This is a genomic window from Paraburkholderia antibiotica, assembly GCF_012927125.1.
Classification (GTDB): domain Bacteria; phylum Pseudomonadota; class Gammaproteobacteria; order Burkholderiales; family Burkholderiaceae; genus Paraburkholderia; species Paraburkholderia antibiotica.
Map to the genome: position 1 here is coordinate 115,343 of NZ_JABBFZ010000003.1, position 230,686 is coordinate 346,028.

Consider the following 230,686-nt stretch of genomic DNA (forward strand, 5'->3'; position numbering starts at 1 on the left):
AGCAACGGCAAAGCCAGGAGCCCACAAGGTAGGCCCCTACACGATGCACGTGAACCGGATTCAGCCAACCAGTGCGAACCGGATGCCGCTTTATGTCATGTGTACGCCGGACCGATGGGGCTTGCGCTATTCGGACGAGGAAAAGGGTGCGCTCGCGTATCCGGTCGCCCGCGACTATGCGAAGGAAACCCTTCAGACGCTGACCGCGCAAGTCCAATGGGGCGAAGCGTATTTCGGACCGCCAGGGAGCACGCCGACACTCAAGCTTCAGTGGCCGCTTGCCCAGACTGATCAGACGGACTTGAGCGATCTGCTCAGACCGTGCGTCACCAAGGCGCTAACCCGTTCAACGGCAGGCTTCGGGATTCCATCGGACGCGGTCCCAAAGAACATGGGGATTTATCTTCCCCCCGCTAGCCGCCCAGCCGGTGAGCAGGGCGCGTTCACGGTCAACGACTGGAGTCTGCGCCTGAACGTGGGCATGCTCAAAGCCATGTTTGGCATCAGGGCTGGTGAGGTTGCGCCAGAGTCGGATGCCGCGAGCCGCACCGATCAGATAGAACCGTTGCAGATACTCGCCGATACGCTCTACCACGAAGCACGTCACTGTCAGCAGTGGTTCTGGATTTACGCACTGGTCCAGCAGTATCCCGACAATTTCCCCAGCACACCGAACATTGCGCAGTGGCCAACCGTGCTTGCATCTGGCGACAACCGGCACGTTCGGATCAACCAGGCGCGGTCAGTTGTCACGTTGGCCGCGAGCCAGCCGATTCCCACGGATCCGCTCGTCCTGGCCAGCCTCAAGCGTATGGCCGTGGGCCTCTATCTCTACACGCTGAATATCTGGCGATATAACAAAGCAGGAGTACATTACCCGCCGTTCATCCGGACCACCCGTGAGCTGGACGAAGAAATCCGGCGCGCGCGGGCCCACGCAATCGATCTATTGCAGCACGTCGGCGTGGGCGGAACTCCGATCGATGTCGATGCCATGGTGGCCGAACCGGGCCGATGCTACTGCGACTACACAGCTCGCCCTTGGGAGAACGATGCATTCTTCTGCGGCGAAACGGCCACGGCCTACTGGAAGTCGACGGTCAATCCGCACAGAGTGCTCGATATCCATGAGTCGGATCAGTGCAGCCGGGCCTATGAGTTAGCCGATGCTCACCAGAAAAAGCTTGCCCGCCTGGCCGATGCTGCCGGCGCGCGCACCAGCGACTCCAGTTCAGACGGTAGCCAGTGACATTGCAAGCCACGACGCACGAAAAACAGATGGCCCCAACACCCTAACACCAGGCACACCCGTCCCTCGTGTCATCGCTTATCTTGTTGCTCAGGTCGCCGCCAGTTCCGCCTTTGGCGAGAACGAATCGCTCTGCGCGATCGGCCAGTACTTCTCGAACAGCGTATAGCGATAGTTGCCGCTGAGCAGATCACCCGGCTCCAGATACTTCAGCAGCTCCGACATCAACCGCACCTCATGCGAGGACACGCGCCGCACGATGTGATGCGCGCGCAGTTCGGCCGGATGATTGAGCCCCGCTGCCTGGATGATCTCCTGCAACGCGTGCAACGTGTTGTGATGGAAATTGAACACGCGATCGGCCTTGTCCGGCACGACGAGCGCGCGCTGGCGCACCGGGTCCTGGGTCGCGACGCCGGTCGGGCAGCGGCCGGTGTGGCAAGTCTGCGCCTGGATGCAGCCGACCGCGAACATGAAACCGCGCGCCGCGTTGACCCAGTCCGCGCCGATCGCGAGCGTCTTCGCGATGTCGAACGCGGTGATCATCTTGCCGCTCGCGCCGATGCGGATGCGTTGCCGCAAGCCGATGCCCACCAGCGTGTTGTGTACGAGCAGCAGCCCTTCCTGCAACGGCACGCCGACGTGATCGGTGAATTCGAGCGGCGCCGCGCCGGTGCCGCCCTCCGCGCCGTCGACGACGATAAAGTCCGGCAGGATGCCGGTTTCCAGCATCGCCTTCGCGATGCCGAAGAATTCCCACGGGTGGCCGATACACAGCTTGAAGCCGGTCGGCTTGCCGCCCGACAGCGTGCGCAGCCGCTCGACGAATTCGAGCAGCTCGCGCGGCGTCGAGAACTCCGAGTGCGTGGCGGGCGAGATGCAGTCACGGCCCATCGGCACGCCGCGCGTCTCGGCGATTTCCGGCGTGATCTTCGCGGCCGGCAGCACGCCGCCGTGACCCGGCTTCGCGCCTTGCGACAGCTTCACCTCGATCATCTTCACCTGCGGCTCGGCGGCCTGCTTCGCGAATTTCTCGGGGTTGAAGGTGCCGTCGTCGTTACGGCATCCGAAGTAACCGGAGGCGATCTCCCAGATGATGTCGCCGCCGTGCACGCGGTGATACTTCGACATCGAGCCCTCGCCAGTGTCGTGCGCGAAGTTACCCTTCTTCGCGCCGAGGTTCAGCGCCATGATCGCGTTGGCTGACAGCGAGCCGAAGCTCATCGCCGACACGTTGAAGATCGACATCGAATACGGCTGTTTGCGATCCGGACCGACGACGATGCGGAAGTCGTGACCGTCGAGCTTAGTCGGTGCGAGCGAGTGGCTGATCCACTCGTGCGCGACCGCCTTCACGTCGATCCGCGTGCCGTACGGACGACTGTCGACGTCGTTCTTCGCACGCTGATAGACGATGCTGCGTTGCGCGCGCGAGAACGGCTTTTCGTCGGTGTCGTCTTCGACGAAGTACTGGCGGATTTCCGGGCGGATGAATTCGAAGATGAAGCGCAGGTGGCCCCACAGCGGGTAGTTGCGCAGGATCGCGTGGCGCTCCTGCTTCAGGTCATAGATGCCGAGTGCGACGAGCGCGGCTGGCACGATGATCCAGAACCACGACAGATGATGTGTCGCGGCGAGCGCGGCGCACGCGACGAACAGCGCGATTGCGCACCACATGGCCAGATAGCGTCGAGAAAACATGGGGACTCCAGTGCAGTGAAGATCGTTGCGGCGGGATCGTCCGCGCGAGTGGCGCGGGCGGAATCCGTCGCGAAGGAAAACTGGCGGCTGCGGGGCACGGCGTGGCGCACCTCAGATGCAGCGCGCCGTGCGCGCCGGCGCGTGCGCGTGGCGTGCGGAGCGGGGAAGCCCGAAGAGACGGCATGCGCAAGACCAACGGTCGCATGCGAAGGTGAAGCGTGTGTGAATGGGATGCTCGACGGCGTGCCCAGCGGCACGCTGAACGGCACACGTGGAATGAACGCAGCGGGCGCAGCAGGCGAGGCAGGCGCGGTCCGCGATAAAAATGAGATGGCGGAGGCGAGCGGCGCGCGGAGGTCGGGGTTGCATGACCCGTCGCACGATCCGCTGCGCTCGCCGTTTTGCATCGCTTAGCGGCCGCCGAGCAGCGCCGCTTTTTGCCGCGGCGTTTGCGGCGCGTCTGGCGACGGGTCTTGCGACTGCTTTTGCGCCGCTTTATGAGGCTGTTTGTGCGCCTGCTTGCGCCGCTGCGTGCGCGTCTGCTTCGGTGGCTGATCCTGCGGCAACTCGGCCGGCTGACCGGTCATCGCACGTTCGATGATGCCTCCGCCGAGACACACGTCGCCGTCGTACAGCACCGCCGATTGTCCCGGCGTGACGGCCCATTGCGCGGTCTCGAAGCTCAGCTCGAACAGGCCTTCGCCCGCGGTCGCCGCACTGAATTTGCACGGCGCGTCGGCCTGCCGGTAGCGCGTTTTTGCGCCGCACGCGAAGCCTTCGGCCGGCGGCTCGCCCGCGACCCAGCTGACGTTACCCGCCGACAGCGTATTGCACAGCAGCCACGGATGATCGTGCCCCTGCGCGACGTACAGCGTATTCGTCGGAATGTCCTTGCCGGCCGCGAACCACGGCTCGCCGCTGCCGTCCTTGCTGCCGCCGAGGCCGATGCCCTTGCGCTGGCCGAACGTGTAGAACGCGAGGCCGATGTGTTCGCCGACGGTCTTGCCGTCGGTGGTCTTCATCGGGCCCGGTTTGGTCGGCAGATAGCGGTTCAGGAAGTCGCGGAACGGCCGCTCGCCGATGAAGCAGATGCCGGTCGAGTCCTTCTTCTTCGCGTTCGGCAGGCCGATCTTCTCGGCGATCTCGCGCACTTTCGTCTTCGGAATCTCGCCGAGCGGGAACAGCGTCTTCGACAGCTGTGCCTGGTTCAGGCGATGCAGGAAGTACGACTGGTCTTTCGTGTGATCGAGCGCCTTCAGCAGTTCGAAGCGGCCGTTGTTTTCACGCACGCGCGCATAGTGGCCGGTCGCGATGGTTTCCGCGCCGAGCGACATCGCGTGATCGAGGAAGGCCTTGAACTTGATTTCGGCGTTGCACAGCACGTCCGGGTTCGGCGTGCGGCCGGCCGAATATTCGCGCAGGAATTCGGCGAACACGCGGTCCTTATACTCGGCCGCGAAGTTGACCGCCTCGACATCGATGCCGATCAGGTCCGCGACCGACACCACGTCGATCCAGTCCTGCCGCGTCGAGCAGTATTCGCTGTCGTCGTCGTCTTCCCAGTTCTTCATGAACAGGCCGACCACGTCGTAGCCCTGTTCCTTCAGCAACCACGCGGTGACCGACGAATCGACGCCGCCCGACATGCCTACTACGACTTTACGCTTGCTCATAAGGTGCTCACTGGGTGCTGCATGACTGCATGGATCGTGGGGTGGCCGCTCGTGACGGCACTGCCGTGATGGTGCTCGCGGGCCGTGCCGCGACGCCTATCTTTTGGGCCCGACCGAATGCGTATGCACGAAGTCGAGCGGGAAACGCCGGCCGGCCAGGTAATCGTCGATACATTGCATCACGAGCGGCGTGCGATGTCGCTCGGGACAGGCGCGCACTTCGTCCGCGCTCATCCACACGGTGCGCACGATGTCGGCATCGAGCGCGCGGGCCGGGTCGGCTTCGCCGCCCGCGCCGCAATAGGTGAAGCGCAAATACGTGGTGCCCTCGCGGGCCGGCCGCTCGAAGTGGGTCATGTACATGCCGACGAGTGCCTCGGGCACGAACGGATGCGCGGTTTCCTCGAGCGTTTCGCGGACCACCGCTTCCAGCAGCGTTTCGCCCGCCTCCAGATGGCCGGCGGGCTGGTTCAGTCGCAAGCCGGCGGACGTGTGTTCCTCGACCAGCAGAAAGCGCCCATCGCGCTCGACGATCGCCGCGACGGTCACGTGCGGCAGCCAGGTTTCCGGTTTCATGGGTGCGCATTTTACCGTTTATGCGCGCCGGCTGCCGGGCGACGACTCGCGCGGCCGCGCGGTTCGCGAGCGAACATGGCCAGGCGCGGCTTGCCGCTGGCTGGCGCCGACTGGCGGCGCGACGGGGCTCCCGCCGGGGGTCCATGAGCGGCGGGAGCCCCGCCGATTCACTATCGATTCACTCCCGGTTCGCCGCCGCTTTGCCGACAATAGCCGGCAATTTGGTGTCCGTTTGACAGTTATTTGGCCTCCAATCGACAGTCCCGCCACACCCCGCATTGACCCCGATTTTTGCGCCGTAGCGGTTTCGGTTAAAGTGGGGCCTGCGTTTAGCCGTTGCAATTGCAAGCCGGCGTGCCTCGTCGGCCGAACTGTGGTCAAACAGGAAGTCGAGGAGGAACAACGATGCACATCGGAGTGCCAGCCGAGACGCGCGCGCATGAAACACGCGTTGCCGCGACGCCCGAGACGGTCAAGAAGTACGTGGCGCAAGGTCACCGGGTCACGCTCCAGAGCGGCGCCGGGGCCGGCGCGAGCTTCCCCGACGAAGCCTACACGGCCGTCGGCGCGGAAATCGCCGATGCCGCCGCCGCGTTCGGCGCCGACCTCGTCCTCAAAGTCCAGTCCCCCACCGATTCCGAACTGCCGCTGCTCAAGCGCGGCGCGACGCTGGTCGGCATGCTCGACCCGTTCAACGCGGACAACGCGCAACAGCTCGCCGCGGCCGGCGTCACCGCGTTCGCGCTCGAAGCCGCGCCGCGCACCACGCGCGCGCAGAGCCTCGACGTGCTGTCGTCGCAGGCGAACATCGCCGGCTACAAGGCGGTGCTGCTCGCGGCGACGCTTTACCCGCGCTTCATGCCGATGCTGATGACCGCGGCCGGCACCGTGAAGGCCGCGCGCGTGCTGATTCTCGGCGCGGGCGTGGCCGGCCTGCAGGCGATCGCGACCGCCAAGCGCCTCGGCGCGGTGCTCGAAGCCTCGGACGTGCGGCCGGCTGTGAAGGAGCAGATCGAATCGCTCGGCGCGAAATTTCTCGACGTGCCCTACGAAACCGACGAAGAACGCGAGGCCGCGCAAGGTGTGGGCGGCTACGCGCGGCCGATGCCGCCGTCGTGGCTCGCACGCCAGTCGGCGCTGGTGCACGAACGCGCGAAGCAGGCCGACGTGGTGATTTCCACCGCGCTGATTCCGGGCCGCGCGGCGCCGACGCTGCTGTCGGTCGAAACGGTGCAGGCGATGAAGCCGGGCTCGGTCATCGTCGATCTTGCGGCGGGCCGCGGCGCCGAGTACGAAGGCCGGCGCGGCGGCAACTGCCCGCTGACCGAAGCGGATCAGGTGGTCGTCAAGCATGGCGTGCAGATCGTCGGCTATACGAATCTGGCCGCGATGGTGCCCGCCGACGCGTCGTCGCTATACGCGCGCAATCTGCTCGACTTCCTGAAGCTGATCGTCACGAAGGAAGGCACATTGAACATCGATCTCGCGGACGACATCGTCGCGGCCACGCTGCTGGCGCGCGACGGTCAGGTCACGCGTCAAGCCTAGGGGGTCGGCGATGGAAGTCATCAATCACACCGTGATCAATCTGATCATCTTCGTGCTGGCGATCTACGTCGGCTATCACGTGGTCTGGAACGTCACGCCCGCGTTGCACACGCCGCTGATGGCGGTGACCAATGCGATCTCGGCGATCGTGATCGTCGGCGCGATGCTCGCGGCGGGGCTGACCGTCGGCGGCGCCGGCAAGTTCTTCGGCACGATCGCGGTCGCGCTCGCGGCGGTCAACGTGTTCGGCGGCTTTCTCGTCACCCGGCGAATGCTCGAGATGTTCAGGAAGAAAGAGCCGAAGAAACTTCCTGCAGCCGGCAAGGAGGGCGCGTAAATGAGCCTGAACGTCGTTACGCTGCTGTATCTGGTCGCGTCGGTCTGCTTCATCCAGGCGCTCAAGGGGCTGTCGAATCCGAAGACCGCGCGGGTCGGCAACACCTTCGGCATGGTCGGCATGGCGATCGCGATCCTGACCACGATCGCGCTGATCTCGCGGCAGGCCGAAGCGCTCGGCTCGAATCTTGGGTTGGGGCTCGGCCTGCTGCTGTTCGGCCTCGTGGTCGGCGGCGCGGTCGGCGCGTTCGTGGCCGCGCGCGTCGAAATGACGAAGATGCCCGAACTCGTCGCGGCGATGCACTCGCTGATCGGTCTCGCGGCCGTGTGCATCGCGTACGCGGTGGTGTCCGAGCCGGCCGCGTTCGGCCTCGTCGATCCGGAGTATCCGATCCCGGGCTTCCTGCCATACGGCAATCGCATCGAGCTGTTCATCGGCACCTTCGTCGGCGCGATCACGTTCTCGGGTTCGGTGATCGCGTTCGGCAAGCTGTCGGGCAAGTACAAGTTCCGGTTGTTCCAGGGTGCGCCGGTGGTCTACGGCGGTCAGCATCTGATCAACCTGATGCTCGCGCTCGCGATGCTCGGCTTCGGCATTCTGTTCTTCCTCACGCAGTCGTGGCTGCCGTTCATCATCATGACGATCATCGCGTTCGTGCTCGGCGTGCTGATCATCATTCCGATCGGCGGCGCGGACATGCCGGTGGTCGTGTCGATGCTGAACTCGTACTCGGGCTGGGCGGCGGCGGGCATCGGCTTCTCGCTGAACAATCCGATGCTGATCATCGCGGGCTCGCTGGTGGGGTCGTCCGGTGCGATCCTGTCGTACATCATGTGCCGCGCGATGAACCGCTCGTTCTTCAACGTGATTCTCGGTGGCTTCGGCAATGACGCGGGCGCGGCGGCGGCCGGCGGCGCGGCCGAGCAGCGGCCGGTCAAATCCGGTTCCGCCGACGACGCGTCGTTCATGCTCGGCAACGCCGAAACCGTGGTGATCGTGCCGGGCTACGGTCTCGCGGTGGCGCGCGCGCAGCATGCGTTGAAGGAGTTGACCGACAAGCTGGTCGAGAAGGGCATCGAGGTGAAGTATGCGATTCACCCGGTGGCCGGCCGCATGCCGGGTCACATGAACGTGCTGCTCGCCGAAGCCGAAGTGCCGTACGACATGGTTTACGAGATGGAGGACATCAACGGCGAATTCGGCCAGGTCGACGTGGTGCTGGTGCTCGGCGCGAACGACGTCGTCAATCCGGCCGCGAAGAACGATCCGAAGTCGCCGATCGCGGGCATGCCGATCATCGAGGCGTACAAGGCGCGCACGGTGATCGTCAACAAGCGCTCGATGGCGGCGGGCTACGCCGGGCTCGACAACGACCTGTTCTACATGGACAAGACGATGATGGTGTTCGGCGACGCGAAGAAGGTGATCGAGGACATGGTGAAGGCGGTGGAGTAACGCGTCGTCGCGCTAACGGAGGCTCGTATAAAAAGGACCGTTACTGCGAAGCGCAGCAACGGTCTTTTTTTTGTCGGTCTCGCGTCGCGCTACCGTTACGCTACCGCGACTTCGCGTTCACATGCCGCAGCAGATCCGCGAGCCGCCTGCCTTCCTGATCCGGAAACGTCTCGAGCACTTCGAGCTCGCGGATTTTCTCCAGCCCGAAATTGCGGAAGTCACCGCGCAATTCGCACCATGCGCCGAGCGTCCAGCGTGCGCCCCAGTACGCGAGCGCGAGCGGCCACACGCGTCGCTCGGTGGCCGCGCCTTGCACGTCGGTGTACGCGAAGCGCACCACCTGGCGTGCATCGATCGCGCGATGCAGCGTGTCGAGCTGTGCGGAAAAATCTCCCTTGATATGAAACGACGGCGCGAAGATCGCGAGGCGTTCGAGTGTCGCGCGCTTGTCGGCCGGCATCGCCGAGGCGATCTTCGCGAGGGCGCCGCGCGCGCCGCTCGCGAAGCCCGCGCCGCCCCACGATTCGAGCATGCGCGCGCCGGCCGCGAGCGCGGCGAGTTCGTCGGCGGTGAAGGTGAGCGGCGGTAGGCTCGCCGAGCGCGACAGCCGGTAGCCGATGCCCGCTTCGCCTTCGATCGGCACGCCGGACAATTGCAGATCGCGCACGTCGCGATAGACGGTGCGCAGCGAGATGTTCAACCAGTCGGCGAGTTGCTGCGCGGTGGTCAGGCGCCGCCCGCGCAGCAACTCGGCGATCTGGAACAGGCGGTCGGCGCGGCGCGTCATCGTGGGCGTCGGGTGGAGGAAGGGAACGGTCCCGCGATGATAGCGCCGCATGACGGCCTGCGGTTCGGGTGGGTTGCGGGCGCTTCGGCTTGGTGTGGCCGTAGTCGGCCGCATTAACCGTGATTAGCCGCCGCTAGCCGTTCGTTAATCGTTCATTAGCCGTTGGTCATCGAATGCAGGCCGAGGCGGTTGCCTTCGGTATCGGTGAAGAACGCGACGTAGCCGATCTCCCGCGGCATCTTGATGACCGGCCCGTTGCTCTTGCCGCCCGCCCGTTCGATGCGCGCGAGCGCGGCGTCGACGTTGGGATGCGCGTTCAGGTAGACCAGCACGCCGTCGCCGGTGGGCTTCATCGACGGGTTGTGGACGATCGAGCCGCCGCAGGCCGGCTCCTCGTAGTTGAACACGGCGATTGTTTCGCCGCCCAGCTCCACGCGGTTCAGCGCGGTGTCGAGCGCGGCTTCGTAGAAGCGCACCGCGCGCTCGAAATCGATGGACGGAATTTCGAACCAGTCGACGACTTTGGACAACGTGGACATGACACTCTCCTTCGGATGGCAGTAGGCCGGATCAGCGCCGGATGGCGTGAGAAGGAGTGTGCGGGGGGGCTACTGACAGCGTGGTGTCAGTAGGTCACGTTTCTTTCGTCACCGCGATCAGCACCAGCGACAGCACCGCCGCGACCACCAGCATCGCCGACATCGCGACCATGCCCGCGAAGAACGAATGCGTGGTGTCCTTCAGCACGCCGACCATCCACGGCCCGACGTAGCCGCCGAGGCTGCCGGTCGCGTTGATGAAGGCCATCCCGCCCGCCGCCGCGACGCCGCTCAGATAGCGCGACGGCAGACTGTAGAACGCCGGCCGCGCGGAACTCAGGCCGATCACCGCGAGCACGATGCCGATCATCGCCGGCGTCAACGCATCGAACATCACCGAGAAGCCGAGTCCCACCGCCGCGACCAGACACGCGCCGACGAGATGCAGCACATGGCGCCCGGAGCGATCCATCCAGCGCGCCCAGACGATCATCACGACCGCCGCGATCAGATACGGCAGGCCCGACAGGAAGCCGACCAGCGTATTGGTGAGGCCGTGCCCCTTGAGAATCAGCGGCAACCAGATCGCGATGCCGTTGATGCCGATCCAGTAGCTGAACAGAATGCCCGTCATGATCCACACCTTCGGATCGCGCAGCGCCGCGCCGAAGTTTTTCTGCGGGATGCTCGCGCGCTCCTCGTCGAGCGCGTCGATCAGCGCGCTGCGTTCGTTGTCGGTGAGCCAGTTCGCTTCCTGCGGGCGGTCGCGCAGCAACAGCAAGGTCAGCACGCCGAGCACGCAGGCGGGCAGCCCTTCGAGCAGGAACAGCCACTGCCAGCCGCGCAGACCCATGATGCCGTCCATCGTCATGATCGCCACCGACATCGGTCCGCCGACCACCGAAGACAGCGGAATCGCGACGAGAAACCACGCGAGAATCTTCACCCGGTTGCGTGCCGGGAACCAGCACGACAGATAGAACAGCACGCCCGGAAAGAAGCCCGCTTCGGCCGCGCCGGTCAGAATCCGCAGCACGTAAAAGCTGGTCGGTCCGCCGACGAACGCGCACGCGCTTGCGAGCAAGCCCCACGAGATCATGATCCGCGCGAGCCAGCGGCGCGCGCCGAAACGGTACAGCGCGAGATTGCTCGGCACTTCGAGCAGGCAGTAGCCGATGAAGAACATCCCCGCCGCCGCGCCGAACTGCGTGTTCGTCAGGCCGAGATCGTGATTCATCGTCAGCGCGGCGAAGCCGATGTTGGTGCGATCGATGTAGTTGAAGAAGTAGCCGATCGCGAGCAGCGGCACGAGACGCAGCAGGTTCTTGCGCGACGCGCTGTGCAGCGCGCCTTCGGCAAGGGCAGCGCCGCGCGCGGCGGACAACGGGGAAGAGGACATGGTTTTACACGAAGCCAAAAAACTCGACGGGGTTGTCGACCAGCAGCTGGCGACGTTGAGCCTCGTCCGGCACGATCTGCGCGATCAGGTCGGTGAGGTCGCCGTCATCGGGCATCGGGCCGTGCAGATTGACGTGCGGCCAGTCGCTGCCCCACAGCACGCGTTGCGGCGCATGCGCGGCGAGACTGCGCGCGATGGGCAGCACGTCGTGAAACGGCGTGCCGGTCTTCGACAGACGATCGGCGGCGCTGAGCTTCACCCAGACGCGGCCGCTGTCCATCAGGCGGCGCAGCGCGTTCATCGCCGCGCTATCCGGACCCTCGGCGATGTCGAGACGCGCCATGTGGTCGATCACGACCGGCATGTCGAGCGACAGGATGAACGGCGCGTACTCGACGATATCGTTGCCCGCCACGTGGATCGCCACGTGCCAGCCGAACGGCCGGATCCTCGCCGCGACCGTGCGGATCACGTCGAGATCGGTGCGCCCGCCGAGATGCGCGAGAAAGTGAAAGCGCGCGCCGCACACGCCGGCCGCGTCGTAGTCGGCGATCAGCGAGTCGGGGTCGGTCGGGCGCACCAGCGCGACGCCGCGATAACGGCCCGCGCCAACGCGCAGCGCGTCGAGCAGCGGCCGATGATCGAAGCCGTGCCCCTGGCTCTGCACGATCACCGCACGGCTGAAGCCGAAGCGCTCGTGCCACTGGCGCAACGCGGTTTCGGGCGCGAGCGCGGGGTTGAAGCTGCGATCGTCGGGCAGCGGATAGCGGTCGAACGGTCCGTAGATGTGGCAGTGCGAATCGCAACTGCCGGCCGGCAATTGCAGCAACGGGGTGCGCGGATGCGCGAGCGGCGCGTCGGAAGTCTTCAGAGACTGGGTCATCGATGCACTCCTTAACCGCAACGCACGGTCATGCCGCCGTCGACGATCACCTCGGTGCCGGTCACGAAGCGCGCTTCATCCGATGCGAGGTACAACGCCGCGTTCGCGGTATCGCGGCCGTCGCCCATGAAGCCGAGCGGGATGCGCGCGAGACGCTGCTTGAGCAGCGCCTCGACGTCGCCGCCCGCGCGCTGCCCGGCCAGACGCGCCTCGACCATCGGCGTATGCAACTGGCCCGGCACCACCGTGTTCACGCGAATTCCCTTGCTCGCATATTCGACCGCGACGACGCGCGACAACTGGATCACCCCGGCCTTCGACGCCGCATACGCGACCTGCGCGGCACCGGTCCAGCGTATTCCGGACGTCGATGCGGTATTGACGATCGCGCCCTCGCCCTGGGCTTCCATCACGGGCAGCACGTGCTTGCAGGTCAGGTACACGCTCTTCAGATTCAGCGCGATCTGCGCGTCCCATTTGTCTTCATCGAGCGCGACCGGGCCGCCGGCCGCCGAGCCGCCGACGTTGTTGACGAGAATGTCCACGCGCCCGTAAGTCTGGACGCAGCCTTCGACCATGCGCGCCACCGCTGCGCTGTCGGTCACGTCGCACGCTACCGCCGTCACGTCACCGCCGACCGCGCGCACGCGCTCCAGCGTTTCCTGCATCGCGTCGAGATTGCGATCGACCGCGTAGATCTTCGCGCCTTCCTCGGCAAAGCGCACCGCCACCGCGCGTCCATTGCCCCAGCCGGGGCCGATGCAGCCCGCGCCCGTCACGATGGCTACCTTGTTGTCGAGTCGTTTGCTCATGTCATTCATTCTCCGAGTTCGTTCGGCACGCCCGTGGGCGGTGCCAACTGAAAGACGTCGATCGTCATCGAGATCAACGTGTAGTAGCCGGGCAGTTATTGGCTGACCCGCTTCGCAAAGGTCGAAATGGCGTCGGCCATCGCCTTGGGCTGTTCGGGCGCCATGGCGTGCCCCGCGTTCGGCAACACGATCACCGTCACGCGATCACCCAGCATGGTCTTGAGCACTTGCGAGAACCGCCGGGGCGCCACCGCATCGTTCTCGCCCTGCAGGTCGAGAATCGGTGCTGTACCGGCGGCGAAGTAGTCGTCGACCGGTGTGGTGTTACGGGCATGCCCCTCTGCCTCGAGGGTTGCCGGATACCAGCCGCCCAGCCACACGCCAGGGTCGTTGCCGGGCGCGAAAAACGCCTTCTTCAGGTACTGAAGCCGTTGTGCTTCCGGAAGCCCGAGGTCTCCCGCACCGTCAATCGCTTCGCGCATCTCCGCGCTGATGGGCTTCTCGGTGATACCCGGAGGAACCTTGCCTGCCGACCCGGCCGCTACGACGACGCCCTTTACCAGGTCGGGGCGATCCGCTGCCAGTTGACGCGCGGCGAAGTTGCCCCAGGCATGTCCGATGACGACAACAGGGCCGACATGCTTCTGGTCGATGACCATCGCCACGTCGGCCGCAAAGTCGTGGACGCTCAGGTTCTCCATCGGGCCGCGGCTCTTGCCAACCCCGCGCGGTTCGGGGCGCAGCACGCGGAAGCCATCGGCCACGAGGTACTGAGCGACCTGGTCATAGTCGTGCGCCGAACGCCCCAGCGACGGGAGAATGACGAGGGTTGGCCCCTTGCCCTGGCTCAGCACTTCGATCTGGACGTTGCCGTGTTTGACGACTTCGTCGGTGACGTGAGCTGAGCTCGTCGCCGCGAAACAGCTCACCGATACGGTGAAGAGAACTGCAGCGAGACGACCTCTGGCGAATTTCATGATCATTCCCCGAGTTCGTTCGGCACGCCCGCGGGCTGCGTCACCTGAAAGACGTTGATCGTCATCGAGATCAACGTGTAGTAGCCGGCCAGTCCGACGAGATCGATCACGCCCGCTTCGCCGAGCCGCTCGACGGCTTCGGCGTAGCGCGCATCCGATACCTTGCGCTCGCGATGCAGCTCGATCAGGAACGCATGGACCGCTGCTTCGTCGGCTTGTGCGAAAACCGGCTGCGCGTGCGTGCGAATCGCTTCGACGATGTCGGGGCTCACGCCGGCTTCGAGCGCGATCGGCTTGTGCGCATACCATTCGTACTCCGAACCCCACACGCGGGCGAGCGTCAGGATCGCGAGTTCCGACAGGCGCGGTGGCAGCGTCGTGTCATAGCGGCAATAGCGGCCCAGCGCCTGCGCGTGCTGCGCGAGTTCCGGCCGATGCAGCCAGACGGCGAGCGGTCCGCGCACGCCTTTGCGAGGGCCGTTGGCGATCGCGTCGTAGACGCCTCGCTGCGCCGGCGTCATCTGGTCGGGATCGAGATCGGCAATGCGTTTCATCGAAGTTCCTTGGGTTGCGTGAGAGTTGCGTGAGGGTTGCGCAGGTGGCGTGCCGGTGTGGTTCAGGCGGCACCCACTGCATGAAGTTGAAGTGAGGTAACGCTTATTTCGTCGACGAGCGGGGCGACGCGAGTGTCGCCGCGCGCTGCTCGTGAGCGTCGTGTCGCGGGTCGGACGTGGGGGGCGTGTCGAGCTGACGGGACGTCGGCGCATGCGTGTCGCGCCACGCGCGAAACGCGTCGATGTCGAACGCGTGCTCCCATTTCGCCAGCGCGATCACGGCGACCGTGTTGCCGATCATGTTGGTCAGCGCGGTGCAGGTCGCCATCAGACGGTCGATGCCGAACAGCAGTCCGAGCCCGCCCAGCGGTAGCACGCGCAGCGATTCCATCGTCGCGGCGAGCTTGATGAACGCGCCGCCCGCGACCGTGGTGCCGCCCTTCGAGGTCAGCATCAGCACGCCGAGCAGCGCGATCTGCTGGCTGATCGAGAACGGCGTGTCGGTGGCCTGAGCGATGAAGCCGACCGCCATCGCCATGTAGATGCCGGTGCCGTCGAGATTGAAGCTGTAGCCGGCCGGCAGCACGAAGCCGACCACCATCTCGTCGCAGCCCGCCTGCTGCAGTTTCTGCACGAGACGCGGGAACGCGACTTCGCCCGAAGCCGTGCCGAACACCAGCAGCAATTCTTCGCGAATCAGCCGCAGCACCGCGAAAATCGACACGCCGCACGACGCGGTGATGCCGCCGAACACCAGCAGCACGAAACCGATCGAGGCGGCCCAGTAGAGCAGCACGAGCTTCATCAGGTAGAGCAGCGTGGCGCCGCCGTAGCTGCCCACCGCGGCGGCCATCGCGCCGAATGCGCCGAGGGGCGCGAGACGCATGATGAAACCGAGAATCGTGAACAGCACGCGCTGCGCTTCGCCGACGCCGCGCAACAGAATCGAATCGCGGCCGACCGACAGATTCAGCGCGATGCCGGCCAGAATCGCGATGAACAGCACCTGCAGGATGTTGCCGGTCGCGAATGCGCCGACCAGCGTCGCGGGCACGATGCCGAGCAGAAAATCGCCGACCGTCATATGCGCGGCCGACGCCGCGAACTGCGCGATCTTGCCGGTGCTTTCGAGGTGCGCCGCATGCATGCCGACGCCCGGTTTGAACACGTTGACGAGCACGAGGCCGACGAACATCGCGAAGGTGCTGACCACCTCGAAGTAGATCAGCGTTTTCGCGCCGAGCCGGCCGAGCTTGCGCATGTCCTGTACGTGCGACATGCCGTGCACCACCGTGCAGAACACGATCGGCGCGAGCAGCATCCGCAGCAGCGCGATGAACGCGTCGCCGAGCGGCTTCATCGCGATCGCGGTGGCCGGCGCCAGCACGCCGAGCACCACCGCGAGCACGAGCGCCAGCAGCACCTGCACGTGCAGTTTCCTGAGTTGGGCCATCTCTGTCTCCGGTGAGTCGTAATTTTTTTGCTACTGCTTTTACTGCATCGTTGCGTTACTGCATCGCCGCGCGTCGCGCTCAGTAGCTGCTGCGCTGATACGGCGCATACACGTTGAAGCTGCCGATGCCGCAGCCGCACGGCCGGCCGATCTGCGCGGCGAGCGTCGCACTGGCCGGCGAGTCGAACGCCGCGAATAGCCACAGCGTGGTGTCGTTCTCGACGAAGCCGCGTAGTTGCAACAGGTCGCCGCGCGCGGCCAGCGATTCGCGCACCGCCGCGACGACCGCTTCCGCCGACGCCGCGCCGGGCGTCAACCGCACGCTCATCGCGAGCAGACGACAGACCGCGTGCGCTTCGTACTGCACGCGATCGTGGCCCGCGAGCGCGACGGCCACCACGCGCGAGCGGCCCACGGTGCGCGGCAACACGCGGCGGCTCCACGGCGTCGACTGCGCGCCGGACACGCTGCGGTACGCGTCGCTCTCCAGCGCATCGATCGACGCGAGATCGTAGAGCGCCATCCAGCGCGGCCAGCCGTCGATGCACACCCAGCGCGACGCCGACAGGAAGCCCGGCAACGCGAGCCGTTGCGGAAAATGCTCGGTGTCGTACCAGTCGTTGAACTCCTCTTCGAGCGACGCGGGCGGCTCCATCGACACCATCAGCAATGCGGATCGGTTGGCTTCGCTCATGGGCGGTCTCCGTCGATAAACGCGTGGATTTTCGCGAGCACGTCGGCGGGGCGTTGCACCGCCATCAGATGACCGGCCGGCACCGTCGCGAATACGCTGTCCGGAATCCGCGCGGCTTGCGCGGCGACGCGCGCGGGCGGGCGCTGCAGATCGTGCTCGCCGGCGAGCAGCAGGCAAGGGCAGCGCAGCGCCGGCAATTGCGCGCTCAGATCGAGATCGGCGAGCGCGTCGTTGGCGAGCGCGTAACCGACCGGATCGTTGGCCAGCAGACGCGCGCGATAACGCTCGAAGGCTTGCGGGTCGTCGCGCAGCACGGGCGGCCACGACTGCGCGAGCGTACCGTCGACGATCGCGCGCATGCCGTCGCGGCGCGCGCGCTCCGCACGTTCGCGCAAATAGTCGCGACGCGACATATCGACGTCCAGCGCGGGCGCGCACATCACGATGCCGGCGACGCGCGCCGGGTACTTCGTCGCGTAGTCCACCGCGATCGCCGCGCCGGCCGCCGCCGCGACCAGCCACCAGCGTCGAGCCGGTGCAACGGCATCGAGCAGCGTGCGCAGATCGTCGGTCTGATCGGCCAGCGAGAACCGCGCGCGCACTTTCTCCGATTCGCCCTGGCCACGCTGGTCGTAGCGCAGCACGCGGTGCGACGTTTGCAATGCCGGCGCGATCGCGTCCCAACTGACGACGCTGCCGCCGAGTTCATGAATCAGCACGACCGGTTCCGCCGTGTCGCAACCGTCGAGAACGTAGCGCAGGCTGACGCCTGCCGCGTCGATCCATGCCTGATTGCTATCCGTGAGCGATAGCGCGGTAAAGGGCTCTGAAAGCGAGTTCACGAAAGGATGTCTCCGTTTTTCGATACTGTGCCGCGCGCACGAGCTATTGACAAAAACCTTTTTCTGATGGAAATCTATGCTCCAAAAGCATAGCTCGCGTGGGGACACGCGACGCACCGGGAGACGATCATCGAAATCAAGGAATTGCGCTCGTTCGTGCATATCGCGCGAGTGGGCAGCTTCAGCCGCGCGGCCGCGGAACTGTACGTCGCGCAGCCGGCGTTGAGCCGGCAGATCGCCAAGCTCGAGGAAGAACTGGGCATCGCGCTGTTCGTGCGGCATGGACGCGGCGTGCGTCTGACGAGCGGCGGCGCGCAGTTGCTCGAACGCGCGGAAATGATCATCAACTTCGTCACGCAGACGGGCGAACACGTGCGGGCGTCGTCCGACCGGCTGAGCGGGCATATCGCACTCGGCTTGCCGCCGGCGGTGGGCGTGCGCGTGTCGGCGCCGATCGTCGAAGCGTTTCGTGAACGCTGGCCGGCGGTGGGGCTGCATATCCGCGAGGGACTCAGCAGTTCGCTGCAGGAATGGCTGCTCGATCGACGCGTCGATCTGGCGATCGTCTACAACCAGCCGGCGCTCGAAGCCTTCGACGTGCTGCCGCTGTGCAGCGAAGCGATGGTGATCGTCGGTCCGCCGGACGATACCGTGATCGAGCGACGCGGCGGCGAGCCGCTGCGCATTCGCGATCTCGCCGAGTTGCCGCTGATCGTGCCAGGCTTTCCGCATGCGAACCGTCGCGTGCTCGAACAGGCGGCGGTGCAGCATGGTGTGCATCTGCGCATCGTTCTCGAAGTCGACAGCGTGACGTTGACCAAGGCGCTGGTGAAGCGCGGGCTCGGCTATTCGCTGCTGACCTACACGGCGATCCAGGAGGAAGTCGAGCGCGGCGATCTGTGCGCGCTGCCGATCGAGCGTCCGGCGATCCGCTCGATCGTGTCGCTCGCGACGTTGCGTGAACAGCGCGCGTCGCGGCTCGTGCGCACGATGGCCGAAGTGGTGCGCGACAACGTGCGCGATCTCGTGGTCGACGGCGCGTGGAAGGACTACGCGACGTGGCTCGGCGACAGCGAGCACGGCGCGGGGCTTTCGGTGGCGGACGAATAGGAGCGGGTTGCGTTGCTTTACGTCGCGCCGTATCGCGTTGCGTTGCGGCGCGTTGCGTGAGTGGAGAGCGTGCGTTGTCGAGGTGAGGCGCAGGTCGCGAGCCCAGCCCAACCACGCACGGCATGCCTGTGCCCGAGCTATCCCCTCAAAGCATGGCTTTCCATCGCAAAAAGGTCTTTGTCAATCGCCGGCGATGCCTTCAAAGTGCGCTTCACGGCAAGCGCGCGCCTGCCGTGATTTCCCCCCGCCACACGTAGCCCTTTCTCTCGCCTGTGAAGGGACGCGTGGCCGCCACGCGGGGGACGCGGCACGACCAGTCCGGCTCGTGCCCGAGCGGTTCCTGCCTGAGCGTTTCTCGCCGGAGGCCGGCCCGGCTTCATCGGCCGCGCATCGTCGCGGGCTACGCGCCCGACGGCTCTACAACAACATGATTCGAATATCGCTGGAGACATATCGATGAGTACCCCTGTGACCGCATCGGCGGATGCCCTGCATCGCGCGGCGACGCGCAAAGCGATGCTGCGTCTGATTCCGTTGATGTGCCTGATTTATCTGCTGTCGTATCTGGACCGCACCAACGTGTCGATCGCCAAAAGCCAGCTGGCGATCGATCTCGGTCTGTCGGCCGCCGCCTATGGTTTCGGCGCGGGCATTTTCTTTCTCAGCTATGCGCTGCTCGAAGTGCCGAGCAACCTGGCCGCGCACCGCTTCGGTCCGCGCCGCTGGATCGTGCGGATCGCGATCACGTGGGGCGCGTTGTCGGCCGCGATGATGTTCGTGCGCGGCGAGACCTCGTTCTACGTGATGCGGATGCTGCTCGGCGCGGCCGAAGCCGGGCTGTTTCCGGCGCTGATGTACATGATCACGTTGTGGTTCGCGCAGGAAGACCGCTCGATCGCGGTCGGCTGGGTCTATACCGCGCCGGCGCTCGCGTTGCTGATCGGTAATCCGGTCGGCGGCGCGCTGATGCAGCTCGACGGCAGCTTCGGTCTGCACGGCTGGCAATGGATGTTTCTCGCCGAAGGCGTGCCGTCGATCCTCGTCGGCGTGCTGTTGTGGTTCAAGCTGCCGGAGCGTCCGCACGACGCGCGCTGGCTCTCGAAACAGGAAGCCGACCTGCTGACCGCGCGCGCGGTGAGCTCCGGAACCGGCGGCGGCCACGACGCGAGCCGGATCACGCTCGCGATGCTGAAGCAGGCGTTGCTGAAGCCGTTCGTCACGCTGATCGGCGCGATCTATTTCTTCAACCAGATCGCGTTCATCGGTCTGATCTTCTTCACGCCGGCGATCGTGCAGCAGATGCATGTGAAGACGCCGTTGCTGGTCGGCGCGCTGTCGAGCGCGATCGGCGTCGGCTCGGTGATCGGCGTGCTGGGCGTGCCGCGCATTCAGCGCTGGCTGCAACGCGATTGTCTGTTGCTGGGGCTGCTGACTTTCGGTTTGATCGCCGGTTCGGTGTTGTTCCTGCTGGTACCGACGCTGGTGGTGCGGATCGCGTTGCTGGCGATTCTCGCGTTCTTCGGCAAGGGCGTGCTGACGCTGTACTGGACCATCGCGATGGGACGCATGCAGGGCTTCGGCGCGGCGGCGGGGCTCGCGTTCATCAACATGCTGGGGCTGATCGGCGCGTTCGTCGGCCCGTATGCGTACGGGCTTGCCGAGTCCGCGACGGGCAAGGCGTCGTCGGGGTTCTTCGTCGCGATTCTGGCGTCGGTGCTCGGGCTCGTGCTGGTGCCGCTGTTGCCGGCCGCGCTGCGTCGCGCGGATGCCGAGGCGTCGCAGTCGCAACGCACGTCCGCACGGGTGATGACGGCGGATTCGCCGGTGGTCTGACGGAAGGAGTCGGAGAGCGTGCGTGGTTGTCGCGATCTATCGACAACCACGCCGCATGAGGCGAAAGCGTGCCGGCTCAGGCTGCCGGTGTATCGCTTTGCGGCCGTTGCCGCACGCTGCCCGCGATCAGATCGAAGCGGAACAGCCGGCATTCGAGCGCGCCGTTAAAGAGCGGCGTCTTCGTCGATTCGCGCAACCGCAATTGACCCGGCAGCTTGCGATCCGAGGTCAGAACGAACGCGTGCCAGCCCGTGAAACGCTGCTTCAGCGCGTTGCCGAACAGCTGGAAAAACTCGCTGTCCGGCGCTTCTTCCTGAATGCGGCGGAAGCTGTCGTCGTCGCGTTGCTCGCGCTGGCCGCGGCCTTCGCGCAACTCGCCGCGCGCATTGCGGCCGCGCACTTCGATCCGTTCGCCATATGGCGGATTCGCGACGAGGATGCCCGGCGCCGACGACGGCGGCGTCATGTCGCGCGCGTCTAGCTGCTTCAACTGGATGGACGGCAGACCGGCGCGCTCGAAGTTCGCGCGTGCCTTATCGAGCATGTTGCTCGAAATGTCGCTGCCGAAAATCTGCAGATCGGCGCGTGAGCCGCGCGCGGCGTTCTTCGCGTCGAGCGCGGCGTTTTTCAGCTCGCGCCATGCCTTGGAGTCGAATTGCTTGAGCTTCTCGAAGCCGAAGCGGCGCTCGGCGCCCGGCGCGATATTCAGCGCGACCTGCGCGGCTTCCGCGAGGAACGTGCCGCTGCCGCACATCGGGTCATACAGCGGCGTGCCGGCCTGCCAGCCGGTCAGGCGCAGGATGCCCGCCGCGAGGTTTTCGCGCAGCGGCGCCGCGCCCTTGTCGAGACGCCAGCCGCGCTTGAAGAGCGGATCGCCCGAGGTGTCGAGATAGAGCGTGCAGTCGGTCGCGGTCAGAAACGCGAACACGCGCACGTCGGGCATCGCGGTATCGATGCTCGGGCGCGCGCCGCTCTTTTCGCGCAGACGGTCGCAGATCGCATCCTTCACGCGCAGCGTCGTGAATTCGAGGCTGCGCAGCGGCGACTTGATCGCGGTGACGTCGACACGCAGCGTTTCGTGCGCGGAGAACCATTGCTCCCAGCGCTGCTCGACGGCGAGTGCGTAGATGTCCTGCTCGCTGCGATACGGCCGATGCGCGATCTTCAGCAGCACGCGGCTCGCGAGGCGCGAATACAGGTTGGCGGCCATGCCGGCGGCCCAGCCGCCGCGAAAATGTACGCCGCCCGGCACCTGGGCGCCGGCCGTGAAGGCGGCGCCGTTCAGATGGTTGGCGGCAATTTCGGCGAGTTCGGCCGCGAGCGAGGCTTCAAGCCCGCGCGGGCACGGAAGGAAAAAATCGAAGGACATTGAGGTTGCCGCAAGGCGTTGGATAAGGCGCTATTGTACGCGGTCGGGGTGCGGCGCCCCGTTCACCGGCCAGACCAGTTCCAACGGACGCCGCCGGACCCGCTGCCAGATCGCGCCGCGCAGCGAACGCACCGCATTGCGGCGCAAATCGCGCGATTTCACCGCCATATAGAACGCCAGCGCAAAACTCACCGCGACGTTGAGAATCGCCATGCTGCCGACGCCCGCCACCGCCCACCATAATTCCGGCAGTTTCAGCGCGCTTTCGCCGAGCACGCCGAGCGCCACGCCGATCGATCCGGCGCTGAGTGTCACGTGACGTACCTCGAAGCTGAACGCGAACGCGGTGAGGATCGCTGGCACGAGACCGAGCATCAGGCCGAGCGTGATGTTGCCGACTACGCCCGCGACATTGGTGCGGCAAAAGCGTGCGAGACGCTCGGCGCCGGCCACGCCGAGCGTCATGCGCAGGCGCCGGTTGTAGGCGAGCGCATCGGCGACGCGGTGCAGGATGAACCAGTTGTCCGCCCAGCCCGCGAGCAGGCTCGACGACCACAGCAGCACGCCGGTCAGCGCCGCGTAGAACGGCGTGGGCCCGATCAGCGAAAACGAACGCAGGGTGGCGAGCGCCTTCTCCGACGAGATCAGGTCCGTGCCGAACAGCGCGTGCCACGCCAGATCCACGCCGAGGCACACCGGAAACACCAGCAGCACGTTGCCGAGCACCGCCGCGGCCTGGGTGCGCATCAGCGCGGTCACCGAACTGACGAAACTGTCGACACCCGCCTGCGTGTCGACGTCGTCGAGTTCGCGCGCGAGCGTCGGCGCGGTCATCGCGGGCTGCTTGGTGGCGAGCGAGAAGTGCAGGAAGTGCATCAGCAGGAAGCTCGCCGCGTAGTTGATGCCGGCGAGCAGGCCCTCGATCATCGACTGCAGATGCGCGCCGGTGATCGCGAACTTCACGCACACGGTGACCACCGTGACGAGTCCGCCGCCCGCGGCCATGCGCATCATCTTCAGATACTCGGCGCGATCGCGCGCGATGTAGTGCTCGCCGGTGTCGGCGCTGTACTCGACGACCTTGCGCGCGAGCAGCGAGAAATTGCTGCGCGCGAGGTGCGCGACGCTCTGGCTCGCGTGATTCGCGCGCACCAGCTCGGCGGTCAGGCGCGCGGCCGCGTGCGGATCGTGCTGCGCCATCCACGCATCGAGCAGATGCTCGGCGCGTTCGATGCGCATGCGCATCCGCTCGACCTGAAACACGATGTCGACGCTCACGCCGTTGCGATACAGATGCGCGAACACGTTGTTGGTCGCGCCGCGGCATTCGTCGAGCAGCAGACGCAGAAAGTTGACCTCGCGCAGCAGCGGTTCCTGCGGGCCGCCCGCCGCGTACTCCTGATGCGCGGCTTCGACCGCGAGCATCGCGCGGGTGAGGCGGTAGAACGGCTGGCTTTCCATCGCGACGCGTACGTCGCTGGTGTCGGCGGTGCGCGTGTCGTTATCGCCGCCGAGACGGCTGCGCACGGTTTGCGACAGGCCCGTCGAGCTGATCTGGCAGGTGAGGTTGTGCAGCGCGGCCAGCAGGTCGAGCGAGAACGGCGTGCTGTCGTGGGCGTCGTCCGCGTCGGGCGCGTAGTCGAACAGCGCGTGAATGCGCACGAGCAGATCGGTGGGCAGCGTGTCGATCCACGCGGCGTCGAGCTCGGAGCCGAACATCAGCGTGACGATCGATTGCAGGTCGCGGCGGTTCGGCGCGGGAGGAATCATCGCTGCTTCGACGCGCTCGAACACCGCGCCGACGAGGCCCGAGTGCACCGGCATGCCGGCGTCGCATAGCAGCGACAGGCCGTCGCTTTCGCGCAGCAGCGCGCGCAGGATGCCGGCGACGTTCGCCTTCCATGCGGGATTGCGGTCGAGCACGTGCAGCAGATAACGGATGCGCGTGTGCGCCGGATTCGACTGCGCGACCGGCGCTTCGTCGGGCTCGGCCTCGGCCGCGCCGGGGCGCACCGCGTGACCGCGGCGGATCCAGTGCGCGAGTTCGATCAGCCACTCGCTGCGCTCCGCGTAGGGTGCGGTTTTATCCGCGATCGCGAGCAGCGCGTCGAGCTGATGGCCGCCGTCGCGCGACGCCCGCCATTTTTTGATGAGTCGTTTGATTGAGTCGAACATGGGTTTTTCCTGCCGAGGCGTGCGGGACGAAATGTCGTGCCGACGCCGCGCAAATCCGCTCGCGGGCCGCACGCCTGCGAGCTTGGTCGGTGGGGTGATGAAGGGACGCGGCTTGCGTGGTCCGGCGGTTCAGCCGGGCCACGCCGGTTGCTGCATGTTTTGCATCGCTTGGACGACCAGCGTCACACAACGGTTGCACAACGATGCAATATAAATTGATGTGGATCAGAGAAGCACGCTCGGGCACACCCTCGCGTACAGACTCGTCCGATCCACCCGCCGACGCTGTCAGGCGCCGGCTGCCGCGCCATTGGTCGCGGACGGGCATGGCGGCACCGCGACCGCAGCGGCGGGCTTCGCCGCCGACGCCGCCCGGCCAGTGGTAGCGCCGCTATTCGCCGCGGCCATCGCATGCACGCCGGCCGCGATCTGCGTCGACACTTCCGCGAGCGCGCGCCGATGTCCATCGACGAGCGCATCGTAGCCGCCGCCGACCGTTTCGCTGACCACGCTGCGGCAGGTCATCACCGCATTGCTGCGCACGGCCCGCACGCTCCACACCGCGTCGATCAACGCATGCGAGCCGGGCCACGACTCGAAGCGCTGCACGTTCATCGCGATCCGGTACACGGCGACATCGTCGGGATGCGCGGTGCCGAACGCGTCGAGGGTGCCGAGCTGCTGCGTCAGATCGGTCGACAACGCACGGCGGATTTCGTCGCCGGGCAGCGAGGCCCAGCGTTCCTGTTCGAGCAGTTGCACCTGGGTGGGGCCGGTCTGCACGACCAGCTGGTTTCTCGACACCTGCGGCGGCACGTTGACCGGTGCGACTTCGATCAGCCACGCGGGCGCGGCGGCGGTGCGCGCCACCGCCGGCGTGGCGCCGTTCGCGGCGGCCGGATCGGCGCCGCCCAGCGTATAGAAACGGCTCGACGGCGACGAGCACGCCGCCAGCAGCATCGCCGCGCCCAGCGCGCCGGCAAGGGCCGCACGACGCACAGTGCCGCGCGGCAGACGGGGGAGCCGGGCAAACATCATGGTTTATCTCCTGATTTACCGCGCAACAGCGATTCGGGATGACGCTCCAGGTAATCCGACAGCGCGTTCAGCGACTGCAACGTGCGCGTCAGTTCCTGCAACGCCTGATGAACGTCGGACTGCAACGGCGAGTCCTGCTGCAAGGTCTGCTGAGCCGAACTGAAGGTCTGCTTCGCGGCCGTCAGCGTGTCGCGCGCCTGCGGCACGACTTCCTTGTCCAGCCGCGCGAACAGCTGGTCGGCGTTCTTCAGCGCGCTGTTCAGGTTGTCGCCGATCTGGTCGAACGGCACCTTGTCGAGCTTCTTCGCGATGTCCGCGACCTGCAGCTGCAACTCGTCGAGCGTGTTCGGGATGGTCGGCAGTTCGAGCGGATCGCTCGTCACGTCGACCTTGGCCGGCGGCGCTTTCGGGAAGATGTCGAGCGCCACGTACAGCTGGCTCGTGATCAGGTTGCCGGTGCGCAACTGGCCGCGCAGGCCGTGCTTGACCAGCTGTTCGAGCAGCGTCTGACCGGCGAGCGAGCCGGGCTGCGGCGCGTTTTCGCGGAAGCGCTTGCCGAGGCGGTCCGGATACACGTTCATCGTCACCGGCATCGTGAAGCTGCGGGTCTTCGGATCGTAGTCGATGCCGATGTTGGTCACCTGGCCGAGCACGATGCCGCGGAAGTCGACCGGCGCGCCGATCGACAGACCGCGCAGCGACTGGTTGAAGTTCATCACGACGCGCAGCGGCACGCCGTCCGGTTCGCGCATCGCGTCCACTTCGTCGGAGCCGAGGCGGAAGGTCTGGTTGTTCGGCGCCTGCGGGCCCATGTTCTGACCCGGCGGCGACTGGAACGACAGACCGCCGACGATCACCGTCGCGAGCGACTGCGTGTTCAGCTTGAAGCCGCTCGAATCGAGCCGCAGATCGACGCCGCTCGCGTGCCACCAGCGCGTGTTGGTGCCGACGTACTGGTCGAAAGGCTGCGACACGAACACCTGCATCGTCACGCCGGTGCCGTCTTTATCGAGCGAGAAGCCGACCACCTGGCCGACCTGCACGCGCCGGTAGAAGATCGGCGAGCCGATGTCGATCGAGCCGAGCGAGTCGCCATGCAGCGTGTACTGGCGGCCCTTCTGGTCGCCGGTGATGGGCGGCGGCGTTTCGAGGCCGACGAAGTTCTTCTCGGTATCGGTCGAGCGGCCGGCGTCCGTGCCGATGTACGCGCCGGAGAGCAGCGTGGTCAGGCCCGACACGCCGCTCGCGCCGACCCGCGGGCGCACCACCCAGAAGCGTGAATCCTTGACCGCGAAGTTCTCGCCTTCCTTGGTCAACTGCACCTGCACGAGCACGTGCGACAGATCCCTCGACAGCGTGATCGTCTTCACCGAACCGACGTCGACGTCCTTGTACTTGACCTTGGTCTTGCCCGGCTCCAGCCCTTCCGCGCTGATGAAGCTGATCGTGATCACGGGCCCGCGCTCGGTCACCGACTTGATCACGAGCGCGATACCGATCAGCGCGGCGATCAGCGGAATCACCCAGACGAGCGACGGCAGCCAGCGGCTGCGCGGTTCGATGTCGGGGTCCGGCAGTTGGGGCGGCAGTCTGGGTCCGTTCGAATCGTTGCGCGGCGCGTCTTCGGAAGCGGGCGTCGGTCCTTGCGGGCTAGTCATGGTCAGAATCCTGAGGTGTTGGGGTGCTGCTTTCCACGGGGTCCCAGATGAGCCGTGGATCGAATTGCATGGAAGCTATCATGGTCAGGATCACGACCGCGCCGAACGCGATCGCGCCCGGCCCGGCCGTGATCACGGCCAGCGATTTGAAGCGCACCAGCGCGACGGTGAGCGTGACGACGAACACGTCGAGCATCGACCAGCGACCGATCCGCTCGACCATCCGGTACAGCGTGGTGCGCTGCTGCGGCCGCCAGCGCGAGCGGCGCTGCGCGGTGACGGTGAGCAGCACCAGCACGCTGAGTTTCAGCATCGGCACCATGATGCTGGCGATGAACACGATGACCGCGAGCGGCCAGTCGCCCGAGGTCCAGAAATAGACGACGCCGCTCATGATGGTGTCGTCTTCGGCGCCGAGCAGCGAGTACGTGTGCATCACCGGCAGCAGGTTGGCCGGAATATACAGCAGCGCGGCGGCGATCAGCAGTGCCCATGTGCGCATCAGACTGTCGGGATTGCGCGAGTGCAGGGGCGCGCCGCAGCGGCCGCAGTGCTGCGGCGTGACCGAGCGGATGCGCGTTTCGACGCGTCCGCACGAATGACAGGAGACGAGGCCCGCGCGTTTCGCGGTGACGTATTTCATCGCGGGCTCATCCTTCGCGCGGCGTGGGCGGCAGGCCGGGCGGGGCGTTGCCGGATGGGCCATTGGACGGGCCGGTGGCGTTGCCGTTGCTCGTAGTGATGTCGGGCGGCGGCGCGGTCTGCGCGCCGTGCGACTCTGGCGGTATCGGCGACCCCGGCGCCATCGGCGTGCCGAGCGCGGCGGCCGCGCTATCGGCCGAGGTGCGCGGCAACGGACGGTCGTCGCGGCCGCCGAGTTCGTCGGCGATGTCCCACAGCACGGCGGGATCGAATGTGACGACGACCGCGAACATCAGCGTCAGCGCGCCGAACGCGAACAGCGCCGCTTCGGGAATCACGCGCGCGAGGCTCACCATCTTCACGATCGTGATCAGCACGCCGAGCATGAAGACTTCGATCATCCCCCACGGCCGCACGAACTGGATCGCGCGCAGCACGCGGTTGAAGTGGGTCGGCACGTAGCCGGCGCGCAGCGGCACCAGCACATACAGCAGCGCGACGAGTTCGGTGAGCGGAAAGAGAATGGTCGAGCAGAACACCATCACCGCGACGATTTCCATGTCCTCGCCCCACAGCGCGACGAGCGCGCCGAACAGCGTGGTCTGCGAGGTGATGCCGTTGGTCTCGAGTTCGACGATCGGAAAGCCCTGCGCGATCAGGAAGGTGATCAGCGCGGCGAGCGTCATCGCGCAGATTGCGTCGAGCTTACGCGATACGCCGCGATAGAGCGTCGCGCCGCAGCGCGGACAGCGCGCGGCGGTGCGCCCGACAAGCCGTGGCTTGCGGAACAGCGTGTCGCATTCATGGCACGCGATCAGGTTGTCATGTTCCATGCAGCAGGTGACCTAACGACATGAGTGGCGACTTGAGTAGCGGCGTGCAAGGCCTGTTCTCTGGGACGAGTCAGGCGGAGTGGGAGCAATAGTACCAAACGCGGCCTCGCGCACCGCATGAATCGCGCGGCGCCCGGAACGGTGCCGGGCCGTGGCCAGGCTCGTCCGCGCCGCGCGCTCTGACCGCTTTGTCTGTCGATTTGTTCAGGCTTGCTGGCGCCGCCGAGGCGCTGCGCTGCAAAAATCGGACCTGTCCGGCCAACGCCGCTGCAGCCAGCTTCTCGCGCTTCGGGTAGCATGGCGGCCTTGAGCCGCGCGTCGTCCGTGCGTCCGTCGATACCGCCGATGCGGTGTGCATAGACGGCATAGGCGGCATCAGCGGTAGCGGCGGCTGTAGCAGGCCCCACCGAGGCGCCGCCGCACGCAGCGCGGAATAGCCGGGCGCGCCGCACCGTTAACTTCTACCAGCCAGCGTTGACCTGTCATGACACTCAATCCATCGTTCGGTAACCGGGAGTCGTACACACGGACCGCCATCGCGTTTCACTGGCTGATCGCATTGCTGATCGTCTGCGGCTTCGCGCTTGGCTGGGTGATGACCGATATCCCGGGCTTCACGCCCACCAAGCTGCGCTATTTCTCCTGGCATAAATGGATCGGCGTGACCGTGTTCGCGCTCGCGATCCTGCGCATCCTGTGGCGCGCGACCCACGCCGCGCCGCCGATGCCGCGCCGCATGCCCACCTGGCAGCGCGGCGCCGCGCATCTCGTGCATCTGCTGTTGTACGTGCTGATGATCGCGATTCCCGTGTCCGGCTATCTGTACAGCTCGGCGGCCAACGTGCCGGTCGTCTATCTCGGGCTGATTCCGCTGCCGCGCCTGATCGCGCCCGACCCGCAGCTCAAGGAAGTGCTGAAGAACCTGCACATCGCGCTGAATTACACGCTGCTCGTGCTGGTCGCGCTGCACGTGGTGGCCGCGCTCAAGCATCAACTGGTCGACCGTGACGGGCTGCTGTCGCGCATGCTCCCTTTCCTCAAATAAGGACAACCATGAAGGTCTCGTTTTATCGCTACATGCTGGCGGCGTTCGCGGCCGCGTCGCTGACCGCCGCCGGCGCGGCGCTCGCGCAGGTCGACGTCGCGAAGAGCTTGGTGACGGCCACCTCGAAACAGATGAACGTGCCGGTCGAGGGCAAGTTCGGCAAGTTCACCGCGCAGGTCAGCTTCGATCCGGCCAAACCGGCGGCCGGCAGCGCGCAACTGAACATCGACGTCGCCAGCTACGACCTCGGTGACGAGAGCTACAACGAGCAGGTGCGCGGCAAGGAGTGGTTCGACGCGAAGACGTATCCGAGCGCGACCTTCGTGTCGAGCGCGATCGCGCCGGCTGGCGGCAACCAGTTCAAGGTGACCGGCAAGCTGACCATCAAGGGCAAATCGCAGACGGTCGTGGTGCCGGTCACCGTGAGCCAGCAGGGCGCGACGCAGACCTTCGACGGCGCGCTGCCGATCAAACGCTCGCAGTTCGACATCGGTACCGGCGAATGGAAGGACACCTCGGTGGTCGCCGACGAAGTCGTCATCAAGTTTCATATCGTCGCCGCGCACAAGTAACGTGGCGTTCGTATGAGGTAGGCCGCGCCGCGTGGGGCGCGGCGGGTTTCGCAACGCAGGTTTCACCGCGATTTTCAACGTAATACAGGAGCACGAATTGAAAACGACCATGTTGATCGCTGTTGGTGCGCTGGCTTCGTCGCTGTCGCTCGGGGCATTTGCCGCCGATACCTATATGCTCGATCCGACCCATACCTATCCGAGCTTCGAAGCCGATCACTTCGGCGGTCTGTCGATCTGGCGCGGCAAGTTCACGAAGACCACCGGCACGGTGACGCTCGATCGCGCGGCGAAGACCGGCACGCTCGAGGTGAGCGTCGATCCGGCGTCGGTGCAGACCGGCAACGCGAAGCTCGACGACCATCTGAAGACGCCCGAATTCTTCGACGTCGCGAAGTATCCGACCGTGACCTACAAGGGCACCGAGATCAAGTTCGACGGCGACAAGCCGGTCGAGGTGATAGGTAATCTGACGATTCGCGGCGTCACGAAGCCGGTGAATCTGAAGATCGATTCGTTCAAGTGCATGCAGCATCCGGTGCTCAAGCGCGAAGTGTGCGGCGTCGAGGCGAGCACGGAATTCAACCGTGCCGACTTCGGTCTGGACTTCGGCGCGAAGTACGGCTTCAGCATGCAGACGCGCCTGCATATCCAGTCGGAAGGCGTGAAGCAGTAAGCCCGACGATGAACCGCTCGTGCCTCTGTCGAAGGAGGCACAGGCAGGCAGCTTCCGCGCTGCACCGCAACACGAAACCGCTTCCATCAACCGCTTCTGTCGCCTCGCGACGAAGCGGTTTTTTATCGCCTGTAGCGAGCGTCGCGCGCTTGCTGCCGCGTTGCGGCGTCTTCGCCGCGTCCACCTGCGACGCACCATCCAATATTTGTCGCTCGCGTCGGTTTATTTTTTTCAGTTAAATAGAGCGCATGGAGTCATGCCGGTCGAGCGCGTAGCCGGTGAGGCTGGCGCGGACGTCATGCGTTCGCGTCGATCGATAAATAGTTCGCGCGATACAGGAGATCTGGATGAATGCAACGACAGCGGCAAGTGTCGCGGGAAGCCGGCAGAACTCGTGGCGCGCGGTCGCGGCTGCCTCGATCGGCAACGCGCTCGAATGGTTCGATCTGGTGGTGTACGGCTTTTTCGCCGTGACGATCTCGCGGCTGTTTTTCCCGGCCGGCAACGAGACGGTGTCGTTGCTGCTTACGCTCGGCACGTTCGGCGTGTCGTTTTTCATGCGGCCGCTCGGCGCGATCGTGATCGGCGCGTACGCCGACCGCGCCGGTCGCAAGGCGGCGCTGACGCTGTCGATCCTGCTGATGATGAGCGGCACGCTGATCATCGCGATTCTGCCGACCTATCAAAGCATCGGTCTGGCCGCGCCGCTGATTCTGGTGATCGCGCGGCTGATGCAGGGCTTCTCGGCGGGCGGCGAGTTCGGCAGCGCGACCGCGTTTCTCGCCGAGCACGTGCCGGGGCGGCGTGGCTTCTACGCGAGCTGGCAGATGGCGAGCCAGGGGCTGACGACGCTGCTCGCGGCCGGTTTCGGCGCGTTGCTGACGAGCCAGCTGTCGCCGCAGCAGATGGCGTCGTGGGGCTGGCGCGTGCCGTTTTTCTTCGGCCTGCTGATCGGGCCGGTCGCGTTCTACATCCGCACGAAGCTCGACGAGACTCCCGAATTTCTCGCCGCCGAAACGACCCAGACGCCGCTGCGCGATACCTTCGCGACGCACAAACTGCGCCTCGTGATCGCGATGGGCGTGGTCGTGCTCGGCACCGTGTCTTCGTATCTGGTGCTGTTCATGCCGACTTATGGCGTGAAGCAACTGGGGCTTGCGCCGTCGGTCGCGTTCGCAGCGATCGCGGTGACCGGGCTGATCCAGATGGTGTTTTCGCCGGTGTTCGGGCATCTGTCGGATCTGCATGGCCGCACGCGCATCATGCTGGGCGCGGCGGTGGCGCTGCTCGTGCTGGTCTATCCGGCGTTCCTGTATCTGATCGCGCATCCGAGCTTTGGCACGCTGATCGTGTGGCAGATCGTGTTCGGCTTTCTCGTCAGCGGCTACTTCGGCGCGACGCCGGGGCTGCTGTCCGAAATCTTCCCGGTGCAGACGCGCACGACCGGCATGTCGCTCGCGTATAACATCGCGGTGACGATCTTCGGCGGCTTCGGGCCGTTCATCATCGCGTGGCTGATCAGCGCGACCGGTTCGAAAGCGGCGCCGAGCTACTACATGATGTTTGCCGCGCTGATCAGTATCACGGCGCTGTTCGGCGCGCGGCGCAAGCTCGGGTTTCGCTAGGGAGCGGAGCGGGCAGGGATGTAGCGGCAACTGCCGTCGTGGGTATGGCCACGAAGTGACGACGCCCGAAGAGGCGGAGAGGGACAGGTCAACGCAAAAGGCCGGTTCGCGAGAACCGGCCTTTTTGTCTGAAGCTTCCTACGCGTGCATCAAACCTGCGCGCCCGCGTTCGGATCGTTCGGATCGACGCGTTCCTTCTTGTCCTTGATCAGATCTTCGCGCTTGATGCCGAACCACATCGCGAGCGCCGCGGCGACGAACACCGACGAGTAGATACCGAACAGAATACCGACCGTCAGCGCGAGTGCGAAGTAGTGCAGCGTCGGGCCGCCGAACAGGAACATCGACAGCACCATCATCTGCGTGCTGCCGTGCGTGATGATGGTTCGCGACATCGTGCTGGTGATCGCGTGGTTGATGACCTCGATCACGCTCATCTTGCGTTCGCGGCGGAAGGTTTCGCGAATCCGGTCGAAGATAACGACCGACTCGTTCACCGAATAGCCGAGCACCGCGAGCACCGCCGCCAGCACGGACAGTGAGAACTCCCACTGGAAGAACGCGAAGAAGCCGAGAATGATCACCACGTCGTGCAAGTTCGCGATCACGCCGGCCACCGCGTACTTCCATTCGAAGCGGAACGACAGATAGATCACGATGCCGATCACGACGCACGCGAGCGCGAGCAGACCGTCGGTGGCGAGTTCCTTGCCGACCTGCGGACCGACGAACTCGACGCGCTGCAACTGCACCTCGGGCGTGTCGGCCTTCAGCGCGCCCAACACCTGTTCGCTCTGCTGTGCGGACGTGTAGCCGGCCTTCAGCGGCAGACGGATCAGCACGTCGCGCGCGGTGCCGAAGTTCTGCACCTGCGCGTCGCCGTAACCGAGCTTGCCGAGCGTGTTGCGCACCGGGTCGAGCGGCGCCGCGTTCGGATACTGCACCTCGATCACGGTACCGCCGGTGAATTCCACCGACAGATGCAGCCCGCGATGCACGAGGAAAAACACGGCGGCGAGGAACGTCAGCAGCGAGATCATGTTGAAGATCAACGCGCGCTGCATGAACGGGATGTCTTTACGGAAACGGAAAAATTCCATGGTCTTGTTCTCCGGGACTCAGCGGGATGAACCCGGTTTCTGCGACGTCGGGTCGTTCGACGACGGCGTGTCCGGCGCATTGCGGCGACGCACGGTCGGCTTGCCGCGACCCTGCGCGCCGGCTGCGGCCGGTGCCTTCGTGCTCGACTTCGAGCTGGCCTGCGCGTTGGCGATGGCCTGCGCGGTGTCGCTGGCGGCGTCGTCGTTGCCCAGATAGGCACCGGCGGTGGCCGCTTGCGGGCGCCACACCTGGCCGATCGACAGCGACTTCAGCTTCTTCTTGCCGCCGTACCAGAAGTTGACGAGGCCGCGCGAGAAGAACACCGCCGAGAACATCGAGGTCAGGATACCGATACAGTGAACCATCGCGAAACCGCGCACCGGACCGGAGCCGAAGGCGAGCAGCGCGAGACCGGCGATCAGCGTGGTCACGTTCGAGTCGAGAATCGTCGCCCAGGCATGCGCGTAGCCGTTCTGGATCGCCAGCTGCGGCGGCGCGCCGTGGCGCAACTCTTCACGCACGCGCTCGTTGATCAGCACGTTCGCGTCGATCGCCATACCGAGCGCGAGTGCGATAGCGGCGATACCCGGCAGCGTGAGTGTGGCCTGCAGCATCGACAGCACCGCGACCAGCAGCAGCAGGTTGACGGACAGGCCGATCACCGAGATCACGCCGAACAGCATGTAGTACGCGACCATGAACACGGCGATTGCCGCGAAGCCCCACACCACCGAGTGGAAGCCCTTCTTGATGTTGTCGGCGCCGAGGCTCGGGCCGATCGTGCGTTCCTCGATGATTTCCATCGGCGCGGCGAGCGAACCGGCGCGCAGCAGCAGCGCGAGGTCGGCGGCGGCTTGCGGGGTCGGCTGACCGGTGATCTGGAAGCGGTCGCCCAGCTCCGACTGGATGGTGGCGACCGTCAGCACTTCGCCCTTGCCGCGCTCGAACAGCACCATTGCCATTGGCTTGCCGATGTTGTCGCGCGACACCGCGCGCACCGAGCGGCCGCCGGCCGAGTCGAGACGGATGTTGACCGACGGACGCTGATGCTCGTCGAAGCCCGCCGACGCGTCGATGATGCGGTCGCCGGTGAAGATCACCTGCTTGCGCAGCAGCACCGGCACCTGGTTGCCTTGCGTGAACAGTTCGTCGCCCGGCGGCACCGGGTCGTTCGGGTTCGGATGCGTGTTGACCGGGTCGGCGAGGCGCGCTTCGAGCGTCGCCGTACGACCGATGATGTCCTTCGCTTTCGCGGTGTCCTGCACGCCCGGCAGTTCGACCACGATGCGGTCCGCGCCCTGTTGCTGGATCACCGGCTCGGCCACGCCGAGTTCGTTCACACGGTTATGCAGCGTGGTGATGTTCTGCTTGAGCGCGGCGTCCTGCACCGCGCGCTGCACGGCCGGCGTGAACGTGCCGACCAGCTGCACGCCGCCATCCGCGCCGACGTTCGGCTGCGAGGCCCACTGGAGTTCGCTGACGCCGCGGCTGAGCAGCTTGAGCGCCGCGTCCGCGGTGGCCTGATCGGCCAGATTCACCACCACCGACTGGTTCACGCGATTCACGCCGCCGTCGCGCACGTTGTTGTCGCGCAGCAGTGTGCGCACGTCCGAGGCGTCCGAATCGAGCTTCTTGTTGAGTGCGCCGGCCATGTCGACCTGCAGCAGGAAGTGCACGCCGCCGCGCAGATCCAGACCGAGGTACATCGGCAGTGCGCGCAGCGCGGTCAGCCAGCTCGGCGACGCGCTTTGCAGGTTCAGCGCGACGATGTACTGCGGATCGTTCGGGTCGCTGTTCAGCGACTTCTGCAGCAGATCCTTCACGCGCAGCTGCGTGTCGGTGTCAGCCAGACGCACGCGGATGTTTGCGTTGTTCTGCGCGTTGTCGAACGTGACCGCGGTCGGCTTGATCTGATTGCCGGCGAGCGCGGCTTCGACCGACGCGAGCGTGGTGGCGTCGAGCCTGACCGTCGCCTTGCCGCTCGACACCTGCACCGCCGGCGCTTCGCCGTACAGATTGGGCAGCGTGTACACGAGGCCGATGACCAGAGCCACCAGCATCACGGCGTATTTCCAGAGGGGGTAGCGATTCATGAGTGGTCCAACGGGAAGGTTGGCTTGGATGCGATGCGTCCGGCGATGAGCGCGGCCAATTGGCGAAACTGCCTGATTGACCGCGAGGCCGCGCCGGACGCGGGAGAGCAGGCCTTACAGCGACTTGATCGTGCCCTTCGGCAGAATCGTCGTGACCGACGCCTTTTGCACGGTGATTTCCGTGCCTTCCGAGATTTCGATGCCGACGTAGGCTTCGCCCACCTTCGTCACCTTGCCGACGATGCCGCCGTTCGTCACGACTTCATCGCCCTTGGCCATCGCGGCGAGCATGTTGCGATGTTCCTTCTGGCGTTTCATCTGGGGGCGAATCATGATGAAGTACAGCACGCCGAACATCAGGATCAGCGGCAGGAAGCTCATCAGGTTCGATTCGATGCCACCTGCTGCAGCGCCTTGAGCATAGGCATTGGAAATGAACGACACGTTGGTCTCTCCGTTATCAGTCAAAACTAACAAAAAAGTCAGCCGATTATTCTACCACCGGCCACACGCGCGCCGGCGCGGCGAATCGGCTTTGCGATCAACCGTTTAAAGGCCCGCTTCGAGGTTCCAGGACGAGTTCGAAGCGGCACTGACGAAAGCTTATTGTAAGTTTTTCGGTGGAACGACGCTGAAGCGATCGTGAACGGCCCTGAATCGACAGGGAAATACGCGCGAATTCTTCAGTTCAATCCGCGCGCTCCGCGCACTCAGGACGCCGGTTCGATGCCGCGCGCGCGGTCCTCGTGGAACCGCTTGCGGAATGCGTCGAACATCTTCGCGTCGATCGCGTCGCGCATTTCCTGCATCAGTTCGAGGTAGTAGTGCAGGTTGTGGATCGTGTTCAACTGCGCGCCGAGGATTTCGCCGACGCGATGCAGATGGTGCAGATAGCCGCGCGTGAAGTTGCGGCAGGTGTAGCAGCCGCATTGCTCGTCGAGCGGGCGCAGCGAGTTCTTGTGCGTCGCGTTGCGGATCTTGACGTCGCCGAAGCGCGTGAACAGCCAGCCGTTGCGCGCGTTGCGGGTCGGCATCACGCAGTCGAACATGTCGACGCCGGCAGCCACCCCGGCCACCAGGTCTTCCGGCGTGCCGACGCCCATCAGGTAATGCGGCTTGTCGGCCGGCAGCTTCGGGCCGACGTGGTTCAGGATCCGCATCATGTCTTCCTTCGGCTCGCCGACCGACAGCCCGCCGATCGCCAGGCCGTGGAAGTTCTTCTCCGCGAGGCCGGCGAGCGACTCGTCGCGCAGGTCTTCGAACATGCCGCCCTGGACGATGCCGAACAGCGCATTCGGATTGCCGAGGCGCTGGAATTCGTCGATCGAGCGCTGTGCCCAGCGCATCGACATACGCATCGAGTCGGCCGCTTCCTTGTGCGAGGTCGGGATGTTGTTGGTCGCGTACGGCGTGCATTCGTCGAACTGCATCACGATGTCCGAGTTCAGCACCTTCTGGATCTGCATCGACACTTCCGGCGACAGGAACAGCCGGTCGCCGTTGATCGGCGACGCGAACGTGACGCCGTCTTCGGTGATCTTGCGCAGATCGCCGAGCGAGAACACCTGGAAGCCGCCCGAATCGGTCAGGATCGGCTTGTTCCAGCCCATGAAGCGGTGCAGGCCGCCGTGCGCCTCGATGGTTTCGAGCCCCGGGCGCAGCCACAGGTGAAACGTGTTGCCGAGGATGATCTGCGCGTGCATCTCATCGAGTTCGCGTGGCTGGACCGCCTTGACGGTGCCGTAGGTGCCGACCGGCATGAAGATCGGCGTTTCGACCACGCCGTGATTGAGCGTGACGCGGCCGCGGCGCGCCTGGCCGTCGGTGCCGAGCAGTTCGAATTTGAGGCCGTTGTCCGGGCACTCGTGGACGGGCTGTTGCGACGAGGGATGACCTGAGGTCATTGAGATAACTCCTGTGCTACCGGAAAACAGTCCGGCGCGGATAGGGAAACGCCGCCACGAGATCTCGCGGCGGTTGGGAATACTACAAGACGTCGAAGCGGTGCCTGGATCCGCTTAAGCATCGCGCCGCGTAAGCAGCATCGCATCGCCGTAGCTGAAAAAGCGATAGCGCTCGTCGATCGCATGACGATACGCGGCGCGAATCGTCTCGACGCCCGCGAATGCCGACACCAGCATCAGCAGCGTCGACTTCGGCAAATGGAAGTTCGTGACCAGCCGGTCGACCACGCGAAAGCGATAGCCCGGCGTGATGAAGATGTCGGTTTCCGCGCTGGCTGCCGCAAGCGGGTGGCCGGCGGCTTCGGCGTCGCGCGCGGCGGCTTCGAGCGCGCGCATCGAGGTCGTGCCGACCGCGATCACGCGGTTGCCGCGCGCTTTGGTCGCGGCGATCTTGTCCGCGAGCGCCTGCGGCAGGTGATACCACTCGCTGTGCATCTTGTGTTCGGCGATGTTCTCGACCCGCACCGGCTGGAACGTGCCGGCGCCGACGTGCAATGTCAGCGTCGCGCGTTCGACGCCGTGCGCGTCGAGCTTCGCGAGCAGCGCGTCGTCGAAATGCAGGCCCGCGGTCGGCGCGGCGACCGCGCCCGGATTCTGCGCGAACACCGTTTGATAGCGGGTTTCGTCGGTCGAGTCGGGGTCGTGCTCGATGTACGGCGGCAGCGGCAGACGGCCGTATTGCTCGATCAGCGTCAGGCAGTCGGCGGGGAAGTGCAGCGTGTAGAACTGGTCGACGCGCTCGCCGACGGTGACGTCGAACGCATCCGCGAGACGGGCGGTGGTGCCCGGCTGCGGGCTCTTGCTCGCGCGGATCTGCGCGAGCGCGGTGCGCTCGCCGGTCAGGCGCTCGACCAGCACCTCGATCTTGCCGCCGCTCGCCTTCTGGCCGAAGAAGCGCGCCTTCAGCACCTTGGTATCGTTGAACACGAGCAGATCGCCCGGTGCGATGCACGCGGGCAGCTCGGTGAAGCGGCGGTCGATCAGGCGCGCGGCGCCATCGGGGGCACCCGCGGCGTCCACGTCGAGCAGACGGCTCGCGCTGCGCTCGGGCAACGCGACTTGCGCGATCAGCTCGGGCGGCAGATCGAAATCGAAATCGGAAAGCGTAAACATGCGAACGACTGGAAGCGAATTGGGACGGAATTGAGCCGAAGCCGGAGCCGGGCGGCTATGATGGCGGGACGCCGAAGCGGCCTGTGCGCCCTGCGCCGCATCCCGCATGCGAGACAGCACGTGGCGCGGCACGACGTTTTTTTCGACAGCAGCCGATATTGTACTTGCGAAGCAGCCCATGCCTTTGTCCGACCGCCGATTGTCCGTTGCCACCCTCGAAGCGGGCGCCACGCCGCGGCGCCGCAGTGCGCGAGGTGAGGCGCGGGATGACGAGGCATCGCAAGACGGTGAGGGCGGTGGCGTTGGCGTGACGGCGGCCGGCAACGACGTCGGCGCTGATGGCGAGAATGCCGGTGGCCGCGCGGGCGATCCGCCGGAAGCCGTCGCCGACAGCGGTGATGGCAACGGCAACGACGAGCCGCCCACCGCCAAAACCAAAGCGACCGCAAAGGCTGCCGGCGCAAAACCCGCAGCCAAACCCGCAGCCAAAGCCCCCGTCAAAACCGCCGACAAGCTCGCCAAACTCGGCCTCAAGCGCGACATCGACCTCGTGCTGCATCTGCCGATGCGCTACGAAGACGAAACCTCGCTGACGCCGATCGGCCACCTGCTGCCCGGCGGCATCGCGCAAACCGAGGGCGTCGTGTTCGACAACGAGATCGCGTACCGGCCGCGTCGCCAGTTGCTCGTCAAGTTGCGCGATGCCGACGGCGACGAACTGGTGCTGCGCTTTCTCAATTTCTACGGCTCGCAGGTCAAGCAGATGGAGCCCGGCACGCGGCTGCGGGTGCGCGGTGACGTGCGCGGCGGCTTCTTCGGCATGGAGATGGTGCATCCGGCCGTGCGCGTCGTCGATGAAGACACGCCGTTGCCGCAGGCGCTCACGCCGGTCTATCCGAGCACGGCGGGCGTGTCGCAGGCGTATCTGCGCAAGGCGATCGACAACGCGCTCGCGCGCACCTCGCTGCCCGAACTGCTGCCCGCGCCGGTCGCGCGCGCGTATCTCGAACCGCTCGGCGTGCCGTCGCTGATGGACGCAGTGCGCACGCTGCATCATCCGGGCGCGCACTCGGACGAAACCGCGCTGATCGACGGCACGCATCCGGCGTGGGTGCGCATCAAGTTCGAAGAGCTGCTGGCGCAGCAGATGTCGCTCAAACGCGCGCACGACGAGCGCCGCACGCGCGCCGCGCCAGCGATGCCGCGCCGTAAGCTCGGCGACGAATCCGCGCTGGTCGCGCGTCTGCTGAAGGCGTTGCCGTTTTCGTTGACGGCCGCGCAGGAGCGCGTCGGCGGCGAGATCGCGCTCGATCTGACCCAGCCGCATCCGATGCAGCGGCTCTTGCAGGGCGACGTCGGCAGCGGCAAGACGATCGTCGCGGCGCTCGCCGCCGCGCAGGCGATCGACGCCGGCTACCAGGCCGCGCTGATGGCGCCGACCGAAATCCTCGCCGAGCAGCACGCGCGCAAACTGCGCGGCTGGCTGGAGCCGCTCGGCGTGAGCGTCGCGTGGCTCGCGGGCAGTCTGAAGACGAAGGAGAAGCGGGCGGCGATCGAGGCGGCCGCGCTCGGCACCGCGCAACTGGTGATCGGCACGCACGCGATCATCCAGGACGCGGTCGAGTTCGCGCGCCTCGGGCTCGTGATCGTCGACGAACAGCATCGCTTCGGCGTCGCGCAACGGCTCGCGCTGCGCGCGAAGGCGCAGGGCGCGGCCGATGGCGCGCGCGACTTTCAGCCGCATCAACTGATGATGTCCGCGACGCCGATCCCGCGCACGCTCGCGATGACCTATTACGCGGACCTCGACGTATCGACGATCGACGAACTGCCGCCCGGCCGCACGCCGATTCTGACCAAGCTCGTCTCCGATGCGCGCCGCGACGAGGTGATCGGCCGCGTGCGCGAAGCGGCGCTGACCGGGCGCCAGGTGTACTGGGTGTGTCCGCTGATCGAGGAAAGCGAGACGCTGCAATTGCAGACCGCGGTCGAGACCTACGAAACGCTGGTGGCCGCGTTGCCCGAGCTGCAGGTCGGGCTCGTGCACGGGCGGCTTGCGCCCGCCGAGAAGGCCGCGGTGATGGACGCGTTTTCGCGCAACGAGACCCAGTTGCTAGTCGCGACGACGGTGATCGAAGTGGGCGTCGACGTGCCGAACGCGTCGCTGATGGTGATCGAGCATGCGGAGCGCTTTGGCCTCGCGCAGTTGCATCAGCTGCGTGGACGGGTGGGGCGCGGCAGCGCGGCGTCGGTGTGCGTGCTGCTGTACACCGGACCGCTGTCGATGACCGCGCGCGCGCGTCTGCAGACGATGCGCGAAACCACCGACGGCTTCGAGATCGCACGGCGCGATCTCGAGATTCGCGGGCCGGGCGAGTTTCTCGGCGCGCGCCAGTCGGGCGCGGCGATGCTGCGTTTCGCCGACCTCGAAAACGATCAATACCTGATCGAGCCCGCTCGCGAGGCCGCCGCGACGCTGCTCGAACAGTATCCGGACGTAGTGCTTCAGCATCTGGCGCGCTGGCTTGGCGCGCGCGAGCAGTATCTGAAGGCGTGATGAAGGCGTGAGTCCGCGGGCGGCTTGCGCCTGGTCAGGGACAGCGCTGAACGTGGGCCGTCGCACGGCTAAAAGGTTGGCGAACCGACCCTATAGGTGTATAACTAGAACCTATCGAATCCCTCGTACTGATTGATCCCCGAATGACGCTCACCGAATTGAAATACATCGTGGCGGTCGCCCGCGAGCGGCACTTCGGCCGGGCCGCCGAAGCGTGTTTCGTCAGCCAGCCCACGCTGTCCGTCGCCATCAAGAAGCTCGAAGACGAGCTGAACGTGCAGATTTTCGAGCGCGGCACCAGCGAAGTCAGCGTAACGCCGATCGGCGAACAGATCGTCACGCAGGCCCAGCGCGTGCTCGAACAGACGCTCGCGATCAAGGAAATCGCCAAGCAGGGCAAGGACCCGCTGGTCGGCCCGCTGCGTCTCGGCGTGATCTATACGATCGGACCGTACCTGCTGCCCACGCTCGTCAAGCAGATGATCCAGCGCGTGCCGCAAATGCCGCTGATGCTGCAGGAGAACTACACGCTCAAGCTGATCGAGTTGCTCAAGCAGGGCGAGATCGACGTCGCGATCATGGCGCTGCCGTTTCCCGAAACCGGCCTGATGCTGCGTCCGCTGTACGACGAGCCGTTCGTCGTCGCGCTGCCGTCGGGCCACGCGTGGGAAAACCGCCCGAAGATCGATCCCGACGATCTGAAGCAGGAAACCATGCTGCTGCTCGGCAGCGGCCATTGTTTCCGCGATCACGTGCTCGGCGTGTGCCCCGAGCTGATGCGCTTCTCGCAGAACGCGGACGGCATCCAGAAGACTTTCGAGGGGTCGTCGCTGGAAACGATTCGACACATGGTTGCGAGCGGCGTCGGCATCACCGTGCTGCCGCGCATGTCGGTGCATGAGGTCAAGCCGCATGCGGGCGGAATCGACGCGGGGCTGCTCAGCTATGTTCCATTCGACGAGCCGGTGCCGGATCGCCGCGTCGTGCTCGCGTGGCGCAAGAGCTTCACGCGGATGCCCGCGATCGAAGCGATCTGCGACGCGATCTCCGCCTGCGATCTGCCGGGCGTCAAGAAGCTCGAACTGCCGGCCGCGGTCAACTGACGACCGCAGGCGAAGGCCGACGACTGCGCTGAGTTCCCCGGCGCAGTCTGTCTTGAAAAAAGGGGGGCGAACCTATCGAATAGATAAAATTAATTAAATATAGATATTCGATAGTATTGTTATAGTGTCCTCAAAGGGATCGCCCGATCCCTTACTCCACAAGGCCCAGGCGCACCCATGACGCTTGAGGCTCCGGGAAGCCAGGAGGACACCGTCATGCAAGCAGATTCATTGCCCATCTCCGCACTCGACGTGCAACCGGCCTCGACGCTCGCCGCGACGAGCGCGCGCACCATCGCGGTGGCCTTGCTGGTCGACCGGGTGCTGGCCGCCATGACGCGTCGGCCGGTCGCGGCACCGCCTGACTCGTATCGTCCGCTTTCCCTCTGTTTGACAAAAACCACGCAGGAGTATGTATGTCCGAACGTAAGCTCACCAATGCCGCTGGTGCTCCCATCGCCGACAACCAGAATTCGATGACCGCCGGTGCGCGCGGCCCGGTCGTGCTGCAGGACGTCTGGCTGCTCGAAAAGCTCGCTCACTTCGATCGTGAAGTGATTCCCGAGCGTCGCGTTCACGCGAAGGGCTCGGGCGCATTCGGCACGCTGAAGGTCACGCACGACATTTCGCGCTACACGAAGGCGAAGGTGTTCGCCGAGGTCGGCAAGGAAACGCCGCTCTTCATGCGCTTTTCGACGGTGGCCGGCGAGCGTGGCGCGGCCGACGCCGAGCGCGACGTGCGCGGCTTCTCGATCAAGTTCTACACCGAAGAAGGCAACTGGGACGTGGTCGGCAACAACACGCCGGTGTTCTTCATCCGCGATCCGCTGAAGTTTCCGGACTTCATCCATACGCAGAAGCGCGATCCGTACACGAACCTGCGCAGCAATGTCGCGGCGTGGGATTTCTGGTCGCGTCATCCGGAGTCGCTGCATCAGGTGACGATTCTAATGAGCGATCGCGGCATTCCGAAGAACTACCGGCAGATGCACGGCTTCGGCTCGCACACGTACTCGTTCATCAACGCGAACAACGAGCGCTTCTGGATCAAGTTCCACTTCAAGTCGCTGCAGGGCATCGAGAACTTCACCGACGCCGAGGCTGGCCAGGTGGTCGCGGACGACCGCGAAAGCGCGCAGCGCGATCTCGTGAACAGCATCGACGCGGGTAACTTCCCGAAGTGGCGCTTCGCGATTCAGGTGATGCCGGAAGCGGACGCGGCGAAGTATCGCTTCAACCCGTTCGACATCACGAAGGCGTGGTCGCAGAAGGACTATCCGTTGATCGACGTCGGCACGATCGAGCTGAACCGCAACGCAGCGAACTATTTCGCCGACGTCGAGCAGGCCGCGTTCACGCCGGCCAACGTGGTGCCCGGCATCGGCTTCTCGCCGGACCGTCTGTTGCAGGGGCGGCTGTTCTCGTACGGCGACACGCAGCGTTACCGGCTCGGCATCAATCACCACCAGATTCCGGTGAATGCGCCGCGCGCACCGAACGCGCATTCGTTCCATCGCGACGGCGCGATGCGCACGGACGGCAACCTCGGCGGCAACGTGAATTACGAGCCGAACCGTTTCGGCGACTTCGCGCAGGACGCGAATGCGTCGGAGCCGCCGCTCGCGGCGGGTGCGGTCGATCGTTACGATCATCGCGAGGACGACGATTACTACACGCAGCCGGGCATGCTGTTCAAGCTGTTCGACGCGGCGCAGCGTGAGCGTCTGTTCGGCAATATCGCGCGGCATATCGATGGCGTGCCGCAGGAGATTATCGCGCGTCAGATCGAGCATTTCCGCCGCGCCGATCCGGCCTACGCGGAGGGTGTGGTCGCTGCACTGGCTGCGTTGCAGGAAGGCAAGAGCCGTGAGTCGTCACGCGCTAGAGAAGCACTAACAGGAAAGCAGTAACAAGGCAGTCGACGGTGGGGCGCAATGCGCTCCGCCGTTCAGGTTAGAACCGGGAGTACGGACGTGATCCAGATGATGATGACAATGACAGGCAGTGGCGCGATGGCCTCCGCGGGCGGCATGCTGCGTGAGCGGCGTGTGTGGGCGCTGCGCAAGATGACCGGCTTCGCGATCGTCGCGGGCGGCTTCGCGGTGATCGGCGCGCAGGTATTGCATGGGCTGGGTGGTTGAGCGTAGGCGTCTGGGCGTGAGCGTCTCTCGCGCGAACCAACCGCAGAGCCACCGCAAACCTGTCGAAACCGTGGCGGACGAGCCGCGCCGTGACCGCAAATTGACACCGGAATGACAGTCCATCTGCGGCAAACTGCCATTGAATAAAGGCCACAAGCGCGTGCGTGGCGCGCGAACCTTGCAGCATTTCACGCTACACTGTCGAACGTTTTATCTCTGTTCCTGCAGACCGTCATTCGCGACCGGTTCGTATCACTCTTCGAAGGAGTCATCATGGCCAAAAAAGAAGCCGCAGCCGTACAGCACGTCAATATCGGGATCAGCGACAAGGATCGCAAGAAGATTGCAGAGGGACTGTCGCGCCTGCTCGCCGACACCTACACGCTGTACCTGAAGACCCACAACTTCCACTGGAACGTTACGGGTCCGATGTTCAACACGCTGCATCTGATGTTCGAAACGCAGTACAACGAACTGGCGCTCGCAGTCGATGCGATCGCCGAACGTATCCGCGCGCTGGGTGTACATGCGCCGGGCAGCTACAAGGAATTCGCGAAGCTGTCGTCGATCCCGGAAGCGGATGGCGTGCCGGCTGCGGAAGACATGATCCGTCAGCTCGTCGAAGGTCAGGAAGCCGTGGTGCGCACCGCACGCGCGATCTTCCCGTCGACGGAAGCCGCCAACGACGAGCCGACCGCCGACCTGCTCACGCAACGCATGCAGACGCACGAAAAGACCGCGTGGATGCTGCGCTCGCTGCTGGCCTGAGCGGCTGTCGAGTCGCATCGGAGGGCGAGGTGGGCGATGCCCGCGCCGCGCTCCGAAACGAACAAGCCTCCCTTTGGGGAGGCTTTTTTTTGCGGCACCGTCGTGCGTTCGAATCTGCATGCGGCACAAGCGTGCCTTTGCGGGAGCGCAGCGGGCGGCTCGCTCGCTTCCCGTAGAATAGCGGGACCGTGTTCGCACTTCACTGCGCACTTCAACGCGCACTTACCGAATTCGCCCATGTTCGCCCGACTTCCCCTGTATCTGCGCCTCGTGCGCATGGACAAGCCGATCGGCAGCCTGCTGTTGCTGTGGCCGACGCTCAACGCATTGTGGATTGCGTCCGGCGGTCATCCGTCGTGGCAACTGCTGGTGATCTTCACCGTCGGTACGGTGCTGATGCGCTCGGCCGGCTGCGCGATCAACGATTACGCGGACCGCGATTTCGACCGTCACGTGAAGCGCACCGAAAACCGGCCGCTGACGTCCGGCAAGATCAAGGCGTGGGAAGCGGTCGCGCTAGCCACCGGGCTGTCGCTGATCGCGTTTCTGCTGATCCAGCCGCTCAATGCGCTGACCAAAGAGTTGTCGGTGATTGCGCTGTTCGTCGCCGGCACGTATCCGTTCATGAAGCGTTTCTTTGCGATTCCGCAGGCGTATCTGGGCGTCGCGTTCGGCTTCGGCATTCCGATGGCATTCGCCGCGGTGCAGGATCACGTGCCGCTGCTCGCATGGGTGATGCTGATCGCGAACATCTTCTGGGCGGTCGCGTACGACACCGAATACGCGATGGTCGATCGCGACGACGACATCAAGATCGGTATCCGCACGTCGGCGCTGACCTTCGGCCGCTTCGACGTGGCCGCGGTGATGCTGTGTTACGCGGTGACGCTGGGGATTTACGTCGGCATCGGCCTGACGCTTGGATTCGGTGTGCTGTACTGGCTGGGCTGGGCGGCCGCGGTGGGTTGCGCGATCTACCACTACACGCTGATTCGCAATCGCGAACGCATGCCGTGCTTCGCCGCGTTCCGCCACAACAACTGGCTTGGCGGTGCGCTGTTCGCGGGGATTGCCGCGCATTACGCGGCTGCTTCGTTTTAATTTTTCCGCGTGCGGTCTTGTTGAGTGCGAGACCGCTGCTGTTTTCGAAGTTTCCGAACGCCGTAGACGCTCGTCCTGAATCGAACAGGGGCGATGCGTTCTACGGCGTGTTCGTTTCTGCTACGCCTTCGTTGGCGGCCCCATCCGCGGCTTCATCGACAAGGTTGCGCACACACGACATGCGGCGGCAAGATGCTCGAGCGTCTTGCCGCAACAGCAGCGCAACTTACTGCTTGCCGAACTCGTCGCCCATCTCTCTCGCGCGCGCATCGGCGGCGAGCGCGCCGCGCACGATCGCGTCCTTGATCCCGCTGGCTTCGAACGACGCCAGCGCCGCTGCCGTCGTGCCGCCCTTCGACGTCACGCGCTCGCGCAGCACGCTCGGCGGCTCGTCGGAATTCGCCGCCAGCTGCGCGGCGCCCGTGAAGGTCGCGACCGCGAGCGCGCGGCCTTGCGCTTCGTCCATGCCGAGCTGGCGCGCGGCTTCCTGCAGCGCCTCGATGAAATAGAACACGTAGGCGGGGCCGCTGCCCGAGATCGCCGTTACCGCATCGATCTTCGCTTCGTCGTCGAACCAGACGGTTTCGCCGACCGCGCCGAGTACCTGCGACGCGAGTTCGCGGCCCGCCGCGTCGACGCTGCCCGTCGCCACCAGCCCCGTCACGCCCATGCCGATCAGCGCCGGCGTATTCGGCATCACGCGCACGATACGGCTGTGGCCATTGAGCCAACGCGACATATCGCCGATCCGGATGCCCGCGACGATGCTGACCGCCAGTTGCGACGCGCGCAGATGCGGGGCGATCGCCTCGGCAACGCTCTTCAGGATCTGCGGCTTCACCGCGAGCACGACCGCGTCGTAGTCGGCGAGCGCGCCGTCGGCGGCCGCGCCGGTGCGGATGCCGAATTGCTGCTCGTTGCGCTTGCGCGCGTCGTCGTTCGGATCGATCGCGTACAGGTCCGCGGGCGCGACGCCCCGCTTGATGAGGCCGCCGATCAACGCCGCAGCCATGTTGCCGCCGCCGATAAACGCAATTTTCATGATGGTCCGGATAGGTTCAGGTGAGAGGCGGAAAATGCGCCGGGGGCGTCGCGCATGAAGGAAGCCTGCGCGCGCCACCCGCGGAAAAATTCAGTGAGCGTGCAGCGCACGCTCGGCGCTGCTTCAGTGGGAATAATCGCGCGCGCCGAAGATCGCGGTGCCGACGCGCACGATCGTCGCGCCCTCGAGCACGGCCGCTTCGAGATCCGCCGACATGCCCATCGACAACGTATCGAGCGCGAGCCCGTCGGCGCGCAGGCGCTCGAACAGCTCGCGCAACGCGCGATGTGGTGCGCGTTGCGCAGCGAGATCGTCGGCCGGTTCGGGAATCGACATCAGCCCGCGCAACTTCAGCTTCGGCAACGCGGCGATCTGCTGCGCGATCTGCGCCGCCTCGGCGATAGCGACGCCGCTTTTCGATGCCTCGCCGCTGACGTTGATCTGCAGGCAGACGTTCAGCGGCGGCAGATGATCGGGCCGCTGCTCCGACAGCCGCTGCGCGATCTTCAGGCGATCGACCGAATGCACCCAGTCGAAATGCTCGGCGACGGGGCGCGTCTTGTTCGATTGCAGCGGCCCGATGAAATGCCATTCGAGCGACGCGCGCAGATCGGCGAGCGTGTCGATCTTGTCGAGCGATTCCTGCACGTAGTTCTCGCCGAACGCGCGTTGACCGGCCGCATGGGCGGCGCGCACGGCATCGGCGGGAAACGTCTTGGAGACCGCGAGCAGCATCACGGTGTGCGGATCGCGGCCGGCCGCTTGCGCGGCCCGGGCGATGCGCTGCTGCACGTCGGCGAGTTGATGAGCGAGATGTTGATCCAGATCGGACATGGAACGGAACCGGTGTTCGGCGAAAGACGATGCCCCGATTATACGGACAGCATGTGCTCGACCAGTTCGATCCAGTGTGCGACCGGCGTCGATGTGCCGCTCTGCAGATGCGCGATGCAGCCGACGTTCGCCGACACGATCACCTGCGGCTCCTGCGCCTGCAGCCGTTCGAGCTTCTGGTCGCGCAACGCGTACGACAGGCGCGGCTGCGTCAGCGAATAGGTGCCGGCCGAGCCGCAGCACAGATGGCTATCCGCGGGCAGACGCACTTCGACGCCGAGCGCATTCAGCAACTGCTCAACCTGGCCGCGAATCTGCTGGCCATGCTGCAGCGTGCAGGGCGGATGAAACGCGACCGTGTGCACCGAGCGACGCCGCGTGATCGCGACCAGCCGTTCCTCGAACTCCGGCAGGATCTCGGCGACATCGCGCGTCAATTCGACGATGCGGCGCGCCTTCTCCGCATAGTGCGGATCGTGACGCAGCAGGTGCGCGTATTCCTTGACCGTCGCGCCGCAGCCCGATGCGTTCATCACGATTGCTTCGGCGCCCTGTTCGACGTACGGCCACCATGCGTCGATGTTCGCGCGCAGGTCGTCGAGCGCTTCGTCGTTGTAGCCGAGATGCAGACGGATCGCGCCGCAGCAGCCGGCCTCGGGCGCGATCACCGTTTCGATGCCGAGCGCGTCGAACACGCGCGCGGTCGCAATGTTCACGTTCGGCATCATCGACGGTTGCACGCAGCCGGCGAGCATCAGCATCTTGCGCTCGTGTTTCGCGCTCGGCCATTCGAGCGGACGCTGGCGCGCGGGCACCTTGTCGCGCAGCTTTTTCGGCAGCAGTCCGCGCACGTGCTGACCGAGGCGCATCGCGGGCGTGAAGATCGCGCTGTTCGGCACGACGCTCGCGAGCAGCCGGCGCATCAAGCGCTGGTTGAGCGGGCGCGTGACCTTCTCTTCGGTGAGCTTGCGGCCGATCTCGACCAGCCGCCCGTATTGGACCCCGGAAGGGCAGGTGGTCTCGCAGTTGCGGCAGGTCAGGCAGCGGTCGAGATGAACCTGCGTGCTGCGCGTGACCGGCGCACCTTCGACCATCTGCTTGATCAGATAGATGCGCCCGCGTGGGCCGTCGAGTTCGTCGCCGAGCAGTTGATAGGTCGGGCAGGTCGCGGTGCAGAAGCCGCAATGTACGCATTTGCGCAGGATGGCGTCAGCTTCGTTGCCATCGGGCGTATTGCGAATGAAGTCCGCGAGGTTGGTTTGCATCGCGTCGCTCAGAAGTCGGAGTAGAGACGGCCGCGATTGAAGATGCGGGCCGGATCGAAGGCGTGTTTGAGGCCGCGATGGATTTTCATCAGCGGCGCGGGTAGCGGCGTGAACACGCCGGCGCTGCGATCGTAGCCGTGGCCGCTGCGGAAGATGGTTGCGTGGCCGCCGGCCTGCTTCGCGCTGATGCGCACGGTTTGCGCGTCGGTGTCGGTGATCCACCAGCGCTGGCCGCCGCCCCATTCCATCAGTTGCGCGCCGGGCAATTGCAGCGGCTCTGTGATGGTGGGCAACGCGAGACGCCACAGCGCGGCTTTCGGCGGAATCGCCGCGAAGAACGAATCGGTCTGCTCGCGCAGGCCGGCCCAGAAACGCTCGGCTTCGACCGCATCGACGACCTCGCCGCCGAGCGCCGTGCGCGCCGACTTGACCGCCGCCTCCGAGCCGCCGAGCCGCACCGCGAGCGTGCCATTGCGCCATGCGCTGGCAGTGATCGGCAGCGGCCGGCCGCCCCATTCGTTGAGCTTGCGCACCGCGTCGGTACCGTTCATGTCGAACTTCAGCGTGGCTTCGACCTGCGGACGCGGCAGCACCTTGACCGACAGTTGGAGCATCAGTCCGAGCGTGCCGAGCGAACCCGCGAGCAGACGCGACACGTCATAGCCCGCGACGTTTTTCACGACCTGACCGCCGAAATGCAGCGTCTGCCCCTGACCGTTCATGACGACCGCGCCGAGCACGAAGTCGCGCGCGGCGCCGACCGCCGGGCGACGCGGACCGGAAATGCCGGCCGCGATGCAGCCGCCGAAGGTGGCCTGCGGACCGAAGTGAGGCGGCTCGAACGCCAGCATCTGATCGTGCTCGGCGAGCGCGGCTTCGATTTCCAGCAGGGGCGTGCCGGCGCGCGCGGTGATCACGAGCTCGGCCGGATCGTACGCGATGATGCCGCGATAAGCGCGCGTGTCGAGGATTTCACCTTCCAGCGTCTGACCATACCAGTCTTTGGTGCCGCCGCCGCGGATGCGCAGCGCGCGTCCCTCGGCGCTGGCCGAACGTACGCGCTCGGACCATACGGCGACGATGTCGTCCTCTTCCATGGTGTCCTGCTCGTTGTGTTTCGATTGATTGTACCGGGCGGGGGCTCGCTGGCAACCCGGAGCGGACCCGCATCGGCGTATTGGCCGAAGGGGAGCGCCGGGTGTTGCGCCGATCGCGTTGATCGCCTCGGCCGCGTCGGCGACCTGAGGAGCCGGCCGGCGCGGCGCGCGATTATGCGCGATGCGAGCGATGAAGCTTAGAACCGCGGCAGCTCGGGATGAGGCAGCAGCCCGCCGCGCACGTGCATCTTGCCGTATTCGGCGCAGCGCGCACGCGTGGGGATGCCCTTGTCCGGGTTCAGCAGGCCGGGGGCGTCGAAGGCGCGCTTGACCGCGTGAAAAGCGTCGCGCTCCTCGGGCGAGAACTGTACGCACATCGAATTGATCTTCTCGATGCCGACGCCGTGTTCGCCCGTCACCGTGCCGCCGAGTTCGACACACGCTTCGAGGATGTCGCAACCGAATTCCTCGGCGCGGTGCCACTCGTCCTGATCGTTGCCGTTGAAGAGAATCAACGGGTGCATGTTGCCATCACCGGCATGGAACACGTTGATGCAACGCAGCCGGTACTTTTTCTCCATCTCCTCGATACGCGCGAGCAGCGGTCCGATACTGCGGCGCGGCACGGTGCCGTCCATGCAGTAGTAGTCGGGCGAGATGCGGCCGGCGGCCGGGAACGCGTTCTTGCGGCCCGACCAGAAACGCAGCCGTTCCGCCTCCGAGCGCGAAATCTGGATGCGGGTCGCGCCGTGTTCGCGCAGCACCGCGGTCATGCGCACGATCTCGTTGGCGACTTCCTCGGGCGTGCCGTCCGATTCGCACAGCAGGATCGCCGCCGCGTCGAGGTCGTAGCCGGCGTTGACGAATTCCTCGACCGCGCGCGTGGCCGGCTTGTCCATCATCTCGAGGCCGGCCGGAATGATGCCCGCCGCGATGATGCCGGCGACCGCGTCGCCGCCTTTGATGACGTCGTCGAAGCTCGCCATGATGACCTGCGCGGTTTGCGGCTTCGGGATCAGCTTGACAGTGACTTCGGTGACGATCGCGAACATGCCTTCGCTGCCGATCAGCACCGCGAGCAGATCGAGCCCCGGCGCATCCGGCGCGAGCGAGCCGAACTCGACGATCTCGCCTTCCATCGTGACCGCGCGCACGCGCAGCACGTTGTGCACGGTCAGGCCGTACTTCAGGCAATGCACGCCGCCGGAATTCTCGGACACGTTGCCGCCGATCGTGCAGGCGATCTGCGACGACGGGTCCGGCGCGTAGTAAAGCCCGTATGGCGCCGCCGCTTCGGAAATCGCGAGATTGCGCACGCCGGGCTGCACGGTCGCGGTCCGCGCATACGAGTCGACTTCGACGATCTTCCGGAAGCGCGCAAGCGATACGACCACGCCGTGCGGAATCGGCATCGCGCCGCCGGACAGGCCCGTGCCCGCGCCGCGCGGCACGATCGGCACTTCGAGCCGGTGGCAGATCTGGACGATGCGCTGCACCTGCGATTCGGTTTCCGGCAGCGCGACCGCGAGCGGCAGGCGCCGGTAGGCGGCGAGGCCGTCGCATTCGTACGCGACGGTGTCTTCTTCGCGATACAGCAGACAGTGGGTCGGCAACACGGCCATCAGCGCCTGCACGACTTCGCGCTGACGCTGCGCGAGTACTTCGGCCGACAGTTCAGCGGGTGCGTTCATGTGACTCGTCTCCTCGTGGCTTTCGCCGTTCCGGCTCTTCATGCGAGCCGGCAGTTGCAAGCGGCCCTGCGGTAAGCCACTCCACTCGAAGCCGGCGCGGCAGCCGCTGACACACTGCCGCGCCCAGCCTGGCCCGAGCTATGTCAGGCCGCCCAGGCGAAGATCTTGCCCGGGTTCATCAGATTGCGCGGATCGAGCGCGTGCTTGATCGAGCGCATTGTGTCGACCGCGATGTCGCCGTGTTCTTCGAGCAGGAAGGCCATCTTGTGCAAACCGACGCCATGCTCGCCGGTGCAGGTGCCGTCCATACGCAGCGCGCGCTGCACGATGCGATGGTTCAGCCGTTCGGCTTCCTCGAGTTCTTCGGGCTTGTCCGGATCGATCAGGATCGCGACGTGGAAGTTGCCGTCGCCGACATGGCCGACGATCGGGCAGGGCAGCGGCGACGCCTTCAGGTCCTGCTCCGTTTCGACCACGCATTCGGCTAGGCGCGAGATTGGCACGCAGACGTCGGTTGTGACCGCGCGGCAGCCGGGCTTCAGTTGCAGCATCGCGAAATAGGCGTTGTGACGCGCGTTCCACAGACGGCTGCGGTCTTCGGGCCGGGTCGCCCACTCGAAGCCTTCGCCGGCATTCTGCGTGGCGATTTCCTGCACGAGCTCGGCCTGTTCTTTCACGCTGGCCTCGGTGCCGTGGAATTCGAAGAACAGCGTCGGCGCTTCGCGCAACGTCAGGTTGGAGTGGCGATTGATCGAGCGGATCGCGAGCGAATCGACGAATTCGACGCGCGCGATCGGCACGCCGATCTGGATCGTCTCGATAACGGCGCGCACCGCATCGCCCATCGACGGGAACGCGCACACCGCGGCCGACACCGCTTCGGGCTGCGGATACAGACGCAGCGTGATTTCGGTAATCACGCCGAGCGTGCCTTCCGAGCCGACGAACAGACGCGTGAGGTCATATCCCGCCGACGACTTGCGCGCGCGCGTGCCGGTTTTGATCACGCGACCATCGGCGAGCACGACCGTCAGGCCGAGCACGTTCTCGCGCATCGTGCCGTAGCGCACGGCGTTGGTGCCGGACGCGCGCGTGGCCGACATGCCGCCGATGCTCGCGTCCGCGCCCGGGTCGATCGGGAAGAACAGGCCGGTGTCGCGCAACGCTTCGTTCAGCTGCTTGCGCGAGATGCCGGGCTCGACGGTGACGGTCAGGTCTTCGGCGTTGATCGACAACACCCGGTTCATTGCCGACAGATCGATCGACACGCCGCCCTGCACCGCGAGCAGATGCCCTTCGAGCGATGAGCCGTTGCCGTACGGAATGATCGGCACGTCGTGGCGCCCGCAGAGTTTGACGACGGTTTGCACGTCTTCGGTCGTGCGCGCGAAGACGACGGCGTCGGGCAGTTGCGGATCGAACGGCGACTCGTCGCGGCCGTGATGAGCGCGCACGGCTTCGGCCACCGACACGCGTTCGCCGAAGGCGGCCTTCAGTTCGTTCAGCAACTCGGCGGGAAATGGCCGGCGCAGCGGGGCCGGCGGTACGGGATGATTCACTGATGTCTCCTCAAATCTTTCGGATGCAGCCTGTCTGCAGCAGGTTTTTCATTTTACGCCGTTCGCCCGCGAACCGGCGCCAGGCGGGCTCCCGCCCATATAATGGCGACGCTTTCGCGATGCGCGCAATATGGATAAACGTGATGCGTGCATCGTCACTGAACCTTACGGAGACATCATGGGCAATCGCCTGAGCAAGATCGCCACTCGCACCGGCGACGACGGTACCACCGGTCTCGGCGACGGCCGCCGCGTGCGCAAGGACAGCGCGCGCATTGCCGCGATCGGCGATGTCGACGAACTCAATTCGAATCTCGGCGTGCTGCTGTGCGAGAGCCTGCCCGACAACGTACGCGCGGCGCTGGTCGCGATCCAGCACGATCTGTTCGATCTGGGCGGCGAGCTGTGCATTCCCGGCCACACGATGATTACCGAGCGCCATCTGGCCCAGCTCGACGGCTGGCTCGCCGACTACAACGCCGCGCTGCCGCCGCTGAAGGAATTCATTCTGCCCGGCGGTTCGCGCGCAGCTGCGCTCGCGCATGTATGCCGGACCGTTTGCCGCCGTGCGGAACGTGCGATCGTCGCGCTTGGCGAACACGAAGCGATCAACGCGGCGCCGCGTCAGTACGTGAACCGGCTGTCCGATTTGCTGTTCGTGCTGGCGCGCGTGCTCAATCGCGCCGACGGCGGCACCGACGTACTGTGGCAGCACGATCGCGGCACGCATTGAACGACGGGGCGCCAGCGCGTATAGGCAACACGCGGGCCGCCACGCAAAGGCAGCGACTCAACCGACGGCCAGCGTGACCGGCTTGCCGATACGGCTCAGCATTTCGACGAGGGTGTCGATCGTGAACTTGGTGGTTTTCTTGTTGACGACGTCGGACACGCGCGGCCGCGACACCATCAGAATTTCAGCCGCCTCGGCCTGCTTCAGATGATGCTGCTCGATCCAGCTGGACAGCTCGGTCATCAGCTGTTCCTTGAGCAGCCGCGTGTCGTTGATCTGTTTTTGCGACGCGACGTGCAGACGTTTCGCTTCTTCGGCGGAAAAGCCGAGTTCGAGGAACACGTTCGCGCCGGGTCGGGTTACGTGACGAATTTTGGTGTCGATCGTCATGGCTGAGTGGTCCTGTAAAGAGTGATGGCGCGGTAGCGCGTTTCGGCGATTTTCCGGTCGCGCAGCCCGAGCTTTTGCGTTTTCTTCTGAAAACAGTGCAGCACGTAGAGCGCTTCGGCGTATTTGGTCACGTACATCACGCGAAAAATGCCGCCCTCGTCCTGGATGCGAATTTCGCGCGTTCCCGCGCCAATCGACTCGAACGGTTTCCAGTCGTCCGGGTCGAGTCCAGACTGAATCTTGTGAAGCTGAAACCCCGCCAGACGACGCGCTTCGTCTGGAAAGGCGAGCAAATCGCGATAGCTGGAGCCAAGCCAGCGAATTTCTTTTTCCTGCTCCATCGCCGCCTCATGTATAAAATATTATACGCAATCTCCCACCCGGTCAACTCATCCATGCAACCGGGGAACGAGTCGTTACGGTATCGAGACGGCTGTCCGAGCACCATTCGTCCGAATGACCAATAAAAAACCCGGTTCGGGATCGAACCGGGTTTTGCTGTGGACTACTGACAAGGTGCCGCGCCGGCGGCGCGGCAGATGTTCAGTTGCCGCTGCCGCGTGCCACGCGGCGCTGCCGGACCGCTTCGGCGAGGCCTTCGAGCACGGCGATGCTTTCGTCCCAACCGATGCACGCATCGGTAATGCTCTGGCCGTACGTGAGTTCGCGGCCTTCCAGCAGATCCTGGCGACCCGCCACGAGGTGCGACTCCACCATCACGCCGACGATGCGCTCGTCGCCCGCGGCGATCTGACGGCCGATGTCCGCGCACACCGGAATCTGGTTCTCATGTTTCTTCGAGCTGTTCGCGTGGCTCGCGTCGATCATCAGACGCGCGGCGAGACCCGCCTTGCCGATATCGGCGCAGGCCGCGTTCACGCTGTCCGCGTCGTAGTTCGGCGTCTTGCCGCCGCGCAGGATCACGTGGCAGTCCTCATTGCCGGCGGTCGACACGATCGCCGAGTGGCCGCCCTTCGTGACCGACAGGAAATGGTGCGGCTGCGACGCGGCCTTGATCGCGTCGACGGCGATCTTGACGTTGCCGTCCGTGCCGTTCTTGAAGCCGACCGGGCACGACAGGCCCGACGCGAGTTCGCGATGCACCTGCGATTCGGTCGTGCGCGCGCCGATCGCGCCCCACGAGATCAGGTCCGCGATGTACTGCGGGCTGATCATGTCGAGGTATTCGGTGCCGGCCGGCAGGCCGAGTTCGTTGATGCGCAACAGCAGCTCGCGCGCGGTGCGCAGACCTTCGTTGATCTTGAAGCTGTTGTCCATGTGCGGGTCGTTGATGAGACCCTTCCAGCCCACCGTGGTGCGCGGCTTTTCGAAGTACACGCGCATCACGATTTCGAGTTCGCCGGCGAAGCGCTTGCGCTGCTCGATCAGACGACCCGCGTAGTCGAGCGCGGCCTTGGTGTCGTGAATCGAGCACGGTCCGATCACGACGATCAGACGGTCGTCCATGCCGTGCAGGATGCGATGCATCGCGTTGCGCGAGTTGTAGATCACGTTCGACACCGTTTCGTCGCAGGCGAATTCGCGGATCAGGTGAGCGGGCGGCGTGAGTTCTTTCAATTCGCGGATGCGGACATCGTCGGTATTGTGCGGGGGCATGGAGTTCTCCTGAATCGGTTTGTAGCGTGTCTATGAAGCAGTTTCAAAAGCGTGAGGCGAAAAAAAACCGCCAGGCTGGCTGGCGGTTTTTCGGGAATTCTCGGTGTCCTGCGTGCACTAACACCCCTCTCGATCCGCCAGCGGTCTGAGATACCAAAAAAAGTAAAAATAAAACTTGGCGGACATGGCGGGATGGAATGCGTCGCTGGTCAAAAAAGGGTGAGTGACTTTATAACCCGGTACAGGCTCGGCTGACAAGCCGGGAGGCTTGAAAATGCGGAAAATCCGCACACTTCGCGCTTTTCATGCGCGAAATGTGCGTTTTCTGCAAAATCAGGCCGTGCCGCCGACCGTCATCTTCTCGATGCGCAGCGTCGGCTGACCGACGCCCACCGGCACGCTCTGGCCTTCCTTGCCGCACACGCCGACGCCCGAATCGAGCTTCATGTCGTTGCCGATCATCGTCACGTACTTCAGCGATTCCGGGCCGCTGCCGATCAGCGTCGCGCCCTTGACCGGATACGTGATCTTGCCGTTCTCGATCATGTATGCCTCGGAGGCCGAGAACACGAACTTGCCGTTGGTGATGTCGACCTGGCCGCCACCGAAGTTCACCGCGTAGAGGCCGTTCTTCACGGACTCGAGGATTTCCTGCGGATCCTTGTCGCCGTTGAGCATGTAGGTGTTGGTCATGCGCGGCATCGGCAGGGCTGCGTACGATTCGCGGCGCGCGTTGCCGGTGATCGGCATCTTCATCAGCCGCGCGTTCAGCGAGTCCTGGATATAGCCCTTCAGGATGCCGTCCTCGATCAGCGTCGTGCACTGGGTCGGGTTGCCTTCGTCGTCGATATTGAGCGAGCCGCGGCGGTTCGGCAGCGTGCCGTCGTCGACCACGGTCACGCCCTTCGCGGCGACCTGCTCGCCGATGCGTCCCGCGAACGCCGACGAACCCTTGCGGTTGAAGTCGCCTTCGAGCCCGTGGCCAATCGCCTCGTGCAGCAGCACGCCGGGCCAGCCCGGGCCGAGCACGACGGTCATCGCGCCGGCCGGCGCCGGACGCGCGTCGAGATTGACGAGCGCCGAGTGCACCGCGTCGTCGACATAGCGCGACAGCACTTCGTCGGTGAAATAGCCGTAGTCGAAACGGCCGCCGCCGCCGCCGCTGCCGATTTCGCGCCGGCCGTTCTGTTCGGCGATCACCGTGACCGACACGCGCACGAGCGGCCGGATGTCGGCCGCGAAGCCGCCGTCGCTGCGCGCGACCAGCACCACGTCGTATTCGCCGGCGAGGCCCGCCATCACCTGCTGGATGCGCGGATCGCGGCCGCGCGCCATCTGTTCGATGCGCTCGAGCAGCTTGACCTTGGCGGTCGCGTCGAGCGATTGCAGCGGATCGGACGGCAGATACAGATCGCGCCCGGCGATGCCGGTCAGCGACGACGCCACCTTGATCTTCTGCTTGCCGCCGCCCGCCTTGGCGATCGCGCGCGTGGCGATCGCAGCCTGGCGGATCGCTTCGGGCGACAGGTCGTCCGAGTACGCGAATGCGGTGCGGTCGCCCGACACGGCGCGCACGCCGACGCCCTGATCGATGCTGAAGCTGCCCGACTTCACGATGCCTTCCTCGAGGCTCCATGCCTCGCTGCGGGTGGCCTGGAAGTAGAGGTCCGCGTAGTCGACGCGGTGCGTGAAGATTTCGGCGAGCGTGCGCGTGAGCAGCGATTCGTCGAGACCGTAGGGCGTGAGGAGGATGTCCTTGGCGGCGGCGAGATTACGGATACCGGGTTCGATGATGTTCATGCGAAGTATGTTCTGCTCGATACGAAGGGGTCGGGGAGCGCCTGAGTCGCTATATGCGTGACAGGCGCCGCAGTTTCAATGTCGGTTTCAAGGTCGATTCAGGCCAGCACGCGATGACGCCATGCCGGCAGGCTCTGCCGCACTTCGTCGAGGCGCGCGCGCTCGAGATTGCCGGCGACCACGCCGGCGCCTTCGTCGCGCACCGCGACGATCTCGCCCCACGGGTCGATCAGCATGCTGTGGCCCCAGGTGCGGCGGCCGTTTTCATGTTTGCCGCCTTGCGCGGCGGCCAGCACGTAGCACTGGTTTTCGACCGCGCGGGCGCGCAGCAGCAGCTCCCAGTGCGCGCGGCCGGTCGTGTACGTGAACGCCGACGGCACCACGATCAGCGCGCAGTCGCCCATGCGCCGGTACAGCTCCGGAAAGCGCAGATCGTAGCAGACCGACAGGCCGACCCGCCCGAACGGCGCCTCGAAGCTGCGCACGTCGGTGCCGGGGCGGATCGTGCGGGCTTCGTCGAACGATTCCTCGCCTTTCTCGAAATTGAACAGGTGAATCTTGTCGTAGCGCGCGGCTTCGTTGCCGTCCGGGCCGAACACGAGCGTCGTGTTCAGCACCCGCGATGCCTCCGGCGCGGTCAGCGGCAGCGTGCCGCCGATCACCCAGACCTTGTGGCGGCGCGCGGCGTCGGCCAGAAAGCGCTGGATCGGGCCGTCCTGGTAGGGCTCGCGCACGGCGAGCTTGTCCGTGTCCTTGAAGCCCATGAAGCAGAAATATTCAGGCAGCAGCACGAGTTGCGCGCCGTCGGCGGCGGCTTCGGCGATCAGGCGTTCGGCATCGGCGAGATTGCGCCCGCGATCCGGCGTGCTGACCATCTGCAGCGCGGCGACCCGGAAGGGGCTGACGAAGGGGCCGCTGGATGCCGCGGCGGGCGAGGAAGAAGAGACGTGTGTTTCGCTCATGAGCGTGTCGAAAGGCTCCCGGCTGGGCGGCGGCTGGTGGTGCGGCCGCTGTCTGCGTCGTTCAGGGCTGGCATGGCCGGGGTCGACGCGCTGAGAGTCGGGGGGAGGTACCTGCAGGTCGGCGCACGACCCGCCGGAACAGCCCACGCAACCGGCAAACTCAGTGCGCTTCCACGGTCGAAGCCGGAGCGTCCATCTTACCCCGTTCGGTCGTCACCCGCTCGACGTGCGGTTTCGACCACGAACCGGTGATCGCGTACTCGCGCGCGAACACGTGCGAGACCGAATGCGCGAACGCGATATCGGCGATCAGCGCGCCCAGCCCGAGCAGCGGATTGACGACCGTCGCGGCGACCACCGCGGCCCCCGCGCTGACGGTCGGCACCACGTGCAGGTGCAGGTCCTGGGTCTTCTGCGCGATGTCGACGGAGCCCGTCATCTCCGCGCGCGCCGGCGCGGTCACCATCCTGAAGTCGTCGGTGCGGCCGATGCCGTTATGGATCTGCGCGGTGCCGGTTACGCTCGAGAACGGCAGCCCTTCGCCGAGCACGTCGCGGAAATCGAGCGTGGCGATACGCGCGAGGCTTTGCAGGCTCAGCACGCCGAGCAGCGTGGCGACGCCCGGGTCGACCTTGAGGATCTGGCCGTGGTGCATATCGAGCGCGAGGTTGCCGTTCAGCGTCGAGTAATCGATCGTGGTCGGGCCGCCTTGCCACACCACCTTGCCGGCGAGCGTGCCGCTGCCTTTCTTCAGCGTCTTCGGCTGGCCGAGGCGTTCGAGCAGCGCGCCGGCGTCCTTGACGTCGAGCTTGAAGTCGAACACGGTGCGGCGCGGCGTGGCTTCGTCGGCGGAGGTGGGCAGCTCGGTCGAGGTGCGCCAGTTCGCGGTCGCGCTGAGCGTCGCGTCGGGGTTCGTCACGTCGAACTTGTCGAGCTGCCAGACCGGCACGCCGTTTTCGTCGAAGTTGTGCGCATTGACTTCCAGCCGACCGACGTTGCGATCGCGCACGATCAGCTCGTTGACGACCAGATCGATCGACGGCATGTTCAGCGCGGGCGCGGACATCGCCGGGCCGAGCAGATCCTTGTCGGCGACCGCCGGAATCACGACCCGCGCAAAGCGTGCCTCCAGCGCGCCGGGCGACTCGCGGGTCGCGCCCGGCAGCCACGACACGTGGCCGGACACCTGGTTCGACGCGATATTGGCCTGCCACGCGCGGTCCGCGCGCGACGCGCCGACGATCACGTTGTCCCAGTGACGCTTGAGCAGCGTCAGCGCGTCGATGTGCAGCGCGAAGCGGCTCGGCAGGAATTGCGCGAGCGCGGGATTCTGCGCGGGGGAGGGTGAGGGCGCGGGGGGCGACGCGGATGAGGACGTCGTGGCCGGCACTGCCGGCGCGCCGCTGGCGCTGGTTGCACTCGCGGTACTAGCGGCGCCCGCAGAGCTGGTGGAGCTGGCGCCACCAGCCGCTCCACCACGCAGTTGCGCGATGAGCGCGCGCCAGGCGTCGGCGTTCAGTTCCTTGATATCGACCGCCGCGACCACGCCCTCGGACGGCAGATCGGCCGGCCGGTTCACGCCGATCGCGCCGCGCACGACCGTCGGCGGCGTATTGGGCTGGACTTTCGGCTGATAGCGCAGCAGATACGCGGCGGCGATCGGCCCGAAGGTCAGGTCGGCGCGCTCCAGACCGGCTTCGTCCGCCTCCGTCGACGGATTCACCGAGAAATGCAGCGGCATCGGCGTGCCGACCGGCTTGTTGAACGGCGCGGGGAAGTCGAGCGCGAGGCCGGTCAGGTCGGAGTCGGCGCTGACTTCCGGCAGGCGGCCCTTCGCGCCGTTGACGTTCAGCGCATACGGCGCGCTACCGCTCATATGGGTGAGCACCTGGGCGGCCGGGCCATGCAGATCGAGGCCGCGCGCGGCGTCGACCGCGACGTGGCCGTCGAGTGCGAGCGCGTAGGTACCGTTCTGCCGCAAGCCTCCGTTCGCGTGCACGTCGCCGCCGAGGAATTGCCCGGAGAGCCGCTCGACCTCGGCCGTGCGTTCGGTGAAGCTCACCCGGCCGTTCAGTTGCGACAGCGGCGGCACGTTATTCATGCTCAGCCGGTTGTTCTGGAAACCGAGCGCGCCTTCCACGCCGATGTGCGGCCTCGGCGTGCGCGGAATCGTCAGCTTCAGCGCGAGCGTCGCTGGCCCTTCGGCGCGGATCTTCTCGGTCTGGTGCCGCGCCATGATGCCGAGCGAGCTGCCGTTCACATAGTCGAGCATGTCGGCGAGCGGGCCGCGGCCGTTGCCCTGGATGATCAGGTTCGAGCTTTTCGTGCCGAGATCGTCGATACGGCCGTTCACGCCGGTCAGCGCGACGCGCTTGTAACGCCCACGGTCGATGTCGAAGCGCAGCACGTTCTGTTTCATCTCGAACTTGCCGTCGATGCCGTCGAGCGGCGGCCATACGTTCGGCGTGCCGTTGCGCATGTTGCGCGGCGGGTAGGGCGTCGGGTCGAACTTGCCGCCGGTGAACGGCGCGACGATATGGAAGATGCCGGCGTCAGGATCGCGCGAGTACGGGAATTTGGTCAGGTCGCCGTGGATCTCGATCGTGCCGCCGCGCGACATACCCGCCTGCAGCCCGTGGCCCAGATAGATGCGCAGCTTTTCGCTGACCGCGGTCGGCAGATAACGGGCGATGCGCGCCACCTGCGCGCGCTGGAAGTCGGCTTTCAGATCCAGCGAGCCGCGTCCGTGGCCGGGGTTGCTGTAGTTCGCCGTCGCGCTTGCATCGACGTCCGGGTTCGACACACGGAAGTCGGTCAGCTTGACCGCGAACCCAGGACGCCCTTCGCCCGGCGCCTTCGGCAGCATCGTCCAGTCGGCGCGGCCGTGCAGACGGTCGAGCAGCAGGCGCGGATCGTCGAACACGCCCGGTAGCGTGATGGCCAGCTTCGAGGTGTCGAGCAGCGCGTGGCCGCCTTTTTCGTCGGCGTCGACGCTGCCCCACAGGTTCTCGAGGCCCGGAATGCCGGCGCGCGGATGGCCGCGCGGCGTGAGCCCCGGTCCCGGCTCCTGCGCGGCGAAGCTGATGCCCTGCAGATCGCCCTTGAAGCGATATCGTTCGATCGGCTCCGAGCCCGCCGGCCGGTGATCGCTGCCGACCTCGCCCGATTCCGGCTTGCCGCGCTCGACCTCGATCAGGTAATTGGCGACGAGCCCACGCGGATTGATGCGCACGAGTTCGTTCAGGAAATGGCGCGGCAGCGGCAGCGCGCGGCTGAATTCGGCGAGGATGCCGAGATCGACGCGGTCGCCGCCGACGCTCAGCAGCTGTCCGCGCTGCTGCGACGCGGTCCGGTAGCGGCTGTCGAGGAGCTCGAACTGCAAGATGCGGGTGAGCGGCGTGCCGTCGTCGAGCGGCGGCTGGCCGAGTTCGGCGCGCAGATCGGTGAGTTGCAGCCGGAAGTCGCCCTGGTTCGCCTCGACGCGCCACAGGAAATGGGCGACCGGCACGAGCAGTTTCGGCTGCGTCGGACGCACGCGCAGCGCGACGTCGTTGCCGCTCAACTGGCCGTTCGCGCTCGTCATGCGGCCGTCGCTGAAGTCGATCCAGATCGCGTTGTCGATGCGGCCGGCGAAGGTCTCGATCGGGAACTTGACGTAGCGCGCGAGCGCCGGCAGATCGACCGGGCCGGTCGAGACGTAGGCCTGGCCGGTCCAGTTGATCGGCTTGCCGATTGCGGAGAGCGGCGTGTGGCGAAAGTGCGTGCGGAAGTCGAGCGGGCCGTGCAGCACCTGGCCGTCCGGCGGCGCCTGGAGCGCCATGCGATGGTCGTAGCCGTCGTTCAGAATCGCGATGCGGATGTCGCGCAGCGCGATTTCGGGGGCGTCGCGGGTCGCGTCGCGCCAGCGCAGCACGCCGCCGCGCACGACGATCGCCTGCTGGCGCAACAGCCACGTGGACAACGCGTCGTTGCCGCTGTGACGGGTCGGCACCGGCACGCCCGCCACCGACAGCACGCCGTCGTCGCCACGCGACACCAGCACGTCCGGCTGATCGACGATCAGGCTCGACAGCGTCGGATGAAACTGCCACAACGAGCGCCATGACACGGTGGCGGTGGCGTGCGGAATCGTCAGCGCGGGGCGGCCGTCGTGATCGCGGATGACAAGGTTTGTAACATCGAGTCCAGGCTGGAAGCCGCTCCAGTGCGGCGCCAGCCGGCCGATCGTGAACGGGGTGCGCAGCTTCTCTGAGACCGCGGCTTCGATGCGCGGGCGGAACGTGTCGATGCGCGGCAACACCACGTAGCGCAAGCCGAGGAACAGTCCCGTCGCGATGAAATACAGGACGAGCGCGAGCGTAAGAACCACGCGCAAAGTCCGACGCAGCACGACGTGGTCACTTCCGCTCACATGCCGGACCTGCTGCTGTTCGTGCGGGTCGGCGGATTCGTTTCGCTCGGACATGCTGCGGCGGCTGGGCGTATGGTAGTTTTGCGAGATTAACGACGAAATGTAACACACGGAAAAGGCTCGGCGGACCTCCTGCAAACCCTGTCCGCACGCCGCGCAACGGCCGTCGACGGGCAATCCGCGAAGGCCGCCGCCCGTACCCGCCGGCGCATCGGCGCAGCCGCGCCGCGGGTGTTCCCGGGATGTGCCGCGAGTGTTCCAATCTCACAACAGAACGACACGACGACAACATCTGCACGGCATCCGGACCTCACCGGATAACACCAACAAGCAACGAGCGAGCCAGACTTTTGATGACTGACGCCACTCTCCTGAGTTCCAGCTATTCCCACTACGCCGCGCGCGCCGCCGCGGCCCGCCCGCAACTGGCCGCGAACGTGAATGCGCTCGCCGCCGGGCCGCTCACGCGCGAGCGCATCGATGCACGTCTCGACGCGTTGTGCACCGAGGCCGCGGGCAGTTCCGGCGCGGGCGCCGCGCCGTTGAACGAAGAAGCGCTCAAGCGCGCGCTGCGGCAACTGCGCACCGAGGTGTTCTGCGCGGTGATGGAGCGCGACCTCGCGGGTGAGGCCGACATCGCCGAAGTCACCGGCGCGATGACCGATCTCGCGGAAACCACGATCCAGCGTGCGCTCGCGGTGTTGAGCGCCGACCTCGAAACGCTCTACGGCGAGCCGCGCGGCCCGCAGGGCGAACGGCTGACGCTCGGTGTGGTCGGCATGGGCAAGCTGGGCGGGCGCGAGCTGAACGTGTCGTCGGATATCGATCTGATTTTCGTCTACGAGGACGATGGCGAGACCGCCGGCGGCCAGCGCTCGCCGCTCGCGACCCAGGAGTTCTTCACGCGCCTCGGCAAGCGGCTGATCGGCGCGCTCGCCGAAGTGACCGCCGACGGCTACGTGTTTCGCGTCGACATGCGGCTGCGGCCGAACGGCGATTCGGGGCCGCTCGTATGCAGCCTCGGCATGCTCGAAGAGTATTTCTACGTGCAGGGCCGCGAGTGGGAGCGCTATGCGTGGATCAAGGGCCGGCTCGTGTCCGAGGGCGACAGCGCATCGGCGCAGCGGCTGCAGAAGCAGCTCGACGCGATCGTCACGCCGTTCGTCTATCGGCGCTATCTGGACTTCGGCGTGATCAGCGCGATTCGCGCGCTGCATCTGCAGATCCGCCAGGAGGCGCAGCGTCGCGCGTCGATGCGGCCCGACAAGGCCGACGACATCAAGCTTGGACGCGGCGGTATCCGCGAAATCGAATTCAGCGCGCAGGTGTTCCAGCTGATCCGCGGTGGCCAGGATGCCGGCTTTCGCGTGCGGCCGACGCTCGCGGTGCTGCGCCACGCGGCCACGCACGGGCTGATGGACCCGGCGGTGTGTCTGCGGCTGTCGCAGGCGTATCGTTTTTTGCGCGAGCTCGAACATCGTCTGCAATACCGCAACGACGCGCAGACCCATGCGATGCCGGTCGATCCCGAAGACCGCGCGGCGCTCGCGCGGGCGATGGGCTGCAACGACTACGCCGACTTGATGACCAGGCTCGACGCGCATCGCGAGTTCGTCGAGCAACAGTTCGACCAGATTTTCGCCGACAAGGTGGGCGGCCGCGACGGCTGCGCGGCACCCGAGGATGGCGCGGCCGCGTGGGTGTGGAGCAGCGCGCTTGCCGACGACAGCGCCGACGACGCGCTGCGCGCGCGCCTCATCGAACTGGGCGTGGCCGAGCCGGACGATCTGCTCGCGCGGCTGCAGGGCGTGTGGCGTTCGTCGCGCTACACGGGGCTGAACGAGCGCAGCCGGCAACGCTTCGACATCGTCGCGCAGCGCGCGCTCGAAGCCGCGCGCACGCTGGAGCCGGCCGGGCGACGCGGCAATACCGTCGCGCGCTTTTTCGATCTGCTCGAAGCGGTGAGCCGGCGCGGCGCGTATCTGGCGCTGCTAACCGAATATCCGCAGGCGCTGCACCAGGTGCTGTCGGTGCTGGGTGGCTCGCGCTGGGCGGCCGGCTATTTGATCCGCCATCCGCAACTGCTCGACGAACTGCTCGACGGCGAGGCGATCAACAGCCCGTTCGACTGGCCGGAGTTCAAGCGCACGCTGCGGCTGCGGCTCGCGGCCGCCGACGGTGTCGAGCAGCAGATGGATCTGCTGCGCCACGCGCACCACGCCGAGGTGTTCCGGATTCTGCTGATCGATCTCGCCGGCAAGCTGTCGGTCGAGCATGTGAGCGACAGGCTCTCCGAACTCGCCGACGCGGTGCTCGACGTGACGCTCGAAGCGGTGTGGAACCAGCTGGCCAAACGTCATCGCGAGGTGCCGCGCTTCGCGGTGATCGCGTACGGCAAGCTCGGCGGCAAGGAACTCGGCTACGCATCCGACCTCGACCTGATCTTTCTCTACGACGACCCGGACGATGCCGCCGCCGACGTCTACGCGACCTACACGCGTCGTCTGATTACATGGCTCACCACCGCGACCGGCGCCGGCACGCTGTTCGACATCGACCTGCGGCTGCGGCCGAACGGCGAGTCGGGCCTGCTCGTCACCGACCTCGACGCGTTTCGCCGCTACCAGTTGCGCGAGGGCGACGCGGCTAACACCGCGTGGGTCTGGGAGCATCAGGCGCTGACCCGCGCGCGTTACTGCGCGGGCGACGCCGAGATCGGCGCGAAGTTCGAGGCGATCCGCGAACAGGTGCTGACGACGCCGCGCGAGGCGGCGCCGCTCGCGCAGGAAATCGTCGAGATGCGCGCGCGCGTCGAGGCGGGGCATCCGAACCATACGCCCGAGCTGTTCGATCTGAAGCACGATCGCGGCGGCATGGTCGATATCGAATTCACCGTGCAGTACTGGGTGCTGCTGCATGCGGCGCGCGATCCCGAGCTGATCCGCAATACCGGCAATATCGCGCTGCTGCGCGAGGTGTCGCGCTTCGGGCTGATGAGCGAGGCGGAGGCGGAGACGGTGGGCGCCGCGTATCGGCGTTATCGCAAGCTGCAACACACGCTGCGACTCGACGGGATGGAGAAGGCGCGGGTCGATCCGGCGCTGGTCGCGACCGAACGCGAGGCGGTGTTGGGCTTGTGGAAGCGGGTGTTTGGGTGACACGCGGGCGTGGGCGGCGCGTGGGCTGTGCGTAAAGGGCATGGCTTGCGTCGCTCGCGTTGCGGCGCGGTTGTGGTATGTGGTGGTGCGTTGAAGCGCTTGCCGCTGCAGCATGCCGCGCTACGCCGCGCCGCGCTTTCGCGGCCGGCCGGCCGCGGTATGACGCCTCGGCCGATTTACTTCGGGCTTCCTGCTTGCAAGCCGCGCTTTTCAACTCGTACGCACTGGCCGCGCGAGGGGCCGTGAGAAGGGCCATGCGAGGGGCCGCACGAAGGACCATGCGACGGACCGCATGAAGGACCTCACGAAAAGCCGCGCCCCCAAGCCCTAAGCCGCCAGCATTTCCTTCGCGTGCTTGCGCGTGGTCGCGGTGATTTCGAGGCCGCCGAGCATGCGCGCAACTTCCTCGATGCGACTCGCCTTGTCGAGCGAGGTCACGCTGCTGAGCGTGCCGCCCTTGCCGTTGCCGGTTTTCGCGACCTGGAAATGATGATCGCCGCGCGCGGCAACCTGCGGCAGATGGGTCACGCACAGCACCTGGCGCGCTTCGCCGAGCTGATGCAGCAACCGCCCGACCACTTCGGCGACGCCACCGCCGATGCCGGTGTCCACTTCGTCGAAGATCAGCGTGGGGGTCGGACTCGCCGCGCTCGCAATGACCGCGAGCGCGAGACTGATACGCGCGAGTTCGCCGCCCGATGCAACCTTGGCGAGCGGCCGCAGCGGCACGCCGGCGTGGCCAGCTACGCGGAACTCGATCTGCTCGAGTCCGTGCGCGCCGCCTTCGGGCAGCGGCACCAGCGCGACTTCGAAGCTGCCGCCTTTCATCGATAGTTCCTGCATGCCGGTCGTGACTGCCTCGCCGAGCGCCTTGCCGGCCTTCGCGCGTGCCTTCGAGAGCTTTTTCGCTTCGGCAATGAACACCTCTTTCGCGCGGGCTTCGGCGGCGCGCAGGGCGTCGAGGTCGGCGGCAGCGTCGAGCGCGGCGAGTTGCTGGCGGCGCGCCTGGTGTTCTTCGGGCAGGGTCTCGGCTTGCAGGCGGAACTTGCGGGCCGTCGAGTGCAACGCGTCGAGACGCTTTTCGACCTGCGCGAGCCGCTGCGGGTCGAGTTCGAGCTTCTGCGCGTAATGGCTCAGCGAGTACGCGGCTTCCTGCAACTGGATCTCGGCCGGTTCGAGCGCGGCGAGCACGTCGTTCAGCGCCGGGTCGATGTCCGCGAGATCGCGCACCTTCGAGACGATCGAGCCGAGATGCGTGATCATCGCCTCGTCCGATTCGGACAGCGCGCCGAGCGCGCTCTGCACCCCGTCGATCAGATTCGCCGAATGCGATAGCCGATGATGCTCGGCGTTGACTTCTTCCCACTCGCCCGGCTGCGGCGCCAGTTTGTCGAGCTCGGTGAGCTGCCACGCGAGCCGCTCGCGCTCGAGCTGCAGCTCGCGGTCGCGCGTCTGCGCATGCTCGACCGCCTGCGCCTTGTCGCGCCACGTGCGCCACGCGCGCGTCACGGCGGCGGACAGATCGGAGAGCCCCGCGTGCGTATCGAACAGCTCGCGCTGCGCGTCCGGACGCATCAGCAACTGGTGCGCGTGCTGGCCATGAATGTCCACCAGCATTTCGCCGACTTCGCGCAGCTGCGCGAGCGTCGCCGCCGTGCCGTTGATGAACGCGCGCGAGCGGCCGTTCGCGTCGACCACCCGGCGCAGCATCACGGTGCCGCCGTGCGGGTCGTCGTCGGTCGCGCCGAGCGCCTGGGCGTCGAGCCACTGGTCGACCTGTGCGTGCGTTTCGAATTCGGCGGTGATGTCGGCGCGGCTCTCGCCGGTGCGCACGACGCTCGCCTCGGCGCGCGCGCCGAGCGCGAGCGCCAGCGCGTCGATCAGGATCGACTTGCCGGCGCCGGTTTCGCCCGAAAAAACGGTAAAGCCGCTATCGAATTCGAGATCGAGCGCGGCGACGATGACGAAGTCGCGTATCGAGAGGTGGCGAAGCATGGAAGTCGTCGGATGAGCTTGGGATTCGGATGGCGGCGTGCGGACGCGAATAGGGCGGCAGCGCTTACGGCCGCGAGTCTTCTTCGTGCGATGGGTACTCGTGCCAGTGCAGCTTCTTGCGCAGCGTCGCGTAATAGCTGTAGCCGACCGGATGCAGCATCGGCACCGTGTGGCGCGAGCGGCGCACCTCGATCGTGTCGCCGAGTTCGAGCGAGGTGAACGACTGCATGTCGAAATTGACGTTCACTTCGCGCCCGGACACGATCTGGATGCCGACCTTCGACTCGTCCGGCAGCACGATCGGCCGGTTGGACAGCGCGTGCGGCGCGATCGGTACGAGCACGATGCCCTGCAACTGCGGATGCAGAATCGGCCCCTGCGACGACAGCGCGTAGGCGGTCGAGCCGGTCGGCGTGGCGACGATCAGGCCGTCCGAACGCTGGTTGTACATGAAGCGTCCATCCACCGACACGCGCAGTTCCGCCATCCCCGAGAAGCCGCTGCGGTTGACCACCACGTCGTTGAACGCGAGTGCGTGGTAGATCGGCGTGCCGTCGCGCATGATGCGCGCCTCGAGCAGCATGCGCTCTTCGCGCTCGAAGTTGCCCGACAGCATTTGCGGCACGATCTCGCGCATGTTGGAGATCGGGATGTCCGTGATGAAGCCGAGCCGTCCGTGGTTGATGCCGATCAGCGGCGTGCGGTAGGGCGCGAGCTGGCGACCGATGCCGAGCATCGTGCCGTCGCCGCCGAGCACCACGGCGACGTCGGCGCGCGCGCCGATCTCGGCGAGACGCAGCGCCGGATAGTCGGTCACGCCGATTTCGGCGGCGGTGTCGGCTTCGAACACGACTTCGAGGCCGAGCTTCGCGATGCACGCGGCGAGCGCGGTCAGCGGCTCAACGATGCCTGGCGTGTTGCTGCGCCCGACGAGCGCGACGGTCTTGAACTGGCTGGTCACTTGCATGCCGGCATTACACCATAGGTAGGGCCTGAAAAGAACCGCAGACCAACCCGGTAGTGGGCTGGCGCGCGCGGGGCGTCTGCGCATGTCGCGATTATCGTTAGAATGGTGAAGACCTGATGACATGCGTGCCGGTCGAAGCGCGGGGTTGCACCGGGCCGAGGGTTGGCCGCCGCCCCGCAGCGCAACCGCACGGCGTGCCCGCGGGCCGCCGCGCATGCGTTGGAGACGGGCGCCCCGGGCGCTCGCGGCAGTCGCGCCCTTGAGCTAAAATTTTTCGTCATGCTAGATCCTCGCGCACAAACCCTCCTCAAGACGCTGATTGAGCGCTACATCGCCGAAGGTCAGCCGGTCGGCTCGCGCACGCTGTCACGTTATTCGGGCCTCGAACTGAGCCCGGCCACGATCCGCAACGTGATGTCCGATCTCGAGGAGCTGGGGCTCGTAATCAGTCCGCATACGTCGGCGGGACGCATTCCGACGCCGCGCGGCTACCGACTCTTCGTCGACACGATGCTGACGGTCGAGTCCGCCGCGGACGAGGAAGCGGTGATGCGCACCGTCAAGACCACGCTGCAGGCGGGCGAACCGCAGAAAATCGTCGCCGCCGCGGCGAGCGTGCTGTCCAACCTGTCGCAGTTCGCCGGCGTCGTGCTCACGCCGCGCCGCAGCCACGTGTTCAAGCAGATCGAGTTCATGCGCCTGTCCGACAAGCGCATCCTGCTGATTATCGTGACGCCCGAGGGCGACGTGCAGAACCGCATGCTCGCCACCCAGCGCGACTTCTCGCCGTCGCAACTGGTCGAAGCATCCAATTACATCAACGCGCATTTCGCCGGTCTTTCGTTCGACGAAGTGCGCCGCCGCCTGCGCGAGGAAATCGACGAACTGCGCGGCGACATGACCTCGCTGATGCACGCGGCCGTCACCGCAAGCACCGACGAATCGGACACCGGCGAGACGGTGCTGATCTCGGGCGAGCGCAACCTGCTCGAAGTCGCCGATCTTTCGTCGGACATGGCGCGGCTGCGCAAGCTATTCGACGTGTTCGACCAGAAGACCAGCCTCCTGCAGCTGCTCGACGTGTCGAGTCACGCGGCGGGCGTGCAGATATTCATTGGCGGCGAATCGAACCTGGTGCCGATCGAGGAAATGAGCGTCGTCACCGCGCCTTACGAGGTGAACGGCAAGATCGTCGGCACGCTCGGCGTGATCGGGCCGACCCGCATGGCCTACAACCGCGTGATTCCGATCGTCGACATCACCGCGCGGCTGCTGTCCATGACGCTCAGCCAGCAATAGCGCGCTCGTCGTCCCGCCATCGCCCGAATGAATCGTCCGTGCTGTCCATGACGGTCATGATGCGCGAGCGCGCGTGGCCTGCCAATCGTCCGAATGGCCAGGGGCGCCTGGGGAGGCTGCGCGGAACCCGCGCCGCTATAATGAATCTCCACTGAATCGACTTGCCGCGTGAAGCGGCGAACTCTGCTGCCCATTGCTGCCTATGCGCTTCGACCTCGAGCGGCCTTCACAGAACGCGACGTCGCACCGCGTCGCCGTGTTGCTGATCAATCTCGGCACGCCCGACGCGCCGACGCCGCGCGCGGTGCGTCGCTACCTCGCGCAGTTCCTGTCCGATCCGCGTGTGGTCGAAATTCCGGCGCTGCTGTGGCAACTCATTCTGCGTGTGCTGATTCTGCCGTTTCGCGGCCGCAGCTCCGCGAAAAAGTACGCGGCGGTCTGGATGCCCGAAGGCTCGCCGCTGCGCGTCCATACGGAAAAGCAGGTGGAGGGCTTGCGCCATCTGCTGCAGCTGAACGATTACACGGTGCTGGTCGACTACGCGATGCGCTACGGCACGCCCGGCATTCCGGCGATCCTGAATCAGCTGAAGCTGGCGGGCGCCGAGCGCGTGTTGCTGGTGCCGATGTATCCGCAATACTCGGCGTCGACTACCGCGACCGCATTCGACGACGCTTTTTCGGCGCTCAAGCGCATGCGTAACCAGCCGGAAATCCGCACGGTGCGTCAATACGCGGATCATCCGGCGTACATCGCGGCGCTGGCCGCGCAGGTGCATCAATACTGGCATCAGCACGGCCGCCCCGATTTCACGGCCGGCGACAAGCTGGTGCTCAGTTTCCACGGTGTGCCCAAGCGCACGCTCGACCTCGGCGATCCGTACCACGAGCAATGTCAGCAGACCGGCGCGCTGCTGATGCAGGCGCTCGAACTCACGCCGGTGGAGTGCCGCATCACGTTCCAGTCGCGTTTCGGCAAGGCCGAATGGCTGCAGCCGTACACGGCGCCGACGTTGAAGGAGCTCGGCGCAGCCGGAGTGCGGCGCGCCGACGTGTTCTGCCCAGGCTTCACCGCCGACTGCCTCGAAACCATCGAGGAAATCGGCATGGAAGTGCGCGACGAGTTTTTGCAGGCGGGCGGCAAGGAGTTCCATCGCATTGCCTGCCTGAATGCATCGCACGCGTGGATTGCCGCGCTTGGCGAGATCGTCGCGCAGCATCTGCAGGGCTGGCCCGTGCAGGCCGTGCCGGTTCCGGTGCCGCATACCGCAGGAGCTTGAATACGCAGATGAACTACCGCATTTCAACCGAGCCGGGCGCGAAACTGCGCATCGATAAATGGCTGTGGGCCGCGCGCTTCTTCAAGACGCGCTCGCTCGCCGCGGACGCGGTGGAGAAAGGGCGGGTGCGGATCGGCGGCGCGGCGGTAAAGCCGGCCAGGGACGTGCGCGTCGGCGATCGGGTCGAGATCGAGATCGAACACCTGGTGTGGCAGGTGGAAGTGCTTGGTGTGTGCGACGTACGCGGCCCGGCGAGCGTCGCGCAAACGCTTTATGCGGAGACTGAAGAGAGCAAGGTGAAGCGGCAGGCGGAACAGGAGCGACGCCGGATGTACCACGAGCCGGCCTCCGCGTTGCACGGGCGGCCGACCAAACGCGACCGGCGCACTATCGACAGATTTTCAGGTGGGGATTGAAAAGCTGCTCCATGGTAGCGCGCACGCCGCCGTATTCGGTGGTGTGGTCGTTGACCGCACCGGACATGCAGATGGTCGTGGTGCCCGCGACTAGTACCAGTGCGACCACCCCGATTGCAAAGGTCAGTTTCACGGTACTCCCCTGGAAGATTGAAGGCTGAAACGAACTGAATCGGTACAACTGTCAGGTAGCGGAAAGGCTTACGTCAGATTAGGGTTAACGTGGCTTTTCCGATGCATGAATGGAGCATAGGCCACTTGCCGGCTGCACTCAATCTCAATCTGATTGCGCCAGGTTAATCATTGTTACGGCGCGTTTTGCCTGCACGAAGGTGGTGCGAAAAGAACCCGGAAGCCGCTTGAAATGGTTCTTTCCGGCCCCATCTGCGAAATTGATATGCGGTTGCGCGGGAGGCTGCGTGTCGCGATTCTGTCACGCACGAATCGCGAACGTGTCATGAGCTTGCGCCACCGTTGGCTTTCACTTTTTAACGACTTTCAGCGACATGGAAAACACGCAAGAGAACCCGACGAGCCAGAATCCCACGCCCGCCGACGAAGCCGCGCGCCAGGCCGCCGAGGCCGCTGCCGGGCAGCAGAACGCCGGTGCAGTCGAGCAACCCGAGGCAGCAGCCGAGCAGGCGCTGGCCGAAGCTCAGGCGAAGATCGCCGAGTTGCAGGAAAGCTTCCTGCGCGCGAAGGCTGAAACCGAAAACGTGCGTCGTCGTGCGCAGGAAGACGTCGCGAAGGCCCACAAGTTTGCAATCGAGAGTTTCGCCGAGCATCTGCTGCCGGTGGTCGACAGCCTCGAAGCCGCCGTCACCCATTCGTCCGACGATCTGCAGAAGGTCCGTGAAGGCGTCGAGCTCACATTGCGTCAGCTGAACGGCGCGCTCGAAAAAGGCCGTGTCGTCGCGCTGGACCCGATCGGCGAGAAGTTCGACCCGCATCGCCACCAGGCAATCTCGATGGTGCCGGCCGACCAGGAGCCGAACACCGTCGTCTCGGTGCTGCAAAAGGGTTTTGTGATCGCGGATCGCGTGCTGCGTCCCGCGCTCGTGACCGTCGCGGCGCCGAAGTAAGCGGCGCGGCACGTTCGTCGGCCGTCGCGTTGGTTGCATTCGTTACGTTGTCGCGCGCGGCCCTGCGTATCCGGTTCAACCCGCAGGCCGCCGTCTCGTGACAAAAAACTCCCAACGATTCAGGCACTTCCGGCGCGTCGAGCCGGCGGCGCCGCACAGGCTGACGGAACGGACGCAAGCCGTCCGTCCCCCGATTGAAAAAATTTAAAGACCGCATCGCAAAAGAGGTCTTGAAAACGATGTGGCCGCACTTATTTTGAGTGCAGGTATGAATTGAGAGCGGATCGTCCCGCCGCCAGATAGGCCAACCGGGCGTTTTCCGCAGCGATCAAAGTCAGGAGATTTGTAAAAATGGGCAAAATCATCGGCATCGACCTCGGCACGACCAACTCGTGCGTGGCGGTCATGGAAGGCAACTCGATCAAAGTGATCGAGAACTCGGAAGGCGCGCGCACCACGCCGTCGATCATCGCTTACATGGAAGACGGCGAAATTCTCGTCGGCGCACCGGCCAAGCGTCAGTCGGTTACGAACCCGAAGAACACGCTGTACGCAGTCAAGCGTCTGATCGGCCGCCGTTTCGAAGAAAAGGAAGTGCAGAAGGACATCGGCCTGATGCCGTACAAGATCATGAAGGCCGACAACGGCGACGCATGGATCGAAGTGCGCGATCAGAAGCTGGCTCCGCCGCAAATCTCGGCTGAGACGCTGCGCAAGATGAAGAAGACCGCTGAAGATTACCTCGGCGAGCCGGTCACCGAAGCCGTGATCACGGTTCCCGCGTACTTCAACGACAGCCAGCGTCAGGCAACCAAGGACGCCGGCCGCATCGCCGGTCTGGAAGTCAAGCGGATCATCAACGAACCGACCGCGGCCGCGCTGGCTTTCGGTCTGGACAAGGCTGAAAAGGGCGACCGCAAGATCGCCGTGTATGACCTCGGCGGCGGTACGTTCGACGTGTCGATCATCGAAATCGCGGACGTTGACGGTGAAATGCAGTTCGAAGTGCTGTCCACCAACGGCGATACGTTCCTCGGCGGCGAAGACTTCGACCAGCGCATCATCGACTACATCATCGGCGAGTTCAAGAAAGAGCAGGGCGTCGATCTGTCGAAAGACGTGCTCGCGCTGCAGCGCCTGAAGGAATCGGCTGAAAAGGCGAAGATCGAACTGTCGTCGAGCCAGCAGACCGAAATCAACCTGCCGTACATCACGGCCGACGCATCGGGTCCGAAGCACTTGAACCTGAAGATCACGCGCGCCAAGCTGGAAGCGCTGGTCGAAGACCTGATCGAGCGCACCATCGAGCCGTGCCGCGTTGCGATCAAGGACGCAGGCGTCAAGGTCGGCGAAGTCGACGACGTGATCCTGGTCGGCGGTATGACGCGTATGCCGAAGGTGCAGGAAAAGGTGAAGGAATTCTTCGGCAAGGATCCGCGCCGTGACGTGAACCCGGACGAAGCCGTCGCCGTTGGCGCCGCGATTCAGGGCCAGGTTCTGTCGGGCGACCGCAAGGACGTTCTGCTGCTCGACGTGACCCCGCTGTCGCTCGGCATCGAAACGCTCGGCGGCGTGATGACGAAGATGATCAACAAGAACACCACGATCCCGACCAAGCACGCACAGGTCTACTCGACGGCTGACGACAATCAGGGCGCCGTGACGATCAAGGTGTTCCAGGGCGAACGCGAAATGGCAGCGGGCAACAAGCTGCTCGGCGAGTTCAACCTCGAAGGCATTCCGCCGGCACCGCGCGGCGTGCCGCAGATCGAAGTGAGCTTCGACATCGACGCGAACGGCATTCTGCACGTCGGCGCGAAGGACAAGGCGACCGGCAAGGAAAACCGCATCACGATCAAGGCGAACTCGGGTCTGTCCGAAGCCGAAATCGAGAAGATGGTGAAGGACGCCGAAGCGAACGCGGAAGAAGATCACAAGCTGCGTGAGCTGGCCGACGCCCGTAACCAGGGTGACGCACTCGTCCACAGCACGAAGAAGGCGCTGACCGAGTACGGCGACAAGCTGGAAGCCGGCGAGAAGGAAAAGATCGAAGCTGCGTTGAAGGACCTTGAAGATACGCTGAAGAGCACGTCGAGCGACAAGGCCGAGATCGAAGCGAAGATCGAAGCGGTGGCGACCGCCTCGCAGAAGATGGGCGAGAAGATGTACGCCGACATGCAGGCTGCGCAAGGTGCCGAAGCGGCAGCGGGCGCGGCGGGCGGTGCCGGTGCATCGGCGGGCGCGAGCCAGCAGGCGGACGACGTGGTCGACGCCGATTTCAAGGAAGTGAAGAAGGACTAAAGCCAGGTCGACATTCGACCGTAAAGCCGCGCCCAGCGATGTGCGCGGCCCGGCTGCACCACAGGGCGTCCTGGACGCCCGGGTGCAAGAGCGGTTATCGCGCCTGGCGAGCCTTTCGGGGCTCTCCGGGCACGTTTGTTTTATGGAGGGCGTTGTTTTGCACCGCGTCGAAGCGGGTGGAAACAGCGGCCGGACGAGTCGTGAGACTCCACAGCATTCACAAGGAGCTACCGCGTCGTCTTGCGCGGCGGCGTTGAACCGATATGGCGAAACGGGATTACTACGAGGTTCTGGGCGTCGCAAAGAACGCGAGCGACGACGAAATCAAGAAGGCTTATCGCAAGCTCGCGATGAAGCACCACCCCGACCGCAATCCGGGCAACAAGGATGCGGAAGAGCATTTCAAGGAGGTGAAGGAAGCCTATGAAATGCTGTCGGATTCGCAAAAGCGCGCCGCGTACGATCAGTACGGTCACGCGGGCGTCGATCCGAACATGGGTGGGGCCGGCGCACAAGGTTTCGGCGGCTTTGCCGATGCATTCGGCGACATCTTCGGCGACATCTTCGGTCAGGCGGCCGGCGGCGCCGCACGCGGAGGCGGTCGCGCGGGCCCGCAGGTGTATCGCGGCGCCGATCTGCGCTACAGCATGGAAATCACGCTGGAGCAGGCCGCGCACGGCTACGACACGCAGATTCGCGTGCCGAGCTGGGTCTCGTGCGAAATCTGTCATGGCTCGGGCGCGAAGCCCGGCACCAAGCCGGAAACCTGCCCGACCTGTAGCGGTTCGGGCTCGGTGCGTATGTCGCAGGGCTTCTTCAGCATCCAGCAGACCTGCCCGAAGTGCCACGGCACCGGCACCTACATTCCCGACCCGTGCGGCCATTGCCACGGCGCGGGCAAGGTGAAGGAAACCAAGACGCTCGAAGTGAAGATCCCGGCCGGTATCGACGACGGCATGCGTATCCGTTCGGCCGGTAACGGCGAGCCGGGCATCAACGGCGGTCCGTCGGGCGATCTGTACGTCGAGATTCACATCAAGCAGCACTCGGTGTTCGAGCGCGATGGCGACGACCTGCATTGCCAGATGCCGATTCCGTTCACCACGGCAGCGCTCGGCGGCGAGATCGAAGTGCCGACGCTCGCGGGTCGCGCGAGCTTCACGGTGCCGGAGGGGACGCAGTCGGGCAAGACGTTCCGTCTGCGCGGCAAGGGCATCAAGGGGCTGCGCGCGAGCATCGCCGGCGATCTGTACGTGCATGTGCAGGTCGAGACGCCGGTCAAGCTCACCGACACGCAGCGCGATCTGCTCAAGCAGTTCGAAAAGGCGCTTGTCGAAGGCGGCGCGCGGCATAGCCCGCAAAGCAAGAGCTGGTTCGATCGCGTGAAGAGCTTTTTCGATTGATCTGAGTTGGCGGTCAGCATGACGGTGGACAGGCGCGGCGCGGTGTTCGCGCTGCTCGACGATAGCGGTGCAACGGCGGCGCGACCGTCGAGCCGCTTGTACACGGATTTCGTGCACGAGCGGGTCTGTGCGGACGCGGCGCAACTCGAAGCCGTGTGCGACAGCGTCGCGGCGGACACTCGCAACGGTTTGCACGCGGTCGTGCTGGCCGACTATGAATTTGGCCGTGCGCTCGTCGGTCTCGATGAGCTGCGGTCCTCCGAAACGCAGCGTGGTCATGCCACGCTGCGTTTTTTATTGTTCGAACGCTGCGACAAGCTGGCGCGCGACGAGGTCGACGCGTGGCTGGCCGCGCGCGATAACAACGCGGCCGAGCCGTCGGTTGCCGGCACGGCCAACGTGCGCGCGAGCGTCGAGCGCGTGCAGTTCGACGCGGCGATCGACGCGATTCACGCGGCCCTGCGCGCGGGCGATTCCTATCAGGTCAACTACACGTATCGGCTCGGCTTCGACGTGTTCGGCTCGCCGCTCGCGTTCTACCGGCGTTTGCGCGCGCGTCAGCCCGTGCCGTTCGGCGCGCTGATCGCATTGCCCGACGACGCGTGGGTGCTATCGTGCTCGCCGGAGCTGTTCGTCGAAAAGCACGGCACGACATTGCGCGCGCGGCCGATGAAGGGCACGGCGCCGCGCTCGCACGATCCCGTCGCGGACCGGCAGAGCGCGGACTTCCTCGCCAACGATCCGAAGAACCGCGCTGAGAACGTGATGATCGTCGATCTGTTGCGCAACGATCTGTCGCGGGTCGCGCGGATCGGCTCCGTCAACGTGCCGGCGCTGTTTTCGGTCGAGCCGTATGCGTCGGTCTGGCAGATGACGTCGACGGTCGAGGCGACGTTGCTCGAACGGATGTCGTTCGCGACGATCCTGCGCGCGCTGTTTCCGTGCGGTTCGATCACCGGCGCGCCGAAGCATCGGACGATGCAGTTGATCGACGAACTCGAAAGCACACCGCGCGGGCTTTATACCGGCGCGATCGGCTGGCTCGATGCATCGGCGGATGCGCGGGAATGCGGCGATTTCTGCCTGTCGGTCGCGATCCGCACGTTGACGCTGAATCCGTCCACGCAAACCGGTGACGCAGCCGGCCGACGCGGCAGCATGGGCGTCGGCGCGGGCATCGTGCTCGACAGCGTGGCCGCCGATGAATACGCGGAGTGTCGATTGAAAGCGAATTTCCTGACCGGCGCCGAGCCGGGCTTCGATCTGTTCGAAACGATGTACGCGACGCGGGAAGACGGCGTGCGGCATCTGGCGCGTCATCTGCAGCGGCTCTCTTCGAGCGCGGCGACGCTGGGCTTCACGTTCGATGCATCGCACGTTCGCGAGCAGATCGCCGCGCAGTGCGCGGCGCTGCCGGCGCGCACGCCGCATCGCGTGCGGCTCGCGTTGAGCAAGAGCGGCGCGACGCAGATGACCGCCGCGGTGCTCGCGCCGTTGACCGATGCGAGCGTCGGCGTGCTGCTTGGCGGCGACGCGCAGTTCGCCCCGACACTCGCCGCCGATCCGCTGCTGCGCCACAAGACCACGCGCCGCGCCGACTACGATCGCGGCTGGCGCGAAGCCGAAGCGAAGGGCGCTTTCGATACGCTGTTTTTCAATGAACGCGGTGAGCTGACCGAGGGCGGTCGGTCGAACGTGTTCGTGAAGCTGGCGGGGCAATGGTGGACGCCGCCGCTCGCTTCAGGCGTGTTGCCCGGCGTGATGCGTAGCGTGCTGCTGGAAGAGGGCGTGTCTGGCCTGAGCGCGGCCGAGAAAGTGCTGACACAGGCGGACGTGCTGAACGCTGAGGCACTGCTGGTATGCAACGCGTTGCGCGGTGCGGTGCCGGCGCGGGTCGTCCGTTAGAACGGGCGCGCACTAGTCACGATGCTCACGATGCCGCGTGCTTGCGCGGCATGGAAGCAGCGGGAAAAAATAGAAACCTACAGAAGCGGGCGGTCACCGCAGACGCAAACGCTAGCCGACACAAGTCGAAATAGCCGGCGTATTCGAACCAGTCGCGGCACCGCAACCGCCATTCACCAGAACGCGCACTTTGACTCACGCGCTTTGACTCAAGCACCTTGATTCGCGCGCATCAAACCCCGCACATCAAACCACGCTCATCGACAATCAGAACGTGTGCTCGGACCCCGGGAACGATCCATCCTTCACCGCCCGCACATAGGCCTCGACGGCCGCCTGAATGTTGGGCTGTCCCTGCATGAAATCCTTCACGAAGCGCGGCCGCTTGCCGGGGAAAATCCCGAGCATGTCGTGCAGCACGAGCACCTGACCCGAGCAGTCCAGACCCGCGCCGATGCCGATCGTCGGAATCCGCAGTTGCTTCGTGACCTCGCCTGCGAGTTGCGACGGGATCGCTTCCATCACGATCAGTTGCGCGCCGGCCTCCTGCACCGCGAGCGAATCGCGCAGCAGCTGGCTCGCGCCCGCTTCGGTCTTACCCTGCACCTTGAAGCCGCCGAACGCATGCACCGACTGCGGCGTGAGTCCGACGTGCGCGCACACCGGAATCGCGCGCTCGACCAGAAAGCGCACCGTGTCCGCGAGCCATTCGCCGCCTTCGAGCTTTACCATCTGCGCGCCCGCGCGCATCAGTTCGACCGAGCTACGGAAAGCGTCTTCCGGCGTGCCGTAAGTGCCGAACGGCAGATCTGCGACGATCAGCGCCGACGGCCGCGCGCGCGCAACGCTCGCCGTGTGATACGCGATGTCCGCTAGCGTCACCGGCAGCGTGGTCGTCTGTCCTTGCAGTACATTGCCGAGCGAGTCGCCGATCAGCAACGCGTCGACGCCCGCGCGATCGAGCAGCGCGGCGAAGCTCGCGTCGTAACAGGTGAGCATTGCGATCTTGTCGCCGGCATCGCGCATCGCCTGCAGTTTCGGCACGGTGATTGCGCTCCTGCTCGCTTCCTGCAAATAAGTCATGGTCAATCCAGTGAGAAAAAAGAATGGCCGCGCTGCTTACAGCGACGTGCCTTTGACAAAGAATTCCTTGCGACCGCGCATCGTCTCGATGCGTTCGGCGAGCAGCGCAAGGTCCGCGTCGGAGTCGAGCGGATTCAGGTGTTCGGCGTTGACCGTCAGCACGGGCGTGCGGTCGTAGTGGTAGAAGAATTCGTTGTACGCGTCGCACAGTGCGCGCAGATACGCGTCGGAGATCTGCAGCTCCATCGGCACCGCGCGCTTCTGGATACGCGCGAACAGCACCTCGGGACTCGCCTGCAGATAAACCACGAAGTCCGGTGCCGGCGCACTGACGGTAAGCCGTGCAGCGAGCGCGCGATACAGCTGCCACTCGTCTTCCTGCAAGGTCAGGCGCGCGAAGATGTCGTTTTTCTGCGTGAGAAAGTCGGCGATCAGCGGCGTGCCGCTGGCCTGCGCGGCATTCACTTCCTGCGCCTGCTGCGCGCGTTGCAACGCGAAGTGCAACTGCACCGGCAGCGCGTAGCGCGTGGTGTCGCGATAGAAGCGTTCTAGAAACGGATTCTCGTGCGGTCGTTCGAACAGTTCCTGCATCGACCAGCGTTGCGCGAGGCGCCGCGCGAGCGAGGTCTTGCCGACGCCGATCGGCCCTTCGATCGCGATATAGCCGAACGGCGGACGCAGTTGCGGCGCGGTGACTGTGAGCGGCGGTGAACTCATTCGCAGCGGCCTTTATCGGCGGAACCGCCGGTCAGCGCGTTGAGCATCGGGCACTGGCAAGGCGATTTGACCTTTTCGATGCGCTGATCGCTGACGCCGCCGAGCAGCGCGGCGGCCCGGCCATGTTGCGGAATGACGATCGCCGCGTCGATCTCGACGAGCGGCACCAGCGCGAACGCGCGCTCGACCAGACGCGGATGCGGCACGATCAGATCGGCTTCGTCGATCGACTGGTCGCCGTACAGCAGGATGTCGAGATCGAGCGTGCGCGGCGCGTTGCGAAACGGCCGCTCGCGACCGAACTGATGTTCGATCTTGTGGCACAGCGCGAGCAGATGCCGCACGGGGAGCGTCGTTTCGAGCTTCACGACGCAGTTGAAATAGTCGTCACCGCCCGCGTCGATCGGGGCAGTGCGATACAGGCTCGATTTGGCGAGCACGGTGATGGTGTGCTGTTGGGCCAGGCACACCACCGCGTCTTTCAGGGTCTGGCGCGCGTCCCCGAGATTCGCGCCGAGGCCAAGATAAGCAACCGTCATGGCATAACTTCCTGCAACTATCGTTCGACGGCTTTCCGCGAACGCCGCGTCAGTCTTCGTGCGAGCCTTCATGGCCCGCGTCGTTGTCCGTGCGTTCTGCGGGCGTGCCGCCCTCCACTCCGTCACCTGATTTGCGGTTTCTGGCGCCACCGCGCCGCCGTCGTTTTCTGGGGCTCCGGTCCTTCCCGCCTTGCGTGAGCAATGTCTCGCGCGCGGCGGCGTCTCCTTCGATGAACTCCGTCCACCACGTACCGACCGACTCGTCGAGTTCGCCCGATTCGCAGCGCAACAGGAGGAAATCATACCCCGCTCTAAATCTTTGGTGTTCCAGCAGCTTCAACGCGCTTCGGCCCGAGCGCTTTTCGAGGCGCAATTGCAGGCCCCAGATCTCGCGCATGTCGGCCGAGAAGCGCTTGTGGATCGCGAGCTTCTCGGTCTGCATGTCGAGCACTTCGTCCATCGCGCGATGCAGCGCGGGCACCGGATACTCGCCCTCGGCTTCGAATTTCTGCCAGCGCTGCTGCACGTCGTGCCACAGCAATGTTGCGAACAGGAAGCCCGGCGACACCGGCTTGCCGCCGAGCACGCGCGCGTCGGTATTGGAGAGTGCCAGCGAAATGAATTTTTCGCCGGTCGGCTGTTCGAGCACGACGTCGAGGAGTGGCAGCAGGCCGTGATGCAGACCTTCCTGGCGCAGCCGTTTCAGGCACGCGAGCGCATGACCCGACAGCATCAGCTTCAGCATCTCGTCGAACAGACGCGCGGCCGGCACGTTGTTGATCAGATCGGCCATCTTCTCGATCGGCGCGCGCGTGCTGGTCTCGATTTCGAAGCCGAGCTTCGCGGCGAAGCGCACGACGCGCAGCATCCGCACCGGATCCTCGCGATACCGCGTGGCCGGGTCGCCGATCATGCGCAGCAGTTGCGCGCGCATGTCGGCCATGCCGTTGTGATAGTCCAGCACGGTTTGCGTGGCCGGATCGTAGTACATCGCGTTGATCGTGAAGTCACGGCGCGTGGCGTCTTCGTGCTGCTCGCCCCAGACGTTGTCGCGCAGCACGCGGCCGCTCGCGTCGACCGCGTGGGTGCGGCGGTCGAGCTCGTCGCGCTTCAGGCGCTTCGGCGGCGGCGCGTCGGCCGCGGGCGGATCGACCAGCGCGCGGAACGTCGAGGTCTCGATGATTTCCTGGCCGAACTGCACGTGCACGATCTGGAAACGCCGGCCGATGATGCGCGCGCGGCGGAACAGCTTCTGCACCTGTTCGGGCGTTGCGTCGGTCGCGACGTCGAAGTCCTTCGGCTTCACGCCGAGCAGCAGATCGCGCACCGCGCCGCCGACGATGAACGCGCGGAAGCCCGCCTGCTGCAGCCCCTCGGTCACGCGGATCGCGTTGCGCGAGATCAGCGTGGGATCGATGCCGTGCACGTCGTGTGGAATGATGACGGGCGCGTCGGGCTCGGGCGGGGCTTTCGCGCCTGTCGCGGCACCGGCGGTTTTGCGGCGCGGACGGGCCGCGGTGGCGGACTTGCTGCGCGCGGGCGCGTTACCGGCCGCGTCGGAGTCGCTGGCGGCGGCGGAGAGGTCGCCGTCGGCGCTCGCCGCGTCCTGGCCGAATAGCTTGCGAATGAGTTTCTTGATCACGAGGGTTGAAAGAGTTCGAGGATGCGCCAGCCTTTGGCCTGCGCATGGGCGCGCAACGTGTCGTCCGGATTGGTCGCGATGGGATCGGTGACTTTTTCGAGCAGCGGAATGTCGTTGTGCGAATCGCTATAGAAATAGCTGTGTTCGAAGTCGCTCCAGCTTTTGCCGAGCGACGCGAGCCACATTTCGGTGCGCACGATCTTGCCTTCCTTGTAGCTCGGCGTGCCGGTCGGCCGGCCGGTGTAGGCGCCGTGCGGATCGCCGCCGACGGTTTCCGCCTCGCATGCGATCAGCGTATCGACGCCGAAGGCCCGCGCGATCGGCCGTGTGATGAATTCGTTGGTCGCGGTGACGACGCAGCACAGGTCGCCTGCTTCGCGATGCTGCTTCACGAGTTCGAGCGCGACCGGAAAGATGGCCGGCGTGATCACTTCGTGCATGTACTCGGCGTGCAGATCGGCAAGTTGCGCGCGCGTGTATTTCGCGAGCGGCGTGAGCATGGCGACCAGGTAGGCGTGAATGTCGAGCTTGCCGGCTTTGTAGTCGGCGAAGAAGCGATCGTTTTCACGGGCGAAATTTTCGGCGTCGACCATGCCTTTTTTCACCATGAAGCGACCCCATTCGTGGTCGCTGTCGGTGGGAATGAGCGTGTGGTCGAGATCGAAGAGTGCGAGGTTAGCCATGGGGGCCTATTTTACTTGAAGCGGGAACGGCGGCGTGTGAACCCTGCGTTGCCACGGACTCGGCGGGGGAGTTGGTGCCGGCGCCCTGGCCCGTTGGCGCGGCGCTGCCCGGAGCGGCCGCTGCGCCCGCTGTGCTTGAGGCACCGGGTGCGCCCGGCGCTGCGCGCCGTTCGTCGGCGTCGGGCGACGCCAGCATTGTGCGCAACAGCGGCAGCGTGACCGCGCGCTTCTGTTCGAGCGAAAAGCGGTCGAGCGCGTCGAGCAGCGCCATCAGGCTTGGCATGTCGCGGCGAAAATGCGTGAGCAGGTAGGCCGGCACGTCGTCGGCGAGCATGATGCCGCGCTCGCGCGCCGCGCGTTTGAGCACCGCGGCCTTCGCGTCGTCGGGCAGCGGCGCGAGATGGAATACGAGACCCCAGCCGAGCCGCGTGCGCAAGTCCTCGCGCACCGTCATGCCGATCGGCGGCGCGTTGCCGGCGGCGACGAGCGCGCTGGTCGGATGCGCGCGCACTTCGTTGAAGAGGTTGAACATGGCGATCTGCTGCGCGGCGGACAGGCCGTCGCAATCGTCGATCGCGTAGAGCGCGACGCGCGGATCGAAACTGAAGGCGGCGAGGCTGCTCTGCGGGCTCGCGAAGCGCGCATGGCCCGGCGGCGCTTCGTGCACCAGCGCCTGCAGCAGGTGCGTGCGGCCGCTGCCGGCCTCGCCCCAGACGTAGAAGGTGCGATCGGCGACCGGCCCGGCGGCGAGCGCATTGTCGAGCTCACGCAGGCGCGTGACCAGCTCGGCGTTTGCGCCGGCGAAGAAATTGTCGAATGTCGATGGCGGCGGGGTGCCGAGATCGAGCGTCAGTTGACGAAGCACAGTAGGTTAATGCCGAAAATGAGACCGACGCCCTGCCGGATGGAAGCGAGAAGCGGGCCGGGACCTCGGGGGCCTAAAACATCGATAGGCAGTCAGTTGTTATAGGAAGCATGTCCGGCGGGTCGCCAGGCCGCGCGCGGCGGCTCGCGGCACGGGGGCTCACAGGGACCGGCGACGTCGGAATCGGGGTGTCGTGTTGCAAAATCGTTTCTCGGATGTCGTCGGAACGCGCGAATTCCAGTCAGGCGGCCCGCATCGGGTAAAATCGCATTTTACCGACCTTCTCGCTCTTCCCCATGAATCAACCGAAATCCGCCCCTGATAGCCAAGGTTTGTCGTATCGCGACGCCGGCGTGGACATCGATGCGGGCGACGCCCTCGTCGACGCCATCAAGCCCTTTGCCAAGAAGACCCTGCGCGATGGCGTGCTGGGCGGCATCGGCGGATTCGGCGCGCTGTTCGAAGTGCCGAAGAAGTATAAGGAGCCGGTGCTCGTGTCCGGCACCGACGGCGTCGGCACCAAGCTGCGCCTCGCGTTCCAGCTGAACAAGCACGACACGGTCGGCCAGGATCTGGTCGCGATGAGCGTCAACGACATCCTCGTACAGGGTGCCGAGCCGCTGTTCTTCCTCGACTACTTCGCCTGCGGCAAGCTCGACGTCGGCACGGCGGCGACCGTCGTGAAGGGCATCGCGCAAGGTTGCGAACTGTCGGGCTGCGCGCTGATCGGCGGCGAAACCGCGGAAATGCCGGGCATGTACCCGGACGGCGAATACGATCTGGCCGGTTTCGCGGTCGGCGCGGTGGAAAAGAGCAAGATCATCGACGGCAGCAAGATAGCGCCGGGCGACGTGGTGCTGGGTCTCGCGTCGAGCGGCATCCATTCGAACGGTTTCTCGCTGGTGCGCAAGATCATCGAGCGCGCCAATCCGGATCTGAACGCGGACTTCGACGGCCGCTCGCTCGCCGACGCGCTGATGGCGCCGACGCGCATCTACGTGAAGCCGCTGCTCGCGCTCATGCAGCAGATCGAGGTGAAGGGCATGGCGCACATCACCGGCGGCGGCCTGGTCGAGAACATTCCGCGCGTGCTGCGCGAAGGTCTGACGGCCGAGCTCGATCATCGCGCATGGCCGCTGCCGCCGCTGTTCTCGTGGCTGCAGAAGCACGGCGGTGTCGCGGATGCGGAAATGCACCGCGTGTTCAACTGCGGTATCGGTATGGCGGTGGTGGTCTCGGCGGCTGACGCCGAGGCGGCGATCGGTCTGTTGTCCGCGGCCGGCGAGCAGGTCTGGAAGATCGGCGCGATTCGCGCAAGCGCGGCCGGTGAAGCGCAGACGGTCGTGGTTTAAAGTTTGACGATGGCCTGTGTGGCGTGCCGCAACGGGGCGCCGCGCGGGCCGGATCGTAGTACAGGTTTGGGGTTTGCTTCGAAGGGCCGGCTCCGGCTTCTTCAGATTTCCGCTTCGGTGGCGGGTTCGGTAGTTTCAGCCGTTTCGCTTCTGGCAGTTTCGTTTTTTCTCCGCTTCAGCTTCAGTCCCGCGATTGGCGCGTTATACCGGCGACTCGATCAATTCGCGTCCCCTCGCTTCAAGCCAGCGTCTCGATCAATTCCACCACCCGCGCCGTCGCGTGCGGATCGCAGCAATCCACCACCAACCGCTCCGGCATGCTGCGCAGCCACGTCAGTTGTCGCTTGCATAGCTGGCGCGTCGCGAACACGCCTTTGTCGCGCATGGTCTGATAATCGACGGCGCCGTCGAGGTATTCCCACACCTGCCGATAGCCGACGCAGCGCATCGACGGCATCTCGGGCAGCAGGTCGCCGCGCGCGCGCAACTTCGCCACTTCATCGATGAAACCGTGCGCGAGCATCGCATCGAAGCGCTGCTCGATACGTGCGTGCAGCACGCCGCGCTCGGACGGCTCGAGCGCGACCGGCACGAAGCGCCACGCGGCGGCCGCCGCGTCGACGCGCGTCGGTGCGGCGAGCAGCGCCGACATCGGCTGGCCGCTCAGCATGAACACTTCGAGCGCGCGCTGGATGCGCTGCGAGTCGTTCGGCGCGAGCCGCGCGGCCGTGACCGGATCGACTGCGGCGAGCCGCGCGTGCAGCGCCGGCCAGCCGTCGCGGGCGGCGTCGGCATCGAGTGTTGCGCGCAGCTCGGCGTCGGCGCCGGGCAGATCGTTGAGGCCCTGCGTGAGCGCCTTGTAGTACAGCATCGTGCCGCCGACCAGCAGCGGCAGCCGCCCGCGAGCGTGAATTTCGCCGACGAGCCGCAACGTGTCCGCGCGAAACTGCGCGGCCGAATACGAATCGGCCGGATCGATGATGTCGATCAGATGATGCGGCGCGAGCGCGCGTTCCTGCGCCGTCGGCTTGGCGGTGCCGATGTCCATCTCGCGATAGACGAGCGCCGAATCGACGCTGATGATCTCGACCGGGCGTCGCGCGGCGAGCGTGAGCGCGGCCGCGGTCTTGCCGGAGGCAGTCGGGCCGAGCAGGCAGGGGATGGGAACAGGAGATGACGTCATGGGCAGGCAGGCGTGCGTTGCAGCAGAGTGTGAATCAACGCAGCGCGTTATTGCCCGCGCATGAACAGACGATCGAGATCGCCCAGCGTCAGCTGATACCACGTCGGACGGCCGTGGTTGCACTGATCGGCGCGCTCGGTCGCTTCCATCTGGCGCAGCAGCGCGTTCATTTCGTCGAGCGTCAGACGCCGGTTCGCGCGCACCGCGTGATGGCACGCGAGCGTGCCGAGCAGTTCGTGCTGACGCTCGGTCAGCACGCGCGAGCCGCCGAACGCGTGCAGGTCGGACAGCACCGCGCGCGCGAGCGCCTGCAGATCGGCGTCCTTCAGCAACGCGGGCACCGCGCGGATCGCGAGCGTGGTCGGCGACAGGACCGCGAGATCGAAGCCGAGCGCGTCGAGCGTGTCGCGCTCTTCCTCGACCGTGCCGATTTCGACCGGATCGGCCTGCATCGTTTGCGGGATCAGCAGCGGCTGCACGGCGATCGCGCGGTCGGCGAGCGCGTTCTTGAACTGCTCGTAGAGGATGCGTTCGTGCGCGGCATGCATGTCGACGATCACGAGTCCGTGACGGTTCTGCGCGAGCACGTAGATGCCGTGCACCTGACCGAGCGCGAAGCCGAGCGGCTGGTCGTCGGTGGGATCGAACGACGCGGCGGCCGAGCCGGGCGCGAATGGCGTCGCCGCGCGGGAGGCCGCGTCGTAGGGCGCGGTCGTTTCGCCGGCGGAGTCGCGCGCCTCGAACAGCGAGGCGCCTTCGACCGGACCCGCGAGCGGATCCTTGCGGCCGAACAGCGCGTCGTAGCCGGCGAGCGGTTGCGCGACCGGCAGCGTGCCTTGCGTCATGCGCGCCTGGCGCATCCACGTGTTGCCGGGCTGCGAGTTGCCGAAACCACTGGATCCGCCGGCACCACTGCCACTGCCGAAGCCACTGCGGCTTCCCGTGCCGAAACTCGAGCCCGAGCCGCCGCTGAAGCCACTGCCTGAGCCGCCACCCGAGCCACCCGAAAAGCCGCTACCCGCGCCGAAACCGCTACCGCCGACGCCATCGCTCGCCGCACCAGCGGTCCCCAGCGGCGTCGAACCAAACGAAGCCGGTCCACCCGCCGACGGCGTCAGATGCGCCGCATGCCCGCCCGCCGTCGTTTCCGGCGATGCGCCCGCGTGCCGCGCGAGCGCGCGCTGCACCGCATGGAATACGAACTGGTGAATCGAGCGCGAATCGCGGAAACGCACCTCGATTTTCGACGGATGCACGTTCACGTCGACCCCTTTAGGCGGCAGATCGAGGAACAGCACGTACGACGGATAGCGCTCGCCGTGCAGCACGTCTTCGTAAGCGGCGCGCACCGCGTGCGTGAGCAGCTTGTCGCGCACGAAGCGGCCATTGACGAAGAAATACTGCTGATCGGCGCGGCCCCGGCTCGCGGTCGGCAGGCCGGCGCAGCCATAGATGGCGAGCGGGCCGGCGGATTCATCGAGCGGCAGATGGGCGGTCGCGAACGTCTCGCCGAGAATCTTCGCGACGCGCGCGGGCGGCTCGCTTGCGTTCCAGTGCTCGACGGCCTTGCCGTTGTGCAGTACCGAAATCGCGACGTCCGGCCGCGCCAGCGCGGCGCGGCGGATCTGCTCGAGACAGTGGCCGAGTTCGGTCTGTTCGCTCTTCAGGAATTTGCGCCGCGCGGGCGTGTTGAAGTAGAGCTCGCGGACTTCGATGGTCGTGCCCTGAGTGCCGGCCGCGGGGCTCAGCGCGCCGGTGTCAGCGTCGATACGTACCGCGTGCGGCGCGTCGGTGGTGCGACTCGTGATGCTCATCTGCGCGACCGATGCGATCGATGCCAACGCCTCGCCGCGAAACCCGAGCGTCGCGACCGCTTCGAGCTCGGCGAGCGAGCGGATCTTGCTGGTCGCGTGGCGCGTCAGCGCGAGCACGAGTTCGTTTTCGGGGATGCCGCAGCCGTCGTCGGTGATCGAGATGCGTTTGACACCGCCTTCGTCGAGCAGGATGCGCAGCGTTTGCGCGCCCGCGTCGAGTGCGTTTTCGAGCAGCTCCTTGACCACCGAGGCCGGTCGCTCGACCACTTCGCCGGCTGCGATCTGGCTGATCAGTTGATCGGGAAGGGGCTGGATCGCGCGCAGCGGACGCGGCGCGGGCGTCGCGTTCGAGGCGTCGGGGAGCGCGGCCGCGCTGGCGTCGCCGGCAGGCGTATCGGAGAATTCGGACATGGCGAAATTATAGCGACTCGGCGCAGCGCGTCCGTTCGTGCGTCCGACGTCGCAGATTTTTCATTGCGGTAGGGCACTTTATGTATCATGTCGCGGTCAATTTGCGGCGGTCGGCCCGTCGTTTGCATGCTTCATGCGCACACGGTGCGGTGGCCGTTACTCTTCACGCACATACTGGTTTAAAAGGACATTCCTTGGATACGTTGCTCCATTTCGCCAACCTTGTCCTGCACATCGACAAGTTTCTCGGAGACTTCATTCAGGTGTACGGCGCCTGGGTCTACGCGGTGCTGTTCGCGATCGTGTTCGCGGAAACCGGGCTCGTCGTTCTGCCGTTTCTGCCGGGCGATTCGCTGCTGTTCATCGGCGGCGCGTTCTGCGCGACCGGGCAGATGCATCTCGGGTTGCTGATCCTGTTGCTGCTGGTCGCGGCGATCGCCGGCAATACGACCAACTATCTGATCGGCCGCGCGATCGGACCACGCGTGTTCAATTCGCACATTCCGGTGCTCGAACGTTTTCTCGATCGCGCCGCGTTGCAGAAGACACATAACTTCTACGAAAAGCACGGCGGCAAGACGATCGTGCTGGCGCGTTTCATTCCGGTCGTGCGGACGTTTGCGCCGTTCGTCGCGGGTGCTTCGGCGATGACGTGGAGCCGCTTCCAGATGTTCAACGTGATCGGCGCGCTGTTGTGGGTGCTGCTGCTCGTGCTGCTCGGCTACTTCTTCGGCAACATTCCGTTCATTCGTCAGTACCTCAACGTGATCGTGCTGGTCGGGATCGGCGCGGCGATCGTGCCGGTCGTGCTCGGCGCGCTGTGGAAGATGGTGCGCAAAAGCGATACGAATGCGCGGAGCCGCTGATGGCGCGTTTTGGCCACGATGGAGCCGGGTAGGGATGTTGCCGCGCCGATGTAATGCGGTAACCGCCGTGGCGTTACCGCTGTAGCGTCATGCAGTGGTGGAGGTTGAAAACAGAAAGGCGTCGCGAGATCTCGCGACGCCTTTTTTCATGCTGCTGTGCCGGGGCGGCTTTCGCGCCGCTGAGTTCGGCGTGCTTATTGCGGAGCCGCTTTCAAACTCGCATCAGTCATGCCTCATTCGCGTATCAATCGCGCGTGATCGCGCGCGGCGCGAGCGGCGTTTCCGGTGTCGGATAGCCAGCTTCCTTGAAGGTCTGCATGATCGCGCGGTTGGTGTCGAAGTAGACCTGCCAGTAGTTCGGGTTCGACGTATAAGGACGCACGCACAGCAACGGTCCTTCCGGCGTGAAGCTGAGTACTTCGATGTCCGGCGCCGGGTTCTCGGCCACGTTCGGAATCTTCGTGATGGCGGCTTTCAAACGCGCGATTGCATCGGTCGGATCGACGCCGTTCGCGATCTTCGCCGTCAACTCGACACGCCGGAACGGCAGCACGCTGTAGTTCGAGATCGTGTCGGAGAAGATCTTGTTGTTACCGACGATGGTCGTCACGTTGTCGGGTGTCACGATCGTGGTGCCGAACAGGCCCAGCTCCGTGACCGTGCCGGTGACGCCGGCCGCCGTCACGAAGTCGCCGACCTTGAACGGCCGCAGCACCTGCATGAACACGCCGGCCGCGAAGTGCGCGAGCAGGCCGCCCCAGGCCGTACCGATCGCGAGGCCGAGACCGGCGAGCAACGCGGCGAACGACGTCGTCTGGACACCGAAGACCTGCAGGATCGCGAGGACGAGCAGCAGATTCAACAGCGCGCCGAGTATCGACGCAAGGTAATGCGCGAGTGTTGGATCGACACGGCCGTTGCGTGCGAGCACTTTGCGCAGCAGACTGGAGATAAGACCGATGACCCAGCGGCCGACGATCCACAGAACGATTGCGCCGACGACCTTGGTGCCGAGGTCGATGCCTCGGGTCATGATGAATGCACGTACGGTTTCGATATCCAAGATGTTTCCTTCGTTATGAGTTGCCATCAGCGGATTGAACGACGGTGGTGCAGAAGACCGGCAATGTGTGGTCTTCGGGAGTTATAGCCGACGGCGCCCGCATGCGCAAGGACCGTTCCCGCCGCCTGGGCGGGCAGCGGGAAAGAGATGCAGGATCGTGGAGGGCGCGTGGAGCGGTCGCCTCGCGTGTGCCGTTGGGGGGCGGTTCCGTGGCGTTGCGGGCGGTGTTGCTGGTGCGGTGAGTCGACGCGGATGGATTGACCTACATGCGCAGATGCGACTCGGAATACGGTGACGTCTGGATGACAACGGCGTTGCGCGCGTTTCTTTTCGCGGCGCGCCGACGGCTCGTCGCGCGGTGCCATGAGAACGCGATAACGATCGCGAGCGCATACGCGCCCGCGCGCTGCATGAATGCGCCCGTCCGGGTGAATTGTCCGTAGCGGTCCTGAGCGTCCGCGAACACGACAAATGTCAGCAGGCCGTCGAGCACGCACGCGATCAGCGCGAGCACGATGAAGATCGCCGGGCCACTCAAAACGACGCCGGAACCGAACCGGTTATAGAGATGGCAGGCTATCGATATGATGGCGAGCAAAGCGAGGTTCGAAAGAAGATCGAACAGAAAGTTGGTCATTATCGGTTCTATGAAAATGCAATGTGCCATGGTGTTGCCGGACGGGTTGCGGGCGCACCGTTCAGGCATCCTCCGATGAATCGGTGGCGATCATTGCATAACTTTTCGTCTCGATAAATAACCGGGAAATCGCGTAGTTGCCGATTATTCTGTTGATGCAACGGCGGTCCGGATTGTCTCTTTAAAACCGTAGGACTCCGACCGACTTCATGGCGGGGAGTGAATTAGAACCGATACGAAATGCCAATCTGGAGCGTCGGATACCAGCGGTAGGGCGATGCCTTATCGCGCAGTTGCTGCAATCCCGTGTTGATGATCTGCTGGCTCATCTCCGGTCCCACCGCCTGCGAGAGTGCCGGCGACAGCGTGTACGAAGTCCGCGGAATGCCATAGGCGACGCCGAGATCGACGACCAGCCCCCAACCTTTGGGCCGCGGATGCAAGCCATAGCCGATGCCGAGATAAGGCATCACGGTCGGGTATCGTGCGGTCGCCGTCGCATATTCGCCGGGAAAGGCCGGCGAGGCGTTGCCCTCGAACACATACATGCCGTTGGTCGGAACCGAGTTGCCGCTGACTTCGTTGTCGGTCAGACGCAGACCCGCTGTGATGCGAAAGCCGCTGCCGGACCACGGGAACAGATCGCCGTAGAGACCGCCCTGGCGCAGCCGTATGCCGTCTTCGTAGCGATTGCCGCCCACGTCGAAGTTGTGCGAGAGATTGATCGCGTTGAAATCCGCGTGCACGCCGAACCATGACGTCACGCTCCATGCCGCGCCGACGCCGATACCCAGTGTGCCGCCTTGTAAATAGACTTCCTGCGCATGCGACGTTTCGAACAGGCACGCCAAACCCACTACCCAGATTACCTTTGCAGTCTTCATGGGCACCCCCGAAGTGGCGAGCGCAATCCCGTCGTCGCGGGATGCGCTCGCCTTGCGATCGTCTCGTTCTCTCTTTGCTTCTTCGTTGCTTTTGCTTTGTTGCTTGCCTCGGCGCGCTCTCAGGCGTCCTGGAGGCGATCATGCGAGCACGTGGCGTAAGCGGTCTGTGAGGTGGCGAACCATTTGATCGAATGAATCGGACCGGGGAGGCTGCGCAGCCGAAAAGGCAGGGATAAAGGCGGAGGGGTGATGTGTGGGGCGTGTCGATGTGTTGCGTGCGGAGTGCTCGGGAGTGTTCGTGGTCGAGGGGCGAAGAGGAAGAGTGGATAGCAACGCGAGAAATCACTGCGCACTTCGAATAATCAGGCGCCTATGTAAATAGTTGTCAAGGCGCGCTTATCGCGATTTAAAGAGTTTGATCGTGGTCCGTTTCGATGATTAATTCACGAAGTATCCGCTCAAAGAATTATTAAGGAGTCCAGTGGAGAAACTGAAGCGGGAAAATAGTGAGGCGGACTGGTCGGTCCAGGAAGAGTGCCTGCGTTGTCGCATTGTCTACAAGATATATTCCAACTTCCCGCCGATGCCGTCAGCACAGGCCCTGAACGTCGAAACCGGTAAGTTCATTCCGTTTGACAGGGTGCCGTTCGCTATCGACCGGCTCCGTCGGGACGGCCGAGCCGCATTCCGAGCCGCATTGGCCTTTGGAGGATAGGCAGTGAAGCCGCCGTCCGTAGCAATTCGCTAGAGCCGCATTTGCGCTACCTCGTTGAGCACCTTGGTCTGCCGCGTGCCGATCTTCGACAGATACTCGTAGACAATGACGCTCGAATGCGTTTCTTCTGCTATTGGGACAACGAGAGCGGCGACCGCGTGCCCGATGTGCCCAACGCTATCCGCATCATGATGGAAGCAATGGGTGGGACGGTCGAGATTGACGAATACCGATAACGCCAGGACTGCAAGCGCTGGGGAAGCGCCGCCTTAACCTTGTTCGCCACGGTATGCGCGAGCGCACACACGGCAAGGTTGCACACACAATCTTTTCGATGTGCCGGGTCGCAAGCGTTTCGCGGCCAGTGTTGCCAGAGCTCGCCTGAACAGCACCTACGCGAACCCAGAAAACAAAAAGCCCATCCGGTTAAGGATGGGCTTTTTATTTGAAACAATGGTAGGCCGTACGGGATTCGAACCTGTGACCAACGGATTAAAAGTCCGCTGCTCTACCAGCTGAGCTAACGACCCAAAAGAGAAGCGAGATTATATCGACCGACTTACGGCCTGTCAACCACAGGGCCGTCAAGTTGCGGGGACTTCGCCACACGCAGTATTCCAGAGCGCGAAAATTCGCCCCGTGAAAAACGAAAAGCCCGGGCATTGCTACCCGGGCTTTCCAGCGAGAGGCGCGCGTGGCTATTACATCGGACACTGCGCGTTACTGCCAACTACACGACCAACAAACCGCAACGTACTTAACCTACTTGATCTGCGACAGCTTGCTCTGCGCGGTCTGCGCGACGTCCGAGCCGGCATATTGCGCGACGATCTGCTCCAGCGTCTTCCTGGCCGCGGCCTTCTGACCTTGCTCGAGCTGATTGTTCGCAATCGCCAGCAGTGCTTCAGGCGCGCGCGGATGCTGCGGGTACTTGGCGACGATACCTTGCCACGTCGCCGTCGAACCCTTGTAGTCGCGCAGCGCATACAGCGCGTTGCCGAGCCAGTACTGCGCGGTCGGCTGATACGGGCTGCTCGGATACTTGGCAATGAAGCTGCGGAACGATGTCGCCGCGTTCTTGAAATCGCCGCTGCGGAACTGCTGTGAAGCCGCGTTGAACGCCTCGGTTTCACCCGGCTGAACCTCGCCCTGGACGCCGTCCACCGTCTGTTGCTGCGGCTCGAATTTCTTCAGGCGCGTGTCGAGATCGGTGTAGTAGTCCTTCTGCTGCTTTTGCAGCGTCGTGAGCTGGTTCGCCATGTCCTCGTTCTGCCCGCGCAGCGTCGCGACCTGCTGGTTCAGCTGGTCGAGACGGTTGGACTGATCGAGGATCGTGCGTTGCGCCGCCGACAGTTGGCTCGACAGACTATCGGTCTTCGAACGCAGATCGAGAATGGCCTGGCGGGCCTGATCGTCGTCGAAGATGCCCGCATGGGCGGGCACGGCCGCGAGGGCCGTGCCTGCGACGCAGGCCGCTGCGGCAAGCCGCAGCCAGGAGAAACGATGCGTCATTCGGCTCATCACCCGTTGACTTACTGTTGATACACGAGGTCAGCGCGGCGGTTCTGTGCCCATGACGCTTCGTCATGACCCGTTGCCTGCGGCTTTTCCTTGCCGAGGCTCACGGCTTCCATTTGCGAGTCGCCCACGCCCATCAGCGACAACGAACGACGCACCGCTTCAGCACGCTTCTGGCCGAGTGCGAGGTTGTATTCGCTGGTGCCGCGCTCGTCGGTATTGCCCTGGATCAGCACGTGACGCGCCGGATGGCTCTTCAGATACTGTGCGTGTTGTTGCAGCAGCGACTGGTAGTCGTCCTTCACCGAGTAGCTGTCGAAATCGAAGTAGATGCTGCGCTTTGCGAGCGGGCTGTTCGGATCGTTCAGCGGGTCGACGTTGACCGTGGCCACGTCGTTCGGGTTCGGCTGCGCCGAGCCTGCGCCCTTGTTGGCGTTTTCGTCGAGCTTGACGCCCGAGTGACATGCGGCCAGCGCACCGACCATCAGGACGGCGAATGCGAAACGAAGTTTGGACATCATTTGATTACTCTCCTTGTGTTATTGCATCAACGTTATTGCATAAACGGGCCCCAGGACGGTTCGCGTACGCTACCGCCCTGAACGGACAGGACCTGCCGAGTGCGACCGTCGGTCGATACTGCGGCCAACACGCCACGGCCGTTCACCTGAGTGGCGTAAAGAATGTACTGACCGTTCGCCGCGAAGCTCGGCGATTCGTCATGTGTCGTGTCCGTCAGGCCCGTGGCGGATCCGCCTTGCAGGTCCTGGAGATACAGCTTGAATGCACCGCCGACGCGCGAGATATAGGCAAGCTGCTTGCCATCAGGACTCACACGCGGGCTGGTGTTGTAGCTGCCCGTAAACGTGACGCGTTGCGCGGCGCCGGAGCTTTCGCCCTGTGCCGGCATCTTGTAGATCTGCGGTGCGCCGCCGCGGTCGCTCGTGAAATAGATCCACTGGCCATCCGGAGAGTAGGCCGGTTCGGTATCGATCGCGCTGCCTTGCGTGAGGCGACGCAGGCCGCTGCCATCCGCGTTGACCGCGAAAATCTGCGTATTGCCGGTGCGCGACAGCGCGACGGCGAGCGTGCGGCCATCCGGCGACCAGGCTGGCGCGCTGTTGTTGCCCTTCTGGTCCGATACGACCGTACGCCGGCCCGTGGGCAGGTCGTGGATGTAGACGATCGGCTTCTTCTTCTCGAACGAAACGTATGCGACCTTGGTGCCGTCAGGCGACCATGCCGGCGAGATGATCGGCTCGGGGCTCGACAGGGCGATATGCGCGTTCTGGCCATCCGAATCCGACACCTGCAACTGATAGCGGCCCGCCGTGCGGATCACGTATGACAGGCGCGTCGCGAACGCGCCGCGGGTGCCCATCAGTTTCGCGTAGATGTAATCCGCGACCTTGTGCGCGCTCATGCGCAGGCCGCTTTCCGGGCTCACCAGCACAAGGCCGCCGAGGTTTTCACCCTTGACCGTGTCGTACAGTTTGAAGCGCACTTCGTACTGACCGTTCGGCAGGCGGTTCACGCTACCCGCGACGAACGCGTTGGCGCCCTTGGCCTTCCACGCGCCGAGGTCGACCGAATCGGTTTCCGACACCGGCGTGGAGCCCGCGTCGATATTGGTGAATTTACCGCTGCGTTGCAGGTCCTGGCGCACGATCGCGCTGACCTGCTGCGGCGAGTTCGCCTCATTGGCGAAGGTCGCCGTTGCGATCGGAAACTGGGTGGATCCGACGCCTGTCACGAGGACGTTGAGTTGTGCGTTGGCGGCACCGCCGACGGCGATCAGGCACGTTGCCACGAGGGTTCGCAGGCCTAGCTTGGTCATCAAACTCATGCTGTATGGATTCCTCAAAACGGTTTTACTAATACTTTGTGACAGCAGACAGACCGGAAAACGGCTAATTCGTTCCCACCTGACGCCGCGCCGGGTGGGGCGCGGCGTTGGCCGTCAACCAGTTGTCAGCGTCGCGTCAACCTGCCGGACGTAGCGTGATCGTGAAGTAGTCCGGCGTCTTGCCATTCGTGTCGAGAGGCATCGGATCGGAACGCTGCACGGCACGCAACGCGGCGGCATCCCATGCGGGGTTCCCGCTGCTGCGCGACACGCTGGCACTCAGCAACGTACCGGTCGGCGAACAGCGCACGGAGATCACGGTTTCCAGACCTTCCGTTTCACCGCCCCACGAGATGTTCGGTCGCACGACCCGGCGCACCTTGTCCGCGTAACCCGGCGATGCCGCCGTGCCGCCCGAACCGCTGCCCGTGCCGCTCTTGCCGAGACCGTTGCCCGTCGAGCCCGACGGTCCCGCCATCCCTTGCATCTGCGCGAGGCGCGCACGCCGCTCCGAGTCGAGCTGCTTCTTCGCGGCGGCGTCGGCTTGCGCCTTGGCCTTCGCCGCTTTCTCGGCGTCGGCCTTCTTCTGCGCGTCCGCCTGAGCCTGCTTCTGCTGCTCCTGCTGCTCTTTCAACTGCTGCTGTTTCTGCTTCTGCTGCTCGGCGAGCTGCTGTTGCTTGAGCTTCTCGGCCTGCTGCTGTTGCAGTTGTTGCTGCTGTTTAAGCTTCGCGGCTTTCTGCGCGGCGAGCTGGGCAGCCTGGTCGGCCGCCAATTGCTGCTGACGCTTCGCTTCCGCTTCCTGCTGTTCCTTCAGTTTCTGTTGACGCTGCTGCTCGAGTAGTTGCGCCTCGCGCGCCGCCTGCTGTTGCTGGCGCTTCTTCTCCTGCAGCGCGATGTCGGCCTGCTCGTCGCGCACCGGCGGGGCAGGGGCGACCGGCACTGGAGGCGCCGGCGGCGTAACGGGCTGCGGAATGGCCGTGTTCGGCACTTCGGTCCACAGTTCCGCTTCCGCGCCCTCGGGCGTGCTGTTCTGCCACTGGATGCCGTGGTACAGGAAGAACCCGAGCAGCGCATGCATCACCAGCGCGAACAGAAAAGCTCGCCCGGTGCCGCGTTCACGCGGTGGCTGAAGCGGGTATTCGGAGTTCTTGCGGATCATTGCGATTTGACGAGCAATCCAACGCGCTTGACGCCCTGAGCCTTCAGCTCGGACATCACGTTCATCACGACTTCGTACTTCACGGTTTTGTCGGCGGCGATCACGACCGGCTGATCCGGGTGCGACTGCGCCCGATCGGCGATGAAGCCCTTGAGGTCGGCCTTCGTCATGTCTTCCTGCTGCTGCGCACCGGCGTCGTCCTTATATTTGACGCTCATATTGCCGTCCGCGCGGATGTTGACCATCACGGGCGGGGTCTGCTGCTGCGGCGCGGCGCCCCCGACGGTCGGCAGATTGACGATCGACGGCGCGACGAGCGGCGCGGTCACCATGAAAATCACGAGCAGCACGAGCATCACGTCGATGTACGGCACGACGTTGATGTCGGCCATCGCGCGACGCGAGCGCGAACCGCGCATGCTGGAGGAGCGGGAGCCTGCCATCGTGGCCTCCTTACTGAGCCTGGCGCTGCAGGATGTTCGAGAATTCCTCGATGAAGGTCTCGAAGCGGATCGCCAGCCGGTCGATGTCGTGCGCGTAGCGGTTGTACGCGACCACCGCCGGAATCGCGGCGAACAGGCCGATCGCGGTAGCCGTCAGCGCCTCGGCGATGCCCGGCGCGACGTTCGCGAGCGTGGCCTGCTGCACGTTGGCGAGACCGCGGAACGCATTCATGATCCCCCACACCGTACCGAACAGACCGATATACGGGCTGACCGAACCGACCGACGCGAGGAACGCGAGGTTGGCTTCGAGCACGTCCATTTCGCGCTGGAAGGCCGCGCGCATTGCGCGGCGCGCGCCGTCGAGAATCGCGCCCGGGTCGTTCAGACGTTTTTCCTTGCCTTTCAGGAATTCGCGCATGCCGGATTCGAAAATCCGCTCGAGCGCGCCGATCGTGTGGCGGTTGTTCGCCGCGCTCTGATACAGCGCCTGCAGATCGCCGCCGGACCAGAAATCGCGCTCGAAGCGCTCAGTTTGCGCGCGCGCCCGGCGAATCGCAAACCACTTGCGGAAGATGAAAGTCCATGACAGCAGGGACAGCAACAGCAGCAGAGCCATGACGGCCTGGGCCAGCAGACTCGCATTGAGTACGAGTGAAACGATCGACAGATCTTGTGTAGTGTTCATAAAGATTCGTTTTAACGTCCCGGGAAGGGGGCGTCCGGCTGCAAGGCCGCTTCAAGCTTACCGTGGGCAAAACGGAAGCTTCGGCGATATCGAAGCCGAACCATGCTTTGTGTTGCCTGATCGGTATGAGTTCACTGGCCCCGTAACAACGAGACCCGGTTATTGTTCGTTGACATGCCGCCGCGGCTCAGTTCACGCCTTGGCCAACCCCCGGCCCGCGCCGCAGGGCGGCGAGAACCGGCGCGGGAATCGCGGCCGGCCGTAAGGCGACGCGGTCCACGCAGCCGACCCGGATCGAGCCAGCAGCAAGCAACGTGCCTTCGCACCACGCTTCCTGCGCGAAGTCTACCGAAGCCCGGCCAAGACGCTCGATCCTGCTGACAATTTTCACGATGTCGTCGAGGCGGGCCGGAGCCCGATAATCGACCGCGGTGCTACGCACGATGAAAATCGCGTCCGTTTCTTCCGCAAGCCGATGCTGGTCGACACCGCACGCGCGCACCCATTCGGTACGGGCCCGTTCGAAAAATTTCAGGTAATTAGCGTAAAACACGATGCCCCCGGCATCGGTGTCTTCGTAGTACACGCGGATGGGCCACGTGTAACCGCTTTCCGTGCCGGGCTGGCTGGTCGACATATTCATGCGGCGCATTTTACCGGAACGCATACCCCCGGGTCTGTTTCAAAGTGTGCGTCCCGTTTGGCGGGCCTGAGCGGCAATTTCGGCCGGATTGGCGGGCAGCGACCGGCCGGTTTGCAGGCCACGGGTAGCTAGCAAGCCGCTTACGTTTCCGTCTTGCCTGCCGCCACGATTTATCAGTTGCCGCGCGCGTCGCTACGACGCGCTGCCGTGCGGGCTGTCATCACCGCTGGCCCGCACGCCCCACCATCGCGATCAGCCGCGATGCACCGTCAGGCCGCCGAACGATTGCGCGACCGGCATCAGCTCGATCGTGTTGATATTGACGTGGGCCGGGCGCGTGGCGATCCAGTAGATCGAATCCGCGATGTCTTCCGCCGTCAGCGGCTGGACGTTTTCGTAGACCTTGGCGGCCTTGTCGTCGTCGCCGCGATAGCGCACGTTCGAGAACTCGGTGCCGCCGCACAGGCCCGGCTCGATATCGGTCACGCGCAGCGCGGTGCCGGCGAGGTCGGCGCGCAGGTTCAGGCTGAACTGGCGCACGAACGCCTTGGTCGCGCCGTACACGTTGCCGCCCGCATAGGGCCAGCGGCCGGCCACGGAGCCCAGATTGAAGACGTGCCCGCGATTGCGCTCGACCATGCCCGGCAACAGCGCATGCGTGACCTGCACGAGCCCGGTGCAGTTGGTCTCGATCATGGTATTCCACTCGTCGAGGCTGGCTTTGTGCGCCGGTTCGGTGCCGAGCGCGAGGCCGGCGTTGTTGACGAGCACGTCGATGGCCGCGAATTCGGCCGGCAGCGAAGCCGGCACGGCCTCGACGGCGGCGCGGTCGCGGACGTCCAGTTCATACGGCAGCAGCTTGTCGCCGAGTTCGTCGGCGAGTGCCTGCAGACGGTCTTTGCGGCGAGCGGTGGCGACGACGCGATGGCCGCCCTTGACGAAGGCGCGAGCGATGGCGGAGCCGAAGCCTGCCGACGCCCCAGTGACGAACACGATCATTGCAATTCCCTGGTCGGTAAGAGACAAAGGCCCCAAGCCTACTTCCAATGCGGCGCTGCGGCAAGGATATGCGAACCGGATCGACGAGCGCCGGCAATGGGTGCGTGGGGCGGGTGCGACGCTTTCGTCAGATGTTCGCGGCGAGGGTGTTCCGGCGTGGCTGGAGGCCCCGCCAATGGGCGCGGGAGCGCCCCGAAGCCGGTTGCCTATTCGATCCTCTTCCAATACACTAACGCGCTCGATCCTGCGTGACTGGCGATAGAACCGAGTCGTCCGACTCAGCCGATTCAACCAATCGGGTTCAAGGTGGAGCAACCCACCGTGAAGCGCAGGGTGCCGTTTTGCCGTTCGCCTGGGCAGCCGTGAACCGCGCGCATTGATCTGCGCTGACGGTGGCTGGCTTGCCTCGCGTGTGCGGCGACTCTCCATTCGCCACGTTAGGGCGGGCTTCGCCGCCTGCAGCGCTGCGTACCCTCTACGCAAGATTCGGCGCACGATCCGGTCAACCTGAACCCACTCAACGGAACCTGTATGTTTGACAGAGCCCAAAGCACCATCGCCAACGTCGATCCTGAACTCTGGAAAGTCATCGAGCAGGAAAACCGCCGTCAGGAAGAGCACATCGAACTGATCGCGTCGGAAAACTACACGAGCCCGGCCGTGATGGCCGCGCAAGGCTCGCAACTCACCAACAAGTACGCCGAAGGGTATCCGGGCAAGCGCTACTACGGCGGCTGCGAGTATGTCGACATCGCCGAGCAACTGGCGATCGACCGTGTGAAGCAGATCTTCGGCGCCGAAGCCGCTAACGTGCAGCCGAACTCGGGTTCGCAGGCGAACCAGGGCGTGTTCTTCGCGATGCTCAAGCCGGGCGACACGATCATGGGCATGAGCCTCGCGCACGGCGGTCACCTTACGCACGGCTCGCCGGTCAACATGTCGGGCAAGTGGTTCAACGTGGTCAGCTACGGCCTGAACGAAGCCGAAGACATCGACTACGAAGCAGCCGGGAAGCTCGCGCAGGAACACAAGCCGAAGCTGATCGTGGCGGGCGCATCGGCGTTCGCGCTGCGCATCGACTTCGAGCGTCTGTCGAAGATCGCGAAGTCGGTTGGCGCGTACTTCATGGTCGACATGGCGCACTACGCGGGTCTGATCGCCGCGGGCGTCTACCCGAACCCGGTGCCGCACGCCGACTTCGTCACCACCACCACGCACAAGAGCCTGCGCGGCCCGCGCGGCGGCGTGATCCTGATGAAGGCCGAATTCGAGAAGCAGATCAACTCGGCCATCTTCCCGGGCATCCAGGGTGGTCCGCTGATGCACGTGATCGCCGGCAAGGCCGTCGCGTTCAAGGAAGCGCTGTCGCCCGAATTCAGGACGTATCAGCAACAAGTGGTCGAGAACGCACGCGTGCTCGCTGAGACGCTGGTCAAGCGCGGTCTGCGCATCGTTTCGGGCCGCACCGAAAGCCACGTGATGCTGGTCGACCTGCGCGCGAAGAAGATCACGGGCAAGGCTGCGGAAGCGGCGCTCGGCGCGGCGCACATCACGGTCAACAAGAACGCGATCCCGAACGATCCGGAAAAGCCGTTCGTGACCTCGGGCATCCGCCTGGGTTCGCCGGCCATGACCACGCGCGGTTTCGGCGTGAAGGAAGCCGAGCAGGTCGGCAACCTGATCGCCGACGTGCTGGACAATCCGGAAGACGCCGCAACGATCGAGCGCGTGAAGGCTCAGGTCGCCGAGCTGACCCAGCGCTTCCCGGTCTACGGCTAAGTCCTCATGCATTGCCCCTTCTGCCGCCACGCCGATACGCAGGTCGTCGATTCGCGCGTATCCGAAGACGGCGCGACGATTCGCCGGCGCCGCCGCTGCCCGGCCTGCGACAAACGTTTTACGACGTATGAGCGGGTCGAGCTGGCGTTGCCGTCGGTCGTCAAGAAGGACGGCACCCGCACGGAATTCGATCGCCGCAAGATCGTCGCGAGCATGCAACTGGCGCTGCGCAAGCGCCCGGTGGCGGTCGACGCGATCGAAGCGGCGGTCGCCCGCATCGAGTATCAACTGCTCGGTAGCGGCGAGCGCGAGGTGCGCAGCGAGCGCCTCGGCGAACTCGTGATGAACGAGTTGCGCGCGCTCGACACGATCGCCTACGTGCGTTTCGCGTCCGTGTACCGGCGCTTTGAAGACGTCTCCGAATTCGAGGACGTGATCGAAGAATTCCGCCGCGCTGCTTCTCCTCCCAAGCCTTCCCGCAAGCGCTAGACGCACGCTCAAGTGTGCGCGAGCCGCGCATCCCCTGCGAGCGCTCGCATCCGCACCGGTGTTCCTCTCGCGCAATTCACGCGTTTTTTTCCGCATTGCTGCTCCCGCTTCCGTGATGGATCGTCGCGTGGATTGTTGCCCGCGATAGCGTCTGAATGCCACCTGGCCGTTCGGCCGATGGTGGTGCCGCCGACAAATCGCTAGATTGGCTGCATCCGTTCGAATGCCTGGGGATGCAGATGAAATGCAATGCGATTTGCCGCTCGTCGCACGCCGGTTTCACGCTCGTCGAAACATTGGCCGTGATAACGCTGCTCGTGGTGATGGCCGTGATGGCGGTGCCTTCGTTCGCCGCATGGCAGGTGCGTGATCAGGTCGACGCGCGCTCGAAAGCGTTGTTGTCGACGCTCGCGTATGCGCGTAGCGAAGCACTTCGACGCGGCGCGCGCGTAACGGTCTGCAGGATCGATGCCGCGCGTGCCTGTCTTGCCTCGGGACAGCCGTGCGCGGGCGGCGTCGCCGATTGGGCCTGCGGCTGGGCTGTGTTTGCCGAACGCGGCGGCAAGCTCTCGCTGCTGCGCGCGCAAGCGCCGCTGAAAACCGTGAGCATTACCGGCGTGCAGACCGATCTGACGTTCACGCCACCGGCTGGTCAACTGATCGGTTCGTTCCGAAGTTTCGAGATCGCGCCGCGGACTCCCGCCGCGAGCATGCAGGGCGACCTGTGGCGACGCTGCATCCGCATCGCGGCCGGCGGTCGCGCGCGAATCTCCGACGGTGCGTGCGGAGCGGCGTCATGACGCGAATTCCATCGAACTCTTCTCGGCGTGCAAGCGTGTCGGCCTGCGGCGGTAATTCGCTGATCGAAGTCATGCTGGCGGTTGCGCTGATCGCGGTAACGGCGCTGGGCCTGATTGCCAGTCAGTTATGGACCGCGCGCGAAGCCCGCGCGATGGCGATGCGCGAGAACGCCGCGTGGATCGCCGACTCGGTGGCCGAAGCGATGAGCATGTCATCGTCGGGCGATGCCGCGCTGAATCAATGGAGCGCGCGGGCGAGCGTGCTGCTGCCGCGCGGCGAGGCATCGATAGGCGAGGGCGGCGCGGTGGCAACGGCGCGCGTGACCTGGGCGTCCGTGCAAGACCGGCCGGCTGCCGGCGAGGTGATCGACAAACCGGAATCGTGCGGCGGCGTCGAGGTTCCCGCAGGCATCTCCTGCGTCGCGCTGGCGTTCGCGAGATGAGGCGGCGATATTGCGCGCGCGGCCATACGCTCGTCGAGTTCGTGATAGCGATGGCGCTGGGGCTGATCGTGACAGCGGGCGCGGTGTCGCTTTATACGACGCAGCGAACCGCGTTCGAGCGCGCGAGCAACGACACGCGGATTCGCGAGGCCGGTTTGACTGCGCTGATGCTGATCGGTCCGCAGTTGCAGATGGCGGGCTTCGTTCCTGCCGACGTCGTCGGCTACAACGCACCACCACCGTTGTTCGGCTGCTCGGGCGGCCGGCCGACCGGCGCCGACGACAGCCCCGGCTGCGCGACTTTGAGTGGCGGCTCGGATGGCGTGGCGATCCGTTATGTCGGCGACAGTGCTTCGACGTGGCCATCATCGAGCGGGCAGGTCACCGATTGCGTCGGCCAGGCGGTGAAAACTGGCGACGCGGCGCTCGGCGACCAGGGCGTGCCCGTGGTCAACCGCTACTTCGCCAATATCAGCGGCTCGACCGGCGAGCCGGAGCTTTACTGCGAGGGCAACGGCAACTCGGGATCCGCGCAGCCGCTGGTGGAGGGCGTCGAGCGCGTGCGGTTGCGCTACTGGCTGGAGGGTGCGTCCGAGGCGGTCAGCGCCGCGGCGGTGCCTGCGGATCAATGGGCGAAGGTCGTCGCGGTCGATCTTTGCGTGATCGTGCGCGGCGTACCGCAAGGGCAGCGATCGCGTTACGTCGATTGCGATGGCGTGAGTACGCTCGGCACCGATTTGCGGTCGCGGCAGGCGTTTTCGCGTCGAGTTGCGTTGCGCGGTAGTCGAGTGGAGGTGTCGTCATGACGGTTCTTCGACACGGTGTGGTGAAGCGTTGCTGTGCAGATCAAAAGTACGACGGTCGCCACGACAACTCCGAACATTCAGGTTGGCTAAGCAATCGGCTTCACGCCCGACGAGCGGGGCAACGCGGCGTCGTTCTGCCCATCGTGCTGTTGCTCTCGGCCATGATGCTCGTCACTTCGGCAATCTGGTTCGAAACATCGCTGGCAGCGGCTCGGGCGGCGACCAACGTGCGCGATTATCTGCAGGCTTTTCATGCGGCGGATTCGGCGCTGAACCTATGCGCGCGCGACGTGCTTGCGGCGGCAGGCGGCGAGACGGGCACCGCGCCGCTGGCATCCGGCGAGCCCGATCAATGGAAGTTCGAGGCTGCCTTTGACGCCGGTGCTGTCACGCCGGTCGCACAGTGGCCGGAATCGTCGCGGGCGCCGCAATGCCTGATCGAACCGTGGCGTCTCGTGCGTCGCGACAACGCAACCGCGTGGCTATTGACCGCGCGTGGCTTCGGCCGCAGCAGCGAGTCGCAGGTGTGGTTGCAACTGGAACTGGTGATCGAGAACGGTGCGATCGAGCGTCATTGGCGACGCGTCGCCGCGAGACCGTTCTGATTACACGTATCGAAGGAAGAGGCATGACAAGGTCGAATACATTCGCGTTCGCGCTGCTCGAGCTGGTGATTACGCTGGCGATCGCTGCCACGCTGGCGGTATTTGCGATTCCTTCGTATCGCAGCCATATCGCGCGTACGCATCGTGTCGATGCCGCGTCCGCGTTGTATCGGGCTGCGCAATTCGTCGAGCAGGCGGCGAGCGATAGCGTGCCGACTTTACCCGCCGGTCTCGATCAGGCGCCGCAATTCGGCACGCCGGTGTATCGACTGCGCGTATTGCCAACGGACGATACCAACGGCGGCTATTCGATCGAAGCGGCTCCCGCGGAGTCCGGCCCAATGCGCGACGACGCATGCGGCATATTCACGCTCGATGCCACCGGCTTACGAGGCAATAGAAACGACGTGGGTGGTTCGACACCCGCGAGCAGCGAATGCTGGAATACGAGTTAGCTGGGTCTTGCTGGCAGGGTGTTGCGCACAGGTGCGCTTGCCCCTGACGAGCCTGAAGAAATTGAAGAGGAGGGAGGAAAACTTGCCTGACTATCGCCGCTCGCCGCAGCGAGGACTTCAATCAATAACCGCTCCGCGTCGAGTCGGGCTGTTCGGCTGCGGACTGCGTCGCCTCTGCCGAAGTTGTCGCCGCTGCAGCCCGATTGGCCGCGGCTTCGTTCTTCATCTGCTGCCAGATCCGGAAGGCTTCCCATCCGACCAGTGCGAGGCTGCCCCACTTGAGCGCGGGCTTCGCGCCAGCCGCGACGGTTGCCCGCAGCGGCTTGGCGAGCAGCATCGAGATGATCGAACTGACGAGCGGGTATTGCTTGAGCAACGCGCCGATGGTGCCCGCGTTGATCGCGCTCGCCTTGGCGCCCTTGCCCATGCGGACGCCGCCGAAACCTGGCAGGACGAACTTCAGCCAGCTGAAATGGGTAACCGCCTGGCGCAACTCGATGGTGGCCTGCGCCAGCTCCACGCGCTCGACATCCGCGCGCACCAGCAGCAACTCCTTGCGCAGCGCGCGCAGATGCGGCGCACTCAGATCCTTCGACGGATGGCGCTTGTTGCGAAATGCGGTATCGGGACGGGGCTGGCTCATAGTGTGTCGGACGATGTGTCGGCGGCAGTGGAGGTGAAGCGATCAGATCGGCATCCAGGCTTCCCGCGTTCGATGCATGCTGGAAGCCTTCGGCCAGCGGCGTCAGTCGCGGCTGCGAAACGCGTCGCGGTCCTTTTCGAATTCGGCGATGGTCGCTTCGAATACCAACGGCGCATTACGCAAACCGCTGCGTGCTTTCAACCCGCAGGCGAGGCCGGCAATCGCATAAATCGCGGTGATGCCGCCGAGTGCCTGCAAACGGTACGTATCCCAGAAGGCGATGGCGATCAGCGCCGTCAGCGCGATCAAGGCCATCGTGGCGAGCATCATCGCGGCCAGGCCGAGAAACAGCACGCCGAGCAGACGGTCTTTCTCTTCGGCGAGTTCAATGCCCACCAGTTCAAGACGGGTCTGCAAGATCGCAAACACGGAACTGAGAATACGGCGCAGCGGGCTATGTTCTGCGCGCTGCGAGTGTGTTTCGGTCGTCATGGCTGTGAGCGTTGCGCGTGAGGGCCTACCTGACTAGCGCGCACGCGCGCCAGCGGAAGCGGACCGGCGAGACTCACACCGGTCCGCCCAACTTGCTGATGCACCGGACATGCCTGCTCCGGTTGTGTTACCGGCATTACTTGCGATTGATCAGCAAACCGACCACCACGCCGACACCCGCGGCGATGCCGATGGATGCCCACGGATGCTCGTGCACGTAGTCGTCCGTGGCGCGGGCGGCCTTCTTGCCTTTCTCGACCACCACGACCTGTACGTCGGCCGCCTTTTCCTTCGCCTGTTTCAGGCGCGTCAGCGCGGTTTCGCGCAATTCCGACGCGCGTTCGCCAGTGGCGCTCGCGGCCTGTTTCAGCAGGTCTTCAGCGTCCGCGAGGACGGTTTTGATATCCGACATCAATCTCTCCTTGTTGACTTCCGACATTGACAGCTCCCCTTTGTCTCACGCTACGCATGAATCGTAACCAAAGAAACGGCTGCTGGCGAGCGCAGTACCGGATGCTTCCGGCAACCGCACAAACCGTTCCCGGCGCCGCAAAGCGTCAAGACGCCTGTTTGAGGGCAGTCTGCTCCGGACCGGTTAGGTATGAGTTGATCTGTCCCGCAAAGTTTCTTTCAAAAGGGAGAAAATTACAAAAACGCATAACGTACTGACGCAATATTGGTTCGTCGGATGCCCGCGCTGCAATATGCTTGATCGTCGCAAAGCCGCTGTGGACCGGCGTGGCGCGCAGGTCCAACTATTTTTCAGATACTTTTTCGAATCGTTGAAAGGAGATACACGATGAGTCTACGTCTTGGCGACATTGCGCCGGATTTCGAACAGGAATCGAGCGTGGGCCGTATCCGGTTCCACGAGTGGCTCGGCCATAGCTGGGGCGTGTTGTTCTCCCATCCGGCCGACTTCACGCCGGTCTGCACGACCGAGCTGGGCCTGACCGCCAAGCTCGCGGGCGAGTTCGAAAAGCGCAACGTGAAGACGATCGCGTTGTCGGTCGACAGCGCCGAGTCACACAAGGTGTGGATCAAGGACATCAACGAGACCCAGGCGGCCAGCGTCGGTTTCCCGATTCTCGCGGACGGCGATCGCAAGGTCTCCGAGCTGTACGACATGATTCACCCGAACGCGAACGAGACCCTGACGGTGCGTTCGCTGTTCGTGATCGATCCGAATAAGAAAGTGCGTCTGATCATCACGTATCCGGCGAGTACCGGCCGCAATTTCGACGAAGTACTACGCGTGATCGACTCGCTGCAACTGACCGATCATCACTCGGTCGCGACGCCGGGCAACTGGAGGCAGGGCGATGACGTGGTGATCGTGCCGTCGCTGAAAGACGAGGAAGTGATCAGGCAGAAATTCCCGAAGGGCTACAAGGCGCTGCGTCCGTATCTGCGGTTGACGCCGCAGCCAAACCGGTAAGGCGTGCTGCGCGATACGGGCGCTGCAAAAAAAAAGCCGGTTCGAAAGAACCGGCTTTTTTCATGCGGCGGTGGAGCGGCGCAACGGCAATCGGGCCATTGAGCAAGTGCAGCCGCACGACCCAGACGCACCGCAACCGAGTCGCGCCGCCGGCGCCACCGCCACATCGGCAATCAGAAGAACGCCTGAATACCCGTCTGCGCACGGCCGAGAATCAGCGCGTGCACGTCGTGCGTGCCTTCGTACGTATTCACGACTTCGAGATTGACGAGGTGACGCGCAATGCCGAACTCATCCGAAATGCCGTTGCCGCCGAGCATGTCGCGCGCGAGGCGGGCGATGTCGAGCGCCTTGCCGCACGAATTGCGCTTCATGATCGACGTGATTTCGACCGCGGCCGTGCCTTCGTCCTTCATGCGGCCGAGGCGCAGCACGCCTTGCAGGCCGAGCGTGATTTCGGTCTGCATGTCGGCGAGCTTCTTCTGGATCAGCTGGTTCGCGGCGAGCGGCCGGCCGAACTGCTTGCGATCGAGCACGTACTGACGCGCGGTGTGCCAGCACGCTTCGGCGGCGCCGAGCGCACCCCATGCGATGCCGTAGCGCGCCGAGTTCAGACACGTGAACGGGCCGCGCAGGCCGCTCACGCCCGGCATGATGTTCTCTTCGGGGACGAACACTTCGTCGAGCACGATTTCGCCGGTGATCGACGCGCGCAGGCCCACCTTGCCGTGGATCGCCGGTGCCGACAGACCCTTCCAGCCCTTCTCGAGAATAAAGCCGCGGATGTTGTCCTTGCCGTCTTCCTCGAGCTTCGCCCACACGACGAACACGTCGGCGATCGGCGAATTGGTGATCCACATCTTCGAGCCCGACAGCGAGTAGCCGCCGTCGACCTTCTTCGCGCGCGTGACCATGCTGCCCGGGTCGGAACCGTGGTTCGGCTCGGTCAGACCGAAGCAGCCGATCCACTCGCCGCGCGCGAGCTTCGGCAGATATTTTTCCTTCTGCGCGTCCGAGCCGAATTCGTAGATCGGCACCATCACGAGCGACGACTGCACCGACATCATCGAGCGATAGCCGGAGTCGACGCGCTCCACTTCACGCGCGATCAGGCCGTACGCGACGTAGTTCAGGCCGGGGCCGCCGTATTGTTCGGGAATCGTCGGGCCGAGCAGACCGAGTTCGCCCATTTCGCGAAAAATCTCGATGTCGGTTTTTTCGTGGCGGAACGCTTCCAGCACGCGCGGCAGCAGCTTGTCCTGCGAGTAAGCCGCAGCGGCGTCGCGCACCATGCGTTCGTCTTCGGTGAGCTGCTGATCCAGCAGCAACGGGTCTTCCCAGTGAAACTGCGCGGCTACGGCCATGACGTATCTCCTGATTTCTCACTCAGAACAAGCTTGACTTGAGTTTCGCTCTGCGAAACAATGTTTTGCAAACGATGCCCGAGTGTACCACCGTTATGACGCCGCCAACCACTTTCTCCGCTCCCCTCGACGAACGCAAATTCGTCGTGGCCCTTGCCCGCGGGCTGGATCTGCTGCGAGCGTTTCGCCCCGGCGACACCTTGCTCGGCAACCGCGATTTCGTCGAGCGCACGGGCTTGCCGAAGGCGACCGTCAACCGTCTCGCGTACACGCTGACGGTGCTCGGTTATCTGCGGCTCGACGAAACCCACGGTAAATATGCGCTCGACGCGGGGGTGTTGTCGCTCGGTTTCGCGCTGCTGTCGGGCACCGACACGCTCGAGCTCGCGCGCCCGCACCTGCGCAGCTTCGCGCGCGAGGTCGGCGCGGCGGTGTCGCTCGGTTGTCGCGACGGGCTCGACATGGTGTATCTGGAGACGATCCGCAGCGAAACGGCGCTCACGCTCGGGCTCGCATCGGGCTCGAAACTGTCGATGCTGACGAGTTCGATGGGTCGCGCGTACCTTGCGGTGCAGCCGCTCGACGCACGCACCGCGCTGCTCGCCGAACTGAAAAAGGCTGCCGGCAAGGCGGGTCCGTTGCTGGTCGCCGAAGCGCAGAAGGAGATCGCCGCGTTCGAGACCGAGCGCTGCTGTTATTCGTTCCGCGCGTGGCACGACGACGTGAACGCGGTGGCGGTGCCGTTTCGCGAGCCGCGCGAGGGGCGCTGGCTGGTGCTCAGTTGCAGCGGGCCGGCGTCGTCGATGGGGGAAGAGGTGTTTCGCGAGAACGTGGCGCCGCGGCTGAAGGCGCTGGCGCTGCGTCTGGGGGAGCCGGGTTGATGCGGTGTCACGCCGCCCGGTCGTGATAGTGCGCGGTAAATAGCGGCCCCTGCACGAACCTCACGTCGTACTGCTGGAGCGCCAGAAACTGCGCTTCGTCCATCACCCGATTGAAAATCAGCGGCACCTGCAGCCGGTTCGCGTAGCCCACCAGCGGCTTCACCATCGCGTCGCGCAACGCGATGCCCGCTTCCATCTTGACGAAATCGAGCCGCGCCGTTTCCGATACCGACAGAATCTGTCCCGCGTTCGACAGGTTGCCCGCCACCTTGAACCCATAGTGCTGGTAGCTGCGCGTCAGATAGCCAAGGAAGGTCTTGTGCGCGACCGCCGCCGCGGGCAGCTCGATCACGATGCGCGCCGGACTCAGCCCAAACGACGTCAGCACCCGCGAAAAATGCTGGCCGTGGTCGTACTTCACGCTCTTCAGCAGCCGTTCGTGCACGCGGAGAAACAGCAGCCCGTGCCGCTGCGCGCCGAAGAAATTGACGGCGTGCAGTGCGCGCGACATGCGGTCGAGCGCGACCAGCTGCTGATCGTCGACGATCCGGTCGAACGGATCGAACACGTCGAACGGCGCCGCGTCGAGCCGATGCGTGATCGCCTGAAAGCCGAGTTCGTCGCCGAACCGGTCCACTCCTTCCGCGCCGCACGACAGTGATTGCGCGAGCGCATGCACGCTGATGTCGAAGATCGGCTCGTAGGCGCTCGTCAGCTCGATGCCGTCAAAGCGCGCGAGCGCGATGTCGCCATGCACACCTTGTCCCATCGCCAGATGCTTGCCGAGAAACGGGTGATCGGCGGCGCGCGCGATCAGATCGGGGATGGTCGACGGAATCATGTGAGCGAACGAGTGGCGACGTGGGAGGCGCACCGCGCGCGTGAGAACGCGCGCCGATTGCCGCATGCCTTGATGGTAGCAGTCCGCGCCACGCGGACATGAACAAAATGTTCATAACCTTATTGGCCGAACGCCGGTTGGGCGGGGCTCGCCGGCCGTCGGACCAGGCGTTACCCATGCGCACCTGGGGTATACGTTATTTTCACTATTCGTAATTCGTTTTACTATACGTAAATCGCGGCGTGACGGGGACGGCGTGCGACTGCACTACGCACGACTTCCGACGGCGGTGCATGCCGCCGCCGTTGGCGGGACCGTAGCGCCGGTAAAAATGGCCATCAGAAGCCAGAAAAAAAGCCCGAAACCGATCAGCCGGCCCGCCTGCCGCGAGCCAATCCAGCTTATTCAGCCAATCCAGTCAGGGATGAGGGGACGACCCGATGAGTGCCAAACCCACCGCGGCCCAAGCCGCTGCCAACGTGATCGAAGTCGAGCGCGTGCTCGCCGAAACGCATTGCCCGGCTTTTCAAACGATGCTGCTGGTGCTGTGCGGACTCTGTCTGCTGATCGACGGCTTCGACGCCCAGGCGATGGGCTATGTCGCGCCGAGCGTGATCGCCGAGTGGAGCGTCGCCAAGACCTCGCTCGGCCCGGTCTTCAGCGCGAGCCTGTTCGGCATGCTGCTGGGCGCGCTCGGGCTGTCGGTGCTGGCCGACCGCATCGGTCGGCGGCCGGTGCTGATCGGCGCGACGTTCTTCTTCGCGCTGTCGATGCTGGCCACGCCGTTCGTGTCGACGATTCCCGCGCTGATCGCGCTGCGCTTCATCACCGGCCTCGGGCTCGGCTGCATCATGCCGAACGCGATGGCGCTGGTCGGCGAGTTCTCGACGCCCGCGCATCGGGTGAAGCGCATGATGCTGGTGTCGTGCGGCTTCACGCTCGGCGCGGCGGTCGGCGGTTTCGTCAGCGCCGCGCTGATCCCGGCGTTCGGTTGGCGCGCGGTGTTCTGGGTGGGCGGCGCGGTGCCGCTGCTGCTCGCATTCGTGATGCTGGCGACGCTGCCGGAATCGCTGCAATTTCTGGTGCTGAAGGGACATAGCCAGCGCGCGTTGAACTGGCTCGCGAAATTCAACCCGGCTTTGCCGATCGATGCGAACACCCGCGTCGCGGTGCGCGAAAAGCGCAACGACGGCGCGCCGGTCGCCGAGCTGTTCCGCGCGGGACGCGGCCCGGTCACGGTGATCCTGTGGGCGATCAGCTTTATGAACCTCATCGTGCTGTACTTCCTGTCGAACTGGCTGCCGACCGTGATGCGCGACGCCGGTTATACGCCCGGCACCGCGGTGATCGTCGGTACTGTGCTGCAGACGGGCGGCGTGATCGGCACGCTGCTGCTCGGCTGGTTGATCGAGCGGCTGGGTTTCGTGCGTGTGCTGTTCGCGTGTTTCGCGGTGGCCGCGTTCGCGGTCGGCACGATCGGCGTGGTCGCGCATGCGTTGCCGTGGCTGCTGGTCGTCGTGTTCGCGGGCGGCTTCTGCGTGGTCGGCGGTCAGCCGGCGGTCAACGCGCTCGCCGGACATTTCTATCCGACCGCGCTGCGCTCGACCGGCATTGGCTGGAGCCTCGGCATCGGCCGGATCGGCTCGGTGATCGGGCCGCTGGTCGGCGGTCAGCTGATTGCACTGAACTGGTCGAATACCTCGCTGTTTCATGCGGCTGCCGTGCCGGTGCTGTGCTCGGCGTTGCTGGTGGTCGCCCTCGCCGGCGCGACGCGGCAACGCAGCCGCGCGGCCGAAGTGGAACCGGCCTGAGCGGAAAGATTGCGTATTAACGGAACATCCAACGGAACATCCGGAGAACCTGTATGGACACCTCAACACGTACGCCGGCCGCGGCAAGCTTGCGGCCTGAGATCGAGCCTGGCTATCAGTCGGGTTTCGCCAACGAGTTCGCGACCGAAGCGTTGCCGGGCGCGTTGCCGAGCGGTCGCAATTCGCCGCAGCGCGCGGCCTATGGTTTGTACGCCGAACAGATTTCGGGCACCGCGTTCACCGCGCCGCGCGGCCACAATCGCCGCTCGTGGCTGTACCGGATTCGTCCGGCGGCGGTGCACAAGGCGTTCACGCCGATGGCGTCCGAACGACTCGTCGCGAACTTCGCCGAGGTGCCGCCAACGCCGCCGAATCAACTGCGCTGGGATCCGCTGCCGATGCCGACCGTGCCGACCGATTTCATCGACGGCTGGGTGACGATGGCGGGCAACGGCTCGGCCGAAGCGATGAACGGCTGCGCGATCCATCTGTACGCGGCGACCCGCTCGATGCACGAGCGCTTCTTCTACAGCGCCGACGGCGAACTGCTGATCGTGCCGCAACAAGGCCGTCTGCAGATCGCGACCGAAATGGGCCGCCTCGATGTCGAGCCGTTCGAGATCGCGGTGATTCCGCGCGGCGTGCGCTTCGCGGTGAGCCTGCCGGACGGCAGCGCGCGCGGCTACATCTGCGAGAACTTCGGCGCGTTGCTGCGTCTGCCGGATCTCGGGCCGATCGGCTCGAACGGCCTCGCCAATCCGCGCGACTTCCTCACGCCGCACGCCGCGTACGAAGACCGCGAAGGCGCGTTCGAACTGATCGCGAAGATGAACGGTCACCTGTGGCGCGCGGAGATCGGTCATTCGCCGCTGGATGTGGTCGCGTGGCACGGCAACTACGCGCCGTACAAATACGACCTGCGCCGCTTCAACACGATCGGCTCGATCAGCTACGACCACCCGGACCCGTCGATTTTCCTCGTGCTGCAATCGCCGAGCGACACGCCGGGCGTCGACACGATCGACTTCGTGATCTTCCCGCCGCGCTGGCTCGCCGCCGAAGATACGTTCCGGCCGCCCTGGTTCCATCGCAACGTCGCGAGCGAGTTCATGGGCCTCGTGCACGGCGCGTACGACGCGAAGGCCGAGGGCTTCGTGCCGGGCGGCGCGAGTCTGCACAACTGCATGAGCGGCCATGGTCCGGACGCCGACACGTTCGAGAAAGCGTCGAGTATCGATACCTCGACGCCGAAGAAAGTCGACGACACGATGGCCTTCATGTTCGAGACCCGCACCTTGATCAAGCCGACCCGCTTCGCGCTCGAAACCGCGCAATTGCAGGCGCATTACTACGAGTGCTGGCAAGGCCTCAAGAAACACTTCAATCCGGAGCAGGCATGAACGCAGTGAACGATCTTCAGGCGACGCTCGAGCCGTCGCGCAAGAGCTGGATCGAGTCGGCCAACGACCCGGCGAGCGATTTCCCGATCCAGAATCTGCCGTTCGGCATTTTCAGCGACCGGCACAACGACGCGCGGCGCGTGGGCGTCGCGATCGGCGATCAGATCGTCGACCTTGCCGCGTTGCAGGCCGCGGGTCTGCTGAGCGCACCGGCGCAGAACGTCTTCGCGCGCGATGCGCTGAACGATTTCATCGCGCTTGGCCGCGACGCCTGGCGCGGCGTGCGTATCCAATTGAGCCAACTGCTCGCGCGCGACACCGCCACCTTGCGCGACGACACCGAACTGCGCGCGAAGGTGCTGGTGCGCCAGGCCGACGCGCGTCTGCATCTGCCGGTACAGATTCCGGGCTACACCGATTTCTATTCGTCGAAGGAACACGCGACCAACGTCGGCGCAATGTTTCGCGATCCGAAGAATGCGCTGCTGCCGAACTGGTCGGAGATGCCGATCGGCTACAACGGACGCGCGTCGTCGGTGGTGGTGAGCGGCACGCCGGTGCGTCGGCCGAATGGTCAGTTGAAGCTGCCGGATCAGGAGCGTCCGGTGTTCGGCGCGTGCCGCAAGCTCGATATCGAACTGGAGACGGGTTTCATTATCGGCGGCGGCAATGCGCTGGGCGAGCCGATCGCGTGCGAGGACGCAGAAGCGCACATCTTCGGCATGGTGCTGCTGAACGACTGGAGCGCGCGCGACATCCAGCAATGGGAATACGTGCCGCTCGGCCCGTTCAACGCGAAGACGTTCGCGACGACGATCTCGCCGTGGGTCGTCACGCTCGACGCGCTCGAACCGTTCCGCGTCGCGCAGCCGGCGCAGGAGCCGCAGCCGCTCGACTATCTGCGCCACGCCGGCCAGCACGCGTTCGACCTTCATCTCGAAGTGACGCTGCGGCCGCAACACGCGCGCGAGGCGAGCACCATCTCGCGGACCAACTTCAAATACATGTACTGGACGATGGCGCAGCAGCTCGCGCATCACACGGTGTCGGGCTGCAACACGCGGGTCGGCGACCTGATGGGTTCGGGCACGATCAGCGGGCCGACCGAGGATTCGTACGGCAGCCTGCTCGAATTGACGTGGAACGGCAAGAAGCCGCTGGAGTTGAAAGAGGGCGGCACGCGCGCGTTTATCGAGGATGGCGATGAGTTGACGCTCGCGGGCTGGTGTCAGGGCGATGGCTATCGCGTCGGCTTCGGCCCGTGCGCGGGCGAGATTCTGCCGGCGCGATCCTGAGCGCGGCTTAGCATGTAGTAGGGCTTAAAAAAACGAGGGCCGGCGTATTACGCCGGCCCTCGTCGCTTATGAAGCCGCAGTGGTACTCAACGTCGAACCATTGCGTCCTGACGATCTCACGCAGCGGTGCTTCGCTACCCCTTCAGCAAGCCGAACACCGCCACCCCGTTCGTCGTGCCGACATACACCTTGCCGTTCGCGATCAGCGGCGTGATGAACTTGTTGCCCGCGCCGAACTGATCGCGCGTGCCCATCTGGTTGCTGTTGTACAGCTCGTTGAGCGTGACCGGATCGAACGCATGCAGCGCGGCGACGCTACCGTTTTCGGCGGCCCATACGATGCCGTTGGTGGCGCCGTTCGCGGACACGCTCGGCGTCGTGCCCGGATACGCGAACGTCATCGCGCTCTGCGCGGAAGGCGCGCCCGACAGCTTCGCGTTGGTCACGGTGAAGGCCTTCAGATGATCGCCGACCGAGCCGAAATAAACGCGTCCATTGAAATACGCGGGCATGCCGAATTCGCCGCCGACCAGTTGCGCCGGAATTTCCTGATAGACGTTGTCGCCCGATGTGTTGAATTTGCCCATCGAGTCGCGGCTCAGCACGTAGATGATGTTGTCCTTGCCGGCGCCGAGCGTCAGGTGCTGCACGGTGCCGCTGGCGTCGGTGAGGTCGGGCAGCACGAGGGCGCCGCCGGAGCCGAGATCGATGTCGTCGCGGGCTTCCTCCACGACGTTCGACATCGCGAAGTAGTCGGCAACCGTCAGCCCTCCCGTCGTGGCGATCTTCAGGAACGCGTTGCCGAAGTCGTTGAGGTTCGGAAAGCCGTTCGCGGTGAGCGTCGTGTCGAACGTGCCGTTGGCATCGAGCAGATAGATCGACGCGCCGTCCGATGCCGGTCCCGCGCCGCTCATCCAGATCGCGCCGCCGAGGCCGTTCGGCGTCACGTTCAGCACGGTGGTCTGCAGCAGCGTGTCGGCGCCGTAGCCCATGATCCAGCCGGTGTAGCCGCCGGCGTCGCAGTGCGAGGTCCACGTCGTGTACAAGGTGTTGCCGAGCAGCAGCAGACCCGCGCGCTCCGCGTACAGCGCCGGCGTGAACGGCACGATGCCGTTGGTGTTGCCCGCGCCGGTGCCGGGGTAGGAGGCGGCGACTTCGGTGGGGCCGTTCAGCAGTTCGGCGCCGGTCGCGAGGTCGAGCGCGTGGACGCGGTGATGGTAGCCGCCGCTTGCGTCCTTCGACATCGCGACGACGTAGAGCGTGCCGTGCGCGCCGCGCGTGCGGTCGATCGCCGGTGTCGACGTGATGCCGATTTCCGTCACGATCTGGCCGCAGCCGAGATCGTCGCTGGGCGTTTCGCCGGCGTTCAGCGTGCGCGTTTGCCACAGCGTCGCGCCGCTGTCGGCATCGAACGCGAAGACGCTGTCGTGTTCGGTTGCCACGTACAGCACGTTGTGCGTGCCGCCCGCGATCGCCAATGCGCCGACGAATAGCGGCTGCGCGTCGACCTTGCCGTCGACGCCGAAAAAGCCGACTTTGCCGAACGTCGACGCGGTCACGTTCGCGGGTGTCAGCGTGGTTTCGCCGAGGTTCTGCCCGGTGCGGGCGATGTCGTTGTGATAGGTGAGCACGTCTTGCGCGGCGGCCATCGAGGTGCCGCCTGACGACGTTCCCGAGCCGCTGCCTGATGTGCTACCTGAGCTGCTGCCCGAGGTGCCACCACTGCTGGAGCCCGTGCTACCGGTGCCACTCGCGGCACTCGCGCCCGATGCGGCGCCGGCCCCGGTGCTTGTGCCCGAGTTGCCGCTGCTGCCGCCGCCACTGCCTCCGCCGCCGCAGTTCGCAGCCGTGATCGCGGCTACCACGACCGCCGCACCCAGCAGGCAGGCACGGCGCAATACGCGCAGAGTGACCATCGCGAACTCCCGATGCGTGCGGCGGCACGTTAAAAACAGGGCCGTTTCACGAAATGCCGCGCAACGTGGGAGCAAGAGTAGCACCGGGCGCCAGGCTCGCACCGCCAGCAATTAGCGCCAATTCGTCAATTGACGGCGTTTAGCGCCGGTCGCCGTCTTTCCCACCACACCGCCGCCAGAAACGCGAGGGCCGCGCCGAGCAGCACGCCGACCACCGCATCGCTGCCGATCGTCTTCATCAGCGCGCCGGCCACGAGCGGACCGCCGAAACTCGCCGCGCTCCACGACGCGCCGATCAGCGAACTCGCCGACACCAGCGCGACGCCGCGAAAGCGTTCGCCGCAGGCGACGAGCGACAGCGTGTAGATCGCGCCTGCCGCCGCGCCGAGCACATACAGCAGCGGCCAGCGCAGCCACGGCGAGCCGACGGCCCACGGCAGTAGCGGCAGCAACGCGACGACCACGATCGCGCAGCCGATATGCACGCGTTCGCGCCCGAGTCGATCGGCGAGCCAGCCGATTGGAAACTGCATCGTCGTATCGCCGAGCAGCAGCGCCGACGCGAACAGCACCGCCACTTCGCTCGTGATGCCATGAGCCATCGCGAAGAGCGGCAGCAGCGACAGCGCGATCGTATCGAACAGCGCGAAAAAGCCGGTGCCAATCACGAGCGCGGGCATTTGCGGCAGCACGCGACGCCAGCCGCCATGCTCGGCGTGTTCGTCGCCGGATGCGTGCGGCGCGCCGCGGATCGTTGCGAGCAGCGGCAGCGCGAGCAGGAAGATCGCGCCGCACAGCAGGAAGCGTCCGTGCGTGAAGCCGGCGATCTGGCTCACCAGTACCGGCCCCGACATCTGGAAGAGCGTGAAGTTGGTCGCGTAGATCGCGATCACGCGGCCGCGCGATGCGTCGTCGGCGAGCTGGTTGACCCACGCTTCGCCGATCGTGAAAAGCAGCATCAGCGCCGCGCCGCACAGCACGCGCAGCAACGCCCACAGCCACAGGTTCGCGGTGAATTGCATCAGCGCGGTCGCGCACGCGACCACCAGCACCGCACCGACGATCACCTCGCGCCCGCCGCAGCGCGTCGCGACCCAGCCGGCGAGCGGCACGATGAGGAGGCCGCCGCCCGCCTGCGCGGCGGTCAGCAGACCGACCACGTCGGTGCCGTAGCCGGCTTGCGCGAGCGCGAGGGCAGTGAGAGGCAGGGTCGCGCCGCTGCCGAGTCCGACCACGGCGACGCTCAGGATCAGCGCGAGGAAATCGCGGGTGAAGATGACTTTCATCGGCGGGGATGCTACTACCGGCGGGACGTATGCGCAGCCCGCCGGGGACTTCGTCCAGCCCTTATCCCGCTCTTATCCCGCCATCGCCATGCGGCGTTCCATCGACACCGACCACAACGTCAGCAGCAACGCGCCGAGCGAGGTCGCGACGCCGACCCACGGCAGCGTCGTCAGCGGCGCGCCCGCGCCGATCGCCATCCCGCCGAGCCAGGCGCCGGTCGCGTTGCCGAGGTTGAACGCGCCTTGATTCAGCGTCGACGCCAGATTCGGCGCGTGGCTCGCACGATCGACGATCAGCATCTGCAGCGGCGGCACGATCGCGAACGCAAGAACGCCCCACACGAACACCGTCAGCATCGCCGGAATGCGCGCGTGCATGGTGCCGGCGAATACGCACAGGATCACGACGATCGCCATCAGAAACGCGACCAGCGACGGCATCAGCCGCCAGTCCGCGAGCTTGCCGCCGAGCGTGCTGCCGACCGTCAGGCCGAGGCCGAACAGCAGCAGCACCAGCGTGACCGCGTGCGGCGTGAAGCCGGTCACGTCTTCGAGAATCGGCGTGATGTAGGTGAAGGTCGAAAAGAGGCTTGCCGATGCGAGCACGCTGATGCCGAGCACCATCACCACCTGCGGATTCTTCAGCACGCTGAATTCGCGCACGAGGCTTGCTTTCTGCATCTCGATCTTCGCGGGCAGGCACACCGCGAGCGCGGCCGCCGCCACGACGCCGATGCCGGTTACCGCCCAGAAAGTCGCGCGCCAGCCGACCGCCTGGCCGAGCGCGGTGCCGAGCGGCACGCCGAGCACGTTGGCGAGCGTGAGGCCGGTGAACATCAACGCGATTGCCTGCGCGCGACGATTCGGTGCGACGAGGCCCGCCGCAACCACCGAGCCGATACCGAAGAACGCGCCATGACAGAACGCGGTGACGATGCGCGCGGCCATCAGCACCGCGTAGCTGGGCGCGATCGCGCACAGCAGATTGCCGACGATAAACACGCCGATCAGGCTCATCAGCGCCTTTTTGCGCGGCAGGTTGGCGACCGCGATCGCGACGATCGGCGCGCCGATGGTGACGCCGAGCGCATACGCGGACACCAGCATCCCGGCTGCCGGGATCGACACGGCCAGATCGCGCGCGACGTCGGGCAGCAGCCCCATTATGACGAATTCGGTGGTACCGATTCCAAACGCGGCAACGGCAAGGGCAAGCAGGGGCAAAGGCATGGTGACGATGGGGTGTGATGCGTGATGCGGCGCGAGCGGGGCGCGCCGGGCGGCGAGCGGGCGTCGTTGAAGCGGTAGCGACAACGCCTGCGCCGGATACGGGGAAAACAGTAGGGGATTCTACCTAAGTCAAATCTCGCGTGCTGGGCGTCGCGGAAGCTGTTGTTTTTTGCGGAAAGCGGCGGGGCGGAGGCGTGGGTCGGGCGCGCTGCGCGCCATCGCTTGCCCGTACCTCAGGTGTCCACATCTCCGTCGCCGCGTGGTGTTTCCTTCCTCTCATCGAAGCTTTCGCCATGCCGGCCCGCGCCGGACGCAAAGCGTGCCGCGCCCGCCGCGCCCTCGACAAACACGGCCGCGTAGCCGCCCGCGCCTTCGCGCCGTAGTGCTTCGGCGAGATCGTCGAGCGGGCTGTTTTCCAGCGCCGAACGACGGTCGGCGAGCAGCGCCGCCTGCGGGAACGCGGCGAGTTCGGCGGCCAGTTGCTCGGCCGCCGCGCGCGCTTCGCCTTTCGGCACCACGCGATTGGCGAGGCCGAAGGCGAGCGCTTCGTGCGCATCGATCGCGCGGCCGGTCAGGATCAGATCGAGCGCGCGCGACAGCCCGAGCAAACGCGGCAGCCGGATTGTGCCGCCGTCGATCAGCGGAATCCCGACGCGCCGGCAGAACACGCCGAGCACCGCATCGTCCTCGACGACGCGCAGATCGCACATCGCGGCCAGCTCCAGGCCGCCGGCGACCGCATGACCGGCGATCGCCGCGATCACCGGCTTGCTGAAGCTCATACGCGTCGGGCCCATCGGGCCGGGGCCGCTGCCGTCGGCGTGCAGCTCGTTGCGGCGGGTGTCGTCGGCGAGCGCGCTGAGGTCCGCGCCCGCGCAGAAGGTGCCGCCCGCGCCGAACAGCACCGCCGCGCGCCACGCGGGTTCGGCCTCGAAGCGGCTGAACGCGGCGCTCAACGCATCGGCGACCTGACGGTCCACCGCGTTACGCCGCGCGGGTCGCTCGAGCACGATCGTGGCAACTCCTTTGTCGTCATTCGACTCGATTCGCACATGGTCATTGAAATATTGGGTGGCTATCATCGTCATATGCGTTGTGAATAGATGCTTCGCTGTTGATCCGGGCAACGTTGCAGCCCATTCATGCAGCGTAATTAATCCGGTGACCCGTCATGTTTTCGTCACATCCGGCTCGTAGCGTTAGCGCACTCTTTACCCGCTGGCGATTTTTCGCCGGCTCGCCGAGCCTGCCTTTGTCCCTGTCTTTGCCTACTTCATTGCCGGCCGCAGCGCCGGGTTGCGCCGAAACGGTCTGGGTCGTGCCGTTGCGCGAGCATTCATGGTACGACCACGTGCGGCTCAAACGCGTGTTCGTTACTGACGGCACGCGTCACCAGGTCGTGCTCGTCGATCTGCGCAAGCTGCTCGTCTGCGCGGATCGCGACAACACCGACTACGTGCTGAAGCCGGTCGCCGAATGGCATGCGGGCAAGGTCCGCGGCATTCGCGAGTTTCTCGATCCCGACAGCGCGCGCATTCCGCAGATGCCGTACGTGACGATCTCGACGCGTCGCGCACCGGGACTGCTCGGCTGGGTCGGCATCGAGCGCGAGGGCGTGGTGGCGTTTCGCAACGGCCAGCATCGCGCGCGCTATCTGGCCGATGCGGGCGCGCGCTGGTGTCCGGTCGAGGTGCACGAGCGCGAGGCGACGCTGCTGCGCGAACTGTGCGGCGCCGCCGACGATGCCCGCACGGAGATTCGCGCGACCCAACTGGGCGACGGCGGCGCGCAGCCGTAGCATCGCGAACGACAACTACCCCACCGCGTGCACAACATTGCGCGGCGTGCCCGCCTGCCACGCCGCGACGTTCGCGAGCGTGGTCTGCGCGATCTCGGTCATCGCCTCGCGCGTGAAGAACGCCTGGTGCGCGGTGACGATCACGTTCGGGAACATCAACAGACGCGCGAGCACGTCGTCCTGCAGCGGCAGATTCGAGTGGTCCTCGAAGAAGATGCCGCCTTCTTCCTCGTACACATCGAGCCCAAGGTGGCCGAGCTGGCCGTCCTTCAACGCGCCGATCAGCGCGTTTGCCTCGACGAGGCCGCCGCGCCCGGTGTTGATCAGCATCGCGCCGCGCTTCATCTTCGCGAGCGCCGCGCCGTCGATCAGATGATAGGTATCGGGCAGCAGCGGGCAATGCAGACTGACGACATCCGCTTCGGCGAGCAGCGTATCGAGCGGCACGTAGCGCGTACCGAGCGCGAGCAGTTCGTCAGACGGCGTACCGGGATCGTAGGCGAGTATGTGCATGCCGAAACCCGCCATGATGCGCGCGAACACGCGGCCGATAATGCCGGTGCCGATCACCCCGACGGTCTTGCCGTGCAGATCGAAGCCGAGCAGTCCATGCAGCGAGAAGTCGCCCTCGCGGGTACGCGCGACCGCGCGCGGCAGACGCCGGTTCAGCGCGAGGATCAGGCCGACCGCATGTTCGGCGACCGCGTACGGCGAGTAGGCCGGCACGCGCGCGACCAGCATGCCGAGGCGCTCGGCCGCCGCGAGATCGACGTGATTGAAGCCGGCCGAGCGCAGCGCGATCATGCGCGTGCCGCCCGCATGCAGGCGTTCCAGCGTCGCGGCATCGACCTGATCGTTGACGAATGGGCAGACCACTTCATAGCCGTGCGCGAGAATCGCGGTTTCGCTGTCGAGATTGGATTCCTGGAAATGCAGTTCATAACCGTGTGCGGTATTCGCTTCGGTAAATGTGTCGTTGTCGTATTGGCGGCTGCTGAACAGGATGATGCGCATGTCGGGCTCCGAAGAAAGCGTGTTTTTAGACGTGTTTTGCGAAGTCGGCTTTCGATTATGAAAATAATATTGACAGCGTCACGGAACTACAATATCACTTAGCAAGTATTCCGAACAAAAGCGCGCGAAGTCGTGCATGCAAGATATTGGCCAATAGCAGAATATCTTTTTCACGAAATTAGCGACTTTGCGAGGAAAGCGTGACCATCGGACCTTCGGCAAGTCTTTGCAGTGCCTGCCATGCCGCGCGGCGCGTGCGTCGCGTCGTGCTTCTTCCATCGCAGCGTCTCCCGGCTTTTCCCTAATGGCCACGTAGGCCACGCAATGCGCGATGCGCCGGCGTCATGCCCGCGGTGTCGTCGCGGAATCATTTGGTATCAGGCGGTTTGATTCGGTTTTCGAGCGGTTGGTGTTCTGCTTTCTGCTTATCAACCTGTTAATCGGCGAGCCAACATGATCGGTGAATTGCTGAGGTCGCAGCCGGAAATCGCGCTTTTTGTGTGTCTTGCCATTGGCTATTTCATCGGCTCTTTTCGGATCGGCCCGATTCAGCCAGGCGGCGTATGCGGCACGTTGATCGTCGCACTGGTGCTCGGGCAAAGCGGCGCGCGCATTGCCCCGGACCTGAAAAGCATCGCGTTCGCGCTGTTCATTTTCGCGCTCGGCTTCACCGGCGGTCCGCAGTTCTTCGCGAACATCGGGCGGGGCTGGCGTTACGGCGTGCTGTCGCTGGTCGAAATCGTGTCGGTGCTCGCGCTGATCCTGATCGCGGTCAGCGTGATGCGGCTCGACGTCGGCACCGCGGCCGGTCTGCTCGCGGGCGCCGCGACCGAATCGGCGGTGATCGGCACCGCCTCCGAGGCGATCGCGAGGCTCGGTCTCGGCGATACCGAAACGCTGCGCTTGCAGGCCAATATCGTCACCGCATACAGCGTCAGCTACCTGTTCGGCCTGATCACGATCGTGCTATTCACGAGCCAGTTCGCGCCGTTGCTGCTGCGCGTGAATCTGCGCGACGAAGCCGAGCGCGTGTGGCGCAAGCTCGGCGGCGAGGGCGCGTTCAGCGAGGGGCAACGCGCGGCCGCGCCGGCGCTCGTCGGTCGCGCGTTTCGTATCAGCACCGGCGACGGCATCAGCGTGCGCGCGCTCGAGGAGCAACACGGCTACGACCTGACTGTCGAGCGGATCGAGCGTGACGGCGCCGAGTTGCCGATCGATCCGCAACTGCGGCTCGCGGCCGGCGATCTGGTGCTGGTGGCCGGCCGTCGCGCGGCGGTGGTCGACGCGGCGGCCGCGCTCGGCGAGGAAGTGGCCGGTACGGACTTCGGCCAGGTGTTCGCACAACGGCTCGACGTCGTGCTGACGCGGCCCGATGTGCACGGCATGACGGTCGCGCAACTGCGCGCGCAGGCGAAGCCGGAAAACGCGCGCGGCGTGTATATCGCGGCGGTGACACGGCTCGAATCGACGATCCCCGCGCTGCCCGGCACCGAACTCAATCGCGGCGACGTGCTGACGCTGGTCGGCGCGAAAGCCGACGTCGAGCGCGGCGCGCAGCGGCTCGGCTATGTGCTGCCCGCGACGCAAAAAACCGACTTCGTCTATCTCGGCCTTGGCGTGCTGGTCGGCATGGTCATCGGGCGGCTCGGCGGCACGATCGGCGGCGTCACGCTCGCGCTCGGCACCGGTGGCGGCTGTCTGTTGTCGGGGCTGCTGTTCGGCTGGATCCGTTCGCGCCATCCGCTGGTCGGCTCGCTGCCGTCGGCCGCCGCGCAGATCCTGAAGGACTTCGGGCTCGCCACTTTCATCGCGGCGGTTGGACTGTCCGCCGGACCCGACGCGATCAAGCTCGTGCGCGAGTACGGCCTCGCGTTACCGGCCGCCGGCATCCTGATGGTGCTGGTGCCGGGCCTGTTGTCGCTGTGGATCGGCCACACGTTTCTGAAGCTCGAAGCGCCGATGCTGCTCGGCGCGATCGCGGGTCAGCAATGCAGCACGCCGGCGATCAGTGCGCTCGTCGGCGTGACCGGCAACTCGACGCCGGTGATCGGCTACACGATCACCTACGCGCTGTCGAACATCCTGTTGCCGTTGATGGGGCCCGTGGTGGTGGGGCTCGCCGGCAAGCTCGGCTAGCCGGAGCCCGATCCGGATCGAGCCGGCGCCTTCCTGGCCGGAGCTGTCGTACCCGCGTCGTGTCGCGTCGCGACGAATAAAGCGGCCGCGTCACGAGCGCGCGCCGCATCCAGTAACCGGTATGCCAACTAACAGCGAGGGCATGATGGACTGGCTACACAGCATCTTTCACAAATCCCCCGAGATGGCGTTGTTCCTGTCGCTTGCGGCCGGCTATTTCATCGGCCAGATCAACTTCGGCAAGTTTCAGCTGGGTGGCGTCGGCGGTTCGCTGCTCGCTGCCGTCGTGATCAGCCAGGCGGGCGTGACGATCGACAACGGCGTGAAGTCGGTCATGTTCGCGGTGTTCATCTACGCGGTCGGCTACGACTCCGGGCCCGGCTTCTTCAACTCGCTGAACCGCAAGACGCTGCGCGAAATTGCAATGGCCGTGTTTCTCGCGGTCAGCGCGCTGATTACCGTGGTGGTGTGCGCGAAGCTGTTTCATCTGAACAAGGGGCTCGCCGCCGGACTCGCGGGCGGCGCGCTCACGCAGTCGGCGATCATCGGTACTGCGGGCGACGCGATCGCGCGCCTCGGTCTGCCCGCCGACGAGGTCAAGTCGCTGCAATCGGACGTCGCGATCGCATATGCGGTGACCTATGTGTTCGGCTCGCTCGGCGCGATCATCGTGTGCGTGAACATCCTGCCGAAGTTCATGGGGCAGGGCCTGCGCGAAGCGTCGATCGAAGCGGAGCGCGAACTGTCGTCGGGTGCGCCGACGCGCGGGCCGGGGCAACTGGCGGCGTTGCCGGAACTGGTCGGGCGCGCGTACCGGATCGACTTCAGCGCCGGCAAGAGCGTGCAGGCGGTCGAGTCGCTGCACGGCGAAGGCCTGACGATCGAGCGCATCAAGCGCGGCGGCCAGCAACTCGATCCGAAACCCGACTTCGTGCTGCAACCGGATGACGTTGTGCTCGTGGTCGGCCGCCGCGACGCGGTCGTCGCGTTCGGCGCGAAGGGCAACGAGGTCGGCGATGCCGAGGACATCGGCGTGGTGATGCAAACGCGCGAGGGCGTGTTCACGCGCAAGGGCATGAATCACACGACGATCGCCGCCGCGCGTCAGATGATCGATCGCGACATGCGGCACGGCGTCTACATCCAGAGCATCGCGCGCGCCGGGCAGCCGCTGCCGGTGCTGCCCGAAACCGAGCTGCAGCACGGCGACGTGATCACCTTCTACGGCTCGCCGAAAGACACCAAACGCGCGGTCGAAACGGCCGGCTACGAGCTGCCGTACAGCAACAAGACCGACTTCATCTACATGGGCGTCGGCCTCGTCGTCGGGCTGCTGATCGGGCTCGTCGTCGTCAACGTGGGCGGCGTGCCGCTCACGCTCGGCTCGGGCGGCGGCTGTCTGCTGTCGGGTCTGGTGTTCGGCTGGATGCGCGGCAAGCATCCGATGTACGGCGTGATGCCGTCGGCCGCCTCGCAGTTGCTGAAGGACTTCGGGCTCGCCGCGTTCGTCGCGGTGGTCGGGTTGAACTCCGGCTTGCAGGCGGTCGTGACGGTCAAGCAGAGCGGCATGACGATCTTCCTGCTCGGCGTGTTCGTCACGCTGTTCCCGCTGCTGCTGACGATGCTGTTCGGCCGCTACGTGCTGCGCTACAACAACGCGGCGATTCTGGCCGGCGCGCTGTCGGGCTCGCGCAGCGCCAATCCGGCATTCGGCGGTGTACTCGACAAAGCCGAGAGCGCGGTGCCGACGGTGCCGTTCGCGATCACTTACGCGATTGCCAATGTCGCGCTGACGCTGCTGGGCCCGCTGGTGGTCGGGCTCGTGTAGCGCGGCATGTCGCGGCATCGATTCGCGGCATCGATTCTTCCAGCCGGCCGCAAGCGGGCAGTTCGTCGCCACGCCGGCGTCTTTCACCTCGTCACTGGAGAACCCATCATGGCAAAAGAGAAGGGCGACAAGAAGCGTTCGGACGCGCAGGCGGCGCAGGCCGGGCTGGCCGCGCTGAGCCCGTTCGAACTGAAGGACGAACTGATCAAGGCCGCGGGCGGCGGCGCGGTGGAGCGGCCCGCCAACGCGGCGATGCTCAACGCCGGCCGCGGCAATCCGAACTTTCTCGCGACGATTCCGCGCCACGGCTTCTGGCAACTTGGCCTCTTCGCGATGCGGGAATCGGAGCGCTCGTTCGCGTACATGCCGGAAGGCGTCGGTGGTTTTCCGCGGCGCGATGGCCTGGAGGAACGCTTCGATCTGTTCCTGCGCGAAAACCGTGGCGTGCCCGGCATCGACTTTCTGCGCGGCGCGGTGTCGTACGTGCGCGATCAACTGGGGCTTTCCGCCGGCGACTTCCTGTATGAAATGTGCGAGGGCATTCTCGCGTCGAACTATCCGGTGCCGGACCGCATGCTGAAGCTCTCCGAGATTATCGTCGGGCAGTACCTGCGGCGCGAGATGATCGGCAAGCATCCGTTCGTCGGTGAATTCGACATCTTCGCGGTGGAGGGCGGCACCGCGGCGATGACCTACATCTTTAACACGATGCGCGAGAATCATCTGATCAAGGCCGGCGACACGATCGCGCTCGGCATGCCGATCTTCACACCGTACATCGAGATTCCGCGCCTGAACGACTACCAGCTCAAGGTCGTGAATCTCGAAGCCGACGTCGCGAACGGCTGGCAATACTCGAAGAAGGAACTCGACAAGCTGCGCGACCCGAAGGTGAAGGCGTTCTTCCTCGTCAACCCGAGCAACCCGCCCTCGGTGAAAATCGACGATGCGAGCCTCGAGCACATCGCCGACATCGTCGCCGAACGGCCCGATCTGATCCTGCTCACCGACGACGTGTACGGCACCTTCGCCGACAACTTCGTGTCGCTATTCGCGCTCGCGCCGAAAAACACCATCCTCGTCTATTCGTATTCGAAGTATTTCGGCGCGACCGGCTGGCGGCTCGGCGCGGTCGCGACGCATCGCGACAACGTGCTCGACCGCCTGCTCGGCGAATTGCCGGCCGATGCGAAGAAGCAGCTGCACACGCGCTACGAGTCGATCACGACCGAGCCCGACAAGCTCAAGTTTATCGACCGCCTGGTGGCCGACAGCCGCACGGTCGCGCTCAATCACACGGCGGGGCTGTCGACGCCGCAGCAGGTGCAGATGGTGCTGTTTTCGCTGTTCTCGCTGATGGACACGCCCGACGCGTACAAGAACGCGCTCAAGCGCCTGATCCGCAAGCGCAAGCAGGCGCTGTACGAAGAGGTCGGCATCTCGTTCGAAGACGACGATCCGAACCAGGTCGACTACTACACGATCGTCGACATCGAGTTCCTCGGCGAAAGGGCGTATGGCCGTGAGTTCGTCGACTGGCTGCTGAAAAACACCGAGCCGTCCGAGCTGCTGTTCCGGCTCGCGCGCGAGGCACGCGTAGTGCTGCTGCCGGGACGCGGCTTCGGCACGCAGCATCCGTCGGGGCGCGTGTCGCTCGCTAATCTGAACGAGTCGGATTACCGGCAGATCGGCCGCGCCATGCGCAAGCTGATCGAGGAGTACGTCGAGCGCTTCAACGCGGCGACCGGCAGCAAACTCGACAAGACCCGGGTGAAGTGACGGCGCGGGCGCTACGCCAGCCAAAAAACTTGCGCAATCGCGCGGTTCGGTGAATGATCGGACGAACGGCCCCGACGGCAAGCCTGCCGCCGGGGCCGTTCTTTCCCTTGCGCTTCAGTCTCCACGCATTCACTACGTACCGATCATGCCGAATTCCACCACCGTAGCTTCGTCCGTACCCTGTCCGATCGTCGAATCGCTCGACGCCATCCTTCCCGAAGAACCGCTGCTGATGATGGGTGCCGGCCCCGTGCCGATTCCCGCCGCGGTTGCGAAGGCCAACGCGATCGTGATCAACCATCTGGGCGGCACGATGGCGAAGGTGGTGAACCAGGTGAAGACGATGGCGCGCTACGTGTTCCAGACGCAGTCGAAGTGGGTGCTCGGCGTCGCGGGACCGGGATCGGGCGCGATGGAAATGGCGATTTCCAATCTCGCGTGGGAAGGCACGCGCGTGCTGTGCATCAAGAACGGCTTCTTCAGCGACCGCATGGGCGAGATGGGCCGGCGCGTCGGCGCGCGCGTGAGTACGCTCGAGGTCGCGGATCGTAGCGTCGCGAGTCTCGAGCAGGTTGCCGACGCGATCCGTCGCGAGCGTCCCGAGATCGTCACCGTGGTGCAGGGCGAGACCTCGAACACGGTGTGGAATCATCACCTGAAGGACATCGCCGCGCTCGCGAAAGAGGCGGGCGCGCTCGTGATCGTCGACGCGGTCTGCACGCTCAGCACGATGCCGCTCGAAATGGACGCGTGGGGTATCGACGCGGTGATTACCGGCGGCCAGAAGGGGCTGTCGTCGATTCCGGGCGTGTCGCTGATCGCGTTCTCCGACGCCGCGTGGGCGCGTGTGAAGGGTCGCGCGGTGCCCAATACGCACTGGTGTCTGGATGCGTCGCTCGCGGAAAACTTCTGGCACAACGCCGGCTATCACTACACGGCGCCGGTGTCGGGCGTGCTCGCGCTGCACGAGGCGCTGCGGCTGGTGTGCGCGGAGACGCTCGAAAAGCGCTTCGCGCGCCATCTGAAGTGCTCGCTCGCGTTGCAGCAGGGGGTGAGCGCGCTCGGCCTGCAACTGTATGCGCCGGAAGATTGCCGGCTCAATTCGGTGGTCGGCATCGAGGTGCCGGCGGGGTTGAGTCCTGCCGACGTGTGCGCGCACATCTCGCGTCAGCATGGCGTGGAAATTTCCGGCTCGTTCGGCTTGCCGATCGTGCGTATCGGTCAGATGGGCGAGCAGTGTCGCGAGCACAACCTGTTTCGCACCGTGCACGCGCTCGGCCGCACGATGGTCGACCTCGGCGCCAAGGTCGATTTGCCGGCCGGTGTCGCGGCGCTCGAGCGCGGTTTGTCGGAAGGTAAATAACGTAATTCAAGCGGCGCTGCGAATATCATTCGCAGCGCGCGCGTTTTGTGCGATCCAGCACTTTATAGTCTGATAAGAAAGTTTTTTTCCGCCATTATCGCGTCGATTAATTAATCGTTCGCAACGCTTTTACATAACAATTAAGCAGACCTTCTAAACCCATACGGAATAAGGTTCCGCGCCTATTTTGTGCGAATTTAACCTTTTCTTACTTTCTCTTGCTCTCTGTGCGCCGCCGCACGTATCACTGCCAGGTGGGAACGTAGAGTAATTCACGACGAGAGCAGCGCAATGCTCGCGCCGCGGTAAATCGAAAAGCTCATGATTCGACACACGGCGCGTGCCAGGACGCGCCTGCCGCGCTCATGCTGGATTTCCGCCGAAACACCAGAGCTTGACACGCCAAAGCGCCCCCGCGAGGCGACAAAAAGGGATTTCTATCCGATTCGACTATCGATCGCGTGGTGACTCGAAGCGTTGTTTCGAGGGACCACGCACGTACGAAGCAAGGAAATCGACACTATGGCGAGCGCATACGAGGCAGGGCAATCAGCAGGCGTTATTGTCGGTGCGGAATTAAATGGATTGGGAGTCGCGCGTTCGCTCGCGCGGGCTCGGATCCCGGTTGTGGCAATCGATACGAGAAGTCGCGCGGGAATGTGGTGCCGTCACGTTCACGCGCATCAGGTGAAAAGTTTTGTCGGAAAGGTTTTCGTCGACGAGATGATCGAGCTCGGCAAACGCTTCGATTGTCCGCCCGTGCTGATCCTGACCGACGAAGACGCCGTGCATGCCGTGTCGGAGAATCGCGACGCGTTGGCGCGCTGGTTTCACTTCCGGCTGCCCGTCGACGACACCGTGAAGATGCTGTCGAGCAAGGCGCGTTTTCATGAATTCGCGCAGCGCCATCAGTTTCCGGTGCCGCGCTCGGTGGTGCTGGACCAGCTTGGCGATATCGGTCGGTTGGCCGAATTGCGCTACCCGTGCGTGCTGAAACCGGACGACAAGCGCAACGTGCTGCGCGGCGAGAAGGAGCGCGCGGTGCGCGTCGAGACGCTCGCCGACGCGCGCGATCGGGCGATTGCGATGCTGGCGACGCCGGGCGGCATCATCGCGCAGGAATGGATCGAAGGGCCCGACAGCAACATCCATTTCACGCTGTTTTATCGCGGTCGGGGCGGCCATATGGTCAGTATGTTCACCGGCCGCAAGGTGTTGAGCTCGCCGCCCGGGGTTGGCAATACCGCGATCTGCGTGGCCGCGCCCGAAGCGCGCGAGCTGCTCGAGCCGTTGACGCGCTCGTTCGCGGAACAGGCCGGTTTCGAAGGCATGGGCAGCATCGAATACAAGTGGGACGACAACTATAAGGAGTTCGTGATGGTCGAGCCGACGGTCGGCCGCACGGACTGGCAGGAGGAAATCGCGACGCTGTGCGGCGTCAACATTCCGCTTGCCGCGTATCGCGATGAACTCGGTTTGCCGCAGTTGCCCGAGCGGGTGAGCCGCGTGCCGGTCGCCTGGCGCGCGACCTTCGTCGATCGGCCGCCGCCCGAGTTGCTGAGCGCGCGCACGAAGATTTTCGACGGCTACTTTCGCTGGAGCGATCCATTTCCAGCGCTGCAGCACTATTGCCTGATGAACCCGCTGCGGCGCATGAAACGCAGCTGGAAAAAGGCGATCAGGGCGCCCGAATCGCGCCAGGCGAAAGCCTGACTGGAGACCAGAAAAATGTCCTTGACCGACACCATCATCATAGGCGCGGGGCCTTACGGGTTGTCTCTGGCCGCGCATCTGAAAGCCGCGGGCGTCGCTCACCAGATTCTCGGCGAGCCGATGGGCGCGTGGCGCCACTACATGCCGCCGGGCATGCTGCTGCGCTCCGAAGCGTTCGCGTCGAGCCTGCAGGCGCCGCGCGCGGGTTTCACTCTCGAAGATTATTGTCGTTTGAAAGGGCTGCCTTACCGGCCGCTCGGCATGGCGTTGCCGCTCGAAACGTTCGTTCAGTACGGCTTGTGGTTCCAGGCGAATCTGGTCGGCGAAACCCAGACGGCCGACGTGCTGTCGCTGCGGCGCGTCGGCGATGAATTCCAGCTGTCGCTGAGCGACGGTCGCACGCTCGCCGCGCGCAAGGTCGTGATCGCGCTCGGGCTGAAGGGTTTTGCGCAAACGCCGCCGGCGCTGCAAGGTTTGCCGGCGCGCTATGCGTCGCATTCGGAGCGCTACGGCAATCTCGACTGGGCGCGCGGCATGGACATCGCCATCGTCGGCGGCGGGCAGTCGGCGTTGGGGCTGTCGGCGTTGCTCAACGAACTCGGCGCACGCGCGCACGTGCTGATGCGCGAAAGCCACGTGATCTGGCATGAGCGGCCGCAGGGCGGTCGCCGTCTGCTGTCGCGCATCAAGACGCCCGACGCGGGGCTCGGGCGCGGCTGGCGCTCGCTGTTCCTGTCCGAATGTCCGGGTCTGTTTCATATGCTCGACCCGGCGCGGCGCAGGCAGATCATGGATCACTCGTACGGCGCGTCCGGCGCATGGTGGTTGCGCGATCGCGTGCTCGGCAAGGTGCAGTTGTCGCATCGCACCGAGCTTCGCGGTGCCGCGATCGAGAACGAACGCGTGGTGCTGCGCGTACTCAGCGACGGCAAGGAAGCGAGCGTGAGCGCCGATCATGTGATCGCCGCGACCGGCTTTCGGACCGACATGCGCCAGCACGCGTTTCTGTCGAAAGAGCTGGCGGATGCGATATCGAACCAGGGCGGCATGCCCGATCTGAGCGCGCACTACGAGACCCGCGTGAGTGGCCTGTATGTGATCGGGCCCGCGTCCGCGCACAGCTTCGGGCCCGTGATGCGATTCGTCTATGGAACCAAGCACGCGTCGCCGACGGTGGCGCGCCACCTCACGGGCTCGTTGAAAGCGGGGACACGTCAGCGCGCGTGGCCCGCCGCGCACGCGCCATTGCCGGAGCGTTCAGGTGAGTAAGTCATTTGCAGCAGGTGCCCGCGCGCGCCTCGCCGACACCTATCGCGGCCCCCGCATGAAGCGCGGCAAGGCCCTCGTCAAGGAACTACTGGCAGGGCTCGTGGTGGCTTCGGGGCTCGCGTGGCTCACGCGTGTGCTGCTGTGGCGCGACCGCGTCGCCGTGCTGCTCTATCACGATCCCGATCCGGACACGCTCGACCGTCACCTGACCTATCTGAAGACGCTGTGCGAGCTCGTGCCGTTGACCGACGTCGGCGTGCCCGGCAACGGCCGCCGGCGCGCGGCGATCACGCTCGACGACGGCCATGTGGGCAACGCGCAACTACTGCCGGTGTTCGTCAAGCACAACGTGCGGCCGACGATCTTCCTGTGCAGCCGCATCGTCGGGCGCGCGCGCAGTCACTGGTGGCTGCATCCGGGTTCGTTGCGCGCGGGCCACGAGCGCCTGAAACACATGACGAACGACGAGCGCCTCGCCGCGCTCGCCGCGCAGGGCTATCTGCAGGATGGCGACGATCGCGCGACCGGTTTGTCGGTCGAGCAGATGGAGGCGATGCGCGAACACATCGATTTTCAGGCGCATACGCGCTTCCATCCGATCCTCACGCAGTGCAGCGACGCCGAGAGCGCGACCGAAATCACCGAATGCCGCCATGAAATCGAGGCGCTGCTGCGGCAGCCGTGCGAGCACTTCGCTTACCCGAACGGCAACTATGGCGAGCGCGAGGTCGAGTTCGTCAGGGCGGCGGGATTCAAAAGCGCGCGCACCTGCGATATCGGCTGGAACGATCAGCATACCGATCCGTTCCGGCTGCGCACGATCATCATCGACGACACCGCGTCGACGCTGCGCTTCGCCGCGCAATTGAGCGGCGTCGCGCTGTTTCTGCGTTATCTGAAAGCCGGCGGCGGCTGGCGTGGCAAGTTTCCGCAGTTTTGAGCACAAAGTCCGTTCGAGGCCGTCCGATCTTTCGCGCGACGGCGCAGGTGCATTTGACAGGAGAGCAACATGCAGCGCTGCAGGGTACTGGTGATCAACGATTATGTGCAGATGGGCGGGGCCGAAGTGGTATATCAGCAATCCGCCGATCTTTTGGCCACGCTGCCGGGCGTCGAGGTCGAGCGTTTCGACGATAGCCAGTTTTCCGCCCGCTCGACGATGCTGTCGCGCTCGTGGAATACCGTCGCCGCGCGCGCGCTCGAAAAGACGCTGCTGCGCTTCCGGCCGCATCGGCTGATGGTGCACAACTATCACAACGTGCTGTCGCCATCGATCCTCGCGGTTATTGCGCGGCACCAGCGTGCGCTGCGCTATCGCGCGTATCACACCTGCCACGATTACCACCTCGTCTACTACAACCCGGCGCTGCAATATTTCGACAAGCAGGGACATCCGATCATTCTGCCGCTCGACGTGTTGCGCACGCCCGCGATCTTCACGTTGCGGCCGACGCCCAAGGGCTTCGTGCACGATCTGATGACGAAGACGTGGTGGCATGCGATCCGCGCGGCTTATCGGCCGGCGCGCGTGTTCGACAAGATCCTGTGCCCGAGCGATTTCATGGAGGAGGCGCTGCATCGCAGCGGCATTCGCAACACGGTGCTCGTGCACAATCCGTCGGCGGTGCCCAAGGCGGTGCCGCCCGTGGTCGTGCGCGGCAAGGATCGTTTCAATATCGCGTTCGTCGGGCGGATTTCGCCGGAAAAAGGCCTGCTGCAATTCATGCGGCTCGCGGAGGCGGCGGGGTTCGAGCGCATCAATTGCATCGGTGTGTATGGCGACGGTCCTGACCGCGAGGCGATCGAGCAGCGCTACGCGCAGCTGATCCAGCAACGCAAGCTGATCTTCTTCGGCAGCATGCCGCAGCAGCAGCTCTTTCCGGCCATACGCGAGTTCGCCGACGCGGTCGTGGTGCCGTCCGTGGGCGCGGAAAACGCGCCGCTCGTGGTGATCGAGGCGGCGATGCTCGGCTTGCCGGTGTTGATCCGCGACGGCGGCAGCATGGCGACGACCGCGGAGTCGGTGGGCAACAAGATCAAGTTCCAGGTCGATCCGCACAGCCTGAAACAGGCACTCAACGAGCTGGCGGTGCATCTCGCGGACGACGAAAGAACCTACGACGTCGGCGAATACCTGCCCGAGCATTACGCGGAGCGCCTCGCCGAAATCATGCATATCGGCGAGAACCCCGTGTCTTTCGTGCCGGACAGACCGCGCGGACGATTTACCAATAATCCGCATCCGGCGCCATAAAAATAAAGCGGCGTGGATAGTGAAAAAAGGCGTCTATAACCGTGGCGTTATTCACGGGAAAAGACGCCCTTTTTATGACGTTATTCGTCTGAGGCAAAACCCCTATGGCAATCGGCTTTTGTGTGCGCTGCCGAACGTTGTAATCAGAGCCACTCTGAATATTATGATTGCCAAGGAAAGGCGTTAATCGAGCGCTGAAGCGCGAGGCATGAGAGAGCAATTCAAAGGCCGCTTTGGCGGCACCGACCTGGCAATAGTCGGTTTAATGGCCAATCGATGGCCGGTACTCATCAGAACAAAAGCATGTGCAGGTCGTGGGCGTTTGCGTGGAAAAGCGGACGAGACGCGGCTGCTTGGGGGATATCCTGCTACCGGACCCGGCAGTCAGCCCATCGCATAACGAGCGTGGCCGCAAGCGGCCACGATGGCGAAACGGGGGATCCAGACGGTGGTGCGCTATGCGGATTTCAGCGCGCGCTGTAGGGATCGGAGGTCTGGGGAGACGCGTAGGTCTGGTCTGAATTCCACAAATCGTTGCTGTAGAGGTCCGCTGAATCTTTCGTGCGGGCAGGCTGGGTGATGCTCCGCCGCTTTGCTTTCGGACGGTTGTTTTGCGATTCGGTGTAGACGTTGGGCGAAACATAACGGTTCTTTTTCGCGTAGGCGAAATCCGACGCGGAACCGTAAAGCGTGACGGAACTGGCGGCGTGCGGCGTCATTGCATCGAGTTGCGATTTCTTCTCGACATAGCGCGGTGCGTAAGCGGACGAGGCGGCGGACACGATGCTTTGAGCGTAAGTCGCCTGGGCGGAAAACAATACCGGTAAAACGGCAATAAGCAGTTTTTTCATTTCGGTCTCCGTACGAAAGCGTGTGATGCGATGTTATAGGAAAAAGACCTGTATTCGCATAGTCGCTTTTGCACATAAAGCAGGTGATGTGGCGTAAATCGCCTGGCTCCAATTGCTCAATCAACAGATAAATGGAGTCGGGCGCAAGTAAATGCGGAAACGGTAGTCGATGACGAGGCGGGGCGCCGGGCGATTGCAGCGGTGGCGCGCTGGTTCCGGCGCCGGACTGAAGTGGCAAACCGTCGAGACTTTGGGAGAGCGCGCATGAACCCGAGCAGTGCACCGTTCGAAAGCCGGAACAACAACAGCGAACATCCGCCGGCAGGCTTCGCGAATTATCTGGATGCGCTGTACGACAATCGCAAGCTGATCGCGATTACCACGGCCGTGGCGCTGGCGCTCGGCATCGGTTATGCGGTGTTCTCGCAGCCGGTCTATCGCGCGGACATTCTCGTGCAGGTCGAGGAGAACGCGAATACCACGTCGAAGAGCGTGCTCGGTGACGTCTCCGCGATGTTCGACGTGAAGACGGCGACCTCCGGCGAAGCGCAGGTGATCGGCTCGCGCATGGTGGTGGGCCGCGCGGTCGACAAGCTCAATCTCGACATCGAGGCGACGCCGCGCTATTTCCCGCTGTTCGGCCGCTGGCTCGGCCGCCATTCGGATCATCTGTCGACGCCCGGACCGCACGGCTACGTGTGGGGCAACGAAAGCATCGACGTGTCGAAATTCGACGTACCCGAAGAGCTTTACGACCGTCCGTTCGTGCTGAGAATGGGCGAAGGCTCGAGCTACGAACTGCAATACGGCAAGCTGAAGCTCGACGGCACGATCGGCCAGCCGCTCAGCGCGACCACCAACTACGGTCCGATCACGCTGCTCGTCGACCGGATCTCGGCGCTGCCGGGCGCAAGCTTCGAATTGCGGCGCCAGTCCGCGCTGACTACCACCGAAAAGCTGCGCCACGATCTGTCCATTGCCGAAAAAGGCAAGGAGTCCGACATTCTCGGCGTATCGCTCGAAGGTAGCGACCCGAAGAGGATCAGTGCGATTCTCGAAACCATCGCCGGCGAATACGTCAGCCAGAACGTGAAGCGCAAGTCCGAAGAGGCCGAACGTTCGATCCGCTTCCTCGAAATGCAGCTGCCGGAACTGCGTCAGCAGTTGTCCGATTCGGAAACGCGTTTCAACCAGTTCCGCGCGAAGCACGGCACCGTCGATCTCGGCGAAGAAGCGACCAATCTGCTGCAACTGTCGGTGCAGGCGCAGACCCGTCAGGCGGAGCTCGAACAGAAGCGCAACGAATTGCTGTCGCGCTTCACCGACCAGCATCCGGCCGTGCAATCGGTCAACGCGCAACTGCATGCGGCGCAGCAGGAAGCCCAGCAGATCGCGAACCGCACGCAAATGCTGCCGCCGCTCGAACAGAACGTGCTGCGCATGCAGCGCGACGTGCAGGTCGGCACCGAACTCGACACGACGCTGCGCAATACGCTCGAACAGCTGAAGCTGATCAAGGCGGGCAAGGCCGGCAACGTACGCGTGGTGGACGGCGCGGTCGCGCCGGATACGCCGGTGCGGCCGAAGCCGTTGCTCATCATCACCGCGGCGCTGATGCTCGGTCTCTTCGTGGGCGTGGTGATCGCGCTGGTGCGGCAGCGTCTGTTCGATGCGATCGACGATCCGTACGAAGTCGAGCTGCGCACCGGTCTGCCGGTCTTCGCGAGCGTGCCGTTCAGCCGCCAGGAAGAGAAGTTCGCGCAAAGCCGCCGTCATCCGCAGGCGCAGAGTCTCGTGCTGGCGGGTGAAGCGGTGATCGATCCGGCGATCGAAAGCCTGCGCGGTTTTCGCACCGCGCTCGAGTTCACGATGACCAAGGCGCGCAATCGCATCGTGCTGATTACTGGCCCGACCCCGGGCATCGGCAAGTCGTTCGTCGCGCTGAATCTGGCCGCGGTGATCGGCGCGACCGGCAAGCGCGTGCTGCTGATCGACGCCGACATGCGACGCGGCTTCCTGCATCGCCACCTCGGCGGCGATCGCGGCCCGGGCCTGTCCGATCTGATTCAGGGTACCCTGCGCGCCGACGAGCTGATTCGCGCAACCCGTTTCTCGGGCGTCGATTTCATCGCCAGTGGCCGCCCGGTGGCGAGCCCGAGCGACGTGCTGTCGAACACGCGGCTCGATGCGCTGGTGCGCCAGGTGGCGAACAACTACGACGTCGTGCTGCTCGACGGGCCGCCGGTGCTGCTGGCTTCGGACGCGATGCGGCTGGCCTGCGTGGCGGGCACGACGTTCTTCGTCGCGCGGCAGGGCGTGACGGGCGTCGGTGAATTGCGCGAATCGATCCGGCAGATGCAGAAGGTCGGTCTGCCGGTGCGCGGCGTGATCATGAACGGTCTGCGCATGCGGCCCGGCCGCTACAGCTACGGCTACGGACGCTATCGCTACGCGAGCTACATCTACAAGCCTTACGAACGATGAAAACGGCGCTGCGTGCGCGACGTGCCCGAACTGCGAGCACGTCCGCGCGAGCGGCCGCACGCGACACCCACAACAACACCATTAGTCGAAGGGATTGAGGGGTTTCTCGGATGAAACAGCTATTTGTCACGCCTTTTCTGCCACAGAAAAACGCGCCACAAGCTGGCCACCGTCTGGCCTACGATTACCTGACCAGGTTGAGCGCGGAAGCGGATCTCGACGTGCTGATCCTGTCGCGCGTGCCGATCGACGAAAAGGATATCGAGTTTCGCGCGAGCGTTCGCAACGTGTACGTCGAGCAGGTGAGCCGGTTCGACATGATTCCGCCGTTCCTCGCGGATCCGCGCAATTTCTCTCCGCGGCTGCTCTCGCGCTACCGGAAATCGATCGGCGCCTTTATCTGCGAGCTGGTCGAGAAGAATCGCTACGACACGGTGCGGCTCGAATTCTCGCAGTGCTTTCCGTATGCGCGGGAACTGCGCGAGCGTTTCGGCCATCGCATCAACATCGTGATGGGCGTGCACGACGTGCAGATCCAGGCGGTGCTGCGGGTCAAGAGCATCGAAGGCTGGCTGTTCACGCGTCAGACCTTCGCGCTGGAGCAACAGCTTCTGAAGCTCGCCGACAAGGTGCTGGTGCTTTCGCACAAGGACGCGCAGCTGATCAATGGCCTATATCCCGGCGTCCATAACCTGCAGGTGGTGACGATTCCGCTGCCGGCGTTCCTGCAGGGCGTGCATCGTTCGAAAGACACGGTGAAGAAGGGCAACATCCTGTTCTGGGGCGCGATGCAGCGACGCGAGAACGAAGAGGCGCTGCTCAATTTCGTCGATTCGACTTTCCTGCCGCTGCGCCGCCGAGGTTTGCCGCTGAAGCTGTTCGTGGTCGGCTCCGATCCGAGCGAGCGCGTGAAGCGCCTCAATAGCGACGATATCTGCGTGACCGGCTTCGTCGAAAACCCGGGCCAGTATTTCGAATCCGCCGACATCGGCGTGGTGCCGCTGCTCTCCGGCGCCGGCGTCAAGCTGAAGACGCTGGAAATGCTCGCGGCGAAACTGCCGGTCGTGTCGACGCCGCTCGGCGCGGAAGGCATCGAGCACGACGGCACCCTGCTCAACGTCTGCGAGATCGACGAGTTTCCCGGCGTGATCGAGCGGCTTTACAACGGCGGGACGGTGAGCGTGAGCGCGCCGTCCGTCGCGTACCAGGCGTGATGCGATGATTGCGACCCTCGCTTATCTGCTTGCCGTCGTGCTGTGCGCGACGCGTGGCGTGCTCGAATACGTGATCGGCAAGGATGCCGCGTACCTGGTCCAGGTCGGCGGCATCGTCGGACTGCTGATGTGGTTCGTGTCGCCCTCGGCGATTGCCGCGTATTTCCGCGACGAGGGGCGCTGGTCGTTCGCGTTCGTGCTCGGCACGCTGTTCTCGGTGGCGGTGTCGATCGTCGTGACGCTTGCGGTGACGGGGCTGTTCGGGCCGTCCTATCTGTTCGTGTTCGTGTTCACGCTGTTCATCTATTTCTATTCGATCTCGAACTATCAGAAGCGCTTCATCCGGCCGCGCGTCGCCTATGCGGGGCTCGTGCTGATCGCGCTGATCGAGGCGGGCGTCGCGCTCGCGCAGCAGCAGAACCTCTTCCCGATCGATCTGCCCGGCGCGACCTACGGCTTCGACAATCTGCGCGCGCCGTCGCTGACCGGCAGCTACCTGCATTACCCGCTGTTCGTTTCGATTGCCGCGTCGCTGTGCGGCGTCGACTATCTGGTGCGCAAGAACGTGTTGTCGGGCATCGCGTGCGCGCTACTCTCGTTCGCGATTTTCTCGGCACTGTCGCGCAGCGGCATGCTGATCATCATCGGCACGTTCGGGCTCGCGTTCCTGCAGGGGCCGATCCGCTTCATCGCCAGAAACGCGAAGCTGATCATTGCCGGCGTCTTCGCGACGATGGCGATCATGGTGTTCGGCGGTGCGCTCAGCAGTCACAACGATAGCGTCGTGAACGTCGGCACCGAACGGATGATGGGCGCGACGAACCTGCAGTCGGACGGCAACGAAGGCCGCACCGAAGCGTGGGACAAGGCCGTGATGCTCGCGCTGCCGATCAACGCGATCGCCGGTTCGTATTTCGGGCTCGTCACCAATTCGGCGCCCGATCCGGTGCGCGAGGAATTCGGCATCGTCGAGTCGAGCGTGCTGCAGCAGATTCTGAATATCGGCCTGCTGGGTGCGATTTTCTATTACGGCGTGCTGCTGTCGCTGACGAAACTCATTAGCCGCGAAAGCAGAATTTCGCTGTGCGTATTGGCGGCTTTATTTCAAACGGCCTTCTATCAGTCGATCGAAGTCGTGCCGTTTGTTTTCATCCTGATGACATTGCCGGTGTTCGATTACGTGGGCGGACCGCGTCAAAGCACGTAGCGAACGCCAGGCAGTGTGGGTCGGACCGTCCGCCTCGCGCGGACGGAGCAGTGCGCGGGGTAGGGGTTGGAGTGGTAGATGAAGTAGTGAGCTGCGGGTAGTCGGTAGGGCGCGCCAGCGGCGCGAGGCAATGCAAAAAACAAGAACTGTATTTGGGGGTTTATTCCACGAACACCTGGTGTAAAGCAGGAGGTTGGGATGAGCCTGAAGGGAACGTTTAGCGTGGTAATCGTCAATTACAACACGCCAAAACTGGTTGGAAATTGTGTGCGCTCCGTACTCGATCTGTCGATTGCGGATAAGGAAGATATCGTCGTCGTGGACAACTCGTCTACCGACAATTCATTTTCCTATCTGAGAGAGACTTTGCCTGCGGGTGTCAGACTCGTCAGGACGTCTATCAATCGGGGGTTTGCCGCGGGCGTCAATTTCGGCATGGTCGGTTGTCTGCGCGAGCTGGTGCTCGTGTTGAATCCGGACACGTATTTCGTCGACGCATCGCTCGAGAATGCGGTGACGCTGTTGAGGAGCCAAACGGACGTGGGCCTCGTCGGCCTCGATCTGATGTATCCCGACGGCGAGCGGCAGTTTTCCGCGCGGCGCTTCTATTCGGTGCTCGACATCGTCGGTCGGCGTTCGCCGCTCGGACGTCTCGAAGCTTTCAGGCGTCGCATCGATAACCACATGATGCGCGAGGCGTGGGGCGCGGGCCTGCCGTTCGAGGCCGACTGGGTGCTGGGCACGGGCTTTATCGTGCGGCGTTCGTTGTTCGGCGAGCTCGGCGGTATGGATGAGCATTTCTTCCTCTATATGGAAGACGTCGATTTCTGCGCGCGCATCTGGCAGGCGGGCTATCGCGTGTTGTGCGTGCCGGGCGCGCGGCTCACGCACGAGCATCAGCGCGCGTCGGCGGCGGGTTTTCTGAGCAAGGCCGGGCGACGGCATATGAACAGCTTGTGGCGCTTCAGTCGCAAGTATCGGGTGCCGCTGTTCACGCCACCGGGCGTGCAGGGATTGATGCGCGGCGCGAAGGCGCGTACGTCGTCGGTATCCGTGCCGGTGGCGATAGTGCGGCCGACGGCGACCGAACAGCCGCAAACGGTGGAGTAGCGCACGCCGCCGATCGAACCATAAAAGCAGGGAGTCACGCGATGGGGGTGGGGTAGATGAAGAGCCGCCGACAGGCACTCAAGACGTTCCTGCTCGGCGGCCTGGCCGGGGCCAGCGCGAGCGCAGCCGATCTGGGCATCGCACGCGCGACGGGGCACGCGTTGCGTGAGCGGGATGTGTTCGCGCATCCCGCGCTGGACACGAACGTCGGCGGCATGCTGCGCGTCGCCACGGCCGTGCCCGAGCGCGGTGCGGAGCCGTCGGCCGCGCCGAGCTATCTGAAGACGCTGAGCGACATCGTCGCGGGACAGGAGGTGAGCGTGGCGCGCTTCGTCGATCCGCGCAAGCTCGCGACGATCCAGCGTGGCACATCGGGCTACGACTGCGGCGCCGAGCTGCGCTCCGCGTTGACGAGCGGCGCGCGCGGGCTCTATCTGCCGCGCGGCGTCTGGCGCTATACCGGCGATCTGACCACCGCGACAGGCAGCCGGCTGCGCGGCGACGGCGGCGGCGAATACGTGGTGATCAGCGATATCGCGTCGGGCTCGACGATCCTCGAACGGCAGGACACCGGCGGCCCGACCTCGGCGGCGTTGACGCTCGGCGTGTCGGCTTTCGTCGAGCACGTGCAGGTGCGGCCCGCGCATTACGACAAGGTCATCTACTACCTCGCCAACTATCCGGCTCACACCGGCAACACGGCGATTGGCATTCGCTTCGATACGTCGGCGGGGGCGCGGCGTTGCACAGCGATCGGTTTTTCGCGCGCGGGCTTCGAGCTCGGCACGACGTCGACGCTCGAGCGCTGCTATGCGTACATGTGCGAACACGGTTTCTACGCAACCGAGCACACCGACGGCTCGCTGATCAATTGCATCGGTATGTTCTGTCATACGGCCGGCGCCGATCTGGTCGCGAACTTCTGGCAGGTGATCGGCGGACGCTATGAGTGGAACGCGCGACATGGCGTGATTCTTGGCGCGGAGTCGCTGATCGTCGGCGCGGTATTCGATCGCAACGGCTTTGCCGGCGTCTATATGAAGAACGGCAACTGGGGCAAGGTGGTGAACGGCAATTACTTCTCCCGCAACGGCGCGGCCGGCGACGGCAAGCTCGGACGCTGGAAGTTCTCCGCGCGCGGACATCCGTCGTATCTCGACGTGCCGGCCGGGCAGAGCTGTCACATCCAGATCGATTACCAGCAGGGCGCGACGATCGTCGGCAATCGCTATCGGCATGGTCAGGACGACGAAGATGCCGGTTGCGACGGGCCGCAGTTCGTCTATGGCAGCTCGACCGCGTCGGGCAGCACGCCGCTCGACGGCATCACGATTCAGGGCAATTTCGGCGATCGCGCGCACGATTCGATCCCCGGTTTCAACAAGGCCTATCCGGGCGGCGGCGCGTTGGCCGGTGGTAAGGACTCCAATCTTATGAATGCGTTGAATCTCGGCGTCGGCTACGAGCGCGGCGGCATTGCGTCGGCGCTGCATTGCGGCGACCAGACCGTATCGGCCGAAACGACGCGGATTTCGATCAACGTCTTGCGCGCGACGTCGGGCCGCGTGGTGCTGCGCGCGGCCACGCGAGGCCAGGCACTGCTCGCCGAAATCCTGTTCGCAACCGACGCAGCGGATAGCGGCTACAAGACAGTCGTCAGCAATCTGATCGGTAATGCGGTGAAGAGCGCGGTGCTGGCGGCAAATAGCGCGGACGATCGCTACAACAAGATCGATATCGCACTAACCGAAGCCTGTTTCGTGTCGTATTCTGTTTTTTCGACCTGATTTTATTAATCGAGTACTGCAAACGGGACGGATTGTGTCGACGAGAAACGTCATCATCGCGCTGTATTCGGTGTACGCACTCAACTACGTGCTGCCGCTCGTTACGTTGCCGTATCTGTCGCATGTACTCGGGCCGGCCGGGCTAGGCGTGATCGGTTACGCGCAATCGATTTCGAACATTCTGCTGGTGATCGTCGACTTCGGCTTCGGGTTGTCGAGCGCGCGCAAGGTCGCGGTGCATATCGCCGATCCGATCAAGGTCAATCGCATCTACTGGGCGACTACGGTCGGCCGCGCGCTGCTCGCGATCGGCTGCTCGCTGGTGCTGATCGGCTGGGCGTTCGCCGGTCATATGTCGCCGCAGGAACGCGGCGCGACGCTGCTCGGCGCGCTGGTGATCTGGGGCGGCGTGCTGACGCCCGGTTGTTTCTACGAAGGCACGCAGCGCCTGCCGGTGCTGGCCGGCACGCTGCTCGCGACGCGCGTCGGTCTGCTGATTCCGCTGTTCCTGCTCGTGAAAGGCCACGACGACGTGATGCTCGCGGCCGCGCTGCAATTCGCGCCAACCTTCGTCTGCGGTGCGATCCTGATGGGCGTGCTGATCTGGAAGCGCGAGATTCTGCTCAACGTGCGGGTCGGCTGGTCCGACGTGATGGACGAGGCGAAAGAGGCGTATCACATCTTTCTCGGCTCGGCGCTCACGTCGGTCTATATGTACGCGAACGTGATCCTGTTGCGGATGATCAGCGGCCCGGGCGCGGTTGGCTATTACGTGGCGGCCGAGCGGCTCACCAATGCGCTGCGCGCGTGCACCGCACCGGCGATCCAGGCGTTCTTTCCGAAGATCTGCGTGGCTTACGAGCGCCACGACTTCCCCTACATTCACAAGGTCAATCGCGGCTTCATGGTCGCGTTCGCGGCGTCGGCGGTGTTGCTGCTGGTTGGCTTCACGGTGCTCGGCGAATGGTTCGTCGGACGTTTTCTCGGCGAGGCATTCGGCGAGACGTTCCGGATTCTGCGTATCCTCGTGTTCGTGCCGGCGATCGTCGGCATGACGACGACCCAGGTGATGCTGACGATCATCGCGTCGGGCAACCAGTCGCTGCTCAAGCGTATCTATATCTACGGCGCGCTGTTCCATCTGGTGCAGGCACCGATCAGCATCTACTTTTGGGGCGGTGTCGGCACCGCGTGCTCGGTGGCCGCGACCGAACTGTTCATGCTGATCGGCGTGTACACCGTGTCGAGTCGGATCAATCACGGTCAGATCGCGGTGCGCGCGCAGACGACGATCAAGCGGGAGATGGCGGCGGAGCAGGAGTAGCTTCGACGCGCGGACGAAGACGAGAGGGCGGGAAGTTGGCGGCGCGAATAAAAAGGCCGCGATGTGCGCGGTGAGAACCTCGCGCGCATCGCGGCCTTTTGCGGTTTCTGGCGGCTGTTTGCTTTAACGCTACCGCTTCGAGCGACGCATTCAGCGCGCTCTTTCCGCGCGCTTCGGTCAGTGACTCAGTGACCGAGCGCGCGCCTCACTGTGCCGCCGACAGATTGCCCACCTTCGCATTGCGCAGATACAGCACGGTCGACAGCACGACCGCCGCCGCCGCCGCGAGCGCGGCGAACAGGAACACCGAACCATAGCCGAACTCACCAGCGATATACCCGGCCAACGGCCCGGTAATGCCGAGCGACAGATCCAGAAACACCGAGTACGCGGACAACGCCGCGCCGCGGCTCGCAGGCGGCACGAGCCCGACTGCCTCGACGCCGAGCGCCGGGAACACCAGCGCGAAACCGAAGCCGGTCAGCGCCGCGCCCGCGAGCGCGATATGCGGCTCGGGCGCGAGCCACAGCATCAGCAGACCTGCGCATTCGAACGAGAACGATGCGATTGCGACGCGGAATCCGCCGTAGGTTCGGATCGTGTTCGCGAACAGCAGGCGTGCGCCGATGAACAGCGTGCCGAACAGCGTCAGCGACAGTGCCGCGTTCGGCCAATGCTTCGCCGCATAGAACAGCGTGATGAAGGTCGCGATCGAGCCGAAGCCGGCCGAGCCGAGCGCGAGACCGATCCCATGCGGCAGCACGCGCGTGAACACGCTGCGGTACGACATCCGCTCGCCGTGGACGACGGGCACTGGCGCGATCAGGCGCGCGAGGTAGTAGCCGAGCCCTGCGAGCGCGATCACCAGAATGCCGAGCGAGGTAAAGCCGATCGAATGGGAAAGCGCGACGCCGAGCGGCGCGCCGATCGCGAGCGCGCCGTAGGTCGCGATGCCGTTCCACGAAATCACGCGCGCGTTGTTGGCGGTGCCGACGCGGCCGATGCCCCACAGAATCGCGCCGGTGCCGCACAGGCTTTCGCCGAAGCCGAGCACGAGGCGGCTGCACACCAGCAGCGCGAGGCTCAGCCCCGCCCAGTGGCCGGTCAACGCGGCCAGCAGCAACAGCACGCCGCTCGCGCCGCAGCCGAGCAGACCGATCGATACCGTACGCTTCGGCCCGAGCGTGTCGGCCGAGCGGCCCGCGAGCGGGCGCGACGCGAGCGTCGCGAGGTATTGCACGCTGATCGCCGCGCCGGCCAGCACCGCGCTATAGCCGAGGTCGCCGTGCACGTAGCCCGGCAGCACCGCGAGCGGGATGCCGATGGTCAGGTAGCAAAGGAAGGTGAAAAAAACGACCGGAATGATCTGCAGGGTCGTCGCAAATTCGCTGCGGGAAGGCGCGGAGTCGGTGGACATCGGGAAAACGATACTTGAAATCGGCGGAAGTGCGTGATTCTCCCATGGAACCGATTCCCTTGCAGAATTTTGCTTAATTATTAGTCGAATTAAACGCGTGTTCGAACGGTGATAAAGGCTGATTCGGGCCGATTTCGATGGCTTCGGACCGTGTTAAGTGGTTTTAGCGTGGCGCGTGCGGTCTGTTTTGGCGTGCGTTCCGCCCGATGCCGCCGCATGCCATGATCGACCGTGGCTTTAATTCCGCAAAAAGATTAAAAAAGCGGCAAAAATTCCCATGCAACATAAGCGCAACGCCGCGCAAATTGCGTCAGATATCGCGTGGCGAATATGTCCCGCATGCGATTCGCGCTATGGGTTGCGTTTATTGACGGTGATAGCTTTCAACCATCGACGCGGCGCGTTCCCCGCGATCCCAGAACAGACGAGAGCAATGAGACATGACTGAGCCGATCCGCTTCTATCACCGCAACGCGATCCGCGAAATCAAGGACGCGCCCGTCACCCGCACGGTGCTGCAGTATCTGCGCGAGGACGCGCATTGCACCGGCACCAAGGAAGGCTGCGCCGAAGGCGACTGCGGCGCGTGCACCGTGGTGATCGGCGAGCGTAACGCGGCGGGCAGCGTCGACTTCAAGGCGGTCAATGCATGCATCCAGTTCGTACCGACGCTCGATGGCCGCGCGCTTTTCACCGTCGAAGACCTGCGCCAGCCGGACGGTTCGCTGCATCCGGTGCAGCAGGCGATGGTCGATTGTCACGGCTCGCAGTGCGGCTTCTGCACGCCGGGCTTCATCATGTCGATGTGGGCGCTCTACGAAAAGCACGGCCACGAGCACAGCTGCGCGAACCGCACGGTGCCGTCGCGCGACGCGATCGGCAATGCGCTGACCGGCAATCTGTGCCGCTGCACCGGCTACCGGCCGATCGTCGATGCGGCCGAAAAAATGTTCGATGCGCCCGCGCCGAAAGCACCGCTCGATGTGCAGGCGCTGGCCGGCAAGCTCGCTTCGCTCGAACGCGGCGAGACCTTCCACTACGAGCACAAGGGCCAGCGCTTCGCCGCGCCGCGCACCGTTGCGGCGCTCGCGCAGATCAAGGAGGAAGAACCGGCCGCGCGGATTCTCGCCGGCAGCACCGACATCGGCCTGTGGGTCACCAAGCAGATGCGCGAGCTCGGCAACGTCGTCTACGTGGGGCAGATCGCCGAGTTGCAGAAGCTCGCAACGAATGACGAGTGGATCGAGATCGGCGCGGGCGTCAGCGTCGAAAAAGCCTATGCGGAGATCGCGAAGCAGTATCCGGAGCTGACCGAAATGTGGCAGCGCTTCGCATCGCTGCCGATCCGCAACGCCGGCACGCTCGGCGGCAACATCGCGAACGGTTCGCCGATCGGCGATTCGATGCCGGGGCTGATTGCGCTCGGTGCGCGCGTGATCGTGCGCGGCGGCGAGATCGAGCGTGAGATGCCGCTCGAAGATCTGTACCTCGCGTATCAGAAGAAAGATATGGCCGCGCACGAGTTCGTGGTCGGCCTGAAGGTGCCCACGCGCGGCGGCGCGCGCAAGAACCTGCGCTTTCGCACCTACAAGCTGTCGAAGCGTTTCGATTCGGATATCTCGGCCGTGTGCGCGGCGTTCTCGTTCATTGCCAACGGCGACGTGATCCGCGAGCCGCGCATCGCGTTCGGCGGGATGGCCGCGACGCCGAAGCGCGCACTGCATGCGGAGGCCGTGCTGCGCGACGCCGAATGGCACGAAGCGACCGCGCAGGCCGCGATGCTCGCGCTCGGCAACGACTACGCGCCGCTCACCGACATGCGCGCGACCAGCGACTACCGCCTCGAAGCCGCGAAGAACACGCTGTACCGCTTCTGGCTCGAAACGCGCACGCAGCGGCCGTTGCACAGTAGCGCGCTCGACGTGCGCGCGGTCGCGCCGGCCGGCGCGAGCGTTTGAGCGCAATGCGCCCACAACGCGTTCAAGGAATACGGAGAACCCAACAATGAACCAGCAAGCCGAACCGTTCCTGCAAGAGGTTCAGGATCTCGACAGCTTCACCCAGGTGCACGTGTCGCGACCGCATGAATCCGCGCATCTGCACGTGAGCGGCCGCGCGACCTACACCGACGACATCCCCGAGCTGGCCGGCACGCTGCACGCGGCGCTCGGGTTGTCGTCGAAGGCGCACGCGAAGATCGTGTCGATCTCGCTCGACAAGGTGCGCGCGACGCCCGGCGTGGTCGCGGTCTTCACCGCCGACGACATCCCCGGCGTCAACGACGTCGGCCCGATCGTGCACGGCGACGATCCGATTCTCGCCGACGGTCTCGTGCAATACGTCGGCCAGCCGATCTTCATCGTGGTCGCCAGCTCGCACGATGCGGCGCGTCTCGGCGCGCGTCGCGCGGAGGTGGTCTACGAAGAGCTGCCGGCAGTGCTGACCGCGCAGCAGGCACGCGCGGCGAACCAGTTCGTATTGCCGCCGATGAAGCTCGCGCGCGGCGACGCCGGCACCAAGATCGCGCGCGCCGCGCGTCGCGAGGCCGGCGAAATGCTGCTCGGCGGCCAGGAGCAGTTCTATCTGGAAGGGCAGATCTCGTACGCGGTGCCGAAGGACGACGACGGCATGCACGTGTACTGCTCGACCCAGCATCCGACCGAAATGCAGCACCTCGTCGCGCACACGCTCGGCGTTGCTTCGCATAACGTATTGATCGAATGTCGGCGCATGGGCGGCGGCTTCGGCGGCAAGGAATCGCAGTCGGCGCTGTTCGCATGCTGCGCGGCGCTCGCCGCGTGGAAGCTGCTGTGTCCGGTCAAGCTGCGCCCGGATCGCGACGACGACATGATGGTCACCGGCAAGCGCCACGATTTTCACTACACGTACGAAGTCGGCTACGACGAGCAGGGCGTGATCGAAGGCGTCGCGGTCGACATGACCTCGCGCTGCGGTTTTTCCGCCGACCTGTCGGGCCCGGTGATGACGCGCGCGCTGTGCCACTTCGACAACGCGTACTGGCTGTCGGACGTGTCGATCGACGGCTTTTGCGGCAAGACCAACACGCAGTCGAATACCGCGTTTCGCGGCTTCGGCGGCCCGCAGGGCGCGTTCGCGATCGAGTACATCCTCGATAACGTCGCGCGTTCGTGCGGGATGGATTCGCTCGACGTGCGCCGCCGCAACCTGTACGGCAAGACCGGGCGCAACCAGACGCCGTACGGTCAGGTGGTCGAAGACAACGTGATCCACGAACTGATCGACGAACTCGAAGCGACCAGCGACTATCGCGCGCGCCGCAAGGAGATCGACGAATTCAACGCGAACAACGAGATCCTGAAGAAGGGCCTTGCGCTGACGCCGGTGAAGTTCGGTATCGCGTTCAACGTCACGCACTTCAACCAGGCCGGCGCGCTCGTGCATATCTACACCGACGGCTCGGTGCTGGTGAATCACGGCGGCACCGAAATGGGCCAGGGGCTGAACACCAAGGTCGCGCAGGTCGTCGCGCATGAACTCGGCCTCGGCTTCAACCGCATCCGCGTGACCGCGACCGATACCAGCAAGGTCGCCAATACCTCGGCGACGGCCGCGTCGACCGGCTCCGATCTGAACGGCAAGGCCGCGCAGGATGCCGCGCGGCAGTTGCGCGAGCGGCTCGCCGCGTTCGCCGCCGAGCGCTACGGCGCGGGCCGCGTGAATGCGCGGGACGTGCGCTTCGCGCACGATCGCGTGGTGGTCGGCGAGGTGCTCGTACCGTTCGAAGAGGTGGTCGCGAAGGCCTATCTCGCGCGCATCCAGCTGTGGTCCGACGGCTTCTATGCGACGCCCAAGCTGTACTGGGATCAGTCGAAGCTGCGGGGCCGGCCGTTCTATTACTACTCGTATGGCGCGGCGGTGTCGGAAGTCGTGATCGATACGCTGACCGGCGAGATGCGCGTGCTGCGTGCCGATGCGCTGCATGACGTCGGCGCGTCGCTGAATCCGGCGCTCGACGTCGGCCAGGTGGAGGGCGCGTTCATTCAGGGCATGGGCTGGCTGACCACCGAGGAGCTGTGGTGGAACGATGGCGGCAAGCTGATGACGCACGCGCCGTCGACCTACAAGATTCCCACCGTCAACGACGTGCCGCCGGTTTTCAACGTGAAGCTGTTCAAGAACCGCAACGTGGAGGACAGCATTCATCGCTCGAAGGCGACCGGCGAACCGCCGTTGCTGCTACCGTTCTCGGTGTTTTTCGCGGTGCGCGACGCGGTGTCGGCGGTGGGTGGGCATCGGGTCAATCCGCCGCTCAATGCGCCCGCGACCAGCGAGGCGATTCTGAAGGCGGTCGGCGCGGTGCGGGCAGCGACTGCGTCTTCGCCTGCGGTGGCGCGGCAGGCGTGATGACGCGCGTTGAATGGGCGAGTATCAGGCGGGCGCGAAACGACGCATGTGGTTACGCGTGGACAATTTCGGAGCGGGACGGTCTTCATGAACAACGACAGCTCACCAGTTCGCATCGGCCGACGTAGTGCGGTCGATACGCCGCGGCCGGCGCCGATGCATATCGTGCTGTTCGGTGCGGGCCACGTCGGGCATGCGCTCGTGCAACTGCTCGGCAGCCTGCCGTGCGTGGTCCAGTGGGTCGATGAGCGCGACGAACTGTTCCCCGACGAAACGCCGCCCAACGTGCAGGTCGAGGCGACCGACACGCCCGACGTGATCGTCGACGCAGCGCCGCCCGGCGCGTGGTTTCTGGTGATGACGCACAACCATGCGCTCGATTTTTCTCTCGCCGCGCGCATCCTGCGGCGGCGCGACTTCAGCTACTTCGGCATGATCGGCTCGAAGACGAAGCGGGTGAAATTCGAGCGGCGTCTGCTCGAACGCGGTGTGGAACTGGAGCGGCTCGAACAGATGACGTGTCCGATCGGCGTCGAGGGAATCGTCGATAAGGCGCCGGCGGCGATTGCGATTGCGGTGTGCGCGCAGCTGCTGCGCGTGCGGACGCGGCAGGGGGCGGCGGCGCATGCTTCCAGGACGGCGGGCTCTCACGTGCAGCGCGGCGAGCCGGTCACGCTCTAGCGGGCGGTTGAAAAGCGCCGCGTTTTGACTGCCGACGCACTGTTCAAGGGCCCGTTGTTTAAAAGGCTCGCGCATGCAATCGATCGCTGATCAAGGCTTTGCTGCCAGCAGTGAGGCGCGTGCTCATGCTTCACGCTTATCAAAAAAATGAGGATTACTTGTTTTATTGAGTGACCCGCTCTAGCATCTTCGCTTCAACCACGGAGAACTCCATTGCATGCCTTGGGTATATGACCAATCGAGCGGAAGGTTAAGCCGTGGATCGGCGACCTATCAACACGGGTATTCTGGGCGCGGCACGGGGAAAAACAATCCCGCCATGCAAGGCATGCCCAGCATGGGGCCAATCCCTCGCGGCACGTATTCGATTGGCGCGCCGTTCACGCACCCCCACGCGGGCACGTACGCCATGCGCCTCACACCGGGCAGCGGCACATACACCTACGGCCGCAGTGGCTTCATGATTCACGGCGACAGCATCGCCCATCCCGGCTCGGCTTCGGATGGATGTGTCATCGAACGGATGGAGATCAGGCGTCAAATCTGGTCGAGCGGAGATCACACTCTGGAAGTGCGATGAAACGCGCTCTATTCGCCCTGGCGCTGGCCGCTCCCGGCGTCTGCGTTGCCAAACTGCCTGCGGGGTTGCCGTGCCCGAGCTGGCCGACCAATATCGCCGAAGTGGCCTTGAAGAACGCGAAGATAGTTGATATCGCGGACCTCGACGAATCGAAAACGCAAGCACAGCCCATCGCCATCCAGCAAATCGGCAAGGACCTGTACCGCCAAGTCTATAGCATCACGTTTCATTCGAAGTCGGGCAAGACATTCCATGTCATCACGGTCAATAACGCATCGTCCGAAGAATGCTCGATGAGCGATGTAACCGTGTACCAGGCTTCAAAAATACCGGAGTAGCAAGCGCCGGTTTGGCCGGGGGCAACCGAACGTTATGGCTGTTCGAGCATCCCCGGCAACCCTATGAATCCTGGGGGCCATCCGCCACGGGTCGTGGCAGGCAATGCCTGATCCGCTGATATTGGGCGTCGGTGATTTTCGTCGCCGAAGGATGCGATTAAACAAGGTTAGTGTGAGCGCGTGATGGATTCTGGCGCCGTTGCCGTTCCTTGTCGCGCGGCGCCTTACGCGCCACCAACTCGCCCGACACCTCGGCCATCAACGCACGCAGCCAGATCGGGCGTGTCAACTTCGCCTTCGTCTGCTTTGCGCGCGATCCACGCGATGACCGGAAGACGCGCGAAGACTTGAGTCGGCGCGTGACGGGTTGCGACCTGTCGGGCGTGGGGGCATGCAGCGGTGGGGCGATGGAGTAAATGATTTTCAAGACAGACTTATCCAGATTTAAAGCGGTTGACCTTGGTTCGTTTCGATGATTAATTCTCCAGACATCGCCTGAAAACTCATGAGGAATCCAATGGAGATGCAGACACTGAAAAGCAATGACACGGATTGGACAGTCGAGGAAGAATGCGGGGTTTGCCGCGTTACCTATTCGATATATTCCAACTTCCCGTCGATGCCATCAGCACAAGCCCTGAACGTCGAAACTGGTGAGTTCTTTACGTTTGATCGGGTGCGTTCGCTGCCAACCGGTTATGCCATGGCCGAAGCCCTGGGTTACGACTGGGCGTGCAACTGTCGCGGGCGTCCGCAGAAGCGTTTCGATGAACAATTCACGCTTCGGGACGACAACGGACGCCTATTCGCAAACGTCCGTTACAGAATCGACACAGGTGGCGGCAAGTTTATTAACGGCACAACTGATGCGACGGGAAGGACGCTGCGTGTACGGAGCCGCGTTGCATTGGGTCTGAGAATTTACGCTTCCGGAGCGATCGGGAATGAATGATTCCAGCCAGAACAACAAGTATGGGTTCAAGGCAAGCGAGGCTGACGAATGGTTCCTGGTTCATTCTGGTGCAGTCACTAACACAACTCCCGGGTCAATGGTCGATGTCATCATCAATACGACCCGTATCTGCCCGAATATGAGTAATAACGAGTTTAGAAAGGAGGTCATGCGGGCGCGTGATGCTGGTGTATTGTTAATCAAGGAACGCATTGCAGCGGTAGCACGGTGGGACGCGAAAGAGCAGGACCGCGCCAAAATTTATTTCGCCCATGCGGATGAAGGAATTCGAAGCATTTTGGCTACTGGTCTGCCGCGCTTGCTCGCTGCGATGCAGGAGCTGGTGCCAGAAAAGATTGTGCGATTTGACGGCGAACTGAACAGGAGCCTTACATGCTCAGTCGTGCCGGATAGGGGCGTCAATCACGCAGCAGTGTGTAAGCCCGATTCCGAAAAGCGCGTTATCGCTATCTATTCGAAGTTCTGCAGCATTTCACACGGCGAGTTGTTTCATGAGTGCAAGATCAAGACGTTAATTCACGAATGCACTCATTTCACGGATACTTTCAATTCCATTGATGAGGTGTATACAGATACCGAATCGGGGGCGATGTTCTTTGCGAAGCATAACCCGGATCTCGCGATCAGGAATGCAGACAACATAACCGGCTATATTGCAACATTCGATGGGCGAAATATCAAATGAGCAGGAAACTGAAGACGAGGGGTAGTGCCATAGTCGCAGCGCTTGCCATGTCAGCCTGTCTTTATGGAATTGCTGGCGCATGCACCATCGGAGAAGAAGCGGAGATAGAGTTGCCATTCGATAAAAGTGCGCTTACTAATGCAAACAGGCTCGCAATTGCGAACGCCGTGATTGAGGCAAAAAAATGGCCCGACGTGGAGATTCAGGCAGTCATAATGGCTGGCGCATATACCGCCGAGCACGATATAGACCGGTTGAAAGAAGGCCGTGCCAGGAACGTGAAGGCGTATTTGCAGCAGCTCGGCATCAGTAGTCAAAACATTCTGATCGAGAAGCATACTTTTACAGATGAGATGGTTGTAAAGCGTCCTGACGGCACACCGGGCTACCGTCAGGTTTTCGTAGAGTTCAAGCCAATCTGTAAAGGTAGCTGCGCGTGGATGTGCGACGATCCCCGAGTCACGCCCCATAGCAGAGTTATCAACCCGTAAGCACGCGAACGGGGCTCCGCTGCGGCGGGGTTATACAATGCCGGGTCACGCAGTCAATCGGCACGACGACGACTGGGCACAGGCCACGTCGCCGATGAACTCGATGCGGGTCAGCACGAAGCCGTCCGGCCCCATCCAGCTCAGTTCTATATCGAGCGGCGGCGACGGCGGTCACGCGTCCGCCGTTACCCCTTCACGCGCGACGCTTACGCGCCACCAACTCGCCCGACACCTCGGCCATCAACGTCCTCAGCCAGCCGATATCGCTCGGCCGATCCGGCTGCGGATGCCACATCTGATAGCACTTGATGCGCGGAAACGCGATCGGCACATCGACGACTGCGAGCGGCAGCATGCTCGCGTAGTGCAGCGCGAAGCGGCGCGTCGTCGTGAAGATCAGGTCGGTTTGCAGCAACGTCTGCGCGACCAGTCCGAAGTACGGCAGCGTCGCGACGATGCGCCGTTCGGCGTGCGCGCGTGCGAAGCCGGTATCGATCGCGCCACCGCGCGCGCCGCTATAGTGCGTCGGCGCGAGATGCGGCGCGGCCAGATACGCTTCGCGCGTCAGCGGCTCGCGGCGCAACGGATGATCGGCGCGCATCATGCACACGACGGTATCGGCGAACAGATCGCTGCGCTCGAAACGCGGGTCGGGCTTCGGCCAGTTGCCGATCACCAGATCGAGTTCGCCGGCATCGAGCGCGGCCGAGTGATCGAGCAGCGGCCCGAGCGATTCGATTTCGAGCCGCGCATGCGGTGCCGCCTCGCGAAAACGCGCGATCACGGTCGGCATGAAGAAGTCGTTCAGATAATCGGGCGCGGCGACGCGAAAGGTCCGGCGCGAGCGGGCTGGATCGAAATCGCCGTGCGGCGTCGCGACGAAATCGACGTCGCGCAGCACGCGTTGCGCGGCCGCGAGCAGTGACTCGCCGTATTCGGTCGGTACCATGCCGGCTTTGCCGCGCACGAGGATCGGATCGCCGAGCGTTTCGCGCAGCTTGCGCAGCGCGGTGCTGATCGCGGGTTGGGTCTGGTTCAGCCGCAGCGCGGTCTGCGTGACGCTGCGCTCGATCAGCAGCGTGCGCAGCACGCGCACGAGCCAGATATCGAGTGAGGCGGCGGTGTCGTCCATGATCGAAGCGCGGTGGCGTGAACGGCGCGGGCCGTCCATCGCGCGGCCCGCGCGCGGGGTGCAAAGGTTATAACCTTAGGCCGGTTTGCGGGCCGGCGGCATAGCGTGAGCGGTATGGCGGGGATCAGGGTGGGGTAGCGCTGTGTTGCCGGTAGCGTCGCGCCTCGCGATCGTTTCACCGCGTGCCGCGTGCCGCGTGCCGCGCGGCGTTCGGCCTGTACCGCTAGCGTTTCGCCATCTGCCGTGCGTCGCGCGCCATCTGCCATCTACCGCCTGCCGTTTCGCCGCGCCACCGTCGTACTACCCAGGGCAGTGCGTGTTACTTCCGCCCGGCCGGCTGATCCGCGAGTCCCCACGGCAGCGAGCTGATCCGCTTCACTTCCCGCGACTCGAGCCAGTTCGGCGTGCGCGCGCAGTACAGCACCATCGGCAGCGCGTCTTCGCCCCAGAACAGCTGATCGTTCAGACGGAAGGTCGGCACGCCGTAGACGCCGAGGCCGATCGCGTCCTCGGTATTGCGCTGCAATTGCGCCTTCACGTCTTCGCGCTGCACGAGTTCGGGACCGTCGGGTCTGCCGACGCGCTCGCACAGTTCGGCGAACGCTTCGTCGCTCGACGGGTCGCGGCCCTCGCGCCAGATGAAACGGAAAATCTCGCGCACGAACTGCACGTCGCCGTTCGCGGCGGTCGCGAGCAGCAGCGGCTTCATCGAATCGAACGGATGCGCGGGCGGCATTTTGTACGGAATGCCGAGTTGTTCCGCGCGAAACAGCGCGTGCCGGTACATGAAGGTGCGCCTGGCGGGCACGCCGTACGCGGAGAGTTGACCCCAGTGGCGATACAGATCGTTCAGCACGACCGGCGTGAACGCGAAGTCGAAGCCGGGCCATTTGTCGTGTTGCTCGAGCAACAGATAGGTGAACGGCGAGACGAAATCGTAAAACCACAGCGGCTGTTTGGCGTCGATGCCAACGGTCATAAATGTCTCCCGAGGACCCATGTCCGGAGGGCGCGGACGATGCGTCCGCGATCCCGTCAAAATTGTCATGATCTTACGCGGTGCGGCTCCCGCTTGCACCGGTCGATATCCCCTGGTGGCGGGGCCTCGGTCCGCGCTCAGGCCGGCGGTTGCGTCGCCGCGTCGGTTCGCTGCGCCGACGGCGGCTCGTCCGTCCGGCTGTCGGCGTCGTCGCGCTCCTGCACGTCGCGGCTTTCCGCGAGTCGCCGTCGCACGAAACCGATGTGCTCGCGCAGCACGTAGAACTGATCCGCGTAGGCGAGCGGCATCTTCATACCGTTGACCGAGTCCTCGATCGTGTCGAGCTTCTCGATCAACGCGTCGCGTTCGGTCGCCGAATGTTCGCTGAGCGCGCCGCGCTCGAGCGCGATCAGCGCGCCGTACCAGCGGTAGATGCGCGACTTGACCCGCCACGCGTAGAGCCCCGGCACGACGCGCAGCGCCGGCACCAGCAGCACGATCAGCGGCACCACGATCACCAGCAGCCGGTCGGCGAGACTTGCGATCCAGAACGGCAGTGTGCGGTACAGGAAGCTCTTGCCCGACTTGTAGTAGCGCGCGGCGTCGTCGGAGAGCGGGAAGTCGTGGGCGATCGGCGCGGGGAATTCGCCGGCGCGCTGCAGGATCGTCGCGTTGCCGTGCACCTCGCGCGCCGCTTCGATCAGCAGATCCGACAGCGCCGGATGCAGCGAATCCCGCGCGACCAGCTCGGCGGTCGGCGCGACGATGTTGACCGACGTCGCCGGCAGGTTCTGGCCGAGGTCGAACGCGCCCATCGGCAGCTTCAGCTGGGTCAGGTACGGAAAGCGCCGCGTGTACGCGTCGGCCTGGGTGAAATCGTAGAACCGCACGTTTTGCGTGCGGTACAGCTTGCCCATTACCGCCGGCTGCGCGGAGTCGCCGGCGAGGAAGGCTGCGTCGATCTTGCCGTCGATCAGCGCGTCGGCGGCGTCGCTGCCCGACAGCGGCAGCAGTTGGGTCGGGCCGCCCGGCTCGATGCCGTTGGCCTTCAGCAACGCGAGCGCGAGTTCGCGCGTGCCGCTGCCCTCGGCGCCGATCGCGAGGCGCTGGCCCTTGAATTCGGACAGCCATTGGATCGGCGCGCCGCGATAGAAGATCGCGAGCGGCACGTAGGTGACGCTGCCGAGCGACATCAGGCTCGCATTCTTGTCGGCCACGCCGCGCGCGGTGCCGCTTTGCACGATCGCGACGTCGACGTTCGAATGGGGATCCGCGAGGCGTTTGAGGTTTTCCTGCGAACCCGGCGAGTCCAGCACATTCAGCGTGATGCGGTTGCGCGCGAGGATCGTCTTGTACTTCTGCGCGGAGTTCCAGAACGTGCTGCCGACCGGGCCGGCGCTGATCGTCAGCGTGTTCGGCGGCGCCGGCTGGATCAGCCGCACGGCGGCCCAGATCGCGACGAGGCCGAGCAGCACGAGCGGCCCGAACGAGACCGCGAGGTCGCGCCACGAGATCGCGACGAACCGGGCGACGAGGTGGGGAGGGCGGGAACGGCCGGTGGCTGGCTTCATCGGATCATCTGACGGCGACGCTCGGGAGGGCGCGTAGGTGCATGAAAAGCGCGTAAAAGCTCGCAACGGCGGGCAGACAGCGCGACAGTGGCAGCGCGGTGCGCGGGACGGGCCGCGCGGTCAACCGCGTCGCGCCGATGGTACCTGAGATTCGCGCGACGGCGAAACGGGCGGCTTCGCGGGTCTTCGTGGGTCTTCGCGTGTCTTCGTAAATCCCCGCGCGAACGCTCCGCTGCCCAGCGCCGCCGCGCGACCCGATCCAGCCCGCATCGCGCGGTCGCTGCCGGCATGCGACGCCGCGCGCTAAACCCTTTGCGCTTCTGCCCCGGCTAGATTAAATTGTGCATCGCTACCGCGAACCAACGTTTGCGCGGCGCGATTCCGGCACGACAAGAACCGGAGGCGTCGACGGACATCGCGGTTTGCCGGTTGCCGAGCCGTCGCGCGCGCCGTCACCCTGACGGACCGTTGTCGGGCGGTCATGGGCAGCCAGCCTCTCTTGCCTCTTGCACAGTGTCACAGCCGTAGCCGGCCGTTGCGAAAGCGCGCGTGCGCGCCGCGATGGCCGCGAGTAGTCGTAACGAAGCCGCTTGTAGGGGCGGTCCAATGTGAAACCAAGGAGAAGAGAGCTATGAAGACGGTCGGTTTTCTGAAAACGCTGGGATCGGTTGTGGCGATGGTGGCGGCGTGCAACGTGTACGCCCAGGCAAGCGCGCCGGCAGCGGCTTCGCCGTCGGCGGCAGCCGCCAACGTCAAGGCCGGCAAGCGCGCGAATCACGAACTCGGCCGCAAGGTGCGCGCCGCGCTCACCAAGACCCAGGGTCTCGACGTGTCGAACATCGCGGTGCGCGCGCGTGGCGGCGCGGTGACGCTGACCGGCTCGGTGCCGAGCCAAGGCCAGATCGATGCGGCTGGCGAAGCGGCGAAGGGCGTCGCGGGCGTGTCGTCGGTGTCGAACAAGCTGACGGTCATGCAGCAGTAAGCGATCGGCGGTGCGGCGTGCGCGCGGTGCCGGACGGGCCGCGCGGCGTGTAGGCGCCGCATCGGCTGGCGGCATGGCGGCGTAGCGGAATCGGATGACGTTGCGGTGACATCGCGCGGGCGGGTGGACGCCGCGCTCATGTCGCCGTGCTCGTGTTGTTGCGCTGATGTCGTTGCGCTAATGTCGTCGCGATGCGGCTTCGCATTGCCGCTGCGCGCCGCAGCGTCGAATCACCAGGCTCCGGCAGATTGTCGGAGCTTTTTTTTCGCCGCGATTCTTGCACGCTTCCTGACACGAGCGACGCTCGCCGTGTCAGTCGGATTTCCAGCGTGGAGGCGGCCGTCGTGGATTCGTGCGATGCAACACAGTGACGTCGCATTGCAAGGCGTACTCTGATGAGCAGGAATGGGGAGCGACGCTATGGGAACCACGCTTTTTCGCTATATCGATCTGCCGATCGGCGATCGCGCGGCCTTCGAGCTGGTGTGCGCGCGTCACGGCTTTGCCCCCGTGCATTTCGACATCAGCGCGAGCGCGACCTCGGACGAGCCCACGCACGAGCGCCTCGTCACGGTGCGGCGCGGCGGCTGGACCCAGTCGTATCGCGACAGCCATGGGCAGTGGATCCGGCAGTTCGAGGCGGATCTGACCTGCCGGTTTTTCAGGTAGAACGCGTCGGGACGAGGCGTGCCGCGCGGCACGCCGCAAGCGGTCCTTACGACATCACCAGCCGCACGCCGACCAGCGTCAGCGTCGCGGCGAGCAGGTTGCGCAGCAGCGCGTCCGGCGCGCGCGACGACAGATAGCTGCCGATCGCGATGCCCGGCAACGACCCCACCAGCAGCGACGCCAGCATCGACCAGTCGACCGAACCGAGCAGCCAGTGCCCGGCGCCCGCCAGCAACGTCAGCGGCACCGCATGCGCGATATCGGAACCGACGATGCGCGTGGTCGGCAGCAGCGGATACAGCAGCAGCAACACCGTCACGCCGATCGCGCCCGCGCCCACCGACGTCAGCGACACCAGCACGCCGAGAATCGCGCCGGTCAGCATCGTCAGCGCGAGCGTGCGGCCCTGGCGCGGCGCGCGTTGCTTGCGCGCGCCGAGCGCCGCCAGCTGCGGACGAAAGACCAGCGCGATCGCGGTAATCAGCAGCGCCGCGCCGAGCACGATCTGGATCAGCCGGCTGGCGCCCGGCGTGTCCATCCCGTAGCGGTGCAGCAGGATCAGCGTGATGGTCGCGGCGGGCACGCTGCCGGCCGCGAGACGCAACGTGATCTGCCAGTCGACCGAACCCTTCAGGCCGTGCACCAGCGTGCCGGTCGCCTTGGTGGCGGCCGCGTACAGCAGATCGGTGCCGACCGCGGTGGCCGGATGCACGTTGAACAGCAGGACGAGGATCGGCGTCATCAGCGAGCCGCCGCCGACGCCCGTCAGCCCGACCAGAAAACCGACGAACAGGCCGGAAACGGAGTACAGCAGATCGATGTGGGGTAGAGCCATTGAACGGACAGCTGACGGATCGCAGGTGAATGGGAGGCCGAGGCAACGCCGGCAAGGCCGGTGCAAGGACGTCGGAACGGGCCGCGGCGCGGGCGCGCCAGCCGCCGTGCGGCGCCGCGTGGGGACCGTCGTTGGCGCTGCTTGCGCCGCCGGTCCGGCCGCCGCCCGCGCGGCGAAAGGCGCTATTGTCGCAAAACTGCCGCGCCTGCGTGCGCGATCTGCCCACGACGAGCGCGACGCGGCCGACGCAGCAGCGTCACGGCGCGGCGGAGTGGGCTATCTATCGAACCGTTCGGAAGACTCTTCGGGGCGGTTGGGCACCGGTCGGCGCTGCCCGGAGCTTGGCAGCGCGTGTTGTAGCGCGTGTTGCAGCGGAGCGCCTCAAAGCGCGCGGCGAATCTCGACGACGCCGAACGCCGCGAGCGTGAAACCGACCACGCGGTCGATCGCGACGCGCAGCTTGCTGCCGATCGCATGGCGCGCGAGCGACACCACGGTCACGAGGAAGCACCACCACGCGATCGAGCCCACGAACACACCGCCGACCGTCGTCAGCGCGATCGCCGGCGAGAACGCGCCGCGCGGCGCGAGCGTCGTGAACAGCGCGGCGAACATGATGACGGTCTGCGGGTTGGTCAGCGTCAGCAGCAGCGCGCTCGCATAGGCGCGCAGCGCGCCGGCGTGGCCGATCTGCGCGAGCTTGCCGTTGCCGTTTTCACCGTTGTTATCGGCGGCGTTATCGGCGGCGTTGTCGGCGGGCGGTTTCTGCAGCAGCGTGCGCACGCCGAGGTACAGCAGGAACAGACCCGCGAGCAGATGCAGCGGGCGGTCGTACGCGAGCATGAACTGCGAAATGCCGACGAGGCCGAGCGCCGCGATCAGCCCATAAGCGGCGTCGCCGCTCGCGATGCCGAAGCCGATCGCGAGTCCGGCACGCGGGCCGCCGGTCAGCGTGCGGCGGATGCACAGCATGCCCATCGGGCCGACAGGCGCGGCGATCGCCAGGCCGACGCCGGCGGCGGTGAAGAAGAGGCTGGTGGTCGACATCGGCAGAGTCTCGGGTGTTTGTTCTGGTTAGGGTGGGTGCCTGCGGGATGTGGCGGCGTGCGTTAGTCGGGGTGGCTTGCCTGCACGGTTGTGGTGCGGGCGGGGTGCCGTGTGGCAAGCGCCGCGGATGGTCCATGCCCTCATACGCGCATATGCACGCAGCCGCCAGCATAGCGGCGCCGAAAATCGCGGGCAAGTGTGGCGTCGGTGCGTCGGTGCTCGACCGGGAGATACCCGCGGTCGTGCCTTGGCCGCCGTTTTCCTCGGGCATAATTTTCCGCAAGCCATTTCGCGGGCCGCTTTATCGTTCGTTCCATAGTCCGCTTCCAGGTCCGCGTCACGGCCCGTTTCTGAACCCGTTTCCCAACCCGTCTTTCCCCGAACCTCAGGAGCCGCCGCGCCGATGTGGCAGATCGATCAGGTGACGCTGCGCTTGTTCATCGCCGTGTGCGAGGAAGGCACGATCGCGCGCGCGGCCGAGCGCGAGTTCATCGCGCCGTCGGCGGTCAGCAAGCGGCTTGCCGATCTCGAAGCGCTCGTCGATGTCGCGTTGCTGTCGCGCAGCCAGCGCGGCGTGCGGCCGACCGCCGCCGGCGAAGCGCTGTTGCGCCACGCGAGGCTCATCATGCGCGGCCATGAACGCCTGCAGGCTGAACTCGGCGAATACGCGGCCGGCGCGCGCGGGCAGGTGCGGGTGCTGGCGAACGTGTCGTCGATGGTGGAGTTCTTGCCCGAGGCGCTGTCGGCGTTTCTGCAGGCGCATCCGGGCATTCGCGTCGACGTCGAGGAGCGCGTGAGCGCGGACATCGTGCGCGGCGTCGAAGAGGGCGTCGCCGATCTCGGCATCTGTCGCGACGTGGTGCCGCTCGGCAGCCTCGACACATTGCCGTACCGCGCCGACCATCTCGCGCTGATCGTGCCGCGCGCGCATCCGCTCGCGGACGCGGCCGCCGTCAGCTTCGACGAGACGCTCGCGTTCGATCATCTGGGGCTCGCGTCGAACGCGTCGGTGAATGCGCTGATGCAGCGCATCGCGCAGGAGAAGGGCCGCGAGCTCAATTACCGCACTTACGTATCGACCTTCGATGCCGCGTATCGCTTCATCCAGGCAGGGCTCGCGGTCGCGATCCTGCCGCGTGAGGCGCTGCCGCGTCATGCCGCCGACGCCTACGGGATCGTCGCGGTGCCGCTGCGCGACGCGTGGGCCGAGCGGCGCTTCGTGATCTGCATGCGCGATCGCGCGGCCTTGACGCTGGCGGCGGCGCGCCTGCTGGAGCATCTGCTCGGCGGGGCGTGACGCGGGTTCGTTGCGTTCGCTGGTGCGTGTCGCCAACGTGGCCGCTACAACCCAACCGCTAAAGCCCAACCGCCATTCCCCCAGACAAACCCTTAAGCATTTCACCCAGGCGCGCGCTCGCGCCCGTCCCATCGACGTGAGCCGCCATCGCGAGCGGCGATGGAGTGCGTCGTCAACGCAGACTTTGCCGCGCGCTCGTACGCGGGCACGCTGTCGATCATTCAGTCAGGCGCGTCTTCTCCAGCCAGCGGGCGAATTTCGCCCCTTGACTCGCGGTCTTCGCCCCTGACGCCTTCACCCTCCGTCCACCATCAGGATTCGAACCGATGAATGAGATCCGCGAGCGCGTCGTCGTGACCGAAGTCGGTCTGCGCGACGGTCTGCAAAGCATTGCCCGCATCATGCCCACCGAGTACAAGCGACGCTGGATCGACGCCGCCTATGCGGCCGGCGTGCGACACATGGAAGTCGCGTCCTTCGTGCCGGCGAAGCTGCTGCCGCAAATGGCCGACGCCGCCGAGGTGATCGCCCACGCGCGCCGTTACGCCGATCTGCACGTGAGCGCGCTGGTGCCGAACCTGAAGGGCGCGCAACACGCGATCGAAGCGGGCGCGCAACGCATCGTCGCGCCGATCTCGGTGAGCGTCGCGCATAGCCTCGCGAACGTGCGCAAGACGCCCGCCGCGATGCTCGACGCGTTCGCCGCGATGCGCGAGCTGATCGACGCGACGGCCCGCGCTGGCGCGCCGCGCGTCGAACTGATCGCGGGACTCTCGACGGTGTTCGGATGCACGCTGCAAGGCGCGGTGCCGTATGCGGATATCGCCGCGATCGCGCGCGGCGCGCTGCAAGCTGGCGCGGACGTGATCGCGCTTGGCGACACCACCGGCGAAGCGACACCGCGCCAGGTCGGCGAAGTGATCGAACGGGTGCGCGACGTCGCCGGCGACAGGCTGCGCTCGCTGCACTTTCACGACACGCGCGGGCTCGGCCTTGCCAATACGCTGGTCGCGTTGCGGCACGGCATCCGCGAATTCGACGCGTCGCTGGCCGGTCTCGGCGGCTGCCCGCATGCGCCGGGCGCGACCGGCAACGTGAATACCGAAGACCTCGTCTTCATGCTCGACAGCATGGGCTACGACACCGGCATCGACCTCGCGCTGCTGCTTGAATCGCGCGCGGTGCTCGCGGAAGCATTGCCCGGCGAACCGCTGTACGGCTATCTGGCGCGCGCCGGCTTGCCGAAGCAGTTCGCCGACGCGCGTCGCGTGGCGAGCGAATCCGCAGAACACGTCGCGTCGCATTCCTGAACGATTTTCCTTTCTTCACAGGCGCTGCCATGACTTCATCTTCTTTCGCTGCCGCGGCTTCGGGTTCTGCTGCTTCGCCGTCTTTTGAGCCGTCTTCCGCGTCATCGTCATCACACGCCGGCGCGTTGCCGCTCGCCGGCATCCGCGTGATCGAGCTGTCGCATATGGTGATGGGCCCGACCTGCGGGATGATCCTCGGCGACCTCGGTGCCGATGTGATCAAGGTCGAGCCACCGCGCGGCGACGGCACGCGACGGCTACTCGGCACCGGCGCGGGTTTTTTTCGTACCTTCAACCGCAACAAGAAGAGCGTCGCGCTCGATCTCGACAGCGAAGCAGGCCTCGACGCGTTGCATGCGCTCGTCGACAGCGCTGACGTGTTCGTCGAAAACTTCAAGCCCGGCCGCATGGCGAGCCTCGGCCTCGATTACGCGACGCTGCGCGAGCGCAATCCGAAGCTGATCTACGTGTCGCATAAGGGGTTCCTCAACGGTCCTTACGAGCACCGTCTCGCGCTCGACGAAGTCGTGCAGATGATGGCGGGCCTCGCGTACATGACCGGACCGGTCGGCCGTCCGCTGCGCGCGGGCAGCTCGGTCAACGACATCATGGGCGGCATGTTCGGCGCGATCGGCGTGCTGGCCGCGCTGCACGAGCGGCACGCGAGCGGCCGTGGCAAGGAAGTGCAGAGCGCGCTGTTCGAAAACTGCGTGCTGCTCTCGGCACAGCACATGCAGCAGTTCGCGGCGACCGGTGTGGCCGCCGCGCCGATGCCCGAGCGCATCAGCGCATGGGCGGTGTACGACGTGTTCACGCTCGCGCACGGCGAGCAGATGTTCATCGCCGCGACCGGCGACGCGCAGTGGCGCGCGCTGTGCGCGATTCTCGAGCGCGACGATCTGTTGGCCGACCCGCGCCTCGCGACCAACAACGATCGCGTGCTCGCGCGCGGCTGGCTGTTGCAGACGCTCGGCGAAAGCCTGAGCCGTTTTGACGGCGCGTCGCTCGTGCCGCTGTTCGAACGCAATCACATTCCGTTCGCGTCGATCACGAAGCCCGAGGAGCTGTTCGACGATCCGCATCTGAACGCCAGCGGCGGCCTCGCTCCACTGACACTTGACGACGGCAGCGAAACCGCGATGCCGCTGCTGCCGATTTCGCTCGACGGCGCGCGTCTCGCACCGCGTCGGCCGATTGCGAAGATCGGCGAGCACACCGCCGAGGTGCTGCGCGGGCTTGGTTATGACGACGCGCGGATCGCGGCACTGGCCGGCGCGACGCAGGCAGCGGTGCCGCGCGAGGCTGCCTGAAGTTTGCGCGGAGGTTGGCGCTGACGTTTGTGCTGATGTTTGCGTTGAGGTTGGCGACAGGCTTCATGCTGCGTTCTAGCGGTGCTTCGCGATGCACTCGCAGCGCAGCGGAGTGAAATGAAGCGAAGCACACTGCGCACCGCTCGCAGCATGACACCTCGTCCGCCTAATCCCACGCAACCGCTCTTCATCCATCCGATCCGGCGCGAGACCGGACTTCAAGGAGACAGACGATGAAATCGTCGAATCAGGCGATCTACGCTACCGCGCTCGGCGAGGCCGGCGCACTGAATGGCGCGCCCAAGGACACCGATGCAACCACATCTGGCCGCATCGGTTCGATCGCCCTTGATGGCGCGCGCATTTCCGCGCGGCTCGACCGCTTGCCCGCGACCCGCACGATCTGGCAGTTGGTGATGCTGCTGAGCTTCGGCATGTTCTTCGAACTGTATGACCTGATGTATTCGGGCTATATCGCGCCGGGCCTCGTGAAGAGCGGCATCCTCAGTGCGACCACGCATGGACTGTTCGGCACGAGCGGCGTCGCGAGCTTCATCGCCGCGCTGTTCGCGGGGCTATTCGTCGGCACGGCGGCGTGCGGCTTTCTCGCGGACCGCTTCGGGCGGCGCGCGATCTTCACGTGGTCGCTGCTGTGGTACACGACGGCCAACGTCGTGATGGCATTCCAGCATACGGCGCTCGGACTGAACTGCTGGCGCTTTATCGCGGGCATCGGGATCGGCGTCGAGATCGTCACGATCGGCACGTATATCTCCGAGCTCGTGCCCAAGCACGTGCGCGGCCGCGCGTCGGCGTGTTCGCAGGCGGTCGGTTTCTGTGCGGTGCCGATCGTCGCGTTTCTGTCGTATCTGCTGGTGCCGCAGCGTTTGTTCGGTCTCGATGGCTGGCGGCTCGTCGTGCTGATCGGCGCGGTCGGGGCTGTCGTCGTGTGGTGGATTCGTCGTGGCTTGCCGGAGAGCCCGCGCTGGCTCGCGCAGAAAGGCCGCATCGACGAAGCCGACGCGGTGATGACGCGTCTCGAAGCACGCGTCGCGAGCGAGTATCGGCGCAAGTGCGGCTTGCCGCTGCCGGAGCCGGCGCAGCCGGAACCGGTGCGCGCGCGAGCGGCGTTCCGCGATCTGCTGGTGCCGCCGTATCGCAAGCGCACGCTGATGCTGATCATCTTTCACGTGTTCCAGACGATGGGCTACTACGGCTTCGCCAACTGGATTCCGACGCTGCTGATCAAGCAGGGCATCACGGTGACGACGAGTCTGATGTACGCGAGCATCATCGCGATCGCCGCGCCGCTCGGGCCGCTGCTGGGACTGCTGATCGCCGACCGCTTCGAGCGCAAGAGCGTGATTATCTGCATGGCGGCGCTCAACGTGGTGTGCGGTCTTGCGTTCAGTCACGCGCGCGAGACGGTGCTGCTCGTCAGCCTTGGCGTGTGTCTGGTGCTCGCGGGCAATATCATTTCGTACAGCTATCACGCGTATCAGGCCGAGCTGTTTCCAACCAGCATCCGGGCTCGCGCGGTGGGTTTCGTGTATTCGTGGAGCCGTATTTCGGCGATGTTCTCGGCGTTCGTGATCGCCGCGTGTCTCGGCCGCTTCGGCGTGAACGGCGTGTTCGTGTTCATCTCCGGCGCGATGGCAGTGGTGATGGTCGCGATTGGCACGCTCGGGCCGAAAACGCGCGATGTCGCGCTGGAGGATATTTCGAAGTAGCGATTCGATTCGATTCGCGACGCGGGCGGCGCGGCGCAGAGAAGCAATCCACGAAAAATCCGCAGCTGGCTGCGCGCGCATCGCGATGAAAGTACTAGGAGTCGCGACGCGTGTCGTCGGTGCGCGCGAGCCGGTCCGATACGTTGGCGAACAGCAGCGTGAGCACGACGACGCCGATCGTCGCGAAAAGGAACGCACCAATCATCGCAGCCAGTATCAGCATGATCCAGGCAAGGCCGTTCATCTTCGGACTCCCGCGTATTTTGCGGCATCGTAACCCGTGTCGATGCGGGTTTTATGTGCGCTTGCCCGCCGGAAAGCTGTCGCTACACGCCGAACTATCGGCACATCGTGCCATCGTGTGGCACATAAACATTGCATGTCGTCGCGGCGTCGCCGAAGCGGCGTGCGATGGCTCATCATCGCGTGTAACCCGCTTCGTTCGTCAATCCCAATCTTGCGGAAAAGGCATAGTCCATTTCCGCAATTCGATGGCGGAATCGAACCGGGCGCAAACCGACACAATCCGCCATTCGCTTGTCAATTGACGGTACCCTGAAGCGGTCCGATTTCGATGTTTCACGCCTGAAACATTAATCGTCATTCTTATATTCAGGCGACCCAATAATGATGGATTAAATAATCTTTCGGGTCTCTATTGCGTTTATATTGGGTAAAACGAATGACGTCATTACGTTCCCCGACGGTTATTGTCTGGAGAACGGCCCATCCTGGGAGCAGGCACGCAGAAGAGGGGGAGGCGGTCCCACTCAATTCGATAGATTCTTCGCAAGAATCGCCTTCAAACACCGGCGTTCGCGGCCGAATCGAATTAGGGTATGTCCTTTTTCGAGTGGGCGTGCAGTGTGCGCTGGCGTACGCAATCAATTTTTAAATTGACTTAACATTCTCGAATGCATATTCCGGCATATGCGGAATTGGCATTAATCCATCGATAAGACGACCCGCTTCGGCAATGAGCGGAATTGCACTGACGGTCACCCATTAACGCGCCAACATGTCCGCACTTTCGGTCATGGCGGCTAAATGCTGGAAGCCGTCGCTATGATGCAGTGCACCGAGTGGGAACGCCTTATGGCCGTGGAAGGTGAAGTCTACCGATTTCCTTCGAGAGGATGACTATGACCTGCGCGAGTCTCGAGTCTGCAATGCTGCGTTGGGTGCATGCGCCGAATAAGGGCGTGCGCCATATCGCCATTCTGCTGTTCAACGACTGCTCGCTGCAGGCAGCGGGTGTCATCGCTGAAGTTTTTCAGGCCGCCAACGAACTCGCCAATGCGGGCTCGGGCGCGTGGCTCTACGACGTGTCGTTTCTGTCCGCCGATGGTGGCATGGTGACGTCGTCGTCCGGTTTGCGGGTGTGGACCGACGGGCTCGACGCGCGTCATTACGGCGGCTTTGATGCGCTGTATGTCGCGGGCGGCAAGGGCGCGACGATCGCTGCGCACGACGAGCGGCTGATCGGCTGGCTGCGCCGCGTTCGACGCAATACGTCGATGATCCGGCCGATCGCCGAAGGCCGCACGGTGCTCGATGCAGCGTACGTGCCCGACAGTCACGACAGCCACGACGGCGACGAACCGCGTCAACTGGCCTATGGCGCGAGCGGCGCTAACGGCGTCGGCGCGGCCAGTGCGGCGCACGGAGCATCAACGAACGCCGCAAACGGCGCGCGCGCTGCCGAGCATGGCGGCGTGGAAGTCAGCGACCGCCTCGAATCGATGCGCAGCGCGCTCGGGATGATCAAGCGCGATCTGGGCAACGCGACCGCGCGCATGGCGGCCGAGCGGCTGCTGTCCGACTCGTGCACGAACCTCGCGCCGCTGCTCGGCGAAGACGGCGGCATGAGTCCCGGCGACAAGGTACGCGCGGCCGCGCGCTGGCTGCAGGAGAACTGTCAGCAGTCGATTTCGATTGCCGACGCCGCGCAGTTCGCGGCGATGAGCGAGCGCAACTTCCTGCGCCGCTTCAAGATGGAAATGGGCATTACGCCGTCGAGTTTTCTGCTGCACGAACGCCTCGCGGTGACGTGCAGCCTGTTGACCGAATCCGAATTGCCGGTCGACAAGATTGCTCGCCGTACCGGCATGGGCAACGGCGACCGTCTCGCGAAAGTGTTCCGCAAGCGCATGAGGATCTCGCCGACCGAGTTCAGGATTCAAAGCCGCAGGATGGCTGGCGAGTAGCGCCGACCGAGGCAGGGCAGTTGCCGCGTTTGCCGTGACGGCAAGTGGGGACCGGACCGATCTTCCTTGTACCTTGCAGAATTATAAGGAATCCGAATATGTTGACGCAGAGCATGGTGAGCGCCAGATCTGTCGAGCCGACCGGCGCTAGCGCCGGTGCGGCCGGCTCGCGCTGCGCGCATATCGTTCCGGTGATTCTGGCGGGCGGCTCGGGCACGCGGTTGTGGCCCGTGTCGCGCGAGAACTTTCCGAAGCAGCTGATCGACGTGGTCGGCTCGGACTCGCTGCTGCAGGCCACCGCGCGGCGCCTCGACGGTTTTCCGGCGGGCTGGAGCATCGATGCGTCGCCGATCGTCGTGTGCGGCGAGGAACATCGTTTCGTGATTGCCGAGCAATTGCACGGCAACGGCGTCGACGCACGGCTGATCGTCGAGCCCGCGCGACGCGATACGGCGCCCGCGCTGACGCTCGCGGCCTTGCTCGCACGCGCGGCCGGCGACGACGCGATCCTGATCGTGATGCCGGCCGATCACGCGATCGCCGACGTGCCCGCGCTGCAACGCGCGCTCGATTGCGCGGCGCGCCACGCGGCAGCCGGCGCGATCGCGACGCTCGGTGTGCCGCCGACGCGGCCCGACACCGGCTTCGGCTATATCCGCATCGGCGCGGCGCTGGCCGAGGGCGGTCATGCGATCGACGGCTTCGTCGAGAAGCCCGCCGAGGAAATCGCCGCGCAATACGTGGCGGCCGGTACGTACTGGTGGAACAGCGGCATCTTCATCGTGCGCGCGAGCGTGTGGCTCGATGCGCTCGCGCATTTGCGTCCCGACATGCATGTGCCGTGCGAAAGCGCGTTTGCCGGCGGCAAGAACGATGGCGCGGTGTTCCGGCCGTCGCATGATGCATTCCTCGCGGTGCCCGCCGACTCGATCGATTACGCGGTGATGGAGCGGCTTGCCGAACCGCCAGCGGATGAATTGCAGAGCAGCAGCAATGCCGCCGACAGCGAAAGCGCCAACCCGAACGGCAACGAAAGCAGCAACGAAAACCGCAACGCAGACCGCAACGCAGACCGCAACGCAGACCCGCACGCCACGGCCTCCAGCCTTCCCGCCGGCGTCGTGATCCCGCTCGAAGCCGGCTGGTCCGATCTCGGCTCGTGGGACGCCGTGTGGGCCGCGATGGCCAAGGACGCGAACGGTAACGCCGGCCGCGGCCGCGTCACGTTCGAGGGCGCGGTGTCGTGCTACGCGCATTCGGAAGGGCGGTTGGTCGCCTGCGTCGGCACGGCGAACGTCGTCGTGGTCGAGACCGCCGACGCGGTGCTGGTGGTCGATCGCTCGCACGTGCAGGACGTGAAGGGGCTCGTGTCGCGCATCAAGGCGCAGCACGCGCCCGAGGCCGATGCGCATCGCAAGGTGCGGCGCCCGTGGGGCTTCTACGACTCGATCGATCGCGGCGAGCGCTTTCAGGTGAAGCGCATCGTCGTCACGCCCGGCGCGCAGCTGTCGCTGCAACTGCATCATCACCGCGCCGAACACTGGGTGGTGGTGCGCGGTACCGCGCTCGTGACGCGCGGCGACGAACAGTTCCTGCTGAGCGAAAACGAATCGACCTACATTCCGCTCGGCACGCGTCACCGGCTCGAAAACCCCGGCAAGGTGCCGCTCGAAATCATCGAAATCCAGTCCGGCGCCTATCTCGGCGAAGACGACATCGTGAGGTTCAATGACAACTACGGTCGCTGCCCGTAAGCAGCGTTTTCACGCTCCATTTGCGAACAGGAAAGGCGAGGCGAGGTAAGCAAAATGCGCAAGTTTCAGGATCTGCTCGCGCGGATTTTCGATGTCGCGCTGGTATTGGTGGGAGCGACCGTAGCGTCGCAGATTCGCTTCGACTATCTTGGCCAGTCGGGCTTCTACTGGGCGCTGGTGATGTTTTCGGCCGCCTTCGCGCTGGCGATCTTCCCGGCCTTCGGCGTCTACGAGTCGTGGCGCGGCCGCTCCAAGCTCGGGCTCGCCGGCCAGGTGTCGCTCGCGTGGCTGATCGTGCAGGCGTGCGCGCTCGTGCTGATGTATTCGCTGCACCGGATCGACATCGTGTCGCGGCTGTGGTTTTCGTACTGGACCGCGACGACCGGCGGCCTGATGATCGCGTACCGGCTGATCACGCATGCGGTGCTCGCGCGTGCGCGCGGCGCCGGCATGAACCTGCATCAGGTCGCGATCGTCGGCAACGGTTCGCAGTGCGACGCGATTCTGCGCCGGATCGAAGCGGCGCCGACCGCGGGTTTTCGCGCGACGGCCGTCTACAACACGCGACCGGACGATTCCGCGGTGACCCATCCGCGCGTGCCGGTGTTCGATCGCGTCGATGCGCTCGCCGAATACATCCGCACCAACGACGTCCACGAGCTGTGGCTGATGTTGTCGCTCTCCGAGGAGCCGCTGATCTGCGCGCTGATCGACGAGTTCCGCGACGACCTCGTCAACATCCGTTTCATGCCGGACGTGCGCAGTCATGCGCTGTTCGAAGGCAGCGGCGTGGTCGATCTGCTCGGCGTGCCGGCAATCAATCTGGTGGCGTCGCCGTTGTCGGCCAACGCGATGCTGAAGAAGGAAATCTTCGACCGGCTGTTCGCGGCGACCGCGCTGTTCGCGCTCGCGCCGCTGCTGGTCGCCATCGCGATCGCGGTGAAGCTGTCCTCGCGCGGACCGGTGCTGTTCAGGCAGAAACGCAAGGGCGCGGACGGCCGCGTCTTCACGATCTACAAGTTTCGCTCGATGCGCGTGCATACCGAAGCGAAGGGTACTTTGAGTCAGGCGACGCGCAACGACAAGCGCGTGACGAAAGTGGGCGCGTTCCTGCGCCGCACGAGCCTCGACGAGCTGCCGCAATTTTTCAACGTGCTGCGTGGCGACATGTCGGTGGTCGGACCGCGTCCCCATGCGCTCGAGCACGACGACCTCTATCAGAAGGTGGTCGCGGGCTATATCAATCGCTACCGGATCAAACCGGGAATCACGGGCTGGGCGCAGATCAACGGCTTCCGTGGCGAAACCGACCGCATCGAGAAAATGGAGCGTCGTGTGGAGCATGACCTGTATTACCTGGGCCATTGGTCGTTCGCTCTCGACATGCGGATTATCGGCGCGACGATTGTCGCCGGACTGGTGCATCGAAACGCTTACTAGAAAGTCGATAACAAACGCCTCGGGGCGAAGGAGGAAAAATCATGAGCTCGCTTGGTTTTCGCACGGGAAGTCTTGTGGTTTTCACTAGTGCAGCACTGCTTGCCGGATGCGGAAGCGTACCGGGACAACGGATGATTACTCCGGCCACGATTCAGGACACGGGTGGGGAATACAGTACCGAAGCTTCGCAGCAGACGCAGATACCGATCACCGACATCAACGCGGCGTTGCTGCGCAAGATGAATGCCGACATGCAGGCGTCGACGGTGCCGCCGGAGACCGCGGCGCTGTTCGGCAAGCCGACCTCGTATAAGGTCGGCCCCGGCGACGTGCTGCAGATCGTCGTCTGGGATCACCCGGAACTCGCGGCCGCGCTCGGTCAGCCGACGACCAGTTCGCGCACGGGAGACGCGATGCCGGGCTTCCTGATCGACGAAAACGGCGACGTGCAGTTTCCGTATGCGGGCAATCTGCATGTCGCGGGCAAGGACGTCGCGACGATCCAGCGCGAGTTGCATCAGCGTCTGGGCAAGGTGTACCAGAAGCCGGAAGTGACGGTGCGGGTCGCGTCGTTCCGTAACGCGCTGGTGACGGTGGATGGCGAAGTGCGCACGCCGGGCAGCCAGTCGGTCAACGACGTTCCGATGTCGCTGACCAACGCGATCGGCCAGAGCGGCGGCTTTACGACGACGGCGGACCGCAGCCGGGTCGACCTGATTCGCGAGGGCAAGACCTATCGGCTGAACATCGACGACCTGATCAAGCACGGTCACAACCCGTCGGATATCTATCTGCGGGCGGGCGACCTGGTGCGGGTCAACGCGCGCGAAGACAGCGGCGTCTACGTGATGGGCGAAGTCAACAAGCCGGCCACGGTGCTGCCGTTGCGCAACGGCTCGCTGACGCTGTCGCAGGCGATCTCGGACGGCGGCAGCTTCGACTCGAACACGGCCGCGGCGCAGCAACTGTTCGTGATCCGCAATTCGACCAGCGATTCGCCGCAGATCTATCACCTCGATGCGACCTCGCCGGTGGCGATGCTGCTCGCCAACCAGTTCGAGCTGCAGCCGAAAGACATCGTGTATGTCGGCCAGGGCGGCCTCGTTCGCTTCAACCGCGTGTTGAACCTGCTGTTGCCGGCGATCAACGCGGCGGTGACGGGAGTCGTGGTGTCGAAGTGAGCGGCGCGCGACGCGCAACCTGAACCGCCGGGCCTTGTCGGGTGAACAACATGGCAATCAACTTTGATAACCGCTACGACGGCCGCGCCGACGGCCGTTATGCGGACGTGTCCGGACCGGGGACGCTGCATCTGTCGGACTGCCTGCGCACGCTCGTGCGCGGGCGGCGCACGATTCTGACGGTGACGCTGATCGCGCTCGCGCTCGGTAGCGCGTACGCGTTTCTCGCGCCACCGACCTATCGTGCGGACGTGCTGTTTCACGTCGAAGACAGGAGCGCCAATGCGAACGGGGCGGCGAGCGGCGCGGCACCGTCGTTCGCCGGCGGCTCCGACACGAAGCCGTCGACGGCCGCGCAGATCGAGTTGCTGAAGTCGCGACTCGTCAGCGAGGAAGCGGTGCGCGCGCTGCACCTCGACATCACGGCGACGCCGCGTTATCTGCCGGTGATCGGCGGGATGATCGCGGGTCTCGTGAACGGAAAGTGGGGCTTCAGGTTGCCGTCGTTCGTCAATCTGTCGGGCTTCGCGTGGGGCAACGAGAGCATTGCGGTGTCGCGCTTCGACACGACGAAGCAGATGTACGACGCCACCTTCACGCTGGTGGCGGGCAGTGACAACACGTTTATTCTGCGCGATCCGAACGGCAGCGCGATCCTGTCGGGACGCGTCGGCGAGACGGTGCAGACCGATACCGCCGACGGTCCGATCACGCTGCACGTCGACAGCATGGTCGGCGCGCCCGGTTCGCGCTTCAAGCTTGCGCGCGCGTCGACGCTCGGCACGGTGGACCGTTTGCAGAACACCGTGGTCGTGCAGGAAACCGCGCCGCAATCCGGCGTGATTCGCGTGAGCCTCGAAAGTGGCGACGCGGCGCTGACCGCGGCGATCGTCAACAACATGGCGCACGAATTCGTGCGTCAGGACCTCGCGAACCGCTCGACCGAGACCGATCACACGCTCGCGTTTCTCGAGCAGCAACTGCCCGGCTTGCGCAAGGATGTCGACGACGCGGAGCAACGCTACAACAAGTTCCGCAACGCGCACGGCACGGTCGATCCCGGCGAGGAAAGCCGGCTGCTGCTGCAGCAGGTCGTCGACAACAAGACGCGGCTGCTCGATCTGCAGCAGCAACGCGTGGAGATGCTGCAGCGCTTCACGCCGAGCCATCCGGCCGTCGCCGCGCTCGATGCGCAGATCGCCGCGTTGCAGGGCGCGCAGGCCAACATGAACCACAGCGTCACGGCGATGCCCGATACCGAGCAGACCGCGCAGCGGCTCAAGCGTGATCTGCAGATGAAGACCGAGCAATACAACAATCTGCTGAACAGCGTGCAGCAACTGCGTGTCTCGCAGGCGGGTCAGGTGGGCGGCGTGCGCGTGGTCGATTTCGCCGAAACGCCCGACGATCCGATTCGGCCGAAGCGCCTGCTGGTGATCCTGAGCGCGCTCGGCGGCGGCCTCGTGCTCGGCGTCCTGCTGACTTTCTTCAGGCGCGCGATGTATGGCGGCGTCGAGCGGCCCGACGAACTGGAAGCGATGCTCGGCGTGCCGGTGTTCGCGGCGGTGCCGCGCAGCCAGACCCAGTTGCGTCTGCAGGAAAGCGTGGCGATGCGCCGTCGCGGTCAGCACGTGCTCGCGCAGCAGGCGCCGGGCGATCTCGCGGTGGAAGGCGTGCGCAATCTGCGCACGTCGCTGCAACTGTCGCTCGATCACGCCGCCAACAACGTCGTGATGATCACCGGCTCGCGGCCCGATGCGGGCAAGTCGTTCCTGTCGGTGAATCTGTCGGCGCTGGTCGCGTCGGCGCACAAGCGCGTGCTGATCATCGACGGCGACATGCGGCGCGGCGACGTGCATTCGCATTTCGGCATCGCGCATCAACCAGGGCTTTCCGACGTGCTGCGCGGCGCCGATCTCGAGGCGGTCATCCAGCACGAAGTGATGCCCGGCCTCGACGTGATCCCGAAGGGCACGCTGCCGACGCATCCGGCCGAATTGCTGATGAGCCGGCGTTTCCAGACGATGCTCGACGAACTGAAGCCGCGCTATGACCTTGTGATCATCGATACGCCGCCGGTGCTCGCGGTCACCGACCCGACGCTGGTCGGCCGGTATGCGGCGACGACGCTGCTGGTGGTACGGCATGGTCGGCAGCCGCTCAGCGAAATCATCGAAACCGCCAAGCGGCTGCGCAATGGAGGGGTGGGCTTGCGCGGCGTGTTGCTTACCGATGTGCCGCAGGAGGGCGCGTTCCTTGGCTCGGGGTATCAGGGCGGCTATTACGGTTACGACAGTATTGCGGGTTGAATGCGCGCGCCGGTGCGCGGACGCGTTGCGCTGGATGAGGACGAGGCCATCGGTGATGGCCTCGTTTTTGTTTAGGGTGGCTGAACTTTTTTGCTGGGCGATTTTTTGTTGCTGGTTTCCTGCGTGCTCGCCGTTTAGTGCTCTCAGGGCCCGCAGAGCACTCCGTGCCTAGTGATGACGCAGCAGGTCGCGCAGATCGTTCGGTGGGACCGCGGCCACTTCGGCGGCGGGTTGTTGTACGGCTCGTGGTTCTGGGTCGCGTGCGGCCAGCGTCGCGACATGCGGCGCTTCGCGGCTTTCCTTGTTGCTTGCGTCGAGCGGCGATGCGCATCCCGCGTGTCCGCCGTTGCCGCAGCCGTGAGCGAAACCCGCTGATGCGACCCGCGCGTGTTCGGGCAGGCCGATGTCCTCGTGCTGGCGCCAGGCTTCGTGATTGTCCACTGACGCAGGGCGTGCAGTGGTCTGGGTGCTCGCTGCGATGATGCGCGGTTTGGGCGTCGGCTGATTACCTTGCCGGAGGGGGACGCGTGCGATCTTCGGATGCTGTAAAGCGCTGGCGTGAAGTGGGGTCGCGCGCGGCGGGTCGATTCGCGTGGGCGAGGTGCGTTGTGTGTCGGTGGAGGCGAGGGGCGCGCGGCGTACGGTGGTTGCGGGCGTGTTGCCGTTCGATGCGATGGCGGGTGCGGTGGTGTGCGTTGCCGTTGGCGCGGTTGCGATGACGGGCGCGGGGTGAGGTGCGGGCAACTGCATTGGCGTTGGCGTCTGCGTCGGTGGCGTAATTGGCGCGGGACGTACGGACGAAGGTTGTGGCTGTTGCGCGACGTTTATGGGTGTTGGCCGCTGCGTAGCGCTGGTTTGCGATTGCGACGGTGCTTGCGTAGCGATGGCGAGCCGTGGCTGTGACGCGATGGAAGCGGTGGTTGGTGCGACCGTCGGTGTGGCTGCGATGACCAGCATTGATGTCGGCGGCGGCGTAACGGGCGTCGGACGTACGGACGAGGGCGACGGGTGCGGCTGTTCTGCAACGACGACGGCTCTTGGTTGCTGAGTGACTGCTGCGAGCGACGGCTTCGGCCGCGTCGCGACGATTGGCGGTTGCGCGGCCACCGCGACAGTCGACGGTTGCTGCGCCACCGCGGCGGCCGGTAGCTGCTGGGCAACGTTCACACTATCCGACACCGGCCGTTGCGCGACGACCGTCGGCGCAGCCGGCTTCCGATGTGCGACAAGCGACGGCGCAACGTGCGGCGTGCTCACTGCGCCGGCCAATGCGGCCGGCGCGTTACCGCTCGTCTCGTTGTCGTTGTGGGAAATGAAGCCGGCATACATGGCGCCGATCGCCGCGAGCACTGTCGCGGTGAGCACAACGGAACGCCGCAGCCGCCGGGAGCCGGGCGGCACGAACGTAGTTTCATCGATCGAGTCGTAGCGGCTCAGTTTGATTCGCGACGACACGGGCGCCGCTCCATAGCGCTGAAAAGCAGCCGACGCATGCGGCGGCTCCACGGATTCATATGGCCCAAGCGATTCGATCGACTCAAATGATTCGACCGGCCTGCGCGGCGCGGCGAGCGCCCTTGAGCGCGACACGCGCGAGCCGTGCCGGCCGGTTTGATCGAAGCCGTCCAGCGGCAACTCGTGGCACGCGGGGCACGGCGAGAAGCGGCCGGGCAGCGCCACGCCGCAGTACGCGCATTGATGGATGAACGGCTGGTCGGAGGTCGTGTCGCGCGGCATGGCCGGATCGCCCCACTGGCGTCGAAGGCCGACGCCATTAAAAATTATCGTTGTAACGACGCCGGCAAACGGCATCGACCGGAATTACTGGACGAAATAACCGCGTGCCTGCATGCATGCGCTGTAAGCGGCCCAATAGCGCGTCATCGGCGGCTCGGGGGCAGGCAGCGGCGGCAGCTTGACGCCCGATCCCGCATTGGCCTGCAACGAGGCGTCCGGTGCGCCCGGTGTGCCGAGGCTTGCGCTCGCGGCAGGAGTGGCGGCTTGCGTCGTCGTTGCGGGTGCGGTGGCTGATGCACCGGCCGCAGCGGTGGCTGCTGTGTTGGTGCCAGCGGTCCCGCCCGCGGTCCCGGCGGTCGCGCCAGGTGTACCGCCCGCGTCTGCCGCGGCCTCGTTCGCCGGTTTCGCCGACGAAGCCCCCATCGGCGCGGCGGCCGTCGGTGCGCTTGCGGCGTCCGGCATGCTCGCGCTCCACGGCAGCGGCGTGGCGGAGAAGGAACTGGGCGGCAGCGGTGGCTTCGACGGTACGCCCGTCGACGAGCTCTTTGCGGCGGGCGTCGGACGCGGCGGGATCTGCGACTCGTGAACCATGCTGACCTTGCTGACCCGGCTCGCTTCCGCGTAGCACATCGCGTTATCGATGCCGCGCTCGTACGGGCTCTGACTTCGCATCGGATAGGTGAGCGGTCGCCATGCGAACGCGGCGGTGCTCGTCATCAGGAGCACGAGTACGGTATATGTTTTAGAAGTCATCGCAGTCACTCCCGCAGCGATGTTTCGCCTTTTGTTAGTGTTGTCCATGCGCGCTTGCGTTGCCAGCCTGTTGGGTGGCGGGTCGCGTGTCGTGGTCGGTGGCGCGCGGCCGGGCAGGCAATCGAAAGCTGCCTGATCGAGCGTAACACCCGCTATTGGCGACGCGATGCGTCGGATAGCGCGCGAAAACGCCATCGTGCTGTCCATTGAGGACATCGCACGCGAGGTGGCACGGAAGCTCGGGACAATCCCTGAGCGCATATCGGAGTATCGGGAGCCGATGATGAAAAACCAGTCGTATTGCCGCCGTGCGCGCTGCGCGGCGGTATTGCTGTCGATGCTGTCGCTCGCCGTGCCGCTGGCCGGCCACGCGAGCGAAGAGGGCGCGAACCTGCAGGCCGAGACGGCCGGCGAACGGGCGAGCTTCGCGCAGGCGTTTTGCGAGGTGTCGCCCGAGCAGATCGGCAACTACAAGGAGCGACTCAGGAAGCGGCTGACCGAAGCGACCAACTTCGACCAGCACTGGGATACGGGCTGGCGTCGCGCGCAGAGCAACAATAACCAGATGAGCGGGCTGCGCGAACGCGATCCGGCGGAATTCGCGTCGCGCATCAAGGTCAACTGCGAGCGGCTGAAGTGGATGGCGCAGAATTCGTTACACGCGCCGGCGCGCAAGTAAGGGCGGCGCGCCGGTGTCACGCGTCACGCGCGGCGGCTGCGCTGCGATCTTATGCGCGTTAGGACGGGGGTTTTCCCTGGAAAGCCCGGTGACCGTGCCGCGAATGAGGGTTTGCAGGCGCAGCCGGCGCCCGGGCGTCGCTCGCGCGCCGTGTCGGGTCGAACTTTAAGTTCGTGCCGCAAGTCTTTGTTTTTTATTGAATTCACGCTCCACGTGAATGATCGTGCGGGCGCCCTCGGCCGGCGCGACGTGCGGTAAAAGGGCGTTGGCTGCCCCTCCGAACCCCTCTCGTCCCCCACTTCTTGAATTTGTCACTACCCGTCCATATAATTAGCACTCGCTGCACGAGAGTGCTAACAACATCGCCGGTTGGCTCAGCCAATCGGGTTTTCTCAGCGTTCTTCAGTCTCAATCAAAGAGAGGAGTATGTATGAACCTTCGTCCTTTGCATGATCGCGTGATCGTCAAGCGTCTGGATCAAGAAACCAAGACCGCGTCGGGCATCGTGATCCCCGAAGCCGCAGCGGAAAAGCCGGATCAAGGCGAAATCCTCGCAGTCGGCCCGGGCAAGCGCGACGACAAGGGCGCAGCTATTGCGCTCGACGTGAAGGTCGGTGACCGCGTCCTGTTCGGCAAGTACGCAGGCCAGACCGTCAAGGTCGACGGCAACGAACTGCTCGTGATGCGCGAAGAAGACATCATGGCCGTGGTGCAGAAGTAAGCGCAACGTCGCTACTTCCCCGGTTATATCTCAAGAATTCAAGGAGTTAGAAGATGGCAGCTAAAGACGTCGTATTCGGTGATTCCGCCCGTGCCAAGATGGTCGAAGGCGTGAACATTCTCGCCAACGCCGTTAAGGTCACGCTGGGTCCGAAGGGCCGCAACGTGGTCCTCGAGCGCAGCTTCGGCGGCCCGACGGTCACCAAGGACGGTGTGTCGGTCGCAAAAGAGATCGAACTGAAAGACAAGCTCCAGAACATGGGCGCGCAAATGGTCAAGGAAGTTGCTTCCAAGACCAGCGACAACGCAGGTGACGGCACGACGACCGCTACGGTTCTCGCGCAATCGATCGTTCGCGAAGGCATGAAGTACGTCGCGTCGGGCATGAACCCGATGGACCTGAAGCGCGGTATCGACAAGGCTGTTGCAGCCGCAATCGAAGAACTGCGCAAGATCAGCAAGCCGTGCACGACCAACAAGGAAATCGCTCAGGTTGGCGCGATCTCGGCGAACAGCGATTCGTCGATCGGCGACCGTATCGCTGAAGCGATGGACAAGGTCGGCAAGGAAGGCGTCATCACCGTCGAAGACGGCAAGTCGCTGCAAGACGAGCTGGACGTCGTCGAAGGTATGCAATTCGACCGCGGCTACCTGTCGCCGTACTTCATCAACAACCCGGACAAGCAGGTTGCCGTGCTCGACAACCCGTTCGTGCTGCTGCACGACAAGAAGGTGTCGAACATCCGTGATCTGCTGCCGGTCCTGGAACAGGTCGCGAAGGCTGGCCGCCCGCTGCTGATCATCGCTGAAGACGTCGAAGGCGAAGCTCTGGCAACGCTGGTCGTCAACAACATCCGCGGCATCCTGAAGACCGTCGCCGTCAAGGCTCCGGGTTTCGGCGATCGTCGTAAGGCGATGCTGGAAGACATCGCGATCCTGACCGGCGGTCAGGTCGTCGCTGAAGAAACCGGCCTCACGCTCGAGAAGGCAACGCTGGCTGAACTGGGCCAGGCGAAGCGCATCGAAGTGGGCAAGGAAAACACCACGATCATCGACGGCGCTGGCGAAGCAGCGAACATCGAAGCTCGCGTCAAGCAAGTGCGCAAGCAGATCGAAGAAGCGACCTCGGACTACGACCGTGAAAAGCTGCAAGAGCGCGTTGCCAAGCTGGCAGGCGGCGTTGCAGTGATCAAGGTCGGTGCTGCGACCGAAGTCGAAATGAAGGAAAAGAAGGCACGTGTCGAAGACGCACTGCACGCAACGCGCGCAGCTGTGGAAGAAGGCATCGTGGCTGGCGGCGGCGTCGCGCTGATCCGTGCACGTACGGCAATCGCCGGCCTGAAGGGCGCTAACGCCGATCAGGACGCAGGTATCAAGATCGTGCTGCGCGCGATGGAAGAGCCGCTGCGCCAGATCGTCACGAACGGCGGCGAAGAAGCGAGCGTCGTGGTCGCGGCAGTTGCTGCTGGCCAGGGCAACTACGGCTACAACGCAGCGACCGGCGAGTACGTCGACCTGGTCGACGCTGGTGTCGTGGACCCGACGAAGGTCACGCGCACGGCGCTGCAGAACGCAGCTTCGGTTGCTGGCCTGCTGCTGACGACCGACGCAGCTGTCTGCGAACTGCCGAAGGAAGATGCACCGATGCCTGGCGGCATGCCCGGCGGCATGGGCGGCATGGGCATGGACATGTAATTCCGCTCGGGTCTTGCGGTTCAGCCTCGCGGTTGGGCCGCATCACGGGACCCGGATGGAAGTCCAGCGGGGAAGCGCGTCGCAAGACGTGCTTCCCCAAAGAAAAAACCCGCAGAAATGCGGGTTTTTTCTTTGGGGCCGGCGAAACGCTCAGGAAATTTCCGAATCAGGCTCTTGCCGTATGGACGGCCGGCTGTGCTGCTGTCTCGAGGCAATGGTCACGCAGATAGCTGAAGATCTGCGCAACGCTCTCGGCGGGACTCAGCGTGCCCGTGTCGACGCGCAGCTCGGGAGCATCCGGTGCTTCATACGGCGCCGACACGCCGGTGAACGAACTGATTTCGCCGGACCGTGCCTTCGCATACAGGCCTTTCGGGTCGCGGCTCTGACAGGTGGCGAGCGAGGCGGACACATAAGTCTCGACGAACTTGTCGGGGCCGATGATTTCGCGCGCCATCTCGCGGTCTTCACGGATCGGCGAGATCAGCGCGGTGATCACGATCAGGCCGGCGTCGTTCATCAACTGGGCGACGTGGGCAACGCGGCGGATGTTTTCGCGGCGGTCCTCCCGCGCGAAGCCGAGGTCGCTGGCGAGGCCGTGGCGGACGTTGTCGCCGTCCAGCACGTAGCACGCGTGGCCTAGCGCGATCAGTTGCGCTTCGAGCGCGAACGCGAGCGTCGATTTGCCGGCGCCGGACAGGCCGGTCAGCCAGATCGTCGCCGGTTTCTGGCGAAACATGCGCATGCGGTCCTGTGCGGCGATCGTGCCGTGAAAGCGTTGCAGGAAGTTCGGCGGCTCTTTCATGGATGGATTCCTCATTCTGCTGACGCTCATTCGCAGTGCCAGCCTTGCCGCCACGTGCCGGCGTTGTGCAAGCTTTCGGTCGAGTCGGCGATGGCGACGCGAAAGCCTTCCGGCGTGCCGTCCGGCAGCGGAATCGAAAAGCCGGTCCGCGCGCTCGGATAGCCGGCGCTCGCGACGTCCGGCCGGGGTTCGCCGCTCCAGCCGGTCGCAACGATTTGCGTGCCGACGCGCACTTCGAGCGGCACCTGTCGGTCCGGCCGGGTCAGATTGACCGCCCACCCCGACACGACGCCATCGCGCACGGTGTCGACGAAACCGTCGAACAGATCGACCGACGCCGGCTGCCGGCTGCGCGCGAATTTCAGATAGTCGTTGATCGGGGCGAGATCGAAACGGCGAATCACCTCGTGGACCTTCGACAGAAACGAGCCGTCGAAGCCGAAAACCGTCGAACTGAAGACGTGCGGATTCTCGAGCTGATTGATTTCGGCCTGAATCACGTGGACCAATTCCAGCGCGTTCGAAAAGATGCTACCGGCTTCTTTCGCATACGTATCGACGATACGATTCGCGTCCTGAAAGAGTTCGTAATCGAGTCTATTGTCTTCGATAAATTTTTGTCGCGCGGTATCGCTTAAAGGGCGTCTGTCTTTCGATAAGCTGCTAGTGCGGTTGGTTTCGAAATAAAACGGCAAATTCAATTCGCTCGCGCCGCAAAGCCGCAGCAGGAATTCGCTCATGTTTTCGCAAACGCCGACTGTGCCGATATGCTCGCGCAGATGGGTTCGCGCAATCGCGAGACTCGCTTCATTGGCGACCGGTTCGCCGCTGAGCATATGCACGAACAGATTTCTGCCGCCGAGCGATTCGCCGACCCATTCGTCGAGCGACAGCGCGCCTTGCTGCGCGAGCGCTTCGTCGGGCGATACGCTGACGCCGCGCATGACTTCGCCGTTCTTGCCGTTCGCCGCGTACCAGTAATGCGAGATCTGGCGCGCGAGCGGATCGCGCAGGATCGTGCAGTAATTGACCGGATATCTGACGATGCGGTGAATGCCATAGGGTCGATGTCCGCCGCCAATACGGTTTTCGAGCAGTCTCGCGCGGTAGTTTTCCCCGTTGGACTGATCCCAATCGAAATTAATAAACTGGTCTTTACCTTTATTCAAATCAAAAAACGAAATAACGGTCGAACCGCCGCATTTCGGGGGATGAATGAAAAAGATAGGAAAAGACATGTGGGGACATATGACAATTTTGTGATGGGTAAAGTCTAGTCGCACGATTGCAATGAGGTTGTAACGTTTAATTACGCGATACAACAGTCGCTTACATGGTCCGCGCAGCGTTTGTGCTGTTATGCGAAATAAATCGACGAAGGCCACGCCCATATGGCGTACGCACCGCAGCGTTAGCTGATGGAGGTCGTCTCAAATTTGCCGGTTATTTTTTTGATATTTAGTAAATCGGCAAAAATTGCAGATCAGAAAAATGCGATGAAATGTAAAAAAACCCGCCTCTGAGCGGGTTGTTTCTGGTGGACTGGGGACGGCTCGATTCGCATGACGTGACGCGAGTCGTCGGGCGTCGCTTAATGCCTCGCTTCGCCTGGCTCCGCGCCTTTGCCTTGAGCGGGCGGCGTGTCGTCTTCGTCGTCGCTGCTGCGCGCCCAGAAGAAACGGTCGGGCATGTACGAACCCATGCCGGGCCGGAACGCATTGCGCACCGCCTGATAGAGGTACTCCTGGCTCTCGCGTACCGCTTCCGCGGGTTCCTGGCCGTTGGCCAGCAACGCGGCGATCGCCGAACCGAGCGTATCGGTGAGGCCGGTCAGCCGATGGCTGGCGCGATCCCACATGTCCTGGCGCAACTGGCCGTCCTCGCTGAACAGCGTGTTGACGAGCCGGTGCGAGCCGGTTTCCGTCGACAGGATGTACTCGCAGCCCTGCGACAGCAGGTGCGAGATCGCGGCGTCGAGGCTCGGCGCTTCGGCATCGCCGTCCGGTTGCGCCAGCGCCAGCAGCGTCGACGAATCGGCGACCAGCAGCGTGGTTTGCGGCGCCAGCAGATCGGCGATCGCTTCGCGCAGTTCGTCGGCGGCGAGCACGTGTTCGTCGTCGAGCGTGAAATCGGGGGCGAGGATCAGCGGGATGCTGTCGTAGTCGGCGACCACTTCGGCAATCGCGCTGACCACTTCGGCACGCGTGCACGCGCCGACCTTGAATGCGGCGATCGGCATGTCTTCGAGCAGCATGCGCGCCTGGGTCGCGACGACGTCCGGGTCGAGGCCGGTGACTTCGTCGCAGCTGGCCGAGTCTCGCACGGTGTAGCCGGTAAGCACGGAGACGCCATGGCAGCCCATGCTGGCAAGAGTCATCAGGTCGGCTTGCAGGCCGGAACCGCCAGTGGGGTCGGAAAGGCCGAAGGTGAGGACGATCGGTGGCGTGTCGCTGGGCATGAAAATGAGTAAAAGGAGCGGGATTTCGGCGCGGGGCGTAATGGGCTCCGCAGTTGGCTCAATTATGCGGCCTAAACCGCGGTGAGGGCGTTTTTTCGCGTGGCACAGGCTGCGCGGTGTGCAGTCCGCGCAAAAAATGCAGGGAGGCGGTCGCCACGCGCATGTTGCGAAGGTTGACGACAGAATCAACCGGATTCGCTCCCGAGGTCCTCCTCTACCACGCGACGGGTTCGCAAGCGCTCACGCGTCCGATGCGCGGCATGACGCCGCAAGTGCTATCCAGTTTGTCCTCGGACGCCCCGCCGAAGGCCGGCGCACGCTACGATTGCGCGTTCTGGATTGCTAGGCATGGGGGCGCCAACACGGTACCATCATGGCTCCCGTTTCCACGGACTTAACGACGCGACACAAGAATGGAATATCAAAGCTGGATGTGCCTGATTTGCGGCTGGATTTACGACGAAGAAGCCGGCTTGCCGGACGAAGGCATTGCGCCGGGCACGCGCTGGGAAGACGTTCCCATCAACTGGACCTGCCCGGAGTGTGGCGCGCGCAAGGAAGACTTCGAAATGGTCCAGATCTGAAGTTCGGCATGCTGCCGGCCTCGGCCGGTGGCGTGGTTCGACGAATTTCATCGATCTTTCCGGCGCCGCGGCTTCATGGCTTGCGCGGCGCGCCGGCATCCGCCGGAGTTGGCCTGTCAGGGCCGGTGAACGCAATGAATGGAAGAGGGCCAGGGGCGCTGATCCCAAAGTCTGATCCGCAAGTGCTGCTCCCCCAGGTCCGGCTTCAAAGTTTGACCCGCAGTTCGATCCCGAAGGTGAGCGGCGCCGCGCGCCGCGCAATTGCTGCAATCGCTTGAAGCGTCCGGTGTGCCCGGCATCCTGTGTCATCTTGCCAGCGCGGAACATCGTCGGGCGCGCCGTGTCGCAACGGTAGTCTGTCATTGTCCTGTCGCCGCTTCTCGCGCGTTGGCCGAGCACTCTGCAAGCGGCGCGAAGCGACGGCCCGTCAGCTTCGTGTCGCTCGCCCATGACTCTTCGATCCGCAGCACCCGTTTCCTTCGATGCCCTGCCGAACCCGCGCGGCGGCGCGGTCCGCCCCGCGGAACTGGCGCTCGCCGAGGCATCGCTCGCGTTCGAGCAGCAGCACGAGAGCGGCGCCGCGTTGCTGCGCGCGTCGCACGCGCTACGCACGGCCGGTTGGCTCAGCGCGCAGCGTTTCGCCGACGCGCTGGTGCGGCTTTCGCCGCTCGCGGGCGGTGAGCCGGCCGAGGCGGAGAGCGCGCGGTCGGTATTCGGCGCGGCGCTGCGCGACTTCCGCGCGGCGCTCGAACGTCACAATCTGCGCGAGTTGTGCTGCTCGCCGACACTGTTCGATCACTACCGGCAGTTATGTGCGCAACTGGCCGACCATACGCCGGGTTCCGCCGTCGCATTCGAGGACCTGGCATTGTGCGCGCGACCGGTGCCACCGGCGTCGCTGCACGCGCAACCGGCCGATCGTCTCGTGCATCTGCGGGCACGCTACGAGCGCGCGCTGCTGCCGGTGCTGCGCTCGCAGGCCGACACCGGTAGCGCGGTGGCGCTCGCCGTCACCAATGCCGCGCTCGACGAGCTCGACGCGGTCTTCAGCGAGCTTGCCGGTCCCGATCCGTACGACTTCTGGCGTCTCGCGCGCGCCTGCGCGAAGGCGCTGCGCGCCCGCGGCCACGCGAGTCGCGATACCGACGCGCGGCGCTTCTATGCGCGCTGCAATCTGGCGTTGGCCGATCATGCGCGCGGCATTGAGCGCGCACCGCGTTCGCTGGTGCGCGCGACGCTCGCGCTGCTGTGGCGCGATTACGCGCTGTTCGGCGCGGCTGCTGAAGATGCCGATCAGGTCGAGGTGCTGCACGATTACGGCCTGACCGTCGACTGGCACGTCGCCGGCACGCAAGCGTCGGAGATGCTGTGGGAGGCGGGCGCGCAGCAGACCCAGGCGCTGTCGCTCACGCGCGATCTCGGCGTGCTGACCGTCAACGCGAACGCCTACGAAGATTTTCTGCAGACCGCCGACGCGTCGATCCAGGCGCTCACCGCGCATGCCCGCGCGGCCGACCAGCCGGAGAAGGCCGATCCGAGCGAGGCGCTGCAGGCGGGCGATGCCGCTTACCGGCTCGGCTCGGCGGCCTGTGCGCTCGGCCTCGGCCACGTTGCGCTGCTCGCCGATGCGTTGGGGCTCGCGTGGCGGCGTCGCGCGCATGCGGGTGTCGCGACGCCCGCGGTGCGCGCGCACGTGATCGTCGGCGCGCCGGCCGCCGATACGCTCGAGCAGGCCGCCGAGGCCTTGCGCGCGACGCTGCATCAGGTCGCCGCGGGCGTCGCGCCGGCCGGCGGCAGTCTCACGCAGACGGCGCTGTCGGCGCTCACGCGTGCGATCGAACAGGGCGGCGCCTGAATTTGCGCATAAGTTCGTACATCAGTTTGCGCACCAATTTGCAGATGAATTCGCACGTCGGTCCGCATCGCCGGTCGGACCTGAAGCCGCGTGTGAAGCCCCAGCCGGCTGCGCGCTCGCCGCGCGTGGCCTTTGCGCGCCATTCGAGGTGACGCGGCAAAAAGCCTTCCCAAACGCTTCGCGCGCACCCGCCATCGCGCAACCGGCGAGTCGCGGCGAACGCATCGTTCTGCGCGGTGTTTCGGCGCTTGATCGCGGCATGGCGCGAGCCGTGCGCGTGATAGAGTGCAACCTGATCCGGCGTCGATGGCACACGGCACGCGCATTGCAACGCATCGCGCGATGCTGCTCGAAGCAGCCCGCCATCCCGCATCGTCTTTGCTAAAATCCGAACTATGTCCAAGAGTACCGATCGCATCAATCTGACCAACCAGTTCCTGATCGCCATGCCGAACATGGCTGATCCGACGTTTTCAGGAACGGTGGTCTACCTTTGCGATCACAGTGAGCGCGGCGCGCTCGGCCTCGTGATCAACCGGCCGACCGATATCGACCTGCAGGCGCTCTTCAATCGCATCGATCTGAAGCTCGAGATCGAACCGCTTCTCCATGTTCCCGTGTATTTCGGCGGCCCGGTGCAAACCGAGCGCGGTTTCGTGCTGCACGACCCGAAAAGCGGCAGCGGCTATACGTCGTCGATGTCGGTGCCGGGCGGGCTCGAAATGACCACCTCGAAAGACGTGCTCGAAGCCGTCGCGAGCGGTACCGGCCCGGAACGTTTCCTGCTCACGCTCGGCCACGCCGGCTGGGGCGCGGGTCAGCTCGAAGACGAAATCTCGAAGAACGGCTGGCTGACGGTCGAGGCCGATCCGAAGATCGTTTTCGACGTGCCCGCCGAAGATCGTCTCGAAGCGGCGCTCGCGCTGCTCGGCGTGTCGCTGTCGATGCTCTCCGGCGAGGCCGGGCACGCATGAGGGGCCGCGCATGAATCTGCCGGCCGGACGTGAGGCGACGCTGCTTGCGTTCGACTACGGCGAAAAACGCATCGGCGTGGCGGTCGGCAATTCGCTCACGCGCAGCGCGCGGTCGCTCGTCGTCGTGCAGAACCGCAGCAAGGACTACCGGTTCGAGGCGCTCGGCAAGCTGATCGCCGAATGGAAACCCGACGCGCTGGTGGTCGGTTTGCCGATGCATCCCGATGGCACGCCGCACGAACGCACGCAGCTCGCGAAGCGCTTCGGCAACCAGTTGAACGGCCGTTTCAATCTGCCGGTCACGTGGGTCGACGAACGCTACTCGTCGGTCGAAGCCGAAGCGGAAATCCGCGCCGGCAACGGCCGCGCCGACATGCTCGACGCCGAGGCCGCGCGCATCATCCTCCAGCAATATCTAGACGGACTTTCCGACGATCATGAGTTCCATTGACGCCGAAGCGCTGTATCGCGCGTTGCTCGACCAGATTCGCGCGGCGTATGGCGACAGGCTCGCCGCCGCGCCGGGTAGCGCCGAAGCAATCGTGCTGGCCGGCATCCATAGCGGCGGCGCGTGGCTCGCCGAACGGCTCGCGCGCGATCTGAAGCTGCCGAGCTTCGGCGTGGTGAACGTCGCGCTGCATCGCGACGACTACGCGAAGAAGGGGCTGCACGCGCAGGCGAGCCCGACCTCGTTGCCGTTCGCGGTCGACGGCAGCCGCATCGTGCTGGTCGACGACGTGCTGTACACCGGCCGCACGATTCGCGCGGCGGTGAACGAGCTATACGACTACGGCCGGCCGGCGTCGGTCGAACTTGCGGTGCTCGCCGATCGCGGCGGACGTGAGTTGCCGGTGGCGGCACGCTTCGTCGGCGGCACGGTGGACGTGCCGGCCAACGCGACGCTGGTGCTGGTCCGCGACGATAGCGACAGCGCAGCCGGCCCGCGGTTTTCTTTTCACACTGAAGCGCGCGTCGATTGAAACTCGTGCGCGCAGTACGCGGCGCGTGCGGCCCGAGGGCAACAGGGTCGCAACGAGGCGGTCCCACGCAAGGTGGCGCGACGCACACAAGGCCGCGCTGCCGCCAGCCATCACACAACGCCGCGCGACTCGACACACGCCATGCGCCGCGACACCGATCAAGTTGAAGTCCGTATTTGAAGCAGGTACATCATGAACACCGCCACCCAGGCTCCGCAGGATTCCTCCGCTAGCGCATCCGAGCGCTTTCGCTATGGCTTCCTGAAGGGCAACCCGCAGCTCACGAAAAACGGCGAGCTCAAACATTTGCTGTCGATCGAAGGTCTGCCGAAATCCATCGTCAATCACATTCTCGATACCGCCGACCAGTTCGTCAGCGTGACCGATCGCGAAGTGAAGAAGGTGCCGTTGCTGCGCGGCAAGTCGGTGTTCAACCTGTTCTTCGAGAACTCGACGCGCACCCGCACCACCTTCGAGATCGCGGCGACACGTCTGTCGGCCGACGTGCTGAACCTGAACATCAACGCGTCGTCGACGAGCAAGGGCGAATCGCTGCTCGACACGATCAACAACCTGTCGGCGATGCACGCGGATCTGTTCGTCGTGCGTCATGCGTCGAGCGGCGCGCCGTATCTGATCGCGCAGCACTGCGCGCCGCACGTGCACGTGATCAATGCCGGCGACGGCCGTCACGCGCACCCGACGCAGGGTCTGCTCGACATGTACACGATCCGCCACTACAAGAAGGACTTCACGAAGCTGCGCGTGGCGATCGTCGGCGACATTCTGCATTCGCGTGTCGCGCGCTCGGACATTCATGCGCTGACCACGCTCGGCGTGCCCGAAGTGCGCGCGATCGGTCCGCGCACGCTGCTGCCGGGCGGCCTCGAACAGATGGGCGTGCGCGTGTTCCACAACCTCGACGAAGGCCTGAAGGACGTCGACGTGATCATCATGCTGCGTCTGCAGAACGAGCGCATGAGCGGGGCGTTGCTGCCGTCGTCGCAGGAGTACTTCAAGAGCTGGGGCCTGACGCCCGAGCGTCTCGCGCTCGCCGCGCCCGATGCGATCGTGATGCACCCCGGTCCGATGAACCGCGGCGTCGAGATCGACTCGCAGGTCGCGGACGGCCCGCAATCGGTGATCCTGAACCAGGTGACGTTCGGCATCGCGGTGCGCATGGCGGTGATGGGGATCGTCGCGGGCAACAACGACTAGGTAACGATCAGGCAAGGTCTGGTCACGCAGCCGGACCACCGGCTGAACCACAGGTTTAACAAAGGCAGCGCATGAAGATTCATATTCAAGGCGGCACGCTGATCGATCCGGCAGCGGGCACCGAACAGCAGCAGGACATTTTTATCGACGCGGGCAAGATCGCCGCCATCGGCCACGCGCCGGCCGGTTTCCAGGCGGAGCGCACGATCGACGCGCACGGTCTCACGGTCGCACCGGGTCTCGTCGACCTGTGCGCGCGGCTGCGCGAGCCGGGCTACGAGCACAAGGCGACGCTCAAGTCCGAAATGGCCGCGGCGGTCGCGGGCGGCGTGACGAGCCTCGTCTGTCTGCCGGACACCGATCCGACGCTCGACGAACCGGGCCTCGTCGAGATGCTGCGGTTCCGCGCGCGCAATCTGAATCAGGCGCACGTGTATCCGCTCGGCGCGCTGACGGTCGGTCTCAAAGGGCAGGTCATCACCGAGATGGTCGGGCTGACCGAAGCGGGCTGCGTCGGCTTTTCGCAGGCCGATACGCCGATCGTCGACACCCAGGTGACGATGCGCGCGCTGCAGTACGCGAAGACCTACGGTTTCACCACGTGGCTGCGTCCGGTGGATGCGTATCTCGGCAAGGGCGGGGTTGCCGCGAGCGGTGCGCTGGCGTCGCGGCTCGGTTTGTCGGGCGTGCCGGTCGCGGCCGAAACGATCGCGCTGCACACCATCTTCGAACTGGTGCGCGTGACGGGCGCGCGTGTGCACATCTCGCACGTGTCGTCGGCGGCGGGCGTCGAGCTCGTGCGCGCGGCGAAGGCCGAAGGCTTGCCGGTATCGTGCGACGTCACGGTGAACCACGTGCATCTGATCGACCTCGACATCGGTTACTTCGACGCGCAGTTCCGCCTCGATCCGCCGCTGCGCCAGCAGCGCGATCGCGAAGCGATCCGCGCGGGTCTGCTGGACGGCACGATCGACGCGATCTGTTCGGCCCACACGCCGGTCGACGACGACGAAAAGCTGCTGCCGTTCGCCGAGGCAACGCCGGGTGCAACCGGCCTCGAACTGTTCCTGTCGCTGACGGTGAAATGGGCCGACGAAGCGGGCGTGCCGCTCGCCACCGCACTTCATCGCATCACGGCGGCGCCGGCGCAAGTGCTCGGTCTCGAAGCGGCGGGCAGCATCGCGGTCGGCGCGGTGGCCGACGTGTGCGTGTTCGATCGCCACGCGCACTGGCGCGTCGAGCCGCGCGCGCTGAAGAGTCAGGGGCACAACACGCCGTTCCTCGGCTACGAACTGCCGGCTTGCGTGCGGGCGACCGTCGTGGCGGGCCAGCTCGCGTACGAAGCGCGCTGAGCCGCATCGTTCCGGTTTCGGTTCATTCGAGGAAAGCTCCGCTCATGAAGCTCGCGTTACGTAAGGTCCGTCTCATCGCGCATCTGCTGCACGGCATGTGGACCGTCGCGACGCGTTTTCCGAACGCGAGCGCCGAGCGGCGTCACGCGCTCAATCGGGCATGGTCGCTGAAGATGCTGCGGCTGTGCGGGATGCGGCTCGTCGTGCATAACGACGCGGTGCGGCTCGATCGCGGCGCGCTCGTGGTCGCCAATCACATCTCGTGGATCGACATCTACGTGATCAATGCGTGGCGGCCGACGCCGTTCGTGTCGAAGGCGGAGATCCGTCAATGGCCGGTGGTCGGCTGGCTCGCGCAGCAGTTGGACACGGTCTTTATCCAGCGCGAGAAGCGCAGCGACGCGAAGCGGATCATGCACGAACTCGCGGATCGGCTGAGCGCGGGCGAGCTGATGTGCGTGTTTCCAGAGGGCACGACGTCGGACGGGCTCGGCTTGCTGCCGTTTCACGCGAACATGTTTCAGGCGGCGGTGTCGGCCGGCGTGCCGGTGCAGCCGGTGTGCATCATGTATGAAGACGCGCAGGGCCGGCAGTCGACGGCCCCCGCGTACATCGACGATCTGTCGCTATCCGACTCGCTCGACATGCTGTTGCGCGGCGCTCCGCTGACCGCGCATGTGTACGTCGGCGCGCCGCTCGCGCCGGGCGCGGACCGGCGCGAACTGGCGGCGCAGGCGCAGCAGGTGGTGGCGGACGCGTTGCTCGACATGCAGCGCGGCCAGGCCGTTACCGGTACGCTCGCGCGGGAGAGTGAAGCGCAGGCCGTTGCCGGGACGATTGCTCCCGCCGCTGCCGCCGCTGTAGTTGAGCCGGAATCCTTGATCGAGCCTGCCGATCATTCGGGGCGCTCGGCCTGAGCGTGAAATTGCGCTTTGGCGGAAGCCACGGCGCCGGGTGCGCCACGAATTCTTCTTCGTTTTAATTCCCGCCGCGCGGCACGCCGCACGCATCGCAATCGACCTGCGTCAGCGTGCGTTCCGCCGGATTCTTCGTCAGCCGTACCGCCGACAGTTTCTGCCCCCACACGCAGCCCGAATCGAGCCCGACCAGGTTGTCGCGCAACAGCAGGCCGAGCGCGGCCCAATGGCCGAACACGACGGTGAGGTCGGCGGTCTTGCGCGACGGCACATCGAACCACGGCATGCAGCCGGCCGGCGCGGAAGCGAGCGTGCCGCTGCTGCTGAAATCCATCGTGCCGTCGGTGTCGCAAAAGCGCATGCGCGTGAGCGCGCTGCAGGTGACGCGCAGGCGGTCGATACCCTTCAGGTTGTTCTTCCAGCGATTCGGCTCGTTGCCGTACAGGCCCGCCAGCGTCTCTTTCCAGTTCGGCGCGCGCAGCGCGCGCTGCAATTCGTCGGCGAGTTCGAGCGTGAGCGTGAGGTCCCATTGCGGCAGCACGCCTGCGTGGACCATCAGCATGCCGTCGTCGAAATGCGCGAGCGGGCGGTGGCGCACCCATTCGATCAGGTCGGCTGCATCGGGCGCGGCGAGGATCTCGTCGATCGTGTCGCCTTTCTTCGACTTGCGGATCCCCGCCGACACCGACAGCAGATGCAGATCGTGATTGCCGAGCACTGGCACCGCGCGCTTGCCGAGTGCGATCACGTCACGCAGTGTCGCGAGCGATTCGGGGCCGCGGTTGATCAGGTCGCCGGCGAACCACAGCGGCGTACCGGCAGGCGGTGCGGCCTTCGCGAGCAGTTGTTCGAACGGCTTGCGGCAGCCTTGCAGATCGCCGAACGCAAGAGGGACCGGGGAAGCGGACGTGCTGGAGGCGGTGGACGGAGTCATCAAACGAAGTGGAAGCAATTCGATACACGCGGTGACGCACGAGACGTGCCGCGGTGGGCGGTGCAACAAGCTAGCGTGACATAATAGCCCGTTTGCGGTTCGGATATCGTGCCATTGCATGGCGGGAGGCCACTTGCCGGCGAGCCCGCGTGAATCGCGCGCGTTATTGCGCTACAACAAACAGGATGACTCTCGTGAACGAAGCCAGCATGCCGTCTTCCGGTACGAAGCAACCTTTTCGCACGCTCGTCACCGGCGCGAGCGGTTTTACCGGCCGCTATCTGGTCGAGCAATTGTCAGCGCGCGGTCATACCGTGATCGAGGCGGTGTCCGGCCGCGACGAGCCCGACACGCCGACGCGCGTGAAGCTCGACATCACGTCGCCGGAACAATGCCGGCGCGTGCTCGATAGCGTGCGGCCCGACTACATCGTGCATCTGGCCGCGATCAGCTTCGTCGGTCACGACGATCCGCTCGACTTCTATCGCGTCAACGTGATCGGCACGCTGAACCTGGTCGAAGCCTGCGCCGCGATCGGCCACGTGCCGCGCAAGCTGCTGATCGCGAGCAGTGCGAACGTGTACGGCAACGTCAGCAGCGCGGCGATCGACGAGACCTTCCCGCTCACACCGGTCAATCACTACGCGGCCAGCAAGGCGGCGATGGAAGCGATGCTGCGCACATGGTTCGACCGTCTGCCGATCCTGATCGTGCGGCCGTTCAACTACACCGGCCGCGGCCAGGCGGTGAATTTCCTCGTGCCGAAGATCGTCAGCCACTTCGCGCGCCGTGCGCCGTCGATCGAACTCGGTAACATCGACATCGCGCGCGACTTCTCGGACGTGCGTTATGTCGCGAGCGCATATGAAGCGTTGCTCGCGGCGGACGTCGCCGGCGAAATCGTCAACGTCTGCACGGGCACGCCGTACTCGTTGCGCGAGATTCTCGGCGCCGCGAGCGAGCTGACCGGGCATGAACTCGAAATCCAGGTCAATCCCGCCTTTGTCCGGCAAACGGACGTCAGGATGCTGGCCGGTTCGCCGGCGAAATTGCGCACGCTCGTGCCATCGGTCGAGTCGATTCCGTTCATCGACACGCTGCGCTGGATGCTCACTGCCTGAATGGCGCATACGGGCGCCGCTTCGCCCAGTGTCTCAGCGGCGCCGGCACGTGCTGCATTTACAGCCTTTCACGATGCCTTCAGCGTGCTTCTCCCGCGTTTACGTTGCCTTCCCGGGATCACGGTGTGCTGCACGGCGCACGCTCATATGTGCATCAAAATGCGCGTAAACGCACCTAAAAAGCCGGTTTTCAGGCTCAACGGCAACCAATTCTGTCAAGCTGTTTCAAGTTGTTAGGGTTCTAGTTTTTGCCCGGGGCGGCTTTATAATCGAGGCTTCATAAAAATTGGCGTCTGAGTGTCCGTTGGTTGTGAGACGGCGCGACGGGCGCCAGCGGCAACGGACACCACCACCACGCGGGGTGTACGGGTCGGCAAGCTCGCTGCCGCCTGTCACTAACATCTAGAAGGGAATTTCATGATCCTGGTAACGGGCGGTGCCGGCTTTATCGGTGCCAACTTCGTGCTCGACTGGCTGAATGCGTCGGACGAAGCGGTGCTTAACGTAGACAAGCTGACCTACGCAGGCAATCTGGGCACGCTGAAGTCGCTACAGGGTAATCCCAACCATATCTTCGCGCGCGTCGACATCTGCGACCGCGCCGCGCTCGACGCGCTGCTCGCCGAACACAAGCCGCGCGCGGTGCTGCATTTCGCGGCCGAAAGCCACGTGGACCGCTCGATTCACGGCCCGGCCGATTTCGTGCAAACCAACGTGGTCGGCACGTTCACGCTACTCGAAGCGACCCGCAACTACTGGAATACGCTGGGCGAAGCCGAGCGTGCCGCGTTCCGCTTCCTGCACGTGTCGACCGACGAAGTGTTCGGCTCGCTGTCCGCCACCGATCCGCAATTCTCCGAGACTACGCCGTACGCGCCGAATAGCCCGTACTCGGCGACCAAGGCCGGCTCCGACCACCTCGTGCGCGCGTACCATCACACGTACGGGCTGCCGGTGCTGACCACGAATTGCTCGAACAACTACGGCCCGTACCAGTTCCCCGAAAAGCTGATTCCGCTGATGATCGCCAACGCGCTCGCGGGCAAGCCGCTGCCGGTGTATGGCGACGGGCAGAACGTGCGCGACTGGCTGTACGTCGGCGATCACTGCAGCGCGATCCGCGAAGTGCTCGCGCGCGGCAAGCCGGGCGAAACCTACAACGTCGGCGGCTGGAACGAGAAGAAGAATCTCGAGGTCGTGCACACGCTGTGCGATCTGCTCGACCAGCAGCGTCCGAAGGCGACGGGCTCGTATCGCGACCAGATCACCTACGTGACGGACCGTCCGGGTCACGATCGCCGTTACGCGATCGACGCCCGCAAGCTCGAGCGCGAACTCGGCTGGAAGCCGGCGGAAACCTTCGAGACCGGTCTCGCGAAGACGGTCCAGTGGTATCTGAACAACCAGGCATGGTCTGACGAAGTCGCTTCGGGCGAGTACCGGAAGTGGGTCGAGACCAACTACGCGCAACGCGCGTAAAGGCACGGCAATGGCGCGCAAAGGCATTATTCTCGCGGGCGGTTCGGGCACCCGCCTGTATCCGATCACGCATGTCGTCTCCAAGCAGCTGCTGCCGGTGTACGACAAGCCGATGATCTACTACCCGCTGTCCACGCTGATGGTGGCGGGCATCCGCGACGTGCTGATCATCTCCACGCCGCAGGACACGCCGCGCTTCGAGGCGATGCTCGGCGACGGCAGCCAGTGGGGCATGAACATCCAGTACGCGGTGCAGCCGTCGCCGGATGGGCTCGCGCAGGCGTTCATCATCGGTCGCGAGTTCGTGAACAACGATCCGTCCGCGCTGATTCTCGGCGACAACATCTTCTACGGCCACGACCTCGCGAAGCAGCTCGAGCGCGCCGACGAACAGCCCGATGGCGCGACCGTGTTCGCGTATCACGTGCAGGATCCGGAGCGCTACGGCGTGGTCGAATTCGACAAGCAGTTCCGTGCGTTGTCGATCGAGGAAAAGCCGCTCAAGCCGCGTTCGAACTACGCGGTCACGGGACTGTACTTCTACGACAAGCAGGTCTGCGACATCGCCGCCGACATCAAGCCGTCGCCGCGCGGCGAACTCGAAATCACCGACGTGAACTCGCGCTACCTCGCGAACGCGGCGCTGAACGTCGAGATCATGGGCCGCGGCTATGCATGGCTCGACACCGGCACGCACGATTCGCTGATCGAGGCGGCGACCTTCATCGCGACGCTGCAGAAGCGTCAGGGTCTCGTGGTCGCGTGTCCGGAAGAGATCGCGTACCGCCGTCAGTGGATCGATGGCGAGCAGTTGCTCGCACTCGCCAAGCCGCTCGCGAAGAATGCCTACGGGCAATACCTGCAAAACATTCTTACGGATCACGTCGCATGGCCATCCAGGTAACCGCAACCGCGCTGCCCGAAGTCAAGATCATCGAGCCGAAGGTGTTCGGCGATGCACGTGGCTTCTTCTTCGAAAGCTTCAACGCAACCGAATTCGCCGAGAAGGTCGAGGCGGGCGTCGAGTTCGTGCAGGACAACCACTCGCGTTCGGCGAAGGGCGTGCTGCGCGGGCTGCACTATCAGATCCAGCATGCGCAGGGCAAGCTCGTGCGCGTGGTCGAGGGCGAAGTGTTCGACGTCGCGGTCGACATCCGCAAGAGTTCGCCGAACTTCGGCAAGTGGGTCGGCGTGACGCTGTCGGTCGAGAACCATCGGCAATTGTGGGTGCCGCCGGGTTTCGCGCACGGCTTCGTGGTGCTGTCGGAGTCCGCGCAGTTCCTCTACAAGACCACCGATTACTGGTTCCCCGAGCACGAGCGCAGCATCGTCTGGAACGATCCGGCGATCGGCATCGAATGGCCGTTCGACTTCGAGCCGTTGCTCGCGGCGAAGGATGCGGCGGGCAAGCGGCTGGCTGAAGCCGAAGTCTACGCATAAGCACGAGGGGATCGCATGAGCGCACAGAATGCCACGCCGACGATTCTCGTCACCGGTGTGAACGGCCAGGTCGGCTACGAACTCGCGCGCACGCTGCAAGGGCTCGGCAACGTGGTTGCGGTCGACCGTTCCCGGCTCGATCTGTCGAACCTCGATCAGATTCGCGCGGTGGTGCGCGACGTGCGTCCCACGCTGATCGTCAATCCGGCCGCGTACACCGCGGTGGACAAGGCCGAAGAAGAGCGCGATCTGGCGATGCGCATCAACGGCGAAGCGCCCGGCGTGCTCGCCGAAGAGGCGAAGAAGCTCGGTGCCGCGCTGATCCACTATTCGACCGACTACGTGTTCAACGGCACCAAGGAAGGCGCGTACGTCGAAGACGATCCGACCGATCCGCAGAACGTCTACGGCGCGAGCAAGCTCGCCGGCGAACAGGCGATCGCGGCGAGCGGCGTCAATCATCTGGTGCTGCGCACGAGCTGGGTGTACGGCACGCGCGGCAAGAACTTTCTGCTGACGATGCTGCGCCTCGGCGCCGATCGTCCGGAGCTGAAGGTCGTCGCCGACCAGTTCGGCGCGCCCACCTGGTGCAACACGATCGCGACGCTGACCGCGCATCTGTGCGCTCAGTCGTTCGCCGCCGAAGACGGCGCGAAGTGGTGGAGCGAGCGCTCGGGCATCTATCACCTGTGCGCGGGCGATGCGACTTCGTGGCATGGCTTCGCGTCGGCGATCTTCGAACTCGCCGATCTGCCGAACAAGCCGAATACGCTGCCGATTCCGGCGGCGGATTATCCGACGCCGGCGAAGCGCCCAGCCAATTCCAGAATGTCTAACGACAAGCTGGCGCGCGTGTTCGGGCTGGCCGCGCCGCATTGGCGCGACGCACTGCGGCTGTGTCTGACTGACGGCTTTCCGAAGTCGCCGGCGGCGCGCGGCTGAGGCAGGTTTTCGACGCAGCCGGCGGCAGGCGCTCGCGCGGGTTGCCCGCACCGCATCGAACGGACTGTCTGGCGTTGTCGTTGCCGCACGCGCCGTTGCGTTACACGCTGTGTTACCCGATGTGTTACCGATACTCGCCGCAGTGTCGCGTCACGCTAACGGTGCCTGACAATGGTGAAAGGGCACAGCGGTAGAATATCGCTCGACGAGAAGGCGCACTGCAGCGCCCGTCGGGCAGCGCGGCGTATCACTACTCGACGCGTGCAGGCAACCGCATTCCCGTACCACCCACCGGCTTTGCGGGCCGGTCAGGTGCTCGACGCGAATGCGCAAGTCCATGCAAGTCCATACGCAAATCAATACGACCGCGTAATAAATACGGTACTGAGAGGGGAGCTGTGAGTTTGTTACCGATTATTCTGTGCGGCGGAGCGGGATCGCGGCTCTGGCCGGTGTCGCGCGAATCGCACCCGAAGCCGTTCATCCGTCTCGCGGACGGCGAGAGCCTGCTGCAGAAAGCCTTCCTGCGCGCGGTCGCGCTGCCCGATGTGAAAGAAGTGCTGACGGTAACCAACCGCGAGCTGTTCTTCAAAACCGAGGACGATTTCCGCGAGGTGAACGCACGCGGCATCGCGACCTCGTTCATTCTCGAACCGTTCGGCCGCAATACGGCCGCGGCGGTCGCCACCGCGGCACTGCATACGGCGAAGGCGCACGGCGAGGACACGGTGATGCTGGTGCTCGCCGCTGATCATCTGATCGCCGACCAGAACGCATTCGCGGCGGCGGTTGCGCGCGCGCGGACGCTGGCGCAGGCCGGCAAGGTCGTGACCTTCGGCATGCGTCCCGACACGCCGGAAACCGGCTATGGCTATATCGAGGCGGACGGCGAGAACGTCGTGCGTTTCGTCGAGAAGCCGTCGCTGGATAAAGCCCGCGAGTATCTGGCATCGGGCAAGTTCGTGTGGAACTCGGGCATGTTCTGCTTCACCGCGGGCACGATCCTGAAGGAAATGCGCGAGCACTGCCCGGAGATTCTCGATGCCGCGGCCGACTGCATGGACAAGTCGCCGTCGGCCGAGGGCAGGAGCGGCGCGCAGGTGCGTCTGGAGCCGGGTTGTTTCGGCGCGGTGCCGGATCTGTCGTTCGATTACGCGGTGATGGAGAAATGCGAGCACGCGGCGGTCGTGTGCTGTGATCTCGGCTGGACCGACGTCGGTTCGTGGACCGCGCTGTCCGATCTGTCGCCGGCCGACGCGAGCGGCAATCGCGTCGAGGGCGAAGCGCTGCTCGTCGACGTGAAGAATTCGTATCTGCGCAGCGGCGGTCGCCTGATCGGCGCGGTCGGCATCGACAATCTGATCGTGATCGATACGCCCGACGCGCTGCTCGTCGCGAACAAGGACCGCGCGCAGGACGTGAAGCAGATTTTCGCGGAGCTGAAGGCGCGCGGTCATGAAGCGTACAAGGTGCATCGCACCGTGCATCGGCCGTGGGGCGCGTACTCGGTGCTCGAAGAAGGTCCGCGCTTCAAGATCAAGCGCATCGAGGTGAAGCCGGGCGCGAGCCTGAGCCTGCAGATGCATCATCACCGCAACGAGCATTGGGTCGTGGTGAGCGGCATGGCCAAGGTGGTCAACGGCGAGAAGGAGTTCTTCGTGTCCACCAACGAGTCGACCTATATTCCGGCGGGTCACAAACATCGCCTCGAAAATCCGGGCGTCGTCGAGCTCGTGATGATCGAAGTGCAAAGCGGCGAATATCTGGGCGAAGACGATATCGTTCGCTTCGAAGACATTTACGGACGTACTTGAGATGGATATCAGTTTTACCAACAACTCTGAAGACCTCACGCGTCACACCGAGCAAGACGACCTGCTGGTCGGCATGAAGGCGGTGCGAGTCTGGGGCACGCTCGGCTGGCATGACATCCGGCAGCGCTATCGCCGCTCGGTGCTCGGACCGTTCTGGTTCACGCTGAGCACGATCATCATGGTGGTGGTGCTCGGCGCGCTGTATTCCACGCTGCTGCATCAGGAAATCGCCGACTATCTGCCGTATCTGGCGGTGGGTCTCGTCGTGTGGGCGTATCTGGCGGCGGTCGCCAACGAGGGCTGTCTCGCGTTCATCGGCGCCGCGTATCTGATCAAGCAGATCAGGCTGCCGCTCACGGTTCACGTCTGCCGGATCGCGTGGCGCAACTTCGTGATCCTGCTGCATAGCCTGCCGGTCGTCGTCGTGCTGCTGCTGGTTTTCGGTCATTGGCCGGGCTGGGAATTCGTGCTGGTGCCGCTGGCACTCGTGATCCTGCTGCTGCACGGCGTGTGGCTCGGCGTCACGCTCGGCGTGCTGTGCGCGCGCTTTCGCGACATTCCGCCGATCGTCACCAACCTGATCCAGGTCGTGTTCTTTTTCACGCCGGTCATGTGGTCGCCGGAAATCCTGAAGGACCGCGCGTGGGTCGCCGAATACAACCCGCTCTATCACCTGATCGAAACGGTGCGCGCGCCGCTCACCGGCCGCCCGACCCACTGGGAGTCGTGGGCGTGGTCGATTGGCCTGCTGATCGTCGGCTTTGCGTTCGCGCAGTTGCTGATGAAGCGTTTCCGTAATCGCGTTCCTTACTGGCTTTGATATTGTGAGTTCCTCATCGATTGTCGCTCGTAACATCTCCGTCGAATTTCCGATTTACGAGAACTCGCACCGCTCGCTGAAAAAGGCGGTGCTCAATCTGACGACGGGCGGCCGGATCGGCCAGGACGCGGGTCGCCATGCGATCGTCCGCGCGATCGACGACCTCAGCTTCACCTTCGGCGAAGGCGAGCGCGTCGGCCTGATCGGCCACAACGGCTCGGGCAAGACGACGCTGCTGCGCACGCTGTCGGGCGTCTATGCGCCGGTGCGCGGCGAGCTGAAAGTGCAGGGCAAGATCGCCTCGCTGCTCGACGTGTCGATGGGCCTCGACCCCGACGCGACCGGCTTCGAAAACATCTATCTGCGCGGCATTCTCGACGGGCTCAAGCCCGCGCGCATCCGCAGCAAGATCGACGAGATCGCCGACTTCAGCGAACTCGGCGACTACCTGAATCTGCCGGTGCGGACCTACTCGAGCGGGATGATGCTGCGCCTCGCGTTCGCGATCTCGACGAGCGTCGAAGCCGACATCCTGATCATGGACGAGTGGCTGAGCGTCGGCGACGCCGAGTTCAGCGTGAAGGCGGCCGAGCGTCTCGAGAGCCTCGTCGGCAAGGCGGCGCTGCTGGTGGTGGCCTCGCACGACCCGAAGCTCGTCGCGCGCGTGTGCAATCGCAAGATCTCGATGGAGCACGGCAAGATGGTCGCCGACGAACCGGTGACGCCGCCGGCAAAGACCGACGAGCCGCTCGTCAGTCAGGCCGCGCAGATGCCGCACTAAGACCGCCGGCGCCAGCTCTGCAAGTGCAAGGCTGGCGCCCACCCCATGCGCGACAGCACGGCGGCCACCGTGCCAACGTCGCGGGATCGGAAATCCGCCGGGCTTACCGGGCGGGCGAAGAGCATGGCGAGCGTCGCGTAACACGATCGGGCAGCCGCGCCATCCGAAGCGCGCGCTTCAGACAACGCAGTCCAGAAACACCCTCGGGCCCGACCCGAGGCGTAACAAGGTTCGAATTTCATGCGAGCTAATCACCCATTCCTGCGCTACTCCGAATCTCTGCTCGTGCGCCAGCCGTTTCGCACGCTGAAGGGTTTCGCGGGCGGCTATATTGCGTATCCGATTGCGGAGAGCGCAGAAAAGCGCAACGTGCGCCCGAAAATCCGCGAACTGCGCGAGCACTACACGCTGCCGATGCCGCATCGTCGCCGCATCGCGCTCGAACGGCTCGCCGCGACGCTCGAATTCGCCGGCGCGAAGGTGCCTTACTATCGCGATCTGTTTCAGGCGAAGCAGTTCGATCCGCTGAAGGTCAAGGACGATCCACGCTATCTGGAAGAGCTGCCGTATCTGACCAAGGACATCATCCGCGAGCAGGGGCCGCGTCTGCTGTCGGGGCCGCTCGAAGCCGGCAAGCATCACGCGTGCAAGACCGGCGGCTCGACCGGGCTGTCGACGGTCATTTACTACGACCAGCAAGGCGCCGATTATTCGTCGGCGGTCACCAGCTATTGCCGCGAACGCATCGGCAAGCTGCGTCATCGCTCGGAGCTGCACTTCGCGTGCCGCTTCCCGGATCAGGCCGTGCCCGAATGGCCGTCGCGCGAAGACTTCAAGTGCTTCGCGATGAACCGCAGCAACATCTTCTTCGATCGCATCGACGACGAAGGCCTCGAGGAAATGTGGCGCACGCTGAAGCGTCGCCGGCCGTACCTCGCGCACTCGCATCCGTCGACGATGTACGCGCTCGCCTGCTACGTCGATCGCAAGTACGGCGGCGGCAACGCGTTCAAGGTATTCGAGTCGAGCGGCGAGCTGCTGGAGCCGCATGCGCGCGAGATGATCGCGAAGGCGCTGCGCTGCCGCGTGATCGACCGCTACGGTCTCGCCGAACTCGGCGTGATGGCCTACGAACTCGACGGCCATGAAGGCGGCTTCCAGATTCTCGAATCGGAAGGCTGGCCCGAAAGCCGCGTCGCGCCCGACAACCCCGACGGCGCGCACGAACTCGTGTTCACCGGTTTCCGCAACCGGCTGATGCCGCTGATCCGCTACACGACCGGCGACCTCGCGCGCGTGCAGGAGACGGACAAGGGCTTTTTCCTGACCGACGTGGTCGGACGGATTCACGACGTGGTGCCGATCAACGGCGTCGCGCATCCGACCCATCACATCCAGGACATGCTCGATCACCGCGTCGGCGGAATCCAGGAATTCCAGATCGATCTGCGCACCTCGCCGCCCACCTTGCGCATCGTGCTCGAACCGCATGCGAATGCGGAAGAGACGACCGCGAAGCTGCGCCATTTCTGGCAGGACGCGTTCACGATCGCCTATGTCGGTCACGACGATTTCGTGCGCGTGGGCAGTCGCGCGAAATTCCGCCACGTGGTGAGCGCATGATCGGCGTCGCGTTTCCGGATACGCGCGCCGAAGCGGGGCAGCACGTGCTGGCGGCGCTGCGGCGCTCGGTCAGCGCGACCCAGGCGCAGACGATCACGCGCAATATGCTGCAGGAGATGGCCCCGGACGTGGTGGTCGCCGTCGACGCGCCCGATGCGTGGAGCGCGGACCTGATCGCCTACGTGACCGGGAACGGAAACGGAAACGCGCGCCCGCGCAAGCTGATCGTGTTCGGCCATATGCCGATCGCGCTGGCCGACTATCTGCGCTACCGGCCGGCGAGCCTGCCGGCCGAACTCGGCGACGCGAGCCGCAGCGCGTCGGCGCCGTGCGGCGAGTCGCGCGAAAGCGCGGCGGCGGTGCGCTACGGCGCGCTCGCGCAGACACTGGGCGGCGCGGCCTGGCATCGGCCGTTCGAGCGCTTCGACTTCACCGACGAATGGAACAACCTCGGCTACGGCGCGATTCGCGCCGACGGCTCGATCTGGGCACTCGCGGAAGCCGCCGAGGTGCCGGCCGAAGCGGAGCTGGCGGCGGTCGTCGTGAACGGCGAGCGGCAGTTCGCGTACGCGGCGCTGTGGGATGCGGGTACGTCGGGTGTGCTGTGGTTCAACCGTCCGGTCGGTCCGTGCGATTCGTTCGAATGGCGCCTGGTCGAGCAGTTCCTGTCGGCGTATCGTGCCGATGCGCTGCCGTGTCAGCCGGTGCTGAGCGAACTGCCGTGGGGCTACGATGCGGCGATCACGTCGCGGCTCGATTGCGACGAGGACGTCGAATCGGCGCGGCCGCTGTGGCAGGCCTACCAGCGTCTCGGCGTGCCGTTTTCGCTCGCGGTGCATACGCGGAATCTGGAGCGCGAAGGGCAGCACGAGATCCTGCGCGAACTGCTCGCCGACCGGCGGCAAGGCGCGGTGCTCTCGCACACGGCCACGCACGCGCCGAACTGGGGCGGCAGCTACGACACCGCGCTCGCGGAAGGCGCGCATTCGGCCCATCTGCTCGAACGCGCGACCGGCGTGCCGGTGCGCTACGCGGTATCGCCGTTTCACCAGTCGCCGCCGTATGCGATGCGCGGCCTCGCCGACGCGGGCTACGCGGGCTGTATCGGCGGCATCATCCGCAACGATCCGGAGTTTCTGAGCGCGCGCGGCGGCGCGTTGGCCGGTCTGTCGGCGGGCTTCGTCGCCCATAGCCAGCAGTGCATGCTGCACGGCGACTGCATGCTGAAAGAGGGCGATCCGCTCGCGGTCTTCAAGCAGGCGTTCGACCTCGCTTACGCCACCAACACGCTGTTCGGCTATCTCGACCATCCGTTCTCCGAGCGCTACGCATACGGCTGGTCCGACGAGGCCGCGCGCATCGACGCGCACGAGCAGCTGATCGCCTACATGCGCGGCAAAGCGCAACGGCCGCTGTTCCTGCACGAAGAGGCCGCGCTCGATTTTCTGCGGATGCGCTCGCTCGCGCAGATCGTCGAGGAAGACGGCGTGTTTCGCGTCGTCATGCCGTGTGCCGCGACGTCGCCGCTGATGCTCGGCGTCGAATTCCGGGGCACTCATACCAAGGTCGAAGCGGGGAAAGCACTGCAATGAAAGTAATGGTGGTGATGGGCACGCGGCCCGAGGTCATCAAGCTCGCGCCGCTGGTGCGGGCGCTACGTGGCGAGTTCGAGACGATCGTCTGCGCGAGCGGACAGCACAAGGACATGGCCGCGCAAGCGCTGGAATTTTTCGGCATCGAGCCGGACCTCACGCTCGACACGATGCATCCGGGCCAATCGCTGAACGCGCTCGCGTCGCGTCTGATCGCCGCGCTCGATCGCGCGCTCGACGAAGTGCGTCCCGACTGGGTGATCGTGCAGGGCGATACGACGACCGCGTTCTGCGCGGGCTTCGCGGCGTTCCAGCGCGGCATTCGCGTCGGCCACGTCGAGGCGGGGCTGCGTACCGGCGATCTGGCGAGTCCGTTTCCCGAGGAAGCGAACCGCAGCCTGCTCGGCCGTATCGCGACGCTGCATTTCGCGCCGACCTCGCGTGCGCGTGACAGCCTGCTTGCCGAAGGCGTCGCCGCGGAAAAGATTCTGGTGACCGGCAATACGGTCGTCGATGCGATCGACGAAGTGCGCGCGAGCTGGCGCGTCGCGCCGCCGGCGAGTCCGCTGCCCGCGTGGCACGGCGCGCAGCAACAGCACGTGCTGGTGACGTGCCACCGGCGCGAGAATTTCGGCGACGTGCTGCAGGACATCTGCCGCGTGCTGCGCGATCTGTGTCAGCGCTACAGCGATTACCGCTGGGTGTTTCCGGTGCATTTGAATCCGGCGGTGCGCGGTCCCGTGCATCGCGAACTCGACGGGATTCCTAACCTTGCGCTGATCGAGCCGGTCGACTATCCGACCAGCCTGCATCTGATCAGCAATAGCGCGGTCGTGGTCAGCGACTCCGGCGGCATCCAGGAAGAGGCACCGACCTTCGGCGTGCCGGTCGTCGTGATGCGCAATCACACCGAGCGCCGCGAGGGCGTCGATGCCGGTTTCGCGACGCTGGCGGGCCAGAGCGCGGCGAGTATCGAAAGTGCGGTGATCGGCTGGCTCGACGACCCGGCGCGGCGCGCGGCGCTGCGCGATCGCGCGAATCCGTATGGCGACGGGCTGGCGTCGAAACGCATCGTCGACAGCCTGCATGGCCGACCGGTCGAGGTGTTCGTTGGTTGAGCGCAATACCGCCGCGCTTCCCGCGCAAGACTGCGTACTGTTTTCGACCGCCGACTGGGACGAACCGTACTGGACCAACAAGCAGCACACGGCGAGCATTCTGGCCGCGCGCGGCTGGCGGATTCTGTACGTGGAAAGCGTCGGCTTCCGCTCGCCGAAAGTGGCTAGCGGTCGCGACTGGTCGCGGCTGTGGCGGCGTTTGTGGCGCGGCGTGCAGTCGCTCGTGCTCGGGCCGCCGCGGCGTGCCGACAACCTCTGGGTGCTGTCGCCGCTGATGGTGCCGGCGGGGCATCATCTGCCGTTCGTGCGCTCGCTGAATCAGGCGATGCTGCGGTTTTCGGTGAACCGTTTCGCAAGAGCACATCGTTACGACAAGCCGGTCGTGTGGACTTACCACCCGTACATGCTCGATTCGATCGCGACGCTGCCGCGCGGGCCGCTCGTCTATCACTGCGTCGACGATATCGCGGCGATTCCGGGCGTCGACGTCGACGCGTTCCGCAACGCGCAGCAGGCGCTGCTCGGGCGCTGCGAGGCGGTGTTCACGACCGCGCAGTCGCTCAAGGACGTGTGCCTGCCGTTCAATCCCAACACGCACTTTTTCGGCAACGTGGTCGATGCCGCGCACTTCGGGGAAGCGCGCGCGGAGGGGCCGTTGCCCGCGGAGCTGGCCGCGATCGCCGAGCCGCGGCTCGTCTATCACGGCGTGCTGTCGGACTTCAAGGTCGACTTTCCGCTGCTGCTGCAAACCGCGCAGGCGCGGCCGCAATGGCAGTGGGTGATCATCGGCGAGGAACGCGAAGGACAGCGCAGCGAACTGCTCGCGCAACTCGCGCGACTGCCGAACGTGCATCTGCTCGGCTATCGGCCGTATCAGGCACTGCCGCGATATTTGCGCGGCATGCGGGTCGGTGTGCTGCCGACGCTGATCAACGAATACACGCATTCGATGTTTCCAATGAAGTTCTACGAATATCTCGCGGCGGGTTTGCCGGTCGTGTCGACGCCGCTCGATTTCGCGAAGGAGCCGCGCGAGGGTCTCGAAGTCGGCGGCGATGCAAATGCGTTTATCGCGGCGATCGAAAAGCAGCTCGCGCGCGGCAAGCTGAGCGAGGAGGAAGCGCGCACGGCGGTTGGCGAGAATACGTGGGAAGCGCGGCTCGACAAGATGCTGGCGATCACGTTCCACTGCCCGCCAGCAGGCGGCAGCGGCGCGCGGCAAGCGGGCGCGGAGGTGCGCACGTGAGGGTCGTTCATGTGTACCGCACCTACTTCCCGGATCCGCCCGGCGGCTTGCAGGAAGCGATCCGCCAGATTGCGCTGTCGACGCGCGAGCGCGGCGTCGACGCGCGCATCCTGACGCTGTCGCCGAACCCGACGCCGACGGTGGTCGATTATCCGGAAGGGCAGGTGATTCGCGAGAAGTCCTGGGCCGCGCCGGCTTCCTGCGACCTCGGCGGGCCTGGCTCGGTGAGCCGATATCGCGAGATGGCCGGGTGGGCCGACGTCGTGCATTTCCATTTTCCGTGGCCGTTCGCCGACGTGCTGCATCTGCTCGGGCGCACGAAGAAGCCGACGGTGATGACGTATCACTCGGACATCGTGCGGCAGAAGCTGCTCGGCGCCGTTTATGGTCCGCTGATGCGCCGCACGCTGCGCAGTATGTCGGCGGTGGTCGCGACCTCGCCGGCCTATGCGCGCACCAGCGAGACGCTGGCGGCGTGCGTGTCGAAGGAGCGCCTGAAGACGATTCCGCTCGGCATCATCGATTACCGCGACGTGCCGCAACCGGCCGACGCGCAGCGCAACCTGGAAGCGCGGCTGGGTCTCGCCGATGGCGAGCCTTATTTTCTGGCGCTCGGCGTGCTGCGCTACTACAAGGGGCTGCACACGCTCGTCGAGGCCGCGCGGCAGGTGAAGGCGAAGATCGTGATCGCGGGCTCCGGGCCCGAGCGCGAGCGGCTCGCCGCTTTGGCGCAGCAGCACGGCGCGACCAACGTCGTATTTGCCGGCCAGGTCACGCACGAGGAAAAGGTCGCGCTGCTGAAGGGCTGCCGTGCGATGGTGCTGCCGTCGCATCTGCGCTCGGAAGCGTTCGGCATGGTGCTGGTCGAAGCGGCGATGTTCGGCAAGCCGATGGTGTGCTGCGAAGTGGGCTCGGGAACGTCGTTTGTGAATGAGGATGGGGTGACGGGTTGGGTCGTCGCAAAAGAACAGGCGCCAGACCTGGCGCGCGCCATGAACGCGCTGCTCGCCGACGACGCACTTGCCGCCGCGATGGGGCGCGCTGCACGCACCCGCTATGAACGGCTGTTTTCCGGCGAAGCGCTCGGCAAGGCTTATAGTGCGCTGTACCAGGACGTGACGCAAAGCCACCAGGGGAAGGGTTAGCGAAATGCAATGGAAGACACTGGCCGTCGATCTGGACGGCACGTTGATCCGGTCGGACATGCTTATTGAGACGGGGTTCGCCTTTCTGAAGGCCCATCCGCTGCGCTTCTACCAACCGCTGATGTGGCTCGCGCAGGGTGGTAAGGCGCATCTGAAGGCGAAGCTCTCGGAGGCGACGCATGTCGACGTCGCGACCTTGCCGTACGACCCCAAGGTGATCGAATGGCTTCGGCACGAGCGCGCGGCGGGCCGTTCGCTGGTGCTCGCGACGGCCAGCGATGCCCGTTACGCGGAGGCCATCTCGGGCCATCTCGGTCTGTTCGACAAGACGCTCGCGACCGACGGCAAGGTGAATCTGTCCTCCGGCCGCAAGCGCGACGCACTGGTTCGCGAGTTCGGCGACAAGGGCTTCGACTACGCCGGCAACTCACACGACGACATCGCCGTGTGGGAGGCCGCGGAGCGCGCGTATGTCGTGAATCCGGCGTTCGGCGTCGAGCGGCGCGCGCAGAAAATCGGCAACGTCGAGAGCGTGCTGGAAACGCGCAGGAATCCGCTGCGCGTGTGGCTCAAAGCGCTGCGCATGCATCAGTGGCTCAAGAATCTGCTGATCTTCATTCCGCTGCTCGCCTCGCACGCGGTGTCGTCGCTCGCGCTCGATCTGCGCGGCGTGCTCGCGTTCGTGCTGTTCGGGCTGTGCGCGTCGAGCGTCTATCTGCTGAACGATCTGCTCGATCTCGAAGACGACCGCCATCATCCGACCAAGCGCCGGCGGCCATTTGCGTCCGGCGCATTGTCGATCGTCTGGGGCATGCTGGCCTTTCCGGTGCTGGCGATCGGCGCGTTCGCGGGCGCGCTGATCTGGCTGCCATGGCGCTTCGCCGCGGTGCTCGCCGGCTATTACGTGCTGACGATGGCGTATTCGTTCCTGCTCAAGCGCCGCGTGATTCTCGACGTCGTCGTGCTGGCGATGCTCTATACCGCCCGCATCATCGCCGGCACGGCGGCGTTCGGGATGACGCTGACGTTCTGGCTGCTGGGCTTTTCGATGTTCCTGTTCCTGAGCCTCGCGCTCGTGAAGCGTTATGCCGAGCTGCATGCGACGCGCGCGGCGGGCGGAGCGAAGGCGCGCGGTCGCGGCTATGTGGCCGACGATCTGCCGATGATCTCGTCGCTTGGTGCGGCTTCAGGCTATCTGTCGGTGCTGGTGCTCGCGCTGTACATCCAGGACTCGAAGACGACCCATCTGTACAGCCATCCGCAGGTCATCTGGCTGGCTTGCCCGCTGTTGCTCTACTGGATCAGCCGCACCTGGCTCATCACGCATCGCGGACTGATGCATGACGATCCCGTCGTCTTTGCGGCGAAAGACCGGACCAGTCTGCTCGTGGTCGCGCTGACGGGCTTCGTGTTCTGGCTGGCGATATGACGAAGGCGCTGAGCTCCTGGGGGCGTTACCCGAACTTCCCGCAGGCGGGACATCCGGTGCAGTGGCGCGATGCGCTTCAGTCGGTCTGGCGCGATGTCGCGCGCGCGAACGGCACGACGCTCGCTTACGGCAATGGCCGTAGTTATGGCGATAGCTGCCTCGCCGCCAGCGATCAGGTCGTGCATACACGGCCGCTCGATCGCCTGATCGCTGCGGACTGGCAAACCGGCGTGTTGCGCGCGGAAGCCGGCACGACGCTCGACGAAATCCTGCAGGTCGCCGTGCCGCGCGGCTGGATGCTGCCGGTCACGCCCGGCACCAAATACGTGACGCTCGGCGGGGCCGTCGCGAACGACGTGCACGGCAAGAATCATCACGTGAGAGGGACGTTTGGCCGTCACGTGCGGCGGTTCTCGTTGCTGCGCTCGGAGCGCGCGCCGCTCGAATGCTCGCCGGAGATCAACACCGAGTTTTTTGCCGCGACGATCGGTGGTCTCGGGCTCACCGGCGTGATCGAGTGGGTGGAAATTCAGCTCATGCCGATCCGCTCGAGCCGCATCTCGGTGACGAGCATCCGCTTCGCCAACCTCGACGAGTTCTTCGCGTTGTCGGAGGAGCTCGACAGCCGGCATGAATACAGTGTGGCGTGGATCGATTGCCTGAGCCGCGGCGCCGCGCTGGGCCGCGGCATCTTCATGGTCGGCGATCATGCGCAGACGGGCGGACTCGACGTGCCGGTGAAGAAAAAGAAGACCGTGCCGCTCACGCCGCCGATCTCGCTGATCAACCCGCTGACGCTGCGCGCGTTCAACACGCTGTACTACCAGCGCCAGCAGCGTAAGACCGTGTACAGCGAAGTCGATTACGACAGCTACTTCTATCCGCTGGACAGCCTGCTCGAATGGCACCGCATTTATGGCCGGCGCGGTTTCCAGCAGTATCAATGCGTGCTGCCGCAGGATCGCTCGCGCGATGCGATGCACGCGATCCTGGAGACGATCGGCAAGAGCGGCACCGGCTCGTTTCTCGCCGTGCTCAAGCGCTGCGGCGACCAGATTTCTCCGGGGCTCCTGTCTTTCCCGATGGAAGGCGCGTCGCTCGCGCTGGATTTTCCGCAGCATGACGAAGGCAACCGCGTGTTGTTCGAACAACTCGATGCGATCGTCCGAGAAGCGGGCGGTCGCATCTATCCGGCGAAAGACGCGCATATGTCGGCACAGGATTTCCAGGCCGCCTATCCACAATGGCGCCGGTTGGAGGCATTGCGCGATCCCGCGTTGATGTCACGTTTTTGGCAGAGAACCACACAGACATGAAAAAAGTCCTGATAGTCGGCGCGACATCCGCCATTGCCATCGCCTGTGCGCGCCGTTGGGCGGCCGAGGGCGCGGCGTTGTTCCTCGTCGGGCGGCATGCGGAGCGCCTCGAGCAGATTTGCGCCGATCTCGTGGCGCGCGGCGCCGCTTCGGCAACGAGCCACGTGCTCGACATGAACGATTTCGACGGCCACCAGCCGATGCTCGATGCCTGCGCATCCGCGCTCGGCGCCATCGATGTGGCGTTGATCGCGCACGGTACGCTGTCGGACCAGAAGGCCTGCGAACAGGATGTGAAAGTCGCGCTGCGCGAACTGTCCACCAACGGTCTTTCGGTGATCGCGTTGCTGACGCCGCTCGCCAATCTGATGGAGAGTGCGAAGACGGGCGTCATCGCGGTGATTTCTTCGGTGGCCGGCGATCGTGGCCGCCCGTCGAACTATGTGTACGGCACCGCGAAGGCGGCAGTCAGCACGTTCTGCGAAGGCTTGCGCGCGCGTCTCTTCAAGTCCGGCGTGCACGTGCTGACGATCAAGCCCGGCTTCGTCGATACGCCGATGACCGCCGGCATGCCGCTGCCGGGCCCGCTCGTGGCCACGCCGGAGCGGGTGGCGAACGACATCGTGCGTGCCGTCGGGCGACGCAAGGATTCGATTTATACGCCGTGGTTCTGGTCGGGAATCATGCTGATCATCCGCTCGGTGCCCGGCTTCCTGTTCAAACGGACCTCGTTGTAGGCGAAGTGCCGCCTGCGTGCCGGCACGTCCGGCGGCGAGGCTCTCGCGCCTCGCATCCTGCCGCGCAAAAGAGCCGCTTTCCGCACCCTTTACAATGACGGATTCGAGCTCGGTAGACCCTGGTTGCCGGCCTTTCGACGATTAGCTTAACGACAGATCAATGAACAATACACGCATCATTCTTCCCGGCGGCGCGGGTCTGGTTGGCCAAAACCTCGTCGCACGGCTCAAGCAGCGCGGCTACACGAATCTCGTGGTGCTCGACAAGCGTCGCTCCAATCTCGAGGTGCTGAGAAGCGTGCATCCGGACCTGACGATCGAGTACGCCGATCTCGCGGAACCGGGTGACTGGGTACGCCATTTCGACGGAGCGGAAGTCGTCGTGATGCTGCAGGCGCAGATCGGCGGCCCGACCATCGAGCCGTTTATCCGCAACAACATCACGTCGACCGAGTTGGTACTCGACGCGATCAAGCGTTACAACGTGCCCTATACCGTTCACATCAGCTCCTCCGTCGTGAATTCGGTGGCCAAGGATTTTTATACGGACACCAAACGGAAACAGGAAGAGATCGTGCTCGCGTCGGGCATCGAATGCGTGGTGCTGCGTCCCACGCTGATGTTCGGCTGGTTCGACAGAAAGCATCTGGGCTGGCTGTCGCGCTTCATGCAACGCGTGCCGGTGTTTCCGATTCCCGGCAGCGGCCGCTATATGCGTCAGCCGCTCTATGCGGGCGATTTTTGCAACGTGATCATCAGTTGCATCGAATCGCGCAAGAGCGGGGCGGCGTTCAATATCAGCGGCCTCGAGCAGGTCGACTATATCGACATCATCCGGCAGATCAAGCGGGCGACCCGCGCGCGCTGCGCGATCGTGCGTATTCCGTACGGACTGTTCTACGTGTTGCTGAAGATCTACGCGCTGTTCGACAAGAATCCGCCGTTTACCGCGGCGCAGCTGAAGGCGTTGACCGCGGGCGACGAGTTCGAAGTCATCGACTGGGAAGGTATTTTCGGCATCAAGGCCACGTCGTTCGCCAACGCCGTGGACGAAACCTTCAACGATCCGGTCTATAGCCAGATCGCGCTCGAATTCTGAACTGGACGTAAGTATGAGCAACGAAAAAATTGCGGTGCTGGGCGCGGGGCCGATGGGACTCGGCGTTGCGTATCAACTGGTGAAGGACGGCCGCAAACCGGTGATCTTCGAAGCGGACGACCGGGTCGGCGGGATGGCTGCGTGCTTCGACTTCGGCGGCTTGTCGATCGAACGCTACTACCATTTTCACGCGATCTCCGATCACGCTTTCTTCGAGGTGCTGAGCGAGCTAGGCATCGAAGACCAGCTGAAATGGGTCGAGACGAAGATGGGCTACTACTACCAGGGGCATGTGCAGGCGTGGGGCAATCCGATCGCGCTGCTCAAGTTCAAGGGCCTCAGCCTGAGCGCGAAAATCCGCTACGGCCTGCATGCTTTCCTGTCGACCAAGCGCAACGACTGGAAGCCGTTGGACCATGTGGAGGCGTCCGGCTGGATTCGCCGCTGGATCGGCGAGGAAGCGTGGGAAGTGCTGTGGCGCAAGCTGTTCGACTACAAGTTTTACGACTACGCGTACAACCTGTCGGCGGCATGGATCTGGAGCCGGATTCGCCGTATCGGCCGGTCTCGCTACGATCTGTTTCGCGAGAAGCTCGGCTATCTGGAGGGCGGCTCGGATACGCTGCTCGAAGGAATGCGGCGCTATATCGAGGCAAACGGCGGCGAATTCCGGCTGACGTCGCCGGCGCAGAAGGTCGTTATCGAGAATGGCGCGGTCACGGGTGTGCAGGTGAACGGAGAAATGCTGCCGTTCGACAAGGTCATCAGCACGATTCCGTTGCCGTATGTGCCGCGCGTCATGCCCGATTTGCCGGCCGATGTGGCGGCGGCGTTCCGCAGCGTCAAGAACGTGGCGGTTGTCTGCGTGATCGCGAAGCTGAAAAAGGCGGTGACCGAGAATTTCTGGCTGAACGTGAACGACCCGGAGATGGATATTCCGGGGATCGTCGAATACACCAATCTGCGGCCGCTCGACGAACACATCGTGTATGTCCCGTTCTATATGCCGGGCGAGCACGCGAAGTACCAGGAAGCGGACAGCGTATTCGTCGATAAGGTCAAACGCTATCTGATGCGGATCAATCCGGCGTTGACGGAGCAGGACTTCATCGAGGTCCGGGCGAGCCGTTATCGCTACGCGCAGCCGATTTGCGAGCCGGGCTTTCTGGATCGCCTGCCGCCTATCCAGTTGCCGGTGAAGGGGCTGCTCGTGGCCGATACGTCCTACTACTATCCGGAAGACCGCGGCATTTCGGAGAGTATCGGGCTCGCGCGCAAAATGGCGAAAATGGTATGACGACCGAATTACTGAGCGTCAAGCGGAAACGGGCGTCGCCGCAATTCCTGAAGTTTTTGCTGGCGGGAGGCGTGGCGGCCGCGGTGAATTTCGGCAGCCGCATTGTCTTCAATCACTGGATGCCGTTTTCGGCGGCGATCGTGGTCGCGTATATCGCCGGCATGATCACGGCGTTCGTGCTGACCAAGCTGTTCGTCTTCACGGATAGCGAGCGTCCGACGTGGCAGTCGGCGGTGTTCTTCACGCTCGTGAATATCGTTGCCGTGCTGCAGACATGGGCGGTCAGCGTGGTGCTCGCTTATTACGTGCTGCCATGGCTGAATGTGAGCTGGCATCCGAAAGAGATTGCTCACTTTGTCGGCGTGGTGGTGCCTGTTTTTACGAGTTATATCGGGCACAAGAAGCTGACTTTTAAGTAGCGGTCAGCGGGGGCGGCGGAACGATAAATAACACAATGAAAGTCGATGCGGCCGCCAGCGAATAATACCGATGGCGTTTGAGGCAACTACGCATTCAAATGCCTCAGGTTTTGCGGAAGACGATTGCCCTCACGAATTACCATGAGGAGCAGTCGTCTTTCATCGCCGATCTGAAGTGGCGTTTTTAATTGGCGAGAGACTTCAGGCTGCAGAACTTACCGCCAACGTAAGCGAAAGCCTGCAGGTTGCCGGGTCCGTTTTTCGCGAATCCATACCAGCCCGCATCAGCAGGTCCGTTAGTCTGCTTCGCGACGTCCTTTCTTTCCATTCCGGTGACGCCATAGCCTACCGTGTCGCCGTTTTCGTTAGTCAGAACGATGAGTGTCGCCGGCTGACGATATTGTTGCGCAATGGCCCAGCCGGTAGCGTTGCGGCCAATCGCGTCCGTGCCGGTATGCTCATGGAATCCAACACACAAGGAATCGTCGCGCAACTGACTGTCGTATTTGACGATGCCCGCATCGTGAAGCCATCCTGAAGCATAGGGGCCGATATCCATCGCCGCAGCGAATGAAGCCTGATTCAAAAATCGTTCATGCGCGGAGGGCGGAAACAACTTGGCAGCGAACTCGGGATGATCGAGGCCGATCTTCGCGCCGAGCACGGCAAGCTTCCAGTCATAGATGCTACCCCGAACAAAATGAGGCATGAGTTCGGTGTGACCTATCGTCACGAGTTGCAGCGGAAGCAACGCAGTCGCGAAAAGGGCTGTCGCTGTTGCGACAAGCACGCGCCGACGGGGCAGCACTTCAAGCAGTAGCGTCACGAGCAGCACGCAGCCCAGCAACGCAGGTGTCGTGTAGCGGCTGTCGTGCGCCGAATCGAACCCTATCATCCAGCGGCCGTGCGCAACACCAATGGCGGAAGCGATAATAAAGCCGTAACTCGCGATCAGAAACGACCGGTACGGAGTGATGGCCTTGGTCGCGAACAGCCACAAAACGACGACGGCGGCTATTGCAAACATTAGCAGCCCGAAGATGCCCGCTGCGAGATTTCCCAAGCCCAGATAGGTAGCCGGATTGCCGAGGAAGATGAAGAAATATCGTAGCGAAACCAGATGCGCGTGGGCCAACTCGGGCGGCACGGGCAGCAGATTAAGCCTGAGGCCGTGCAAATAAATAGCGGCAGCAATAGCTCCAATCAAACCCAGAGACAGAATTTCGCGTCGAGGCCTCTTGAGTAAGACGCCCTGAACCGCCATCACGAACAAGACCGCCAATCCATTCGCCATACTGAGAATAGACATCAGCGCGAATAACACTGCCATGGGAAGTCTGTGGCGATCGCTTCTGGAAAATCTGGCGAATCCGAGCATCGCGAAGAGATACACGGAAATAAACTGGCTTTGAAAACCGGATGTGAAATTCTCATACTGAAGCCACGAGAACATCAGGCCTATCGTCATGAAGCCGACAAACCAGCGATTTTCGCGAACGCCATTCTTGCAGTTTTCGTAGATCAGGGCTGCACATAGCAGGACCATCAGCACGAATACTGAAATGACGGAAAAGACGTTCAGCGCGCCAAAGATTTTGTAGTCGAACCAGAATAAAACACGGGAAAAAACGATGCGATGTTCCATCTGAGGGTCCCACCAGGCACGGTAACCCCCATCGTATAAAGCATGGATAAACCCGATATATGCGTCCCACTGATCTGCAAACGGGATAGCGGAAAAATAACGGATCGCTCCCAATAACGTGGTAACGACCATAAGGGCCGCGATGAGCATCGTCCAAACAGGCAATATCTTCCGCAATTTCCCCTCGACTCGCATATTTTTGAACGTGAAACGATAGCAAAGTCCCGAGGGGGCGTCTATTAGCCCATCACAGCGCTTGCCAGATGCATAGGGCGTGATCGCCGTTCGGCGTTACGCGGGTTGCGGTGTCATGCGGCGGAAGATGGCCGGATTGAGCGGCCCTCGCGCCATCCGAATTGCCGATAGTGAACCACGGGGTCCACGCCAGCTGCGGCAACGTCCGGGTTGGCCTCGAGATAGGCACTCGGATCAAAATCCGGCGGCATCGCGACTGGTTCGCTGGGATCCAGTTCGCTGTGCTGGCCACCCACGCGCGGCACGATCGGACTATCGCCATGGCCGGCGCGGAGTTCCTCGAGCTTGCGACGTGCTCGCCAGAACGGGACGCCAGGCGTCGCGTCGCGGGCCGATTGCGCCATTCGCGACCAGCTATTGGCAATATGTTCAGGGTCGCTTGAGCGCCGCATGACGACGGAAAACTCGAGGTCATTGACGAGCGTGTCGCTGAAATCTTCGCAGGCGAAGTCCAGCAGCCCCATCCTGCAAAGATCGGCGATGAGTCGTGCGAACGAGCGTGGCGTGAAGACCCAGCAATGTATGTCGTGATACGTGCCGTTCCTGAATGCGTCTTCCGCCAGTCCCAGCGCGGCTTCCCATGTGTGATGGCGTTTTGCCCAGCTCGGGTTAACCCGATTTTGCCATGCGTCTACGGCGGAGACTTCGACCGCGGCCAGGCAGCAATCCAGGATCGAGTAGGGCTGAGGGATACGAGCTCGGGCGATATAACTCGCGAGCACTTCGGGCAGGCGGCTTTCGCGGCGGAAATAGTCGAAGGTGTAGCGGCGGTCCGGGACCACGAGACGCACTTCACCGGTGGGCTTGAGGACGGATGCCAGTTCCTTGAGCCACGTCACCAGGTCGGGAACGTGTTCGACGACATGCGAGGCGACGACATAATCGACATACCGGCCCTTGACCGCTTGATGGAGGGTATTGCGTCCCCATACTGCGTCGACATTGACAATTTCATTGACGTTGAGGTTGGGGTCGTTCCTGTATTTCTCACGAAGGTGCGGTGTGTCCGTGTGGTCGACGTAAATGATTTCCCCGCCGTCGCTGCGTCGTACGAGTGGCCAACATAGCGGTCCTATTTCGATGCCGACGCTGTCCCTAATATTTAAGCCGCGTAGAAGGCGGTTACGCCGCTGATCTCGAACTGAAAGGACACCGTGGCCATCGACTTCATTCGTCATACTGCCTCCGTAAGATGAACTGGAATTCTTCGGTAGCGTGTTCGGAATAGGCGTTATGTTGTCCGTGGAAGAGCCAATAATTTAACGATTCGTTATTGGCTGGCCGCTTTGCGACGGCTCGTTTTATCGAACATGGTTGACAGAATATCTTACGCTTACGGCATTACAAAAATATTCTGTTTGTTCCCGAATGTGGGATTCAATGGCGCGATGGCTGCACGCAGCACGATACAGCGACTCTTCGATCAACTGCGCGCCGGACTGAGAGCATACGAGGCCGAACGACCTACCCCAAGCTCACGGGCTGCCCCGTATGAGGATGCGGCCGTGTCGCGTAGAAATCGAAGAAGTGCTTTTGCCACAAAGCACAGACCGTATCCATCTGTTCCACCAGCGCGGGCGAGAACGCCCCGGCGGCATCCGCTTCGTCGATTTTTCCGCGCATACGATCGAAGAGCAGCTTTTCGAAATCGTTGATGCAGTAATCGCGTACGTCGCTTGCGTCAAAGCGGTAGGCGGCGCGTGAGAGTTCAGGATGCAGCGACACGTAGGTGCTGAACAGCCGCTCGATGATGAACGGCAAAAACGGCGCGGGATCGGTATGCATCGTATCCGTCATCACCGCGAGCGCTGCCTCGTGCGACGGATTGGCTTCGAGAAAGTCCGCAATCGGCACCAGCGTACCGCCAACGTACTCGTCCCAGAACCGCCGCGAGCCAACCCAGAAGTTGCAGTACGCCAACGATGCAGGCCCGTGCCGCGGTGTATTCGCGATCGATATATCCACGCCGCTCGCATCGAGCAATGCCTGCGCGGCGCGGGTGAGTCCCGGGTGCGCGTGCTCGCCTTGCATCCAGACGTTATACGACCAGTACGCAAGTTGCGGAAACGGATTGATAAAGCAAATATCCGCATTCGCTTGCCGTTGCGCGAACTCGATAAACATAGCGCCGCTGATTTTCGACTTCAGCGTGAATTTAGGCGAGAAAAGGCCCGTGTAGTCGTGCCGCAGATGATCGCCGTTGCGATACATGTCGATCAGAATCTTGAACTCGCGCCATTCGGGGCGCGAATTGTCAGTGCGCACGAGCGGAAGAAATTCCGCGCAGTTGAGCGTTTGATCGCGCGAGTAGATCGGCTCGAAGATCGCAACGGTTTTGTTCATACGTGGCCAGCCCGCTCAAGGCAATAGCGATGCAGATCGGGACGCCACTTCAGATAAGTGAAGGACGCATTCGGGACCGTAAAGCTCGGATAGTGCGTCTCGATCGGCACGCCGAGCAGGTGTTGCAGAACGACGCTGATCGGGCCGCCGTGAGCTACCGCAACGAGCAGTCCCGCATCTTGCACCTGCGGACGTACTTCGGATTCGACCCATTGCTGCACGCGTTGCGCCATATCGAGGTGCGACTCGCCGTTTTCGTAACGGTTGCGGATGTCCCGGTTGAAGTCGGGAAAGGCGCGGTTGAAATCGGCTTCGAGCCACGATCCGTAGATGCCGGGATGGGTTTCGGCGAGACGCGCGTCGAACGTCATCGGCGTCGACTTCTCGAATAGCAATTCGGCGGTCTGACGCGCACGGGCCCACGGGCTGCAATAGATCTTCGAGGGCTGGAACGCAAAGCGTTCGAGTGTCGCGGCGAGGTTGACCGACTGCTTTTTACCCAGTTCGGTCAACCCGTCCTGGTCGGTTGAAATCAACAAGCCTTTTTCATTGGCGACCGATTGGCCGTGTCTGATCAACAAGAGGTCCATATTGGCATTTTCCGTTCAGGCAGGGCTCTCGCCGGTGATGAGTTCGAGGAAGGTTCTGGCCGGTGCGGCAAGGCCGAACCGTTCGTGCGTGTCGGCATGCGCGGCGGCTCGCAATGCATTACGCAGTTGCTGGTCCTGGTACAGCCGTTCCATCGCGCCGGCCCATTCTTCCGCCGCGTTATTGACCAGCAGGCCGGTCTTGCCGTCCGTGACCGCCTCTTCATAGACGGGAGAGCGCGAGTAGATACCCGGAATTCCCAGACTGCCGTAATCGATGTATTTGATGCAGGACTTGCAGCTATTGAAGAACAGTTCTTCGGGATCTTCGCGCCCGCCTAGCGGCACGATCGAGAACATATAACCCGCGTCGCGGATCGCGGCTTTGTACGCGGAGTTTTCCATGAAGCCCTTCGACACCAGGCGAGGAATACGCGACATCTCTGGAAAGCCGTCGCCCCAGAATTCGAGCGAAACGTCCGGATGCCGCTCCAGAAATTCGACGATGACCTTGAAAAACTCTTTTCTGAACTGAACGAGTTTGATGCCGTCGGTATTCGAGAACAGGATCTTCGGCGGTTGCGACTCGTGCCATGTGGACGGCGCCGAGGGCAGCGACTGATGATCGAAACCGTTCGGAATCACCACCACCGACGCCCTGATACGCCGCAGCTTGTTTTGCAGCGTCTCATTGGAGACGGTCGCAATCGACGCCTGGCGGATCAGCCAGGTGATGTTCGCCAGCAGGTCGTCGTTCAGATCCGTCACGCTGTACATCGGTAAATCGATGATCCAGTCGTCCATGTCGTAGATCGTGCGCAGGCCCAGGTCGTTGGCCATCCGCATCACGTCGGTCGCACGATTCGAACTGTGCTTGTTGAACAGCACCGCATCGAAACGCCGCAACTGTCCGACGGTGACTTCGTCTTCGACAATTTCTTCCCACTCGAGCATCCCGTTGTGCGCCATATAGCCCAGCAGCGGGCCAAAGCGGGCCGCGATCGAACGCGACATCAGTCTGTCGTGAGAGAGCGAGATTCGCTGTACAACCAGTAGGCGGGGAATCTTCGGCATTTCAGATACTTTCTTGTGCAAGCATTTCGGCGATCTGCGGGCCAATCGTCGATGCAGAATGACGTGCCATTACACGGGCATACGTTGCTGCGACTTTCTCATCGCGGTTGCTGTCACCGATTGCGCTGGTGATCGCGGACGCAATCGCGCTCGCCGAATTCGCTTCGGTGTACCACACGTCGTCGGCGAAATGTTCGCGTTGCCAGGGGCCATCGGTCATCACCAGGGGCTTCTGCATGATCGCGCCTTCGAGGCTCGATCGTCCGGGTGGATCGATGCTCGGCTCCACCATCACGCGGCAATTGGCGATGATCGAGCGAAGCAGGGCGCTGCAAGGCTGAATGAACGGCAGGAAGCTTATGCCGGGATGGGCCTCGGCCACGCATTGGCGATAGTACGCGTCGTCGCGCGTGCCGCCGACGAACAGGCCGTCCAGCCCGATTTCGTTCAGCGCGCGGATCGTCTGCAACTGATTCTTGATCGGTTCGACGAGCCCGAGGCAGAGCGCGAAGTCCGTGCTGTTCGACACAGTCGACATCAGATCCAGGTCGGGCTGAGCGAGGAAGCGGTTCGACACGCAGGTCGGCAATATCACCACCTTGTCCGTCGGCACCTGAACGTACTGCGTGAAATTATCGAATTCGGCTTGCGATTTGAAGAGCAGCTTGTGCGCGGTGCCGATGATGCCCTGGATGCGCTCGACTTCGCTGTTCGGAATGGGCTCGAGCCACCACACGTTCGGCCACAGAAAGATGCGCTTGTTTCTGTTCGCTGCCTCTCGCAGAATCGCGTGGCCGTCGGCATGCACCGAAAAATGAATAACGCCGTCGTAAAAGCTGAGCGGCCGGCTGCCGATGCCGTAGATGTCAGTATGGACGCCCGACGCCTTCAGGATTTCCGCAACCTGGACCAGTTCCGACTCGCCGCCACCGCTGACGGTAAAGGCGGTGCTATAGGTTGTCAGAAGGAATTTAAGGCCGGTCATACATTTCTCCCTGTGTTTCTCCGAGCCGTGCTCTGATCGACAGATCCGCTTCGCAAAACAGAAATCTGTCGGGCACTGGGCAATCGCGCTAGCGGGTGGCGCAAGATCCGTTGCCCGTCTATCCCCGCACAGCCTGCTGAAGCACGGTCTCCCAACGCGGCCAGCACGTCAGGTCCAGCAGCGCCCGCGCCCGCTCGAACGCCTTATGCGTCAACGTGCTCCAACCCGCCGCGTCGTTGCGCAACGCGATGATCTGTGCGGCGATCTGCTCCGGCGTTTGAGCGGTGCCGACCACCAGCCCCGCATCCGCCACCACCTCCGCGGCCGCATGACCGTCCCGCACGACCGCGGGAATGCCGCGATGCATGGCTTCCAGCGCGGGGATGCAGAAGCCCTCGTGACGGCTCATCGACAGCAGCATCGACGCCCGGTCGTAGCTCGACAGCAGGTCCGCGTCGTCGACCATGCCGGTGAAGTCGATCCGCGTCAGTACGCCGAGTTCGCGCGCGCTTTTGAGCAGAAACCGGGTGTAGTCGTAGTTCGGCATGCTGCCGACGATCGTCATCGTCGCGTCGAGTCCGCCTTCGGCGACTCGCGCGCAGACCTCGATCGCATCTTCGATCCGTTTGTGCGGCACGACGCGGCCAAGCACCAGCATATTGAAGGTGTCCGGCTCGCGGCGGGCCGCGCCGTTGCCGGCCAGGGTCGACAACGTATCGAACACCGGCGGAATCACGACGATGCTCGCAACGTCGACGTACGGTGCGAGATCCTGCGCGACGTGCTTCGAGTTCGCGACGATCACGTCGAAGCCGGCCAGTTGCGGCAATTGCGCGAGCGCGCGCTCGCACAGTTCGGCCGTGACCGGCTCGAACTCGCGCAGCAGCGCCGGATCGGTGACGCCGTGGTAGTAGCAGATTTTCCGGCAAGGCAGCGCGAGCAGCCGGTCGAGCAGCGGCGCGACGATCGAATAGCTGACGTACAGCAGATCCTGATCCGTCGCGTCGGCGAACAGCGTTTCGAGCGGCTGAACCTGCGCTACCGTCGCGTCGAAGTTCTGCGCATAGAGACGCGACTCCCAGCCGCCTTGCGCGGCCATCTCCGCCAGCCCGAGGCAGTGATTGCCGACGGCGTCGCCTTCAAAGATGTCCTGTGCACAGATCAGCAGTCTCATCGTTAGCTCGTCGTGTTGCGGATTTCATCGAGGCGCTGCGCGTACGCGCGTGCGACCGCCGCCATCGAATAATCCCGTTCGATGCGTTCGCGTCCCGCTTGCGCCACCCGCTCGCGCAGCGCCACGTCGCCGAACAGGCGGGCGATCTGGCTGGCGGCGAGATTTACGTCGGGATCGCACCAGTACTGGCCTTCATGGAACAGGTAGTCGCCCGCGCGCAGCGGCACCAGCTCGCCGTCGACGAGAAACGCCGTCTGCTCGTCGCAGAAGTCGACGTTGCCCGAGAAGTTGGTCGCGACCACCGGCTGACCCAGTGCCATCGCCTCGGCGATCACACGGCCGAAGCCCTCGCTGCGATGCAGCGAGATATATGCGTCGCAGCAGGCCATGAAATCGATCGTGTCCTGACGGTTCAGACGTTCGGAGACGATATGGATGCGCGAGTCGGCCGCGGCCAGCTCGAGCACCTGGCGCCAGGTCGGGTCGTCGTTGCGTACGTTCATCGCCTTGATGACGAGGCCGACGCCGGGCGTTTCCTGCGCAAACGCCTGCTTGAACGCCTGAATGCCCGCGACCGGGTTCTTGCGCGTGAGCCAGGAGTTGCCGTCGAACATCAGATAGAACAGGAAGTCGTTCTCGGGCAAGCCATAGCGGCGCCGGTCGATGGCCTGCGGAGTCGGAATCACGACGGCCATCGGCATGTGCCGCACCCGCGTGCGCCCGAGCCGCGCATACACCGCTTCCACGAAACGGCTTTGCGCCCAGATTTCGTCGACGAACTCATGCGTGCTCCCGAACGCGCTCGGCCAGTGAGGCAGTTCCCACGGCCATGCGCCGATCCGGTACGTGTCCATTTCGATCAGGCGGCGGCCGCCTTCGAGCGTGAGCCGCACCATTTCGGGCGGCGGCAGGCAGAACAGGCTCACCTGATACTGGAGGTCATCGCGCAGCAGATGGTTGACCGAGGTATCGATGCGCGGCGGTCCGCTCATTGGCGCGTTGATCAGCGCGACGTCGGTGTCGCCAAGCTGGAATGCCTGCGCGGCCATCCGCGCGTCTTCGCCGAGACCGAGTACGCCCTGGGGGAAGCCCACGATGTTCACGCCGAACGGGCGCTGCTGCCGGCTCGGCTGGCGCTTGCGTCTTTCGGCTGAGGCCCGCTCGCGGATTTCGGTTGGCACGACGCGCAGATGCCGTAGCCCCGGATATTCGAGCCGGCCAGACGTGTACCACCATCCGATCAATGCAAGCGCGCCCTGTTCGGTGTTGATATCGAACGATGCAGAGAGGTCCGGCCGGCTCTTGCTGAACAGAACCAGCAGCCGAGGCAATGCAAGTGCGCCGGTCGCCTGGTTTTCCGTTTGCAGCAAATCGTCGACGCTGTCTTGCAGCGTCCAATGCAGGCTCGGATATTCGTGATATCCGCCGCCGAACCACCATTGCATGGCATCGATCCGGCCGAGGAATGTGTCCAGATCGAAGAGCGCACGCAGGTCCGGCCGACTGCCGATCAGCGATGCCAGAAACTGCGGCGCACGAAAGAGGCCGCGTTTGTCGCCGTTGTCGAGTTCGTTCAGGCGATCGAAGATTTTCGCGGTCGACCAGTCGAGCCGTCGATACTCGCGCTTGCCGTGGCTATCCCACCACAGCAGCAGCCTGAAGCGGCCGCTGAAGCTGTTCAGGTCGAAACTGCCGCGCAGGTCCGGCCGGCTGTCGACAAGCGGTTTGATGAAGCGCGGCATGTCGATCAACATGCCGCTCTCGTCATCTTCGATTTCGTTGAGCTGAAGGATCGTGGACGCGGTTTGCCAGACGAGCCGCGGATACTCGAACTTGCCGTGCTCGTCCCACCAGATCAACGCGCCCAGGCGGCCGGTGAACGTCGTCATGTCCATCGCCGCGCTCAGGTCGGGACGGCTGCTGACGAGCAGATCGAGAAATGCCGGAACGTTGATCCGCGTGGCGTGTTGCTGTTCGCTGCCCAGTTCGTTGAGACCATCCCACACCGGATTGGGCGACCACGTCAGCCGCGGATATTCGAACTGGCCGTGCGTTTCCCACCAGCTCAACGCGGCGAGCTGCCCCGAAAACACATTGAGATCGATGTTGGCGCGTAGGTCCGCGCGCGAGTCGACCAGTAGCCGGATGAAGCGCGGCAGCCGCGCGCGGGTCGGCCCGATGGCCAGATCGTCCTGCAACAGCGCGGCAAACAACGCTTTTTCGTCGAGCATGTCCGGCGCGTTACCGGCCAGCCAGAAACCGATCGCGCCCGGCACCAGGGCGATCAACGCCGGCGCATCGAATTTGCGCAGATAAGCGACGTCCTGAGCACCGAGTACCCATTCGAAGTCAGGGTAGTCCCGCTCACCATAGGCCTTCCACCAGAAATACAGCGTGATCCGGCCTTCAACGGTTTGATGCTCGAACGGTGCGAGGTCCGAGCGGAACTTCAGCAGAAAGTAAATTGCGTTCGGCAACGCAAAGGGGACATTGGGTGACGGGTGTCGGCATTCCGCCGCCCATTCTTTAGTCTGGGGCATGGTTTTATTTAAATTTCGGAAGACGAGGGCTCATCGTCATCACGAATTCGGTCGAGTCGATGGACAGATTCGGCGAATAGAACGGATCGTTCCACAGCGCGTCGCCCCAACGTTTCTTGACGTAATCGATTTCTTCGACGAAGCGCGCCATCTTCTCGGGGGTATCTTCGTAACCACGAGACGCGGATTCGTGATGGTACAACTCCGCGAATGGCGTCCACACATTGCGGTAGCCGGCTTCGCGCACGCGCAGGCAGAAGTCGACGTCGTTGAAGGCGATGACGAGGTCTTCGTCGAGGCCATTCACTTCACGGAAAATGCTCGTGCGGATCACGAGGCAGGCTGCCGTCACTGCGCTCACGGCATTGCGCAGCACCGCGCGGGAGAAATAGCCTGGCGCATTGCGCGGCAGGTATTTGTGCCCGTGGCCGGCGAGGCCGCCCATGCCGAGAAACACGCCGGCATGCTGGACGGTGTCGTCGGGGTAGAGCAGTTTCGCGCCGACCGCGCCGACGTTGTCCTGCAAGGCAATCGACACGAGCTCGCTCAGCCACTCGGGGGTAATCACCTCGATGTCGTTGTTCAGCAGACAGACAAGTTCACACTGACTTGCCATGGCCACGCGGTTGTTCAGTGCCGAATAATTGAACGGCGAGTCGTCGCGGACCACGCGGATGCGCGCGTCGTTCTCGTAGCTTTTGAAAAGCTCGAAAGTTTCCGGCTTTTGCGAGCCGTTGTCGATGATCGTGATCAGGTAATTGCCGTACGTGGTGCGCTCACGGATGGAGTCGACGCACTGCTTGACGAGATCGGCGCCGTCGCGAGTCGGGATAATGATTTCGACGCTCGGTTCCTGCTTCGGCAGCGAGTAGATGATGCGCTGGTACATCACGGCGTCGTCTGCTGCCTGCACCTTCGCGGCGATGTTGCTGCGCTTCAGATGCTCGTCGATCGCGCGAGTCGCGGCAATGACCGCGTACGGTTTCGCGTCGGCGCTGGATGCCGTGCTCTCCGGCAACACACGCCAGTGATAGAGCACGCGCGGAATATGGTGGATGGCTTGCGGACCGGCCGCCTCCAGCACCCGCAGCGCGAGATCGTAGTCCTGCGAACCTTCGAGTCCTTCGCGAAAGCCGCCGATCTCCCGCAGCACCGACGTCCTGTACACGCCGAAGTGCGAGATCATGTTCTGGCTGAGGAACAGGTCGTAGTTGAAATCGCACTTGAAGTACGCGTCGTAGCGCTTGCCTTCGACCGTGATCTTGTCTTCGTCGCTATAGATCAGCGCGGCCTGCGGATGGTGCTGGATCAGCTCGGCCACGTAGTACAGCGCGAGCGGATGCAATTCGTCGTCGTGATCGAGCAGGCCGGTGAATTCGCCGGACACCAGATCGAGTGCGCTATTGGTCGCCGCGCTGATGTGGCCGTTGGTCGGACGATAGACGACCTTGATGCGCGGATCGCGCGCCGCGTATTCGTCGAGAATTTCCTTCACGTGGGGCTGCGTGGACTTGTCGTCGGCGATGCAGAATTCCCAGTTCGTGTACACCTGCGCGATGACCGAGTCGAGCGCCTTGCGCAGATATTCGGCCGGCGAGTTGTAAGTCGGCATCACGAGGCTGATCAGCGGCTGATGCTGCCACTCGCGGGCGGCTTCGGCGAGACTCGGATAGCGTTCCGGCGAGACCTCGTTGATGGCGATCCAGTTCTCGTAGGTGGCGGCCAGCGGCGTGCCGGGCGCCGCGACCGCGTCGGCCTGCGCAAGCGCGGCTTCGTCCGCTTCGCCGAACGGCAACGACGCTTCGTCGACGCTCAGCTCGAAGTCCTTCAACGAGAACGGCCCCGGAAACGCGAGCGGGTCGAAGCGTACCGCGCGCAGCGTCCACGGGAACGATATTGTCTGATCGACCTTGCCGTCGGCGTCCACGCGCAGCCACGTCGCGCCTTGCTCCGACATGCCGTCGCCCTTGTCGACATACAGCAGGCAAGGCGTTTTCGGCACCTTACCCGTGACGAGCGAAAACGACAGGTGCACGGTGCGTCCGCGCATGAGCTCCCAATTCACGATGCCGAATTGTGGATCGTTTGTCGTCGCATTCCATTGGTATTCGGAACCCGAAAGTGCTTCAACGTTATTGAGTGGTTGCAGTTCAAGTTTCATGTTGAATGTGGGCTCTGGCTATTTATCTAGGAAAAACGACATTGACGAAACGTGGACTGGACGTTGCGCGGCAATGCCGAACGGCACGGGGTGATGTCTGCTGACGCCTACTCCTCGCCGGTTACTGCGCTTGATGAATCAGTGCTCGTTCGGGCGGTTCAGATCCGCTCGGGTACCACGTACTTCGGTGAGCGAAGCACGCAATTCATTTGCTCGACAGCGACGCATAAATCTCTTTCAGCGGAGACAGCACGGCTTGCCAGCGCAGATCGCGTTCGCGCGCGGAGGCGGTGCGCTCGAGTGCCAGCGCGTCGCGAATCGACTGCGTGATGCTACCGGTGTCGTCGGGGTCGAGATAGGCAACCTTGTCCGAGAAGTACTCCTGCGTGGAGCCCACCCGCGTGACCGCGATCCGCGCGCCGGCCGCGTACGCTTCGAGCGCGGCGAGGCCGGGCGTTTCGAGCGTGCTCGGCAAACAGAATGCGTCGCACGCGGCATAGGCCGAGCGCAGCAGCGGTGAGTCGTGCGGCAGCGGGCCCAGATAGACGACCTGGTCGCCGCCTGTTTCGAGGCAGGTGCGTGCATAGGCGGGGTCGCGCTGATGGCCGATCAGCACGACCTTCAGGTCCGGCAGCGCTTTCATGGCCTGCATCAGCGCAAGCTGATTCTTGCGCGGCTCGATGTTGCCGACGTTGAGCACGAACGGCCCGCGAATATCGAAGTGTTCGCGAAAGAGCGTAGCCGGCACCGGCTCGTAAAACGCTTCCTCGACGCCGTTATAGACAGTTACAAATTTTGCACGTGGCAAGCCAAATACTTGCGCAAGCGTGTCGCATTCGATGTCCGAATTCGCCACCACACGATCGGCAAGCGAGAACTGATGACGGATTTCGTCGATGGGATAGAGGTGCTTCGTCGCCTCCGTGACCCACAGGCTGGACGAGACGACGAGTGGCAGGCCGAGTTGCCTGACGAAGTTGCAGAAGTGCACCGAGCCGCCCACGCACGAGAAGAAGTGCACGACGTCGTGTTCGAGAAAGCGCGGATTCCACAGGTCGAACAGATCGACCTCGATGCCGTGCGCAGGCAGATGTTTGCGATACGCGAGTAGCTGTATCTCCCCACCGCCGGGCGTATGGAACGCCATGGGATACGTTGCGAACAGCACTTTCATCATAGATGGCAGCTTATATCTTCGAACCTTCTCAACTCTCTGACTGCGCGGTCGCGCTTGCCATGAGGATTACCCGCTTACAATATGCGGCCTGAACTCATCGCGGCTCGCCGCCCTCGACTCTACAGATGCCGTATTGTACCGTGCTTCGTCTGCCGTTCCGCTGCCGTGTCGACCCTTGCCGCCGCTATACGGGCGACGGATTCGCGTTCGCCGGACCGGCGCGCGACAGGGGCGGGCGCTTGCCGATTCCGATGTCTGGATCGCCGTCGCAATCATCGCGGCAGGCAGGGACATGAGTCGAACGA

Annotated in this window: 196 protein-coding genes, 1 tRNA gene and 1 riboswitch (2 of these 198 cut by a window edge); of the genes, 104 read left to right on the forward strand and 93 right to left on the reverse strand. The window is 64.5% G+C overall.

The window, feature by feature from the left end; translation table 11 throughout:
- Positions 1 to 1,249, forward strand: the 3' portion of a protein-coding gene (locus tag HHL14_RS07420) for a hypothetical protein (protein WP_169496948.1). 5 nt of this gene lie to the left of the window's left edge; 1,249 of the gene's 1,254 nt are visible here — the last part of the coding sequence; its start codon lies beyond the left edge, outside the window; it ends in the stop codon at positions 1,247 to 1,249.
- Positions 1,250 to 1,339: 90 nt separating this feature from the next.
- Here HHL14_RS07420 and HHL14_RS07425 read toward each other — a convergent pair whose 3' ends face one another.
- The 3 genes from HHL14_RS07425 to HHL14_RS07435 form a co-directional block, all read right to left on the reverse strand.
- Positions 1,340 to 2,950 carry an FMN-binding glutamate synthase family protein gene (locus HHL14_RS07425; protein ID WP_169496949.1) on the reverse strand — a complete coding sequence of 537 codons (1,611 nt, stop codon included), beginning with the start codon at positions 2,948 to 2,950 and terminating at the stop codon, positions 1,340 to 1,342.
- Between the two features lie 410 nt (positions 2,951 to 3,360).
- Positions 3,361 to 4,623, reverse strand: a complete 1,263-nt coding sequence (gene mnmA, locus HHL14_RS07430) for a tRNA 2-thiouridine(34) synthase MnmA (RefSeq protein WP_169496950.1) — start codon at positions 4,621 to 4,623, stop codon at positions 3,361 to 3,363.
- Positions 4,624 to 4,719: 96 nt separating this feature from the next.
- Entirely contained in the window at positions 4,720 to 5,199 is a 480-nt protein-coding gene (locus HHL14_RS07435) for an NUDIX hydrolase (RefSeq protein ID WP_169496951.1), read from the reverse strand.
- A 405-nt stretch (positions 5,200 to 5,604) separates the two neighbouring features.
- On the opposite strand from HHL14_RS07435, the gene HHL14_RS07440 reads away from it, so the two are divergent.
- The 3 genes from HHL14_RS07440 to HHL14_RS07450 are packed head-to-tail and all read left to right on the forward strand — an operon-like array spanning position 5,605 to position 8,539.
- Positions 5,605 to 6,747: a Re/Si-specific NAD(P)(+) transhydrogenase subunit alpha gene (locus HHL14_RS07440; RefSeq protein WP_169496952.1), complete on the forward strand. Its 1,143-nt coding sequence runs from the start codon at positions 5,605 to 5,607 to the stop codon at positions 6,745 to 6,747.
- A gap of 10 nt (positions 6,748 to 6,757) precedes the next feature.
- On the forward strand, positions 6,758 to 7,084 hold the full coding sequence (locus tag HHL14_RS07445) for an NAD(P) transhydrogenase subunit alpha (RefSeq protein ID WP_169496953.1): 327 nt from the start codon (positions 6,758 to 6,760) through the stop codon (positions 7,082 to 7,084).
- Complete coding sequence (locus tag HHL14_RS07450) at positions 7,085 to 8,539, forward strand: NAD(P)(+) transhydrogenase (Re/Si-specific) subunit beta (protein ID WP_169496954.1); 1,455 nt, start codon at positions 7,085 to 7,087, stop codon at positions 8,537 to 8,539. It abuts the gene before it with no gap.
- 100 nt (positions 8,540 to 8,639) lie between these two features.
- On the opposite strand, the gene HHL14_RS07455 is transcribed toward HHL14_RS07450, so the two are convergent.
- From HHL14_RS07455 to HHL14_RS07500, 10 genes are all read right to left on the reverse strand, one after another.
- The gene (locus HHL14_RS07455; protein WP_169496955.1) at positions 8,640 to 9,377 is read right to left on the reverse strand and encodes a helix-turn-helix transcriptional regulator; all 738 of its coding nucleotides are present in this window, start codon (positions 9,375 to 9,377) and stop codon (positions 8,640 to 8,642) included.
- 104 nt (positions 9,378 to 9,481) lie between these two features.
- Positions 9,482 to 9,865, reverse strand: coding sequence for a VOC family protein (locus HHL14_RS07460; protein WP_169496956.1), 384 nt, complete (start codon positions 9,863 to 9,865; stop codon positions 9,482 to 9,484).
- Positions 9,866 to 9,959: 94 nt separating this feature from the next.
- Positions 9,960 to 11,264: an MFS transporter gene (locus HHL14_RS07465; protein WP_169496957.1), complete on the reverse strand. Its 1,305-nt coding sequence runs from the start codon at positions 11,262 to 11,264 to the stop codon at positions 9,960 to 9,962.
- Between the two features lie 4 nt (positions 11,265 to 11,268).
- Entirely contained in the window at positions 11,269 to 12,147 is an 879-nt protein-coding gene (locus HHL14_RS07470) for an amidohydrolase family protein (RefSeq protein ID WP_169496958.1), read from the reverse strand.
- An 11-nt stretch (positions 12,148 to 12,158) separates the two neighbouring features.
- Entirely contained in the window at positions 12,159 to 12,959 is an 801-nt protein-coding gene (locus HHL14_RS07475) for an SDR family NAD(P)-dependent oxidoreductase (protein WP_169496959.1), read from the reverse strand.
- A gap of 95 nt (positions 12,960 to 13,054) precedes the next feature.
- The gene (locus tag HHL14_RS07480) at positions 13,055 to 13,936 is read right to left on the reverse strand and encodes an alpha/beta fold hydrolase (RefSeq protein ID WP_169496960.1); all 882 of its coding nucleotides are present in this window, start codon (positions 13,934 to 13,936) and stop codon (positions 13,055 to 13,057) included.
- A 2-nt stretch (positions 13,937 to 13,938) separates the two neighbouring features.
- Positions 13,939 to 14,490, reverse strand: coding sequence for a carboxymuconolactone decarboxylase family protein (locus HHL14_RS07485; protein WP_169496961.1), 552 nt, complete (start codon positions 14,488 to 14,490; stop codon positions 13,939 to 13,941).
- A 103-nt stretch (positions 14,491 to 14,593) separates the two neighbouring features.
- Entirely contained in the window at positions 14,594 to 15,943 is a 1,350-nt protein-coding gene (locus tag HHL14_RS07490; protein WP_169496962.1) for a cation:dicarboxylate symporter family transporter, read from the reverse strand.
- A 79-nt stretch (positions 15,944 to 16,022) separates the two neighbouring features.
- On the reverse strand, positions 16,023 to 16,637 hold the full coding sequence (locus HHL14_RS07495) for a DUF4286 family protein (RefSeq protein WP_169496963.1): 615 nt from the start codon (positions 16,635 to 16,637) through the stop codon (positions 16,023 to 16,025).
- Positions 16,634 to 17,479 (reverse strand): alpha/beta fold hydrolase, encoded by an 846-nt coding sequence (locus tag HHL14_RS07500; protein ID WP_169496964.1) that lies wholly within the window; start codon positions 17,477 to 17,479, stop codon positions 16,634 to 16,636. The genes HHL14_RS07495 and HHL14_RS07500 overlap by 4 nt, the downstream gene beginning before the upstream one ends.
- Before the next feature lie 144 nt (positions 17,480 to 17,623).
- Between HHL14_RS07500 and HHL14_RS07505 the strand changes: the two genes are divergently transcribed.
- Together HHL14_RS07505 and HHL14_RS07510 are read left to right on the forward strand one after the other, a co-directional pair.
- Positions 17,624 to 18,589, forward strand: coding sequence for a LysR family transcriptional regulator (locus tag HHL14_RS07505; RefSeq protein WP_206002242.1), 966 nt, complete (start codon positions 17,624 to 17,626; stop codon positions 18,587 to 18,589).
- 456 nt (positions 18,590 to 19,045) lie between these two features.
- Positions 19,046 to 20,422: an MFS transporter gene (locus tag HHL14_RS07510; RefSeq protein ID WP_169496965.1), complete on the forward strand. Its 1,377-nt coding sequence runs from the start codon at positions 19,046 to 19,048 to the stop codon at positions 20,420 to 20,422.
- A 76-nt stretch (positions 20,423 to 20,498) separates the two neighbouring features.
- Here the strand turns inward: HHL14_RS07510 and HHL14_RS07515 are convergent, their stop codons facing one another.
- From HHL14_RS07515 to HHL14_RS07540, 6 genes are all read right to left on the reverse strand, one after another.
- Positions 20,499 to 21,791 (reverse strand): THUMP domain-containing class I SAM-dependent RNA methyltransferase, encoded by a 1,293-nt coding sequence (locus HHL14_RS07515; protein WP_169496966.1) that lies wholly within the window; start codon positions 21,789 to 21,791, stop codon positions 20,499 to 20,501.
- Positions 21,792 to 21,821: 30 nt separating this feature from the next.
- A complete protein-coding gene (locus tag HHL14_RS07520) occupies positions 21,822 to 23,966 on the reverse strand; it encodes a site-specific recombinase (RefSeq protein WP_169496967.1) in 2,145 nt (714 codons plus the stop codon).
- Between the two features lie 288 nt (positions 23,967 to 24,254).
- Positions 24,255 to 25,004, reverse strand: a complete 750-nt coding sequence (locus tag HHL14_RS07525) for a PqiC family protein (RefSeq protein WP_169496968.1) — start codon at positions 25,002 to 25,004, stop codon at positions 24,255 to 24,257.
- Positions 25,001 to 26,662, reverse strand: a complete 1,662-nt coding sequence (locus tag HHL14_RS07530; RefSeq protein ID WP_169496969.1) for a PqiB family protein — start codon at positions 26,660 to 26,662, stop codon at positions 25,001 to 25,003. The genes HHL14_RS07525 and HHL14_RS07530 overlap by 4 nt, the downstream gene beginning before the upstream one ends.
- A complete protein-coding gene (locus HHL14_RS07535; RefSeq protein WP_169496970.1) occupies positions 26,655 to 27,305 on the reverse strand; it encodes a paraquat-inducible protein A in 651 nt (216 codons plus the stop codon). Before HHL14_RS07535 ends, HHL14_RS07530 begins: the two co-directional genes overlap by 8 nt.
- A gap of 7 nt (positions 27,306 to 27,312) precedes the next feature.
- Positions 27,313 to 28,137: a paraquat-inducible protein A gene (locus HHL14_RS07540; RefSeq protein ID WP_169496971.1), complete on the reverse strand. Its 825-nt coding sequence runs from the start codon at positions 28,135 to 28,137 to the stop codon at positions 27,313 to 27,315.
- A 484-nt stretch (positions 28,138 to 28,621) separates the two neighbouring features.
- On the opposite strand from HHL14_RS07540, the gene HHL14_RS07545 reads away from it, so the two are divergent.
- The 4 genes from HHL14_RS07545 (at position 28,622) to HHL14_RS07560 (ending at position 32,055) form a co-directional block, all read left to right on the forward strand.
- Positions 28,622 to 29,182, forward strand: coding sequence for a cytochrome b (locus HHL14_RS07545; RefSeq protein WP_169496972.1), 561 nt, complete (start codon positions 28,622 to 28,624; stop codon positions 29,180 to 29,182).
- A gap of 8 nt (positions 29,183 to 29,190) precedes the next feature.
- Positions 29,191 to 29,754 carry a YceI family protein gene (locus tag HHL14_RS07550; RefSeq protein WP_169496973.1) on the forward strand — a complete coding sequence of 188 codons (564 nt, stop codon included), beginning with the start codon at positions 29,191 to 29,193 and terminating at the stop codon, positions 29,752 to 29,754.
- Positions 29,755 to 29,863: 109 nt separating this feature from the next.
- Positions 29,864 to 30,430: a YceI family protein gene (locus HHL14_RS07555; protein ID WP_169497259.1), complete on the forward strand. Its 567-nt coding sequence runs from the start codon at positions 29,864 to 29,866 to the stop codon at positions 30,428 to 30,430.
- A 347-nt stretch (positions 30,431 to 30,777) separates the two neighbouring features.
- Complete coding sequence (locus HHL14_RS07560) at positions 30,778 to 32,055, forward strand: MFS transporter (RefSeq protein ID WP_169496974.1); 1,278 nt, start codon at positions 30,778 to 30,780, stop codon at positions 32,053 to 32,055.
- A 149-nt stretch (positions 32,056 to 32,204) separates the two neighbouring features.
- On the opposite strand, the gene secF is transcribed toward HHL14_RS07560, so the two are convergent.
- From secF to queA, 5 genes are all read right to left on the reverse strand, one after another.
- Positions 32,205 to 33,155: a protein translocase subunit SecF gene (gene secF, locus HHL14_RS07565; protein ID WP_169496975.1), complete on the reverse strand. Its 951-nt coding sequence runs from the start codon at positions 33,153 to 33,155 to the stop codon at positions 32,205 to 32,207.
- Positions 33,156 to 33,173: 18 nt separating this feature from the next.
- The gene (gene secD, locus HHL14_RS07570; protein WP_169496976.1) at positions 33,174 to 35,249 is read right to left on the reverse strand and encodes a protein translocase subunit SecD; all 2,076 of its coding nucleotides are present in this window, start codon (positions 35,247 to 35,249) and stop codon (positions 33,174 to 33,176) included.
- Between the two features lie 114 nt (positions 35,250 to 35,363).
- Entirely contained in the window at positions 35,364 to 35,693 is a 330-nt protein-coding gene (gene yajC / locus HHL14_RS07575) for a preprotein translocase subunit YajC (RefSeq protein ID WP_169496977.1), read from the reverse strand.
- Between the two features lie 266 nt (positions 35,694 to 35,959).
- Positions 35,960 to 37,153: a tRNA guanosine(34) transglycosylase Tgt gene (tgt, locus tag HHL14_RS07580; protein ID WP_169496978.1), complete on the reverse strand. Its 1,194-nt coding sequence runs from the start codon at positions 37,151 to 37,153 to the stop codon at positions 35,960 to 35,962.
- 114 nt (positions 37,154 to 37,267) lie between these two features.
- Positions 37,268 to 38,326 carry a tRNA preQ1(34) S-adenosylmethionine ribosyltransferase-isomerase QueA gene (gene queA, locus HHL14_RS07585; protein ID WP_169496979.1) on the reverse strand — a complete coding sequence of 353 codons (1,059 nt, stop codon included), beginning with the start codon at positions 38,324 to 38,326 and terminating at the stop codon, positions 37,268 to 37,270.
- Positions 38,327 to 38,504: 178 nt separating this feature from the next.
- On the opposite strand from queA, the gene recG reads away from it, so the two are divergent.
- From recG to ubiA, 6 genes are all read left to right on the forward strand, one after another.
- On the forward strand, positions 38,505 to 40,883 hold the full coding sequence (recG, locus tag HHL14_RS07590) for an ATP-dependent DNA helicase RecG (RefSeq protein ID WP_169496980.1): 2,379 nt from the start codon (positions 38,505 to 38,507) through the stop codon (positions 40,881 to 40,883).
- A gap of 143 nt (positions 40,884 to 41,026) precedes the next feature.
- Positions 41,027 to 41,986 carry a hydrogen peroxide-inducible genes activator gene (locus HHL14_RS07595; RefSeq protein ID WP_169496981.1) on the forward strand — a complete coding sequence of 320 codons (960 nt, stop codon included), beginning with the start codon at positions 41,027 to 41,029 and terminating at the stop codon, positions 41,984 to 41,986.
- Between the two features lie 416 nt (positions 41,987 to 42,402).
- Positions 42,403 to 43,896, forward strand: coding sequence for a catalase (locus tag HHL14_RS07600; protein WP_169496982.1), 1,494 nt, complete (start codon positions 42,403 to 42,405; stop codon positions 43,894 to 43,896).
- A 72-nt stretch (positions 43,897 to 43,968) separates the two neighbouring features.
- Positions 43,969 to 44,127, forward strand: coding sequence for a hypothetical protein (locus HHL14_RS07605; protein ID WP_169496983.1), 159 nt, complete (start codon positions 43,969 to 43,971; stop codon positions 44,125 to 44,127).
- Positions 44,128 to 44,400: 273 nt separating this feature from the next.
- Positions 44,401 to 44,895 carry a Dps family protein gene (locus HHL14_RS07610; protein ID WP_169496984.1) on the forward strand — a complete coding sequence of 165 codons (495 nt, stop codon included), beginning with the start codon at positions 44,401 to 44,403 and terminating at the stop codon, positions 44,893 to 44,895.
- Between the two features lie 237 nt (positions 44,896 to 45,132).
- On the forward strand, positions 45,133 to 45,996 hold the full coding sequence (ubiA, locus tag HHL14_RS07615; protein WP_169496985.1) for a 4-hydroxybenzoate octaprenyltransferase: 864 nt from the start codon (positions 45,133 to 45,135) through the stop codon (positions 45,994 to 45,996).
- Positions 45,997 to 46,222: 226 nt separating this feature from the next.
- On the opposite strand, the gene proC is transcribed toward ubiA, so the two are convergent.
- The 6 genes from proC to HHL14_RS07645 form a co-directional block, all read right to left on the reverse strand.
- A complete protein-coding gene (gene proC, locus HHL14_RS07620) occupies positions 46,223 to 47,038 on the reverse strand; it encodes a pyrroline-5-carboxylate reductase (protein WP_169496986.1) in 816 nt (271 codons plus the stop codon).
- A 123-nt stretch (positions 47,039 to 47,161) separates the two neighbouring features.
- Positions 47,162 to 47,872, reverse strand: a complete 711-nt coding sequence (locus HHL14_RS07625) for a YggS family pyridoxal phosphate-dependent enzyme (RefSeq protein ID WP_169496987.1) — start codon at positions 47,870 to 47,872, stop codon at positions 47,162 to 47,164.
- A 38-nt stretch (positions 47,873 to 47,910) separates the two neighbouring features.
- Complete coding sequence (glcF, locus tag HHL14_RS07630) at positions 47,911 to 49,137, reverse strand: glycolate oxidase subunit GlcF (protein ID WP_169496988.1); 1,227 nt, start codon at positions 49,135 to 49,137, stop codon at positions 47,911 to 47,913.
- Positions 49,138 to 49,145: 8 nt separating this feature from the next.
- Entirely contained in the window at positions 49,146 to 50,234 is a 1,089-nt protein-coding gene (glcE, locus tag HHL14_RS07635; RefSeq protein ID WP_169496989.1) for a glycolate oxidase subunit GlcE, read from the reverse strand.
- Between the two features lie 197 nt (positions 50,235 to 50,431).
- Positions 50,432 to 51,925, reverse strand: a complete 1,494-nt coding sequence (locus HHL14_RS07640; RefSeq protein ID WP_169496990.1) for an FAD-linked oxidase C-terminal domain-containing protein — start codon at positions 51,923 to 51,925, stop codon at positions 50,432 to 50,434.
- 143 nt (positions 51,926 to 52,068) lie between these two features.
- Positions 52,069 to 53,484 carry an FAD-linked oxidase C-terminal domain-containing protein gene (locus HHL14_RS07645; protein WP_169496991.1) on the reverse strand — a complete coding sequence of 472 codons (1,416 nt, stop codon included), beginning with the start codon at positions 53,482 to 53,484 and terminating at the stop codon, positions 52,069 to 52,071.
- Between the two features lie 178 nt (positions 53,485 to 53,662).
- Here HHL14_RS07645 and HHL14_RS07650 point away from each other — a divergent pair, with 178 nt between their 5' ends.
- Complete coding sequence (locus HHL14_RS07650; protein ID WP_169496992.1) at positions 53,663 to 54,217, forward strand: cob(I)yrinic acid a,c-diamide adenosyltransferase; 555 nt, start codon at positions 53,663 to 53,665, stop codon at positions 54,215 to 54,217.
- 57 nt (positions 54,218 to 54,274) lie between these two features.
- Here the strand turns inward: HHL14_RS07650 and HHL14_RS07655 are convergent, their stop codons facing one another.
- The 6 genes from HHL14_RS07655 to HHL14_RS07680 form a co-directional block, all read right to left on the reverse strand.
- Positions 54,275 to 54,607 carry a helix-turn-helix domain-containing protein gene (locus HHL14_RS07655; RefSeq protein ID WP_169496993.1) on the reverse strand — a complete coding sequence of 111 codons (333 nt, stop codon included), beginning with the start codon at positions 54,605 to 54,607 and terminating at the stop codon, positions 54,275 to 54,277.
- On the reverse strand, positions 54,604 to 54,948 hold the full coding sequence (locus HHL14_RS07660) for a type II toxin-antitoxin system RelE/ParE family toxin (protein WP_169496994.1): 345 nt from the start codon (positions 54,946 to 54,948) through the stop codon (positions 54,604 to 54,606). The genes HHL14_RS07655 and HHL14_RS07660 overlap by 4 nt, the downstream gene beginning before the upstream one ends.
- 202 nt (positions 54,949 to 55,150) lie before the next feature.
- Positions 55,151 to 56,224, reverse strand: a complete 1,074-nt coding sequence (gene aroG / locus HHL14_RS07665; RefSeq protein WP_169496995.1) for a 3-deoxy-7-phosphoheptulonate synthase AroG — start codon at positions 56,222 to 56,224, stop codon at positions 55,151 to 55,153.
- 333 nt (positions 56,225 to 56,557) lie between these two features.
- A complete protein-coding gene (tldD, locus tag HHL14_RS07670; RefSeq protein ID WP_169496996.1) occupies positions 56,558 to 58,024 on the reverse strand; it encodes a metalloprotease TldD in 1,467 nt (488 codons plus the stop codon).
- Between the two features lie 98 nt (positions 58,025 to 58,122).
- On the reverse strand, positions 58,123 to 58,986 hold the full coding sequence (locus HHL14_RS07675) for a carbon-nitrogen hydrolase family protein (RefSeq protein ID WP_169496997.1): 864 nt from the start codon (positions 58,984 to 58,986) through the stop codon (positions 58,123 to 58,125).
- A 160-nt stretch (positions 58,987 to 59,146) separates the two neighbouring features.
- Positions 59,147 to 63,451 carry a YhdP family phospholipid transporter gene (locus tag HHL14_RS07680; protein WP_169496998.1) on the reverse strand — a complete coding sequence of 1,435 codons (4,305 nt, stop codon included), beginning with the start codon at positions 63,449 to 63,451 and terminating at the stop codon, positions 59,147 to 59,149.
- Positions 63,452 to 63,750: 299 nt separating this feature from the next.
- Between HHL14_RS07680 and glnE the strand changes: the two genes are divergently transcribed.
- A complete protein-coding gene (gene glnE / locus HHL14_RS07685; RefSeq protein ID WP_169496999.1) occupies positions 63,751 to 66,555 on the forward strand; it encodes a bifunctional [glutamate--ammonia ligase]-adenylyl-L-tyrosine phosphorylase/[glutamate--ammonia-ligase] adenylyltransferase in 2,805 nt (934 codons plus the stop codon).
- A gap of 327 nt (positions 66,556 to 66,882) precedes the next feature.
- Here the strand turns inward: glnE and recN are convergent, their stop codons facing one another.
- Positions 66,883 to 68,550, reverse strand: a complete 1,668-nt coding sequence (recN, locus tag HHL14_RS07690) for a DNA repair protein RecN (protein WP_169497000.1) — start codon at positions 68,548 to 68,550, stop codon at positions 66,883 to 66,885.
- Positions 68,551 to 68,614: 64 nt separating this feature from the next.
- The gene (locus HHL14_RS07695; RefSeq protein WP_169497001.1) at positions 68,615 to 69,517 is read right to left on the reverse strand and encodes an NAD kinase; all 903 of its coding nucleotides are present in this window, start codon (positions 69,515 to 69,517) and stop codon (positions 68,615 to 68,617) included.
- A gap of 279 nt (positions 69,518 to 69,796) precedes the next feature.
- Here HHL14_RS07695 and hrcA point away from each other — a divergent pair, with 279 nt between their 5' ends.
- From hrcA to HHL14_RS07710, 3 genes are all read left to right on the forward strand, one after another.
- Entirely contained in the window at positions 69,797 to 70,816 is a 1,020-nt protein-coding gene (gene hrcA / locus HHL14_RS07700; RefSeq protein ID WP_169497002.1) for a heat-inducible transcriptional repressor HrcA, read from the forward strand.
- Between the two features lie 202 nt (positions 70,817 to 71,018).
- Entirely contained in the window at positions 71,019 to 72,095 is a 1,077-nt protein-coding gene (gene hemH, locus HHL14_RS07705; RefSeq protein WP_169497003.1) for a ferrochelatase, read from the forward strand.
- An 8-nt stretch (positions 72,096 to 72,103) separates the two neighbouring features.
- Positions 72,104 to 72,511 (forward strand): RNA-binding S4 domain-containing protein, encoded by a 408-nt coding sequence (locus tag HHL14_RS07710; protein WP_169497004.1) that lies wholly within the window; start codon positions 72,104 to 72,106, stop codon positions 72,509 to 72,511.
- Here the strand turns inward: HHL14_RS07710 and HHL14_RS07715 are convergent.
- Complete coding sequence (locus HHL14_RS07715; RefSeq protein ID WP_169497005.1) at positions 72,483 to 72,644, reverse strand: hypothetical protein; 162 nt, start codon at positions 72,642 to 72,644, stop codon at positions 72,483 to 72,485. The genes HHL14_RS07710 and HHL14_RS07715 overlap by 29 nt on opposite strands.
- A 373-nt stretch (positions 72,645 to 73,017) precedes the next feature.
- On the opposite strand from HHL14_RS07715, the gene grpE reads away from it, so the two are divergent.
- The 4 genes from grpE to pabB all read left to right on the forward strand — a co-directional run bounded on the left by grpE (position 73,018) and on the right by pabB (position 79,202).
- Positions 73,018 to 73,593 (forward strand): nucleotide exchange factor GrpE, encoded by a 576-nt coding sequence (grpE, locus tag HHL14_RS07720; RefSeq protein ID WP_169497006.1) that lies wholly within the window; start codon positions 73,018 to 73,020, stop codon positions 73,591 to 73,593.
- Positions 73,594 to 73,944: 351 nt separating this feature from the next.
- Positions 73,945 to 75,894 (forward strand): molecular chaperone DnaK, encoded by a 1,950-nt coding sequence (gene dnaK / locus HHL14_RS07725; protein WP_169497007.1) that lies wholly within the window; start codon positions 73,945 to 73,947, stop codon positions 75,892 to 75,894.
- A gap of 263 nt (positions 75,895 to 76,157) precedes the next feature.
- On the forward strand, positions 76,158 to 77,297 hold the full coding sequence (gene dnaJ, locus HHL14_RS07730; RefSeq protein WP_169497008.1) for a molecular chaperone DnaJ: 1,140 nt from the start codon (positions 76,158 to 76,160) through the stop codon (positions 77,295 to 77,297).
- A gap of 18 nt (positions 77,298 to 77,315) precedes the next feature.
- Complete coding sequence (gene pabB / locus HHL14_RS07735) at positions 77,316 to 79,202, forward strand: aminodeoxychorismate synthase component I (RefSeq protein WP_169497009.1); 1,887 nt, start codon at positions 77,316 to 77,318, stop codon at positions 79,200 to 79,202.
- A 267-nt stretch (positions 79,203 to 79,469) separates the two neighbouring features.
- Here pabB and panB read toward each other — a convergent pair whose 3' ends face one another.
- From panB to hda, 6 genes are read right to left on the reverse strand one after another with little or no spacing between them, the layout of a single operon-like run.
- Positions 79,470 to 80,285: a 3-methyl-2-oxobutanoate hydroxymethyltransferase gene (panB, locus tag HHL14_RS07740; RefSeq protein ID WP_169497010.1), complete on the reverse strand. Its 816-nt coding sequence runs from the start codon at positions 80,283 to 80,285 to the stop codon at positions 79,470 to 79,472.
- A gap of 36 nt (positions 80,286 to 80,321) precedes the next feature.
- Positions 80,322 to 81,002 carry a deoxynucleoside kinase gene (locus HHL14_RS07745; protein ID WP_169497011.1) on the reverse strand — a complete coding sequence of 227 codons (681 nt, stop codon included), beginning with the start codon at positions 81,000 to 81,002 and terminating at the stop codon, positions 80,322 to 80,324.
- Positions 80,999 to 81,541 carry a 2-amino-4-hydroxy-6-hydroxymethyldihydropteridine diphosphokinase gene (gene folK, locus HHL14_RS07750; protein WP_169497012.1) on the reverse strand — a complete coding sequence of 181 codons (543 nt, stop codon included), beginning with the start codon at positions 81,539 to 81,541 and terminating at the stop codon, positions 80,999 to 81,001. Before folK ends, HHL14_RS07745 begins: the two co-directional genes overlap by 4 nt.
- A 49-nt stretch (positions 81,542 to 81,590) precedes the next feature.
- The gene (pcnB, locus tag HHL14_RS07755) at positions 81,591 to 83,183 is read right to left on the reverse strand and encodes a polynucleotide adenylyltransferase PcnB (protein WP_169497013.1); all 1,593 of its coding nucleotides are present in this window, start codon (positions 83,181 to 83,183) and stop codon (positions 81,591 to 81,593) included.
- Positions 83,180 to 83,866, reverse strand: coding sequence for a histidinol-phosphatase (locus tag HHL14_RS07760; RefSeq protein WP_169497014.1), 687 nt, complete (start codon positions 83,864 to 83,866; stop codon positions 83,180 to 83,182). The genes pcnB and HHL14_RS07760 overlap by 4 nt, the downstream gene beginning before the upstream one ends.
- Positions 83,859 to 84,731: a DnaA regulatory inactivator Hda gene (gene hda / locus HHL14_RS07765; protein ID WP_329601632.1), complete on the reverse strand. Its 873-nt coding sequence runs from the start codon at positions 84,729 to 84,731 to the stop codon at positions 83,859 to 83,861. The genes HHL14_RS07760 and hda overlap by 8 nt, the downstream gene beginning before the upstream one ends.
- Before the next feature lie 296 nt (positions 84,732 to 85,027).
- On the opposite strand from hda, the gene purM reads away from it, so the two are divergent.
- Positions 85,028 to 86,083: a phosphoribosylformylglycinamidine cyclo-ligase gene (gene purM / locus HHL14_RS07770; RefSeq protein ID WP_169497015.1), complete on the forward strand. Its 1,056-nt coding sequence runs from the start codon at positions 85,028 to 85,030 to the stop codon at positions 86,081 to 86,083.
- 238 nt (positions 86,084 to 86,321) lie between these two features.
- Here purM and miaA read toward each other — a convergent pair whose 3' ends face one another.
- Together miaA and mutL are read right to left on the reverse strand one after the other, a co-directional pair.
- On the reverse strand, positions 86,322 to 87,266 hold the full coding sequence (miaA, locus tag HHL14_RS07775; RefSeq protein ID WP_169497016.1) for a tRNA (adenosine(37)-N6)-dimethylallyltransferase MiaA: 945 nt from the start codon (positions 87,264 to 87,266) through the stop codon (positions 86,322 to 86,324).
- 47 nt (positions 87,267 to 87,313) lie between these two features.
- On the reverse strand, positions 87,314 to 89,491 hold the full coding sequence (gene mutL / locus HHL14_RS07780) for a DNA mismatch repair endonuclease MutL (RefSeq protein ID WP_169497017.1): 2,178 nt from the start codon (positions 89,489 to 89,491) through the stop codon (positions 87,314 to 87,316).
- Positions 89,492 to 89,685: 194 nt separating this feature from the next.
- Here mutL and HHL14_RS07785 point away from each other — a divergent pair, with 194 nt between their 5' ends.
- Positions 89,686 to 90,357 carry a VTT domain-containing protein gene (locus HHL14_RS07785; RefSeq protein ID WP_169497018.1) on the forward strand — a complete coding sequence of 224 codons (672 nt, stop codon included), beginning with the start codon at positions 89,686 to 89,688 and terminating at the stop codon, positions 90,355 to 90,357.
- 244 nt (positions 90,358 to 90,601) lie between these two features.
- Here HHL14_RS07785 and HHL14_RS07790 read toward each other — a convergent pair whose 3' ends face one another.
- From HHL14_RS07790 to ydfG, 12 genes are all read right to left on the reverse strand, one after another.
- Positions 90,602 to 91,420 (reverse strand): mechanosensitive ion channel family protein, encoded by an 819-nt coding sequence (locus HHL14_RS07790; protein ID WP_169497019.1) that lies wholly within the window; start codon positions 91,418 to 91,420, stop codon positions 90,602 to 90,604.
- Between the two features lie 262 nt (positions 91,421 to 91,682).
- Positions 91,683 to 92,057: a hypothetical protein gene (locus tag HHL14_RS07795; RefSeq protein WP_169497260.1), complete on the reverse strand. Its 375-nt coding sequence runs from the start codon at positions 92,055 to 92,057 to the stop codon at positions 91,683 to 91,685.
- Positions 92,058 to 92,281: 224 nt separating this feature from the next.
- Positions 92,282 to 92,941 carry a hypothetical protein gene (locus tag HHL14_RS07800; protein WP_169497020.1) on the reverse strand — a complete coding sequence of 220 codons (660 nt, stop codon included), beginning with the start codon at positions 92,939 to 92,941 and terminating at the stop codon, positions 92,282 to 92,284.
- Positions 92,942 to 94,110: 1,169 nt separating this feature from the next.
- A tRNA-Lys gene (locus tag HHL14_RS07810) sits at positions 94,111 to 94,186 on the reverse strand.
- A 232-nt stretch (positions 94,187 to 94,418) separates the two neighbouring features.
- On the reverse strand, positions 94,419 to 95,168 hold the full coding sequence (gene ybgF, locus HHL14_RS07815; RefSeq protein ID WP_169497021.1) for a tol-pal system protein YbgF: 750 nt from the start codon (positions 95,166 to 95,168) through the stop codon (positions 94,419 to 94,421).
- A gap of 20 nt (positions 95,169 to 95,188) precedes the next feature.
- Complete coding sequence (pal, locus tag HHL14_RS07820; RefSeq protein ID WP_169497022.1) at positions 95,189 to 95,695, reverse strand: peptidoglycan-associated lipoprotein Pal; 507 nt, start codon at positions 95,693 to 95,695, stop codon at positions 95,189 to 95,191.
- 32 nt (positions 95,696 to 95,727) lie between these two features.
- Positions 95,728 to 97,020 (reverse strand): Tol-Pal system beta propeller repeat protein TolB, encoded by a 1,293-nt coding sequence (gene tolB, locus HHL14_RS07825; RefSeq protein WP_169497023.1) that lies wholly within the window; start codon positions 97,018 to 97,020, stop codon positions 95,728 to 95,730.
- Positions 97,021 to 97,156: 136 nt separating this feature from the next.
- On the reverse strand, positions 97,157 to 98,179 hold the full coding sequence (tolA, locus tag HHL14_RS07830) for a cell envelope integrity protein TolA (RefSeq protein WP_169497024.1): 1,023 nt from the start codon (positions 98,177 to 98,179) through the stop codon (positions 97,157 to 97,159).
- Entirely contained in the window at positions 98,176 to 98,622 is a 447-nt protein-coding gene (gene tolR, locus HHL14_RS07835; protein WP_169497025.1) for a protein TolR, read from the reverse strand. The genes tolA and tolR overlap by 4 nt, the downstream gene beginning before the upstream one ends.
- A gap of 10 nt (positions 98,623 to 98,632) precedes the next feature.
- A complete protein-coding gene (gene tolQ / locus HHL14_RS07840; RefSeq protein ID WP_007179119.1) occupies positions 98,633 to 99,310 on the reverse strand; it encodes a protein TolQ in 678 nt (225 codons plus the stop codon).
- 187 nt (positions 99,311 to 99,497) lie between these two features.
- Positions 99,498 to 99,962: a tol-pal system-associated acyl-CoA thioesterase gene (gene ybgC / locus HHL14_RS07845; RefSeq protein WP_169497262.1), complete on the reverse strand. Its 465-nt coding sequence runs from the start codon at positions 99,960 to 99,962 to the stop codon at positions 99,498 to 99,500.
- Positions 99,963 to 100,205: 243 nt separating this feature from the next.
- Positions 100,206 to 100,952 (reverse strand): bifunctional NADP-dependent 3-hydroxy acid dehydrogenase/3-hydroxypropionate dehydrogenase YdfG, encoded by a 747-nt coding sequence (gene ydfG, locus HHL14_RS07850; protein WP_169497026.1) that lies wholly within the window; start codon positions 100,950 to 100,952, stop codon positions 100,206 to 100,208.
- Between the two features lie 238 nt (positions 100,953 to 101,190).
- Positions 101,191 to 101,317: riboswitch (ZMP/ZTP riboswitch) on the forward strand.
- A 166-nt stretch (positions 101,318 to 101,483) separates the two neighbouring features.
- On the opposite strand from ydfG, the gene glyA reads away from it, so the two are divergent.
- From glyA to HHL14_RS07885, 7 genes are all read left to right on the forward strand, one after another.
- On the forward strand, positions 101,484 to 102,731 hold the full coding sequence (gene glyA / locus HHL14_RS07855) for a serine hydroxymethyltransferase (protein ID WP_169497027.1): 1,248 nt from the start codon (positions 101,484 to 101,486) through the stop codon (positions 102,729 to 102,731).
- 6 nt (positions 102,732 to 102,737) lie between these two features.
- Complete coding sequence (gene nrdR, locus HHL14_RS07860) at positions 102,738 to 103,220, forward strand: transcriptional regulator NrdR (RefSeq protein WP_129956932.1); 483 nt, start codon at positions 102,738 to 102,740, stop codon at positions 103,218 to 103,220.
- Between the two features lie 239 nt (positions 103,221 to 103,459).
- Positions 103,460 to 104,020, forward strand: a complete 561-nt coding sequence (locus HHL14_RS07865) for a GspH/FimT family pseudopilin (RefSeq protein WP_407945269.1) — start codon at positions 103,460 to 103,462, stop codon at positions 104,018 to 104,020.
- On the forward strand, positions 104,017 to 104,463 hold the full coding sequence (locus HHL14_RS07870) for a type IV pilus modification PilV family protein (protein ID WP_169497028.1): 447 nt from the start codon (positions 104,017 to 104,019) through the stop codon (positions 104,461 to 104,463). The genes HHL14_RS07865 and HHL14_RS07870 overlap by 4 nt, the downstream gene beginning before the upstream one ends.
- Positions 104,460 to 105,269, forward strand: coding sequence for a PilW family protein (locus HHL14_RS07875; RefSeq protein ID WP_169497029.1), 810 nt, complete (start codon positions 104,460 to 104,462; stop codon positions 105,267 to 105,269). The genes HHL14_RS07870 and HHL14_RS07875 overlap by 4 nt, the downstream gene beginning before the upstream one ends.
- A 143-nt stretch (positions 105,270 to 105,412) precedes the next feature.
- Complete coding sequence (locus tag HHL14_RS07880) at positions 105,413 to 105,874, forward strand: pilus assembly PilX family protein (RefSeq protein ID WP_407945270.1); 462 nt, start codon at positions 105,413 to 105,415, stop codon at positions 105,872 to 105,874.
- Between the two features lie 23 nt (positions 105,875 to 105,897).
- Positions 105,898 to 106,329, forward strand: a complete 432-nt coding sequence (locus HHL14_RS07885) for a type IV pilin protein (RefSeq protein WP_169497031.1) — start codon at positions 105,898 to 105,900, stop codon at positions 106,327 to 106,329.
- 121 nt (positions 106,330 to 106,450) lie between these two features.
- Here the strand turns inward: HHL14_RS07885 and HHL14_RS07890 are convergent, their stop codons facing one another.
- The 3 genes from HHL14_RS07890 to HHL14_RS07900 all read right to left on the reverse strand — a co-directional run bounded on the left by HHL14_RS07890 (position 106,451) and on the right by HHL14_RS07900 (position 107,903).
- A complete protein-coding gene (locus tag HHL14_RS07890) occupies positions 106,451 to 106,972 on the reverse strand; it encodes a DUF3318 domain-containing protein (protein ID WP_169497032.1) in 522 nt (173 codons plus the stop codon).
- 102 nt (positions 106,973 to 107,074) lie between these two features.
- On the reverse strand, positions 107,075 to 107,464 hold the full coding sequence (locus HHL14_RS07895) for a phage holin family protein (protein ID WP_169497033.1): 390 nt from the start codon (positions 107,462 to 107,464) through the stop codon (positions 107,075 to 107,077).
- A 136-nt stretch (positions 107,465 to 107,600) separates the two neighbouring features.
- A complete protein-coding gene (locus HHL14_RS07900) occupies positions 107,601 to 107,903 on the reverse strand; it encodes a DUF883 family protein (protein WP_169497034.1) in 303 nt (100 codons plus the stop codon).
- Positions 107,904 to 108,263: 360 nt separating this feature from the next.
- Here HHL14_RS07900 and HHL14_RS07905 point away from each other — a divergent pair, with 360 nt between their 5' ends.
- Complete coding sequence (locus HHL14_RS07905; RefSeq protein WP_169497035.1) at positions 108,264 to 108,902, forward strand: peroxiredoxin; 639 nt, start codon at positions 108,264 to 108,266, stop codon at positions 108,900 to 108,902.
- Between the two features lie 173 nt (positions 108,903 to 109,075).
- Here HHL14_RS07905 and HHL14_RS07910 read toward each other — a convergent pair whose 3' ends face one another.
- Entirely contained in the window at positions 109,076 to 110,266 is a 1,191-nt protein-coding gene (locus HHL14_RS07910) for an acyl-CoA dehydrogenase (protein WP_169497036.1), read from the reverse strand.
- A gap of 95 nt (positions 110,267 to 110,361) precedes the next feature.
- Between HHL14_RS07910 and HHL14_RS07915 the strand changes: the two genes are divergently transcribed.
- Entirely contained in the window at positions 110,362 to 111,147 is a 786-nt protein-coding gene (locus tag HHL14_RS07915; RefSeq protein ID WP_169497037.1) for an IclR family transcriptional regulator, read from the forward strand.
- A gap of 7 nt (positions 111,148 to 111,154) precedes the next feature.
- Here HHL14_RS07915 and HHL14_RS07920 read toward each other — a convergent pair whose 3' ends face one another.
- Entirely contained in the window at positions 111,155 to 111,988 is an 834-nt protein-coding gene (locus tag HHL14_RS07920) for an EAL domain-containing protein (protein ID WP_169497038.1), read from the reverse strand.
- A gap of 440 nt (positions 111,989 to 112,428) precedes the next feature.
- Here HHL14_RS07920 and HHL14_RS07925 point away from each other — a divergent pair, with 440 nt between their 5' ends.
- The 3 genes from HHL14_RS07925 to fahA are packed head-to-tail and all read left to right on the forward strand — an operon-like array spanning position 112,429 to position 116,494.
- Positions 112,429 to 113,799 carry an MFS transporter gene (locus HHL14_RS07925; RefSeq protein ID WP_169497039.1) on the forward strand — a complete coding sequence of 457 codons (1,371 nt, stop codon included), beginning with the start codon at positions 112,429 to 112,431 and terminating at the stop codon, positions 113,797 to 113,799.
- A gap of 53 nt (positions 113,800 to 113,852) precedes the next feature.
- Entirely contained in the window at positions 113,853 to 115,199 is a 1,347-nt protein-coding gene (gene hmgA / locus HHL14_RS07930; RefSeq protein ID WP_169497040.1) for a homogentisate 1,2-dioxygenase, read from the forward strand.
- Entirely contained in the window at positions 115,196 to 116,494 is a 1,299-nt protein-coding gene (gene fahA / locus HHL14_RS07935; protein WP_169497041.1) for a fumarylacetoacetase, read from the forward strand. The genes hmgA and fahA overlap by 4 nt, the downstream gene beginning before the upstream one ends.
- A 134-nt stretch (positions 116,495 to 116,628) precedes the next feature.
- Here the strand turns inward: fahA and HHL14_RS07940 are convergent, their stop codons facing one another.
- The 4 genes from HHL14_RS07940 to HHL14_RS07955 form a co-directional block, all read right to left on the reverse strand.
- Positions 116,629 to 118,410 (reverse strand): PQQ-binding-like beta-propeller repeat protein, encoded by a 1,782-nt coding sequence (locus HHL14_RS07940; RefSeq protein ID WP_169497042.1) that lies wholly within the window; start codon positions 118,408 to 118,410, stop codon positions 116,629 to 116,631.
- Between the two features lie 125 nt (positions 118,411 to 118,535).
- On the reverse strand, positions 118,536 to 119,696 hold the full coding sequence (locus HHL14_RS07945) for an MFS transporter (protein WP_169497043.1): 1,161 nt from the start codon (positions 119,694 to 119,696) through the stop codon (positions 118,536 to 118,538).
- Between the two features lie 72 nt (positions 119,697 to 119,768).
- On the reverse strand, positions 119,769 to 120,926 hold the full coding sequence (locus HHL14_RS07950) for an MFS transporter (RefSeq protein ID WP_169497044.1): 1,158 nt from the start codon (positions 120,924 to 120,926) through the stop codon (positions 119,769 to 119,771).
- A gap of 233 nt (positions 120,927 to 121,159) precedes the next feature.
- The gene (locus tag HHL14_RS07955) at positions 121,160 to 122,008 is read right to left on the reverse strand and encodes a crotonase/enoyl-CoA hydratase family protein (RefSeq protein ID WP_169497045.1); all 849 of its coding nucleotides are present in this window, start codon (positions 122,006 to 122,008) and stop codon (positions 121,160 to 121,162) included.
- A gap of 89 nt (positions 122,009 to 122,097) precedes the next feature.
- Between HHL14_RS07955 and HHL14_RS07960 the strand changes: the two genes are divergently transcribed.
- Positions 122,098 to 122,724, forward strand: coding sequence for a plasmid fertility inhibition factor family protein (locus tag HHL14_RS07960; protein WP_169497046.1), 627 nt, complete (start codon positions 122,098 to 122,100; stop codon positions 122,722 to 122,724).
- Positions 122,725 to 122,739: 15 nt separating this feature from the next.
- On the opposite strand, the gene HHL14_RS07965 is transcribed toward HHL14_RS07960, so the two are convergent.
- The gene (locus HHL14_RS07965; protein WP_169497047.1) at positions 122,740 to 123,738 is read right to left on the reverse strand and encodes a 2-hydroxyacid dehydrogenase; all 999 of its coding nucleotides are present in this window, start codon (positions 123,736 to 123,738) and stop codon (positions 122,740 to 122,742) included.
- Between the two features lie 453 nt (positions 123,739 to 124,191).
- Here HHL14_RS07965 and aspT (HHL14_RS07970) point away from each other — a divergent pair, with 453 nt between their 5' ends.
- From aspT (HHL14_RS07970) to HHL14_RS08005, 8 genes are all read left to right on the forward strand, one after another.
- On the forward strand, positions 124,192 to 125,874 hold the full coding sequence (gene aspT, locus HHL14_RS07970) for an aspartate-alanine antiporter (protein WP_169497048.1): 1,683 nt from the start codon (positions 124,192 to 124,194) through the stop codon (positions 125,872 to 125,874).
- A gap of 145 nt (positions 125,875 to 126,019) precedes the next feature.
- Positions 126,020 to 127,702 (forward strand): aspartate-alanine antiporter, encoded by a 1,683-nt coding sequence (aspT, locus tag HHL14_RS07975; RefSeq protein WP_169497264.1) that lies wholly within the window; start codon positions 126,020 to 126,022, stop codon positions 127,700 to 127,702.
- A gap of 108 nt (positions 127,703 to 127,810) precedes the next feature.
- On the forward strand, positions 127,811 to 129,481 hold the full coding sequence (locus HHL14_RS07980) for a bifunctional aspartate transaminase/aspartate 4-decarboxylase (protein ID WP_169497049.1): 1,671 nt from the start codon (positions 127,811 to 127,813) through the stop codon (positions 129,479 to 129,481).
- A gap of 145 nt (positions 129,482 to 129,626) precedes the next feature.
- A complete protein-coding gene (locus tag HHL14_RS07985; RefSeq protein ID WP_169497050.1) occupies positions 129,627 to 130,844 on the forward strand; it encodes a pyridoxal-phosphate-dependent aminotransferase family protein in 1,218 nt (405 codons plus the stop codon).
- A 522-nt stretch (positions 130,845 to 131,366) separates the two neighbouring features.
- Positions 131,367 to 132,557, forward strand: a complete 1,191-nt coding sequence (locus HHL14_RS07990; protein ID WP_206002245.1) for a carboxylate--amine ligase — start codon at positions 131,367 to 131,369, stop codon at positions 132,555 to 132,557.
- A 15-nt stretch (positions 132,558 to 132,572) separates the two neighbouring features.
- The gene (locus HHL14_RS07995; RefSeq protein ID WP_169497051.1) at positions 132,573 to 133,826 is read left to right on the forward strand and encodes an NAD(P)-binding domain-containing protein; all 1,254 of its coding nucleotides are present in this window, start codon (positions 132,573 to 132,575) and stop codon (positions 133,824 to 133,826) included.
- Between the two features lie 55 nt (positions 133,827 to 133,881).
- Positions 133,882 to 134,766: a polysaccharide deacetylase family protein gene (locus tag HHL14_RS08000; RefSeq protein ID WP_169497266.1), complete on the forward strand. Its 885-nt coding sequence runs from the start codon at positions 133,882 to 133,884 to the stop codon at positions 134,764 to 134,766.
- 69 nt (positions 134,767 to 134,835) lie between these two features.
- Positions 134,836 to 136,080: a glycosyltransferase family 4 protein gene (locus tag HHL14_RS08005; protein ID WP_169497052.1), complete on the forward strand. Its 1,245-nt coding sequence runs from the start codon at positions 134,836 to 134,838 to the stop codon at positions 136,078 to 136,080.
- 467 nt (positions 136,081 to 136,547) lie between these two features.
- Here HHL14_RS08005 and HHL14_RS08010 read toward each other — a convergent pair whose 3' ends face one another.
- Positions 136,548 to 136,931, reverse strand: a complete 384-nt coding sequence (locus HHL14_RS08010) for a hypothetical protein (protein ID WP_169497053.1) — start codon at positions 136,929 to 136,931, stop codon at positions 136,548 to 136,550.
- 264 nt (positions 136,932 to 137,195) lie between these two features.
- Between HHL14_RS08010 and HHL14_RS08015 the strand changes: the two genes are divergently transcribed.
- From HHL14_RS08015 to HHL14_RS08040, 6 genes are all read left to right on the forward strand, one after another.
- Positions 137,196 to 139,415 (forward strand): GNVR domain-containing protein, encoded by a 2,220-nt coding sequence (locus HHL14_RS08015; RefSeq protein ID WP_169497054.1) that lies wholly within the window; start codon positions 137,196 to 137,198, stop codon positions 139,413 to 139,415.
- Positions 139,416 to 139,525: 110 nt separating this feature from the next.
- A complete protein-coding gene (locus tag HHL14_RS08020) occupies positions 139,526 to 140,629 on the forward strand; it encodes a glycosyltransferase (RefSeq protein WP_169497055.1) in 1,104 nt (367 codons plus the stop codon).
- A 4-nt stretch (positions 140,630 to 140,633) separates the two neighbouring features.
- On the forward strand, positions 140,634 to 141,836 hold the full coding sequence (locus HHL14_RS08025; protein ID WP_169497056.1) for a hypothetical protein: 1,203 nt from the start codon (positions 140,634 to 140,636) through the stop codon (positions 141,834 to 141,836).
- A 198-nt stretch (positions 141,837 to 142,034) separates the two neighbouring features.
- A complete protein-coding gene (locus HHL14_RS08030; RefSeq protein WP_169497057.1) occupies positions 142,035 to 142,946 on the forward strand; it encodes a glycosyltransferase family 2 protein in 912 nt (303 codons plus the stop codon).
- A gap of 56 nt (positions 142,947 to 143,002) precedes the next feature.
- Positions 143,003 to 144,733, forward strand: coding sequence for a hypothetical protein (locus HHL14_RS08035; protein WP_169497058.1), 1,731 nt, complete (start codon positions 143,003 to 143,005; stop codon positions 144,731 to 144,733).
- 34 nt (positions 144,734 to 144,767) lie between these two features.
- A complete protein-coding gene (locus tag HHL14_RS08040) occupies positions 144,768 to 146,057 on the forward strand; it encodes an oligosaccharide flippase family protein (RefSeq protein WP_169497059.1) in 1,290 nt (429 codons plus the stop codon).
- A gap of 205 nt (positions 146,058 to 146,262) precedes the next feature.
- Here the strand turns inward: HHL14_RS08040 and HHL14_RS08045 are convergent, their stop codons facing one another.
- A complete protein-coding gene (locus tag HHL14_RS08045) occupies positions 146,263 to 147,474 on the reverse strand; it encodes an MFS transporter (RefSeq protein WP_169497060.1) in 1,212 nt (403 codons plus the stop codon).
- Between the two features lie 440 nt (positions 147,475 to 147,914).
- On the opposite strand from HHL14_RS08045, the gene xdhA reads away from it, so the two are divergent.
- The 8 genes from xdhA (at position 147,915) to HHL14_RS08085 (ending at position 155,608) form a co-directional block, all read left to right on the forward strand.
- Entirely contained in the window at positions 147,915 to 149,432 is a 1,518-nt protein-coding gene (xdhA, locus tag HHL14_RS08050; protein ID WP_169497061.1) for a xanthine dehydrogenase small subunit, read from the forward strand.
- Between the two features lie 46 nt (positions 149,433 to 149,478).
- Positions 149,479 to 151,860 carry a xanthine dehydrogenase molybdopterin binding subunit gene (gene xdhB, locus HHL14_RS08055; RefSeq protein ID WP_169497062.1) on the forward strand — a complete coding sequence of 794 codons (2,382 nt, stop codon included), beginning with the start codon at positions 149,479 to 149,481 and terminating at the stop codon, positions 151,858 to 151,860.
- An 87-nt stretch (positions 151,861 to 151,947) separates the two neighbouring features.
- On the forward strand, positions 151,948 to 152,541 hold the full coding sequence (gene xdhC, locus HHL14_RS08060; protein ID WP_169497063.1) for a xanthine dehydrogenase accessory protein XdhC: 594 nt from the start codon (positions 151,948 to 151,950) through the stop codon (positions 152,539 to 152,541).
- Between the two features lie 217 nt (positions 152,542 to 152,758).
- A complete protein-coding gene (locus tag HHL14_RS08065; RefSeq protein WP_169497064.1) occupies positions 152,759 to 153,121 on the forward strand; it encodes a tlde1 domain-containing protein in 363 nt (120 codons plus the stop codon).
- Positions 153,118 to 153,459, forward strand: a complete 342-nt coding sequence (locus HHL14_RS08070) for a hypothetical protein (RefSeq protein WP_169497065.1) — start codon at positions 153,118 to 153,120, stop codon at positions 153,457 to 153,459. Before HHL14_RS08065 ends, HHL14_RS08070 begins: the two co-directional genes overlap by 4 nt.
- Before the next feature lie 517 nt (positions 153,460 to 153,976).
- Complete coding sequence (locus HHL14_RS08075; protein ID WP_169497066.1) at positions 153,977 to 154,411, forward strand: hypothetical protein; 435 nt, start codon at positions 153,977 to 153,979, stop codon at positions 154,409 to 154,411.
- The gene (locus HHL14_RS08080; protein ID WP_169497067.1) at positions 154,404 to 155,117 is read left to right on the forward strand and encodes a M35 family metallo-endopeptidase; all 714 of its coding nucleotides are present in this window, start codon (positions 154,404 to 154,406) and stop codon (positions 155,115 to 155,117) included. Before HHL14_RS08075 ends, HHL14_RS08080 begins: the two co-directional genes overlap by 8 nt.
- Positions 155,114 to 155,608 carry an OmpA family protein gene (locus HHL14_RS08085; RefSeq protein ID WP_169497068.1) on the forward strand — a complete coding sequence of 165 codons (495 nt, stop codon included), beginning with the start codon at positions 155,114 to 155,116 and terminating at the stop codon, positions 155,606 to 155,608. Before HHL14_RS08080 ends, HHL14_RS08085 begins: the two co-directional genes overlap by 4 nt.
- A 193-nt stretch (positions 155,609 to 155,801) precedes the next feature.
- On the opposite strand, the gene HHL14_RS08090 is transcribed toward HHL14_RS08085, so the two are convergent.
- The 3 genes from HHL14_RS08090 to HHL14_RS08100 all read right to left on the reverse strand — a co-directional run bounded on the left by HHL14_RS08090 (position 155,802) and on the right by HHL14_RS08100 (position 159,290).
- Complete coding sequence (locus HHL14_RS08090; RefSeq protein WP_169497069.1) at positions 155,802 to 156,740, reverse strand: LysR family transcriptional regulator; 939 nt, start codon at positions 156,738 to 156,740, stop codon at positions 155,802 to 155,804.
- A 319-nt stretch (positions 156,741 to 157,059) separates the two neighbouring features.
- Complete coding sequence (locus HHL14_RS08095) at positions 157,060 to 157,719, reverse strand: 2-hydroxychromene-2-carboxylate isomerase (protein WP_169497070.1); 660 nt, start codon at positions 157,717 to 157,719, stop codon at positions 157,060 to 157,062.
- Positions 157,720 to 157,856: 137 nt separating this feature from the next.
- Complete coding sequence (locus tag HHL14_RS08100) at positions 157,857 to 159,290, reverse strand: TAXI family TRAP transporter solute-binding subunit (RefSeq protein ID WP_169497071.1); 1,434 nt, start codon at positions 159,288 to 159,290, stop codon at positions 157,857 to 157,859.
- A 631-nt stretch (positions 159,291 to 159,921) separates the two neighbouring features.
- Between HHL14_RS08100 and HHL14_RS08105 the strand changes: the two genes are divergently transcribed.
- Positions 159,922 to 160,272 (forward strand): BON domain-containing protein, encoded by a 351-nt coding sequence (locus tag HHL14_RS08105; RefSeq protein WP_169497072.1) that lies wholly within the window; start codon positions 159,922 to 159,924, stop codon positions 160,270 to 160,272.
- Positions 160,273 to 160,692: 420 nt separating this feature from the next.
- Entirely contained in the window at positions 160,693 to 160,941 is a 249-nt protein-coding gene (locus tag HHL14_RS08110) for a hypothetical protein (RefSeq protein ID WP_169497073.1), read from the forward strand.
- Between the two features lie 46 nt (positions 160,942 to 160,987).
- Here the strand turns inward: HHL14_RS08110 and HHL14_RS08115 are convergent, their stop codons facing one another.
- Positions 160,988 to 161,776: a sulfite exporter TauE/SafE family protein gene (locus HHL14_RS08115; protein WP_169497074.1), complete on the reverse strand. Its 789-nt coding sequence runs from the start codon at positions 161,774 to 161,776 to the stop codon at positions 160,988 to 160,990.
- Between the two features lie 381 nt (positions 161,777 to 162,157).
- Positions 162,158 to 162,823, reverse strand: coding sequence for a LysE family translocator (locus HHL14_RS08120; RefSeq protein WP_169497075.1), 666 nt, complete (start codon positions 162,821 to 162,823; stop codon positions 162,158 to 162,160).
- 403 nt (positions 162,824 to 163,226) lie between these two features.
- Here HHL14_RS08120 and HHL14_RS08125 point away from each other — a divergent pair, with 403 nt between their 5' ends.
- The 4 genes from HHL14_RS08125 to HHL14_RS08140 all read left to right on the forward strand — a co-directional run bounded on the left by HHL14_RS08125 (position 163,227) and on the right by HHL14_RS08140 (position 168,470).
- Positions 163,227 to 164,120 (forward strand): LysR substrate-binding domain-containing protein, encoded by an 894-nt coding sequence (locus HHL14_RS08125; protein WP_169497076.1) that lies wholly within the window; start codon positions 163,227 to 163,229, stop codon positions 164,118 to 164,120.
- A gap of 326 nt (positions 164,121 to 164,446) precedes the next feature.
- Positions 164,447 to 165,430 carry a hydroxymethylglutaryl-CoA lyase gene (locus HHL14_RS08130; RefSeq protein WP_169497077.1) on the forward strand — a complete coding sequence of 328 codons (984 nt, stop codon included), beginning with the start codon at positions 164,447 to 164,449 and terminating at the stop codon, positions 165,428 to 165,430.
- Between the two features lie 164 nt (positions 165,431 to 165,594).
- Complete coding sequence (locus HHL14_RS08135) at positions 165,595 to 166,740, forward strand: CaiB/BaiF CoA transferase family protein (RefSeq protein WP_230412969.1); 1,146 nt, start codon at positions 165,595 to 165,597, stop codon at positions 166,738 to 166,740.
- Positions 166,741 to 166,973: 233 nt separating this feature from the next.
- Positions 166,974 to 168,470, forward strand: a complete 1,497-nt coding sequence (locus HHL14_RS08140; RefSeq protein WP_169497078.1) for an MFS transporter — start codon at positions 166,974 to 166,976, stop codon at positions 168,468 to 168,470.
- 94 nt (positions 168,471 to 168,564) lie between these two features.
- Here the strand turns inward: HHL14_RS08140 and HHL14_RS08145 are convergent, their stop codons facing one another.
- Positions 168,565 to 168,714, reverse strand: coding sequence for a hypothetical protein (locus HHL14_RS08145; protein ID WP_169497079.1), 150 nt, complete (start codon positions 168,712 to 168,714; stop codon positions 168,565 to 168,567).
- 898 nt (positions 168,715 to 169,612) lie between these two features.
- On the opposite strand from HHL14_RS08145, the gene HHL14_RS08150 reads away from it, so the two are divergent.
- The 5 genes from HHL14_RS08150 to HHL14_RS08170 all read left to right on the forward strand — a co-directional run bounded on the left by HHL14_RS08150 (position 169,613) and on the right by HHL14_RS08170 (position 177,361).
- Entirely contained in the window at positions 169,613 to 170,677 is a 1,065-nt protein-coding gene (locus HHL14_RS08150; protein WP_169497268.1) for a helix-turn-helix domain-containing protein, read from the forward strand.
- Between the two features lie 98 nt (positions 170,678 to 170,775).
- Positions 170,776 to 172,431, forward strand: a complete 1,656-nt coding sequence (locus HHL14_RS08155) for a sugar phosphate nucleotidyltransferase (protein ID WP_169497080.1) — start codon at positions 170,776 to 170,778, stop codon at positions 172,429 to 172,431.
- A 54-nt stretch (positions 172,432 to 172,485) separates the two neighbouring features.
- Positions 172,486 to 173,871, forward strand: a complete 1,386-nt coding sequence (locus HHL14_RS08160; protein ID WP_169497081.1) for an undecaprenyl-phosphate glucose phosphotransferase — start codon at positions 172,486 to 172,488, stop codon at positions 173,869 to 173,871.
- Between the two features lie 41 nt (positions 173,872 to 173,912).
- Positions 173,913 to 175,052, forward strand: a complete 1,140-nt coding sequence (locus HHL14_RS08165; RefSeq protein ID WP_169497082.1) for a polysaccharide biosynthesis/export family protein — start codon at positions 173,913 to 173,915, stop codon at positions 175,050 to 175,052.
- Positions 175,053 to 175,102: 50 nt separating this feature from the next.
- Positions 175,103 to 177,361, forward strand: coding sequence for a polysaccharide biosynthesis tyrosine autokinase (locus tag HHL14_RS08170; protein WP_169497083.1), 2,259 nt, complete (start codon positions 175,103 to 175,105; stop codon positions 177,359 to 177,361).
- Positions 177,362 to 177,529: 168 nt separating this feature from the next.
- On the opposite strand, the gene HHL14_RS08175 is transcribed toward HHL14_RS08170, so the two are convergent.
- Entirely contained in the window at positions 177,530 to 179,173 is a 1,644-nt protein-coding gene (locus HHL14_RS08175; RefSeq protein ID WP_206002246.1) for a hypothetical protein, read from the reverse strand.
- 9 nt (positions 179,174 to 179,182) lie between these two features.
- Complete coding sequence (locus HHL14_RS08180) at positions 179,183 to 179,851, reverse strand: hypothetical protein (protein ID WP_169497085.1); 669 nt, start codon at positions 179,849 to 179,851, stop codon at positions 179,183 to 179,185.
- A gap of 280 nt (positions 179,852 to 180,131) precedes the next feature.
- On the opposite strand from HHL14_RS08180, the gene HHL14_RS08185 reads away from it, so the two are divergent.
- The 3 genes from HHL14_RS08185 to groL all read left to right on the forward strand — a co-directional run bounded on the left by HHL14_RS08185 (position 180,132) and on the right by groL (position 182,945).
- The gene (locus HHL14_RS08185) at positions 180,132 to 180,530 is read left to right on the forward strand and encodes a hypothetical protein (protein WP_230412954.1); all 399 of its coding nucleotides are present in this window, start codon (positions 180,132 to 180,134) and stop codon (positions 180,528 to 180,530) included.
- A 430-nt stretch (positions 180,531 to 180,960) separates the two neighbouring features.
- Positions 180,961 to 181,251, forward strand: a complete 291-nt coding sequence (groES, locus tag HHL14_RS08190; RefSeq protein ID WP_008923887.1) for a co-chaperone GroES — start codon at positions 180,961 to 180,963, stop codon at positions 181,249 to 181,251.
- A gap of 53 nt (positions 181,252 to 181,304) precedes the next feature.
- Positions 181,305 to 182,945: a chaperonin GroEL gene (groL, locus tag HHL14_RS08195; protein WP_169497086.1), complete on the forward strand. Its 1,641-nt coding sequence runs from the start codon at positions 181,305 to 181,307 to the stop codon at positions 182,943 to 182,945.
- Positions 182,946 to 183,111: 166 nt separating this feature from the next.
- On the opposite strand, the gene cysC is transcribed toward groL, so the two are convergent.
- From cysC to HHL14_RS08210, 3 genes are all read right to left on the reverse strand, one after another.
- Complete coding sequence (cysC, locus tag HHL14_RS08200; RefSeq protein WP_169497087.1) at positions 183,112 to 183,750, reverse strand: adenylyl-sulfate kinase; 639 nt, start codon at positions 183,748 to 183,750, stop codon at positions 183,112 to 183,114.
- Between the two features lie 26 nt (positions 183,751 to 183,776).
- The gene (locus HHL14_RS08205; protein WP_169497088.1) at positions 183,777 to 184,988 is read right to left on the reverse strand and encodes a sulfotransferase family protein; all 1,212 of its coding nucleotides are present in this window, start codon (positions 184,986 to 184,988) and stop codon (positions 183,777 to 183,779) included.
- Positions 184,989 to 185,341: 353 nt separating this feature from the next.
- Complete coding sequence (locus tag HHL14_RS08210) at positions 185,342 to 186,208, reverse strand: hydroxymethylpyrimidine/phosphomethylpyrimidine kinase (RefSeq protein WP_169497089.1); 867 nt, start codon at positions 186,206 to 186,208, stop codon at positions 185,342 to 185,344.
- A 413-nt stretch (positions 186,209 to 186,621) separates the two neighbouring features.
- Here HHL14_RS08210 and HHL14_RS08215 point away from each other — a divergent pair, with 413 nt between their 5' ends.
- From HHL14_RS08215 to HHL14_RS08250, 8 genes are all read left to right on the forward strand, one after another.
- Positions 186,622 to 186,792 carry a rubredoxin gene (locus tag HHL14_RS08215; protein WP_006047743.1) on the forward strand — a complete coding sequence of 57 codons (171 nt, stop codon included), beginning with the start codon at positions 186,622 to 186,624 and terminating at the stop codon, positions 186,790 to 186,792.
- Between the two features lie 448 nt (positions 186,793 to 187,240).
- Entirely contained in the window at positions 187,241 to 188,647 is a 1,407-nt protein-coding gene (locus tag HHL14_RS08220) for a hypothetical protein (RefSeq protein ID WP_169497090.1), read from the forward strand.
- A 395-nt stretch (positions 188,648 to 189,042) separates the two neighbouring features.
- The gene (locus HHL14_RS08225; RefSeq protein ID WP_075295732.1) at positions 189,043 to 189,621 is read left to right on the forward strand and encodes a YqgE/AlgH family protein; all 579 of its coding nucleotides are present in this window, start codon (positions 189,043 to 189,045) and stop codon (positions 189,619 to 189,621) included.
- 10 nt (positions 189,622 to 189,631) lie between these two features.
- Positions 189,632 to 190,072, forward strand: coding sequence for a Holliday junction resolvase RuvX (ruvX, locus tag HHL14_RS08230; RefSeq protein ID WP_169497091.1), 441 nt, complete (start codon positions 189,632 to 189,634; stop codon positions 190,070 to 190,072).
- A complete protein-coding gene (gene pyrR / locus HHL14_RS08235; protein ID WP_169497092.1) occupies positions 190,059 to 190,601 on the forward strand; it encodes a bifunctional pyr operon transcriptional regulator/uracil phosphoribosyltransferase PyrR in 543 nt (180 codons plus the stop codon). Before ruvX ends, pyrR begins: the two co-directional genes overlap by 14 nt.
- A 192-nt stretch (positions 190,602 to 190,793) precedes the next feature.
- On the forward strand, positions 190,794 to 191,819 hold the full coding sequence (locus HHL14_RS08240) for an aspartate carbamoyltransferase catalytic subunit (RefSeq protein ID WP_169497093.1): 1,026 nt from the start codon (positions 190,794 to 190,796) through the stop codon (positions 191,817 to 191,819).
- Between the two features lie 71 nt (positions 191,820 to 191,890).
- Positions 191,891 to 193,171 (forward strand): dihydroorotase, encoded by a 1,281-nt coding sequence (locus HHL14_RS08245; protein WP_169497094.1) that lies wholly within the window; start codon positions 191,891 to 191,893, stop codon positions 193,169 to 193,171.
- Positions 193,172 to 193,215: 44 nt separating this feature from the next.
- Positions 193,216 to 194,088: a lysophospholipid acyltransferase family protein gene (locus HHL14_RS08250; RefSeq protein WP_169497095.1), complete on the forward strand. Its 873-nt coding sequence runs from the start codon at positions 193,216 to 193,218 to the stop codon at positions 194,086 to 194,088.
- 61 nt (positions 194,089 to 194,149) lie between these two features.
- On the opposite strand, the gene HHL14_RS08255 is transcribed toward HHL14_RS08250, so the two are convergent.
- Complete coding sequence (locus HHL14_RS08255) at positions 194,150 to 195,022, reverse strand: symmetrical bis(5'-nucleosyl)-tetraphosphatase (protein ID WP_169497096.1); 873 nt, start codon at positions 195,020 to 195,022, stop codon at positions 194,150 to 194,152.
- Positions 195,023 to 195,231: 209 nt separating this feature from the next.
- On the opposite strand from HHL14_RS08255, the gene HHL14_RS08260 reads away from it, so the two are divergent.
- From HHL14_RS08260 to HHL14_RS08350, 19 genes are all read left to right on the forward strand, one after another.
- Entirely contained in the window at positions 195,232 to 196,143 is a 912-nt protein-coding gene (locus tag HHL14_RS08260; protein WP_169497270.1) for a GDP-mannose 4,6-dehydratase, read from the forward strand.
- Positions 196,144 to 196,560: 417 nt separating this feature from the next.
- On the forward strand, positions 196,561 to 197,622 hold the full coding sequence (gene rfbB / locus HHL14_RS08265; RefSeq protein ID WP_169497097.1) for a dTDP-glucose 4,6-dehydratase: 1,062 nt from the start codon (positions 196,561 to 196,563) through the stop codon (positions 197,620 to 197,622).
- Between the two features lie 10 nt (positions 197,623 to 197,632).
- Entirely contained in the window at positions 197,633 to 198,526 is an 894-nt protein-coding gene (rfbA, locus tag HHL14_RS08270; RefSeq protein ID WP_169497098.1) for a glucose-1-phosphate thymidylyltransferase RfbA, read from the forward strand.
- Positions 198,511 to 199,062, forward strand: a complete 552-nt coding sequence (rfbC, locus tag HHL14_RS08275; RefSeq protein WP_169497099.1) for a dTDP-4-dehydrorhamnose 3,5-epimerase — start codon at positions 198,511 to 198,513, stop codon at positions 199,060 to 199,062. Before rfbA ends, rfbC begins: the two co-directional genes overlap by 16 nt.
- A 15-nt stretch (positions 199,063 to 199,077) precedes the next feature.
- Positions 199,078 to 200,004 (forward strand): dTDP-4-dehydrorhamnose reductase, encoded by a 927-nt coding sequence (gene rfbD / locus HHL14_RS08280; protein WP_169497100.1) that lies wholly within the window; start codon positions 199,078 to 199,080, stop codon positions 200,002 to 200,004.
- 398 nt (positions 200,005 to 200,402) lie between these two features.
- Positions 200,403 to 201,818: a mannose-1-phosphate guanylyltransferase/mannose-6-phosphate isomerase gene (locus HHL14_RS08285; protein ID WP_169497101.1), complete on the forward strand. Its 1,416-nt coding sequence runs from the start codon at positions 200,403 to 200,405 to the stop codon at positions 201,816 to 201,818.
- Between the two features lies 1 nt (position 201,819).
- Positions 201,820 to 202,638, forward strand: a complete 819-nt coding sequence (locus HHL14_RS08290; protein ID WP_169497102.1) for an ABC transporter permease — start codon at positions 201,820 to 201,822, stop codon at positions 202,636 to 202,638.
- 4 nt (positions 202,639 to 202,642) lie between these two features.
- Positions 202,643 to 203,419 (forward strand): ABC transporter ATP-binding protein, encoded by a 777-nt coding sequence (locus HHL14_RS08295; RefSeq protein WP_169497103.1) that lies wholly within the window; start codon positions 202,643 to 202,645, stop codon positions 203,417 to 203,419.
- Between the two features lie 240 nt (positions 203,420 to 203,659).
- Positions 203,660 to 205,042: a phenylacetate--CoA ligase family protein gene (locus HHL14_RS08300; protein ID WP_169497104.1), complete on the forward strand. Its 1,383-nt coding sequence runs from the start codon at positions 203,660 to 203,662 to the stop codon at positions 205,040 to 205,042.
- Positions 205,039 to 206,634, forward strand: coding sequence for a polysaccharide deacetylase family protein (locus HHL14_RS08305; RefSeq protein WP_169497105.1), 1,596 nt, complete (start codon positions 205,039 to 205,041; stop codon positions 206,632 to 206,634). The genes HHL14_RS08300 and HHL14_RS08305 overlap by 4 nt, the downstream gene beginning before the upstream one ends.
- Positions 206,631 to 207,752, forward strand: coding sequence for a non-hydrolyzing UDP-N-acetylglucosamine 2-epimerase (gene wecB, locus HHL14_RS08310; RefSeq protein ID WP_169497106.1), 1,122 nt, complete (start codon positions 206,631 to 206,633; stop codon positions 207,750 to 207,752). Before HHL14_RS08305 ends, wecB begins: the two co-directional genes overlap by 4 nt.
- Positions 207,721 to 208,998: a glycosyltransferase gene (locus HHL14_RS08315; RefSeq protein ID WP_169497107.1), complete on the forward strand. Its 1,278-nt coding sequence runs from the start codon at positions 207,721 to 207,723 to the stop codon at positions 208,996 to 208,998. The genes wecB and HHL14_RS08315 overlap by 32 nt, the downstream gene beginning before the upstream one ends.
- Complete coding sequence (locus HHL14_RS08320; protein ID WP_169497108.1) at positions 208,995 to 210,143, forward strand: glycosyltransferase; 1,149 nt, start codon at positions 208,995 to 208,997, stop codon at positions 210,141 to 210,143. Before HHL14_RS08315 ends, HHL14_RS08320 begins: the two co-directional genes overlap by 4 nt.
- A gap of 4 nt (positions 210,144 to 210,147) precedes the next feature.
- The gene (locus HHL14_RS08325) at positions 210,148 to 211,572 is read left to right on the forward strand and encodes a UbiA family prenyltransferase (protein WP_169497109.1); all 1,425 of its coding nucleotides are present in this window, start codon (positions 210,148 to 210,150) and stop codon (positions 211,570 to 211,572) included.
- A complete protein-coding gene (locus HHL14_RS08330) occupies positions 211,569 to 212,888 on the forward strand; it encodes an FAD-binding oxidoreductase (protein WP_169497110.1) in 1,320 nt (439 codons plus the stop codon). The genes HHL14_RS08325 and HHL14_RS08330 overlap by 4 nt, the downstream gene beginning before the upstream one ends.
- Positions 212,885 to 213,625 carry an SDR family oxidoreductase gene (locus HHL14_RS08335; protein ID WP_169497111.1) on the forward strand — a complete coding sequence of 247 codons (741 nt, stop codon included), beginning with the start codon at positions 212,885 to 212,887 and terminating at the stop codon, positions 213,623 to 213,625. Before HHL14_RS08330 ends, HHL14_RS08335 begins: the two co-directional genes overlap by 4 nt.
- Before the next feature lie 160 nt (positions 213,626 to 213,785).
- Positions 213,786 to 214,724, forward strand: a complete 939-nt coding sequence (locus HHL14_RS08340; RefSeq protein WP_169497112.1) for an NAD-dependent epimerase/dehydratase family protein — start codon at positions 213,786 to 213,788, stop codon at positions 214,722 to 214,724.
- 13 nt (positions 214,725 to 214,737) lie between these two features.
- A complete protein-coding gene (locus HHL14_RS08345) occupies positions 214,738 to 216,021 on the forward strand; it encodes an NAD(P)/FAD-dependent oxidoreductase (RefSeq protein ID WP_169497113.1) in 1,284 nt (427 codons plus the stop codon).
- On the forward strand, positions 216,018 to 216,440 hold the full coding sequence (locus tag HHL14_RS08350; RefSeq protein ID WP_169497114.1) for a GtrA family protein: 423 nt from the start codon (positions 216,018 to 216,020) through the stop codon (positions 216,438 to 216,440). Before HHL14_RS08345 ends, HHL14_RS08350 begins: the two co-directional genes overlap by 4 nt.
- Positions 216,441 to 216,624: 184 nt before the next feature.
- On the opposite strand, the gene HHL14_RS08355 is transcribed toward HHL14_RS08350, so the two are convergent.
- The 10 genes from HHL14_RS08355 to HHL14_RS08400 all read right to left on the reverse strand — a co-directional run bounded on the left by HHL14_RS08355 (position 216,625) and on the right by HHL14_RS08400 (position 230,378).
- Entirely contained in the window at positions 216,625 to 218,085 is a 1,461-nt protein-coding gene (locus tag HHL14_RS08355; RefSeq protein ID WP_169497115.1) for a hypothetical protein, read from the reverse strand.
- 308 nt (positions 218,086 to 218,393) lie between these two features.
- Entirely contained in the window at positions 218,394 to 219,518 is a 1,125-nt protein-coding gene (locus tag HHL14_RS08360) for a methyltransferase domain-containing protein (RefSeq protein WP_169497116.1), read from the reverse strand.
- Between the two features lie 286 nt (positions 219,519 to 219,804).
- Complete coding sequence (locus HHL14_RS08365) at positions 219,805 to 220,683, reverse strand: hypothetical protein (protein WP_169497117.1); 879 nt, start codon at positions 220,681 to 220,683, stop codon at positions 219,805 to 219,807.
- On the reverse strand, positions 220,680 to 221,273 hold the full coding sequence (locus tag HHL14_RS08370; RefSeq protein ID WP_169497118.1) for a histidine phosphatase family protein: 594 nt from the start codon (positions 221,271 to 221,273) through the stop codon (positions 220,680 to 220,682). The genes HHL14_RS08365 and HHL14_RS08370 overlap by 4 nt, the downstream gene beginning before the upstream one ends.
- Positions 221,274 to 221,288: 15 nt before the next feature.
- Positions 221,289 to 222,344 (reverse strand): glycosyltransferase family protein, encoded by a 1,056-nt coding sequence (locus HHL14_RS08375; RefSeq protein WP_169497119.1) that lies wholly within the window; start codon positions 222,342 to 222,344, stop codon positions 221,289 to 221,291.
- Between the two features lies 1 nt (position 222,345).
- The gene (locus HHL14_RS08380) at positions 222,346 to 223,329 is read right to left on the reverse strand and encodes a glycosyltransferase family protein (RefSeq protein ID WP_169497120.1); all 984 of its coding nucleotides are present in this window, start codon (positions 223,327 to 223,329) and stop codon (positions 222,346 to 222,348) included.
- Between the two features lie 118 nt (positions 223,330 to 223,447).
- On the reverse strand, positions 223,448 to 224,503 hold the full coding sequence (locus tag HHL14_RS08385; protein ID WP_169497121.1) for a glycosyltransferase family 4 protein: 1,056 nt from the start codon (positions 224,501 to 224,503) through the stop codon (positions 223,448 to 223,450).
- A 2-nt stretch (positions 224,504 to 224,505) separates the two neighbouring features.
- On the reverse strand, positions 224,506 to 226,980 hold the full coding sequence (locus tag HHL14_RS08390; protein ID WP_230412956.1) for a glycosyltransferase family 4 protein: 2,475 nt from the start codon (positions 226,978 to 226,980) through the stop codon (positions 224,506 to 224,508).
- A 67-nt stretch (positions 226,981 to 227,047) separates the two neighbouring features.
- Entirely contained in the window at positions 227,048 to 229,093 is a 2,046-nt protein-coding gene (locus HHL14_RS08395) for a glycosyltransferase family 2 protein (RefSeq protein WP_230412957.1), read from the reverse strand.
- A gap of 316 nt (positions 229,094 to 229,409) precedes the next feature.
- The gene (locus tag HHL14_RS08400) at positions 229,410 to 230,378 is read right to left on the reverse strand and encodes a glycosyltransferase family 4 protein (protein ID WP_169497271.1); all 969 of its coding nucleotides are present in this window, start codon (positions 230,376 to 230,378) and stop codon (positions 229,410 to 229,412) included.
- Positions 230,379 to 230,673: 295 nt separating this feature from the next.
- Here HHL14_RS08400 and HHL14_RS08405 point away from each other — a divergent pair, with 295 nt between their 5' ends.
- Positions 230,674 to 230,686 carry the beginning of a UDP-glucose 4-epimerase family protein gene (locus HHL14_RS08405; RefSeq protein WP_169497124.1) on the forward strand. Its footprint extends 947 nt past the window's final position, so only the first 13 of its 960 coding nucleotides appear in the window; its start codon is at positions 230,674 to 230,676; its stop codon lies off the right edge, out of view.

Bases quoted from the DNA above. Each gene is read 5' to 3' on its own strand.
- HHL14_RS07550 (WP_169496973.1), top strand. From the start codon at position 29,191: ATGAAGGTCTCGTTTTATCGCTACATGCTGGCGGCGTTCGCGGCCGCG.
- HHL14_RS08125 (WP_169497076.1), top strand. From the start codon at position 163,227: ATGTGGCAGATCGATCAGGTGACGCTGCGCTTGTTCATCGCCGTGTGC.
- tolB (WP_169497023.1), bottom strand. From the start codon at position 97,020: ATGAGTTTGATGACCAAGCTAGGCCTGCGAACCCTCGTGGCAACGTGC.
- HHL14_RS08250 (WP_169497095.1), top strand. From the start codon at position 193,216: ATGAAGCTCGCGTTACGTAAGGTCCGTCTCATCGCGCATCTGCTGCAC.
- HHL14_RS07865 (WP_407945269.1), top strand. From the start codon at position 103,460: ATGAAATGCAATGCGATTTGCCGCTCGTCGCACGCCGGTTTCACGCTC.
- wecB (WP_169497106.1), top strand. From the start codon at position 206,631: ATGAAAGTAATGGTGGTGATGGGCACGCGGCCCGAGGTCATCAAGCTC.
- HHL14_RS08045 (WP_169497060.1), bottom strand. From the start codon at position 147,474: ATGTCCACCGACTCCGCGCCTTCCCGCAGCGAATTTGCGACGACCCTG.
- HHL14_RS08225 (WP_075295732.1), top strand. From the start codon at position 189,043: ATGTCCAAGAGTACCGATCGCATCAATCTGACCAACCAGTTCCTGATC.
- HHL14_RS07520 (WP_169496967.1), bottom strand. From the start codon at position 23,966: ATGTTCGACTCAATCAAACGACTCATCAAAAAATGGCGGGCGTCGCGC.
- HHL14_RS07460 (WP_169496956.1), bottom strand. From the start codon at position 9,865: ATGTCCACGTTGTCCAAAGTCGTCGACTGGTTCGAAATTCCGTCCATC.
- secF (WP_169496975.1), bottom strand. From the start codon at position 33,155: ATGGAATTTTTCCGTTTCCGTAAAGACATCCCGTTCATGCAGCGCGCG.
- ubiA (WP_169496985.1), top strand. From the start codon at position 45,133: ATGTTCGCCCGACTTCCCCTGTATCTGCGCCTCGTGCGCATGGACAAG.
- HHL14_RS07800 (WP_169497020.1), bottom strand. From the start codon at position 92,941: ATGAAGACTGCAAAGGTAATCTGGGTAGTGGGTTTGGCGTGCCTGTTC.
- HHL14_RS07475 (WP_169496959.1), bottom strand. From the start codon at position 12,959: ATGAGCAAACGACTCGACAACAAGGTAGCCATCGTGACGGGCGCGGGC.
- HHL14_RS08030 (WP_169497057.1), top strand. From the start codon at position 142,035: ATGAGCCTGAAGGGAACGTTTAGCGTGGTAATCGTCAATTACAACACG.
- HHL14_RS08130 (WP_169497077.1), top strand. From the start codon at position 164,447: ATGAATGAGATCCGCGAGCGCGTCGTCGTGACCGAAGTCGGTCTGCGC.
- HHL14_RS08115 (WP_169497074.1), bottom strand. From the start codon at position 161,776: ATGGCTCTACCCCACATCGATCTGCTGTACTCCGTTTCCGGCCTGTTC.
- HHL14_RS07655 (WP_169496993.1), bottom strand. From the start codon at position 54,607: ATGACGATCGACACCAAAATTCGTCACGTAACCCGACCCGGCGCGAAC.
- HHL14_RS07945 (WP_169497043.1), bottom strand. From the start codon at position 119,696: ATGAAAGTCATCTTCACCCGCGATTTCCTCGCGCTGATCCTGAGCGTC.
- HHL14_RS08080 (WP_169497067.1), top strand. From the start codon at position 154,404: ATGAATGATTCCAGCCAGAACAACAAGTATGGGTTCAAGGCAAGCGAG.
- tldD (WP_169496996.1), bottom strand. From the start codon at position 58,024: ATGAACATCATCGAACCCGGTATCCGTAATCTCGCCGCCGCCAAGGAC.
- HHL14_RS07640 (WP_169496990.1), bottom strand. From the start codon at position 51,925: ATGAACGCACCCGCTGAACTGTCGGCCGAAGTACTCGCGCAGCGTCAG.
- HHL14_RS07760 (WP_169497014.1), bottom strand. From the start codon at position 83,866: ATGGCTAACCTCGCACTCTTCGATCTCGACCACACGCTCATTCCCACC.
- HHL14_RS08025 (WP_169497056.1), top strand. From the start codon at position 140,634: ATGATTGCGACCCTCGCTTATCTGCTTGCCGTCGTGCTGTGCGCGACG.
- HHL14_RS08105 (WP_169497072.1), top strand. From the start codon at position 159,922: ATGAAGACGGTCGGTTTTCTGAAAACGCTGGGATCGGTTGTGGCGATG.
- HHL14_RS08240 (WP_169497093.1), top strand. From the start codon at position 190,794: ATGAACACCGCCACCCAGGCTCCGCAGGATTCCTCCGCTAGCGCATCC.
- HHL14_RS07955 (WP_169497045.1), bottom strand. From the start codon at position 122,008: ATGATAGCCACCCAATATTTCAATGACCATGTGCGAATCGAGTCGAAT.
- HHL14_RS07540 (WP_169496971.1), bottom strand. From the start codon at position 28,137: ATGGAACATGACAACCTGATCGCGTGCCATGAATGCGACACGCTGTTC.
- HHL14_RS07535 (WP_169496970.1), bottom strand. From the start codon at position 27,305: ATGAAATACGTCACCGCGAAACGCGCGGGCCTCGTCTCCTGTCATTCG.
- HHL14_RS07560 (WP_169496974.1), top strand. From the start codon at position 30,778: ATGAATGCAACGACAGCGGCAAGTGTCGCGGGAAGCCGGCAGAACTCG.
- HHL14_RS07660 (WP_169496994.1), bottom strand. From the start codon at position 54,948: ATGGAGCAGGAAAAAGAAATTCGCTGGCTTGGCTCCAGCTATCGCGAT.
- hmgA (WP_169497040.1), top strand. From the start codon at position 113,853: ATGGACACCTCAACACGTACGCCGGCCGCGGCAAGCTTGCGGCCTGAG.
- dnaK (WP_169497007.1), top strand. From the start codon at position 73,945: ATGGGCAAAATCATCGGCATCGACCTCGGCACGACCAACTCGTGCGTG.
- groES (WP_008923887.1), top strand. From the start codon at position 180,961: ATGAACCTTCGTCCTTTGCATGATCGCGTGATCGTCAAGCGTCTGGAT.
- HHL14_RS07905 (WP_169497035.1), top strand. From the start codon at position 108,264: ATGAGTCTACGTCTTGGCGACATTGCGCCGGATTTCGAACAGGAATCG.
- HHL14_RS07510 (WP_169496965.1), top strand. From the start codon at position 19,046: ATGAGTACCCCTGTGACCGCATCGGCGGATGCCCTGCATCGCGCGGCG.
- HHL14_RS07985 (WP_169497050.1), top strand. From the start codon at position 129,627: ATGCCGAATTCCACCACCGTAGCTTCGTCCGTACCCTGTCCGATCGTC.
- HHL14_RS08365 (WP_169497117.1), bottom strand. From the start codon at position 220,683: ATGAACAAAACCGTTGCGATCTTCGAGCCGATCTACTCGCGCGATCAA.
- HHL14_RS07465 (WP_169496957.1), bottom strand. From the start codon at position 11,264: ATGTCCTCTTCCCCGTTGTCCGCCGCGCGCGGCGCTGCCCTTGCCGAA.
- HHL14_RS08215 (WP_006047743.1), top strand. From the start codon at position 186,622: ATGGAATATCAAAGCTGGATGTGCCTGATTTGCGGCTGGATTTACGAC.
- HHL14_RS07910 (WP_169497036.1), bottom strand. From the start codon at position 110,266: ATGGCCGTAGCCGCGCAGTTTCACTGGGAAGACCCGTTGCTGCTGGAT.
- HHL14_RS07980 (WP_169497049.1), top strand. From the start codon at position 127,811: ATGGCAAAAGAGAAGGGCGACAAGAAGCGTTCGGACGCGCAGGCGGCG.
- HHL14_RS08300 (WP_169497104.1), top strand. From the start codon at position 203,660: ATGCGAGCTAATCACCCATTCCTGCGCTACTCCGAATCTCTGCTCGTG.
- HHL14_RS07965 (WP_169497047.1), bottom strand. From the start codon at position 123,738: ATGCGCATCATCCTGTTCAGCAGCCGCCAATACGACAACGACACATTT.
- HHL14_RS08095 (WP_169497070.1), bottom strand. From the start codon at position 157,719: ATGACCGTTGGCATCGACGCCAAACAGCCGCTGTGGTTTTACGATTTC.
- HHL14_RS07490 (WP_169496962.1), bottom strand. From the start codon at position 15,943: ATGGCCCAACTCAGGAAACTGCACGTGCAGGTGCTGCTGGCGCTCGTG.
- HHL14_RS07990 (WP_206002245.1), top strand. From the start codon at position 131,367: ATGGCGAGCGCATACGAGGCAGGGCAATCAGCAGGCGTTATTGTCGGT.
- panB (WP_169497010.1), bottom strand. From the start codon at position 80,285: ATGACTTATTTGCAGGAAGCGAGCAGGAGCGCAATCACCGTGCCGAAA.
- glcE (WP_169496989.1), bottom strand. From the start codon at position 50,234: ATGGAAGAGGACGACATCGTCGCCGTATGGTCCGAGCGCGTACGTTCG.
- HHL14_RS08345 (WP_169497113.1), top strand. From the start codon at position 214,738: ATGAGCAACGAAAAAATTGCGGTGCTGGGCGCGGGGCCGATGGGACTC.
- queA (WP_169496979.1), bottom strand. From the start codon at position 38,326: ATGTTTACGCTTTCCGATTTCGATTTCGATCTGCCGCCCGAGCTGATC.
- HHL14_RS08180 (WP_169497085.1), bottom strand. From the start codon at position 179,851: ATGACTTCTAAAACATATACCGTACTCGTGCTCCTGATGACGAGCACC.
- nrdR (WP_129956932.1), top strand. From the start codon at position 102,738: ATGCATTGCCCCTTCTGCCGCCACGCCGATACGCAGGTCGTCGATTCG.
- dnaJ (WP_169497008.1), top strand. From the start codon at position 76,158: ATGGCGAAACGGGATTACTACGAGGTTCTGGGCGTCGCAAAGAACGCG.
- mutL (WP_169497017.1), bottom strand. From the start codon at position 89,491: ATGTCCGAATTCTCCGATACGCCTGCCGGCGACGCCAGCGCGGCCGCG.
- HHL14_RS07950 (WP_169497044.1), bottom strand. From the start codon at position 120,926: ATGCCTTTGCCCCTGCTTGCCCTTGCCGTTGCCGCGTTTGGAATCGGT.
- HHL14_RS07470 (WP_169496958.1), bottom strand. From the start codon at position 12,147: ATGACCCAGTCTCTGAAGACTTCCGACGCGCCGCTCGCGCATCCGCGC.
- HHL14_RS08380 (WP_169497120.1), bottom strand. From the start codon at position 223,329: ATGACCGGCCTTAAATTCCTTCTGACAACCTATAGCACCGCCTTTACC.
- HHL14_RS07920 (WP_169497038.1), bottom strand. From the start codon at position 111,988: ATGATTCCGTCGACCATCCCCGATCTGATCGCGCGCGCCGCCGATCAC.
- HHL14_RS08330 (WP_169497110.1), top strand. From the start codon at position 211,569: ATGACGAAGGCGCTGAGCTCCTGGGGGCGTTACCCGAACTTCCCGCAG.
- HHL14_RS07605 (WP_169496983.1), top strand. From the start codon at position 43,969: ATGATGATGACAATGACAGGCAGTGGCGCGATGGCCTCCGCGGGCGGC.
- HHL14_RS07915 (WP_169497037.1), top strand. From the start codon at position 110,362: ATGACGCCGCCAACCACTTTCTCCGCTCCCCTCGACGAACGCAAATTC.
- HHL14_RS07680 (WP_169496998.1), bottom strand. From the start codon at position 63,451: ATGTCCGAGCGAAACGAATCCGCCGACCCGCACGAACAGCAGCAGGTC.
- HHL14_RS07675 (WP_169496997.1), bottom strand. From the start codon at position 58,986: ATGAGCGAAACACACGTCTCTTCTTCCTCGCCCGCCGCGGCATCCAGC.
- recN (WP_169497000.1), bottom strand. From the start codon at position 68,550: ATGCTTCGCCACCTCTCGATACGCGACTTCGTCATCGTCGCCGCGCTC.
- aspT (WP_169497048.1), top strand. From the start codon at position 124,192: ATGATCGGTGAATTGCTGAGGTCGCAGCCGGAAATCGCGCTTTTTGTG.
- HHL14_RS07455 (WP_169496955.1), bottom strand. From the start codon at position 9,377: ATGCGGCGCTATCATCGCGGGACCGTTCCCTTCCTCCACCCGACGCCC.
- HHL14_RS07875 (WP_169497029.1), top strand. From the start codon at position 104,460: ATGAGGCGGCGATATTGCGCGCGCGGCCATACGCTCGTCGAGTTCGTG.
- HHL14_RS08175 (WP_206002246.1), bottom strand. From the start codon at position 179,173: ATGCCGTTTGCCGGCGTCGTTACAACGATAATTTTTAATGGCGTCGGC.
- HHL14_RS08090 (WP_169497069.1), bottom strand. From the start codon at position 156,740: ATGGACGACACCGCCGCCTCACTCGATATCTGGCTCGTGCGCGTGCTG.
- HHL14_RS08005 (WP_169497052.1), top strand. From the start codon at position 134,836: ATGCAGCGCTGCAGGGTACTGGTGATCAACGATTATGTGCAGATGGGC.
- xdhC (WP_169497063.1), top strand. From the start codon at position 151,948: ATGAACAACGACAGCTCACCAGTTCGCATCGGCCGACGTAGTGCGGTC.
- HHL14_RS08035 (WP_169497058.1), top strand. From the start codon at position 143,003: ATGAAGAGCCGCCGACAGGCACTCAAGACGTTCCTGCTCGGCGGCCTG.
- HHL14_RS07485 (WP_169496961.1), bottom strand. From the start codon at position 14,490: ATGAAACGCATTGCCGATCTCGATCCCGACCAGATGACGCCGGCGCAG.
- cysC (WP_169497087.1), bottom strand. From the start codon at position 183,750: ATGAAAGAGCCGCCGAACTTCCTGCAACGCTTTCACGGCACGATCGCC.
- HHL14_RS08245 (WP_169497094.1), top strand. From the start codon at position 191,891: ATGAAGATTCATATTCAAGGCGGCACGCTGATCGATCCGGCAGCGGGC.
- HHL14_RS08140 (WP_169497078.1), top strand. From the start codon at position 166,974: ATGAAATCGTCGAATCAGGCGATCTACGCTACCGCGCTCGGCGAGGCC.
- HHL14_RS07435 (WP_169496951.1), bottom strand. From the start codon at position 5,199: ATGAAACCGGAAACCTGGCTGCCGCACGTGACCGTCGCGGCGATCGTC.
- HHL14_RS08255 (WP_169497096.1), bottom strand. From the start codon at position 195,022: ATGACTCCGTCCACCGCCTCCAGCACGTCCGCTTCCCCGGTCCCTCTT.
- HHL14_RS08185 (WP_230412954.1), top strand. From the start codon at position 180,132: ATGATGAAAAACCAGTCGTATTGCCGCCGTGCGCGCTGCGCGGCGGTA.
- HHL14_RS07900 (WP_169497034.1), bottom strand. From the start codon at position 107,903: ATGTCGGAAGTCAACAAGGAGAGATTGATGTCGGATATCAAAACCGTC.
- HHL14_RS08010 (WP_169497053.1), bottom strand. From the start codon at position 136,931: ATGAAAAAACTGCTTATTGCCGTTTTACCGGTATTGTTTTCCGCCCAG.
- HHL14_RS08160 (WP_169497081.1), top strand. From the start codon at position 172,486: ATGCGCAAGTTTCAGGATCTGCTCGCGCGGATTTTCGATGTCGCGCTG.
- glnE (WP_169496999.1), top strand. From the start codon at position 63,751: ATGACTGACGCCACTCTCCTGAGTTCCAGCTATTCCCACTACGCCGCG.
- tolR (WP_169497025.1), bottom strand. From the start codon at position 98,622: ATGGCAGGCTCCCGCTCCTCCAGCATGCGCGGTTCGCGCTCGCGTCGC.
- tgt (WP_169496978.1), bottom strand. From the start codon at position 37,153: ATGACCTCAGGTCATCCCTCGTCGCAACAGCCCGTCCACGAGTGCCCG.
- xdhA (WP_169497061.1), top strand. From the start codon at position 147,915: ATGACTGAGCCGATCCGCTTCTATCACCGCAACGCGATCCGCGAAATC.
- HHL14_RS07995 (WP_169497051.1), top strand. From the start codon at position 132,573: ATGTCCTTGACCGACACCATCATCATAGGCGCGGGGCCTTACGGGTTG.
- rfbD (WP_169497100.1), top strand. From the start codon at position 199,078: ATGAGCGCACAGAATGCCACGCCGACGATTCTCGTCACCGGTGTGAAC.
- HHL14_RS08110 (WP_169497073.1), top strand. From the start codon at position 160,693: ATGGGAACCACGCTTTTTCGCTATATCGATCTGCCGATCGGCGATCGC.
- ruvX (WP_169497091.1), top strand. From the start codon at position 189,632: ATGAATCTGCCGGCCGGACGTGAGGCGACGCTGCTTGCGTTCGACTAC.
- HHL14_RS08395 (WP_230412957.1), bottom strand. From the start codon at position 229,093: ATGCGCGGACGCACCGTGCACCTGTCGTTTTCGCTCGTCACGGGTAAG.
- HHL14_RS07480 (WP_169496960.1), bottom strand. From the start codon at position 13,936: ATGAAATTCGCCAGAGGTCGTCTCGCTGCAGTTCTCTTCACCGTATCG.
- HHL14_RS08205 (WP_169497088.1), bottom strand. From the start codon at position 184,988: ATGTCTTTTCCTATCTTTTTCATTCATCCCCCGAAATGCGGCGGTTCG.
- HHL14_RS07610 (WP_169496984.1), top strand. From the start codon at position 44,401: ATGGCCAAAAAAGAAGCCGCAGCCGTACAGCACGTCAATATCGGGATC.
- HHL14_RS08170 (WP_169497083.1), top strand. From the start codon at position 175,103: ATGGCAATCAACTTTGATAACCGCTACGACGGCCGCGCCGACGGCCGT.
- HHL14_RS08150 (WP_169497268.1), top strand. From the start codon at position 169,613: ATGACCTGCGCGAGTCTCGAGTCTGCAATGCTGCGTTGGGTGCATGCG.
- HHL14_RS07525 (WP_169496968.1), bottom strand. From the start codon at position 25,004: ATGATGTTTGCCCGGCTCCCCCGTCTGCCGCGCGGCACTGTGCGTCGT.
- groL (WP_169497086.1), top strand. From the start codon at position 181,305: ATGGCAGCTAAAGACGTCGTATTCGGTGATTCCGCCCGTGCCAAGATG.
- pal (WP_169497022.1), bottom strand. From the start codon at position 95,695: ATGATGTCCAAACTTCGTTTCGCATTCGCCGTCCTGATGGTCGGTGCG.
- HHL14_RS08220 (WP_169497090.1), top strand. From the start codon at position 187,241: ATGACTCTTCGATCCGCAGCACCCGTTTCCTTCGATGCCCTGCCGAAC.
- mnmA (WP_169496950.1), bottom strand. From the start codon at position 4,623: ATGAGCAAGCGTAAAGTCGTAGTAGGCATGTCGGGCGGCGTCGATTCG.
- HHL14_RS07530 (WP_169496969.1), bottom strand. From the start codon at position 26,662: ATGACTAGCCCGCAAGGACCGACGCCCGCTTCCGAAGACGCGCCGCGC.
- proC (WP_169496986.1), bottom strand. From the start codon at position 47,038: ATGAAAATTGCGTTTATCGGCGGCGGCAACATGGCTGCGGCGTTGATC.
- HHL14_RS08325 (WP_169497109.1), top strand. From the start codon at position 210,148: ATGCAATGGAAGACACTGGCCGTCGATCTGGACGGCACGTTGATCCGG.
- HHL14_RS07450 (WP_169496954.1), top strand. From the start codon at position 7,085: ATGAGCCTGAACGTCGTTACGCTGCTGTATCTGGTCGCGTCGGTCTGC.
- HHL14_RS07890 (WP_169497032.1), bottom strand. From the start codon at position 106,972: ATGAGCCAGCCCCGTCCCGATACCGCATTTCGCAACAAGCGCCATCCG.
- HHL14_RS07885 (WP_169497031.1), top strand. From the start codon at position 105,898: ATGACAAGGTCGAATACATTCGCGTTCGCGCTGCTCGAGCTGGTGATT.
- HHL14_RS08000 (WP_169497266.1), top strand. From the start codon at position 133,882: ATGAAGCGCGGCAAGGCCCTCGTCAAGGAACTACTGGCAGGGCTCGTG.
- HHL14_RS07515 (WP_169496966.1), bottom strand. From the start codon at position 21,791: ATGTCCTTCGATTTTTTCCTTCCGTGCCCGCGCGGGCTTGAAGCCTCG.
- HHL14_RS08085 (WP_169497068.1), top strand. From the start codon at position 155,114: ATGAGCAGGAAACTGAAGACGAGGGGTAGTGCCATAGTCGCAGCGCTT.
- folK (WP_169497012.1), bottom strand. From the start codon at position 81,541: ATGACGGTTGCTTATCTTGGCCTCGGCGCGAATCTCGGGGACGCGCGC.
- HHL14_RS08385 (WP_169497121.1), bottom strand. From the start codon at position 224,503: ATGAGACTGCTGATCTGTGCACAGGACATCTTTGAAGGCGACGCCGTC.
- HHL14_RS07895 (WP_169497033.1), bottom strand. From the start codon at position 107,464: ATGACGACCGAAACACACTCGCAGCGCGCAGAACATAGCCCGCTGCGC.
- HHL14_RS08155 (WP_169497080.1), top strand. From the start codon at position 170,776: ATGTTGACGCAGAGCATGGTGAGCGCCAGATCTGTCGAGCCGACCGGC.
- HHL14_RS07445 (WP_169496953.1), top strand. From the start codon at position 6,758: ATGGAAGTCATCAATCACACCGTGATCAATCTGATCATCTTCGTGCTG.
- HHL14_RS07795 (WP_169497260.1), bottom strand. From the start codon at position 92,057: ATGACCAACTTTCTGTTCGATCTTCTTTCGAACCTCGCTTTGCTCGCC.
- HHL14_RS07595 (WP_169496981.1), top strand. From the start codon at position 41,027: ATGACGCTCACCGAATTGAAATACATCGTGGCGGTCGCCCGCGAGCGG.
- HHL14_RS07625 (WP_169496987.1), bottom strand. From the start codon at position 47,872: ATGTCCGATCTGGATCAACATCTCGCTCATCAACTCGCCGACGTGCAG.
- HHL14_RS07710 (WP_169497004.1), top strand. From the start codon at position 72,104: ATGAACTACCGCATTTCAACCGAGCCGGGCGCGAAACTGCGCATCGAT.
- HHL14_RS07495 (WP_169496963.1), bottom strand. From the start codon at position 16,637: ATGAGCGAAGCCAACCGATCCGCATTGCTGATGGTGTCGATGGAGCCG.
- aspT (WP_169497264.1), top strand. From the start codon at position 126,020: ATGGACTGGCTACACAGCATCTTTCACAAATCCCCCGAGATGGCGTTG.
- tolA (WP_169497024.1), bottom strand. From the start codon at position 98,179: ATGATCCGCAAGAACTCCGAATACCCGCTTCAGCCACCGCGTGAACGC.
- secD (WP_169496976.1), bottom strand. From the start codon at position 35,249: ATGAATCGCTACCCCCTCTGGAAATACGCCGTGATGCTGGTGGCTCTG.
- HHL14_RS07425 (WP_169496949.1), bottom strand. From the start codon at position 2,950: ATGTTTTCTCGACGCTATCTGGCCATGTGGTGCGCAATCGCGCTGTTC.
- pyrR (WP_169497092.1), top strand. From the start codon at position 190,059: ATGAGTTCCATTGACGCCGAAGCGCTGTATCGCGCGTTGCTCGACCAG.
- rfbB (WP_169497097.1), top strand. From the start codon at position 196,561: ATGATCCTGGTAACGGGCGGTGCCGGCTTTATCGGTGCCAACTTCGTG.
- HHL14_RS08350 (WP_169497114.1), top strand. From the start codon at position 216,018: ATGACGACCGAATTACTGAGCGTCAAGCGGAAACGGGCGTCGCCGCAA.
- HHL14_RS08015 (WP_169497054.1), top strand. From the start codon at position 137,196: ATGAACCCGAGCAGTGCACCGTTCGAAAGCCGGAACAACAACAGCGAA.
- ybgF (WP_169497021.1), bottom strand. From the start codon at position 95,168: ATGACGCATCGTTTCTCCTGGCTGCGGCTTGCCGCAGCGGCCTGCGTC.
- ydfG (WP_169497026.1), bottom strand. From the start codon at position 100,952: ATGATCGTGTTCGTCACTGGGGCGTCGGCAGGCTTCGGCTCCGCCATC.
- HHL14_RS07555 (WP_169497259.1), top strand. From the start codon at position 29,864: ATGTTGATCGCTGTTGGTGCGCTGGCTTCGTCGCTGTCGCTCGGGGCA.
- HHL14_RS08120 (WP_169497075.1), bottom strand. From the start codon at position 162,823: ATGTCGACCACCAGCCTCTTCTTCACCGCCGCCGGCGTCGGCCTGGCG.
- HHL14_RS07545 (WP_169496972.1), top strand. From the start codon at position 28,622: ATGACACTCAATCCATCGTTCGGTAACCGGGAGTCGTACACACGGACC.
- rfbC (WP_169497099.1), top strand. From the start codon at position 198,511: ATGGCCATCCAGGTAACCGCAACCGCGCTGCCCGAAGTCAAGATCATC.
- HHL14_RS08020 (WP_169497055.1), top strand. From the start codon at position 139,526: ATGAAACAGCTATTTGTCACGCCTTTTCTGCCACAGAAAAACGCGCCA.
- tolQ (WP_007179119.1), bottom strand. From the start codon at position 99,310: ATGAACACTACACAAGATCTGTCGATCGTTTCACTCGTACTCAATGCG.
- HHL14_RS07600 (WP_169496982.1), top strand. From the start codon at position 42,403: ATGTCCGAACGTAAGCTCACCAATGCCGCTGGTGCTCCCATCGCCGAC.
- HHL14_RS07695 (WP_169497001.1), bottom strand. From the start codon at position 69,517: ATGCAAGTGACCAGCCAGTTCAAGACCGTCGCGCTCGTCGGGCGCAGC.
- HHL14_RS08340 (WP_169497112.1), top strand. From the start codon at position 213,786: ATGAACAATACACGCATCATTCTTCCCGGCGGCGCGGGTCTGGTTGGC.
- grpE (WP_169497006.1), top strand. From the start codon at position 73,018: ATGGAAAACACGCAAGAGAACCCGACGAGCCAGAATCCCACGCCCGCC.
- fahA (WP_169497041.1), top strand. From the start codon at position 115,196: ATGAACGCAGTGAACGATCTTCAGGCGACGCTCGAGCCGTCGCGCAAG.
- HHL14_RS07440 (WP_169496952.1), top strand. From the start codon at position 5,605: ATGCACATCGGAGTGCCAGCCGAGACGCGCGCGCATGAAACACGCGTT.
- recG (WP_169496980.1), top strand. From the start codon at position 38,505: ATGCCTTTGTCCGACCGCCGATTGTCCGTTGCCACCCTCGAAGCGGGC.
- rfbA (WP_169497098.1), top strand. From the start codon at position 197,633: ATGGCGCGCAAAGGCATTATTCTCGCGGGCGGTTCGGGCACCCGCCTG.
- glyA (WP_169497027.1), top strand. From the start codon at position 101,484: ATGTTTGACAGAGCCCAAAGCACCATCGCCAACGTCGATCCTGAACTC.
- HHL14_RS08210 (WP_169497089.1), bottom strand. From the start codon at position 186,208: ATGCCCAGCGACACGCCACCGATCGTCCTCACCTTCGGCCTTTCCGAC.
- aroG (WP_169496995.1), bottom strand. From the start codon at position 56,224: ATGCCCCCGCACAATACCGACGATGTCCGCATCCGCGAATTGAAAGAA.
- ybgC (WP_169497262.1), bottom strand. From the start codon at position 99,962: ATGCGCCGCATGAATATGTCGACCAGCCAGCCCGGCACGGAAAGCGGT.
- HHL14_RS08370 (WP_169497118.1), bottom strand. From the start codon at position 221,273: ATGGACCTCTTGTTGATCAGACACGGCCAATCGGTCGCCAATGAAAAA.
- HHL14_RS08075 (WP_169497066.1), top strand. From the start codon at position 153,977: ATGGAGATGCAGACACTGAAAAGCAATGACACGGATTGGACAGTCGAG.
- HHL14_RS08070 (WP_169497065.1), top strand. From the start codon at position 153,118: ATGAAACGCGCTCTATTCGCCCTGGCGCTGGCCGCTCCCGGCGTCTGC.
- HHL14_RS07940 (WP_169497042.1), bottom strand. From the start codon at position 118,410: ATGGTCACTCTGCGCGTATTGCGCCGTGCCTGCCTGCTGGGTGCGGCG.
- pabB (WP_169497009.1), top strand. From the start codon at position 77,316: ATGACGGTGGACAGGCGCGGCGCGGTGTTCGCGCTGCTCGACGATAGC.
- HHL14_RS08375 (WP_169497119.1), bottom strand. From the start codon at position 222,344: ATGCCGAAGATTCCCCGCCTACTGGTTGTACAGCGAATCTCGCTCTCT.
- HHL14_RS07745 (WP_169497011.1), bottom strand. From the start codon at position 81,002: ATGAGTTCACCGCCGCTCACAGTCACCGCGCCGCAACTGCGTCCGCCG.
- HHL14_RS08305 (WP_169497105.1), top strand. From the start codon at position 205,039: ATGATCGGCGTCGCGTTTCCGGATACGCGCGCCGAAGCGGGGCAGCAC.
- HHL14_RS07870 (WP_169497028.1), top strand. From the start codon at position 104,017: ATGACGCGAATTCCATCGAACTCTTCTCGGCGTGCAAGCGTGTCGGCC.
- HHL14_RS08355 (WP_169497115.1), bottom strand. From the start codon at position 218,085: ATGGAACATCGCATCGTTTTTTCCCGTGTTTTATTCTGGTTCGACTAC.
- HHL14_RS07925 (WP_169497039.1), top strand. From the start codon at position 112,429: ATGAGTGCCAAACCCACCGCGGCCCAAGCCGCTGCCAACGTGATCGAA.
- HHL14_RS08145 (WP_169497079.1), bottom strand. From the start codon at position 168,714: ATGAACGGCCTTGCCTGGATCATGCTGATACTGGCTGCGATGATTGGT.
- HHL14_RS08400 (WP_169497271.1), bottom strand. From the start codon at position 230,378: ATGAAAGTGCTGTTCGCAACGTATCCCATGGCGTTCCATACGCCCGGC.
- HHL14_RS08260 (WP_169497270.1), top strand. From the start codon at position 195,232: ATGCCGTCTTCCGGTACGAAGCAACCTTTTCGCACGCTCGTCACCGGC.
- HHL14_RS08100 (WP_169497071.1), bottom strand. From the start codon at position 159,290: ATGAAGCCAGCCACCGGCCGTTCCCGCCCTCCCCACCTCGTCGCCCGG.
- miaA (WP_169497016.1), bottom strand. From the start codon at position 87,266: ATGACGTCATCTCCTGTTCCCATCCCCTGCCTGCTCGGCCCGACTGCC.
- HHL14_RS08335 (WP_169497111.1), top strand. From the start codon at position 212,885: ATGAAAAAAGTCCTGATAGTCGGCGCGACATCCGCCATTGCCATCGCC.
- xdhB (WP_169497062.1), top strand. From the start codon at position 149,479: ATGAACCAGCAAGCCGAACCGTTCCTGCAAGAGGTTCAGGATCTCGAC.
- HHL14_RS08135 (WP_230412969.1), top strand. From the start codon at position 165,595: ATGGTGATGGGCCCGACCTGCGGGATGATCCTCGGCGACCTCGGTGCC.
- HHL14_RS08315 (WP_169497107.1), top strand. From the start codon at position 207,721: ATGGCCGACCGGTCGAGGTGTTCGTTGGTTGAGCGCAATACCGCCGCG.
- glcF (WP_169496988.1), bottom strand. From the start codon at position 49,137: ATGCAAACCAACCTCGCGGACTTCATTCGCAATACGCCCGATGGCAAC.
- HHL14_RS08290 (WP_169497102.1), top strand. From the start codon at position 201,820: ATGGATATCAGTTTTACCAACAACTCTGAAGACCTCACGCGTCACACC.
- HHL14_RS08165 (WP_169497082.1), top strand. From the start codon at position 173,913: ATGAGCTCGCTTGGTTTTCGCACGGGAAGTCTTGTGGTTTTCACTAGT.
- HHL14_RS08065 (WP_169497064.1), top strand. From the start codon at position 152,759: ATGCCTTGGGTATATGACCAATCGAGCGGAAGGTTAAGCCGTGGATCG.
- HHL14_RS07960 (WP_169497046.1), top strand. From the start codon at position 122,098: ATGTTTTCGTCACATCCGGCTCGTAGCGTTAGCGCACTCTTTACCCGC.
- hrcA (WP_169497002.1), top strand. From the start codon at position 69,797: ATGCTAGATCCTCGCGCACAAACCCTCCTCAAGACGCTGATTGAGCGC.
- HHL14_RS07650 (WP_169496992.1), top strand. From the start codon at position 53,663: ATGGGCAATCGCCTGAGCAAGATCGCCACTCGCACCGGCGACGACGGT.
- purM (WP_169497015.1), top strand. From the start codon at position 85,028: ATGAATCAACCGAAATCCGCCCCTGATAGCCAAGGTTTGTCGTATCGC.
- hemH (WP_169497003.1), top strand. From the start codon at position 71,019: ATGCGCTTCGACCTCGAGCGGCCTTCACAGAACGCGACGTCGCACCGC.
- HHL14_RS08360 (WP_169497116.1), bottom strand. From the start codon at position 219,518: ATGACGAATGAAGTCGATGGCCACGGTGTCCTTTCAGTTCGAGATCAG.